Source organism: Actinomyces respiraculi (assembly GCF_014595995.2).
Taxonomy (GTDB): Bacteria; Actinomycetota; Actinomycetes; order Actinomycetales; family Actinomycetaceae; genus Actinomyces; species Actinomyces respiraculi.
Genome location: NZ_CP063989.1, coordinates 1,784,548 through 2,015,233, shown reverse-complemented (window position 1 = coordinate 2,015,233; position 230,686 = coordinate 1,784,548). Strand labels below are relative to the sequence as shown.

At 69.3% G+C, this 230,686-nt stretch carries 189 protein-coding genes, 1 tRNA gene and 7 pseudogenes (2 of these 197 running past the window's edge); 134 read left to right on the top strand and 63 right to left on the bottom strand.

Annotation, left to right across the window (positions count from 1 at the left end; genetic code table 11):
• Together ID810_RS08375 and ID810_RS08370 are read left to right on the top strand one after the other, a co-directional pair.
• A protein-coding gene (locus ID810_RS08375; RefSeq protein WP_166856713.1) for a PfkB family carbohydrate kinase crosses the window boundary here: on the top strand, positions 1 to 300 show its 3' portion. 618 nt of this gene lie to the left of the window's left edge; the window shows 300 of its 918 coding nt (coding positions 619–918); its start codon lies beyond the left edge, outside the window; it ends in the stop codon at positions 298 to 300.
• 82 nt (positions 301 to 382) lie between these two features.
• Positions 383 to 3,148 (top strand): FtsK/SpoIIIE family DNA translocase, encoded by a 2,766-nt coding sequence (locus ID810_RS08370; protein WP_166856715.1) that lies wholly within the window; start codon positions 383 to 385, stop codon positions 3,146 to 3,148.
• 24 nt (positions 3,149 to 3,172) lie between these two features.
• On the opposite strand, the gene ID810_RS08365 is transcribed toward ID810_RS08370, so the two are convergent.
• Positions 3,173 to 4,534 carry a CapA family protein gene (locus ID810_RS08365; RefSeq protein WP_166856717.1) on the bottom strand — a complete coding sequence of 454 codons (1,362 nt, stop codon included), beginning with the start codon at positions 4,532 to 4,534 and terminating at the stop codon, positions 3,173 to 3,175.
• A gap of 25 nt (positions 4,535 to 4,559) precedes the next feature.
• Between ID810_RS08365 and pgsA the strand changes: the two genes are divergently transcribed.
• The 6 genes from pgsA to ID810_RS08335 all read left to right on the top strand — a co-directional run bounded on the left by pgsA (position 4,560) and on the right by ID810_RS08335 (position 8,480).
• Positions 4,560 to 5,177, top strand: coding sequence for a CDP-diacylglycerol--glycerol-3-phosphate 3-phosphatidyltransferase (gene pgsA / locus ID810_RS08360; RefSeq protein WP_166856719.1), 618 nt, complete (start codon positions 4,560 to 4,562; stop codon positions 5,175 to 5,177).
• Positions 5,174 to 5,698: a CinA family protein gene (locus tag ID810_RS08355; RefSeq protein ID WP_413227872.1), complete on the top strand. Its 525-nt coding sequence runs from the start codon at positions 5,174 to 5,176 to the stop codon at positions 5,696 to 5,698. Before pgsA ends, ID810_RS08355 begins: the two co-directional genes overlap by 4 nt.
• 121 nt (positions 5,699 to 5,819) lie before the next feature.
• Complete coding sequence (locus tag ID810_RS08350; protein WP_188232596.1) at positions 5,820 to 6,236, top strand: helix-turn-helix domain-containing protein; 417 nt, start codon at positions 5,820 to 5,822, stop codon at positions 6,234 to 6,236.
• Between the two features lie 52 nt (positions 6,237 to 6,288).
• Positions 6,289 to 6,510, top strand: a complete 222-nt coding sequence (locus tag ID810_RS08345; protein WP_166856723.1) for a DUF3046 domain-containing protein — start codon at positions 6,289 to 6,291, stop codon at positions 6,508 to 6,510.
• Between the two features lie 261 nt (positions 6,511 to 6,771).
• Entirely contained in the window at positions 6,772 to 7,971 is a 1,200-nt protein-coding gene (gene recA / locus ID810_RS08340; RefSeq protein WP_166856725.1) for a recombinase RecA, read from the top strand.
• Positions 7,971 to 8,480: a regulatory protein RecX gene (locus ID810_RS08335; RefSeq protein WP_166856727.1), complete on the top strand. Its 510-nt coding sequence runs from the start codon at positions 7,971 to 7,973 to the stop codon at positions 8,478 to 8,480. Before recA ends, ID810_RS08335 begins: the two co-directional genes overlap by 1 nt.
• A 75-nt stretch (positions 8,481 to 8,555) precedes the next feature.
• Here the strand turns inward: ID810_RS08335 and ID810_RS08330 are convergent, their stop codons facing one another.
• Entirely contained in the window at positions 8,556 to 10,436 is a 1,881-nt protein-coding gene (locus tag ID810_RS08330; protein ID WP_166856729.1) for a phosphoenolpyruvate carboxykinase (GTP), read from the bottom strand.
• Positions 10,437 to 10,725: 289 nt separating this feature from the next.
• On the opposite strand from ID810_RS08330, the gene ID810_RS08325 reads away from it, so the two are divergent.
• A complete protein-coding gene (locus ID810_RS08325) occupies positions 10,726 to 12,480 on the top strand; it encodes a formate--tetrahydrofolate ligase (RefSeq protein WP_166856898.1) in 1,755 nt (584 codons plus the stop codon).
• 84 nt (positions 12,481 to 12,564) lie between these two features.
• Here the strand turns inward: ID810_RS08325 and ID810_RS08320 are convergent, their stop codons facing one another.
• The 4 genes from ID810_RS08320 to ID810_RS08305 all read right to left on the bottom strand — a co-directional run bounded on the left by ID810_RS08320 (position 12,565) and on the right by ID810_RS08305 (position 18,105).
• Positions 12,565 to 13,950 carry an ABC transporter substrate-binding protein gene (locus ID810_RS08320; RefSeq protein ID WP_166856731.1) on the bottom strand — a complete coding sequence of 462 codons (1,386 nt, stop codon included), beginning with the start codon at positions 13,948 to 13,950 and terminating at the stop codon, positions 12,565 to 12,567.
• An 8-nt stretch (positions 13,951 to 13,958) separates the two neighbouring features.
• Positions 13,959 to 14,915: a carbohydrate ABC transporter permease gene (locus ID810_RS08315; RefSeq protein ID WP_166856733.1), complete on the bottom strand. Its 957-nt coding sequence runs from the start codon at positions 14,913 to 14,915 to the stop codon at positions 13,959 to 13,961.
• 12 nt (positions 14,916 to 14,927) lie between these two features.
• On the bottom strand, positions 14,928 to 15,839 hold the full coding sequence (locus tag ID810_RS08310) for a carbohydrate ABC transporter permease (RefSeq protein ID WP_166856735.1): 912 nt from the start codon (positions 15,837 to 15,839) through the stop codon (positions 14,928 to 14,930).
• Positions 15,840 to 15,927: 88 nt separating this feature from the next.
• Complete coding sequence (locus tag ID810_RS08305) at positions 15,928 to 18,105, bottom strand: alpha-galactosidase (RefSeq protein WP_166856737.1); 2,178 nt, start codon at positions 18,103 to 18,105, stop codon at positions 15,928 to 15,930.
• Between the two features lie 1,253 nt (positions 18,106 to 19,358).
• Between ID810_RS08305 and ID810_RS08300 the strand changes: the two are divergent.
• Together ID810_RS08300 and ID810_RS08295 are read left to right on the top strand one after the other, a co-directional pair.
• Positions 19,359 to 19,877: pseudogene (locus ID810_RS08300) on the top strand (DDE-type integrase/transposase/recombinase); the annotation flags it as partial.
• Positions 19,871 to 20,173 carry a hypothetical protein gene (locus ID810_RS08295; RefSeq protein WP_243856617.1) on the top strand — a complete coding sequence of 101 codons (303 nt, stop codon included), beginning with the start codon at positions 19,871 to 19,873 and terminating at the stop codon, positions 20,171 to 20,173. The pseudogene ID810_RS08300 and the gene ID810_RS08295, both read left to right, overlap by 7 nt.
• Positions 20,174 to 20,509: 336 nt before the next feature.
• On the opposite strand, the gene ID810_RS08290 is transcribed toward ID810_RS08295, so the two are convergent.
• Positions 20,510 to 21,148: a response regulator transcription factor gene (locus ID810_RS08290; RefSeq protein ID WP_243856619.1), complete on the bottom strand. Its 639-nt coding sequence runs from the start codon at positions 21,146 to 21,148 to the stop codon at positions 20,510 to 20,512.
• 305 nt (positions 21,149 to 21,453) lie between these two features.
• Here ID810_RS08290 and ID810_RS08285 point away from each other — a divergent pair, with 305 nt between their 5' ends.
• A complete protein-coding gene (locus ID810_RS08285; RefSeq protein WP_166856745.1) occupies positions 21,454 to 21,648 on the top strand; it encodes a hypothetical protein in 195 nt (64 codons plus the stop codon).
• A gap of 366 nt (positions 21,649 to 22,014) precedes the next feature.
• On the opposite strand, the gene ID810_RS08280 is transcribed toward ID810_RS08285, so the two are convergent.
• On the bottom strand, positions 22,015 to 23,253 hold the full coding sequence (locus ID810_RS08280) for a sensor histidine kinase (RefSeq protein WP_166856747.1): 1,239 nt from the start codon (positions 23,251 to 23,253) through the stop codon (positions 22,015 to 22,017).
• A 154-nt stretch (positions 23,254 to 23,407) separates the two neighbouring features.
• Here ID810_RS08280 and lanKC point away from each other — a divergent pair, with 154 nt between their 5' ends.
• The 5 genes from lanKC to ID810_RS08260 all read left to right on the top strand — a co-directional run bounded on the left by lanKC (position 23,408) and on the right by ID810_RS08260 (position 30,167).
• Positions 23,408 to 25,903 (top strand): class III lanthionine synthetase LanKC, encoded by a 2,496-nt coding sequence (lanKC, locus tag ID810_RS08275; RefSeq protein ID WP_166856749.1) that lies wholly within the window; start codon positions 23,408 to 23,410, stop codon positions 25,901 to 25,903.
• A gap of 35 nt (positions 25,904 to 25,938) precedes the next feature.
• Positions 25,939 to 26,070, top strand: a complete 132-nt coding sequence (locus ID810_RS12665) for a hypothetical protein (RefSeq protein ID WP_280528195.1) — start codon at positions 25,939 to 25,941, stop codon at positions 26,068 to 26,070.
• Between the two features lie 110 nt (positions 26,071 to 26,180).
• Positions 26,181 to 26,894 (top strand): ABC transporter ATP-binding protein, encoded by a 714-nt coding sequence (locus ID810_RS08270; protein WP_243856633.1) that lies wholly within the window; start codon positions 26,181 to 26,183, stop codon positions 26,892 to 26,894.
• A 25-nt stretch (positions 26,895 to 26,919) separates the two neighbouring features.
• The gene (locus ID810_RS08265) at positions 26,920 to 28,302 is read left to right on the top strand and encodes an FtsX-like permease family protein (protein WP_196781491.1); all 1,383 of its coding nucleotides are present in this window, start codon (positions 26,920 to 26,922) and stop codon (positions 28,300 to 28,302) included.
• Positions 28,303 to 28,520: 218 nt separating this feature from the next.
• Positions 28,521 to 30,167 carry a prolyl oligopeptidase family serine peptidase gene (locus ID810_RS08260; RefSeq protein ID WP_166856756.1) on the top strand — a complete coding sequence of 549 codons (1,647 nt, stop codon included), beginning with the start codon at positions 28,521 to 28,523 and terminating at the stop codon, positions 30,165 to 30,167.
• A 482-nt stretch (positions 30,168 to 30,649) separates the two neighbouring features.
• Here ID810_RS08260 and ID810_RS08255 read toward each other — a convergent pair whose 3' ends face one another.
• Positions 30,650 to 31,012, bottom strand: coding sequence for a transposase (locus tag ID810_RS08255; protein WP_166856758.1), 363 nt, complete (start codon positions 31,010 to 31,012; stop codon positions 30,650 to 30,652).
• A gap of 216 nt (positions 31,013 to 31,228) precedes the next feature.
• Between ID810_RS08255 and ID810_RS08250 the strand changes: the two genes are divergently transcribed.
• From ID810_RS08250 to ID810_RS08240, 3 genes are all read left to right on the top strand, one after another.
• Positions 31,229 to 31,429 (top strand): hypothetical protein, encoded by a 201-nt coding sequence (locus tag ID810_RS08250; protein ID WP_166856760.1) that lies wholly within the window; start codon positions 31,229 to 31,231, stop codon positions 31,427 to 31,429.
• A 176-nt stretch (positions 31,430 to 31,605) separates the two neighbouring features.
• Entirely contained in the window at positions 31,606 to 32,751 is a 1,146-nt protein-coding gene (locus ID810_RS08245; protein ID WP_166856763.1) for an ROK family transcriptional regulator, read from the top strand.
• 98 nt (positions 32,752 to 32,849) lie between these two features.
• Complete coding sequence (locus tag ID810_RS08240) at positions 32,850 to 34,373, top strand: NAD(P)/FAD-dependent oxidoreductase (RefSeq protein WP_166856765.1); 1,524 nt, start codon at positions 32,850 to 32,852, stop codon at positions 34,371 to 34,373.
• Between the two features lie 42 nt (positions 34,374 to 34,415).
• Here the strand turns inward: ID810_RS08240 and gcvH are convergent, their stop codons facing one another.
• From gcvH to gcvP, 3 genes are read right to left on the bottom strand one after another with little or no spacing between them, the layout of a single operon-like run.
• Positions 34,416 to 34,802, bottom strand: coding sequence for a glycine cleavage system protein GcvH (gene gcvH, locus ID810_RS08235; RefSeq protein WP_166856767.1), 387 nt, complete (start codon positions 34,800 to 34,802; stop codon positions 34,416 to 34,418).
• A gap of 42 nt (positions 34,803 to 34,844) precedes the next feature.
• Entirely contained in the window at positions 34,845 to 36,125 is a 1,281-nt protein-coding gene (locus ID810_RS08230; RefSeq protein WP_166856769.1) for a glycine cleavage system aminomethyltransferase GcvT, read from the bottom strand.
• A gap of 30 nt (positions 36,126 to 36,155) precedes the next feature.
• Positions 36,156 to 39,074, bottom strand: coding sequence for an aminomethyl-transferring glycine dehydrogenase (gene gcvP, locus ID810_RS08225; RefSeq protein WP_166856771.1), 2,919 nt, complete (start codon positions 39,072 to 39,074; stop codon positions 36,156 to 36,158).
• Between the two features lie 156 nt (positions 39,075 to 39,230).
• Between gcvP and miaB the strand changes: the two genes are divergently transcribed.
• Entirely contained in the window at positions 39,231 to 40,964 is a 1,734-nt protein-coding gene (gene miaB / locus ID810_RS08220; RefSeq protein WP_166856773.1) for a tRNA (N6-isopentenyl adenosine(37)-C2)-methylthiotransferase MiaB, read from the top strand.
• Between the two features lie 169 nt (positions 40,965 to 41,133).
• Here the strand turns inward: miaB and ID810_RS08215 are convergent, their stop codons facing one another.
• From ID810_RS08215 to ID810_RS08205, 3 genes are all read right to left on the bottom strand, one after another.
• A complete protein-coding gene (locus ID810_RS08215; RefSeq protein WP_166856776.1) occupies positions 41,134 to 42,297 on the bottom strand; it encodes an alpha/beta hydrolase in 1,164 nt (387 codons plus the stop codon).
• A 143-nt stretch (positions 42,298 to 42,440) separates the two neighbouring features.
• Positions 42,441 to 43,502, bottom strand: a complete 1,062-nt coding sequence (locus ID810_RS08210; protein ID WP_166856777.1) for an FtsX-like permease family protein — start codon at positions 43,500 to 43,502, stop codon at positions 42,441 to 42,443.
• Positions 43,503 to 43,508: 6 nt separating this feature from the next.
• Positions 43,509 to 44,291 (bottom strand): ABC transporter ATP-binding protein, encoded by a 783-nt coding sequence (locus tag ID810_RS08205; RefSeq protein WP_188232598.1) that lies wholly within the window; start codon positions 44,289 to 44,291, stop codon positions 43,509 to 43,511.
• 165 nt (positions 44,292 to 44,456) lie between these two features.
• Between ID810_RS08205 and ID810_RS08200 the strand changes: the two genes are divergently transcribed.
• The 6 genes from ID810_RS08200 to ID810_RS08175 all read left to right on the top strand — a co-directional run bounded on the left by ID810_RS08200 (position 44,457) and on the right by ID810_RS08175 (position 51,125).
• Complete coding sequence (locus ID810_RS08200; RefSeq protein WP_166856779.1) at positions 44,457 to 45,869, top strand: sensor histidine kinase; 1,413 nt, start codon at positions 44,457 to 44,459, stop codon at positions 45,867 to 45,869.
• Between the two features lie 19 nt (positions 45,870 to 45,888).
• Positions 45,889 to 46,611, top strand: a complete 723-nt coding sequence (locus ID810_RS08195; RefSeq protein WP_166856781.1) for a LuxR C-terminal-related transcriptional regulator — start codon at positions 45,889 to 45,891, stop codon at positions 46,609 to 46,611.
• A 101-nt stretch (positions 46,612 to 46,712) separates the two neighbouring features.
• Positions 46,713 to 47,906, top strand: a complete 1,194-nt coding sequence (locus tag ID810_RS08190) for a sensor histidine kinase (protein ID WP_243856621.1) — start codon at positions 46,713 to 46,715, stop codon at positions 47,904 to 47,906.
• Positions 47,899 to 48,693 carry a response regulator transcription factor gene (locus ID810_RS08185; RefSeq protein ID WP_166856786.1) on the top strand — a complete coding sequence of 265 codons (795 nt, stop codon included), beginning with the start codon at positions 47,899 to 47,901 and terminating at the stop codon, positions 48,691 to 48,693. Before ID810_RS08190 ends, ID810_RS08185 begins: the two co-directional genes overlap by 8 nt.
• 105 nt (positions 48,694 to 48,798) lie before the next feature.
• Complete coding sequence (locus ID810_RS08180) at positions 48,799 to 49,554, top strand: ABC transporter ATP-binding protein (RefSeq protein WP_166856789.1); 756 nt, start codon at positions 48,799 to 48,801, stop codon at positions 49,552 to 49,554.
• Positions 49,551 to 51,125 (top strand): ABC-2 family transporter permease, encoded by a 1,575-nt coding sequence (locus ID810_RS08175; RefSeq protein ID WP_166856791.1) that lies wholly within the window; start codon positions 49,551 to 49,553, stop codon positions 51,123 to 51,125. The genes ID810_RS08180 and ID810_RS08175 overlap by 4 nt, the downstream gene beginning before the upstream one ends.
• Positions 51,126 to 51,145: 20 nt before the next feature.
• Here the strand turns inward: ID810_RS08175 and ID810_RS08170 are convergent, their stop codons facing one another.
• Positions 51,146 to 52,141 (bottom strand): FAD:protein FMN transferase, encoded by a 996-nt coding sequence (locus ID810_RS08170; protein WP_166856793.1) that lies wholly within the window; start codon positions 52,139 to 52,141, stop codon positions 51,146 to 51,148.
• Between the two features lie 173 nt (positions 52,142 to 52,314).
• Here ID810_RS08170 and ID810_RS08165 point away from each other — a divergent pair, with 173 nt between their 5' ends.
• The 14 genes from ID810_RS08165 (at position 52,315) to ID810_RS08100 (ending at position 67,018) form a co-directional block, all read left to right on the top strand.
• On the top strand, positions 52,315 to 54,072 hold the full coding sequence (locus ID810_RS08165; protein WP_243856623.1) for an FTR1 family iron permease: 1,758 nt from the start codon (positions 52,315 to 52,317) through the stop codon (positions 54,070 to 54,072).
• A gap of 53 nt (positions 54,073 to 54,125) precedes the next feature.
• Positions 54,126 to 54,788, top strand: a complete 663-nt coding sequence (locus ID810_RS08160; protein WP_166856795.1) for an iron transporter — start codon at positions 54,126 to 54,128, stop codon at positions 54,786 to 54,788.
• A 185-nt stretch (positions 54,789 to 54,973) separates the two neighbouring features.
• On the top strand, positions 54,974 to 56,245 hold the full coding sequence (locus tag ID810_RS08155) for a DUF2318 domain-containing protein (RefSeq protein WP_166856797.1): 1,272 nt from the start codon (positions 54,974 to 54,976) through the stop codon (positions 56,243 to 56,245).
• Positions 56,245 to 57,537, top strand: coding sequence for an ABC transporter permease (locus ID810_RS08150; RefSeq protein WP_166856799.1), 1,293 nt, complete (start codon positions 56,245 to 56,247; stop codon positions 57,535 to 57,537). Before ID810_RS08155 ends, ID810_RS08150 begins: the two co-directional genes overlap by 1 nt.
• Before the next feature lie 5 nt (positions 57,538 to 57,542).
• Positions 57,543 to 58,781: an ABC transporter permease gene (locus tag ID810_RS08145; RefSeq protein WP_166856801.1), complete on the top strand. Its 1,239-nt coding sequence runs from the start codon at positions 57,543 to 57,545 to the stop codon at positions 58,779 to 58,781.
• A 1-nt stretch (position 58,782) separates the two neighbouring features.
• Positions 58,783 to 59,541: an ABC transporter ATP-binding protein gene (locus ID810_RS08140; RefSeq protein WP_166856803.1), complete on the top strand. Its 759-nt coding sequence runs from the start codon at positions 58,783 to 58,785 to the stop codon at positions 59,539 to 59,541.
• Complete coding sequence (locus ID810_RS08135; protein ID WP_188232599.1) at positions 59,538 to 60,125, top strand: FMN-binding protein; 588 nt, start codon at positions 59,538 to 59,540, stop codon at positions 60,123 to 60,125. Before ID810_RS08140 ends, ID810_RS08135 begins: the two co-directional genes overlap by 4 nt.
• Before the next feature lie 21 nt (positions 60,126 to 60,146).
• Complete coding sequence (locus tag ID810_RS08130; protein ID WP_166856805.1) at positions 60,147 to 60,935, top strand: class I SAM-dependent methyltransferase; 789 nt, start codon at positions 60,147 to 60,149, stop codon at positions 60,933 to 60,935.
• Positions 60,936 to 60,996: 61 nt separating this feature from the next.
• Entirely contained in the window at positions 60,997 to 61,473 is a 477-nt protein-coding gene (locus ID810_RS08125) for a YbjN domain-containing protein (RefSeq protein ID WP_166856807.1), read from the top strand.
• Entirely contained in the window at positions 61,470 to 62,057 is a 588-nt protein-coding gene (locus ID810_RS08120; RefSeq protein WP_166856809.1) for a type III secretion system chaperone family protein, read from the top strand. Before ID810_RS08125 ends, ID810_RS08120 begins: the two co-directional genes overlap by 4 nt.
• Positions 62,054 to 63,070, top strand: coding sequence for a tRNA (adenosine(37)-N6)-dimethylallyltransferase MiaA (gene miaA / locus ID810_RS08115; RefSeq protein ID WP_166856811.1), 1,017 nt, complete (start codon positions 62,054 to 62,056; stop codon positions 63,068 to 63,070). The genes ID810_RS08120 and miaA overlap by 4 nt, the downstream gene beginning before the upstream one ends.
• Before the next feature lie 10 nt (positions 63,071 to 63,080).
• Positions 63,081 to 64,028 (top strand): diaminopimelate epimerase, encoded by a 948-nt coding sequence (locus ID810_RS08110; protein WP_166856813.1) that lies wholly within the window; start codon positions 63,081 to 63,083, stop codon positions 64,026 to 64,028.
• Positions 64,029 to 64,082: 54 nt separating this feature from the next.
• The gene (gene brnQ, locus ID810_RS08105; protein ID WP_279586940.1) at positions 64,083 to 65,471 is read left to right on the top strand and encodes a branched-chain amino acid transport system II carrier protein; all 1,389 of its coding nucleotides are present in this window, start codon (positions 64,083 to 64,085) and stop codon (positions 65,469 to 65,471) included.
• Positions 65,472 to 65,497: 26 nt separating this feature from the next.
• Positions 65,498 to 67,018: an MFS transporter gene (locus ID810_RS08100; RefSeq protein ID WP_243856625.1), complete on the top strand. Its 1,521-nt coding sequence runs from the start codon at positions 65,498 to 65,500 to the stop codon at positions 67,016 to 67,018.
• 33 nt (positions 67,019 to 67,051) lie between these two features.
• On the opposite strand, the gene ID810_RS08095 is transcribed toward ID810_RS08100, so the two are convergent.
• Positions 67,052 to 67,660, bottom strand: a complete 609-nt coding sequence (locus ID810_RS08095; RefSeq protein ID WP_166856815.1) for a class I SAM-dependent methyltransferase — start codon at positions 67,658 to 67,660, stop codon at positions 67,052 to 67,054.
• Between the two features lie 77 nt (positions 67,661 to 67,737).
• On the opposite strand from ID810_RS08095, the gene hflX reads away from it, so the two are divergent.
• The 3 genes from hflX (at position 67,738) to ID810_RS08080 (ending at position 72,446) form a co-directional block, all read left to right on the top strand.
• On the top strand, positions 67,738 to 69,333 hold the full coding sequence (hflX, locus tag ID810_RS08090) for a GTPase HflX (RefSeq protein ID WP_166856817.1): 1,596 nt from the start codon (positions 67,738 to 67,740) through the stop codon (positions 69,331 to 69,333).
• Positions 69,334 to 69,340: 7 nt separating this feature from the next.
• A complete protein-coding gene (locus tag ID810_RS08085) occupies positions 69,341 to 71,335 on the top strand; it encodes an ATP-dependent DNA helicase (protein WP_483396376.1) in 1,995 nt (664 codons plus the stop codon).
• A gap of 106 nt (positions 71,336 to 71,441) precedes the next feature.
• Complete coding sequence (locus ID810_RS08080) at positions 71,442 to 72,446, top strand: L-lactate dehydrogenase (protein ID WP_166856820.1); 1,005 nt, start codon at positions 71,442 to 71,444, stop codon at positions 72,444 to 72,446.
• Positions 72,447 to 72,564: 118 nt separating this feature from the next.
• Here the strand turns inward: ID810_RS08080 and lexA are convergent, their stop codons facing one another.
• Entirely contained in the window at positions 72,565 to 73,356 is a 792-nt protein-coding gene (lexA, locus tag ID810_RS08075; protein WP_166856821.1) for a transcriptional repressor LexA, read from the bottom strand.
• Positions 73,357 to 73,585: 229 nt separating this feature from the next.
• Between lexA and ID810_RS12485 the strand changes: the two genes are divergently transcribed.
• The gene (locus tag ID810_RS12485; protein ID WP_243856627.1) at positions 73,586 to 74,362 is read left to right on the top strand and encodes a LysM peptidoglycan-binding domain-containing protein; all 777 of its coding nucleotides are present in this window, start codon (positions 73,586 to 73,588) and stop codon (positions 74,360 to 74,362) included.
• A 168-nt stretch (positions 74,363 to 74,530) separates the two neighbouring features.
• The gene (nrdR, locus tag ID810_RS08065) at positions 74,531 to 75,016 is read left to right on the top strand and encodes a transcriptional regulator NrdR (RefSeq protein WP_166856822.1); all 486 of its coding nucleotides are present in this window, start codon (positions 74,531 to 74,533) and stop codon (positions 75,014 to 75,016) included.
• A 25-nt stretch (positions 75,017 to 75,041) separates the two neighbouring features.
• On the opposite strand, the gene ID810_RS08060 is transcribed toward nrdR, so the two are convergent.
• Together ID810_RS08060 and ID810_RS08055 are read right to left on the bottom strand one after the other, a co-directional pair.
• Positions 75,042 to 76,181, bottom strand: a complete 1,140-nt coding sequence (locus ID810_RS08060; protein WP_166856823.1) for a glycosyltransferase family 4 protein — start codon at positions 76,179 to 76,181, stop codon at positions 75,042 to 75,044.
• Positions 76,181 to 76,921 (bottom strand): IclR family transcriptional regulator, encoded by a 741-nt coding sequence (locus ID810_RS08055; protein ID WP_166856825.1) that lies wholly within the window; start codon positions 76,919 to 76,921, stop codon positions 76,181 to 76,183. Before ID810_RS08055 ends, ID810_RS08060 begins: the two co-directional genes overlap by 1 nt.
• An 88-nt stretch (positions 76,922 to 77,009) precedes the next feature.
• On the opposite strand from ID810_RS08055, the gene leuC reads away from it, so the two are divergent.
• The 11 genes and pseudogenes from leuC to ID810_RS08005 all read left to right on the top strand — a co-directional run bounded on the left by leuC (position 77,010) and on the right by ID810_RS08005 (position 88,321).
• Positions 77,010 to 78,431 (top strand): 3-isopropylmalate dehydratase large subunit, encoded by a 1,422-nt coding sequence (gene leuC, locus ID810_RS08050; RefSeq protein ID WP_166856827.1) that lies wholly within the window; start codon positions 77,010 to 77,012, stop codon positions 78,429 to 78,431.
• Positions 78,432 to 78,450: 19 nt separating this feature from the next.
• Positions 78,451 to 79,137 carry a 3-isopropylmalate dehydratase small subunit gene (leuD, locus tag ID810_RS08045; RefSeq protein WP_166856829.1) on the top strand — a complete coding sequence of 229 codons (687 nt, stop codon included), beginning with the start codon at positions 78,451 to 78,453 and terminating at the stop codon, positions 79,135 to 79,137.
• A 163-nt stretch (positions 79,138 to 79,300) separates the two neighbouring features.
• Positions 79,301 to 79,492 (top strand): annotated as a pseudogene (locus ID810_RS12840) (MarR family transcriptional regulator); the annotation flags it as partial.
• Between the two features lie 21 nt (positions 79,493 to 79,513).
• Positions 79,514 to 80,491, top strand: a complete 978-nt coding sequence (locus ID810_RS08040; protein ID WP_235931512.1) for an ROK family protein — start codon at positions 79,514 to 79,516, stop codon at positions 80,489 to 80,491.
• Positions 80,492 to 80,519: 28 nt separating this feature from the next.
• A complete protein-coding gene (locus ID810_RS08035) occupies positions 80,520 to 81,344 on the top strand; it encodes an ABC transporter permease (protein WP_188232600.1) in 825 nt (274 codons plus the stop codon).
• Complete coding sequence (locus ID810_RS08030) at positions 81,344 to 82,150, top strand: ABC transporter ATP-binding protein (RefSeq protein WP_166856833.1); 807 nt, start codon at positions 81,344 to 81,346, stop codon at positions 82,148 to 82,150. The genes ID810_RS08035 and ID810_RS08030 overlap by 1 nt, the downstream gene beginning before the upstream one ends.
• A gap of 80 nt (positions 82,151 to 82,230) precedes the next feature.
• Positions 82,231 to 83,250 (top strand): aliphatic sulfonate ABC transporter substrate-binding protein, encoded by a 1,020-nt coding sequence (locus tag ID810_RS08025; protein ID WP_166856835.1) that lies wholly within the window; start codon positions 82,231 to 82,233, stop codon positions 83,248 to 83,250.
• A 133-nt stretch (positions 83,251 to 83,383) separates the two neighbouring features.
• Complete coding sequence (locus ID810_RS08020; protein ID WP_166856837.1) at positions 83,384 to 84,913, top strand: sulfatase family protein; 1,530 nt, start codon at positions 83,384 to 83,386, stop codon at positions 84,911 to 84,913.
• 145 nt (positions 84,914 to 85,058) lie between these two features.
• Entirely contained in the window at positions 85,059 to 86,381 is a 1,323-nt protein-coding gene (murA, locus tag ID810_RS08015; RefSeq protein WP_166856839.1) for a UDP-N-acetylglucosamine 1-carboxyvinyltransferase, read from the top strand.
• 87 nt (positions 86,382 to 86,468) lie between these two features.
• Complete coding sequence (locus tag ID810_RS08010; protein ID WP_166856914.1) at positions 86,469 to 87,284, top strand: lysophospholipid acyltransferase family protein; 816 nt, start codon at positions 86,469 to 86,471, stop codon at positions 87,282 to 87,284.
• Complete coding sequence (locus ID810_RS08005) at positions 87,281 to 88,321, top strand: NAD(P)H-dependent glycerol-3-phosphate dehydrogenase (protein ID WP_166856841.1); 1,041 nt, start codon at positions 87,281 to 87,283, stop codon at positions 88,319 to 88,321. The genes ID810_RS08010 and ID810_RS08005 overlap by 4 nt, the downstream gene beginning before the upstream one ends.
• A gap of 35 nt (positions 88,322 to 88,356) precedes the next feature.
• On the opposite strand, the gene ID810_RS08000 is transcribed toward ID810_RS08005, so the two are convergent.
• Positions 88,357 to 89,025 carry an AMIN-like domain-containing (lipo)protein gene (locus ID810_RS08000; protein ID WP_166856843.1) on the bottom strand — a complete coding sequence of 223 codons (669 nt, stop codon included), beginning with the start codon at positions 89,023 to 89,025 and terminating at the stop codon, positions 88,357 to 88,359.
• A 288-nt stretch (positions 89,026 to 89,313) separates the two neighbouring features.
• Between ID810_RS08000 and ID810_RS07995 the strand changes: the two genes are divergently transcribed.
• Positions 89,314 to 90,474, top strand: coding sequence for a D-alanine--D-alanine ligase family protein (locus tag ID810_RS07995; protein ID WP_166856845.1), 1,161 nt, complete (start codon positions 89,314 to 89,316; stop codon positions 90,472 to 90,474).
• 7 nt (positions 90,475 to 90,481) lie between these two features.
• Positions 90,482 to 91,549, top strand: coding sequence for a thiamine-phosphate kinase (locus ID810_RS07990; RefSeq protein ID WP_243856629.1), 1,068 nt, complete (start codon positions 90,482 to 90,484; stop codon positions 91,547 to 91,549).
• A 97-nt stretch (positions 91,550 to 91,646) separates the two neighbouring features.
• Here the strand turns inward: ID810_RS07990 and ID810_RS07985 are convergent.
• Positions 91,647 to 92,917: pseudogene (locus ID810_RS07985) on the bottom strand (IS256 family transposase).
• Between the two features lie 301 nt (positions 92,918 to 93,218).
• On the opposite strand from ID810_RS07985, the gene ID810_RS07980 reads away from it, so the two are divergent.
• A complete protein-coding gene (locus ID810_RS07980; RefSeq protein ID WP_166856847.1) occupies positions 93,219 to 94,430 on the top strand; it encodes an MFS transporter in 1,212 nt (403 codons plus the stop codon).
• Between the two features lie 608 nt (positions 94,431 to 95,038).
• On the opposite strand, the gene ID810_RS12255 is transcribed toward ID810_RS07980, so the two are convergent.
• Both ID810_RS12255 and ID810_RS12250 read right to left on the bottom strand, forming a co-directional pair.
• Positions 95,039 to 95,266, bottom strand: coding sequence for a transposase (locus ID810_RS12255; protein WP_196781490.1), 228 nt, complete (start codon positions 95,264 to 95,266; stop codon positions 95,039 to 95,041).
• A gap of 124 nt (positions 95,267 to 95,390) precedes the next feature.
• Entirely contained in the window at positions 95,391 to 95,927 is a 537-nt protein-coding gene (locus ID810_RS12250) for an IS5 family transposase (protein ID WP_196781489.1), read from the bottom strand.
• A 283-nt stretch (positions 95,928 to 96,210) separates the two neighbouring features.
• On the opposite strand from ID810_RS12250, the gene ID810_RS07970 reads away from it, so the two are divergent.
• Positions 96,211 to 96,552, top strand: coding sequence for a hypothetical protein (locus ID810_RS07970; protein ID WP_166856850.1), 342 nt, complete (start codon positions 96,211 to 96,213; stop codon positions 96,550 to 96,552).
• A gap of 83 nt (positions 96,553 to 96,635) precedes the next feature.
• Positions 96,636 to 96,920, top strand: coding sequence for a hypothetical protein (locus tag ID810_RS07965; protein ID WP_166856852.1), 285 nt, complete (start codon positions 96,636 to 96,638; stop codon positions 96,918 to 96,920).
• A gap of 205 nt (positions 96,921 to 97,125) precedes the next feature.
• On the opposite strand, the gene rpmB is transcribed toward ID810_RS07965, so the two are convergent.
• On the bottom strand, positions 97,126 to 97,317 hold the full coding sequence (rpmB, locus tag ID810_RS07960; protein ID WP_003785965.1) for a 50S ribosomal protein L28: 192 nt from the start codon (positions 97,315 to 97,317) through the stop codon (positions 97,126 to 97,128).
• Positions 97,318 to 97,565: 248 nt separating this feature from the next.
• Here rpmB and ID810_RS07955 point away from each other — a divergent pair, with 248 nt between their 5' ends.
• The 5 genes from ID810_RS07955 to ID810_RS07935 all read left to right on the top strand — a co-directional run bounded on the left by ID810_RS07955 (position 97,566) and on the right by ID810_RS07935 (position 105,590).
• Complete coding sequence (locus ID810_RS07955) at positions 97,566 to 99,401, top strand: DAK2 domain-containing protein (protein WP_166856854.1); 1,836 nt, start codon at positions 97,566 to 97,568, stop codon at positions 99,399 to 99,401.
• A 78-nt stretch (positions 99,402 to 99,479) separates the two neighbouring features.
• Positions 99,480 to 101,771: an ATP-dependent DNA helicase RecG gene (locus tag ID810_RS07950; RefSeq protein WP_166856917.1), complete on the top strand. Its 2,292-nt coding sequence runs from the start codon at positions 99,480 to 99,482 to the stop codon at positions 101,769 to 101,771.
• A gap of 143 nt (positions 101,772 to 101,914) precedes the next feature.
• Positions 101,915 to 103,255 (top strand): anaerobic sulfatase maturase, encoded by a 1,341-nt coding sequence (locus ID810_RS07945; RefSeq protein ID WP_166856856.1) that lies wholly within the window; start codon positions 101,915 to 101,917, stop codon positions 103,253 to 103,255.
• Positions 103,252 to 104,037: a sulfite exporter TauE/SafE family protein gene (locus ID810_RS07940; protein WP_166856858.1), complete on the top strand. Its 786-nt coding sequence runs from the start codon at positions 103,252 to 103,254 to the stop codon at positions 104,035 to 104,037. The genes ID810_RS07945 and ID810_RS07940 overlap by 4 nt, the downstream gene beginning before the upstream one ends.
• A 182-nt stretch (positions 104,038 to 104,219) precedes the next feature.
• On the top strand, positions 104,220 to 105,590 hold the full coding sequence (locus tag ID810_RS07935) for an MFS transporter (RefSeq protein ID WP_166856860.1): 1,371 nt from the start codon (positions 104,220 to 104,222) through the stop codon (positions 105,588 to 105,590).
• A 74-nt stretch (positions 105,591 to 105,664) separates the two neighbouring features.
• Here the strand turns inward: ID810_RS07935 and ID810_RS07930 are convergent, their stop codons facing one another.
• Entirely contained in the window at positions 105,665 to 106,687 is a 1,023-nt protein-coding gene (locus ID810_RS07930) for a LacI family DNA-binding transcriptional regulator (protein ID WP_268916217.1), read from the bottom strand.
• Between the two features lie 40 nt (positions 106,688 to 106,727).
• Between ID810_RS07930 and ID810_RS07925 the strand changes: the two genes are divergently transcribed.
• The 6 genes from ID810_RS07925 (at position 106,728) to ID810_RS07900 (ending at position 114,455) form a co-directional block, all read left to right on the top strand.
• Entirely contained in the window at positions 106,728 to 108,209 is a 1,482-nt protein-coding gene (locus ID810_RS07925) for a sulfatase-like hydrolase/transferase (RefSeq protein WP_166856864.1), read from the top strand.
• A gap of 205 nt (positions 108,210 to 108,414) precedes the next feature.
• Complete coding sequence (locus ID810_RS07920; protein ID WP_166856866.1) at positions 108,415 to 109,608, top strand: ROK family transcriptional regulator; 1,194 nt, start codon at positions 108,415 to 108,417, stop codon at positions 109,606 to 109,608.
• Between the two features lie 179 nt (positions 109,609 to 109,787).
• Positions 109,788 to 111,071 carry an extracellular solute-binding protein gene (locus tag ID810_RS07915; RefSeq protein WP_166856868.1) on the top strand — a complete coding sequence of 428 codons (1,284 nt, stop codon included), beginning with the start codon at positions 109,788 to 109,790 and terminating at the stop codon, positions 111,069 to 111,071.
• 36 nt (positions 111,072 to 111,107) lie between these two features.
• The gene (locus ID810_RS07910; protein ID WP_166856870.1) at positions 111,108 to 112,031 is read left to right on the top strand and encodes a carbohydrate ABC transporter permease; all 924 of its coding nucleotides are present in this window, start codon (positions 111,108 to 111,110) and stop codon (positions 112,029 to 112,031) included.
• 14 nt (positions 112,032 to 112,045) lie between these two features.
• Entirely contained in the window at positions 112,046 to 112,939 is an 894-nt protein-coding gene (locus ID810_RS07905) for a carbohydrate ABC transporter permease (RefSeq protein ID WP_166856872.1), read from the top strand.
• 16 nt (positions 112,940 to 112,955) lie between these two features.
• Positions 112,956 to 114,455: a sulfatase-like hydrolase/transferase gene (locus ID810_RS07900; protein ID WP_166856874.1), complete on the top strand. Its 1,500-nt coding sequence runs from the start codon at positions 112,956 to 112,958 to the stop codon at positions 114,453 to 114,455.
• A gap of 86 nt (positions 114,456 to 114,541) precedes the next feature.
• Here ID810_RS07900 and rsmD (ID810_RS07895) read toward each other — a convergent pair whose 3' ends face one another.
• Positions 114,542 to 115,123, bottom strand: a complete 582-nt coding sequence (gene rsmD, locus ID810_RS07895; RefSeq protein ID WP_166856876.1) for a 16S rRNA (guanine(966)-N(2))-methyltransferase RsmD — start codon at positions 115,121 to 115,123, stop codon at positions 114,542 to 114,544.
• Between the two features lie 61 nt (positions 115,124 to 115,184).
• Positions 115,185 to 115,853, bottom strand: coding sequence for a class II aldolase/adducin family protein (locus ID810_RS07890; protein WP_166856918.1), 669 nt, complete (start codon positions 115,851 to 115,853; stop codon positions 115,185 to 115,187).
• A 205-nt stretch (positions 115,854 to 116,058) separates the two neighbouring features.
• Between ID810_RS07890 and ID810_RS07885 the strand changes: the two genes are divergently transcribed.
• From ID810_RS07885 to ID810_RS12835, 8 genes and pseudogenes are all read left to right on the top strand, one after another.
• The gene (locus tag ID810_RS07885) at positions 116,059 to 117,834 is read left to right on the top strand and encodes an L-fucose isomerase (protein ID WP_166856878.1); all 1,776 of its coding nucleotides are present in this window, start codon (positions 116,059 to 116,061) and stop codon (positions 117,832 to 117,834) included.
• Between the two features lie 41 nt (positions 117,835 to 117,875).
• On the top strand, positions 117,876 to 119,369 hold the full coding sequence (locus tag ID810_RS07880) for a rhamnulokinase (protein ID WP_166856920.1): 1,494 nt from the start codon (positions 117,876 to 117,878) through the stop codon (positions 119,367 to 119,369).
• Positions 119,370 to 119,434: 65 nt separating this feature from the next.
• The gene (locus ID810_RS07875) at positions 119,435 to 119,863 is read left to right on the top strand and encodes an RbsD/FucU family protein (protein WP_166856880.1); all 429 of its coding nucleotides are present in this window, start codon (positions 119,435 to 119,437) and stop codon (positions 119,861 to 119,863) included.
• Positions 119,863 to 120,190, top strand: a pseudogene (locus tag ID810_RS12480) (L-fucose:H+ symporter permease); the annotation flags it as partial. The gene ID810_RS07875 and the pseudogene ID810_RS12480, both read left to right, overlap by 1 nt.
• 874 nt (positions 120,191 to 121,064) lie before the next feature.
• Positions 121,065 to 122,666 (top strand): IS1634 family transposase, encoded by a 1,602-nt coding sequence (locus ID810_RS07870; RefSeq protein WP_166858839.1) that lies wholly within the window; start codon positions 121,065 to 121,067, stop codon positions 122,664 to 122,666.
• 18 nt (positions 122,667 to 122,684) lie between these two features.
• Positions 122,685 to 123,022: pseudogene (locus ID810_RS07865) on the top strand (transposase); the annotation flags it as partial.
• 106 nt (positions 123,023 to 123,128) lie between these two features.
• The gene (locus tag ID810_RS07860; protein WP_243856726.1) at positions 123,129 to 124,739 is read left to right on the top strand and encodes an IS1634 family transposase; all 1,611 of its coding nucleotides are present in this window, start codon (positions 123,129 to 123,131) and stop codon (positions 124,737 to 124,739) included.
• Between the two features lie 153 nt (positions 124,740 to 124,892).
• Positions 124,893 to 125,102: pseudogene (locus ID810_RS12835) on the top strand (transposase); the annotation flags it as partial.
• A 74-nt stretch (positions 125,103 to 125,176) separates the two neighbouring features.
• On the opposite strand, the gene ID810_RS07850 reads toward ID810_RS12835, so the two are convergent.
• From ID810_RS07850 to rsmD (ID810_RS07820), 7 genes and pseudogenes are all read right to left on the bottom strand, one after another.
• Positions 125,177 to 126,505 carry an alpha-L-fucosidase gene (locus ID810_RS07850; protein WP_166858625.1) on the bottom strand — a complete coding sequence of 443 codons (1,329 nt, stop codon included), beginning with the start codon at positions 126,503 to 126,505 and terminating at the stop codon, positions 125,177 to 125,179.
• Positions 126,506 to 126,508: 3 nt separating this feature from the next.
• Entirely contained in the window at positions 126,509 to 127,345 is an 837-nt protein-coding gene (locus tag ID810_RS07845; protein ID WP_166858623.1) for a carbohydrate ABC transporter permease, read from the bottom strand.
• The gene (locus ID810_RS07840) at positions 127,335 to 128,252 is read right to left on the bottom strand and encodes a carbohydrate ABC transporter permease (protein ID WP_235931719.1); all 918 of its coding nucleotides are present in this window, start codon (positions 128,250 to 128,252) and stop codon (positions 127,335 to 127,337) included. Before ID810_RS07840 ends, ID810_RS07845 begins: the two co-directional genes overlap by 11 nt.
• Positions 128,252 to 129,379, bottom strand: coding sequence for an ABC transporter substrate-binding protein (locus tag ID810_RS07835; RefSeq protein WP_235931717.1), 1,128 nt, complete (start codon positions 129,377 to 129,379; stop codon positions 128,252 to 128,254). The genes ID810_RS07840 and ID810_RS07835 overlap by 1 nt, the downstream gene beginning before the upstream one ends.
• 504 nt (positions 129,380 to 129,883) lie before the next feature.
• Positions 129,884 to 130,927: a LacI family DNA-binding transcriptional regulator gene (locus tag ID810_RS07830; protein ID WP_166858644.1), complete on the bottom strand. Its 1,044-nt coding sequence runs from the start codon at positions 130,925 to 130,927 to the stop codon at positions 129,884 to 129,886.
• An 87-nt stretch (positions 130,928 to 131,014) separates the two neighbouring features.
• Positions 131,015 to 132,007: pseudogene (locus ID810_RS07825) on the bottom strand (IS481 family transposase); the annotation flags it as partial.
• A 57-nt stretch (positions 132,008 to 132,064) separates the two neighbouring features.
• Complete coding sequence (gene rsmD / locus ID810_RS07820) at positions 132,065 to 132,712, bottom strand: 16S rRNA (guanine(966)-N(2))-methyltransferase RsmD (RefSeq protein WP_166858619.1); 648 nt, start codon at positions 132,710 to 132,712, stop codon at positions 132,065 to 132,067.
• 85 nt (positions 132,713 to 132,797) lie between these two features.
• On the opposite strand from rsmD (ID810_RS07820), the gene ID810_RS07815 reads away from it, so the two are divergent.
• From ID810_RS07815 to ID810_RS07765, 11 genes are all read left to right on the top strand, one after another.
• Entirely contained in the window at positions 132,798 to 133,823 is a 1,026-nt protein-coding gene (locus ID810_RS07815) for a LacI family DNA-binding transcriptional regulator (protein ID WP_166858617.1), read from the top strand.
• A 40-nt stretch (positions 133,824 to 133,863) separates the two neighbouring features.
• Complete coding sequence (locus tag ID810_RS07810) at positions 133,864 to 135,180, top strand: ABC transporter substrate-binding protein (RefSeq protein WP_166858615.1); 1,317 nt, start codon at positions 133,864 to 133,866, stop codon at positions 135,178 to 135,180.
• Between the two features lie 4 nt (positions 135,181 to 135,184).
• Complete coding sequence (locus ID810_RS07805; protein WP_235931713.1) at positions 135,185 to 136,108, top strand: carbohydrate ABC transporter permease; 924 nt, start codon at positions 135,185 to 135,187, stop codon at positions 136,106 to 136,108.
• On the top strand, positions 136,105 to 136,980 hold the full coding sequence (locus tag ID810_RS07800; RefSeq protein ID WP_196781488.1) for a carbohydrate ABC transporter permease: 876 nt from the start codon (positions 136,105 to 136,107) through the stop codon (positions 136,978 to 136,980). Before ID810_RS07805 ends, ID810_RS07800 begins: the two co-directional genes overlap by 4 nt.
• Before the next feature lie 8 nt (positions 136,981 to 136,988).
• Positions 136,989 to 138,521 (top strand): arylsulfatase, encoded by a 1,533-nt coding sequence (locus ID810_RS07795; protein ID WP_166858613.1) that lies wholly within the window; start codon positions 136,989 to 136,991, stop codon positions 138,519 to 138,521.
• A 93-nt stretch (positions 138,522 to 138,614) separates the two neighbouring features.
• Complete coding sequence (gene coaD, locus ID810_RS07790; RefSeq protein WP_235931712.1) at positions 138,615 to 139,208, top strand: pantetheine-phosphate adenylyltransferase; 594 nt, start codon at positions 138,615 to 138,617, stop codon at positions 139,206 to 139,208.
• The gene (locus ID810_RS07785) at positions 139,205 to 139,789 is read left to right on the top strand and encodes an ATPase (protein ID WP_166858611.1); all 585 of its coding nucleotides are present in this window, start codon (positions 139,205 to 139,207) and stop codon (positions 139,787 to 139,789) included. The genes coaD and ID810_RS07785 overlap by 4 nt, the downstream gene beginning before the upstream one ends.
• A 37-nt stretch (positions 139,790 to 139,826) precedes the next feature.
• Positions 139,827 to 140,414: a YceD family protein gene (locus ID810_RS07780; RefSeq protein WP_166858608.1), complete on the top strand. Its 588-nt coding sequence runs from the start codon at positions 139,827 to 139,829 to the stop codon at positions 140,412 to 140,414.
• Positions 140,414 to 141,199 (top strand): ribonuclease III, encoded by a 786-nt coding sequence (rnc, locus tag ID810_RS07775; protein ID WP_166858607.1) that lies wholly within the window; start codon positions 140,414 to 140,416, stop codon positions 141,197 to 141,199. Before ID810_RS07780 ends, rnc begins: the two co-directional genes overlap by 1 nt.
• Before the next feature lie 3 nt (positions 141,200 to 141,202).
• Positions 141,203 to 142,270, top strand: coding sequence for a bifunctional DNA-formamidopyrimidine glycosylase/DNA-(apurinic or apyrimidinic site) lyase (gene mutM / locus ID810_RS07770; RefSeq protein ID WP_166858604.1), 1,068 nt, complete (start codon positions 141,203 to 141,205; stop codon positions 142,268 to 142,270).
• 795 nt (positions 142,271 to 143,065) lie between these two features.
• Positions 143,066 to 143,719, top strand: a complete 654-nt coding sequence (locus tag ID810_RS07765) for a response regulator (protein ID WP_166858602.1) — start codon at positions 143,066 to 143,068, stop codon at positions 143,717 to 143,719.
• Between the two features lie 35 nt (positions 143,720 to 143,754).
• Here ID810_RS07765 and ID810_RS07760 read toward each other — a convergent pair whose 3' ends face one another.
• The 5 genes from ID810_RS07760 to ID810_RS07740 all read right to left on the bottom strand — a co-directional run bounded on the left by ID810_RS07760 (position 143,755) and on the right by ID810_RS07740 (position 152,364).
• The gene (locus ID810_RS07760; protein WP_235931710.1) at positions 143,755 to 145,872 is read right to left on the bottom strand and encodes a GAF domain-containing sensor histidine kinase; all 2,118 of its coding nucleotides are present in this window, start codon (positions 145,870 to 145,872) and stop codon (positions 143,755 to 143,757) included.
• Positions 145,869 to 147,743 carry a thiol reductant ABC exporter subunit CydC gene (gene cydC / locus ID810_RS07755; RefSeq protein ID WP_166858600.1) on the bottom strand — a complete coding sequence of 625 codons (1,875 nt, stop codon included), beginning with the start codon at positions 147,741 to 147,743 and terminating at the stop codon, positions 145,869 to 145,871. Before cydC ends, ID810_RS07760 begins: the two co-directional genes overlap by 4 nt.
• Positions 147,740 to 149,494, bottom strand: coding sequence for a thiol reductant ABC exporter subunit CydD (gene cydD / locus ID810_RS07750; RefSeq protein WP_188232640.1), 1,755 nt, complete (start codon positions 149,492 to 149,494; stop codon positions 147,740 to 147,742). Before cydD ends, cydC begins: the two co-directional genes overlap by 4 nt.
• 219 nt (positions 149,495 to 149,713) lie before the next feature.
• Positions 149,714 to 150,844, bottom strand: a complete 1,131-nt coding sequence (cydB, locus tag ID810_RS07745; RefSeq protein WP_166858598.1) for a cytochrome d ubiquinol oxidase subunit II — start codon at positions 150,842 to 150,844, stop codon at positions 149,714 to 149,716.
• Between the two features lie 23 nt (positions 150,845 to 150,867).
• A complete protein-coding gene (locus ID810_RS07740; protein ID WP_166858597.1) occupies positions 150,868 to 152,364 on the bottom strand; it encodes a cytochrome ubiquinol oxidase subunit I in 1,497 nt (498 codons plus the stop codon).
• A gap of 580 nt (positions 152,365 to 152,944) precedes the next feature.
• Between ID810_RS07740 and ID810_RS07735 the strand changes: the two genes are divergently transcribed.
• The 7 genes from ID810_RS07735 to ID810_RS07705 all read left to right on the top strand — a co-directional run bounded on the left by ID810_RS07735 (position 152,945) and on the right by ID810_RS07705 (position 161,600).
• Entirely contained in the window at positions 152,945 to 156,103 is a 3,159-nt protein-coding gene (locus tag ID810_RS07735) for an Rne/Rng family ribonuclease (protein WP_166858595.1), read from the top strand.
• Positions 156,104 to 156,291: 188 nt separating this feature from the next.
• A complete protein-coding gene (gene rplU / locus ID810_RS07730) occupies positions 156,292 to 156,609 on the top strand; it encodes a 50S ribosomal protein L21 (RefSeq protein ID WP_166858593.1) in 318 nt (105 codons plus the stop codon).
• A 50-nt stretch (positions 156,610 to 156,659) separates the two neighbouring features.
• A complete protein-coding gene (gene rpmA, locus ID810_RS07725) occupies positions 156,660 to 156,917 on the top strand; it encodes a 50S ribosomal protein L27 (RefSeq protein ID WP_166858591.1) in 258 nt (85 codons plus the stop codon).
• 146 nt (positions 156,918 to 157,063) lie between these two features.
• Entirely contained in the window at positions 157,064 to 158,632 is a 1,569-nt protein-coding gene (gene obgE, locus ID810_RS07720) for a GTPase ObgE (protein WP_166858573.1), read from the top strand.
• Positions 158,633 to 158,639: 7 nt separating this feature from the next.
• A complete protein-coding gene (gene proB / locus ID810_RS07715; RefSeq protein ID WP_413227897.1) occupies positions 158,640 to 159,800 on the top strand; it encodes a glutamate 5-kinase in 1,161 nt (386 codons plus the stop codon).
• Between the two features lie 161 nt (positions 159,801 to 159,961).
• Positions 159,962 to 161,251 carry a glutamate-5-semialdehyde dehydrogenase gene (locus ID810_RS07710; RefSeq protein ID WP_166858571.1) on the top strand — a complete coding sequence of 430 codons (1,290 nt, stop codon included), beginning with the start codon at positions 159,962 to 159,964 and terminating at the stop codon, positions 161,249 to 161,251.
• Between the two features lie 19 nt (positions 161,252 to 161,270).
• Positions 161,271 to 161,600 carry a hypothetical protein gene (locus ID810_RS07705; protein WP_166858569.1) on the top strand — a complete coding sequence of 110 codons (330 nt, stop codon included), beginning with the start codon at positions 161,271 to 161,273 and terminating at the stop codon, positions 161,598 to 161,600.
• 63 nt (positions 161,601 to 161,663) lie between these two features.
• On the opposite strand, the gene ID810_RS07700 is transcribed toward ID810_RS07705, so the two are convergent.
• From ID810_RS07700 to gnpA, 10 genes are all read right to left on the bottom strand, one after another.
• On the bottom strand, positions 161,664 to 162,329 hold the full coding sequence (locus ID810_RS07700; protein WP_166858567.1) for a response regulator transcription factor: 666 nt from the start codon (positions 162,327 to 162,329) through the stop codon (positions 161,664 to 161,666).
• On the bottom strand, positions 162,326 to 163,795 hold the full coding sequence (locus ID810_RS07695; RefSeq protein WP_235931708.1) for a sensor histidine kinase: 1,470 nt from the start codon (positions 163,793 to 163,795) through the stop codon (positions 162,326 to 162,328). The genes ID810_RS07700 and ID810_RS07695 overlap by 4 nt, the downstream gene beginning before the upstream one ends.
• Before the next feature lie 77 nt (positions 163,796 to 163,872).
• Entirely contained in the window at positions 163,873 to 165,189 is a 1,317-nt protein-coding gene (locus ID810_RS07690; RefSeq protein WP_166858565.1) for a UDP-glucose dehydrogenase family protein, read from the bottom strand.
• Between the two features lie 10 nt (positions 165,190 to 165,199).
• Complete coding sequence (locus ID810_RS07685; protein WP_166858563.1) at positions 165,200 to 166,270, bottom strand: phosphotransferase family protein; 1,071 nt, start codon at positions 166,268 to 166,270, stop codon at positions 165,200 to 165,202.
• A complete protein-coding gene (locus ID810_RS07680) occupies positions 166,267 to 167,409 on the bottom strand; it encodes an aminoglycoside phosphotransferase family protein (protein ID WP_166858562.1) in 1,143 nt (380 codons plus the stop codon). Before ID810_RS07680 ends, ID810_RS07685 begins: the two co-directional genes overlap by 4 nt.
• Complete coding sequence (locus tag ID810_RS07675; protein ID WP_166858628.1) at positions 167,406 to 169,190, bottom strand: ABC transporter ATP-binding protein; 1,785 nt, start codon at positions 169,188 to 169,190, stop codon at positions 167,406 to 167,408. The genes ID810_RS07680 and ID810_RS07675 overlap by 4 nt, the downstream gene beginning before the upstream one ends.
• 67 nt (positions 169,191 to 169,257) lie before the next feature.
• On the bottom strand, positions 169,258 to 170,415 hold the full coding sequence (locus tag ID810_RS07670) for a glycosyltransferase family 4 protein (RefSeq protein ID WP_166858627.1): 1,158 nt from the start codon (positions 170,413 to 170,415) through the stop codon (positions 169,258 to 169,260).
• A gap of 2 nt (positions 170,416 to 170,417) precedes the next feature.
• Positions 170,418 to 171,626, bottom strand: coding sequence for a glycosyltransferase family 4 protein (locus ID810_RS07665; protein WP_166858560.1), 1,209 nt, complete (start codon positions 171,624 to 171,626; stop codon positions 170,418 to 170,420).
• Complete coding sequence (locus ID810_RS07660) at positions 171,623 to 172,816, bottom strand: glycosyltransferase family protein (protein WP_166858558.1); 1,194 nt, start codon at positions 172,814 to 172,816, stop codon at positions 171,623 to 171,625. Before ID810_RS07660 ends, ID810_RS07665 begins: the two co-directional genes overlap by 4 nt.
• A 309-nt stretch (positions 172,817 to 173,125) precedes the next feature.
• The gene (gene gnpA / locus ID810_RS07655) at positions 173,126 to 175,330 is read right to left on the bottom strand and encodes a 1,3-beta-galactosyl-N-acetylhexosamine phosphorylase (protein ID WP_166858556.1); all 2,205 of its coding nucleotides are present in this window, start codon (positions 175,328 to 175,330) and stop codon (positions 173,126 to 173,128) included.
• Positions 175,331 to 175,633: 303 nt separating this feature from the next.
• Here gnpA and nadD point away from each other — a divergent pair, with 303 nt between their 5' ends.
• From nadD to ID810_RS07620, 7 genes are all read left to right on the top strand, one after another.
• The gene (nadD, locus tag ID810_RS07650) at positions 175,634 to 176,320 is read left to right on the top strand and encodes a nicotinate-nucleotide adenylyltransferase (protein WP_166858554.1); all 687 of its coding nucleotides are present in this window, start codon (positions 175,634 to 175,636) and stop codon (positions 176,318 to 176,320) included.
• On the top strand, positions 176,317 to 177,639 hold the full coding sequence (locus ID810_RS07645) for a hypothetical protein (RefSeq protein WP_166858552.1): 1,323 nt from the start codon (positions 176,317 to 176,319) through the stop codon (positions 177,637 to 177,639). Before nadD ends, ID810_RS07645 begins: the two co-directional genes overlap by 4 nt.
• Positions 177,640 to 177,658: 19 nt before the next feature.
• Positions 177,659 to 178,051, top strand: coding sequence for a ribosome silencing factor (gene rsfS / locus ID810_RS07640; protein ID WP_166858550.1), 393 nt, complete (start codon positions 177,659 to 177,661; stop codon positions 178,049 to 178,051).
• A gap of 12 nt (positions 178,052 to 178,063) precedes the next feature.
• Complete coding sequence (locus ID810_RS07635) at positions 178,064 to 178,717, top strand: histidine phosphatase family protein (protein ID WP_166858548.1); 654 nt, start codon at positions 178,064 to 178,066, stop codon at positions 178,715 to 178,717.
• 87 nt (positions 178,718 to 178,804) lie between these two features.
• Positions 178,805 to 178,877 (top strand) — tRNA-Ala (locus ID810_RS07630).
• A gap of 488 nt (positions 178,878 to 179,365) precedes the next feature.
• Positions 179,366 to 180,790, top strand: coding sequence for an NUDIX hydrolase (locus ID810_RS07625; protein WP_166858546.1), 1,425 nt, complete (start codon positions 179,366 to 179,368; stop codon positions 180,788 to 180,790).
• A gap of 607 nt (positions 180,791 to 181,397) precedes the next feature.
• A complete protein-coding gene (locus ID810_RS07620) occupies positions 181,398 to 182,999 on the top strand; it encodes an IS1634 family transposase (protein WP_166858839.1) in 1,602 nt (533 codons plus the stop codon).
• Positions 183,000 to 183,262: 263 nt separating this feature from the next.
• On the opposite strand, the gene ID810_RS07615 is transcribed toward ID810_RS07620, so the two are convergent.
• From ID810_RS07615 to ID810_RS07605, 3 genes are read right to left on the bottom strand one after another with little or no spacing between them, the layout of a single operon-like run.
• Positions 183,263 to 184,375 carry an IS630 family transposase gene (locus ID810_RS07615; protein WP_195858777.1) on the bottom strand — a complete coding sequence of 371 codons (1,113 nt, stop codon included), beginning with the start codon at positions 184,373 to 184,375 and terminating at the stop codon, positions 183,263 to 183,265.
• Between the two features lie 50 nt (positions 184,376 to 184,425).
• On the bottom strand, positions 184,426 to 185,208 hold the full coding sequence (locus ID810_RS07610) for an MBL fold metallo-hydrolase (RefSeq protein WP_166854752.1): 783 nt from the start codon (positions 185,206 to 185,208) through the stop codon (positions 184,426 to 184,428).
• Between the two features lie 22 nt (positions 185,209 to 185,230).
• Entirely contained in the window at positions 185,231 to 186,253 is a 1,023-nt protein-coding gene (locus ID810_RS07605) for a nitronate monooxygenase (protein ID WP_196781487.1), read from the bottom strand.
• A 101-nt stretch (positions 186,254 to 186,354) separates the two neighbouring features.
• Between ID810_RS07605 and ID810_RS07600 the strand changes: the two genes are divergently transcribed.
• Positions 186,355 to 187,215, top strand: coding sequence for a LysR family transcriptional regulator (locus ID810_RS07600; protein ID WP_166854753.1), 861 nt, complete (start codon positions 186,355 to 186,357; stop codon positions 187,213 to 187,215).
• A gap of 248 nt (positions 187,216 to 187,463) precedes the next feature.
• On the opposite strand, the gene ID810_RS07595 is transcribed toward ID810_RS07600, so the two are convergent.
• Positions 187,464 to 187,613, bottom strand: coding sequence for a hypothetical protein (locus ID810_RS07595; protein WP_166854754.1), 150 nt, complete (start codon positions 187,611 to 187,613; stop codon positions 187,464 to 187,466).
• A 125-nt stretch (positions 187,614 to 187,738) separates the two neighbouring features.
• Between ID810_RS07595 and ppgK the strand changes: the two genes are divergently transcribed.
• The gene (gene ppgK / locus ID810_RS07590; protein ID WP_166854755.1) at positions 187,739 to 188,488 is read left to right on the top strand and encodes a polyphosphate--glucose phosphotransferase; all 750 of its coding nucleotides are present in this window, start codon (positions 187,739 to 187,741) and stop codon (positions 188,486 to 188,488) included.
• Between the two features lie 105 nt (positions 188,489 to 188,593).
• Here the strand turns inward: ppgK and deoD are convergent, their stop codons facing one another.
• Positions 188,594 to 189,310, bottom strand: coding sequence for a purine-nucleoside phosphorylase (gene deoD, locus ID810_RS07585; RefSeq protein WP_166854756.1), 717 nt, complete (start codon positions 189,308 to 189,310; stop codon positions 188,594 to 188,596).
• 282 nt (positions 189,311 to 189,592) lie between these two features.
• Here deoD and ID810_RS07580 point away from each other — a divergent pair, with 282 nt between their 5' ends.
• The 7 genes from ID810_RS07580 (at position 189,593) to ID810_RS07550 (ending at position 196,207) form a co-directional block, all read left to right on the top strand.
• Positions 189,593 to 191,140, top strand: coding sequence for a sodium-dependent transporter (locus ID810_RS07580; RefSeq protein WP_166854757.1), 1,548 nt, complete (start codon positions 189,593 to 189,595; stop codon positions 191,138 to 191,140).
• A 1-nt stretch (position 191,141) separates the two neighbouring features.
• Positions 191,142 to 191,321 carry a methionine/alanine import family NSS transporter small subunit gene (locus tag ID810_RS07575; RefSeq protein ID WP_166854758.1) on the top strand — a complete coding sequence of 60 codons (180 nt, stop codon included), beginning with the start codon at positions 191,142 to 191,144 and terminating at the stop codon, positions 191,319 to 191,321.
• An 88-nt stretch (positions 191,322 to 191,409) separates the two neighbouring features.
• Positions 191,410 to 192,258 (top strand): HAD hydrolase family protein, encoded by an 849-nt coding sequence (locus ID810_RS07570; RefSeq protein ID WP_413227848.1) that lies wholly within the window; start codon positions 191,410 to 191,412, stop codon positions 192,256 to 192,258.
• An 85-nt stretch (positions 192,259 to 192,343) separates the two neighbouring features.
• Positions 192,344 to 194,197 (top strand): metallophosphoesterase family protein, encoded by a 1,854-nt coding sequence (locus ID810_RS07565; protein WP_243856443.1) that lies wholly within the window; start codon positions 192,344 to 192,346, stop codon positions 194,195 to 194,197.
• 57 nt (positions 194,198 to 194,254) lie between these two features.
• Complete coding sequence (locus ID810_RS07560) at positions 194,255 to 194,974, top strand: vitamin K epoxide reductase family protein (protein ID WP_166854759.1); 720 nt, start codon at positions 194,255 to 194,257, stop codon at positions 194,972 to 194,974.
• Positions 194,975 to 194,978: 4 nt separating this feature from the next.
• Positions 194,979 to 195,686, top strand: coding sequence for a metal-dependent transcriptional regulator (locus ID810_RS07555; RefSeq protein WP_166854760.1), 708 nt, complete (start codon positions 194,979 to 194,981; stop codon positions 195,684 to 195,686).
• Between the two features lie 56 nt (positions 195,687 to 195,742).
• Positions 195,743 to 196,207: an HIT family protein gene (locus ID810_RS07550; protein ID WP_166854761.1), complete on the top strand. Its 465-nt coding sequence runs from the start codon at positions 195,743 to 195,745 to the stop codon at positions 196,205 to 196,207.
• Between the two features lie 77 nt (positions 196,208 to 196,284).
• Here ID810_RS07550 and nhaA read toward each other — a convergent pair whose 3' ends face one another.
• The gene (gene nhaA, locus ID810_RS07545) at positions 196,285 to 197,601 is read right to left on the bottom strand and encodes a Na+/H+ antiporter NhaA (RefSeq protein ID WP_166854762.1); all 1,317 of its coding nucleotides are present in this window, start codon (positions 197,599 to 197,601) and stop codon (positions 196,285 to 196,287) included.
• A gap of 176 nt (positions 197,602 to 197,777) precedes the next feature.
• Here nhaA and ID810_RS07540 point away from each other — a divergent pair, with 176 nt between their 5' ends.
• Positions 197,778 to 200,732 (top strand): leucine--tRNA ligase, encoded by a 2,955-nt coding sequence (locus ID810_RS07540; protein WP_166854763.1) that lies wholly within the window; start codon positions 197,778 to 197,780, stop codon positions 200,730 to 200,732.
• Between the two features lie 77 nt (positions 200,733 to 200,809).
• Positions 200,810 to 201,460, top strand: a complete 651-nt coding sequence (locus ID810_RS07535) for a GNAT family N-acetyltransferase (protein ID WP_235931428.1) — start codon at positions 200,810 to 200,812, stop codon at positions 201,458 to 201,460.
• Positions 201,461 to 201,478: 18 nt separating this feature from the next.
• On the opposite strand, the gene ID810_RS07530 is transcribed toward ID810_RS07535, so the two are convergent.
• Positions 201,479 to 202,966: a DUF4127 family protein gene (locus ID810_RS07530; RefSeq protein WP_166854765.1), complete on the bottom strand. Its 1,488-nt coding sequence runs from the start codon at positions 202,964 to 202,966 to the stop codon at positions 201,479 to 201,481.
• A 1-nt stretch (position 202,967) separates the two neighbouring features.
• Positions 202,968 to 203,690, bottom strand: coding sequence for a GntR family transcriptional regulator (locus ID810_RS07525; protein ID WP_166854766.1), 723 nt, complete (start codon positions 203,688 to 203,690; stop codon positions 202,968 to 202,970).
• Positions 203,691 to 203,954: 264 nt separating this feature from the next.
• Here ID810_RS07525 and ID810_RS07520 point away from each other — a divergent pair, with 264 nt between their 5' ends.
• From ID810_RS07520 to ID810_RS07465, 13 genes are all read left to right on the top strand, one after another.
• Positions 203,955 to 205,208 carry an ABC transporter substrate-binding protein gene (locus ID810_RS07520; RefSeq protein WP_166854767.1) on the top strand — a complete coding sequence of 418 codons (1,254 nt, stop codon included), beginning with the start codon at positions 203,955 to 203,957 and terminating at the stop codon, positions 205,206 to 205,208.
• A gap of 142 nt (positions 205,209 to 205,350) precedes the next feature.
• Positions 205,351 to 206,241 (top strand): carbohydrate ABC transporter permease, encoded by an 891-nt coding sequence (locus ID810_RS07515; protein WP_166854768.1) that lies wholly within the window; start codon positions 205,351 to 205,353, stop codon positions 206,239 to 206,241.
• On the top strand, positions 206,225 to 207,166 hold the full coding sequence (locus ID810_RS07510; RefSeq protein ID WP_235931395.1) for a carbohydrate ABC transporter permease: 942 nt from the start codon (positions 206,225 to 206,227) through the stop codon (positions 207,164 to 207,166). The genes ID810_RS07515 and ID810_RS07510 overlap by 17 nt, the downstream gene beginning before the upstream one ends.
• A 13-nt stretch (positions 207,167 to 207,179) precedes the next feature.
• Positions 207,180 to 208,172, top strand: coding sequence for an acetylxylan esterase (locus tag ID810_RS07505; protein ID WP_166854769.1), 993 nt, complete (start codon positions 207,180 to 207,182; stop codon positions 208,170 to 208,172).
• 63 nt (positions 208,173 to 208,235) lie between these two features.
• Positions 208,236 to 209,273, top strand: coding sequence for a family 20 glycosylhydrolase (locus ID810_RS07500; protein ID WP_166854770.1), 1,038 nt, complete (start codon positions 208,236 to 208,238; stop codon positions 209,271 to 209,273).
• A 48-nt stretch (positions 209,274 to 209,321) separates the two neighbouring features.
• Positions 209,322 to 209,453, top strand: coding sequence for a hypothetical protein (locus tag ID810_RS12660; RefSeq protein ID WP_279586922.1), 132 nt, complete (start codon positions 209,322 to 209,324; stop codon positions 209,451 to 209,453).
• A 31-nt stretch (positions 209,454 to 209,484) separates the two neighbouring features.
• The gene (locus tag ID810_RS07495) at positions 209,485 to 210,492 is read left to right on the top strand and encodes a LacI family DNA-binding transcriptional regulator (protein WP_196781486.1); all 1,008 of its coding nucleotides are present in this window, start codon (positions 209,485 to 209,487) and stop codon (positions 210,490 to 210,492) included.
• 392 nt (positions 210,493 to 210,884) lie between these two features.
• Entirely contained in the window at positions 210,885 to 212,519 is a 1,635-nt protein-coding gene (locus ID810_RS07490) for a type 2 periplasmic-binding domain-containing protein (protein ID WP_235931396.1), read from the top strand.
• 106 nt (positions 212,520 to 212,625) lie between these two features.
• Positions 212,626 to 215,583 carry a glucodextranase DOMON-like domain-containing protein gene (locus ID810_RS07485; RefSeq protein WP_166854772.1) on the top strand — a complete coding sequence of 986 codons (2,958 nt, stop codon included), beginning with the start codon at positions 212,626 to 212,628 and terminating at the stop codon, positions 215,581 to 215,583.
• A gap of 126 nt (positions 215,584 to 215,709) precedes the next feature.
• Positions 215,710 to 217,542 (top strand): alpha-glucosidase, encoded by a 1,833-nt coding sequence (locus ID810_RS07480; protein ID WP_166854773.1) that lies wholly within the window; start codon positions 215,710 to 215,712, stop codon positions 217,540 to 217,542.
• On the top strand, positions 217,542 to 218,489 hold the full coding sequence (locus ID810_RS07475; protein ID WP_166854774.1) for an ABC transporter permease: 948 nt from the start codon (positions 217,542 to 217,544) through the stop codon (positions 218,487 to 218,489). The genes ID810_RS07480 and ID810_RS07475 overlap by 1 nt, the downstream gene beginning before the upstream one ends.
• A gap of 12 nt (positions 218,490 to 218,501) precedes the next feature.
• Entirely contained in the window at positions 218,502 to 219,491 is a 990-nt protein-coding gene (locus ID810_RS07470) for a carbohydrate ABC transporter permease (RefSeq protein ID WP_166854775.1), read from the top strand.
• The gene (locus tag ID810_RS07465; protein WP_166854776.1) at positions 219,491 to 220,153 is read left to right on the top strand and encodes a YesL family protein; all 663 of its coding nucleotides are present in this window, start codon (positions 219,491 to 219,493) and stop codon (positions 220,151 to 220,153) included. Before ID810_RS07470 ends, ID810_RS07465 begins: the two co-directional genes overlap by 1 nt.
• A gap of 1,064 nt (positions 220,154 to 221,217) precedes the next feature.
• Here ID810_RS07465 and ID810_RS07460 read toward each other — a convergent pair.
• Positions 221,218 to 221,742: a DUF1648 domain-containing protein gene (locus ID810_RS07460; RefSeq protein WP_166854777.1), complete on the bottom strand. Its 525-nt coding sequence runs from the start codon at positions 221,740 to 221,742 to the stop codon at positions 221,218 to 221,220.
• 24 nt (positions 221,743 to 221,766) lie between these two features.
• Positions 221,767 to 223,710, bottom strand: a complete 1,944-nt coding sequence (locus tag ID810_RS07455; protein WP_166854778.1) for a helicase HerA-like domain-containing protein — start codon at positions 223,708 to 223,710, stop codon at positions 221,767 to 221,769.
• Between the two features lie 52 nt (positions 223,711 to 223,762).
• On the opposite strand from ID810_RS07455, the gene ID810_RS07450 reads away from it, so the two are divergent.
• From ID810_RS07450 to holA, 4 genes are all read left to right on the top strand, one after another.
• Positions 223,763 to 224,602, top strand: a complete 840-nt coding sequence (locus ID810_RS07450; RefSeq protein ID WP_166854779.1) for a DegV family protein — start codon at positions 223,763 to 223,765, stop codon at positions 224,600 to 224,602.
• Positions 224,603 to 224,746: 144 nt separating this feature from the next.
• The gene (locus tag ID810_RS07445) at positions 224,747 to 225,541 is read left to right on the top strand and encodes a ComEA family DNA-binding protein (RefSeq protein WP_188232592.1); all 795 of its coding nucleotides are present in this window, start codon (positions 224,747 to 224,749) and stop codon (positions 225,539 to 225,541) included.
• A gap of 215 nt (positions 225,542 to 225,756) precedes the next feature.
• Entirely contained in the window at positions 225,757 to 227,541 is a 1,785-nt protein-coding gene (locus ID810_RS12655) for a ComEC/Rec2 family competence protein (protein WP_279586915.1), read from the top strand.
• A complete protein-coding gene (holA, locus tag ID810_RS07435) occupies positions 227,451 to 228,344 on the top strand; it encodes a DNA polymerase III subunit delta (protein ID WP_166854781.1) in 894 nt (297 codons plus the stop codon). Before ID810_RS12655 ends, holA begins: the two co-directional genes overlap by 91 nt.
• A gap of 90 nt (positions 228,345 to 228,434) precedes the next feature.
• On the opposite strand, the gene ID810_RS07430 is transcribed toward holA, so the two are convergent.
• The 3 genes from ID810_RS07430 to ID810_RS07420 form a co-directional block, all read right to left on the bottom strand.
• Positions 228,435 to 229,922, bottom strand: coding sequence for a DUF1846 domain-containing protein (locus ID810_RS07430; protein ID WP_166854782.1), 1,488 nt, complete (start codon positions 229,920 to 229,922; stop codon positions 228,435 to 228,437).
• A gap of 256 nt (positions 229,923 to 230,178) precedes the next feature.
• A complete protein-coding gene (gene rpsT, locus ID810_RS07425) occupies positions 230,179 to 230,439 on the bottom strand; it encodes a 30S ribosomal protein S20 (RefSeq protein WP_166854783.1) in 261 nt (86 codons plus the stop codon).
• 227 nt (positions 230,440 to 230,666) lie between these two features.
• Positions 230,667 to 230,686: the final stretch of an ATP-binding cassette domain-containing protein gene (locus ID810_RS07420; protein WP_166854784.1), read on the bottom strand. 640 nt of this gene lie beyond the right edge of the window; 20 of the gene's 660 nt are visible here — the last part of the coding sequence; its start codon lies beyond the right edge, outside the window; it ends in the stop codon at positions 230,667 to 230,669.

Genomic DNA, 230,686 nt, shown 5'->3' with positions numbered 1-230,686 from the left:
CGGCTGCGCGGGGCCGCGCCCCAGGCCCTGGTCGTGCGGCGCACCGGCGTGCACGGCTGCGAGCTGTGGCTGCCCACGGGCGAGCACCTGGAGGTGGCCGGCTTCGCTTGCGACGTCGTCGACACCACTGGGGCGGGGGACACGCACACCGGGGTCCTCGTCACCGGCCTCATGGACGGCCTCGACGTCGTCTCGGCCGCCCGCCGGGCCAACGCAGCCGCCGCCGAGGCCGTCTCCCGGCTCGGACCGGCCCGCGCCCCCCGACGCAACGAGATCGACGCCCTGCTCGCCGAGGGCTGAGCCCGCACACGGCGACAGCACACCGCCCCCGGCGGCGTGGCAGCCGCCCGCGCCCCACAAGAGCCGCTAGCGTCGCAGCATCATGGCCACTCGTCGCTCCTCGACCCCGTCTCCCTCGCGCGGCTCCGGCCGTCGCAGCCGTACCACCCAGGCCGAACCGCCCACGGTTCAGGCGCAACCCGGTGCGCGCATGCGCCGCACCGCCTGGGCCTTCCTCCTGCTGGCCCTCGCCGTCGTCATCGCCCTGCGCGAGTGGTTCGGCGTCTCTGGCATGGCCGGTGGCGTGCTGCACCACATCGCCGCCGGGCCCGTCGGCCTGTTCGGGGTCATCGTGCCGCTGCTGCTCGCCGCCCTGGGCGTGAGCATGCTGCGCGTGCACCGCATGAGTCCCGTCCACGCGCGCGTGGCCGTCGGCTGCCTCGGGGTCCTCGCGGGCCTGACCGGCATCATCCAGGTCGCCAAGGGCAACCCCACCATCACCGACGGCCTGGCCCCCATCGAGGAGGCGGGCGGACTGCTCGGCTGGGCGGTCGGCTACCCACTCACCGTGCTCTTCAGCGCCATCGGCGCCGTCATCCTCTTCATCCTCCTCATCGTCTTCTCCCTCATCGTCATGTCGGGCCTGACCGTCGCCGAGGTGCGCGACCTCATGCGCGAGCGGCGCGGCGAACCGCGGCTGGACGAGGACCCGAGCGACGACTCCCTGGCCCTGCGCCTCATCGACAGCCTGCGCGCGCGCCGGGCGGCCCGCGCCGAGCGTGAGGAGGCCGAGCAGGCGCAGACCTCGCGCCTGGACTCCTACGAGGCCGACGAGCCCTTCGTCAGCGCCATCGAGTCCGGACCCTCCCGACGCCGCCCCCGCCGCCCGCGCAGCACCCCGGACCCGCTCCAGGTCGCCACGCAGGACCTGAGCGCAGCCGAGCAGGAGGACGTCTCGCGCGACGCCGCCACCACCGTCATCACCCCCGACGCCGACCTGCTCGGCCTCCTGGACGACGAGCCGCCCGCCGTGCGCGTGAACCCCGCCGCCCGCCCGGGCGCCGTCGGCGGCCCGCGCCCCGTGCCTCCCACCGAGCCGGACGCCGTCACCGAGGAGACCCCCCAGGTCCGCGGCGACGACGTCCTCGACCTTGCCGACGAGATCGCCCTGAACCAGATGACGCTGCCCGACGGCGGCGCTTACACCCTGCCGGCCGACGAGCTCCTCGAGCCCGGCCCCGGCCACGCCACGCGCACCGAGGCCAATGACGCCATCGTCGAGTGCCTCCAGGGCGTCTTCGCCGAGTTCGGCGTGGACGCCACCGTCACCGGCTACACCCGTGGGCCGCAGGTGACCCGCTACGAGGTCCACCTGGGACGCGGCGTCAACGTCTCGCGCGTGACCAGCCAGGAGAAGAACATTGCCTACGCGGTGGGCAGCGACGAGATCCGTCTGCTCACCCCCATCCCCGGCAAGAGCGCCATCGGCGTCGAGATCCCCAACTCCGACCGCGAGATGGTCAAGCTCGGTGACGTCCTGCGCTCGAGCGTTGCCAGGAAGCAGGCCCACCCGCTCGTCGTCGGCCTGGGCAAGAACGTCGAGGGCGACTACGTCGTCACCAACCTCGCCAAGACCCCCCACCTGCTCGTTGCCGGGCAGACCGGCTCGGGTAAGTCCTCCTTCGTCAACTCGATGATCACCTCGATCATGATGCGGGCCACCCCGGAGGAGGTACGCATGGTCCTGGTCGACCCCAAGCGGGTCGAGCTGACCGTCTACGAGGGCATCCCGCACCTCATCACCCCCATCATCACGAGCCCCAAGAAGGCCGCCGAGGCCCTGGACTGGGTGGTGCGGGAGATGGACGCGCGCTACGACGACCTCGCCTCCTTCGGCTACAAGCACATCGACGACTTCAACAAGGCGGTGCGTGCCGGCGAGGTCCAGCCCCTGGAGGGCTCCGCCCGCGTCATCAGCCCCTACCCCTACCTGCTCGTCGTCGTCGACGAGCTCGCCGACCTCATGATGACGGCCCCCAAGGACGTCGAGGCCTCCATCCAGCGCATCACCCAGCTGGCGCGCGCCGCAGGCATCCACCTCGTGCTCGCCACCCAGCGGCCGGTGGCCCAGGTGGTCACGGGTCTCATCAAGTCCAACGTGCCCTCACGCCTGGCCTTCGCCACCGCCTCCCAGCTCGACTCGCGCGTCATCCTGGACCAGAACGGCGCGGAGACCCTCACCGGCCAGGGTGACGCCCTCTACCTGGGTCCCGGCGCCTCCAGCCCGGTGCGTATCCAGGGCTCCTGGGTGACGGAGTCGGAGATCCGCTCCGTGGTCGATCACGTCAAGCGCCAGCTCGAGCCGGACTACCGCGAGGACGTCATCGTCCCCGAGGTCAAGAAGCAGATCGACGAGGAGATCGGCGACGACATGGACCTGCTCCTGCAGGCCGCCGAGCTCATCATCACCAGCCAGTTCGGCTCGACCTCCATGCTTCAGCGCAAGCTGCGCGTCGGCTTTGCCAAGGCCGGCCGACTCATGGACCTGCTCGAGTCCCGCGAGGTCGTCGGCCCCTCCGAGGGCTCCAAGGCCCGCGACGTGCTCGTCCAGCCCGAGCAGCTGGAGCAGACCCTGGCCTGGATCAGGGGCGACGGGGCGGCCCCCGAGATCGAGGACCCGGGCGCCGGCGTCGCGACCGCCGCGCGCGTGCCTTCCGGACTGCGCGAGGGCGCCGCCACGGACCGCTACGCCACCGACCCCCTCCAGGCGGAGCGTGGGAGCCGGGAGTCGCCGTCCTGGGAGGACGACAGCGCCGAGGAGGACTCCGAGGACGCCTGGAGCCTGACCAACCGCGGCCCCTCCTGGTGAGCGCCTCCCGGTGAAGGTCCCGGCTCAGGAGCGCGGCAGTGCCACCGGCCCATCACCGGTGGGGGAGGGCACCTCGTCGCTGTAGGTCGCGTTGTTGACCGTGGCCATGACCGCCTCCCAACGGCGAGCGATTTCCCACTCCGAGAGCGTGCAGCCCTCGGGGACCTCACCGCGCTGGGCGGCCGCCAGGTCGATGATGCGGTGCCCGCCGTCGTTGTCCACCGTGAAGGGGTGCCAGTGCAGGGCCTCCACACGCGCCTCACGGCTGCCGTCGACGGCGGTGCTCACGACGACGTCGGCCCACACGAACAGGCCGATGCCCGCCATGACGGTGCTCTGGGCCTCGGACTGGTTCGACAGGAAGTTGCCGGCCGAGTAGGACACCCACATGCCCCTGCCCCCAGGCCCGCCGGGCAGCAGCTCGTTGGTCTGGGGCACGTGCGGGTGCGCGCCCAGCAGTAGGTCCACCTGACCGGTGGCGGCGACGGCGGCGGCGTACTCGCGCTGAGCGTCCACCGGCTCCAGCAGGTACTCCTCACCGATCTGGGTGTGTAGGACGACGACGTCGGCGCCCGCCGCGCGGGCCGCACGGGCCCGGGCCTCGACGGTGGCGACGTCGTTGAGGTCCACGGCCCAGGCGGGATCCGCGACGAAGCCGTTGAGACTGTAGGTGGTGGAGATCTGGGCGACGGTGACGCTCACGCCCTCGCGCTCGAGCGTGTAGAGCTGGTAGCCGGTGGCCGCCTCCGCCTCGCTGCGGTTGGTGCCGGCATAGCCCATGCCATGAGCCGCGAGCTGGTCGGCGGTGGCCAGCACGCCCTCGAAGCCCTGGTCCCAGGCATGGTTGGAGGCGGTTGCACAGCCGTCGTAGCCGGAGGCGGCCAGCGCGGTGACGACGGCGGGCACGGAGGCGAAGACCGGGTAGCCCGAGGCGACGCCGATCGGTGAGACCGGCAGCTCCATCCCGCACAGGGCCAGATCCACGCCCGCGGTCCAGGGCACGGCCCCGGCGATGAGCGGCGCGATGTCCCCGCCCCCACCGGCCGTGTCCTCGATGACGGGCATGTGGGTCAGGACATCGCCGGCGTAGCCGATGGTGAAGCGGACGTCAGGCACCGGCTCGGGGGTGGGGCTCGGCGTCGGCGATGGGGCGGGGGCCGCCGCGGTGGGGGAGGGCGAGGCGGTGGGGGGCAGCGACACCGCGCCACCGTCCAGGCGTTCACGCAGCGCGAGGGCACCCGCGGTGGCCACGCCGAGCACGAGGAGCAGCACGACAGCGGCGCGCCACCATGGGCGCCTGACGGCCGCGCCGTGGCGCCGCGCCCTGCCACCACCCGCTCGGACGGAGGCTGAGGTGCTGGAGAGACCTCGCGTGCGGCTGCTCACGCACCCAGGCTATAGGCTGGACGTGATGAGCGAGACAGATACTCCCACCAACGAGGGCGGGCCCGGCGCGAGGGTGCCGCTGCTCAACATCGCCAACGCGCTGACGGTGCTGCGCCTGCTGCTCGTGCCGGTCTTCGTCTGGTTCGTGCTGCAGCCGGGCGACGCCATGAGACTGGCCGCGGCCGTGGTCTTCGCCGTCGCCGCCCTCACGGACCAGCTCGACGGGCACCTGGCACGCTCGCTCAACCTCGTGACGAGCTTCGGCAAGATCACCGACCCCATCGCGGACAAGGCACTGACGCTGTCCGCCTTCATCGCGCTGTCCGTTGACGGCCGCCTGTGGTGGTGGGTGACCTTCACGATCCTCGTGCGTGAGCTCGGCATCACCCTGCTGCGCTTCTTCATGCTGCGCCGGGCCGTCATGGCGGCCTCGCGGGGAGGCAAACTCAAGACGGTCCTGCAGATCACCGCGATCATCGGTCTGCTCGTGCCCTGGGGCGCCTTCCTACCGGCTGGCGCGGCCCACGTCCTGGAGCTCCTGGCCTACGTCGTCGTCGGCGCCGCGCTGGTGATCACCGTGGTCTCCGGCCTGGACTATGTGCGCCAGGCCGTCGTCCTGTCGCGGATGGAGCCGAGCTCGTGAGCCCTGCGGCGACCGTGAGCCCTGCGGGCGGGCGAGGCCTTGCCGGGCAGGCGGAGCAGCTGCTGGAGGCCGCGCGCGAGCAGGGGCGCACGATCGCCGTCGCCGAGTCCCTCACCGGTGGGATGGTGTGCTCCACCCTCGTGGGCGTGCCCGGGGCCTCCGCCGTGCTCCTCGGCGGAGTCGTGGCCTACGCCACACGGGTCAAGGCGCAGGTGCTGGGGGTCGACGCCGAGCTGCTGGCGCGCACCGGGCCCGTGGACGGCGAGGTCGCCCTCCAGATGGCCCGGGGCGTGGCGCGCGTGCTGGGCGCGGACCTCGGCCTGGCGACAACGGGTGTGGCGGGCCCCGGGCCCGCGGACGGCCACGAGGCCGGGACCGTGCACGTCGCCGTCGTCACCCCGTGGGGTGGGGCCGAGCGCGCGCTGCGGCTGGACGGTGACCGGGCGCAGGTGCGTCTGGGGTCCGCTGAGGCCGTCGTCGGCCTCGCCCTGGAGATGCTGCGCTCTCCCAGGATCCGCTGAGGCTGCCTCCACCTCTTCTCCCAGGCAGGCGGGTGAAGATCCCTCCGACGCCCCGGGGGGCCGGGTGGTACCGGGACCGGGGGCGGGAATGAAACTACGAACCGAACGGTTGCACCCAGCGATGAATAAGACGAACCAGCCCCGTACCTCTCGCCCTGTGCGTCCCGCAGGCAGGACCGCCATGCGCGCGGCGCCGACGGCGGGATACGGTGCACCCGTGGAACCCGTCAAGACTGAGAACGTCCTCCTGCGCCGCGAGATCGGCGAGGTGCTGCGCTCGGTGCGCCAGCACCAGGGACGCACCCTGCGCGAGGTCTCCTCCCAGGCCCGAGTCTCCCTCGGATACCTCTCCGAGGTCGAGCGCGGGCAGAAGGAGGCCTCCTCCGAGCTGCTGGCCTCGATCTGCCAGGCACTCGACGCCCCGCTGTCCGCCGTGCTGCGTGAGGTCTCGGACCGCATCGCCCTTGCCGAGGGCGTGAGCGTGCCGGACACCGTCCCCGACGAGCTCGTGCGTCAGCAGCGCCTCTTCCTGCGCTGAGCCCGCGTCACCGCGCGACGTCGGGGTATGGGGCAGGACGGACAGTGGCGCCATGAAGCACTCCGAGCTCTGGCGCGCCGTGGAGGCCGTCTACGGCTCCGCCTACGGCCGCTCACTGGTCAAGGACCTCGTGCTGCCGGGCCTGGGACACACCGCCCAGGAAGCCCTGGACGCGGGGGAGAGCCCGCGGCGGGTGTGGGACGCCCTGTGTGACGAGACGGACGCCTCGGAGGCGGACCGTTGGGTCTACCGGGAGGACCCGCGCAAGAGGTAGCCGGGCATTGCGGGCGGTGCGCCGGGCACCGGATTGGATCGTGACACGCCGGGGCTCCAGTTGGTATCTCGAACACCTGTACGACTACTGTCGTCCCCAGGTGACCTCCCGGTCATGGTTGTCCACCGTTGGCGGCTCGGTCTGGGATACGTGTCAGTGGTCCGGCATAGCGTCACCCACGGGCCCCGGAGAGGGGAACCCGTCCTGAAGGACCAGCCCTGACCGCCGCGGCGAGGAGCCGCACGAGACCGAGGTAGAGCAATGCCCGCAGCCAACCAGACCCAGGACCGCGCCAAGGCCCTGGCCACCGCCCTCGCCCAGATCGACAAGTCCTTCGGCAAGGGCTCCGTCATGCGCCTGGGTGACGACTCGCGCCCGCCGGTGGCCATCATCCCCACGGGCTCGACCGCACTGGATGTCGCCCTCGGCATCGGCGGGCTGCCGCGCGGGCGCGTCGTCGAGATCTATGGCCCCGAGTCCTCCGGTAAGACGACGGTCGCCCTGCACGCGGTGGCCAACGCCCAGCGGGCCGGCGGCAACGCCGCCTTCATCGACGCCGAGCACGCCCTCGACCCGGTCTACGCCAAGGCGCTGGGCGTGGACACCGACAACCTCCTCGTCTCCCAGCCGGACACCGGCGAGCAGGCCCTCGAGATCGCGGACATGCTCATCCGCTCCGGCGGCCTGGACATCATCGTCGTCGACTCGGTGGCGGCGCTCGTGCCCAAGGCGGAGATCGAGGGGGAGATGGGCGACTCTCACGTCGGCCTCCAGGCGCGCCTCATGAGCCAGGCTCTGCGCAAGATCACCGGAGCCCTGTCCGCCACCGGCACCACCGCCATCTTCATCAACCAGCTGCGCGAGAAGATCGGCGTGTTCTTCGGCAGCCCGGAGACCACCACCGGTGGCAAGGCCCTGAAGTTCTACGCCTCCGTGCGCATCGACGTGCGCCGTATCCAGACCCTCAAGGACGGGGACCAGCCCGTGGGCAACCGGACCCGCGCCAAGGTCGTCAAGAACAAGATGGCCCCGCCCTTCAAGCAGGCCGAGTTCGACATCATCTACGGGCAGGGCATCTCCCGCGAGGGCGGGCTCATCGACCTCGGCGTCGAGAACGGTGTCATCCGCAAGTCCGGCGCCTGGTTCACCTACGGTACGGACCAGCTCGGCCAGGGCAAGGAGAACGCCCGCACCTTCCTGCGGGACAACCCGGAGCTCGCCAATGAGATCGAGAACAAGATCCTGGGTGTCCTGGGCATCGGTGAGGCCGGCCGCAAGGCCAGGGAGGAGGCGCAGGCCGCTGCCGAGGCCGCCGAGCAGGCTGCGGCCCAGGCCGCCGCGCAGACTGCCGCGCCCCAGGCCGCCGCGGCTTCCGCCGGAGGCGGCGGCGCTTCGGCACGCAAGCGCAAGAAGGCGGTGGAGGAGGCCGACGCCTTCGGTGAGGACGCCGACGGCTTCTGATGCCCTGGCTCACCCCTGACGAGCACCAGCAGCAGGTCGAGGCGGCGAGGGATCTCGTCCTGCGCCGCCTCGACCGCTCGGCCGCACCGCGCGCCGTCCTCGCCCGGCTCCTCGCCCGCAAGGGGACGGACCCGCGCGTGGCCGAGGAGGTGCTCGACCGCCTCGAGACCGTCGGGGTCGTCGACGACGCCGCCTACGCCGCGACCCTCGCGCGCACCCGCTTCGCCGAGAAGGGGGCCGCCCGGCGGGCCATCGCCCAGGAGCTGCGCCTCAAGGGCATCGGTGAGCGGGACCTGGCCGCGGCGCTCGAGCAGATCGACGCCCACGACGAGGCCGACGCGGCGCTCGAGCTCGCGGCCAAGAGGCTCACTCTCACCCGTGCCCTGGCCCCCGAGGTGCGCAGGCGCCGGGTGCTGGCGCACCTGGCCCGCAAGGGCTACTCGACCGAGGTGTGCGCTCACGCGCTTGAGCAGGCCTTGGCCCAGGAGGCCGCCGACGCGACCGCTTGAGCCAGGGCCCGGTTCAGGTGCGCGCCGGCGTCCCGGCTGTCGGTTCGTGACACCGAGGCGCACCCGGTGAGTGGGTCAGTCCTGTGACCCTGTGGTCGCCTCCCGGGCCTCGGCCACCGCGGCGCTCACCCGGCGGTGGGCCTGCCAGATCTCCTCGGGAAGCCCCTCGAACTGGCCCAGGTGCTCCTCGCGCAGGGCGATCTCCTGCGACCAGCGATCCAGGTCGACCTCGAGCAGCTGGTCCAGGTCCTCGCGCGAGCCCTCGAAGCCCTCGAGGTTGAGCTCCTCGGGCAGCGGCACGATGCCGACCGGGGTCTGGCGTCCCTGAGCACGGCCCTCCTTGAGGTCGATGAGCCACAGCAGCGCCCGCAGGTTCTCCCCGTAGCCGGGCCACAGGAAGTGGCCGTCCTCGCCGTCGCGCTGGAACCAGTTGACGTGGGCGAAGATGGGCTGGTGCTTGGCCTGGCTCAGGACGTTGAGCCAGTGCTGGGCGTAGGCGCCCTCGGGGAAGGCCATGAAGGGACGCATGGACATGGGGTCGTAGCGCAGGCGCCCTTCGGTGCCCTCGGCCGCGAAGGTTGCCTCCGCGCCCAGGGTCAACCCGTCGTAGACGCCCTCGGCCAGGTCGGTGATGGCGCGGATGAGGGGCTCGCGGTCGCGGCAGCGGCCGCCGAAGATGATGGCGTCGATGGGTACGCCCTCGGGGCGCTCGTAGTCCTCGGCGATGTTGGGCACCACCGACAGGCGGGCCGTGAAGCGCGAGTTCTTCTGGCTCCACAGGTCCGCGTCCTCCCCCGAGCGCCGGCGCTCGGCCGGGCGCTCGTCGATGCGCTCGTTGCGCCAGTCCCGCCAGCCCGTGACGTCCTCGGGGTAGTCGGGGGTCTTGCCCTCCCACCACAGCTCGTGGGTGTCCTCGTGGTGGGCGACGTTGACGAAGAGCGTCCCCGTACCCTCGGCGACGGCGTGCATGGCGTTGGGGTTGGACTCCCAGTTCGTGTCCTTGGCGACGCCGAAGGTGCCGTACTCGGGGTTCATGCCGTAGACGCGGCCGTCGTTCTCGTCAACGCGCAGCCACACGATGTCGTCGCCGTAGAAGTCGACCTCGTAGCGCTCGCCCAGCGCGGCGGGCGGCAGCATCATGGCCAGGTTCGTCTTGCCGGAGGCCGAGGGCATACCGCCGCACACGTGGTAGACGCGGCCGGTCTCCTTGTCCCGGATGCCGATGAGCATGAACTGCTCGCCCATGAAGCGCCCGGAGGCCCAGCCGTCGTAGGAGCCCTGGCGCAGCCCGTGGGCGATCTTGCCCAGCAGGGCGTTGCCGCCGTAGGCGGAGCCGAAGTGCAGGATCTCGCGGCGGTCGGCGATGGTGGCGAAGAGGCGCTGGTCCTCCGCGGTGCCCTGTCCCAGTGCGTCCAGGTCCCCGGTGGCGTGGACGGCGCGCACGAAGAAGGCGGGGTCCACCAGGTCATTGAGGTACTGCACGCCCACCCGGGCCATGCGCAGCATCTGCAGCACGACGACGCGGTTGTCCGTCAGCTCCACGCCCACGGCCCAGCGCTGCAGCGGGGAGCCGGGAGGGGCCATGAGATAGGGCACGACGTACATGGTCTTGCCGGTCATGGCACCGCTCATGCGCTCGACCTGCTGGGGGCGGACCTCCTCGGCGTGGCGCCAGTTGTTGTAGACGCCCGTGTCGGCGGGGTCGTGGGTGGACACGACCGTGCGCTCCTCGGAACGGGCGGTGTCCTTGGGGTGGCTGTGGGCCAGGTAGCGGCCGTGGCCGGCCTCGAGGATCTCGCCGTCCGCCAGGGCCTCGGAGAGCAGGCGGGCGTCGTCGTCGGAGCTGATCACCTCGATGTGGTCGGGGGTCAGCACGCGCGACCACTCGGCGACGAACTCATGGACGTGGGTGTTGGTCAGTCCGGCCCGCGTCAGGGCCGAGGCGGAGTGAGTCACAGGATCTCCAATCGTGAAGGGGCCTTGAGCGGAAGGCGTTGCCGACCGAGGTCTGGGGGCCCGGGAACGAGCCTAAACAATAATTCGGGTATACGAAACTCTGAGAACTGACTGTGAGGAGGTGGGATGGTCGTGGCCGGGGTGGCGGGCGCCGTCGCCCCTGCGCGTGGGCAGGACGATGCGAACTCGGGTGCGCAACGCCCATCCTGGTTACGCTGCTCCCATGACCGAGGCCAATGACGTGACCCGGACCGCCAGCGCCCCCGCTGACGCCGACGCCCCCGTGACGATGACCGAGATCGCGGCACGCGCCGGCATCGACAGCTCCCACCTCATCCCCTACGGCCGGGACGTGGCCAAGGTCGACCTGGCCGTCCTCGCTCCCGATGGCGACGGCCCAGCTCCCGTCGTCGGACACGGCCCAGCACCCGCCGACGGCGACGACCCAGCACCCGCCGTCGGCACCCCGCCGCACTACGTGGTCGTCACCGCCATGACCCCGACCTCCTTCGGCGAGGGCAAGTCCACCGTCGCCATCGGCCTGGCCCAGGGCCTCGCCCACCGCGGGCACCGCAGCCTGCTCACCCTGCGCCAGTCCGCCATGGGCCCCACCTTCGGCATCAAGGGCGGTGCCGGCGGCTCCGGCAAGGCCCGCATCCTGCCCGCCGAGCGCATGAACCTCCACCTGACCGGCGACTTCCATGCCATCACCGCGGCGCACAACCTCCTGGCCGCGCTGATCGACAACCACCTCCACCACGGCAACGCCCTGGGCATCGTCGAGCGCACCATCACCTGGCCCAGGGTCCTGGACGTCAACGACCGCGCCCTGCGGCACATCGTCATCGGACTCGGCGCCACGTCCGACGGCGTCACCCGCCAGGCCTCCTTCGACATCACCCCCGCCAGCGAGATCATGGTCATCATGTCCCTGGCGACATCCCTGGCGGACCTGCGCGAGCGCCTGGGACGCGTCGTCGTGGCCCGCAACCAGGAGGGACGGTGGGTCACCGCCGAGGACCTGGGCGCCGCCGGCGCCATGACGGCCGTCCTGCGCGACGCCCTGGCCCCCAACCTCCTGCGCACCAGCGAGGGCACCCCGGCCCTCATCCACACCGGCCCCTTCGGCAATATCGCCACCGGCTGCTCCTCGGTCATGGCCGACCTCGTCGCCGCCCGGGGCCTGGCCGAGGGTCCCGGCCAGGAGCCCGGCTACGTCCTGACCGAGGCCGGCTTCGGCGCCGATATGGGGCTCGAGCGCTTCGTCGACCTCAAGTGCCGGGTCTCCGGCATGCGCCCCGACGCCGCTGTCCTCGTCGTCACCATCAGGGCGCTCAAGGCCCACTCGGGTGCCTACCGAATCCTGCCCGGCAAGGACCTGCCTGAGGCCATGCTCCGGGAGAATCCCGAGGAGGTGCGTGCCGGGGCCGCCAACATGCTCAGGCACCTGCAGATCGTGCGCAGCTTCGGCATGGAGCCCGTCGTCGCCATCAACGTCTTCCCCACGGACCACGACTCCGAGATCGCCGAGGTTCAGCACCTGGCCCGCGAGGCCGGAGCCCGCGTGGCCGCCGTCAGGCCGGTGACCGAGGGCGGGGCGGGCTGCGCCGATCTGGCGGACGAGGTGGTCCGCGCCTGCCGCAAGGTGCGCGACGGCGGCCTTGCAGGCGTCGGCAGGGCCCTGTACGAGTCCTCCGACAGCCTGCGCACCAAGATCGACAAGGTCGCCGCCATGTACGGGGCCGACGGCGTCGACTACGCCCCGGCCGCCGCCCGGTTCCTTGAGGACTGCGAGGCGGATGGCTACGGGGACCTGGCGGTGGTGGTCGCCAAGACGCCGTTGTCGCTGTCCCACGACCCGTCCCTCAAGGGGGTGCCCACCGGGTGGCGCCTGCCGGTGCGCGAGGTGCGCCTGGCCGCCGGGGCCGGCTACGTCTACGCGATCTGCGGCAACCTGTCGACGATGCCCGGGCTGCCCAGCCGCCCCCAGGCCGAGCGCATCGACGTCGACACCGCCACCGGGCAGATCCTCAACCTGCGCTGAGGCCCGCGCCGGGCAGCACGAAGGCCGGTGGCCGTCGCGTGACGACCACCGGCCCCGGGCGCTGCGAGATTCTCAGCCCCGCCCTCAGTCCTTGGTGTGGGTGGAGGTCTCGAACAGGAGGTTAACCTGGTCGTTGTACTTCGTCAGCGTTGAGGCGGGCACGCGGTTGGCCCACAGGTCGTCCGTGGCGGGCTGCATGATGGCTGTGACGTCCGCGCCGAAGTAGGTCAGCGGGAAGAAGAAGGTCGAGCCGTCCTCCACGTGCTGGGTGAAGGGCGCCGTGGGAAGACCCGTCTCCTCGAAGACCTCGACGGCCGCCTGAGTGGAGGAGGAGATCGCCGGGAAGACGATGCCGTAGGAGGCCACGATGTCCTGCGCCTCGGCGGTGCCCAGGAAGGACACCCACTGGCAGGCCTGCTCGATGTTGGCCGACTGCTTGCACACCGAGTCGCCCAGCCCGTTGAACAGGGAGACCGACCGGCCGTTGGGCCCCACGGGATTCGCCGCGATTCCGACCTCGATGTCGAGCTTGGCGAAGGTGCTGAACATCCACGAGCCGGAGATGCACATGGCGATCTTGCCGCTGCCGAGCTGGACGTCGGTGCTCGTCGTGGTGGAGAAGGCGCCGCGGGGGCACAGGTACCCCTTGTCCACCAGGCCGAAGTACCAGTCCAAGGTGTCCTGGAAGACCTTCTCGTCGTAGCGGTAGTGGTTGCCCCACGTCTCCTTGTTCGTGTAGTGCCAGTCGCCGGCCGAGCCGGTGAAGGGGCTCCACTGGGTCTGGCCGTCCCCGGAGCCGGCGTCCTGGATACCCAGGCCGTACACGGCGACGTGGTCCCTGTCGAAACCGGGCTCGTCCCCGTGCACACCGTTCTTGTCCACGGTCAGCCGGGCGAGGATCCTCTCGAAGGTGCCCCCGTCGTGGGGGTTCCAGGACCAGTCGGCCAGGTCGGCCTCGGTCAGGCCGGCCTCGGCGAGCATGGCCCGGTTGTAGAAGACCGCCACGGTGTCCCAGTCCTTGGGGCAGCCGTACTGGTGTCCGTCCTCTCCCTTCCACAGATCGATGAGCCCCTCCTGGAAGGCGGACTCGTCGACGCCCGACCACGCGGCCTGCTCGTCCAACGGGACCAGGACCTCCAGGTCCACGAACTGGGCGAACTTGGAGATGTGGTCGGTGAAGGCGTCCGGACCGGTCCCGGCAATGAAGCCCGCCGTCAGTTTGGTCCAGTAGTCGCCCCAGCCGATCTGGGTGATGTTGACCGTGATGCCGGTCTTGGCTTTGAAGGCCTCGGCACAGGCCTCGTAGGCGGGGAGCTGGCCGGCGTCCCACAGCCAGTACTCCACGGTGCCGGTGCTCTGGTCCGAGTCCTCGGCGCAGGCCGCCAGACTCAGGGCGGCTGCGCCCGTGGCCAGGGAGCACAGGAGGCTGCGGCGCGACAGTGAGGGGCGAAGAATGGGGTGAGTCGTCATCTGGTGCCTCACTTGATTCCGGTAAAGCCGATGGAGTTGACGATGCGCCGGGCGAAGGCCATGAACAGCAGGAGCATCGGGAGCGCGGCCACGAGGGTGGCCGCCATGAGCCCGGACCAGTCGGGACCGGTCTGGGGCGCCTGGGACCGGAAGACTGCCAGCGCCACCGTGAGCACCCGCGAGGAGTCTGTGTAGGACACGAGCAGAGGCCAGAAGTAGTCGTTCCAGGCCGTGATGTAGGTCAGGATCGCCAGCGTCGAGATCGGGGCCTTGGCCATGGGCAGGATGAGGGTGAAGAAGACCCGGACCTTCGAGGCGCCGTCGAGCATGGCGGCCTCCTCCAGCTCGCGGGGAATGTTCATGAAGAACTGCTTGAGGAAGAACACCGCGAAGGGCGTCATGAACATGGTCGGCAGGGCCACCCCCAGGAAGGTGTCGATGAGGTGGAGCTGCTTGACCAGCACGAAGTTGGGCAGGAGCGTGAAGATCGAGGGGACCATGAGGGCGCCCAGGAAGACGGCGAAGACCGTGTCGCGTCCCTTCCAGCGCAGGCGGGAGAAGGAGTAGGCGGCCATCGCCGAGAAGAAGACCTGCCCGACGGTCACCAGCGTGGAGACGATGACCGAGTTGCGCAGGTAGAGCCAGAAGTTGATGGCTGCGCCGCTGCCGCCGTCGGCCAGCGCCTCCTCGGTGGACTGCATCCCAAGGACCCGGGCGAAGCCGCGCAGGTTGGCGTCGACCGGCAGCAGGCTGGTGGGGTCGGCGGCGATGCCCGCGTTGGAGGACAGCGCCGTGCGCAGGACCCAGTAGAAGGGCAGGAGCGTGAACAGCATGATGAGCACCATGGCGGTCCAGGCCAGGGCTTTGCCCACGGTGAGGCTGCGGGCGGGGGCCTTGGAGACGACCGTCGCCGCGGTCGACGCCTGGCGGGAGGAGGGGGCTGTTGTCGGTGTCGTCGGAGTCATCGGTGCTCCTCCTCAGTCCAGGTCCGTCTCGCCCGCACGGGTCATGCGGTACTGAAGGATCGTGATCGCCGCCAGGACGAGCAGCAGGCCCACCGCCATGGCGGAGGCGTACCCGAACTGGAAGCGCCCGAAGGCCATGTCGTAGATGTAGTACTGCAGCACGCGCGAGGCGTTGACGGGGCCGCCCTGGGTGGCCACGGAGACGGTGTCGAAGACCTGGAAGGAGCCGATCATCGTCATGATGAGCACGAGCGCCAGGATGGGACGCAGCAGCGGCATGGTGATCCGCCAGAACATCCGCCACTCGCTGGCGCCGTCGACCTTGCCCGCCTCGTAGACCGTGCTCGGGATCGACTGCAGGCCCGCGAAGATGAGCAGGGCCGTGTAGCCCACGTGGCGCCACACGTTGATGACGGCGATGGTGGGGATGGCCAGTGATGAGGAGAAGAAGTCCACCGCCGAGCCCGTCAAGGACTCCAGGATCTGGTTGGTGACACCCAGCGTGTTGTCCAGGATCCACAGCCACAGCATGGCGGCGACCACGTTGGACACGAGGTAGGGCGTCAGCACGATCGAGCGCACGACGGTGGACTGGGTCAGGCGCTGCATGAGGACGGCGATGAGCAGCGCCAGGAGCGTCTGCAGGCCGATGTTGATGACGACGTACTCCAGGGTGACGACGACGGCGTTCCAGAAGGTGTCGTCCCGGACCATACGCTTGTAGTTGGCCAGGCCGGTGAAGGTCTCAGGGGTCAGGAGGTTGTACTCGGTGAAGGACAGCCAGATGCCCCGGATGAGGGGCCAGATGTAGAAGGCGAGGAGGCCGATCGTCGCCGGCAGGATGAAGGTCAGGCCGAGCGCGGTGTCGCAGCGCGCTCGGCGCCGCCGACCCGCTTGCGGTGCGAGCAGGGACGAGGTTGACATTGGATCTCCATATCGACGGTGATGTGGGACAACGGCAAGAGAGCGGCGGACTCCGGGGCAGGACTGGGACAGGAGGTGTGGGCCGTGCTCAGTCGACGGCGGTGGCGCGCAGCAGGATGAGGTGGTCGGGGTGCAGCGCCGGCAGCGCCAGGCCCGTGGTCGTCAGGTAGGAGCCCGGCAGGGTCACGCCGCCGATCATCCAGCCAGCCGTCACCCGCAGCTCGGGGTAGGCCGGTGCCGCCAGGCGCACGTGGTAGCGGCGCGAGGGGTCCAGTCCGGGCAACGGGCGCGGCGCTGTCGGCCAGGCCAGGAGCTGGCCGAGCGCGGCGACCTCGTACAGGGCCTCAGAGCCGTCGGGGGCGACAACGCCCTCGATGCGCAGCGCCTCGTCGTCGGGAAGGTCGGCGTGGACCGTCACCCCCGAGTGCAGCAGGTCGCGCAGCTCCTTGTGCAAGGCGATGATGGAGGCCAGGCGCTCGCGGGTGGGCTCGTCGGCCCGGGTGAGGTCCCACTCGACCCCCATGTGTCCCCACAGGGCGGTGCCGGCACGGAAGTCGAGGTCGAGGTCGCGCAGGGTCGTGTGGGCGCGCCCGGAGCCGACGTGGGTGCCCACGAGCTCTGGGGGCAGCAGCATCATCGTGCCGCGCTGGATGTCCTGACGGTCGTGGGCGTCGATGCAGTCCGAGGCCCACACCCGCTGGGCGCGCTCCATGATGCCCAGGTCGATGCGCCCGCCGCCCCCGGCGCAGGACTCGATCTCCAGGGCGGGGAAGCGCTCGTGCAGGGCGTCGAGCAGGCGGTAGAGGGCCAGGGTCTGGTCGTGGACGGCTCCCGCGCCTGCCCGCCCCGCGGTCGGGGCGGCGACCTCGTGGCCGGTGGCCAGCAGGGGGGAGTTGTGGTCCCACTTGAGATAGGCGATGTCGAGTCGCTCGACCAGGGTGGAGACGGAGTCGAACAGATACTCCCAGGCCCCGGGGGCGCACAGGTCCAGGACCCGCTGGTGACGGTGCTCGGGTGCGCCGCCGGCGCCGTCGGACAGGATCCACTCGGGGTGGGCGCGGGCGAGGTCGGAGTTGACGTTGACCATCTCCGGCTCGAACCACAGGCCGAACTCCATGCCCAGGGCGTGGACGTGCTCCACGAGGGGCTCAAGGCCCTGGGGCCAGGCCTCGGGGGAGACCTGCCAGTCACCCAGGCCCGAGGTGTCGTCACGGCGTGAGCCGAACCAGCCGTCGTCCAGGACGTAGCGCTCGATACCGACCTGGGCCGCTGCGTCGGCCAAGGCCTTGAGCTTGTCGAGGTCGTGGTTGAAGTAGACGGCCTCCCAGGTGTTGAGTAGCACCGGGCGGGGACGGTGGGGGTGGGACGGGCGCGAGCGCAGCCAGGCGTGGCTGCGGTGGGCCAGGGCGTCCAGGCCCTCGCCCCAGGAGTAGAAGGCCCACGGGGAGGTGTAGGTCTGACCGGGGGCGAGCGAGACCTCTCCTGGCAGGAGCAGCTCTCCGGCCCCCAGGAGCTTGCGCCCCGAGGCCGGGTTGAATGCCAGGTGGCGGGTGTTGCCGGACCAGGCCAGGTGGACGCCGTGGACGCGCCCGCTGCGCCAGCCGAAGCCGGTGGGGCCGGCCACCAGCCAGGTGACGGCGTCGTGCCCCGGACGTCCCTCCCAGGACTCGCGCAGCCGGGTGCCGGGGGTGAAGGGGGTGCGCACGAGCCTGCGCTCGAGGATGTGGTGCCCGGTGGTGTCAAGCAGCTCGTCGGCGCTGTCGGGTACGGGCAGCACGGGGGTGAGTTCGCCGACGACGAGGTCCGCACCGGGGCGGCCCGAGTCGGGACGGTTGTTGCGGACCCAGGCGCGCACGCGCAGCATCCCACTGGGCTCCAGACGCAGCTCGGTGCCCAGGGTCAGGTCGTTGACGGTGTCGGTCCCGCTGGAGTGCACGACGAGGGTGCTTCCGGCGGGGGTGTCCTGGCTGGCGGTCTCGTGGGTGACGACGGTGGGGTGGGGGCAGAAGGCTGAGCCGTCGGTGCGTGAGAGTCCCACGGCTGGGCGTGCGCTCCATCCCAGGTGCGTCAGGGGCAGGATGGGCAGGTCGTTGGTGATCCAGGCGGTGTTACTGCCCAGGGAGGTCGCCGCGGCCAGGGTCGCGTCGGCCAGGTCCTCGCCGTCGACCTCGCCCAGGTCGGGGCCCCAGTGGTGCACCACCGGGAAGCGGTCGTCGAGCAGGTCGAGCACCAGGGAGGTGCCGCCTCGGCGCAGGTGGAGGGTCATCGTCGTCCTTCCAGGAGAGGGGGAACCAACACCGATTCCTTGTGACGTGAAAATAAATGGTGGTCCCCGGTTGCGCAAGGGTGCGACGAGACTCATGACAGGTGCCCGCGACACAACGTGGCTCTTCCCAATTGAGGGTGTGGGTGGGGTCTGAGTCCTCCGGTCTCTAGTTGTGCTTTCTTTGGGGTTGTGAACGGGTTGGGTGGAGGTCTGCTGGGCGGGATGCGGGGTTGACGCTCGCGTGCGGTCTGGGGAGGTCTTCATGGCGCATGCTGGCGCACCTTTGACGCCTGGGGGGCGTCGTCGTCTTGCCCGCCTGGGGGGCGTCGTCGTCTTGCCCGCCTGGTGGTGGAGGGCTGGGCCATGGGTCGGGCGGCTGAGTGCTTGCGGGTCTGGCCGGCGACGGTCGGCCGGTGGCTGGGGCCGCTGCCGGGCCCCGGTGCGCTGTGTGGAGCGCCATTGATCAGTTCCGGACCACGTTCGGTCGTTCGGACCACGTTCGGTCGTTTGGACCACGTTCGGTCGTTTGGACCACGTTCGGTCGTTTGGACCACCCCAGACGCGTCCGTAGGTGGTCCGAACGACGGCAGGTGGTCCAAGATGGCAGCAAGTGGTCCACACTAACTGTGCTTCCTCAGGGCAAGACCCCTGCCTACCACCAGCCCCCCCCGCGTGAGCGAGAGGGGGGCGCTGGCGGGCCTGGCCCACCACTTGCGACCGCGCGGCGCAGCACCGCGCCCACCGGCCACGGCCAGGCCCCGAGCCAGGCCAACGCCGCGGCCCCGCGTCGGCCCCAAAAAGGGACGGCCCCCTTACGCAGGCGCCCTGGCCCAGGCCCTGAACCCACCGTCGCAAGGGCCGAGCCCATCCGCAACCGCGCCCACCTCGACACCCACAGCCCCCGGCAGAACCTGGACGATCTGGACGACGCCCGTGACCGCCACCACCGAGTGGGCCCCACTGGGCGGGCACCACCCGCCCCCACCCCACCACCGCCACGCTGCGCCCCCGCCCGAGCACAACAGCACCCTCCAACCAGCCACCAACACCCCCCACACCCACCACCCCCAACCAGCAACCACCGACACCAGACAAACCAGCCCCCACCAAACCCGGAGCCTGACACAACTAGAGACCAGAGGACTCAAACCCCACCCACACCCTCAAATGGGATGAGCCGAAAGAGGCTCGGTGCCTCATCTAGGTGTACTGACCGGGCAGGTTGGTCGAAGGACTGCGATCTGGGCGTGTGAATCCTCACGGCCTGTGGACTCAACCGGCGGTCAGCCTGCGACCGGACCACCGGGGAACCGATCCGACGCTTCGAGCATGACCACCCCGGGTTACTGGTCCATGTCGATGTGAGGAGGACCGGCAGCACTCCCGACGGCGGCGGCTGGCGCTACGTCGGCCGCCAACAGGGCACCCGTGACCACCAACGAGCCCAAGAACTCACACCACGGGCCGCGGATGGGCTGCGCGTTCGTGCATGGCTCATCGATGACCACTGCCGACTGGTCCGCTGCGAGGTCCACGACGACCAGACCGCAGCCACCGCCACCGCGATCCTGGTCCGGGCCGTGGCCGGGTTCGCTCAACGGGGCGTGAGCATCGACACGGTCCTGTCCGACAACGGATCGGCCTGCACATCACACCTGTGGCTCGCGGTCTGCGACCAGCACGGCATCACGGTGAGCAAGACACGGCCCTACCGTCCGCAGACCAACGGCAAGATCGAACGCTTCCACGAGACCCTGGCCGACGGTTGGGCCTGCACCTCGGGTGGGGTACCGGCAAGGTCGGCAAGTGCAAGCGCCTGTACGACACTCCCCGTGTCCCGCTGGACCGGCAACTGGACACCGATGTGCTGGCCGACAAGCAGAAGCAGGAGCTGATCGCCTACCGCGACCGGCTCGACCCCGCCGCCATCACCCGCCGCATCGGCGAGCTCCAGGACGTGCTCATCGTCCTGGCCAAGGACACGACCGGCCAGCTCGACCTCGCCCAGCTCCCCAGCGTCCCGCCCGACGTCCACAAGAGCATCCGCCTCAAGAGAGCCGCCTCCTAGACCCTCCCAGCTTCGCGGGCAGTCCCAGATGAGGCACCAACGAGTCTTTGCGGGCACCTCGACATGAGGCACTCCGGGGTTCCCGTGCAAAGCCTGCTTCGCACTTGGTTGGGGAATGACGGCTATTCAGAGTTGAGTGCGGGGTGAGGCATCGAGGCCGCCGGTGATCCGGTGCGTGCGGGGTCGGTAGTGCCCGAAGTTGCGGAACCCACGGTGATGGGCGACCGGCCCACCGCGCGGGGGCCTTGGGAACAATCATGGGGTCACTGTTAGGCGACCTCGACCGCGACATGATCGGGGTGAGCGGCAAAAGCCCTAGCCAGATGGTTGGGCTAGTCAGTCGCCTAGAGCTTTATACAGCGTCAATGCCAACGCTGTGCGGTCTCTCGCGTCGAGTTTCCGCAGGAGTGCCGAGACATGGTTCTTGACGGTGCCTTCGGCGAGCACAAGAGTTTCCGCGATCTCGGAGTTCGTCAGTCCTCGTGCGACAAGTTTGGCCACTGAGTGTTCGCTGCGGGTGAGTATCGCCAGAGACTCTTTTCGACTGTCCTTAGTGCGCATCGCTGCTTTCGCAACGCGTGGATCGATCACCATCCCGCCGTCAATAACCGCATGCACTGCGTAGGTGAGCCCCTCGACAGATGTGTCTTTGAGCAAGAAGCCCGACGCGCCAGCAGCGAGTGCAGACTGCACGAGTGCGTCATCGTCGAAAGTGGTCAGGATCAGGACTGGCAGACCGGGGTAGAGCGTGGCGCACTGGAGTGTGAGTTCCACACCATCCATGCCGGGCATGCGCGCGTCTGTGAGGACCACATCGACGTCTTCATCGGCAAGGACCGCGAGCGCCGTTTCCCCATCCGAAGCCTGGGCCACAACCTCGATCCCACTCACAGTGGCCAGGAGCATGGTCAAGCCTCGGCGTATAAGCTGCTGGTCTTCGACCAGGAGCACGCGTTTCGATTCCAGATCAGTCACGTTATCTCGTCTCCTCTCGATCAGTAAGGTTTTCTCACCGGGGGTGGGGCGTGCGTCCGGCCTGATCGTTGGGTTGCTGGGGGAAGGAGCGTGTTGTACGGGGGTACACACGGGGAGCACGACCAGATGGGTTCCGGCCAAAGAACCTCCCTGAATGCGAGATCCCGCGTGCTGCCTTATCGTGCCACCCTCGACGTCCCTGAGGCCACCGCCCGTACCGTGCCGTGCTGGCTGACCGCCCATCGCAGGGCCATGACACCCGCCCCCACCAGAGGGCCGCGACCTCCCGGAGACAGGCTCTGCTGGTGCTGCGCTGTCTCATCGAGGCCACCAGCAGCATGTGCCCCCTGACTCAAGACACCGGCATCTCGATCGCCACCGCCTACCGCTACCTGGACGAGGCCCTCGACGTCGTCAGCCAGCACACCCCGGACCTCATCGACACCCAGGCGATCTGGTGGAGGCCGGTGAGTCCTACGTGTGTTTGGACGGCACCCTGATTCGCAAAGACAGGGTTGTCCAGCGGAGCGAGTCCGGCAGACACCTGTGGTATTCGGGCAAGCACAAGGGCCTTGTGGGGGAAGCGTGCAGGTCCTGACCGACTCCTGCGGCTACCCGGTGCGAGTTCTCGCCGGTGGAGCCCGGGCGCCCGTGCATAACCTGAGGGTGGCCAGAGCGCTCGGAGCCCTTGTACAAGGCCGCCACTCAGGGGCCGTGCACGCTGGCTGACCTGGCTGACCTGGCTGACCTGGCTGACAAGGACTACCAGGGCCCTCCAAACAGTCACCCCCGCCCCAAGGCCATCACCCACATCACCCCCCACCGCCCTGGTCATGCTCAACCTCAGCACGGGCTACACGCCCGCCCTATCCTGATGAGAAAACCTCAGTGCCTCCAGAACCGTGGAGCGGCACAACGACGTCGAGATGGAACTCACCATCGACGCGGCGGGCGCGCATGGACCCGCCGCGCTCCAAGGTACGGTCGGAGATTCCTCGCAACCCGAACCCGAAGGCGGGTACTAACTCCGGTGGCTCAGCCGCAGCGCCCCAGCCGAAGTCGTTGATGACGGCCAGCTCCATCTGCTGCTCCTTTGCTGCGAGGAAGATGCGCACTGTCCGGGCGCGGCCATGACGCAAGGCGTTGGTCAGGCCTTCTTGGACCGCACGGTAGATCAGTAGCGCAATCTCATCATCACTGGCAAGCTCGCGGTCAGATGCTTCATCGCCAGAAACGTCCACAGTCAGACCGGTGCCCCGAAATGATTCGGCGATGAGTTCAAGTGCGGCAAGTCCGCGGGCATCCGCGTCTCGCACCGGGCTCAGGGCTCGTACCCACATCCGCATTTCGGCGAGAGCGTCACTGGTGGTGTCCCTGGCAGTTCGGATCTCTTCCCACGCCTGGTCAACATCGATCCCGCGCATCCTTTCAGCCAGTTCGAGACTCATCGAAATAAGCGTAAGTCGGTGACCGAGCCCGTCGTGGAGCTCCCTCGCGCTCCGGGCCCGTTCGTCTGAAAGGAGGAGCTCCTTTTCCATCTCTGTAGCATGTTGCAGACGATTGATCACCTTCTGATCGTCACGCCGGCGCTTCTCGAAACTGCGAAGCGAAAGTCCAAGGGCGATCCCAAAACACAAGAGCACGGCGACGGGGACGACATTGATCAGTCCTTGAATCACGCCCGTGAAAAACGCTCCCCACGACGTCAGGTTGTCAGCTACATGTAGAGCGAAACCTACGCACAGAATCCATGCGGCTGCATGGATCCCTGCTCTGAGAGAAACGTCAACGACGGCGAACGCGACTATCAGAAGCAGGACCGGAATGGTGAAGTTCAGGGTACCGAAGACCGCGATCGGTGTCGCCAGGAGAACGGCAAGTATCGTCCACTCAGCGCCGTGACCGGCGCGGACGATGCGCGGGCGCAGTGCCCAAAGGGCGGTGACGATCGGAACGAGAGCCAGCCATGTGATAGCGACGGGGAGCCCGTCTCCTGTTTCCGCCGCGTCGACGGTACGCAGAACTGCCGCGGTAAGCAGACAGCAGAGAGCGGCTGCCTGGAGGACCACCAGCGTGCGCTCGACACTCACGTGGAACGAACCCATACGATCAAGCCTACCCTCGCTGAGCGCCGAGCACCCATGACCGTGGTCATCTCTATGTCGTGACTGTGGGTAGAGGTGCTGGCCTCACACCCGGGCATAGAATCGAGTGTCCCAACCACTCAAGTCCGATAATCCGATAAAGTGGGGAGCAAGGATGCCGCTTGACCTTCAGTACTTGCGATACTGTCAGCCGGGAAACCCATTCTACGCTCCTGCGGTTGTTGATAAGACGGGTCTCGTCTTCGATGTTTCCACTCATGCGGGTACCGGGTGGATTTCGAAGACCACGCACCCATGGATCAACTGGATTCCTAGCGAATGGTCATTCCCTCGGCAGGGATGGAAGATTCACGTCTCGGCGACGCCTGAGAACGCGGCGACCGCACTTTCGGCCACAGCGCAGTTTTGTTTCCGTGCCGGTTTGGCGTTCAAGCATCTAGCTTCCGCCCGTGACCTACTGAACCAGAACGGTAAGTATGCGGATCGGTCTGCGGCCGGAAAGTTCATAACCGTCTACCCCGGCTCGGACGAGGAGTTCGCTTCGACTCTTGATGAGCTTGACGGTCTCCTCGCTGGAAATGAAGGACCGTATATCCTCTCGGACAAGCGATGGAGATCAGGGCCTGTCTATTTCCGATACGGTGCCTTCGTCCCACCGTCCGACGAGGCACCCTTCGTCTCAACGTTGATCGACCCTGAGGGCAACGAAGTCGAGGACCCTCGTCGGCCCACGTATACGCCTCCGGACTGGGCGACACTGCCGGAAAGGGTGGCCGCTGCCATTGATGACGAGGACGTCGATTTCCCCTTCACGATGCGCTCCGCGCTTCACTTCTCCAATGGCGGCGGTGTGTACCTCGCCGAAGCCACGACCGATGAGTATGTGCCAACGGGCACACCCGTCGTGCTAAAGGAAGCACGCCCCCATGCGGGCTTGGATGTTGACGGAACCGATGCAGTAACCAGGCTCAGCCATGAAGCCGATGTGCTGCAAGCGCTGGAAGGTTTCGACTGCGTTCCGGCCTACTACGGGGCGTTTACGGCCTGGGAACACCGATTCCTCGTCATGGAGCATGTTCACGGTCAGGATCTTAAGCGCGAATGGATGACGCGAACCCCGGTGCTGCGCCCGGCTCCCTGGGATCTCCACGACGATACCTACGTGGCCTGGCTCTCCTCGACTGTCGAACGTCTGGACGAGGCTTTGGCCGCCGTACATGATGCGGGATGGCTCCTTGGTGACATTCATCCCAAGAACGTCATCATGCGAGACGGGACCTCCCCCTGTTTCATTGATTTTGAGTTCGCACACCGCATGGACCCCGACTGGCGCTGCCAGCAGGGCGCTCCGGGCTATGAACCCTTCTTTGGACTGACCGGCACTGCAGCCGATCGATGGTCGATGGGAATGATGGAGCTAGACCTGATCTATCCCCAAGCCACGATTGCCGATCAAGGCAATGCGTGGAAGATCGAGCAGTTACTCAACACCGGCACCCACTCGCTTTCCGTACCCGAGTCGGTACGTACCTCAATCCGCAACGTTACGGTCGATGTGTTGCCTGCTTCGCGGAGGGATGAGATCAATGACCGCGTCTGCGGAATCGAAGCCCTCTCCGATGCCAGGCTGCGCGAAGAGATCACACGCGGTCTCCTGAGACTGATGGACTGGGGCGATGAGGGCCCGCTCGCACCCGGAGACATCGCCCTGTTCGCTTCCGACGGGGCAGAGCATCAAGCAGGGTACCCGTACGGTGGCGCAGGCATCATCGACCAACTGCGCCGCTCACCGGCCGGGGTCGACCACCATGCCGCAGATGCGTGGCTGGCCGCCCGTGTTGGTGATATTCACTCACGAGGCCTGCGGGGCCGGGAAGGCTTGGCCTATGCCGCCCGCGATGCTGGTCTCCGTCAAACACTGACCGCCCTGGAGTCGACATCCGGTCGGGAGCCGATCAATCCGACTCTCTGGTCAGGCTGGGCTGGCGTTGGCCTGTATCACCTTGAATCAGGTGATGATCCGCTCATGGCGGCACATCACCTGGAGAGGCTCCTCGACAAAGGTGTCCAGGGAGAGACCGTGGGCCTGCTCAACGGCTGGTGTGCCGCCGCGATCTTCTTCGCCAGACTCCATGAGCAGACAGGGGAAGGCCGATATGTCTCCCTTGCCATGCGAGCAATCGAGGCGGATCTCGTGCGATGTACGACGACGAAGAACGCCACCTTGGAATTCGACGAGGGCTGGCGAACCCTGCCGTATCTCGGCGTCGGCTCCCTTGGTGTCGGACTGGCGATACTCGAACTGCAGCGCGTCACGGACTCACAAGTGTTTTCCGAGCCCTTGGCAGAGATCGACGCGGCGGCCACGTACCACCAGTGCGGCCAGGCATCACTGGCCCACGGACTCGCAGGTTTCCTGATTTACCTCAACCGGCGAGTGCGGCGTCGACCGAGCCCTGTACTCGACGAGGTCATCACCTCACATCTGCAGTCCTTGCGCCTCCACGCCGTTGCAGATGACACGGGCGTGTTCTTCCGAGGTAACCAAAATCTTCGCCTGTCGTCAGACTATCTCACTGGAGCTAGCGGCGTGCTCGCTGCCCTGAACGAGATCCTCGACGACACCCCAAGCCTCCCGTTCGGAATCTAAGAACGGGTGACATCTGCGGTGAAAGGAGGTGAATGATGAACCGCATCCTTGAATTCCAGACTATTGAAGGCGAGGTCGACGCGCACGATGCCGCGCGCGTAAGCACCTTCAGCGTGATCCCGCCGTGCCCAGGCTGGCCCAGCTCGATCACGTGGGGCAACTGCTGAGGCCCCTCACAACCGGTGGCTGCAGTCCTGATTGCGTACCCGCTCAGGACCGCAGCCACCGCCCGTGACCATGTCTACCTCCCTTCAAGAAAGAAGTTGCCTTGACCACGATGCTCAGCGCCACAGATCTCCGACGGACCGTCAAATCAGGGTCGATGACGACCGATATCCTGCACGGATGCAACCTTGAGCTGCACGGTGGCGGCCTGACGGCAGTGGTGGGACACTCCGGCTCTGGAAAGTCGTCGTTGCTCATGTGCCTCAGCGGTCTCGATGAACCAACGTCGGGGACGGTCACCATTAACGGGCAGGACATCTACCGCCAATCGGCTAGCCGACGCGCGAGCATGCTCCGAACCGAGATCGGATTCGTCTTCCAGCAGTACAACCTCGTTCCTTTCCTCACCGTCGAGGAGAACATCGCGCTTCCCTTCCAGCTCGATCGAGCGAAGGTACCCCGCGACACGGTCACCCAGCTCATCGAGTCGTTCGGTCTCGGTCATCGACGCCGTGCACCAGCACGGACTCTCTCCGGCGGCGAGCAACAACGGACCGCTTTGTGTCGTGCTCTGGCGCGACGCCCGGGCATCGTCTTCGCCGACGAACCGACAGGTGCGCTGGATTCCCAGAGCACGGGTATCGTCCTTCACACACTAAGGCGGATGGCAGACGAGGGGCAGATGATCGTCATGGTCACCCACGATCTGGAGGCTGCAGCCTTCGCCGATACCGTCATCGTGATGCACGACGGACGCACCGTTGATACCTTCGGTCGCACCACCAGCCAGGAGCTGCTGGGCATCATGTCTGGTCTTAGGGCGTGAACACATGCAAGTATACGTAATAAGAATGTTCGCCGACGAATGGCGACAATGGACACCCGCCATCGCGGTTGTCGCCGTGATCGCGACGATGATCGGCCTTTGCATCCATCAGTTCGCCTGGACAACCACGCCGCAGTTTCGTGACGCCGTCGCCAGCGCCAGCGTGCCCCTCGCCGAGTTCCAGATCCTCTCGGTCACCATCTACACGGTGATTGCACTCGTCTCCTGGGTAGCCCTGACCGTAGTCGGCCGAGCGAGTGTCCAAGCCACCCGCTACTCCCACGCGCTCTGGCTCCTGCTCGGGGCATCCCCACGAGCAGTATTCCTCTCCACGATACTTGTCCTGGCCATCGTGAGTCTCTGCGGTGCGATCCTCGGCGCCCTAGTATCGACACTCCTGGCCCCCTGGGCGATACCGGCGTTCAATACGGAAGTGTCTGCTAGCGTTGACCTACCGGGATTCACCATCGCTCCGTGGGCTCCTGTTGCGATCGTTATCGTCAGTGTCGTCACGGCGATGGTCGGCGGGCTGATGCCTGCCTGGCAGGCATCTCGCATACAACCCAGAGTCGCTCTGCGCACGTTCCACCAGTCGAACCGACGCACAATCTCGACAGTCTTACGGGTCATCGCCGGGTTCTTCTTCCTAGCAGTTGCCGCCGCTCTTGTCGTGGCTTCGAAGTTCGCCTCCCAGCTCGGGTCCACCGGCCCCGGTCCGATGTTTAACCTCGCAGTCAACGCCGGTGGCAGTGCCTTGATCGCCATCTACCTCCTATGCCCTGAGGTCGTCAGGTTCATCTTCTGGTTTCTTCACAAGCTCTTCGCGAGCACAGGATTGGTGGTGCCGGCACTGGGCACTCGTGCCGCGGCAGCACGGGCACAAGCCAGTACCACGACGATCGCCCCACTGGCTGCTGGCCTCGGAGGGATCAGTCTGCTGCTGTGCGCTGTGAACTCGGTGGCCGCGATGACCCAGATCCTTCAACCCGGAACATCAACAAACCTGGCCGATGTGTGGACGATTGTTGCCGTCGTCGCTGTGTCGATGCTCGCCACGAGCGCGGCTGTGGTCGCACTGTCGGCCCGTGGACGCGGACGCGAGATCGCTTTGATCCAGGCAGTTGGCATGCACGCAGGACAGGTTCGTATCCTCATCGCAGCGGAAAGCTTCGCGATGTCCCTAGCCGCCGCAGTCACGGCAGTCGTCCCCGTGGTCACCGGCGGACTGGTCTGCGCCTTCGTGTCGGAGGCTGCTCTCGATGGTGCCTCCGTCGTGGTGTGGCCGTTGCCGAGCATGCTGTTCGGATTGCTCGCCTCGTGGCTCCTGCTCTTCATCATTTTGTCCATCCCGACGATCGGGCTCCTCCGTGATGGACCAGGCGCACAGTTGCGGGAGCAGGGGACCTGATGGATCGGACTGCCGTCGGCGTCATTGAGCCACACATCCGTGATCTCGCCGAACACCTACACACAGTCAAAACACTCGGGCCTCAGGCGCAAGAACCACCGCCGATATCGCACGAGCGCATCCAATCCGTTCGGCTTCAGACTCCCACTGGTGCCAGGATCGTCGAGACGGTCACGCTCCGTCCCCGAGAATCTCTGGTTCTAGCAGCAGATCGCAGCATGTTTGCTGTCATCGGTGACATTGATGGTGACGAACACTTCCGCATGCGGATCTACATCGCTGCCGCGAACGGCGTCGAGCTCGTGCATGACGAAGCCCCCGTCTCACCTCGTGTGCGCGCCTTCGGAAGTGGGATTCTCTGGATACGCCGAGACGACTCCCTCAGACCAAACCAGTTACTCTGGTGGCGTCCGGGGAGCTCCCGGCCGATGGTCCTATCGGACGAGCCGGACTCCACTCGCCGCCTCGAACTTCGCAGCGTCACCGACGATATGGCGATCCTTGCCTCTCGCGGTTCAGGCGACACTCGGCATTGGATCATTTCTGGCGACGATGGCTCGATCCCGACCCGTCACCCGTTGACACACCGTGTTTCCGACGCGGACGTCGCCATCTGGAAGCAGACAGTAATTGTTCTCAATCGACCGAACAGGATCGTCTGGGGTGAGAGCCAAGATCACGTCTTGGCCGAGGCGCCGCCCGGGTTCTCCGCCGAACACCTCCAACCGTCAGGTGATGCACTCCTTGTCACCGGAAGGGCCAACGGGCGACAAACCTTCTGGCTGCCTGTTCACGGACCGCAAGCAGTATGGGCCGCACCTCCCGCAGGCACGATGCTCCCGGCCTTCGACTCGGCCACAGAGCAATTGATGTTCCTCGCATCATCACCCGTACATCAACCCCAGATGGTGACAGCGAAAGTGGGAAAGAAACTCCCCCTCGAGCCTACTGGGCGTGCCTCCACCCTGTGTCTGGATGCTGAAAGCGAAGACGGCGCGATGATCCCAATCACGCTCTTCCTCCCACCAGGAGAACAGACGCACCCCCTGGTCGTCCATGTGTATGGAGCCTACGGCATCAGCCTCGAAGGCCCCTTCGATCCATTCACTGACGACCTCCTGGCTCGCGGCGTGGCGATCGCCTATTGCCACATTCGGGGCGGAGGAGAGCTCGGCCCGCAGTGGCACCGGCAAGCTATAGGCGAATACCGATACCGTACAGTTGACGATTTACTCGCCTGCGTGGCCCGACTCCGTGCCCTACCCACCATCACTGCGGATCGCATCATCGTGACCGCCGCCAGTGCAGGCGGAATGACCGCAGCCGCCGCCTGCCTGCGTCAACCAACGTGGCTACGAGGCCTGCACCTCGTACATCCCTTCATTGACCCACTCGCAACCCTGACGAACCCCGCATCGAATCTGGCATCGACCGACTGGGCTGAGTACGGCGACCCCCGGCACAACCCCAGCATCCGGGATCTCCTACAACGGCTCTCACCCATGGCACGTATCCAGGAGCTTCCCGCACAGAGCCACCCACTGCCACGTGCCTGGATCCGCGCCGCGGAGCGCGACGCGAGAGCAGACAATGACGCCATCCATCGTTTCAGCCAGCATTATCGCAACGCTTCGGTCTCACGTCACCCCGGACACGTCATCCAACGAATCACCCCCGGCGGTCACCTCGCGGGAGACTCAACCGAAGCCACAGAAGATGAGAACACGCTCGCTCATGCCTGGATGCTCGATGTCCTCGGAGCACCGTACGAACTGAACAAACCCACAGAAACGGTTAAGCGGTCGGCCCCGACTACATACGCAGCGCCCGACACGACCCGAACCGGCTATCCAGCCGAGCCGTGACGGAGAGGAAGAAACGTGGTTCATGGACCTTACTCCAATAGCAGCAGGTGGCCATCCGCGTCCTATAGGCCGCGTGCGGGTTCGTCTCGGCTGAGCGTGCTCCGGCGAGACCCTTGTCGCTGGGGAACTGCCACTGCCGCTCCTGGAGCGCTGTCTCGCGGGCTTCGGTTGCACCACATTTGATCCCACCGCCTGACCTGTCGACAGGCCGCGAAACTCGTTGGCCTCGGCCCCACGTCACAACAGGACCGACATACGGTACCGTTTCCTGCAGATTCTCGCTTGATTGTTCTTGCTGGTGGTGGCCTGGCACTGCTCGAGGATCTCCAGGCCGAGGTTGCGGTGGCCTCAGGCAGGATTGTGCGGGCGTAGTCCAGGAGGCGGTCGAACTGGGCCTCGACGGCTGCTGCGTCGGGCTGGTCGCGGACCGGGTGGAGCCGTGGCCTTGACGGTGGGCCACGGACTCTTGGGAACCACTGACATCAGGTTGGCCGCGCAGTGGGCGCGGCAGCAGTCAGGACCACCGCGCTGACCACGCGACCGCTCTCACCTACCTTCATGGTCAGGGCGTCGGTCGCCGCGAAGGTGAACGGGCCGGCGTCGCCCAAAGGCCGGTTGCGGAAGGAGAGACGACTTGCTCGTCGAGCCCGGATGCCATGCGCGAGACCTGCGACTTCGACAGCGAGCTGATGTCCAGGGCCTGTACGAGTTTGTCCACGCGCCCCGTGGAGACCGGCCAGGTAGGCGTCGGCAACCACCGTGATCAGCGCCGGCTGCGCCCGTTTGCGGCGCTCGAGCAGCCAGCCGGGGAAGTACGAGCCGGTGCGCAGCCTGGCAGCAGCCACGTCAATGGTGCCACCCGGGTGCCCAGGTCCAGGTGCCGGTAGCCGTTGCGCTGAGCCCTGCGATCAGGGTTGGCCTGGCCGTAGCCGGTGCCGCGCACCGCGTCGGCCTAGGCGCTCGGCAAGGCGTTGATCACCGTCTGCAACAGGTGGCGCATCAGCTCCGGGCAGGCCTGCAACCACCGGCGGTGACACCACTCTACGGGACACACCCACGTGTTGGCCGACAAGCAGAAGCAGGAGCTGATCGCCTTCCGCGACCGGCTCGACCCCGCCGCCATCACCCGCCGCATCGGCGAGTTCCAGGACGTGCTCATCGTCCTGGCCAAGGACACGACCGGCCAGCTCGACCTCGCCCAGTTCCCCAGCGTCCCGCCCGAGGTCCACAAGGGCACCCGCGTCAAGAGAGCCGCCTCCTAGACCCTCCCAGTTTCGCGGGCAGTCCCAGATGAGGCACCAACGAGTCTTTGCGGGCACCTCGACATGAGGCACTCCGGGGCCTGCTCTAGAGTGACGCAACGAGCGGCGACATGTGGTGCCGTTCGCAGGCGCGAGCCGCACGGCTCGCCGAGCAGCTGACGTGGTGGGAGCAAGTGATGGAAGGTGCGGGACGCAGCCTGGGTGCCAGGGCACTGCTGTCGCTGATCTGCGCCGGTCCCATGAGCCGCGCCGAGCTCGGCAGGCGCCTGGGCCTGTCCGCGGCGACGACGACGCGCACGGTACGTCCGCTCATCGAGGCCTCCCTCGTCGAGGAGGGGCCCCCGGCGCAGGCCGGCGGGCCGGGACGCCCCACCCGTCTGCTCGCCGTCGTCCCCACCAGCGCCACCGTTGTCGGCATCAAGCTCACCGACGACCGCCTCTACGCCGTCCTCACCGACGCGCTGGGCCAGGTGCTCGCCGGCGCGTCCCGGCCATTGACGGTGACCGACCCTCACTCCGTGACCACCCTCATCGCCTCGGTGGTCACGCGGCTGGCCCGGCGCAGCGACCGACGGCCCGACGCGATCGGGATCGCTCTGGGCGCGGCCGTCGTCGAGCGGCGCACCGTGGTGGTCGCCAGCTTCCTGGGATGGCGCGACGTGCCCTTGGCCGACATGGTCGGCGAGGCCACCTCGCTGCCCTGCGTCGTGGCCAACGATGTGCGCGCCTTCGCCTACGCCGAGTCCTGGTACGGGACCGGACACGGGCACGACCCCTTCGCCCTGGTCACCTTCGGGGCGGGCATCGGCTGCGGGATCGCGGTGGGCGGCGAGGTCGTCTCCGGGGCCAGGGGCGCGGCCGGCAGCGTCGGGCACCTTCCGGTAGCGCCCTCGGGCCCGAGCTGTGAGATCGGGCACGCGGGCTGCGCCCGCGCCCTGGCCTCAACCGCCGCAATCCTCCGGGCCGCCGCCGAGCACCTGGGTTGCGAGCCGGAGGAGCTGAGCGTCGAGCGGCTTCTGAGCCCGCAACTGCGTGAGCACCCGGGTATCGACGAGGTCCTGCGGCGCGCCGCGCTGGCGGCGGGACGGGTCGTGGGGTCCCTCATCGCCTATGTCGACCCCGAGCTCGTCGTCGTCTCCGGGGAGGGGGTCGCCGTGCTGGAGGCCTATCGCGAGACCTTCGAGGAGGAGATCGCCGGCCTGCGGCACTGGACCGCGGCACCGGTGCCGGTCCTGCTGCGTCCCTTCGAGTTCGACGAGTGGGCGCGGGGCGCTGCCGCCCTGGCGCTCGAGCGCTGGGCACTGGTGGCGGGCGATCGGTAGGCCACCACCCGTCGTCGGCCCGGGCTGTGACAGGAACCATGCCCGGGAGCCGGACCCCCACCTTGGAGCACAACTAAGGGTGCCCTTACATTGTGGGCATGAGTCGCCGCACCACCATCGCCCTGTCGACCGCCGGTCTCCTGACTGCCGCAGCCGCCCTCGCGCTGGCCGCCCGGCCCGAGCGCCACGACGTCCCCGACGTCACCACCGACGACGGCGCCCACCGCCCGCCCCGCGTCATCATCGCCGGCGGTGGCTACGTCGGCTTCTGCGTCGCCCGCTCCCTGCGCGCCCAGCTCAACCTCGACCAGGTCGAGATCGCCGTCATCGACTCACGCGCCTACATGACCTACCAGCCCTTCCTGCCGGAGGTCGCCGCCGGATCCATCCAGCCGCGCCACGTCATCGCCCCCCACCGCCGCAACCTCGAGGGCGTCACGATCATCACCGGTGCCATCACCGCCATCGACCACGCCGCCACGACCGTCACCGTGCGCCCGCCGACCCCCCAGTCCACCCGCGAGCAGCTCGAGCCCTACACCCTGACCTACGACCACCTCGTCCTGGCCCTGGGCGCGGAGGCCCGCACCCTGCCGATCCCCGGCCTGGCCGAACAGGCCATGGGCTTCAAGCAGGTCGAGGAGGCCACCGCGCTGCGCAACCGCGTCCTGACCCGCATCGAGGACGCCGCCTCCACCTGGGACGCCGAGCGTCGTCGCCGCCTGCTCACCTTCGTCTTCGTCGGTGGCGGCTTCGCCGGCGTCGAGGCCATCGCCGAGCTCGAGGACATGGCCCGCGCCACGGTGCGCACCATCCCCTCCATCGACCAGAACGACGTGCGCTTCGTCCTCGTCGAGGGCTCGCGCCGCATCCTGCCCGAGCTGACCGAGGAGCTCTCCGGCTACGGCCTGCAGCAGCTGCTCGAGCGCGGCATCGACGTGCGCCTGTCCACCTTCCTCAACTCCTGCGTCGACGGGCACGTCGTGCTGTCAGACGGCACCGAGTTCGACGCCGACACCATCGTGTGGACCGCCGGCGTCAAGGCCGCACCCGTCCTGCAGACCGCCTCCGACCTGCCCATCGAGCCCCGCGGCCGCGTTACCACCCTGCCGACCCTCCAGGTCGCCCGCGACGGCGTGCCCGTTGAGGGCGCCTGGGCTGCCGGCGACTGCGCCGCCGTCCCGGACCTGACCTCGGAGGACCCGGAGGCGACCTGCGCCCCCACCGCCCAGCACGCGGTGCGCCAGGCCACGGTGCTCGCGGACAACCTCGTCGCGGTCCTCGCCGCAGGCCCCGACGGCAGCGCCGAGCTCGCCCAGTACGCCCACGCCAACATGGGCACCGTCGCCTCCCTGGGCATCGGCAAGGGCGTGGCCCGCATCATGGGCCGGGACCTGCGCGGCTTCGCCGCCTGGACCGCCCACCGCGGTTACCACGTCTGCGCGATGCCGACTCTCAACCGTAAGGTCCGCATCATGATGGACTGGCTCGCCGCCGTCGTCTTCCGGCGCGACCTCGCCTCCTTCGGCTCGATCGCCGAGCCCGGTGCGGCCTTTGCCACCGCCGCCAGGCACGACGCCGTCCTCGCCGAGCGGCGCAAGGCCTCCGAGAGCGGGTCCTGACCGGCTCTGCCGGATGAGTCGGCTTGAGCCGGTTCAGTCGGCTTAGTCGGCGACGACGGCGTCGAAGCGGTCCGCGTACTCCTGGGGCGACAACAGGTCACCCTCCCGGTCGACATCCACCGTGAACAACCAGCCCGCGCCGTAGGGGTCCTCGTTGATCGTCCCCGGCTCCTCGACGACCGCCTCGTTGACAGCGACAACGGTGCCGCTCACGGGCGCCACGAGGTCCGAGACGGACTTGGTCGACTCGAGCTCGCCACAGGGCTCACCCGCCTCGACCTGGGAGCCGACCTCGGGCAGCTCGACGAAGACGACCTCACCGAGAGCGTCGGCGGCGACGGCGGTGATGCCCACGCGTGCGGGATCACCGTCCTCAAGCCACTCGTGATCGGCGCTGTAACGCAGGTGCGAGAGAACAGGCTGAGCCATGACAGGTCCTTCCTAGCAGGTGAGTGGTGGGTGCGGGACGACTCAACGCCTCCGCGAGTAGAAGGGGGAGGCGACGACCGCCACCTCCAGCGGGCGGCCGCGCACATCGGCCACCAGGGCTGTGCCCTCGGGCCAGGCGGGCTGGTCCCCACGGTAGGGCCGCAGCAGCGCCAGCGCCACCGGGTGGCCCAGCGTGGGTGAGAGCAGGCCGGAGGTCACCGTGCCGAGCGCCTCGCCGTCGGGACTCAGAACCGTCGCCCCGGCCCGGGCCGCGCGCCGCCCCTCGCCTGCCAGGGCGACCAGCACCGTCGTGCCCGTGGCGCCCTCGCGCCCGGCCCGCTCGGCCAGTGCCTGGCGGCCCACGAAGTCCGCCCTGTCGAGCGTGACGACACTGCCCAGGCCGGCATCATAGGGCGTCAGCTCCTCGTGGAGCTCATGACCGTACAGGGGCATCCCGGCCTCCAGGCGCAGGGAGTCGCGAGACGCCAGGCCGCAGGGTGTCAGCGCCGGCACCATCTGGCCCCCGACCTCGGTGGGGGAGAGGGCCGCCCCGGTGTCGGTGAGGACCGTCCACAGGTCCTCGGCGTCCTCAGCCCCGCAGAACAGCTCGAAGCCGTCCTCACCCGTGTAGCCGGTGCGGGCGAGCAGGATGGAGTGCCCCGCCGCCGTCGCCCGGACGGCCGCGTAGAAGCGCAGGCGCCCCAGCAGGCTCGGCCCGCACAGCACGTCCGGCCGGTGGCCGTCGGGGGCCTCGCCCTCCTGGGGCCTGAGGGCAGCAGGCATGGCCGCACCGGACTCGATGACCCTGCTCAGCACCTCCTGGGCGCGCGGGCCCTGGACGGCGATGAGGCCCGTGACGAGGGACACGTCCTCGACCACGCAGCCGAACCCCGCGCAGCGCCCCACCAGCTCGGCGGCGACGCGCTCGCGGTTGCCGGCGTTGGGCACCACGAGGTACTCTTCGTCGCCCACGTGGTAGACGATGAGGTCGTCGACGACCCCGCCGTCGGGCGTGACGATCATCGTGTACTTGGCCCGGCCCACCGCCACCGCGCCCATGTCACCCACGAGCGCGTGGCTGAGGGCGGCTGCGGCCTCGGGACCGGTGACCTTGACCTCGCCCATGTGGGACAGGTCGAAGATCCCGGCGCTGCACCGCACCGCGTGGTGCTCGGCCAGGTCCGAGGTGTAGCGCAGCGGCATCCGCCAGCCACCGAAGTCGGTGAAGGAGGCGCCCAGGGCCTCGTGCACCCGGTGCAGGGGCGTGGTGCGCAGGACGGGCGTCGCGGCGGGCGCCGCGTCAGGATCAGTGTGCGTGGTCATCGCTGTCTCCAACTCGGGTGCGGCTGCTGCTCAGGAGCCCAGCGCCTCAAAGGCGCCCGGTGCCGGGCAGGTGCACATCAGGTGCCGGTCGCCCCACGCATTGTCGATGCGTGAGACCGGCGGGAAGTACTTGTCCGTCTCCATGCCCTCCAAGGGGAAGGCGGCGCTGGCACGCGAGTAGGGGCGCTCCCACTGCTCCACGGTCACGGCCGCCAGCGTGTGCGGTGAGCGGCGCAGCACCGACTCCTCCAGCGCGATCTCACCACGAGCCACCTCGTCGATCTCCGCGCGGATGGAGCGTATGGCCGCCACGAAGCGGTCCAGCTCGGCCAGGGGCTCGGACTCGGTGGGCTCGACCATGAGCGTGCCGGCCACGGGGAAGGACAGTGTGGGGGCGTGGAAGCCGTAGTCGATGAGCCGCTTGGCCACGTCCTCCGCGGTGACACCCGTGGCGGCCGTCAACGGACGCAGGTCGAGGACGCACTCGTGCGCGACGTGCCCCCGGTAGGTGTACAGGGTGGGGAAGGAGTCCGCGAGCGCGTGCGAGAGGTAACCCGCGTGGGCCAGCGCCGTGAGGGTCACCTGGCGCAGGTCGGCGTCGGTGAGCGTGGCCAGGTACGTCCACGACAGTGGCGTGACCCCCGCCGAGCCGAAGCGGGCCCCCATGACCGGTGCCCCGCCGAAGCCGTGGTCCGGGTCCCCGGGCTCAGGTTCGGGCGAGCCGCTGGGACCGGCCGGCAGGTAGGGAGCCAGGTGCTCCTTGACGACGACGGGCCCCACGCCCGGCCCACCACCCCCGTGGGGGATGGCGAAGGTCTTGTGCAGGTTGAGGTGGGTGACGTCACCGCCGAGGTCACCCGGTCGCAGCAGCCCCGTGAGGGCGTTGAGGTTCGCCCCGTCGATGTAGACCTGGCCTCCGGCCTCGTGGACGAGGGAGGTGACCTCGGTGACCTGGGGCTCGAAGACGCCGTGCGTCGAGGGGTAGGTGAGCATGATCGCTGCGACGCGCTCGCCGTGCTCGGCCAGGAGGGCGCGCAGGTGGGCGACGTCGATGGAGCCGTCCTCGGCGGTGGCCACCACCGTGACGCTGAAGCCGGCGCCCGCGGCGGAGGCGGCGTTCGTGCCGTGGGCGCTGGCGGGCACGAGGACGAGGTCGCGCCCCTGCTGCCCGGTGGCGTGCAGGTAGCCGCGTACCGCCAGCAGGCCCGTGAGCTCGCCCTGCGCCCCGGAGGCGGGCTGCAGGCTGCACCGGTCGTAGCCCGTCAGGTGCGCGAGCCGGTCGGCGAGCTGGCCGAGCAGCAGGCGCCAGCCGCGCGTCTGGGTGGCGGGGGCGTAGGGGTGGATGCCGGCGAGCTCGGGGCTGAGCCACAGGGCCGTCTGGGCGGCGGCGTTGAGCTTGAGGGTGCATGAGCCCAGGGGGATCATCGTCCGGTCCAGGGCGAGGTCACGGTCCGCCAACCGCCGGATGTAGCGCACGAGGGCGGCCTCGCTGCGGTAGCGGTGGAAGCTCGGGTGGGTGAGGAAGGAACTCGTGCGCACCAGGTGGGCGGGCAGCGGGAAAGACGACGACACAGAGCCGGGCTCTACCGCCTCGGCGGCGTCGGGGCTCACGGCGGCCAGGGCCGTGAGGACGGTGTCGACGTCGTCGTCGGTGGTGGTCTCGTTGGTGCTCACGCCCACGTGGTCGGCGTCGAGCAGCCTCAGGTTGTAGCCGAGCTCCTCCGCCCGCTCGACGGCCGAGCTCGCCGATCCGGGCACGCGCACGCTCACCGTGTCGAAGAAGTCCTCGTGCTCGAGCTCCAGTCCGAGTGCACGGGCGCCGGCTGCCAGACGCTCGGCCCGGTGGTGCACCTGCTCGGCGATGGCCGTCAGGCCCTCGGGGCCGTGGTGGACCGCGTAGAAGGCTGCGACGACGGCCAGCAGCGCCTGGGCGGTGCAGATATTCGAGGTGGCCTTCTCCCGCCGGATGTGCTGCTCGCGGGTCTGCAGGGCCAGACGGTAGGCCTCGTGGCCGTCGGCATCGTGTGAGACGCCGACGACGCGGCCCGGCAGCTGGCGGCGCAGCGCCTCGGTGACGGACATGAAGCCCGGGTGGGGGCCGCCGAAGAAAAGGGGGACCCCCAGGCGCTGGGCGGTGCCGACGGCGATGTCCGCCCCGACGGCGCCCGGCTCGGTCAGCAGGGTCAGGGCCAGGGGATCGGCGTCGACGGTCACCAGGCCGCCGCGCGAGCGCACCGCCTGGGCCGGGCCGCTGAGGTCCTGGACGAGGCCGCGGGTGGTGGTGTGGGCCAGGACCGCCCCCGTCAGGGCTCCGCCGTCGGCGGTGATCGCCTCGGTGCTGAGGACCTCGATGGCGATGCCCAGTGCCTGGGCCCGGGCGCTGGCGACCTCGATGAGCTGGGGGTGCAGGCCGGCGTCGAGCAGCACGGGGGCGTCGGGGCCGCGGTGCGCGCGGGCCATGAGCAGGACGGCCTCGGCGACGGCCGTGGCCTCGTCGAGCAGGGAGGTGGTGGCCACCGGCAGACCGGTGAGGTCGGCGATGACGGTCTGGAAGAGCAGCTGCGCCTCCAGGCGTCCCTGGCTGATCTCGGCCTGGTAAGGGGTGTAGGAGGTCGTCCAGGCAGGGTTGGACAGCACGTCACGTGTGATGACGGCGGGTGTGAGCGCGGGGTGGTAACCGCGTCCGATCATCTCGGTGTGCGGGTCGTTGAGCGCGGCCAGGGACCTGAGGCTGGAGACGGCCGCATCCTCACTCAGCCCGCCCGTCTCGACGTCGGGTGACTCGGGCTGGGGCTGCGGGTCCAGGACGGGCAGGGTGGCGGGCACGACCCGCGCGGCCAGCCCCTCCAGGCTTGTGGCCCCCACGCTCGCCAGGACTGTGGCCAGGTCCTCTCCCGTGGTTCCCAGATGGCGGTGCAGGAAGCGGTCGTGGCCGGTGGCGGGGTGCACTGTGGTGACCTCTCTCTCGTCGTGTGGTCGGTCACATCCTAGGAGGGAGGGCGGACGGGGCGCAGCAGAACGGGCGGGCCAGGAGCGGCGAGCCTGACAGCGGTGGTGGCACTCGGTGTGCGGGGCGACGTCGGCGCCGCCCCTAGACTGCCGGTGATGACCACCGCCGACACCGCCGATACTGCCGCCACGCCCGTGCTCGACGCCCGCTCGGGTGCCCACTCCGGTGCCGGCTCCGCCCGGCCTCGCACCTACCATGTGCGCACCCTGGGCTGCCAGATGAACGTCCACGACTCCGAGCACATGGCGGGACTGCTCGAGAATGCCGGCTACCGGCGCGTCGAGGACGTGCCCGAGGCCGCCGCCCGCGCCACCGACGCCGGCGACGGCGGCGCCGACGTCGTCATCATCAACACCTGTTCCGTGCGTGAGAACGCCGCCACCCGCCTCTTCGGCAACCTCGGCCAGCTCGCGGCCGTCAAGCGCGAGCGCCCCGGCATGCAGATCGCCGTGGCCGGATGCCTGGCCCAGCAGATGGGGGAGGGGATCGTCGAGCGGGCTCCCTGGGTCGACGTCGTCTTCGGCACCCACAACCTCGACGTGCTGCCCGCCCTGCTCGAGCGCGCCCGGCACAACTCGGCGGCCGCCGTCGAGCTCGAGGAGTCCCTCAAGGTCTTCCCCTCCACCCTGCCCACCCGTCGCGAGTCCGCCTACGCCGCCTGGGTCTCCATCGCCGTGGGCTGCAACAACACCTGCACCTTCTGTATTGTGCCCTCTTTGCGCGGCAAGCAGCGCGACCGCCGTCCCGGAGAGGTCCTGGCCGAGGTCGAGGCCGTGGCTGCCCAGGGCGCCATTGAGGTGACGCTCCTGGGTCAGAACGTCAACTCCTACGGCGTGGGCTTCGGTGACCGTGGCGCCTTCGCCAAGCTGCTGCGGGCGGCCGGCTCTGTCGAGGGCATCGAGCGCGTGCGCTTCACCAGCCCCCACCCGGCCGCCTTCACCGACGACGTCATCGAGGCCATGGCCGAGACCCCCGAGGTCATGCCCAGCCTGCACATGCCCCTGCAGTCCGGCTCCGACAAGGTCCTACGCGCCATGCGCCGCTCCTACCGCTCCGCCAAGTTCCTCACGATCTTGGACGACGTGCGCGCCCGGATGCCCGAGGCCGCCATCACCACCGACATCATCGTCGGCTTCCCCGGCGAGACCGAGGAGGACTTCCAGGCCACCCTCGACGTCGTCGAGCGGGCCCGCTTCGCCTCCGCCTTCACCTTCGAGTACTCCCCGCGCCCGGGCACGCCCGCCGCGGACCTCGAGCAGGTGCCCGTGGAGGTCGTCAAGGACCGCTACCGGCGCCTGGACGAGCTCGTGCGACGCATCACCCACGAGGAGAACGTGCGCCAGGAGGGGCGCGTGCTCGACGTCCTCGTGGCCGAGGGGGAGGGGCGCCGCGACGGCGTCACCGCCCGCATCTCCGGGCGCGCTGAGGACAACCGCCTCGTGCACGTCGCCCTGCCCGAGCACCTGGCCGCCGACGACTACGACGGCGGAACCCCGCGCCCCGGCGACATGGTCACCGTGCGCGTCACCCACGGCGCACCCCACCACCTCATCGCGGACTCCGCGCGCTGCGCCCGGCGCCTGAGCGCCGAGGAGGCCGCCGCCAACGAGGCCCTGAGCGCCGGCGACCGGATCTGGTACGACGACGGCCCCGCCCTGTTCGAGGTGCGCCGCACCCGCGCCGGCGACGCCTGGCAGCGCCGCCAGGTCGAGTCCTGCGCCGTGCCCGAGCCGGACACGGCTCCCGTGCGCCTGGGCCTGCCGACGATCCGGGTCGGCGCCCCCGACATGGGTGGGCGCAGCGCCCTGGGCCAGCCCCGCAGCCTGTAGCCGACCGTCACTGCCCTGGGGCGGTCGACGCTGCCAGCCCGCTGAGAGGGTCGGGGCTAGTGGTCTCATCCGCGGGGCGTCGATCTCGTTCCTTGTGCGTTGATCTCGTTCGCCGGGGGAACGAGATCACGCCGTGAGGGACGAGATCACGCCGCGCCTCGTCGCCCGCTCACGTGCGGTCCCGCCCCACCGGCTCCAGGTAACGGCGCAGGTGGGCGATCATGGAGGCGCGCCAGGTCTGCATCACCGGTACCTGCGGGGCGACGCGGTCAGCCGCGTGGTACATGCCCGGCACGACGACGAGCTCGCACGCGACCCCGCTCTCGCGCAGTCGACTGGCGTAGGCAACGTCGTCGTCGTGGAACAGATCGAGGTCACCCACCCCGATCCAGGTCGGCGGCATCCCCGACAGGTCGGTGCGCCTGCCGGGCACGGCGTAGGGGCGGGCGCTGCCCGGTCCCGTGCCGCCCGGCCCGCGCAGGTAGGCGGCCCAGCCGAGGCGGTCGAGGCTGCGGCTCCACAGCAGACGCCCGCGTGTGCGCGGCGCCGAGCCGTGGCGGGCGCGGGTGGCGGCGCGGTCGTCAAGCATGGGGTAGATGAGCACCTGTGCCGCCAGGTGGATCCCGTGGTCCACGGCGCGCTGGACCAGGGAGGCGGCCGTACCGCCTCCTGCGCTCTCCCCGACGACGGCGATGCGCCGCGGGTCCACTGCGCCCAGACCCCCGTTCAGCAGCCAGGTCAGGGCCGTCCAGCAGTCATCGACGTCCGCCGGGTGAGGGGCGGTGAAAGCCGTGCGGTAGTCCACGGCGACCGCCACGGCACCCAGCTCGTTGGCGAGGAGGCGGAAGACCTCGACGTCGGCGTCGGCGTCACCCAGGACATGGCCTCCGCCATGGACCCAGAGCAGGGCTGGCACGCTGCGGCCGGCGGCGAAGGCGTCGCGGGCCGCGGCGCTGGTGGCCACGACGACGCGCACCGCTCGGGCGCTGTGGGCACTGGCGGCGCTGTCGGGGCTGTCGATGGTGAGCGCCTGGAGGTCGAGGGCCGGGTCCCAGGTGCGCTGCGCAGGCATCGCGGGTGGGCGGCCGGTGATGCGGGTCTTCGCGCGAGCCATGAGGGCGGTTAGGGCGGTGCAGGCCAGCGGCTTGCCCAGGGCCAGGGCCGGGGGCACGATGAGGCGGGGAACCTGCAGATCCGGGTGGACCTCGGCCGCGATGTCGCGGTGCAGGTGTAGGCGGTTGACCAGCGCCGCGGTGGTGCCGACGCCCGCCGCGATGACCAGCAGGCCCGGCCGTCGGCACGCCGTCCGCGGGCGATGAGTGCGCGCGCTCATGAGGCCGCCCCCACGAGGACCGCCGGGTCGAGGCTCACGCCGAGCGGCCGTCCGTCCGCGTCAAGGATGACGACGGCGCTCACACGGATCGGCCCGCCGGTGCTGGTGGAGGTCATCCGGGGAGCGTAGCAGTTGCGCGCCTCTCAGTCCCTGGCACGCAGCACCGTGGCGGTGCCCGCCCCGTGCCCCGCCCACGCCGAGACGACGACGGCCACGCAGGTGGTGGCCAGCGTCAGTGCCCCGGTGACCCCGATCTCCACCCAGGGCAGGCGCCCGGGGACCTGTGCCCAGGCGGTGCCTGAGGCCGGTGCGATGAGCGCGGTGCTGATCGCGCACACCACGAGGCCGAGCAGCACGGCGGCGAAGGCGTGCAGCACGCCCTCGAGCACCTGCGCGGCACGCACCTGCCCGGCCGATGCGCCGGCCGCACTGAGCAGGGCGGCGTCGCGCCGCCTGCGGCCGGCACTCATCGCGATGACGGCCACCCCGCCGCTCCACGCCGTGGCCAGGGCCAGGCCGAACACCGACAGGAAGCCGCTCAGGCGGACACTGCCCACGCCCATCCGCGCGCTGCCGAACATGATGACCACGAGGCCGAGGGCGATGAGGAAGGGCAGGACGGTCGCCGTCGAGCGGCGCGACTCCAGCAGCGCAGTGCGGGTGGCCACGTGCCAGGCGGGCCCCGGAACCGGCAGGTGTGCGGCGCCGCGCAGCAGGACGGGCACGAGCCAGGAGGCCAGGACGCACACGAGCACGAGAGCGCCGAGAGCCCCCAGGAAGGAGGCGTCGGCCGCCGTCGAGCTCACGGCACCGTACCGGTGCACGGTGACGGCGCTGACGACGACACCCGCCGTGAGCCCACCCGCCACGAGTAGGCGGGTGAGGACGCCGAGCGCGCGGGCCGGGCGGGAGCGACGGTGCCCCTGCACGCCGGCGAGCAGGTCGGTCTCGGTGGCGTGGGCGGCGCGGCGCGCGGGGCCCCAACCGCCCAGGAGAGTGGAGCCGGCGATGACGAGAGCCGTCCACCCCAGGTCCGTCGGCTCCCAGCGTGGGAGCGTGCCCGGCAGCGCTACGTTCTGGTCGATGAGCAGTGGGATCATGAGCACGCTCACCGGCCTGCCCGCGAGGCAGCCCCCGAGGGAGCCGACTGCGCCCACGACGGCGAGCTGGCCGAGCAGCAGCGCGCGCAGGAGGCCGGGGCGCATGCCCAATCAGCGACCACCTCCCGCCCGTGCGGCCAGGACGGCGTCGGACACGGCGCCGGGGTCCCCGCCGGGAAGCTGCCCGATGACGCGCCCGGCGTCCATGACGAGGACCCGCCCGGCTCGGGCCGCGGCCGCGGCGTCATGGGTAACCATGAGGACGGCGGTGCCCGCAGCGGTGAGCTCGGCGAGCCAGTCGAGGACCGCCGCCGCAGCCCCTGCGTCCAGGGCCGCGGTGGGCTCGTCGGCGAAGACGACGGCGGGCCGTGAGGCCAGCACCCGGGCGATGGCGACCCGCTGGCGCTCGCCCCCGCTGAGCTCATGGGGCAGCTGCGAGGCCTGGGCGGACAGGCCGACGCGCGCAAGGGCCTCGCTGACCTGCGCCCGGCTCAGGGGCCGGCGCCGCAGCCGCCCGGGCAGGGCGACGTTCTCGCGTGCCGACAGCGCCGTGACGAGGTTGTCCTCCTGGAAGACGAAACCGACGTGCTCGGCGCGCAGGCGTGCGGCAGCGCGCGGGCTGAGCCCCGTGGTCCGGCGGCCGAGCACGCTGACGGTGCCCTGGGTGGGGCGGTCCAGTCCCGCCAGGCAGGCCAGGAGCGTGGACTTGCCGCAGCCCGAGGCTCCCACGAGCGAGGTGAAGGACCCGGCCGCAAGTGCCAGGCTCACCGAACTGACGGCCGTCACGCCCTGACGGCGCCGCCCGGGCAGGGGGTAGACCCGGCTGAGGTTCCTGCACTCCAGGGCCGGGACGCCCGCGGACGGGGATGGGGGAGAAGCCGACGTGGTGTTCATGCCGCCAGGCAACCGCGTCACCCCTGCCGGGTCACTGGCGCTGGCCCCCGATGTGGGCGCTGCCGCCACCACTGGGCGGTGATGCCGGCACCACCGTGGTTCTCGGGTGGTTCTCGGGTCCTGGCACCCGTGTGGGGCGCCGTCGCCTGCCGTAGCGTCGAGGTCATGTCTCGCACCGTCCCGGCAGCCTCCCCGGCAGTACTGCCCACGGCCCCCGGCCCGCGTCCCGCGCACCCGCGCCGCCCGTGGCTGCACGCCACGGTGGTGGTCCTGGCCGAGCTCGCGCACGCTGCGGCCTTCCTCCCGCTGGTGGCGCTGGGGATCTTCCTCCTCCTGCTCTTCCCCCTCACCCTGCCCCTGGCCGCCGAGCTTGAGCGGGCCTGTGCTCGGATGGCGGGAGCCACCGCCCCCTCCTCCAGGCTGCCGGGCCACAGGCTCTGGCCGTGGCTCGTCTCCCGTGCGGGGCAATCGGGCTTCTGGGTGCGTGACCTGCCGCTCGTCGTCGTGGGTCTCGTGCTGAGCGCCCCCAGCTTCTTCATCGCCGTCAGCGGCGGGACCCTGTCCGCGATCCTCGTCGCCCTGCCGTTTCAGGTCTCCGCCGAGGACCCGCTTGAGGTCCGTCTGGTCGCCTGGTCCGTCGAGATCGGCTCGCCCCGGCAGGGCTGGTGGCTGCCGATCCTGGGGGTCGCCTGCTTCGCGGTAACCGCCGCCCTGCTCTACGTACTGGGGCGCCTGCGCACACGCCTGACCCAGACGCTGTCCGACTCCTCGCAGGAGGAGCGCCTGGCCACCCTCAGCGCCGAGGTCGGCCACCTCACCGTCGGGCGCGCCACCCTTGTGGACGCCTTCGACGCCGAGCGTGCGCGCATCGAGCGGGACTTGCACGACGGCGTCCAGCAGGACCTCGTCGCGCTCACCATGGGCCTGGGCATGACGCGGGTGCGCGTGCTCTCACTCGCCGAGGACGGGCAGACCGGGGCCCTGCGCGAGGCCCTGCTCTCCGACCTCGAGGCGGCCCAGGACCGGGCGGAGGCCGCACTGCGGGCCCTGCGTGACACCGTCCACGGCATCCGCCCCGCCATCCTCACCGAGCGCGGGCTGGGCCCGGCCCTGCATGACCTGGTGGGCCGTGCGCCCCTGCCCACCAGCGTGAGCGTCACGGGAGCCGAGGAGCACCTGGCGGCCCTGAGCTCGCCGGTGGCCACCGCCGTCTACTTCGCCGTCTGCGAGGCCCTGACCAATGCCGCCCGGCACGCCGGTGCCCAGGCCAGGGCCACCGTGCGGCTCGACGTCAGCGCCGAGGGGCTGCTCGCCGTCGTCACCGACGACGGGTGTGGCGGCGCCGACCCGACGGCGGCGGGCTCGACCGGCCTGGCCGGCATGTCCCAGCGCCTGGAGTCCGTCGGCGGGCGCCTCGCCGTCGACTCCGCGCCCGGAGCGGGCACCCGCCTGACCATCACCGCCCCACTCACCCCGCCCTGGGCTGACAGCACTGAGAGCACTGACAGCACTGGAAGCACTGAGCGCACAGTGGGGCCCCACCCTGCGAGCCACCCCGCACGCACAACCCTTGGCTGAGCTGGGGCAGGATGGCCCCATGAGGATCCTGCTCGCCGACGACGCCGCCCTCCTGCGCGAGGGCATCGCCGGCCTGCTGGCCGCTGCCGGGCACGAGGTCGTCGCCCAGGTCGCCGACGCCGACGCCCTGCGCGCCGAGGTCACCCGCCTGGCCCAGGTGGGAGCGCCGCCCGACGTCGTCGTCACCGACGTGCGCATGCCGCCCACCGGCACCGACGACGGCCTGCGCGCCGCCGTCGACCTGCGTGCCGCCCACCCGGGGCTGCCCGTCGTCGTCCTGTCCGCCTACGTCGCCGGCCCCTACCTGCGTGACCTGCTCGGCTCGGCCACCACCTCGGACGGTGGTGGCGGGGCCGTGGGCTATCTGCTCAAGGAGCGGGTCGGGCGCGTGGACGACTTCCTGCGCAGTCTCGACGTCGTCGCCGCCGGGGGCGTCGTCATCGACCCCGAGGTCCTGGCCACCCTCATGGGCGCAGCCCGGCCCGCCACCCCGGTGGGTGCAGGCGCCCCGGCGTCGGGCGGGGACGCCGAGCGGGTCCGGCGGCTGACCGAGCGCGAGCGCGAGGTCCTGGCACTCATGGCGGAGGGCCTGTCCAACACCCAGGTGGCCGAGCGCCTGGTCCTGTCCGACGGCGCCGTCGCCAAGCACGTGGCCAATATCCTGGCCAAGCTCGACCTGCCGCCCGGTGAGGACACCCGCCGTGTGAGGGCGGTCCTCACCTGGCTGCGCGCCACCGCATGACGGGCAGGGCCACGCCGTCGGCACCCCTCGCGCCCTCGGTCACCGACTGGCGCGCTGGGGCCCGGCTCCTCGGAGCCCGGGACGCTCGGCACTCACTGCCTGTGGCGGATGTGCTCCTGGCAGCCGCCTGCCTGCTCGTGGCCTCCGTCTCCCTCAGCTTCCTCAGCCGCTTCGGCCTCCATGCCGTCTACGTCGCCGACCTCCTCATCGGATGGGTCATCGCCGCCGCCCAGCCCTGGCGCCGTGCCCGCCTGCGGGCCAGTGCCCTCGTCACCGCGGCGGGCCTGGCCGCCTATGCGGTGCTCACCTTCCTCTCACCGGTGTCGCTGGGAATCTCGCCGCTGGCCCTGACCGCCCTGACGACGCTGCACGCCTGCCTGCGCTGGGACCCCGACCCGCGCTGGGGCCGTGGGGCGGTGGCTGCAGCGCTACTCGGCTGCCTCGTCAACCCGGTCAACATGATGCTGCTGGGTCGTCACCGCCTCACCGAGCAGACGCTCGCCTCCGCCACCGTGGACCTGCTCGTCTCCTGCACTCTGAGCGCCACGGTGTGCCTGCTCGCCGTCGTGCTCGTTACCGTTGACGCCCTCAGGCGCCGCCAGGCGGCCCAGGCCAGGGCTTACGAGCGTCAAGCCGTGCGCCGACGGGCCGTGGACGAGGAGCGGCTGCGCCTGGCCCGCGAGCTCCACGACGTCATCGGCCACTCGCTGACCGCCGTCAAGGTCCGTGCGGGCACGGCCCTGGCCCTCGATGACCCGGGCACCCACCGCGCCGCGCTGGTCGACGTCGAGCGGACGGCGGCCGCCTCCCTTGAGGAGGTGCGTGAGCTCGTGCGCGTGCTCAGGGCTCCGGGTGAGGGTGCGCTCGCCCCGGCGGACCTCGGTGCCGTTCACGAGGCGCTGGCCGCCGTGCGGGCCGCCGGACTGGAGGTCGAGGCGGACTTGCCCGCGGCTGCCGCCCTGTCCGCGCTGGGGCAGGGCTGGGGCGTCCACCAGCGCCTGGCGGTGCTGCGCTGCGCCCAGGAGGCGCTGACCAACGCCCTGCGCCACGGCAATGGACAGGCCGCCTTCCGCGTGTGGGAGGCCGACGGCGCCTGCCGGCTCACCATCGTCAATGGCCTGCCGGCACCAGCCGGGCCCGCGGAGCCCGGCAGTGGCCTCAACGGTCTGGCCGAGCGGGTCAGGCTTGTGGGCGGTGTACTGAGTGCCGACGTCGTGCCCGGACCCGAGGGCGCGCGCTTCGTCCTCGACGTCACCGTCCCCGTCACCATCCGCAGGAAGGAGCACCATGACTGACACCCGCCTGCCGGTTCGCGTGGTCGTCGTCGACGACCAGGAGCTTGTGCGTATCTCCTTCGAGATGCTGCTGGCGGCCCAACCGGACATCGAGGTGGTGGGCAGTGCCGACGACGGCGCGGCTGCGCTCACGGTGCTGCGGTCAGTGGCCCCGGACGGCGCCGCCGATTGTGTCCTCATGGACCTGCGCATGCCCGTCCTGGACGGGGCGAGCGCCATCCGGGTCCTGCGCGCCGACCCGGAGCTGGCCACCACCCGGGTGCTAGTGCTCACCACCTTCGACGACGAGGAGCTCGTCCTGGAGGCACTGCGGGCCGGTGCCGACGGTTACCTGCTCAAGGACACCTCGCCGCAGGTGCTGCTTGAGGCGGTGCGCGCCGTCGCCGCCGGTGGTTCCTGGCTGGACCCGGCGGTCACCGGCACGGTGCTGGCCCAGCTGGGTCAGGGCGGAGCGCAGGACTCGGCCGCCACAGGGGCCGTCACCGCCTCGGGGCGAGACCTGGGCCCTGCGCCCGCCGATGCCGCTGCGGATACCGTGGCCGCCGCGGGCACCCGGGCCCTGGCCGAGCCCTTGACCCTGCGCGAGGAGGAGGTCCTGGCCCTCGTGTGTGAAGGACTGTCCAACACCGCCGTCGGCGAGCGCCTGCACCTGGCCGAGTCCACCGTCAAGACCCACGTGCGGTCCCTGCTGGGCAAGACCGGCTGCACCAACCGGGTTGAGCTCATCGTCCACGCCTACCGCCACGGCATGGTCGCACCGGCACCCGACAACGCGCTGCCTCACTGAGCACGGGCCCCTCCTCCCCAGGGGGGAGAGGGCGGGCGTGGAATCGTCCGGACGGTGACCCTCGGGAGGATCCGCCGACCCCCACGGGGCGCGGACCCTCATGCTATGAGCACCACGACACCCACCACCGCCCCCGCACCTGAGGTCCCCGGCCTGCACCTGGAAGGCCTGACGAAGTCCTTTCGCCGCAAGCGGGTCCTTGACAGTCTCGACCTCACCGCCTGGCCCGGACGCGTCTACGCCCTCTTGGGACCCAACGGCGCCGGAAAGTCCACCACCCTGTCCATCGCGCTGGGGCTCATGCGGCCCGAGGTTGGCAGCGTAGCGATCCTCGGCCGGCCCTTCGACCGCAGCTGCCTGGCGCATATCGGCGCCTCCATCAACGGCCCCTCCTTCTTCCCCAGGCTCAGCGCCCACCGCAACCTCGCCGTCCACGCCCACCTGACCGGTACCGACCTGGACGTTATCGACCCACTGCTGAGGCGGGTCGGGCTCGGCGATGCCGGCCGCACGCGCGCAGGCTCCTTCTCCACCGGCATGAAGGTGCGCCTCGCCCTGGCCATGGCGCTGCTGACCGACCCAGAGGTCCTCATCCTGGACGAGCCCCAGAACGGGCTCGACCCGCAAGGCGTCATCGAACTGCGCGACCTCCTGCGATCCCTGGCGCACTCCGGGCGCACCGTCGTCGTCTCCAGCCACCAGCTGGGCGAGATGGCTCGCATGGCCGACGACGTCGGTGTCCTGAACCGCGGACGACTGGCCTACGAGGGCCCCCTGCAGGGCCTGGCCGACCCCGACGACGGCGTCGGCCTCGAGAACGCCTACCTGGCACTGGTCACCGGGGCAGGGGTGCAGCGATGAGCACCGCAGCCGCCACAACCCGCCGCGCCCGGCTCCTGCGCGCCGAGCTGCTGCGCTCCCACCGGACCTTCACCTGGGGCTCACTTGCCGTGAGCCTGGCCATGGCCGTCTACTGCCTCGTCCTCGCTCAGGCTGCTCGCCTCAACGGCCTGTATGACGACGGCGGCCAGTGGGACGGCAACATCCTCGCCTGGCTGTCCTTCTACCCGGCTGCTGTCGCCCTACCCATCGGGGCGCTCACCGGGGCCATGGCCGAGTGGCGTGAGCAGCGCTGGCGCTACGGCGGCACCGCCTGGCGGCCCGTGCCCGCCGCGCGCTCCACCCTCGCCCGCGCCGCAGTGCTCGTCCTCGCCGCGCTCGCGGCCCAGGTGGTGCTGCTTCTGCCCGTCGTCGCCCACGGTCTGCTCCTGGGGCAGGGCCTGGGTCCAGCCGGACGCTACCTGCCCTTCGGTCTGCTCATGTGGGTGGGCACGGGCGGTGCCGCCCTGCTGGGTGCGCTCGCCTGCAGGCTCCTGGGAGGCGTCGGAGTCGGCCTGGCCCCCGCGGTGGCTTTCGTGTGCTGCGTCGCCGGCGCCGTGGGTGCCGAAAGCGCGGGCTGGCAGTTGCGGCCGTGGACCTGGCTCATGCGCGGCAGCCTGCCGCTGCTGGGCGTGCACGGCAACTCCGTCCCCCTCGAACCGGGCTCGCCCGTGTGGCACTGGCCGTGGTGGCCGTCGGCCGTGCTCCTGACCGGCCTGTTCGCCGCTGCCCTGGCGCTGCTCGTGGCGGTGCCCGAGCGGTCACTGGGCGGCCGTGGACGCATCAGGCGCCTGGCGAAGGCGGGCCAGATCCAGCCGCGGCGTCAGGGCCATGGCGTGAGCACATCCAGGCCTGTGTTTGCCGCCCTGCCGGCTTCACCCCGCCTCAGTGGGCGCCGGCGGCCACTGCGGGCGCTCCTGCTCGTCCTGCCCTGGGGCGTGTGGAGCCTGCTGGCCGTGCTCATGGTCGCGTTCATCAGCCTTGTCAATGCCCTGTACGGATCCGGCACCGCCCTGAGCGTGCTGGGTCTTGTGTGCCTGCCCGTCTCGGCGACGGTCGCCGGCATGACCGCTTGGAGCGCACAGTCCGGCGCCCGCCGCGGTCTGCTGCTGCGTGAGCGGGTTGGTGTGCTCGATGCCGTGACCCTGGGGCTCACGACCGTCTTCCTCAGTGCGGTCGCCACGGTCTCCTGGGTGGCCGCCGGAGGGAGTGCCGCGGCGGTCTCAGGCCTGGCACCTGCACACATGCTGCTCGTAGCCCCCTGGGTCCTACTCATGAGCACCGCGGCCGCCTACGCCGTCAATCAGCTCGCCGGCCTGGCCACCTCCGTCGCCGTCGCCGTCTTCGGGCTGCTCACGAGCCTCGTCATCGCAGGCACCGAGGTGCTGTCAGAGGCTCTGTGGCCCGCCGCCCCGTGGGGCTGGGGGCAGGTCGTCTCCACTGCTCCCGGCAGGTGGGTGCTGGTGACGGGTCTGAGCGCCCTGCTTGCGGCCGCTGGGCTGGGGGCCTGTGTCCTGGGCGGACGCAGCGCGGCGCTGCGGGCCGGGACCTGAGAGGGTCGTCGGCTGACGGCTCAGGCTGTGAAGAGCTCGCCGGGCAGCGCCGTCAAGCCCCGCGAGACGGCGGCCGTGCCGTCGCCGCGCAGCAGGGCGAAGTCGTAACGGAAGCCCGCGGCGGCCAGCACGGCGGGCTCCGTGAGGAACAGGGCGGTGGCCAGGCCGTCCGCGGTGGCGGCGTCCTCGGCGATAGCCCAGGTCGCCACCGGCACGCGCTCGCCGCCGACCGGCAGCCCGGTGACGGCGTCGAGCAGGTGGTGCAGGCCCGGTCCCCAGGTCCGCCGGTAGCTGCCCGAGGCGCATAGCGCTCCGCGCCTGAGCTCGACGACACCAATGACGCCGCTGACGCGCGGGGTGGCGGTGGGGTGGTCCCCGGCCGCTCTCGGCTCCTCCAGACCCAGGCGCACGGGCTGCTCGGAGCGCACGAGCAGGTCCCCCGAGCCATCGACCACGTACTGCTCCACCCCGGCCGCCTCAAGCGCCTGTCCCACGAGGTCGACGAGGGCTCCCTTACCGACAGCGCCCACGTCCATGAGTGCCGGTCGCTCAAGCGTGAGCCGGTCGCCGTCGTGGTGGGCATCGCGGCCCCACACGGGACGTCCCCCCGCAGCGCCCAGGCGTGCGAGTGCGCCGTCCTGCACGACGAAGGTGCAGGACTCGTCGTAGCCCAGGGCCACGAGGTCGGAGCCCACGAGCGGGTCCAGGCGTCCGGCGGTGGCCGCGTGAAGCCGGTCGTAGAGGTCGAGCATCCGGGCGGAGCCCGCCGGCAGGTCGAGGGTGATCGGCCCGGTGTCGCTCCGGCCCGCCGCGGCCCGACTCACGAGGGAGCCGGGCCTGAAGCGGGAGAAGACCTCCTCGTAGGCGTCGATGAGCGCGACAAGCTCTTCGCGTAGCGCAGGGGGCAGTGGCTCGTGGGTGAGCACCCGCCAGGTGGTGCCGGTGGCGGGCGTTCGCCACACCTGTGTCCAGGGGCGCGCGTCCGGCCGGGGCAGTGGGTCGGGGGAGGGGCGCATATGACCAGCATGCCCCGGTGCGCGCCGACGATCGCCGTCGGAACGAGACTTCATGACAGCGTGTCCGCCTTGTGTGAGCCGTATTTTGACGACGGCGAAATGGTGACCCTAAGGTGATTCACGCAGGCCAGGCTTACCTATCCACCTGTCCCGCCATCCCCAGACAGACGCGCGTGAGGAACACCAGCCACATGCCCTCCCAGCCCCAGGCCCTCGTCGGCTCGCGCTCCCGCACGCCCAGTGGACAGGTGAGCAGGGCCGCCGTCGTCCTCCTCGCCGCCCTCATGCTGCTCCTGAGTGTGCTCAGCCCGCTTGGCCCGCGCCCCACGGCTGCCGCTGCCGAGGCCGACACCGACGTCGACACCTGGACCCAGGTCGTCGAGCGCATCTCCGACGAGCTCGACACCGCGATCGAGGAGTACGCAGCCGGCGACTACCCGGGTGCCGCCGCTGCCGTTCTCAAGGCGCAGAACTCGGGCTATATCGCCTCCAACATGCGCAACGTCGTCACCGACACCCTCGGCGCCGACGCCTCCAAGCCGTACACAGAGGCCTTCACCTCCCTGAGTTCTTCCGCCCACTCCGCAGGCAACGACGAAGCACTGGCCACCGGCGTGGCCGACCTCGTCGCTTCACTCACCGAGGCCGCCACCGCACTCGACGCCACCGAAGGTCTGGCCGGCCCTCGGGACTACGCCCAGGCCCTGGCCACGCGGATCGCCGAGGAGCGCGCCGCCATCGACGCCAGCTCCACCGCGGACACGTCCGGGCGAGGCGAGCACACCTGGGTTGAGATCGCCACCGAGATGAACGAGCTCATCGACCAGGGCCTGGCCGAGACCCTTGCGGGCAACGGCAGTGCCGGGGCCGAGCTCGTCAACGAGGCCTACTACGGCTACTACGAGAAGCTCGGCTTCGAGAAGAAGGTCATGACGATCTCCGGGGACCGGGTCTCACTCGTGGAGTCCACCTTCAAGAACACCCGCAAGGCCATGATCGCCGGCGACGCCGAGGCGGCCACCCAGCACGCCGAGACCCTCAAGGGCTACCTCCTTGAGGACGCCCGGATGCTCGACGGCGGCGCCGCCGAGGACATCAGCCCCCTCACGGCCTTCCTCACCGGCACCTTCGGCCAGGCCTTCCTCATCCTCATCCGCGAGGGGCTCGAGGCCCTCCTCGTCGTGGCCGCCGTCATCGCCTACCTCGTCCAGGCGGGGATGAGGAACCGGGTGAGGTACGTCTACCTCGGCGTGGCCCTGGCCCTCATCGCCTCCGGCGTCGTCGCCGCCCTGTTCTCCGCCCTGTTCAGCTCCGCCTCCGCCTACCAGGAGGCCCTGGAGGGCGTGGTCGCGATCATCGCGATGCTCATGCTCCTGTTCACCTCGAACTGGATGCTCTCGAAGTCCTCGGTGGCCTCGTGGAACCGTTACATCAAGGACAAGACCGAGGCCTCCGTCTCCGCGGGCGGGTTCTGGGGCCTGGTGTCCCTGTCCTTCCTCGCCGTCTTCCGCGAAGGGGCCGAGACCGTCCTGTTCTACCAGGCGCTGTTCGGCATCGACCCCACCGCCGGCGCCAGCATCTGGCAGGGGTTCGCCACCGCCGTGGCCGTCCTGCTCGTCATCTTCCTGCTCATCCGCTACACGAGCGTCAAGATCCCCCTGCGGCCCTTCTTCGCCGTCACGTCCTTCCTCATGGCACTGCTCGTCATCGTCTTCGCAGGCGGCGGTGCCCACTCGCTCCTCGAGGGCGACATCATCCCCGCCACCTACCTCGAAGGCGTGCCCACCTACGACGTCCTCGGCTTCTATCCCTACGTCGAGACCATCGGCTTCCAGGTCGTCATGGTCGCCGTCGTCCTGGTCCTGTCCCTCGTCTCGGTCATGCGTCACCGCCGTGCCGACCGTGCTGACCGTGCCGCCAAGGACGCCTGAGCCCAACCACCAACCGTACCAACCATCCACCACACCACGTAAAGGATCATCCCATGCGTTCCCTCACGCTCGTCTCCTCTCTCGCAGCCCTCACCCTGGTCGGCACCCTGGGCCTGGCCGCCTGCGGCTCCTCCCAGGACAACGCCCCCGCCTCCGACTCCACCATGGCCGAGGGCCAGATGGCCGACGGCGAGGCAATGGACGACGGCGAGGCCGCCTTCACCGAGTACCCCATCGGCGAGGACCAGGAGATCTCCTCCGGTGGCACCCCGCAGATCAACGTCGCCCTCGTCTACTTCCAGCCGGTCGACATGGAGCCCGCCGGCTCCTCCGGCCTGGCCGCCTCCCAGTCCAACTTCCACATCGAGGCTGACATCTCCGCCCTGGCCAGCAACACGCTCGGCTACCCCGAGGGCTCCTTCATCCCCGGTCTGACCGTCACCTACAAGATCGTTGACGCCGCCTCCGGCCAGGTCGCCAACAACGGCGCCGCGGAGGGCACCTTCATGCAGATGAATGCGTCCGACGGCCCCCACTACGGCGCCAACATCGCCCTGCCCGAGGACGGCACCTACAACATCATCATCGGCGTCTCCTCCCCGGAGGAGGCCGGCTGGGTCCTGCACGTCGACCCTGAGACCGGTGTCACCGGCCGCTTCTGGGAGGCCACCGAACTGACCTGGGAGAACTGGGAGTACACCGTCCAGGAGTGGTGAGACCACCTCAGACCACCTCAGCGGCCGCCCGTGCGAGAGGGGTATGTGCCCACCCCTACGGCGGCCGTCTGATTCACTGGCGCCGTGACCCCGGCCGACCCGGCCTGGAGCGTCACGGCGCCGGCGGCTCGCCCCCACCCGGGGGGCCCGCCCGCAGAACCGACAACAAGGAAGTGTGACCAGACGTGCTCGAGCGATTCGTCTCCGTCGTCGGGGGAGCGACTCTGCCCTTCCTGCTCTACGCGGCCGCCGCCGTCATCCTCGCCCCCGCCCTCATTGAGGGTTGGCCTCGCAGCTCGCGCTGGCGCCTGGCCGGCGCCCTGGTCGGCACCGCCGGAGGCATCATCTTCGCCGCCCTGCGTGCGCTGGCCATCATCCACGACCGCACCGGCGTCACCGTGCCCACCCTCATCGTGTGCGTCCTGGCCGACGCCGCCCTGCTCACCAGTGTCCTGCTTCTGGCGCGCCGTCCCCGCTGGGGGGCCGAGGGTCGCCTTGGCGCCGTCGCCCAGGTGGCCGCCTGCACCGCCCTGGCCGCCGCCTTCTTCCGCGCCGTCCCGGAGGTCGTCCTCCAGCTCGCCGCCTTCATCGAGCCGGGCGAGGAGGTTGTCTCCTCCACCATGCTGCTGCGCGTGCTCGGCTTCGTCGGTGCCTGGGCCTGTGTCGCCATCCTGTCCTTCCTGTACTACCGCGCCGCGCGCCGCGCCCCCGTGGTCCTGACCCGGGCCAGCCTGGCCGTCTTCCTCACCGTCGTCACCGCCGTGCACCTGCTGCAGCTGTTGCGCGTGCTCAACGGCACCCAGCGCATCCGCATCACCGGCACCGGCTTCAGGCTCCTGTCCTGGGCCGCCAACAACTTCGAGGGCGCCATCCTGCTGACCGCCGCCGCCATCTGGCTCGTGCCCCTGGCTGTTGAGCTCGCCCGCGCCCTGGGCCGCGCCCCCGCGCAGGCCAACCCCGCCCGCCTGCGCGCCGTCAGGGCCGAGCGGCGCCGCTCACGGCGCTGGGTCCTGGCCTCCGCGGGCGCCTTCACCCTCCTCGTGCTCACCCGCACCGTCGCCGTCGCCAAGCTCAACGAGGTCCCCACCCTGTCCGAGCCGGAGCCCTACGAGCTCGCCGCCTCCGGCGCCCTCATCCCCACCAGCCTGCTGGCCGACGGCCACCTGCACCGCTTCTCCTACGAGGCCACCAACGGCACCCAGGTGCGGTGGATCGCCCTACTCAAGAACGGTGGGGCCTACGGCGTCGGGCTCGACGCCTGCGAGTCCTGCGGCCCCTCCGGCTACTACGAGTCCGACGGCAAGGTCATCTGCAAACGCTGCGACGTCGCCATCAATCCCGCCACCGTCGGCTTCAAGGGCGGCTGCAACCCGATCCCCATTGAGTACACGGTCGAGGACGGCACCATGCTCATCCCCACCGAGGTCCTGGAGGCCAGTGCCGAGGTGTTCGCCTGATGTTCCTTGCGCGCCTGCTGCACCGCTCCTTCACCCGCCAGCTGCGCCGCCGCTCCCTCATCGGCCTGACCGTGGCGTTGAGCGCTGCGATCAGCGTCGCCATGCTCGGTGTCGTCTTCGACGTCGGCGACAAGCTCAACGCCGAGCTCACCGCCTACGGCTCCAACATCGTCGTCCAGCCCAAGGCGGACGCCGTCGTCGCCGACCTGTACGAGACCGAGGACGAGCCCCAGGCCACCGCCTTCATCGACGAGGCCTCGGTGCCCACCATCAAGACGATCTTCTGGGCCTACAACATCGTCGACTTCGCCGCCCGCCTCACCGGCCAGGCCGACGTCGCCGCCTCGACCGGCACCTCCTCCGAGGATCTGGTCGTCGTCGGCACCTGGTTCAACAAGAAGCTCGAGCTGCCCACGGGGGAAACGGTCGTCGCCGGCGTCACCACCTTGCGCTCCTGGTGGTCCCTTGAGGGTCGGTGGCCCGACGACGAGGCCGACGAGGCCGTCGTCGGCTCCGCCCTGGCCCAGCAGGTTGGTGTGCGCACCGGCGACGTCATCACCCTGACCACGCCGCTGGGCGAGCGTCGGCTGACCGTCACCGGCGTGTACACCTCCGGTGATGACGACGACGCCACCCTGTACGCGCCGCTGGCCGTCGTCCAGGAGCTCACCGGCCACGTCGGCCAGGTCGAGCAGGTCGAGGTCAAGGCCCTGACCACCCCCGAGAACGACCTGTCGCGCAAGGTCTCGCAGAACCCCGCCATCGTCTCCAACTACGAGTGGGAGACCTGGTACTGCACCGCCTACGCCTCCTCCATCACCTACCAGATCGAGGAGTCCATCCCCGGCGTCGTCGCCAAGCAGGTCCGCCAGGTTGCCGCCGTCGAGGGCAGCGTCCTGGAGAAGACGCAGGTCCTCATGATCCTCATGACCGCCCTGTCACTGCTTGCCGCCGCCCTCGCCGTCGCCTCCCTCACCACCGCCTCCCTCGTGGAGCGCACGAGTGAGTTCGCGCTGCTCAAGGCCGTTGGCGCCTCCAGCGCCTCGATCAACCGGCTCATCCTGTCCGAGACCGCCGTTATCGGCGTCATCGGCACGGCCGTGGGCGCCCTGGTCGGCTCCGGCCTCGCCCAGCTCATCGGCAGGATCGTCTTCGACTCCTCCATCACGATGCGCCCCATGGTTTACGTCCTTGTCGTTCTGCTCGTCGCCCTCGTCCTGCTCGTCGCGACCTCCTCGTCGATGCGCTCGATCCTCAGGATCCAGCCGGCGACGGCCCTGCACCGGAGGTGAGCCAGATGAGCAACGGCCGCATGTTCCTCGCCATGCTCCTGGGTGCCCTCATGCGCCGTCGGGGGCGTGCCGCCGCCGCCATCGGCTCCTCCGCCGTCGGCGCCGCCACCCTGTTCTGCCTCGCCGCCGTCTGCCTGGCCGTGCCTGCGCAGATGAGCGAGGAGATGCGCCAGTACGGCGCCAACGTCATCCTCGTGCCCGTCGCGGACACGAGCCCCACGGCCGAGGCGACCCAGGGCGCGCGCCTGGATGAGACCTCGCTCCAGGCCGCCCAGGACGTCCTTGGCTCCGTGGCGCAGGCCTCCTCGGGGGACGTGCGCAGCGCCGCCTACCGTTATGAGACCGTCCGGGTCAACAAGAGCGCCTACCTCATGGGCGGGATCGACGTCGAGGCCACCCGTGCGCTCAACGGCCACTGGGAGGTCGACGGCGCCTGGCCCGGCGACGGGGAGGTCCTCATTGGCACCGACGTCGCCAGCGCCACGGGCCTGGGCATCGGGGACATGGTCAACGTCGAGTACCTGTCCACCGACAACCTCACGCTTGGCTCTGTCGTCTCTTCCGACGGCGCCTCCCAGGCCCAGGGTGAGCGCCGTTGGCGCGTGGCGGGCACCGTCGACACCGGCGGGCGCGAGGACGACATCATCTACGCGCCGCTGGCGGCCCTGGAGGACCTCACCGGCACCGTCGGCGCCGGCTACGACGTCGTCGAGCTGTCCGTGGACACCACCACCGTTTCCGCCGCCCGGGCCGTGCAGGACCTCAACGACGCCGGCCTGACCGCCCAGGACGGCACCGGTCTGCGCGCCCAGGAGATCTCCAAGATCACCAGCGGCAACATGCGCATCATCGCCATGCTCAACACCCTGTTCTGGGTGGTGGCCGTCGTCGTCCTGGCCCTGACCCTCGTCGGCGTGTCCACGACGATGACCGTCATCGTCTCCGAGCGCAAGAAGGAGATCGGTCTGCGCAAGGCCCTGGGGGCCTCCGCCTTCTCCATCGGTGCCGAGTTCTACACCGAGGCCGCTGTCATGGGGCTCATCGGCGGCCTGCTGGGCACCGCCGTCGGGTACGCCATGGCCTGGGCGGTGGGCGCCGGCGTCTTCGAGCGCCCCATCGCCTTCTCCTGGTGGCTGGCCCTGTGCTCGCTGGCCCTGTCCGCCGCCGTCGCCGTCATCGCGGCGAGCTCACCGGTGCGCCGCGCCACCCGCATCGACCCCGCCGTCGTCCTCAGGGAGGAATGAGATGACTGACACCACCACCGAGCCTCAGGACCGGCCCCTGCTCCAGCTGCGGCACGTGTCCAAGATCTACGGGGACCTGCACGCCGTTGACGACGTCAGCCTCGACGTGCCGCGCGGCCAGTGGCTCTCCCTCGTCGGTTCCTCCGGCTCGGGTAAGACGACGCTCATGAACATCATCGGCTGCATGGACACCGCCTCGAAGGGCTCGGTGCTCCTCGACGGGCGCGAGCTCGGCCGCCTCAATGCCGCCCAGCTGACCGACATCCGCAAGAACGTCATCGGGCTCGTCTTCCAGCAGTTCCACCTCGTGCCGCACCTGACCGCCGTCGAGAACGTCATGGTCGCCCAGTACTACCACTCCATGACCGATGAGAAGGAGGCCATGGAGGCCCTGGACAAGGTCGGCCTGGCTGAGCGCGCCCACCACCTGCCCTCCCAGCTCTCCGGTGGTGAGCAGCAGCGCGTGTGCATCGCCCGCGCCCTCATCAACCACCCCGAGATCGTCCTGGCTGACGAGCCCACCGGCAACCTCGACGAGGCCAACGAGCAGCTGGTCCTCGACATCTTCCAGCGCCTGCACGCCCAAGGCACGACCCTCATCGTCGTCACCCACGACGCCCACGTCGCCTCCTGCGGTGAGCGCCAGGTCCTGCTCAACCACGGGCGCCTGGTGGGGGAGAAGATGAACGACGGCGCCGAGCGGCGACGCACACGCGACATGCTCGACTTCGCCGGTGCCGGTAAGGAGGAGACCGCATGAGCGCGCGTGCCGCCACGACCGTCACGGTTCTGCGCCCTGCGGGTGCCGCCGCCGGCGCCCTGCTCGCCGCCGGAACCCTCCTGGCCGGGTGCGCCGCCGGTGAGGAGGTCACCATCACCGGTGACGAGTACGCCGGGCGCGCCCAGACCCGTGAGGCCGCCGACCCCACCAGGACCCCGAGCCGGGCGCCCGAGCCCGCCGCAGCCCCCACCGGGGGGCCCTACGCCGACGGTGAGTACACCTCGACCCAGACCTACGGCGTCCTCGACAACCTCGTCGAGCAGGACTCCATTGACGTCACCGTCACCCTCGCCGACGGCGTGGTCAGCGAGGTTGAGGTTGTCGGCCACCCCTTCGCCGAGCGGTCGAAGGACTACATGCAGGACTTCGTCAACGAGATCGCCGGCGAGGTCGTGGGCCGCAGCGTTGAGCAGGCCCATGTCACCGCCCTGGCCGGGGCCTCCAAGACCTCCGACGCCTTCAACGAGGCCATTGACGCCATCGCCGCCCAGGCCGCCCAGGCGGCTGAGTCGGGCCAGGCGGCCGGGTCGGCTGAGACCACTGGGCAGACCACCTCCGGCTGACATCCTTGAGAGGATGCCCTCATGAAGGACTGGACCGGCGTCGAGGAGGCCTACCGGGTCTCCTTCGCCACCCTGTGCGCAGGAACCGTCACGATGATGGTGGACGCCGTGGCCGGTGCCGCCGGTCCACTGCTCGACGTCGGCTGCGGCACGGGTGAGCTCGCCGCCCAGGCACTGCGACGCGGCCACCGGGTCACGGCTCTCGACCCCGATCCGGCCATGGTGGCCATGACCCGCGAGCGGATCGGCGAGGACTCGCAGGCATGCCTGGACGTCGCCGCCCTGCCGGACCTGCCCTACCCGAATGGCGCGTACGGGGCCGTGTGCGCGAACTTCGTCATCAACCACGTGGAAGATCCGCGCGCCTGCGTGCGCGAGCTCGCCCGCGTCGCCGCCCCCGGCGCCCGGGTCGCCATGACGATCTGGCCCGCCGCGGGCGCCGGCTGGAACCCGCTGGTCGGCGGCGCCTTCACCGACGCGGGAGTGGTCCCAGTCGCGAGCACGCGCCTGCCCGAGCACCTGGACTTCCCCCGCACGCCCCAGGGGCTGGCGGCTCTGGCCACCGAGGCAGACCTCGAGGTCCTCACCGCCCAAGAGGTGACCTGGACCTGGTCGGTGAGCCCCGAGGACCTGTGGGCGGGGGTCGCCGGAGGGGTGGCGACGGTGGGGCAGACCTTCCTCGCCCAGGAGCCGCAGGTTCAGCGGGCTGCCGCCCGCCGCTACCGTGAGCGCGCAGCGGAGGCGGTGGCGCCCGACGGGCTGCTCCACCTGCCCAGCCGTGCCGTGCTCGTGCTCGCCTCCCAGTCCTGAAGGCACGGGGGCCGGCCGGGTGGTGCTCAGTGCCGTGGCCGGTGTCGGTAGGCTGGGGGCCATGCCCACTCACGCCCCCACAGACGCTGGGGTCCCCGCACCGGCCGTGCCCGCGCCGGTCGATGTCGCGCGCGTGCGCGACCGCGTGCGTGAGCAGGGCCTGAGGTTCTTCATCGACGACGAGGGCGACGTCGGCATCCCCTGGCGCTACGTCACCGTCCACGTCATCATCCAGGACACCCGCACGATCCAGCTGCGGGGCGTGTGGCACCGTATCGCGGACACCGAGCACCTGGTGGAGCTGCGCCGCCTCGTCGAGGAGTGGAACGCCACCCGCATCGGCCCCAAGGCCTACCTCACGGTGGCCGACGGCGGCGTCGTGCGCCTGCACGGTGAGATCACCTACCCCCTGGGCGCCGGCATGACGGACTCCCAGCTCGAGCAGTTCATCTTCATCAGCTGCCGCCTCATCGTCGCCCTCATGCGTGAGGCCGAGGAGACCTTCCCGGACCCGCTGCGAGGAGACCTCGAGCCGTGAGCAACCACCTGAGCGGCCGCCGCAGGAGCCTGCGCGGCCTCATCGCCCGCCTGCTGGGCGTGGCCACCACCCCGGGGCAGGCCGCCCCCACTGCCGAGGCCCCGCACGCCCCCGCTGCTCCGGGACCGCGCCCCGCCCCCGAAGCGCCCACCGGCGAGGCCACCAGCCCCCTGACCCTCGAGCGCATCGAGCGCATGATCACTGGGCCCATGGGTTACGGCGTCCGGCGCCACGAGGAGGAGGATCACGCCTGCCTGCTCGGCACCTGGGACGGCTTCCCCTTCGTCATCGAGGAGCCCGAGGAGCACCCCGGCTGGCTCCTGGTCTCCGGCGATGCCGAGGAGCCCGTGAGCCCCGGCGAGCGCGACGAGGTCGCCGCCAGCGTCAACGACTGGAACCGCGAGAAGTACTACCCGACCGTCTGCCTTGTCGAGACCCCCGTGGGCACGGTCGTGCGCGCCACCTACCTCGTGGACCTCACCAGCGGCGTCACCTCCGAGCAGCTGCGGCTGCACCTGGACACGGCGCTGTCCGCCTGCACCCAGGCGCTGTCCCACGTGGGACCGCTCCTGCCCGAGCTGTGAGCCGCGCCCCGCTGCGGGTGGCCGTCGTCGGTCCGACGGCGACCGGCAAGTCCGACCTCGCCCTCGACCTCATCGCCGCCCTGGGGGAGGCCCCTTCCAGCCCCGCCCCCGCCGAGGTACTCAACGCCGACGCCTCCCAGCTCTACCGCGGCATGGACATCGGTACCGCCAAGCTCAGCGTCACCGAGCGGCGCGGCATCCCACACCACCAGCTCGACGTGCTCTCCGTGCGCGACGAGGCGTCCGTCGCCGCCTACCAGGCCGCCGCCCGCAGTGACCTTGCGGCCATCGCCGCCCGGGGGGTGCGGGCCGTCATCGTGGGCGGCTCGGGCCTGTACGTGCGTGCCGTCACCGACGCCCTGGAGTTCCCGGGCACCGACCCCGCCGTGCGCGCCGCCCTCGAGGCCCGCGCCGAGGCAGAGGGGGGACGCCGCCTGTGGGAGGAGCTGCGTGAGGCCGACCCCGCCAGTGCCGAGCGCATCGAGGCCGCCAACACCCGCCGGGTCGTGCGCGCCCTGGAGGTGCAGGCCGTCACGGGCCGTCCCTTCTCCGCGACCCTGCCCCACTACGAGGACTTCGTGCCCACCGTCCACCTGGCGCTCAGGCCCGAGCGTCAGGCCCTCAACGCGCGCATCGACCAGCGGGCCCGGCGCATGTTCGCCGCCGGGCTGGTCGAGGAGACCGAGGCGCTGATCGCCCAGGGACTGCGTGAGGGCAGTACGGCGCCGCGCGCCATTGGCTACGCCCAGGCGCTGGCCGTCCTGGACGGCACGATGAGCGTGCCCGAGGCCGCCGAGGCCGCCGCCGCCGCGACCCGCAAGCTCGCCTCCCGCCAGGTCAAGTGGTTCCGCCGCGACCCGCGCGTCACCTGGCTCGACGTCGCCCTGACTCCCGACGGCGCCTGGCGCGAGGGCGAGCGAGAACGCGTCACCTCCCTGGCCGTGCGCCTCGTGCATGAGCGTGAGCAGGCTGACGCCCGGCCCCGGTCGGGCGGCACGGGCGTGCTCGCCTAGGCTGAGCCCCATGACTGAGACCCCGCCCGCCACCGGGCTCGACGGACGCGCGCTGCTCAAGGGGCACGCCCTTGAAAGCGACGTCTTGCTCCTCGTCGACCCGGAGCTCGAGGTCAGCCTTACGGCCGCCGACGTCGCCGCCGCCTGCGACCGCCGCACGGGCCTGGGTGCCGACGTCCTCGTGCGCGCGGCGCACACGAGCGCCCTCAGCGGCACGGGCGCGCTGCTGGCGGCCGCGCCCGGCGCCGAGTGGTTCCTCGACGCCTACGACCGCACCGGCACGCCGCTGGGCGCCGACGGTCTGGCCGCCGCCGTCATGGCCGAGGCGTTGCTCGCCGGGGGACTCATCGCCGACGACGCCCCCCTGACCATCGGCACCCGCGAGGGGGCCCGCACCCTGACCCGCACCGACGGCCTGTGGACCGTCGACATGGGGCCCGCGGCCCTCGTGAGGCCCGCCGACGCCCTCGCCGACGTCGACACCGAGGGCTGGGACACGGTGGTCGCCGTGCCCGGGCTTGAGGGGGAGCGCGCGGCCCTGAGCGTGAGCCTGTCTCAGGCGCAGCCCCACACCGTCGTCGCCCTCGCCGACGAGAGTGAGCTCGACGCCGCCCTGCTCGCCGAGACCCCCGACTGCGTCCCGGCCCCGCAGGCCCCCACCGCCCTCGATCTCGTTGTCCTCACCGACGACGGTGCTGACGGTGCCGGGGCGGCCCAGGCCCGCGCCCGCGTCCTGCTCCCCGGGGTGGGGGAGCGGCCCTCCAGCGCCGGCGGCTGCTGCGCCGTCGCCGTCGCCCTACACGAGTGGCTCGGACCGGATGCCCCCGAGCACTACGTCATCGAGGTGCCCGGGGGACGGGCGGGCGTGCACGTCGGAGCCGACCCGTGGGCCCCGCACGCCACCGTTCTGCTCATCGTCCAGGCGGTCCTCACCGGCCGCGCAACCCTGGGAGCCTGATCCGTGAGAGCCCCAACCCCCACTTCCGCCACGGCAGCCTCCGCCACGACGGCGGTGACCGTCCTGCGCGACCCTGTGACGACGGGACTCATGCTCTTCGCCCTCTTCTTCGGGGCCGGCAACCTCATCTTCCCGCCCGCACTCGGCGCCTCCTCCGGCGAGCACCTGCCCCTCGTGCTCACCGGGTTCATCGTCACCGGCGTGCTCCTGCCCCTGCTCGCCGTCATCGCCGTGTGCACCTCCGGTGAGGGCGTGCTCGGCCTGGCGCACCGCGTCGGCCCCCGCTTCGGCACGCTCATGCCGCTGGCCGTCTACCTGTCGATCGGCCCCCTCTACGGCGTGCCGCGCGTGGCCACCGTCTCCTACGAGCTCGCCACCCGCCCGATTCTCGGCCTCATCGGCATCGGACCGGGACGCTGGGCGCTGGCACTGCACAGCCTCGCCTTCTTCGCCCTGACCGTCTGGGTGGCCCTGAGCCCGGCCCGCCTCGCCGACCGGATCGGCAAGGTCCTGACCCCCGCCCTGCTCGGCCTGCTGACGGTGCTCTTCGCCGTCACCTTCCTGCCCGGGCACGCGAGCGGAGCGGGCACGGGACGCCAGGCCCTGGGCGAGTACGCCGCCGCGCCCCTGACGACGGGCCTGACCCGGGGCTACCTCACGATGGACGTGCTCGCCGCGACCGTCTTCGGCATCGTTGTCATCACCTCACTGCGTCAGCAGGGCCGCACCACCGTCGGACAGGTCGCCCGCTCGGCCACGCTCTCCGGCGTCGTCGCCGCCGTCCTGCTGGCCGCCGTGTACACCGGGCTGGCTCTCGTGGGCGCGCGCACGCCGGGACCCGACGCCTCCGACGGCACCGCCCTGCTGCGCACCGCCTCCGCCACAGGCCTGGGCAGCGTCGGCGTCGTCATCTTCGCCGGCATCGTCCTGCTCGCGTGCCTGACCACCTCGGTGGGCCTGCTGTCCTCCTGGGCCGGCTACGCCTCCACCGCCTGGCGAGCCAGCAGCTACCGCCCCCACCTGCTGGTCGCAGCCGCCGTCTCCCTCATGCTCGCCAACCTCGGCCTGAGCACGATCCTCGCAGTCATCTCGCCCCTGACCCTCCTGCTCTACCCGGTCACCATCACCCTGGTCGTGGTCACCCTCGTGGACGCGCTCGCCCCCGGGCACCTGCGCTCGGTCTACACCTGGCCCGTGGCCTGCGCCCTCGCCCTCGGCCTCGTCTCGGCCCTGTCCGAGGTCGGCTGGAGGGTGCCGAGCGAGCTGCTGAGCCACAGCGGAGTGTGGAACGACTCGACCGGCTGGATCCTGCCCACCCTCGCCGTCGGCCTGGTGGCCCTCGCCCAGGACGTCTACCGCGGCCGCTGGTCCACCCCCGCCAGCGACGACTCGGGCACCACCGCCCGGGTCGAGCGGATCGTGACCGGGCAGACCCAGCGCTGAGCCCGCCGACCAGGGGGAGGGACCGCATGACAAGGACGCCGCACCCGCACTCGGACTCACGCGAGGCGATGAGCCCCGAGCAGAAGGCCGTGCTCGCCGTCCTGCTCATCCCCGCCTTCGCCTCCCTGCTCTCCGTCTCCAGCGTCAACGTCCTGCTCACCGTCATCCAGGAGTCGCTGGGGGCCTCCGCCTCCGGCCTGCAGTGGGTCATCGCCGGCTACTCCCTCGTTTTCGGCGTCCTGCTCGTCGCCGCGGGGCGCGCCGGGGACGTGCTCGGACGCGCCCGGCTCTTCGTCATCGGCCTGACGCTGTTCGGCCTGGGCTCGCTTGGCTGCGCCCTGGCCGGCTCCATCAGCCTGCTCAACCTCTCGCGCGTCGTCATGGGGGTGGGCGCCGGCCTGTTCAACCCGCAGGTGACGGGCATGATCCAGCGGGTCTTCCCGGGCCCGATGCGCGGCAGGGCCTTCGGCTGGTTCGGGGCCGCCATCGGGGTCAGCATCGCGCTGGGTCCGGTGATGAGCGGGGTGCTGCTCCAGGTGCTGGGGGACGACGTCGGGTGGCGGGTGAGCTTCGCGGTCAACACGCCCATTGCGGCGGCCGGCGTCCTGGCCGCCTGGAAGGTCCTGCCCGCCAGCACGTGGCGGGGTGCGTCCACCCAGGAGGCACCGGGAGCTCCGGGCACACCGGGCCTACAGGGAACGGGCGCGCAGCCGGTCGGCGGAGGGCCCCTGCGCGCCGACGTCGACCCCGTCGGCATGCTCCTGCTGGCCACCTCCATGCTGCTGCTCATGCTGCCCTTCGTCAGCCTGGGGGCTGAGGCTTCCGGCCTGGCCAGCGCTCTCGGCGGCGTCGCCTGCCTGGGGGCCTGGACCGCCTGGGAGCGTTGGTACCTCGCGCGCGGGCGCGAGCCCATGGTGGACCTGCGCCTGTTCAGCCGACGCTCCTTCTCAGGCGGCTGCCTCGTCATCGCCGTCCACTTCTTCGGCACGACCTCCATCTGGATCGTCGTCGCTCAGTACATCCAGCAAGGCCTGGGACGCTCCGCACTCACCACCGGGATCGTGGGCCTGCCCTCCGCCCTCATCGGGGCGGTGCTCGCACCGGTCGTGGGACGCTACGTCCTGCGCGCGGGCAGAGCCATGGTCCTGACCGGCATCGGCGTGGTCATCGTCGGCCTCGCCGTGAGCGCGTGGGCCGTGGAGATACAGATCGACGACTCGCACGGCGTGTGGGTCCTGGCCCTGACCCTCACCCTGGTCGGCATCGGGCAGACACTCGTCGTCGGCCCGAACCAGACCCTCAGCCTCATGGACGTGCCCCTGCGCTACGCGGGCACCGCCGGTGGCGTGCTCCAGACGGGCCAGCGCCTGGGCACAGCCATGGGCGTGGCGGTCATCTCCTCCTTGGCCTTCACCGTGGCGGCCTCGTCAGGATGGGAGCGCGCGCTCATCATCAGCGTCCTGGCGATCATCGCCTCGCTGCTGGTCGCCGGAGCCGTCGCCGTCGTCGACATCGTGGGGGCCCGGCGCGAGACCCGCACCGACTGAGCGGGCGCGAGGCCCACCCCGGTGGGATCTGGCTCAGCGGCTCACACGCAGGACGCGGAAGCCCTTGGACGAGGCGTGCTTGTCCACCGCCCAGCCCTGCTCCACCAGCCATGTGGCCAGCGAGTCCGCCCCCAGGTTGCGTCCGACGACCAGCCATGCCTCACCCGTGTCCGTCAGCAGGGGCAGCCAGGTGAGCAGCAGCTCGTGCAGAGCCTTCTTGCCCACGCGCACCGGAGGGTTGGACCAGATGAGGTCCAGGCGCTCGCCCGTGTCGCGCAGCTGGCGGGCCAGTGCCTCGGCCTCAGCCACCCGCACCCGGGTGTGCCCGGCAGCGGCGGCATTGCGGGCCGTGAGGTCCAGGGCGCGCTCGTTGACATCCACGGCCAGCACGCTCGCCTCGGGCGAGGCGTCCGCCAGCGCGAGCGTCACCGGACCCCAGCCGCACCCCAGGTCGAGGAAGGTGCCCTGGGCGGGGGGCTGGGGCACGTGGTTGAGCAGCACCTGCGTGCCCTTGTCGAGCCGGTCTGAGGAGAACACCCCCGAGGCCGTCGTCACCTCGTGCTCGTGGCCACGGATCGTGAAGACGTGGGTGCGCTCGGCGGCCCCGGTGGCGGGGGAGGCGGTGAAGTAGTGCTCGCTCACGCCCTGAGCGTACCGGTGGGGGTGGGCGACCCCACCCGCTGACGCGGACACGGCCGGGCAGTAGCATCGGCACTCGGATGAAGAAGACCACCCAGAGCCCCGACAGCCCCGCCGCCCCAGCCACCGAGCCCTCCGCCGCCCCGACGGCCGAGGACATCGTCTCGCGGATCCTGTCGCGCCACGGCACCGCCCTGGCCTCCACCGCCGCCGAGCACGAGCGCCGCGACGCCGACGACGACGGCGCCTTTGAGCGTGAGGCCCGAGCCGGCACCCGCCGCGTCGCCTCCCTGTCCACCGAGCTCGAGGACGTCAGTGAGGTCGAGTACCGCCAGGTCCGCCTCGAGAAGGTCGTCCTCGTCGGCCTCGAGCTGCCCACCGCCCGTCCCTCCGCCGTCCCGGGCGCAGCACACGCCCTGGAGGCCGTTGACGCCCAGGACGTCGAGACGAGCCTGGCCGAGCTCGCCGCTCTGGCCGAGACCGCCGGCTCTGAGGTCATGGACGCCCTCATCCAGAAGCGCGACCACCCCGACCCCGCCACCTACCTCGGCAGCGGCAAGGCCCAGGAGCTGGCCGAGATGGTCGCCGCCGTCGGCGCGGACACCGTCATCGTCGACGGCGAGCTCGCCCCCTCCCAGCGCCGCGCCCTGGAGGACGTCGTCAAGGTCAAGGTCGTCGACCGCACCGCCGTCATCCTCGACATCTTCGCCCAGCACGCCAAGTCTCGTGAGGGCAAGGCCCAGGTCGAGCTCGCCCAGCTCGAGTACCTTCTGCCGCGCCTGCGCGGCTGGGGTGAGTCCATGTCCCGCCAGGCCGGTGGTCGCGTCGCCGCGGGTGCCGGTATCGGCTCGCGCGGCCCCGGCGAGACCAAGATCGAGCTCGACCGCCGCCGCATCCGCGACCGCATGGCCAAGCTCCGCCGTGAGATCAAGGCCATGGCCCCCTCCCGAGAGGTCAAGCGCGGCTCGCGCCGCCGCGGCCCCATTCCCTCGGTGGCCATCGCCGGCTACACGAACGCCGGCAAGTCCTCGCTCATGAACCGCCTGACCGACGCCGGCCTCATGGTCCAGGACGCCCTCTTCGCCACCCTCGACCCCACCGTGCGCCGCGCAGAGGCCGCCGACGGGCGCGTCTACACGCTCACCGACACCGTCGGCTTCGTGCGCAACCTGCCCCACGAGCTCATCGAGGCCTTCCGCTCCACCCTCGAGGAGGTCGCCGGCGCGGACGTGCTCGTCCACGTCGTCGACGCCGCCCACCCGGACCCGCTGAGCCAGATCGCGGCGGTGCGCGAGGTGCTCAAGGACATCCCCGGCGCCCTGGACGTGCCCGAGCTCATCGTTCTCAACAAGGCGGATCTCGCCGACGCCGTGACCCTGGCGGCCCTGCGCACCCGCCTGCCCCAGGCGGTCGTCGTCTCCGCCTACACCGGTGAGGGCATCGACGAGCTGCGTCAACGCATTGAGGACATGCTCCCGCACCCGGACGTCGCCGTCGACGTCGTCGTGCCCTACTCGCGCGGCGACCTCGTCTCGCGCGTGCACGCCGACGGCCAGATCGACACGATCGAGTACGTCGAGGACGGCACCCACCTGTGCGCCCTCGTGGACGCGCCCCTGGCCGCCGAGCTGCGTGACGCCGACGTACGTCCTGCCTCTGCCGGCTCCGGCTCCTGAGACCGGTGTGAGCAGCAGTACCGAGCCGGGTCAGAGCCCGGCCGAGGAGGCCCTCGACCTCGCCGTCACCCGCCTCGGGGGCAGTACCCGCCAGGGCCAGCGCGAGATGGTCCGGCGGGTGTCGGCGGCCGTGGCGGACTCCCACCACCTGCTCGTCCAGGCGGGCACCGGCACGGGCAAGTCACTGGGCTACCTCGTGCCCACCATGATGCACGCCGTCACCGCCGGTGAACGGGTCGTCGTGTCCACCGCCACCCTCGCCCTCCAGCGCCAGATCCTCACCAAGGACGCGCCCCTGGCGGCCGACGCCGTCGAGCAGGTCACCGGGCTGCGCCCCGAGTTGCGACTGCTCAAAGGCTGGCAGAACTACCTGTGCCGCCACCGGGTGGGTGGCGGCTACCCCGAGGACGAGGCCGACACGCTCTTCAGCGCCTCCCAGGCCACCACACGCCGCGTCGGCTCCGCCGCCACCACCGGCGTGGGTGAGCAGGTCGTGCGCCTGCGCGAGTGGGCCGGCCAGACGAGCACCGGTGACCGCGACGATCTCGTGCCGGGCGTGTCCGACCGTGCCTGGGCGCAGGTGTCCGTCTCGCGGGCCGAGTGCCTGGGCTCCTCCTGCCCCTTGGTCGATGAGTGCTTCCCCCAGCTGGCCCGCGCAGCCGCGGCTGAGGCCGACGTCGTCGTCACCAATCACGCGATGCTCGGCGTGGCCGCCTCCGGCAACCCGAATGTCCTGCCCGAGCACAGCGTCCTCGTCGTCGACGAGGCCCACGAGCTGGCCGACCGGGTGCGCGCCCAGGGCACGGTCGCCCTGTCCGCGGCCGCCGTCGCGCGCGTGGCCGCAACCGCACGCGCCCAGGCCGGGGTGCTCGTTGCCGACCTGGAGGAGGCGGGCCAGCACCTCCAGCTGGCCCTGGCCGACCTGCCCGACGGCCGCCTGGCCGAGGGTGTCCCACCCGGCCTGCGCGCCGCCCTCGCCGCGCTCGACGCCGCGGGCAGGCAGGTGCTCACCGACACCCGCGAGGCCGCCAAGGCCAAGGGGGCCGCTGAGGCCGGGGGAGTGGCCCTGGCCCGCACGGCCGTGGCGGACCTGGTCGAGGCGGTCGAGCGCATGACCTCAGACTCGGTGGACACGCGCCGTGACGTCGCCTGGGTCGAGCGGCCCCGGATGGGTGCCGAGCCGCCGCGCCTGACCCTGGCGCCGGTGGACGTCGCGGGATCGGTCGCCGACACGCTCCTGGCCGACCGGGCCGCCGTGCTCACCTCCGCCACCCTGTCCCTGGGCGGCAGCTTCGAACCCATGGCCCGCGCCCTGGGCCTGACCCTCGCGGACGAGCCCTGGGAGGGCCTCGACGTCGGCACCCCCTTCGACTACGCCCGCCAGGGCATTCTCTACACGCCCACCCACCTGCCCCGGCCGGGCAGCGGCATCAGCGAGGCCGCCCTCGACGAGGTTCTGGCCCTGACCGAGGCCAGCCGCGGCGGCATGCTCGGGCTGTTCTCCTCGCGCCGCGCCGCCGAGGAGGCGGCTGAGCTCCTGCGCCGGGCCACGGACCTGACCGTCTACGCCCAGGGCGACGACCAGCTGCCGACACTCGTCGAGGCCTTCGCCGCCGAGGAGGACGCCTGCCTGGTGGGCACACTGTCCCTGTGGCAGGGCGTGGACGTGCCCGGACGCACCTGTCGGCTCGTCATCATCGACCGCATCCCCTTCCCGAGGCCCGACGACCCCGTCGCCCAGGCCCGTTCCGAGGCGGTCGAGGCGGCCGGAGGCAACGGCTTCATGAGCGTGTCCGCCACCCACGCCGCCCTTCTGCTCGCCCAGGGGGCCGGGCGACTCGTGCGCCGCAGCGAGGACCGTGGCGTCGTGGCGATCCTCGACCCGAGGCTGTCGACCGCCAGGTACGGCACCCTCCTGGCCCGCTCGGTGCCGCCCCTGTGGCCCACGCGCGATCGTGGGGTCGTGCTCGGGGCCCTGGCGCGGCTGGCCGGGCAGGAATGAACAGAGATCTGTCATGACAGGGCCTGGCGGGGCGGGGCAGGGGGCGTAGCCTTGATACAGGCGGCGAACGCCTGCCGTTCCGAACGACCCCGGGAGGAAGAACGTCGTGTTCGAGTCCACCATCACCAACTCTGCTCAGGGCTCCTACCCGACCGGAGGGGGCGGACGCCCCTCGAAGGTCGCCATCATCGGCGCCGGCGCCGTCGGCTCCACCCTCGCCTACGCCTGCGTGACCAAGGGCGTCGCCCGTGAGATCGTCCTGCAGGACATCGCCAAGGACAAGGTCGAGGCCGAGGCCCTCGACATCGCCCAGGGCATCCAGTTCACCTCCGTCGGCTCCGTCTCCGGCTCCGACGACCCCGAGATCTGCCGTGACGCGGACGTCATCGCCGTCACCGCCGGGGCCAAGCAGAAGCCCGGCCAGTCCCGCCTCGATCTGGCCGGTGCGACGGTGGGCATCATGGAGAAGATCCTGCCCACGCTCGTCGAGGTCGCCCCCCGTGCGATCTTCGTGCTTGTGGCCAACCCGGTGGACGTCGTCACCTACTGCGCGAAGAAGATCACCGGCCTGCCCGACAACCAGATCTTCGGCTCCGGCACCGTCCTGGACACCGCCCGTATGCGCTACCTCGTCTCGCTGGAGACCGGGACCGCCACGCAGAACATCCATGGCTACATCGCCGGTGAGCACGGCGACTCCGAGGTGCCACTGTGGTCCTCCACCCAGATCGGTGGCGTGCCGATCACGCAGTGGGGCAAGACGCTCGACGGCGGCTACGTCGACCAGGAGAAGCGTGACCGCATCGCCCACGACGTCGTGCGCTCGGCCTACCGGATCATCGACGGCAAGGGGGCGACGAACTACGCCGTCGGTCTGGCCGTCTCGCGCATCATCGGCGCGGTCCTCAACGACGAGCAGAGGGTGCTGACGATCTCGCCGCTGCTGGACAACTGGCACGGGATCTCCGACGTGTGCATGGCGGTGCCCACCATCGTCGGGCGCGAGGGGGCCGGCAGGCGCCTGGAGCTGCCGCTGACGCTGGACGAGCGCGACGCACTCACCGCCTCCGCGACCCGTCTGCGTGAGGTTGCCCGCGGCCTGGGTTACTGATCGCGGCCCTGTTCCGACGGCGTGCGGCCCGTTCCCCGGACAGGGGGCGGGCCGCACGCCATGAGTATGGGCGGACGGGCCCGCCCGGCAGGTGCCCTGTAGCTGCTCTGTAACTGCCCTACAGCGCGCGCAGGACTGTGACGACCTTGCCCATGATCGTGGCCTGGTCGCCGGGGATCGGGGCGTAGTCGGGGTTGCGGGGCAGGAGCCACTGGTGGCCGTCGCGGCGAGAGAGTACCTTGACGGTGGCGCTGGCGCCGTCGACGTCCTCGACCATGGCGGCGACGATCTCGCCGTTGGAGGCGTCCGCCTGGGCGCGCACGACCACCCAGTCACCGTCGCAGATCGCGGCGTCGATCATCGAGTCGCCGTGCACCTGAAGCATGAAGAGCTCGCCATCGCCGGTCAGGCGCCGGGGCAGGGCCATGACGTCCTCGACCTCCTGCTCCGCCAGGATCGGGGAGCCTGCCGCGATACGGCCGACCAGCGGCACCGCCACCGCCTCGCCCTCGCCGACCCCGGGCAGTACCGGCAGCGCCGGCTGCTCAGTCTCCTCGGGCGGCGCCTGGCGGGAGGCCGGAGCGGTGACCCGCGCCCCGGACGGGGCGGGGGAGTTGTCGGCGGACGTGTCGGTGGGCGGCTCCTCGGGGACGATGACCTCCAGGGCACGGGGCAGCCGGGGGTCACGCCGCACGAGGCCGAGCCTGACGAGCTTGTCGAGCTGGTGCTTGACGGAGGAGGGGCTGGTCAAGCCCACCTGGGTGCCGATCTCGCGCATCGAGGGGGGATAGCCATGGGCGGTGACCGCCTCGCGCACGGCGTCGTAGACGGCGCGGGCGCGCGGGTCCAGGGAGTGCAGCGTCTCGTGCACGGGGTCGGCCTGCGCGTTGTGCCGGCTGCTGGTGCTCATACCTGTCCTCCTGTGGTGGTGTCGTCGGCCGTCTGACGCGGGACTGGGCGCGGCCCGGCGTTTCGAGCCGGAATTCGTGTCAGTGGCGCGTGGTGACCTCGACACATCAAGTCTACGGGGCCAGCGTCTCTCGTTCAAACATGTGTTCGATGAAACGCTGGACGTGTCGCCCGTGGGTTGTTATTGTATCGAACAGGTGTTCGTCGAACACGTGTTTCAGGAGGATCTCATGAGCGCTCTCGCCATCCCGCCCTCGCCCCGTCTGCGTGCCGTCTCGGCGGCTTCCGCGCAGGAGGCCGCGGCCGTACGTCTGACGGCCCTGCCCGGCGGTGAGACCTCTGCTGCGCAGGCCGCTGCCCCGCAGACCGCTGGGCCGGGGGAGACCGTGAGGCAGGTGCGCAGCGGGCGCCTGTATAGAGGGCATCTGCGCCTGGTCGTGCAGGAGAGCAGCGCTGCCGATGCCGACGGCGACCTTCGCGCCCTGCCCCTCGAGCTCACCCGTCGTCCCCGCCGGCCCGCAGTCGCGGGCCGCACGTCCCGTCTCAGCGCTGAGGAGCTGGCCCGCTCCACCCCGTCGCCCCGTGACGTGTCCGGGACGCGTCATGGTCTGGACGACCTTGCGCCTGCCCACCCCGCCGTGCGCGCGGCCCGGGCCCGCCGCGAGCAGGCCGCCGTCTCCCGGGGCGCCCGTGTCCAGCGGCAGCCGCGCCCCATGGCCGCCACGCGCCCGGAGGTTCCGGCAGCGCTGCGCCGCCTGGGTCTGGCGGTCGCCTGCGTGCTTGCCGTCGTCCTCATCGCCGCAGCAGCCGTCGTCGCCTCCGGTTTCAACGTCGCTCCCGAGCACACGGCGGTCACCACCGTCCAGCCGGGACAGTCCATCTGGGACCTGGCCGCCGCCACCGGCTCCTCCGACGTCGCTGAGACGGCCGCCCAGATCGTCGAGCTCAACAACCTCACGAGCTCCACCCTCCAGGCCGGTCAGACCCTCATCGTCCCCGCAGGCTGACGCCGGCCCCCTGCGCCGGGTCGGTTCCGCCTCCGGGCCACGGTCCCGGACGAGTCCCGGGAAGGGGCGCGGGAAGGGGCGCGGGCCGCAAGCGGCTTGCCACTGCCTGACGCGGGGCCCTACTCTCCGAACCATTGCAGCTGCTGTGATGATTCGGAGGTCCCCCGCGTGCACTGCCCGTTCTGCCGCAACGATGGCTCGCGCGTGGTCGACTCGCGCACCTCCGAGGACGGGCTATCCATCCGTCGACGCCGCGAGTGCCCCCAGTGCGGGCGCCGCTTCACCACCACCGAGACCGCCTCCCTGTCGGTGCGCAAGCGCTCGGGCGCCATTGAGCCCTTCTCGCGCGCCAAGGTCGTCGTCGGCGTGCGCCGCGCCTGCCAGGGCCGCCCCGTCTCCGACGACGACCTGGCCCTGCTTGCGCACAAGGTTGAGGAGGTCGTGCGCTCCACCGGCCAGGCCATCGTCGACTCCCACGAGATCGGCCTGGCGATCCTCAGGCCCCTCAGCGAGCTCGACGAGATCGCCTACCTGCGCTTCGCCTCCGTCTACTCCGGCTTCAACACCCTTGAGGACTTCGAGGCGGCCATCGCCGAGCTGCGTGAGCGCAACACCGGGCGAGCCGAGGCGCCTGCCGCGGCTGACGAGGGCTGAGGGCCTGACAGGTCCTTCAGCCTTTTCAGCGGGCGTTGATGGCTGAGACCAGGGACTCCACCAGGCTCGGCCACGTCCACTGCTCCTGCATCAGGCGCCTGCCGGCGCGCCCCATGCGCTCTCGCAGCACGGCGTCCGACAACTGGGTGACCAGAGCGTCGACGAGCGCGTCCTCGTCCAGACCGTCCACGACATTGCCCGTCACCCCCTCGACCACCGTCTCCGGCGCCCCGCCCGAGGTTCCAGCGATGACCGGTAGCCCACAGGCGGAGGCCTCGAGGAAGACGATTCCCAGCCCCTCGACGTCGAGCCCTCGTCCGCGTGTGCGGCAGGGCATCGCGAAGACGTCGCCCATCGCCACGTGGCCGGGCAGCTCCTCGGCGTCCACCGCACCGGTGAGGATGATCGAGTCGCGCACCGGGGAGGCGCGCTTGAGCAGCGCCAGGCGCTTGGCGTAGGAGCCCCAGCCGACGATGACGAGCTGGGCGTCCGGCACCTGCTCGACCACCTTGGGCCAGGCCTGGATGAGCGAGTCCTGGCCCTTGCGGACCACGAGTCGTGAGACGCACACGACCGTCGGCGACTCACCCAGGTGGTAGCGCTCGCGCAGGGCCCGCCGTGCCCGCGGGTCGGGGCGGAACCGCTCGACGTCGATGCCGCTGGGCAGGCGCAGCACCTGCTGGTCCGGGGCCATGAAGGGGCGCAGGCGGCCCAGTGTGTAGTCGGAGATGTAGGACACGACGTCGGCCTCGCTCAAGACCCGCTTGAGTGCCTGGCGTGAGCCGGGCAGCATCGACCAGCCGACCTCGTGGCCGTGGGTCGTCGCGATGACACGGCTGGCGCCGGCCCGGTGGGCGGCGCCACCGAGCAGCCCCAAGGGCGCGGCGGCGCCGAACCAGACCGTCTCAATGCGCTCGTCGTGGATGAGCCGGGTCATGCGCTTGCGCGTGTCGGGCGTGGGCAGCAGCACCTGCGTGGGTGCGCGGTGCACGGCGAAGGGCAGGGGGGCGTCGTGCTCGGCGGCGGCCTGGGCGCCGGCCGGGGGAGTGGAGGCCAGGACGACGAGGTCCTCGGCGGGCAGCCTCCGCGTGTAGTCGTCCAGGTAGGACTGGATGCCGCCCACGACGGGCGGGAAGTCGTTGGTGACGAGCAGGGTGCGGCGCATCAGCCCTCCTCGTTGGAGCGCAGGACCTCCGACAGGCGCCTGGCGGCGGCCATGACGACCGGGCCGTGGGTGCGGCCGGGCTGGCGGCCCATGCGGTCGATCGGTCCGGAGATGGAGATCGCGGCGATGACCTTGCCGCCGGCGCCGCGCACGGGGGCGGAGACGGAGGCGACGCCGGGCTCGCGCTCGCCCACGGACTGGGCCCAGCCGCGCCGTCGGACCGCCGAGAGCATGGTGGCGTTGAAACGGGCGCCCGCCAGGCCGCGGTGGAGGCGGTCGGGCTCCTCCCAGGCCAGGAGCACCTGGGCGCCGGAGCCGCCGAGCATGGACATGGTGGCGCCCACGGGGATGGAGTCGCGCAGGCCGATGGGGCGCTCGGCGTTGGCGACGCATACGCGCACGTCGCCCTGACGGCGGTAGAGCTGGGCGGACTCGTGGGTCTTGTCGCGCAGCGCGGCGAGCACGGGGCCCGCGGCGGCGAGCAGGTGGTCCTCGCCGGCGGCGGCGGCAAGCTCGTTGAGCCGCGGTCCCAGGACGAAGCGGCCCTGGGAGTCGCGCGAGACGAGGCGGTGGTACTCGAGGGCGACGGCGATGCGGTGTGCCGTGGGGCGTGCGAGGTGGGTGGAGGAGACCAGTTGGGCGAGTGTGGCCGGTCCTGCCTCGAGCGCGCTCATGACGAGGGCGGCCTTGTCGATGACGCCGACCCCGCTGCTGCTCTCGCTCTCACATGATGCGTCCATACTCTGATACTGCCATCCCGAGGGGTGAGACATCAAGTAGCGTCGGTCATGTTTTCCGACATCCGTTCATCTCAGGAGGCAAGAAGCGATGGGAATGACCCTCGCCGAGAAGGTGTGGCGCGACCACATCGTGTCTGCGGGCGTCGACGGCGCCCCCGACCTGCTCTACATCGACCTCCACCTCGTCCACGAGGTCACCAGCCCCCAGGCCTTCGAGGGCCTGCGCCTGGCCGGCCGGAAGGTCCGCCGCCCCGACCTCACCCTGGCCACCGAGGACCACAACACCCCGACGCTGGACATCGACCGCCCCATCGCGGACCCCACCAGCCGCACCCAGATCGAGACCCTGCGCGCCAACTGCGCCGAGTTCGGCGTGCGCCTGCACTCCCTGGGCGACGCCGATCAGGGCATCGTCCACCAGGTCGGCCCCCAGCTCGGCGTCACCCAGCCGGGCATGACCGTCGTCTGCGGCGACTCCCACACCTCCACGCACGGCGCCTTCGGTGCCCTGGCCTTCGGTATCGGCACCAGCCAGGTCGAGCACGTCCTGGCCACCCAGACCCTCCAGATGGCGCCCTTCAAGACCATGAGCGTGCGCATCGAGGGCGACCTGCCCGCCGGCAGCGGTGCCAAGGACATCATCCTGGCGATCATCGCCAAGATCGGCACCAACGGCGGCCAGGGTCACGTCATCGAGTACCGCGGCAAGGCCATCGAGCAGCTGTCGATGGAGGCCCGCATGACGATCTGCAACATGAGTATCGAGGGCGGCGCCCGCGCAGGCATGATCGCCCCCGACGAGACCACCTTCGCCTACCTCAAGGGCCGCCCCCACGCCCCCGAGGGCGAGGACTGGGACGCCGCCGTCGAGTACTGGCGCTCCCTGCGCACCGACGACGACGCCGTCTTCGACACCGAGGTCGTCCTCGAGGCCAAGGACATTGAGCCCTTCGTCACCTGGGGCACCAACCCCGGCCAGGGCCTGCCGATCTCCGCTGCCGTGCCCGACCCCGAGCAGATCGCCGACGCCACCGAGCGCCGGGCCGCCGAGCGCGCCATCGAGTACATGGACCTGCGCCCCGGCACCCCGCTGCGCGACATCCACGTCGACACCGTCTTCCTCGGCTCGTGCACCAACGGCCGCATCGAGGACCTGCGCGCCGCCGCCGACGTCCTGCGCGGACGCACCAAGGCTGAGGGTGTGCGCATGCTCGTCGTGCCCGCCTCCGCCCGCGTGCGCCTGCAGGCCGAGGCTGAGGGCCTCGACCAGGTCTTCAAGGACTTCGGCGCCGAGTGGCGAAACGCCGGCTGCTCCATGTGCCTGGGTATGAACCCGGACCAGCTGCAGCCCGGCGAGCGCTCCGCCTCCACCTCGAACCGCAACTTCGAGGGGCGCCAGGGCAAGGGGGGACGCACCCACCTCGTCTCGCCCGTCGTCGCCGCCGCCACCGCCGTGCGCGGCACCCTGTCCACCCCCGCGGACCTGCCGACCCTCGAGCCCGTCGCCTGAGCCGGACGAAGGAGACCCCATGGACACGTTCATCCGTCACACCGGCATCGGCGCCCCCCTGCGCCGCAGCGCCGTCGACACCGACCAGATCATCCCCGCCGTCTACCTCAAGCGCATCACCCGCACCGGTTTTGACGACGCCCTCTTCGCCGGCTGGCGCGCCTCCGAGGCCGACTTCATTCTCAACCAGGAGGCCTACGCGCGCGCCTCCGTGCTTGTCGCCGGCCCCGACTTCGGCACCGGCTCCTCGCGTGAGCACGCCGTGTGGGCCCTGAAGGACTATGGCTTCAAGGTGGTCCTCGCCCCGCGCTTCGCCGACATCTTCCGCGGCAACTCCGGCAAGCAGGGCCTGGTCACCGGTGTCATCAGCCAGGAGGACACCGAGCAGCTGTGGAAGATCCTCGAGACCGATCCGGGCAGCGAGATCACGGTGGACCTCGAGCAGCGCACCGTCGAGGCCGGCTCCTTCCGCACGACCTTCCAGATCGACGACTACGTGCGCTGGTGCCTCATGGAGGGGCTTGACGACATCTCCCTGACCCTCAAGCACGAGGATGAGATCTCCGCCTTTGAGGCCTCGCGCCCCGGCCACAAGCCGCGCACCCTGCCGGCGCGCACGCTGCCCAAGGAGGAGGTCGTCCCCGCCCGCAGCGAGGACATGCCCGTGGCCCTGGGCTACCCCTTCATCCGTCCCGCCCAGGACTGATCAGCACTGGTCAACACTGACTAGCCCTGACTAGCACTGAGTGCCACTGAGAACCGAGGAGCGCGCGCCACCCGGCGTCGGCCGACGGTTCCAGCGACAAAATAGTTTCGTTATTCTGTCGGAACTCTTGACGTAAAGAAGGTGCGGGATGTAGATTCCCTCCATGCCACCTTCCAAGGTTGTGAGGTCGGCCACCCGCCAGTTGCACCGGGATGCCGTGATTCGCGCCCTGCGCCTGCAGGGCGCGGCCTCACGCCGGGATCTGCAAGAGGCCACGGGGCTGTCAAGGTCGACGATCAGCTCGATCGTCAACGAGCTCATGGCCGAGGGAGAGGTTGAGCGCTGCTCGGCCGCTCGCACAGGCCGGGGTCGTCCGGTGGAGCTGATCCGCGTTGTCGAGGACGCACAGCGCACCTGGCTTGGTATCGAGTTCAGTCACGGCAGCGTGCACGTGGTGCTCGTGCAGGGGGACAACCAGGTACGTGCACAGGCGTGTCGCTCCTACACGGGAGAAACCACCTGGTCCGACCGCTTCGCGATCGCCTCTGAGGTGCTGGCCCGGGAGACGCCGTCAGAGGTCGCCGTCTCCGGCGTCGGGATCGGTTTCCCCTCATCCGCGGTCATGCGGGGCGAGGATCTCATCACGCGTGGCCAAGAGGGCGCGCTCGAACTGATCCGCGAGGTTGCCGCACAGGTGGGGCAGCGCTACCGCGCTGCGGTGTCCGTGGACAACAACGTCCGCCTCGCCGGCCTTGCGGAGATGCTCTGGCAGACGGAGGCCCAGCCGGAGAACCAGATCTATGCCAGGGTCTCGGACGGTATCGGTGGGGCCCTGGTGTGCAACGGCCAGCTTGTCACCGGTCAGTCCGGATTCGGCGGCGAGATCGGCCACCTGACGGTCGAGGCCGACGGCGTTAGGTGCCGGTGCGGCAAACGCGGTTGCCTGGAGACCGTGGCCTCGGCGAGCGCGATCATTCGACGCTGTCGCCAGGGCGGGGCGCAGGTCGCAGGCATTGAGGACGTCGCGCAGGCCTACCACCAGGGCCGGCGCGTGGCGGTCGAGGCCGTGACCGAGGCCGGCCAGGCCCTGGGCAAGGTACTGGGAAGAGTCTGTGTGCTGATCGACCCGGCACGCATTGTCCTCGCGGGCACCGTGGTGTCTGCCCTGCCCCACCTTGTTGACGTGGTGCGTGACCAGGTCGGGCTGGAGCTGCTCCCGGTCAACCAGGTCCTCCCGCGGACCGTGCACGCGCGCCTGGGCGAGGACGCCGGCGCGTTGGGAGCGGCGCTGATGGCGATGAGCGCCACCCGGCTGCGCTACCCCATCTTGATACCGGACAGGTCAGTGAACTGACCCGTGCCTCAACCAACCCGGAGGTAACATGACAACGACGTCATTACTGGCCCCTTTCACCAGACGCCCCCCACGTCGGCTCTCCGCCGATCAGCGCCAGGCCCTGCGCCGTCGACGCCAGATGTGGGCCCTCAACATCGTCTCGGTCGTGGGTGGTGTCGGGCTGTGGTGGGTGCTGTCAGTCAGCGGGTTCCGCCTGCCGACGCCGCCCGAGACGCTCCGCGCCTTCGCCCTCCTGTGGGAGGACGGAACGTTCCTGTCTGACCTGGGGGCCTCCCTGACCCGTGTCCTGACAGGATTCTCCTTGGGCACGCTGCTCGCGATCCCCGCCGGCTTCCTCATGGGCTGGTACTGGTTCGCCCGCGGGATGATCGAGCCCTGGGTGCAGTTCTTCCGTACCGTCCCTCCGCTGGCGATCATCCCGCTCGCCATCGTCCTCATGGGCATCGGGGAGCAGCCGAAGATCTTCGTCATCTTCCTGGCCGCCTTCCTGTCATGCGTCGTGTCGACCTACCAGGGCGTGATCAGCGTCGACAACACCCTCATCAACGCAGCCAGGGTGCTGGGCGCTGGAGACGGTCGCATCTTCCTCAAAGTGGTCGTGCCGGCCTCAACCCCATTCATCCTCGTCGGGATGCGAGTGGGCCTGGGCGCGGCCTGGGCGACCGTGGTTGCTGCCGAGCTCATCGCTGCCCAGCAAGGACTGGGGTACCGGATGCAGCAGGCGCAGGTGTACTACGACCTGCCGACGATCTTCGTCTCGCTGGTCGCCATCGGGGTGCTTGGTCTGGTCATGGACCGCACCCTCCTTCTGATCGAGCACAAGCTCACCGGCTGGCAGGAGCGTCGTTGATGAAGACAGAGCAGGCTCACACGAGCGTCAGCCAGGACGTGAGCGCCGCCAAGATCCAGGTCGAGCAGGTTCGCAAGACCTTTGACATCGGTGGGGCCGAGCCCTTCGTCGCCCTTGACGGAGTGGACCTGTGCGTGAGCGAGAACGAGTTCGTCACGGTGGTCGGTCCCTCGGGATGCGGCAAGTCCACCCTCATGAACATCCTTGTCGGCCTTGACCGTCCCACCTCGGGGCGGGCGCTGGTCGATGGCCGTCAGGTGCGCGGGCCCGGACCAGAGCGGGGAATGATCTTTCAGCAGTACGCCCTCTTCCCCTGGCTGACGGTCCGCAAGAATGTCGAGTTCGGCCTGAAGAACACGGTGAAGGACAAGGCGGAGCGCCGCCGCATCGCCGAGCACTTCATCGACCTGGTCGGGCTCGGGCAGTTCGCGGACGCACTTCCCAAGATGCTGTCCGGCGGTATGAAGCAGCGCTGTGCCATCGCCCGCGCCTACGCGGTCAACCCCTCGATCCTGCTCATGGACGAGCCATTCGGGGCGCTCGACGCGTTGACCCGGGTACGTCTGCAGGAGCAGCTGCTGGAGACCTGGAGCCAGGACCGGCGCACCGTCGTGTTCATCACCCACGACGTCGATGAGGCGGTCTTCCTGGCGAACCGGGTGGTTGTGATGGCGGCCCGTCCCGGACGGATCCAGCAGATCATCAACGTCGATCTTCCCTACCCACGCAATGACGAGGTGCGCATGTCACCGCAGTTCGCGGCCTTGCGCAACCAGGTGTGGCACGCCGTCTACCACCAGGACTGAAGGCCGGCCACACCCTCATAACCACACCGCCACCTCACAACCACACCACCCACCCACTCGAACAACCGAAGGAATCCCTCATGTCAACGACGACATTCTCCCGCAGACACGCCCTCGGCCTGGCAGCCCTGGTCACAGGTGCCACGACAATCGCCGCGTGCGGCGAGGACGAGGACGTCCAATCCGCCGCCGGCACTGAGGCCACCAAGATCAAGGTCGGCTACATCGCCGACTACAACGGCGCCTCCCTCATGGCCATCGCCAACGACCAGGACCTGTGGAGCACGCACGGGCTGGAGGCCGAGCTGTCCACCTTCACCAACGGGCCCCTGCAGATCCAGGCGCTGGGGACGAAGGACCTGGACTTCGGCTACATCGGCTCGGGGGCGATGTGGCTGCCGGCCTCCGGCAAGGCGATGGTCCTCAGCCTCAACTCGACATCCAACGCCGACCGCGTCATCGCACAGCCCGGCATCACCTCGATCAAGGACCTCGCGGGCAAGAAGGTCGGTGTCCCTGAGGGTACGAGTGGCGACCTGATTCTCCAGCTCGCACTGGAGAAGGGGGGTATGACCCTGGACGACATCGAGAAGGTCGCCATGGACCCGACCACCGTCGTCTCAGCCTTCTCAGCCGGGCAGATCGACGCCGCCGGGATCTGGTACCCGCTGCTGGGCACGATCAAGGAGCAGGTGCCCGACCTCGTCGAGCTGGCCAAGGACGAGGACTTCAAGGACACGATGGCCTTCCCCTCCGCCTCCGTCATGCGTACCGACATCGACGATGACACGGCGCTGAAGATGGCAAAGGTGCTGCGTGAGGCTATTGATTTCCGTGCGCGCAACCAGGACAAGACCATTGAGCTCACCGCGGCGCTGATCAAGGCGGACCCGGCCACGCTCAAGTCGGACGCCGACTACGCCAACTACTACGACTCCGCACAGTTGCAGGAGCTGACTGACGACGGCACTATCGTCACCTGGCTCAACGCGCTGGCAGAGTTCTATGTCAAGGCGGAGAAGCTGACGGATCCCGCGGACGCCTCGCAGTGGTACGCCTCGGAGTTCTTCACCCAGGCCGGCGAGGGCGGCACGAAGTAGCCCTGTGCCCGCTGCCGGCCGGAGATCGCGCTGCCGCGACCTCCGGCCGGCTCCGATGGCGTGCGCGCCACGATCCTTAGGCGCGCCGCCAGTGATCTTCAACGTTTCGTGATGATGGATGGGAGACAGACTGATGGGTTCCGTGGAACAAAGGCCGACAGAGATTCCTGACAACGTGCGTAATGTGTTGGTGCTGATGACTGATCAGCACCGCGTGGACACGATCGGGTGCCTGGGCAATCCGTACGCGCGGACCCCGGTGCTTGATGAGCTCGGCCAAGAGGGCTTTGCCTTCACTCACGCCTTCACTCCGACGGCGATCTGCACGCCCGCCCGGGCGTCTCTCATGACCGGGACTCTGCCGATCCGCCACCAGGTCCTGGCGAACCCGGAGTGGAACATCGCCTACCAGACCGCGATCCCGTTGGGGACGTGGACCTACACCCGTGAGCTCGCGGACCACGGCTACAACGTCGGGATCGTGGGCAAGTACCACTGTGGTGCCAACCTGCCCGGCGCCTTCGGGGCGGATGACGACACCTTCTGGGGGGCAGAGAACCCGGTGGCGAATGAGGAGTACGTCGCCTGGCTCAAGGACAACGACCTGCCTCCGGTGAAGGCACACGACCTGTGGCGGGGAACGCTGCCTGGGGGGCGGCCGGGCCATATCATCGCCGCGCGCCTGGACCAGCCCGAGGAGGCGACCTTCGAACGCTTCCTCGCAGACCGGGCAATCGCACGGCTGCGCCAATACGCGCAGCAGTGGAAGGAGCAGGAGCGCCCGTTCTGTCTTGACGTGCACTTCTTCGGGCCCCACCTGCCCTACTTCCTGCCCGATGAGTGGTTCGACCTCATTGACCCCGACGTCGTCGAGCTGCCCGAGAGCTTCGGCGACTCGCTCATCGGCAAGCCCCCCATCCAGTCCAATTACGCCACCTACTGGTCCACCTCGTCCTTCACCAACGAGCAGTGGAAGAAGCTCATCGCCGTCTACTGGGGATATGTGGCGATGATCGACTTCGAGATCGGCCGGATCCTGGACGTGGCCCGCGAGCTGGGGGTGCTGGAGGACACGGCGGTGTTCTTCACCGCCGATCACGGCGAGTTCACCGGTGCGCACCGGATGAATGACAAGGGGCCGGCGATGTATGACGACATCTACAACGTGCCCTTCATCGCCCGCGTCCCCGGGGTCTCGACCGTCGGGCGCTCAGACGCCTTCGTCTCGCTCATCGACCTGCCGGCCACGGTCATGGAGATCGCCCGGCTGGACCCCGCCCTGGTGCGCGACGGGCGCTCAATCCTCGACCTGACCCGGGGCCAGGAGGCGAGTGACTGGCGCCAGGACATCGTCTGCGAGTTCCACGGGCACCACTTCCCCCTCCAGCAGCGGATGCTGCGCACCCGCGACTACAAGCTCGTGGTCTCACCGGAGTCAATCAACGAGCTCTACGACCTGCGCCACGACCCCAGCGAGATGACGAATGTGTACACCTCGCCGGCCTACGACCAGGTGCGCCGCGAGCTGGCGACCGAGCTCTACCGCCAGCTGCGTGAGCGTGGGGACCACTCCTTCGCCAAGTGGATGGTCGCCATGACCGACGTCGATGTGCCCCTGTCCAAGACCGCACGCTCCGACCTGGACGACGTGGTCACGAGCTGATGCGCACGACCACCCGGACACGCCACGAAGCGGGCTCCATGAGCAGGAGGGAGGAACAGATCGCCGTACAGGTGGGTTAAAGTACCCGGGCCGCAACTGCGGTTGAGCGTCCACGGCACGCCAGTGCCCACCTATGGAGGTAGAGATGGTTGACGGACTGCTGCAGGTCGAGGGTGGTCGCCCGCTGCGTGGCGAGATCACCGTGCGTGGCGCGAAGAACCTCGTACCCAAGGCGATGGTGGCCGCGCTACTGGGCACCTCGGTGTCCGTCCTGGGCAACGTGCCCCGCATCCGCGATGTCGACGTCGTCTCCGGGCTGCTGTCCCTGCACGGCGTCGCCGTCGACTACGACCACCAGGCGGGCGTCCTCCAGCTCGACCCCTCGCGGGTCGAGAGCGCCCACGTGGCGGACATCGACGCCCACGCCGGCTCCTCACGCATCCCGATTCTCTTCTGCGGCCCCCTCCTGCACCGCCTGGGCGAGGCCTTCATCCCGGACCTCGGCGGCTGCCGCATCGGCGACCGCCCCATCGACTTCCACCTCGACATCCTGCGCAAGTTCGGGGCCACAGTTGACAAGCAGTCGCTGGGTATCCGCCTGACCGCCCCCTCAGGCCTGCGCGGCACCGTCATCGACCTGCCCTACCCCAGTGTTGGCGCCACTGAGCAGACCCTTCTGACCGCCGTGCGCGCCCAGGGCCTGACCGAGCTGCGCGGTGCCGCCGTCGAGCCGGAGATCTTGGATCTCGTCGACGTCCTGCAGAAGATGGGCGCCATCATCAGCGTCGACACCGACCGCACCATCCACATCGAGGGCGTTGACGAGCTCGTCGGATACCACCACGTCGCCCTGCCCGACCGCATCGAGACCGCCTCCTGGGCCTCGGCGGCCCTGGCCACCGGTGGTGACGTGCTCGTGCACGGCGCCCTCCAGAGGGACATGACGACCTTCCTCAACGTCTTCCGCAAGGTCGGCGGCGCCTTCGACGTGAGCGGGGACGGCATCCGCTTCTGGCACCCGGGAGGCGACCTCAGGTCCCTCGTCGTCGAGACCAATGTCCACCCCGGCTTCATGACCGACTGGCAGCAGCCCCTCGTCGTCGCCCTCACCCAGGCCCAGGGCCTGTCCATCGTCCACGAGACCGTCTACGAGAACCGCTTCGGCTTCACCCAGGCGCTGCGCCAGATGGGCGCCCAGATCCAGGTCTACCGCGAGTGCCTGGGTGGCGCCTCCTGCCGCTTCGGCCAGCGCAACTTCTACCACTCCGCCGTCATCTCCGGGCCCACGCCCCTGCACGGCGCCGACATCGAGGTCCCCGACCTGCGGGGCGGCTTCTCCCACCTCATCGCGGCGCTCGCGGCCGAGGGGACCAGCCGTGTCGAGGGCGTCAACCTCATCGACCGCGGCTACGAGTCCTTCACGGGCAAGCTCAAGGCTCTCGACGCCGACGTCACGCGACTGGCCTGAGGCTGCGAACCCGAACCTGGCCGGCTGCCGGGCACGGGGGCGGCGGTCCCGCTCGGGGGATAGAGTCCCCCCGTGAGCACACGCCCCATGTCTCCCTTCTACCGCTTCGCTTCGCGCGGTGTCATCATCCCCTTCCTCAAGGCCATCTCCCGCCAGAAGGTCGAGGGTCTGGAGAACATCCCGCGCGACGGAGGCTTCATCGCCGTCGCCAACCACCTGTCCGAGCTCGACTCGCTCACGGCGATGCGCGCCCTCGTCGACGCCGACGTCCCGGCCTACTCCCTGGCCAAGTCCACGCTCTTCGAGGTCCCCGTCCTCGGCCACGTCTTCAAGGCCGGCGGCCAGATCCCCGTCTACCGGGGCACCGACAAGGCCGGCAACTCCCTCGTCGAGGCCGAGCGGCGCCTGCGTGGGGGAGACGTCGTCATGATCTTCCCCGAGGGCACCCTGTCCCGGGACCCCCTGCGGTGGCCCATGACCGGCAAGACCGGTGCCGCCCGCCTCGCCATGTCCACCGGCGTGCCGGTCCTGCCCATGGGCCAGTGGGGCGCCCAGACGATCTTCGACTCCTTCGGCGGCGGCTTCCACCCCCTGCCGCGCAAGGAGGTTCGCGTCCTCATCGGTGAGCCCTTCACCCTGGCCGAGCGCTTCGGTACCGACACCCAGGACCGTGAGAAGGTCGTTGCCGCCACCGCCGAGATCATGTCCCGCATCACCGGACTGGTTGAGGTACTGCGTGGACAGAAGGCCCCGCGGCCCTACGACATGCGCTACGACGGCGATCCCGGCCGGACCCCCAACGGCCGTGACCTGCTGGGTACGCGCCGCCCCGACCCCGAGCCTGGGGATCAGACGCCCGGGGTGGCGCAGGAGCGCGACGACGACGCGCAGGACGCCTCGTGACCTCCTCGACCTCGCGCCCCTTCGCGCGCGCCACCGTCATCGGCTCCGGTGCCTGGGGCACGACCTTCGCCGCACTGCTCGCTGAGGCCGGCACCCCGACGACCGTGTGGGCCCGCCGCCCTGAGGTGGCTGAGGAGATCACCGCCGGGCACAACGAGCACTACCTGCCCGGCATCACCCTGCCGGGGCTCGTGAGCGCCACGACGGACCTGGAGGGGGCCGTTGAGGGTGCCGGGCTCGTCGTCGTCGCCCTGCCCTCGCAGAGCGCCCGCCAGGTCGTGTCCCCCCTCAAGGGCCGTCTGGCCGACGGCGCCGCCGCCGTCTCCCTCATGAAAGGCATCGAGCTGGGCACGGGCCTGCGCATGAGCGAGGTCCTCGGCCAGGCCCTGGGCCTGGGGTGCGAGCGCCTCGCCGTCGTCTCCGGGCCCAACCTTGCCGACGAGATCGCGGCCGGGCAGCCCACGGCCACCGTCGTCGCCGCCCAGGATGAGGCGCTGGCCGCCGCGGTGGCCGCCTCCTGCGCCACGAGCACCTTCCGCCCCTACACGAACACCGACGTGCTGGGCGTCGAGCTGTGCGGGGCCGTCAAGAACGTCATCGCCCTCGCCGTCGGGATCGCCGCCGGGCGGGGACTGGGCGACAACTCCAAGGCCACGCTCATCACCCGCGGCCTGGTGGAGATCACCCGTCTGGGACTGGCGCTGGGCGCCAGGCCCGAGACCTTCTCCGGCCTGGCCGGCATGGGGGACCTCGTCGCCACCTGCTCCTCGCCCCTGAGCCGCAACCAGACCTTTGGTCGGCACCTGGGTCAGGGCATGACGGCCGAGCAGGCCTCCGCGGCCTCACGCGGGGTGGCGGAGGGCGCCCGTTCCGCGCGGGCCGTGCGTGACCTAGCCGCCGCTCACGGGGTTGAGATGCCCCTGACTGCGGGCGTGGTCGCCGTCGTCGAGGGCCATGCCACCACCGAGGAGGTCACCGACGCCCTGCTTGCCCGGCCGCGTAAGGCCGAGGGCGTCAACGCCGCCCCGCTGGGCTGAGCCGGGCCCTGCCGACCCCGCCTATTGATGCCGGGTCACGGACGCCGGACGTCGACGACTAGGCGCGTGGGCTCCGTCAGGGTGAAGACCCGGTACTCCTCGGTCTCGGTGCCCAGCGTCAGCTGGTACTGGTCCTCGAAGGTCAGCTGCAGGTCCGCCTCGATAAGCCCCGTCCCGCCGGGCACCGTCTGGCGGGCGCCCCGGTCCAGGGCCTCGGGCACATCCGCGGCCAGCGCCATCGTGGCCCCCGTGCCGTAGATGACGAGCGTGTGCGAGCCCGCCAGCTCGATGGGCTCGCCCTTGCCCTGGGTGTGTGCCTGCTCAACCCACATGGCGTTCCACCCCGGTACGCCCGGCCCGGTGAGCTCGACGACGACGCGGTCGTAGCCCTCCTCGGGATGCGCCCCCACCCGCACACCGCTGACGACCAGCGCCGAGCCCGGTGAGGGCTCGGCGCTCGAGTCCCCGCTCACCCAGTCGATCCCCGTGGGCTCTGCGGGGTCGTCAGAGGCAGGGGCCTGGGAGGGCTCACCCGTGCCGCTGGCCGTCGCCGGTGTGGTGGGCGGGACGGGCTGCGCCGTCGGCGTCGACGTCGGCTGTGAGGCGTCCGGGCGGGTGCTGCCGCAGGCCGCCAGGGTCGCCATACCGGCAACAGCACCGGTGGCCAGCAGGGTGCGGCGTGACAGGTGAGGTAAAGCGCTCATCATTCCTCCTGGGAAGGGGACGGCCCTCAGGATACGGCCTGCCGCCGCGTCTGAGATCTCCACCAGGCCGCGCCGCCTCCGCCACGGCACCCGTCCGGCCTCCCACGTCGAGCTTGGCGTAGGCGCGCCTCAGGAGGGAACGCATCTCGATTGCGGCGTCGCGTGCCGTGTCCATCACCACGATGATCCGAGTCGCCCGTTGGCGCCGGTATCGCCTCAACGGGCGACACGTGGCCGCCGCCAACCGGTGGGACTCGACGCTGGGCGGGCGCGCAGTAGCCTGTGCCCATGCCTGATGCCCTTGAGCCCGTCCACAGCGCTCCCACCACCACGGGCAGGCGCCGCGTCGCCGTCGTCTTCGGGGGCCGCAGCGGCGAGCACACGATCTCCTGCGCCACCGCCGCGGGCGTTCTGTCCGCCATCGACCGTGAGCGCTACGAGGTCCTGCCCGTGGGTATCACGACCGACGGCCAGTGGCTCCTCGTCGACGACGACCCCGCCCCCCTCGAGCTCACCGGCCCCGAGCCCGTCGAGATCACGGCCGACGGTCTGGGCCGTGGCGAACTCGCGCTTCGGCCCGGCGATGGCTCGCTCACGGCCCTGACGCCCACCGGAGTGCAGGTCCTGGACCAGGTGGACGTCGTCCTGCCTCTGCTGCACGGCCCCTACGGGGAGGATGGCACCATCCAGGGCATGCTCGAGATGCTGGGCCTGCCCTACGTCGGCTGTGGTGTGCTTGCCAGCGCCGCAGGCATGGACAAGCAGGTCACGAAGGTCCTGCTGGGCGCCGCGGGCATCCCCACCGCCCCGCACGTCGTCGTTGGCCGCCACGAGTGGTCCCGGGACCGGGTCGGCATTCTGGCGGCCTGTGAGGCCCTGAGCTACCCGCTTTTCGTCAAGCCTGCCCGTGCCGGCTCCTCGCTGGGCATCAGCAGGGTTGAGCGTCCCGAGGACCTTGAGGCCGCCATCGAGGCCGCCCGCGCCGTCGACCCGAAGGTCCTTGTCGAGTCCGGGATCGTGGGCCGTGAGATTGAGGTCGCCGTCCTCGGGGGGCATGGCGAGGATGCCCCGCGTGTGGCCGAGCCCGGTGAGATCGTCATGGACGCCTCGCAGGGCGCCGGTGAGTTCTACGACTACGAGACCAAGTACCTGGCGCACGACGCCGTCCAGATGGTCTGCCCCGCGCGCCTGACGTCCGACGAGCGTGATCGGCTCATGAGCGCCGCTGCCCGCGCCTTCGAGGCCATCGGCGGTGAGGGCCTGGCCCGGGTGGACTTCTTCCTCACCGCCGACGGCGAGGTGCTGGTCAACGAGGTCAACACGATGCCCGGCTTCACCCCCTTCTCCATGTACCCCTACATGTGGGAGGTCTCCGGCCTGAGCTACACCGAGCTTGTCACCGAGCTCATCGAACTGGCTCTTGAGCGCCCGCTGAACGTCAACCGTTGAGGCTCCGGTGAGTACTCACGGGTCGACGGCGGCCCCCGGCCCGCTGGTGGGCGACCTCGACGAGTCCGAGCTGCTGACCGTCCTCACCCCGCCGCTGCCCGCTAGCCCCCTTGAGGTGGTGGGCAACGGTGACGACGGCGCCGTCCTGGCGGCCCCGGACGGGCGCTACGTCGTGTCCACGGACGTGCTCGTCGAGGGCCGCCACTTCCGCACCGACTGGTCAACCCCCGAGCAGGTGGGGCGGCGGGCCGCCGCACAGAATCTCGCCGACGTCATGGGCATGGGGGCCCGGCCCACGGCCATGGTCGTCTCACTCGTCCTGCCGGGCTCGACACCGGTGGCCTGGGTGCGGGGCCTGGCCAGCGGACTGGGGCAGACCTGCCGCCGGGCGGGGGCCGGCGTCGTCGGCGGCGACCTCAGCGCCGGGGACGCGGTGGTCATTGCCGTCACCGTGCACGGGGACCTCGAGGGTCGCCCACCCGTGCTGCGTTCGGGGGCGCGCCCTGGTGACCTCCTTGTCCACGCCGGGGACCTCGGTTCCTCCCGGGCGGGCCTGGCCCTGCTCAGTGCCGGCCTCGACCCTGAGAGCCGGCCGGCCGACGGCCAGGCGCGCCGCTGCATCGAGCGCTTCCTCACCCCGGTCCCTCCGCTTGAGGCCGGTCCCGCGCTGGCGGCGGCCGGGGCGAGCGCGATGATGGATGTCTCGGACTCCTTGCTGCGTGACTGCGGGCGCATCGCGGCCGCCTCCGGGGTCCTCATCGACATCGATGACCCGGCGGACGACCCGGCGGATGAAGCGCGGGGCGCGCAGGACCGGCGGCTGGCCGGGGCCCGCGTGGCGCTGGAACCCGTTGCCGCCCTGGCGGGCGAGACGGACCCGGCCGCGGCGGCGCGGGGCTGGGTGCTCACCGGGGGAGAGGACCACGGCTTGCTTGCCACTGTCCCGCCCGGCACCGTTCTGCCCGCGGGCGTGAGCGTCATCGGGCGCGTGCACGACCCGCTCACGGCCCCGGGCGTGCTTGTGGGCTCACGCCCCTGGGAAGGCCCCCTCGGCTGGGACCACTTCAGGGCCTGAGGGCCGTGTGGGCGCGGCCCTTCGTTCGGGGGCTGGGTGGTCAGGGCGGGTGGGCGCCGGCCCACGTGCTCGCCCTGTCGTCTCCGACGACCACGGGTCAAGTCCTTGGGAGTGGTGTGGTGGTCCTTCGTTGAGGGGTTAGGTGGTGGGGCGGGCGGGGGGGGCTGGCCTCCTTGGTGCTGGTGCTGGTGCTGGTGCTGGGGGTGGGGGTGGGGTGGCGTCGGGCGAGGGTGTTGAGGCTGAGGTGGTGGTGTCCTTCGGGCTGCTGGTCGGTTTGTTTGGCCAGGAATGGGTCGACGGGTCGGGTGATCGTGTCGCGGGTGGGGAGGGTGCCCGCGGAGTCGGTGCGCCGACGGTTCTTCTTGCTCGAGCGCTTGGTGGGGTTGTTCGGCCGGATATGCGTCCACACGTTGTTCGGGAAGGTTGTGGGTGCGAGGTGGTGCGCTCGAGCGGTGTTGAGGTGCTTGGTCAGGGCCGGGGGCTTATCGTCGGCATGGTCCGGCAGCCGCTCAAGCTGTGCGTTGACGGCTGTGGTGTCGGGCTGGTCGTAGGCGCTGTGCGGCCATGGCCTTGACGGCTGGCCGCATGCTCTTGGGTGTCATGGTCATGAGGTTCGCGGTGTCGTGGGTGCGGCAGTGTTGCCAGGACGTGCCGGGCAGGTGCGTGGCGATCGCCTCGTCCAATGCCGCATGCGTGTCGGAGGTGACTGGGCGGGCCCTGGCCAGGCCGCGGACCGACGGGGTCGGCGGAGAAGGTGTTCTGCGCCGCTGCGCTCTCACTGGTCGTCACTCGCGTGCCGGGCACCTCATGGTGCCTGTCCGCGTTCAGCCCGTTGGCTGGCGCCGCGGCGGCGTTGATGGCTCGTCCGCCCTCGCGGGACCTTTGTCGTCAGCGCGTCGGCGGAGACGAGCGTGGACGGGTCGGCCTGGTCCAGGGGGGTGGTGGCGCGGCTGCTCGGCATGCTCGTCCGATGACTCCGCCGTCCGGCTGACCTGTGACTTCGGCAGGCTGTTGATACCGAGGGTCTTGGCGAGCTTGTCGGTGCGGCGGGTGGAGAGGCTGGGGAGGTTAGCAGTCGGCGACCATGGTGGTCAGGGCTGATTCGGCGTGTTTGCGGCGCTCGAGCAGCCATTTGGGCAAGTAGGTGGCGGTGCGCAGCCTAGGGACCGCGACGTCGATCGTGCCGATCCGGGTGGCGAGGTCGCGGTGGCGGTAGCCGTTGCGCTGCGCAGTCCGGTCCGGGCTGGGGCGGCCGTGTTCCGTGTCGGAAACGGCGTCTCCGTCCGCGGGCAGCGGGGCGTTGGTCAGGTCCTGGAGCAGACTGCGCATCAGGTCCGGGCACGCCTCGGCCAGGGCGTGGCCAAGCAGGCCGTGAGGGTCGGCAAGCCGTGAGGGTCGGCAATATCAGGAGCGGTCATCGTGATGACTCCGTTCGAGGACTCTGTCGAACATTGACTCCAAGGACCACACGGTGACCGCGTCCCCGCCTGAGACGATCACAAGACCACCGCGCTACACCACTACGCGGAACTCAACTTTACGTGAGGCAGGAGTGGCGCTTCACAGGCACTTCACATGAGTCTCGTCAATCTCTTGACAAGGCAAGATAGTTCAGTTAAAGTCCGGCCAATTAGAGCAGTTCAATGAGCCATCCCTTGGGTGTTGTGCGATGCAGTTAGCTACTTATTTCACGTCTTTCGCCTTTTCTTTATTCGGTAATTCGATCGCGAACGTCGTCTTGCCGGTCCTGGTACTCGTTTCTACAGGCGAAGCTTTGAGTGCGGGCCTAGTGGCACTTGCTAGTGGTGCCAGCACATTCGTGTTTGGCCTGCTTTCTGGCCCATTGATTGATCGGTACGACCGGCGTCTCTTGGCATCTGCGGGCGACCTCGTTTCGGCGTCCAGTATTGGTCTGCTCGCCACTGTCGGCACTTTTGGCGAACTGTCGCTAACCTGGTTCATAATTTCAGCTTTCCTGAGCGGTATTGGTGACATGCCAGCGTGGAATGCGCGGGAAGCTATGATCTATGGGGTGCAGCGGCATTCGAGGGTCGCGCTTCAGACCTTGGTAGGGGTCCGGGAGACGGTCAGTGCCTTGGCGATTGTCTTAGGCCCCACCTTCGCGGGACTGCTGATGAACTTTTTCGACGCGCGGCTCGTTCTTTGGGTCACAGCTGCCACGTCCCTTATTGCCGGCACGCTCTGCCTTGCCGCACCGAGGGCCTATGGGCGCATGGATAAATCGGAAGGCGAGAGCTCGAAAATCACCTATTGGACTTCCTTCCGGGATGGAATTGTATTTTTAGGTAGGAGCAAGAACGCTGTCTTACGAGCTCTTACAGGATTGAACGTTGCGAGCGTCATGCTGGTGAGTATACTTCAAGGGCTTCTGATTCCCGTGTTTATGACCCTGAGGGATGTCGGCTACGCGAACGGGCCTGCTCTGGCCGCCGTTGGACTGGGACTGCTTTCCGGTGGTGTTATATATGCTTTGGTCGGAACCAAGGTTCATGCTTGGCCGCTGACGCTAGGAGCGTCACTGTTAAATGTGGTGGGGCTCGTGCTACTGGTGCAATTTTACTCAGTGATTTACACGATTGTCATGTGCTTCTTTTTTGGCCTCAGTTCCGCCGCCGTGGGGGCTGTAACGGGGGTCGTCTCATTGCAAGTGACGCCCGAAGAGATGCGGGGAAGGATCAACGGATTGCAAAATTCCTTCTCGATGGTCATTGGACCCCTCGGTATCTTCCTGACCGCCTGGCTTATATCAGGCACCTCGGTGACCTCCGCTGGCTGGGCGTTGGTCATCTTTTGGATGATAGTTAACGCGCTGTTCCTGCTCAACAAGCGTGTACGCCGAGCGGTCCAAGAGTCACAGTAACTGGATACATTGCCTTCTGGACGTGATCGGATGGGACTCGGGACTTGTGGGCTGGTCCGCACACACAAGACTTCAGTCACTCGCACCAGGTCTTGGCCGGGTGGAGTCAGAAATTGAGTTGTGGGCTATCGTGGCGCCGGCTGCGCTTAAGAAGCTCGCTTGAGATTTGGCTGTGTGGTGGTGTAGTTTGTCAGTCGCCCTCGGCTGTGCTGCTGCCCCGTTATCAGCGCGTTTTGCGGTTATGTGATGGTCTGCTTCCACGACCGAAAGTACTCGGAGCCTACCCTCTTCTGTTCGCGCTTGTCCTGCTCTGAAGTGCCATCTCGTGGCTTAGAGAATGCACCAGTAGGTTACAGTCGGCGAGTTGCGCGAGTGGCCAAGCGGTAGGTGGTCCAGGATCGGCGAATCGATTTACCGATGCCGAGCGTTGCGCCTAGGTAGTTCACGCCGATGGATCCGAGTACCTCTACCCGAGCGGCCGCCGTGACCATCCAGATTATGGGGTTCTTCACAACCGACGGTGTATCGCGGATGTGGTCGGGTGCGGCGCGTCGGTGCGGGGTGAGGGTCGGGGTCTTCCGATGATGGGGGTTGCTAGGGCGTGTCTCTTAAGGTAGCCGGCTGGTGATGGCGTGCAGGACGAGGTCGGCTCGGTAGACGATGGCGAGTTTGTCGTACCTGGTGGCCAGGGCTCTCCACTGCTTGTAGTCGCAGAAGGTTCTCTCCACGGCGTTGCGGTGGTTGTAGGAGTCCTTGTCGAACGTGAACTCGCGCCCGCCGGCCCGCCCCTGCGCTTGCGGGCAGCGGCCTGGTCCGCCTTGACGGGGATGATGCACTTGATGCCTCTGCGCCGGCGGTGCAGGCGGTTGGCGCGCGAGGAGTGGCCCTTGTTGGCGAGCACCAGGTTGGGGCGCGAGCGGGGCCGTCCCGGCCCGGCCGGGGCCACGCGCAGCGACTGCATTACCGGCTCGAGCATGGGGCTATCGCCGCCTGGCCCGGCCCGATCAGCACGACCAGGCCACGACAGGCGTGGTCGACCATCGAGTGGATCTTCGTGCTCAGCCCTGCCCTGGAGCGACCGATAGCGTGGTCAGTGGGCTCTTCCAGCCGATTCCTGTAATTCGGTAGTTCGGTAGGGCCCCCTGTGTGGTCGCGGGGCGCGTTGGCGGCGTGCTGGTGCACGCGCACCACCGAGGAGTCCACGCTCACGTCCCAGCCGACCTCGCCGCTCGCATCGGCCTGGGCGGGCAGGCGCTGGCGAACCCTGTCCAGGGTTGCGTCGCCGGCCCGGAGCCGGTGGCGCTTGCATACGGTCTGCCAGGGCCCGAAGCGCTCGGGCAGGTCCCTCCAGGCCACACCCGTGCGATAGCGGTAGATGATGCCGTCCAGCACCTGGCGGTCATCGCGCCTCGGGCGCCCGGTGGCAGGCCGTTGCGCAGGCAGCAGCGGAGCCAGGACCGCCCGCTGCTCATCGGTCAGGAAACGCGTACGAGACACACCACCAGCCCCACACCAGCATCACCACCCCTTTGGAGACACGCCCTGGGTGGTCAGGGCGGGTAGGCGCCGGCCCACGTGCTCGCCCTGTCGTCTCCGACGACCACGGCCACCCCGGGGCGCTACCACATTCTCACGGGCACTACTCCATGCCGCCGACAGCAGCACGAGTCAACTACTAGTTCTGAGACTTGTGGAGGGGAATCCCCTCTCTGAAAATGGAGGCCGTCCGAAGAGATCACCGCCGTGTACGGTGACGGACTCGTCCTGATAGGAGACGTCAATGCCGCATTGGTTCGGGACGTTACTGTTGATCGCCGTAATTGTCGGATTGCCCTTCCTGTATAACGCATGGAAAGAGAAGGCACTGGAGAAGGGTGGAGCCGCGGCGAAGGTTGCTCAGGCGGCCAGCACCATCGGTGGGGGTGTTGAGCGTGGTGTCAACCGCTTGGAGTGGATCGTCATGAAAGGAGCCGGCGTCGTTGCTGTGCTCCTCGCCGTTCTGGGCCCGTTCCTCGTCGATGATCTCGGCTTCAAAGGTGTGATCGTGGCCCTCGTCCTCGGTGGTTACGGAATCTATCTCCTCGCTCCTGGGGACGACAAGTGGTTCTTCTTCCCGTGGTGACATGACTCCCCATGACCGGGCGGGCCGTGGGGGGTGAGGATACTGCCGGAGGAAATTGAAACAACTGAGAGAAGGACAAACACATGAGAATCAAGAAATACGCCGTCGTCACCGCTGTCGTTCTTGCCGCCTGCGGCACCATGCTGAGCGGTTGCTCGGGAAGCCCGGCAAGCAAGGGCGGGGACGCGACATGCGGCGAGTACCTGCAGATGTCGAAGGACGAACGGACGGAGGCGATCACACTCCTTCTCAAGGAGCACAACGACGATCCCTCGAACGGCGAGATCTCAGTGGCGAGGGCGTCCGCGACCCTGTACTGCAACACGGTCGGATCAGACAGCTCACCCATTCGTGATATCAACGGCTGAGCCGCTGCCCTCAGTTGCGGGCGAGGGCCGCGTCCGCTCCGCTTCTCCCGTCTTCGACTGCGCTGAGAGATCCGCTGAGTGATCCGCCCTGCAGCGGGCTGGGGACTCGTGCCCCGTCCGGTACGCCGGATGCCAGCCGCCGAGCAGTGAGGAGGGCCGCCACCCATCGGGTGGCGGCCCTCCTCACTGCTCGGCGTCGGGGCGTTCAGATGTTGCGCGTCACCTTGCCGGCCTTGAGGCAGGACGTGCACACGTTGAGGCGCTTGGGAGCACCGTTCACGAGAGCACGCACGCGCTGGATGTTCGGGTTCCACCGGCGGTTGGTCCGCACGTGGGAGTGCGAGACGCTCTTGCCGAAGATGGGGCCCTTGCCACAGACGTCGCACACAGCAGCCACGGTCTCACTCCTGAATCTTCATTGCGTGAACGCTCGAGCCGAACGGCCCGGCGCTAGGTCTACCGCCCGGGGAACAGGTCCCTCGGGCAACCCGGACACTGTATCCGACCGGCCAGCCCCCACCCAAGCCGGACCCGCGTGGGCTGAGGCACACCGGGTGCCGATCGCCGTCGGAATGCACCCGCCCGGGGCGGGTAGCCTGGGGGTGACAGCAGCCGCGCTCCTCGCGCGCCCCGCCCCAGGAGGACATGACGGTGACAGGCACGCGTACGCCCCCACCCGTGCTCGACGCGCGCACGATCCGCTCCTGGATGAGCCTGGCGGTGCGCACCGCCACCCGCACCCGCGAGCTTATCGACGGCTTCAACGTCTTTCCCGTGCCCGACGCCGACACCGGTAGCAACGTCCTGCTCACCCTGACCTCGGCCGCCGCGGCCCTTGATCGCCTGCCCCGGGCCGCCGACGCCGCCCAGGCCACTCGTACCATCGCCGACGGCGCCGTGCGCGGGGCCCGCGGCAACTCCGGCCTGCTCGTCTCCCAGGCCCTGGCCGCCCTGGCCGAGGTCGCCGCCGACGCCCCCACCGGACTGCGCCCCGTCGAGCTCGTCCACGCCTACGAGGCCATCGCCTCCTCCACCTGGGAGGCCGTCTCCCGCCCCGTCACCGGCACCCTGCTCACTGTCGCGGCCGACGCCGCCCAAGCCGCCCGCGCCCTGCTCGACGACGCCGCGCCCACCGCCCCTCCCACCGTCGGCGACATCGCCGGCGCGGCGGCGCTCAGCGCCCAGGAGAGCGTCGTCGAGACCGCGGGCACGGGCCACGGCCCCGTCGATGCCGGTGGTGCCGCCCTCATGCTCATGCTCACCGCGCTGTGTGACGTCCTGTCCGCCCCCACCCCGGGTGCGCAGCCGGACGGCCCGCTCACCGCCGTCGCCGTTCAGATGCTCACCGACCTGGCCGCCTCCAGCGTCTCCCACGGCTCCCTTCTCCAGGGCGGACCCGCCTCCTCCACCGGCGAGTTCGAGGTGATGTACCTCCTCGAGGCCACCGCCGCCCAGGCGACCGCCCTGCGCCACCAGCTCGAGCGCGTCGGTGACAGCGTCGGTGTCGTCGGCGCCCCTGACGCCCTGGGCGTCGGCCTCTACCAGGTCCACGTCCACACCAACACCCCGCGTGCCGCCCTGCCCCGCACCGGACGCTGCCGCCAGGTCTGCATCCACCACCTGCACCCCACCGCCCTCGCCCTGGGTGAGCCCCTGGAGGCCGGTGAGCCCCCCTTGCCCTACGCCTCGGCTGCCCAGGCGTCCGCCGGGCACGTCATCTCCTTCGAGCGCCTGGCCTCCCGCCGCCGTCTGGACGGTGTCGGCCCGCAGCAGGAACAGGCCTCGGGTCGGCGCCCCTCGGCGTCCCCGGCGACCGAGCGGGCCCACCGGGTGGGCGTCATCGCTTGCACCCGGGCCCCCGGGCTCATCGAGCAGCTGGCCCGCACCGGCGCCGTCGTCCTGCTCGACCCCGACCGTGAGGGCGTCCTGCGCGCCGTCGGCGACCTCGGCCTGCCCCAGGTCCTCGTCCTGCCCTGCGACGCCGACTCCGCGGCCCGCGCCCACGAGGCCGGACGGCGCCTGAGCGCCCGCACCGTGCCCTCCACCGTCTGCGGCCCTGCCGGCGCCGCCACCCCCGAGCACGCCGGGCACGCACCCACCTCCTCCCAGCTGCTCGTCGCCGACACCGACGACGAGGCCCGGGTCCTGGCGGCGTCCGTCGCGGTGGCCACCCGCACCACCGGCACCAGCCTCACCGACCTCGCCCTGTTCGCCGGGCGCGCCGGTGAGGACATGCGCACCCTCGCCCTGGACGGTGAGGCCGCTGAGGCCGACGCCGTCGCCTCCGCCGTCGCCGCCCTCCTGCGACCCGACGACGAGCTCCTCACCGTCATTCTCGGGCGCGACGCCCTGCCCGACGTCGGCGCCCTGGCCGTCTCCGCTGCCGAGCGCGCCGCGGCCCTGACCGGCACCGACCCCGTCGAGGTCGTCGTCCACGCGGGGGGACAGGCCCACCCCGACGTCCTCATCGCCATCGAGTAGCACCCCGCCACCGTGTGCCCCGCCCGCCCCCGCTCAGCAGAGCCCCCTGCCGCGCCCCCGCCGCGCGGCAGCGTCCCCCTGCTCTCCCAGCCGCTCAGCAAGGTCCTGGGCAAGAAGACTGCCGACGAGCTCATCCGTCAGGGCCTTCTGACCGTCGGAGACCTCCTGCACCTCCTGCCGCGGCGCTACGACACCTGGGGAGAGCTCACCGAGCTGGCTCAACTCGTCGAGGGGGAGCATGCCACCGTCCAGGCGCAGGTCCTGCGCTCGACCTCCCGGCGCACCCGCGGCGGGCGCCCGGCCGCCCTCATGGAGGCCACCGTCACCGACGGCGCGAGCACGATGGATATCGTTCTCTTCGGCGGTGCCGGCCTCATGAGCCACTACGCCAAGCAGCTCGCCCCCGGCACCACGGTCCTGCTGTCGGGCAAGGTGGGCCTGCGTCGCGGTCGCAGGCAGCTCGCCAGCCCCCGCTTCCAGGTCCTCGACGACCTCAGTGAGGACGAGCGCGAGGCGCTCCTTGCCCGGCCCCTGCCCATCTACCCGGGCACCGACGCCCTGCCCTCCTGGAAACTGGCCATCGCCATGCGCACCGTTGTGGACCAGCTCGGTGACGAGGACGTGCCCGAGCCCCTGCCCGCCGAGGTGCGCGCCGCCCACCGTCTGGTCGACGCCCTCACCGCCTGGCGGTGGATCCACTGCCCCCAGGACGAGGAGCAGTGGCGTGCTGCGCGCAGGCGCCTGCGCTACGAGGAGGCCTTCGTCCTGCAGGCCGCCCTGGCCCGCCGCCGCGTCGAGCACGAGTCCACCCACGCCGCCGTCGCCTGGTCGCTGCCGGGCCCTCAGTCCCTGCGCGCGGACCTGGACGCCGCCCTGCCTTTCCGGCTCACGGCCGGGCAGGTGCGCGTCGGTGAGGAGATCGCCACCGCGCTCGACTCCACCGTGCCCATGCAGCGCCTGTTGCAGGGCGATGTCGGCAGCGGCAAGACCCTCGTCGCCCTGCGCGCCATGCTCCAGGTGGTCGGCGCCGGAGGGCAGGCGGCCCTGCTCGCCCCCACCGAGGTCCTGGCCGCCCAGCACCGGGCCTCGCTCGAGCACCTGCTCGGGCCGCTCGCACGTGGCGGCATGCTCGACGGCGCCGTGCGCGCGACCCGGGTGCACCTGCTGACCGGCTCCACACCGGCACCACGGCGCCGCGAGGTCCTGGCCGCGCTCGCGGGCGGGGAGCCCTCCATCCTCGTGGGCACGCACGCCCTGCTCAATGAGAGCGTCCAACTGCCCTTCCTGGGGCTCGTCGTCGTCGACGAGCAGCACCGCTTCGGCGTCGCTCAGCGCGACGCTCTGCGCGAGCGCGGGGGAGTGACGGACCCACAGGCCCTGCCCGGGTCCCAGGAGCGCCGCACACCCCACCTGCTCGTCATGACGGCCACCCCCATCCCGCGCACCATCGCCATGACCGTCTTCGGGGACCTGGACACCGCCGTTCTCGACGAGACCCCTGGCGGGCGCAGCCCGGTTGCCACCCACCTCGTGCCCTGGGAGCGCGAGCCCTGGGTTGAGGGCATCTGGCGCCGCGCCGCCCGGGAGGTGGCCACAGGCGGGCGCGTGTACGTCGTCTGCCCACGCATCGACGTCACCGACGAGGAGCTCACGGACCTCGCCCACGGCTCGCTCGGCGTCGGCGCCGATGAGCCGGATACCGCCGGGCTGGAGGACCTGGTCTCTGCGCTGGGGGAGGATCCCAGCCCGGCGCGCCCACTGGCGGCCGTTACCGAGTGGGCCGAGCGCCTGGCCGCCGAGCCCGCACTGGAGGGGGTCGGCGTCGGCACGCTCACGGGCCGCATGAGCCCGGCGGAGAAGACCGCGGCGATGGAGGACTTCGCCTCCGGGCGCACGCCCGTGCTCGTGGCCACGACCGTCGTCGAGGTCGGTGTGGACGTGCCGGGGGCGACGATGATGGTCATCCTCGACGCCGACCGATTCGGCCTGTCCCAGCTGCACCAGCTGCGCGGGCGCGTCGGGCGCGGGGACCGCCCCTCCCTGTGCGTGGCGGTCGCCGGTTGTGAGGTCGGCTCGCCTGCCTACCACCGTCTCAAGGCCTTCGCCGAGACCCTGGACGGCTTCGCGCTGGCCGAGGCGGACCTGGAGCTGCGCAGCGAGGGCAATGTGCTCGGTGCCGCCCAGTCGGGGCGCCGCAGCGACCTGGACCTGCTGCGCGTGACCCGCGATGCCCGCGTCATCGAGCAGGCGCGGGGTGAGGTGCAGGCCGTCATCGCCCGGGACCCGGGCCTGGAGCACCATCCGGACCTCGCCGCCGCCATCACCGAGCGCCTTGACGAGGAGTCCCAGGCCTACCTCGAGCGCGCCTGAGCGGGCGCTCACCTGGACACGACATGAGCCAGGGCCCCGCACCCGCGCCCTGGGCAGGAGCGGGGCGGGTATATGGTGAAGGCTCTCGACGAGGTTGCCGGGGACAGGCCCACGTCCTGGAGCCGCTCACGTGAAGGAAGAACGTGGCACGTACTGACAGCCCTGAGGACCACGTAGGCGAGGGGCCGGTGAACCGGCCGCGCCTGCCCCTGTCCGTGGTCACCAAGCCCACGGGAGCCGCCTGCAACCTGGACTGCCAGTACTGCTTCTTCCTGTCCAAGGAGCTGCTCTACGACGTGCCTCGCCAGCTCATGAGCGAGGAGACGGCACGGGCGTACATCCGCGAGCTGCTCGCCGCCGGCCCCGATGGTGAGGTGACGGTGCTGTGGCAGGGCGGGGAGCCGACCCTTCGTGGTATCCCCTTCTTCCGCAAGGCACTTCAGATGTGCGAGACCTACCGCCGCCCCACCCAGCAGGTCCGCCACGCACTGCAGACCAATGCCACCCTCATCGACAAGGAGTGGGCGGCCTTTCTCGCCGAGCATGACGTCCTGGTGGGGGTGTCAATCGACGGGCCGGCCCCGCTTCATGACGCCTACAGGGTCAACCGTGGTGGTCGCGGCACCCACTCGATGGTGGTGCGCGGCTACCGGCACCTGTACGAGGCGGGGGTGCGCACCAACGTGCTGTGCACGGTCAACGCCGCGAACCAGGATCACCCCCTGGAGGTCTACCGCTACCTGCGTGACGAGCTCGGCGCCTGCTACATCCAGTTCATCCCGATCGTCGAGCGCGTCGAGCGCGCTGATCTGCCCGCGGCCGAGGCCGGCTGGCGCTCGGCTCAGGGCGCACGCCTGCTCTACACCCAGAGCGGAGACGCCGTGACCTCGCGAAGCGTCAGCCCCCAGGCCTACGGCCGTTTCCTCACCACGGTCTTTGACGAGTGGGCCCGCCACGACGTCGGGCGCGTCTTCGTCCAGGACTTCGACGCGGCGCTGTCCGCCCTCTTCGGCATCTACCCGGTGTGCGTCCATGCCCCCGAGTGCGGCGTCAACCTCGCCATGGAGTTCAACGGCGATGTCTACGCCTGCGACCACTGGGTGGAGCCGGATTGGCGCCTGGGCAACATCATGGACAACTCCTTCGCCGAGCTGGCAGACACGACGGTGATGCACCGCTTCTCGCGCAAGAAGCGGGTAGAGCTGACCGCGCAGTGCCGTCGGTGCCCGGTGCTGGGGCTGTGCAACGGCGGCTGCCCCAAGGACCGCTTCATGCGCTCATCCGACGGCGAGGAGGGGCAGAACTACCTGTGCCAGGGCTATGGCCACTTCTACTCCCACATCCTGCCCGACCTGCTGGCGATGGCCCGGTTGGTGCATGCCGGCCGTGCACCTGCTGAGATCATGGACCCGGACACGCGTGAGCGGATGCGCCCAGCCGGGCCGCCCGGTGTGGCCGTCCGCGAGGAAAGAGCAGACCGATGACCATCGTAACCGCCCTGCTTATCGGGGCATGTGTCGGTGTGGTGGTGGGGGCACTGGGGGCAGGCGGAGGGATCCTGTCGGTCCCGATCCTGGTCTACCTGCTGGGGCAGTCACCGCACGCTGCGGCCAGCGAATCGCTTGTCATCGTCATGGTGACCGCCCTGGTCTCGCTGCCCTCGCGTGCACGGCGGCAGCAGGTCAGATGGCGCGAAGGCATCGTCGTCGGTCTGTTGTCGACCGTCGGTGCTGTCGGGGGCTCCTGGCTCAACGCCCTGGTCGAGGGCCAGGCCCTGATGATCGCCTTCTCGGTCCTGCTCGTCGTCGTCGCCGCGGTCATGGCGTGGCGGACGCGGCGGACCTACCACCCGGCCCCGGACGGAGCAGGGGGGACGACGACGGCGGCCGGCGCCCCACGGCGCTCCTGGTGGCTGGTGGCGGTGGCGGCCACCGTGACCGGGCTGTTGACCGGCTTCTTCGGCGTGGGTGGGGGATTCGCCGTCGTCCCGATGCTGACCCTGGTTCTCGGCCTCGACATCCGCCGTGCCTCGGGAACCTCCCTGGTGGTCATGGTGATCGCGGCGCTGGCGGCGCTGGCCCAGCGGATGACGGGGATGGTGGAGATCGACTGGGCCCTAACGCTGGCCTTCACCGCGGCCTCGGCAGCGGGTGGAGCGGCGGGCGGACCGCTGTCGCAACGGGCACGCGCCTCGACCCTGAGCTATCTTTTCGTCGCGCTGCTCCTGGCCGTGGCGGTGCTCACCGCCGTCCGGGCGCTGCGGTGAGGCGGCCTGCTGTGCGCGACCCGCGATGCGCGCCTCGTCGCCTCGGTGCGCGCTGAGGCGCGGGGCCTGCCTGTGCTGACACTGTCCTCAACTGTCCTCAGACTCGAGACATCGGCGATTATCGCGTGATAATGTGCTTGTGGGCACGCGATGACGCGTGGACCCTCATGAAAGCGAGAGCCATGTCCAGCACAGATATCGGCGCGTACGAGATCGATCCTCAGCGTGCCAGGTTCATCAAGAAGCACTCCTCGACCCTCATCGCCTTCGGCGAGTTCATCGATGGCTACGACCTCACCGTCATCGGTGTCGCGATGGTCTTCCTCACCAAGGACTTCACCCTGACCGCTGCGGACAAGGGTCTGCTGGTGGCCATCTCCTTCATCGGCACGGCCCTCGGCCTGGTCGTCTTCGGAGACCTGTCAGACCGGATCGGACGCAAGCGCGTCTTCGCCTTCAACCTGTGGGTCTTCATCCTCACCGCTATCGGAGCCGCCCTCATCACCCAGGTGTGGATGCTGTGGGTCATGCGCTTCCTCATCGGCGTGGCCATCGGAATGGACCTGTCGACCTCGGCGGCGTTCCTGGCGGAGATCGCCCCGAAGGCGCGGCGCGGACGTATCACCGGCTCGCTGCTCAACATCATGCTCGTGCTTGGCGCGATCTTCTCCGTGCTACTGGCGCTGGTGCTCTACGCCGTCGTCCCGGAGGCCCACCAGGAGTGGATCTGGAGAGGCATGTTCCTCTTCGCCGCCATCCCCGCCTTCATCGTGCTCATGCTGCGCCGCCGTCTGCCCGAGTCCCCCCGCTGGCTCATCCAAAACGGACAGGAGGACAAGGCCTGGGCCATCATCCACGCGCTGGGACTCTCGGAAGAGATCACTGAGGCCAAGCCCAAGAAGACCAACCGCGAGTACCGCTCCCTCTTCCACGGCGAGGCCCGCCGTCGTGTCATCGTGTGCACGGCCTTCTTCATGCTCAACTCGACTGCCGGACCAGTCGTGTCCTTCATGGGGCCGATCATCTTTGCGGAGGCCGGCATTCCCGAATCCAACAACCTGTTGGTCACCCTTGCCGCCAACTCGGTGGCCGCCGTCGCCCTGTTGGTCGGGGCCGCACTCATCGACAAGGTCAACCGGCGTGCTCTGGGGCTGGCAACCTCTGCCGTTCTCACCGCGGCTGCAGCCGTGCTCGGGCTGTTCGGTGGGGTCTCGCAGATCCTCCTCTTCGGGGCCTTCATCGTGTGGAGCTTCACCACCTACCTCGGGCCGGGCATGCTCTCCGTCGTCTGGTCGGTGGAGGCCTACCCCACTGAGCTACGAGGCTTCGGCGCGGGCTTCACACAGGCGATGGCGCGCGTCATGTCCGCCACCGTGGTGTTCCTCATCCCTGTCCTGGTCGCCACGTACGGCTACTACGCCATTGCCCCCTTCGGGCTGGTCTATCTGCTCATGTTCCTTCTGGTTCTGGCCAATCCCTGGCTGGCGAATACCTCGGACCATCTGGAGTCGGTCAGCGCACAGGAGCCTGCCGTCGCTCACGCGGAGCGCTGAGCATCATGCTGTGTGGCAACCGGTCGGGTCCCCACCAGTTCCGGTGCGCGAACTCGACCGGTTCGCCGCCGGCACTACCTCAGGCGTGTCGTACTGCGCAGGTTTGCGCAGGTCGGCAGCGTGGTCACCAAGGGGCTGGGCGCGGATCCTCCCTCGATAACGGCTGCCGCGGCCAGTGCCCCCAGTTCGTTCACAGGCCACTTCACGGAGGACAGGCCCAGCAGCGCAGCAGGCCCGCTCTCGACGTCCCCGAAGCTGAAGACCTGAACGTCACCCGGAACGTTCCTGCCGCGCTCGTGGAGGACCTCGAGCACCCCGACGCCGAGTTGGTCGTTGCCGGTGAAGAACAGGTCGGCACCCTGCTCCACGGCGGCATTCGCGCTCAGACGGGCGTCGTCGGACAACCATCCCTGCGCGGTGAGGATCTGCGCCTGGGGGAACCGCTCCAGGAAGGGCCTGACACGGTCAGACCGCCTGCCCGGTCCCAGAAGCACGACTGGGCGTGCCACGCTGTCGGTGTCAATTCGGTCAAGCATGTCACGCACTCCGCGGGCCTCGTCGATCCCCAGGCTGGCGCACCCAGGCCCGGGCACGGCCTCACCGCCGGTGTTGATCCAGGCCGTGGGTACCTCCGAGCGGCTGAGGAGCTCCCCGGCAGGCTCCATCGACGGGTCGGCACGGCACACGGCCCCCGCGAGCTCCACCTCGCGCAAAGTCTCCTCCACCACCTCGTAGGGATTGGCGGAGATCGGTACCGGCAGGATGAAGTGCCCCCGGGCCCGGGCCGCGTCGATGCACCCGGTCAGGACCTCATTGAACACAGGCAGCCGCAGGGACACCGGCAGGTCCGGGAAGAACAAGGCGATGACCTTGCTCGACTGGTACCGGAATGCCCTGGCCGCAGCTCTGGGGATGTAACCGACTGCCTTGGCGGCCCGCCGGACTCGCTGCGCAGTGTCCGGCGAAAAGCCAAGCTCCTCGGCCCGGCCATTCATGACGTGCGAGACCGTCGCAACCGACACTCCTGCCGCCTTGGCCACGTCTGCTCTCGTCGCCCGTGCCACGCCCGACCTTTCCACCTCTTCGTTTGTCGCCATCGTAACCGCGATACTTGAGACCCACCCCGGAGCCACCAACATGTCCACGACCGAGAACAACGAGAACAACCAGACGAGCACGACTCCGCTGTCCTTCCTCTTCGTGCTCACCGACGACCAGGGGCCCTGGGCAACCAGCCGTTACTGGCCCGAGCTCATCACCCCCACCCTCGATGAGATCGCCGAGCACGCCACGGTCTTTGAGAACTACTACTGCGCCTCACCCGTGTGCTCCCCGGCGCGTGCGTCCCTCATGACCGGTTACATGCCGTCCGCGCACGGGGTCCACGACTGGTTGGTGGGTGGCCGCCACCCCGACGACCGTGAGGAGACCTTCTTAGAGGGGATGGCGACCCTTCCGGAGGTCCTGCACGAGGCCGGCTATGTCACCGCCATGTCCGGCAAGTGGCACGTGGGAACCTCGCAGCACCCTGCACCCGGCTTCGACCTGTGGTACGCCCACCGCTACGGTGGTGGCCCCTACTACAACGCTCCCATCTGGACGTCCGACGGGCAGGAGGCCGAGGAGCCCCGCTACTTCACCGATGCGATCGCCGAGGAAGCGTGCCAGATGATTGCCCAGATCGCCTCACGCACCGGTGCCGACGGCGCCCGCCCACCCTTCTACCTCCAGGTCAGCTTCACCGCCCCGCACTCTCCATGGCTCAACAACCATCCGGCCGAGCTGACCGACCTGTACGCGGACACGGACTTCCCCTCCGTGCCCCGGGAGGAGCCTCACCCCTGGACCAAGACCTACGACGACTTCGCTGCGGCCTTCGCGGACCCAGTTCCAAGCCTGCGGGGCTACGCAGCCTCACTGACCGGGGTGGACCGGGCCGTGCGCTCGCTGCTCGACTCGCTCGAGGAGCACGGCCTGGCTGAGAGCACCGTCATCATCTACATGGCGGACAACGGCTTCAGCTGTGGTCATCACGGCCTGTGGGGCAAGGGCAACGGGACATTCCCGTTGAACTTCTGGGAGAACTCGGTGCGCGTGCCCTGTGTCATCTCTCTGCCGGGGCAGGACAAGACGCGAGTGGTGGAGCAGTGCGTGTCCGCCTGCAGCTTCTTCGACACGCTCTGTGAGCTGGCGGGGATCAGTGTCGAACCGGATCCGCTGCGCGGCGCGGGCTCTGTGGCCGCTCTGCTGCGGGGCGAGGCCGAGGCGGAGGAGCCCGTCGTGGTCTACGACGAGTACGGTGGCGGCCGCATGATCCGCAAGGGGGCCTACAAGTTCGTCGACCGCTACGACGGGCCGCGCGAGTTCTACGACCTCGACGCCGATCCACTGGAGCGGGAGAACCTGGCAGACCTGCCCTCCCGCGCGGCTGTGGTCCGTGAGCTGTCTGACGAGCTGCACGAGTGGTTCCGCGACCACGAGACTGCCACTGAACGGGCTTACCACCGTGAGGTGCGCGGGCGTGGACAGGTACACCCGCCGCGCGACGGCTATGACGATGCCCGCACCTACGTGCTGGGGGAGAAGTCGATGGACGGTGTGGACAAAATGGTGGGTTAAGCGACTGCCGGTGGGCGCGGCGCCGGCAGACCGCCGTCCCAACGGGCGCGCGCCTCGGCCCTGAGTTATCTTGTCGTCGCGCTGCTCCTGGCCGTGGCGGTGATCACCGCCGTCCGTGCGCTGTGGCGGCGCGGCCCTGGCCTGTGGCGGGGGAGGTTATCGAGGAGGGATCGCGAGGATGCCCGAGGCGTTGCGGCATAGGGAGATGCGCGAGCACAACCAGGTTCTTGTCCTGGGCCTGATTCAGCGTTGCAGTCCGATTACCCGTCCTGAGTTGGGCAGACGCTCAGGGCTGACGAAGGCCTCGATCACGCGGATCGTCCAGGAGCTGGTCAGCCAGGACCTGGTCAGTGAGGTCCCGGCGCAAGGCACGAGTGCCGGGGGGCGGCCGGCCACCGGTCTGCGGATGAGGGCCGGAGTGCTGGCGAGCGTGGGCGTCGAGCTACGGATCGATAGGTGCGCGGTCCTCCTGCGCGACCTGTCTGGCGTCGAGCTGGGACGCTGGGAGGGGCGCATGGTCCCGGGGACCGATCCCGTGCAGGTCCTGTCTGAGGTCGGACAGCGTATCCAGGCCCTGCGGCGGGACTGTCCTCACCACGTGGTGGGTGTGGGGGTCTCGGTGGGAGGGGCGGCCACCGATGACGGGCAAGGCATCGCCGCCTCCCTCTACCTGGGCTGGAAGGACGTCGATGTCGCCCGACTGCTGGCGCCCTACCTGCCGGGGGTGCCGCTGCGGGTGCTGGACGTGTCCCGCTGTGCCGCCCAGGCGAGTTTTGAGTACCTCAGCTACCAGGCCGGGCAACAAGGTGACCAGCTGCCTGACAGGTCGGAGCTGGTGCACCTGCAGTGCGGCATCGGTCTCGGGGCCGGGTGCCCAGGGGGATGGGACACGAGCCTGCCTCCCCGGGAGAGCAGCCTGCCGGTCGGCCACATCCCGCTTGACCCCTCCGGGCCGCTGTGTGAGACCTGCGGGTGGAACGGTTGCGTGGACTCGGTACTTGGATTTACCGCGTTGATGAGGCGTACTGAGGACCTGAGGGTGAGTCCCAGCCAGGATCCGCGCTACATGGAGGACTACTGCCGCCAGGTCGCCGCTGTGGCAGCTGATGGTGACCGCCGCGCGGCAGGGGTGCTGGCCGCCCTGGCCGACGACCTGGCACGTGCGGTGGTGATGATCGCGCTGCTGGCGCGCCCCAGTCGTATGACGATTGGTGGCTGGCCGGTGTATCTCGGCCCGGACTTCGTCGAGGAGGTCGGACGGCGCGTGCGTGCTCACCAGGACTGTGGGTCCTTGAGCATCTCGGTGGGTGAGCTGGGTGATGACGCCTCGCTGGTTGGGGCCTCGATGATTGGCGCGGATGTTGGGGTACTCGCGCGGCTGACCGACCAGGCGAGCTGAGGCATATCACCCACTCATGGGGGCGTGGTTCTGCGCAACTTCTGGGAGGGGCCTGCCTGCTTCTCTCGGGTGTGGTCGGGTCGTGGTGTGGGTAGGTGTGGCCAAACCTCGATCTTTTGGTTACAATATGGAACGAACGATCGAGTCAAGGGCGACTCGATCTCGACAAAGGAGTCCTTATGCCCCACACCGTTTCTCGTCGTCACCTGCTTGCTGGTGCCGGCCTGGGTGCCCTCAGCGTCCCGTTGCTGTCTGCCTGCGGATCGAGGTCCGGGTCTGGCGGTGGTGACACCGACTCCCTGAGCTTCATGGTCCTGGGAGGCAGCCAGGAGCTCAACGCCTACCTCTCAGACACGGTGCTCCCCGCCTTCAAGAAGGAGACAGGCGTGGATGTCGAGGTCCAGAACTCCGACTGGGGCTCTGCCTTCCAGAAGGTCACCACCGCGGCTGCCTCGGGCCAGATCGCTGACGTGCTCCTCCTGGGGGCCATCTGGACTGCGCCGCTGGCTGCCAAGGGCGTGCTGCTGCCCCTGGATGGCTATATGTCCACGCTGGAGAGCAAGGAGGCCATCTACCCTGACATGCTTGCCGACGGAGTGTGGGACGCCACCCAGTACTCGATCCCGATCGGTACCGACGTGCGCACCGTCGTCTACCGCACTGACCTGTTGGAGAAGGCGGGTGCAGACCCCACCAGGCTGCCGACCACCTGGGCCGAGCTGCGTGAGGTTGCCACCAAGGTGCGCGATGCTGGGGTGTGCGAGTCCCCGATCTGGTTCGGCCTGGACAAGTCCATCGGGCTTCAGCAGGCCTTCGCGGTCCTCATGTTCTCCAACGGCGCGACCTACTGGAAGGAGGACGGCACTGCGAACTTTGACAGCCCTCAGGCTAAGGAGGCTCTGCAGTTCCTCGTCGACTGCTTCGACACGGGCTTGTCCGACTACCACTTCGTCATGGAGGCCAGCGCCCAGCGTCCAGTGGTGGCCGGGCAGAGCGCGATCTGCTTCAGCGGCTCGATGGCCGACATCACCGATGCGAGGAACAACGCCCCCGACGTCGTGGACAAGCTCGCCATCGGAACGCCCCTGACCGGGCCCTCCGGCTCCACACCGGCTGGCGGAGCATGGATCAACAAGCTTGCCGTGGCCAAGGCGTCGAAGAACCCCGAAGGGGCCTTCCGCTTCATCCGCTTCCTCACCGAGGCCCCCCACATGTCCCAGTGGGACCACCTCACCGGGACCCTGCCGGTCCGCGAGGACCTGGGCCAGGAGGAGTGGCTAGGCGAGGAAGGCAAGGAGTTCATGGAGATCGCCCAGTACGCCAGGTCCCAGGAGCCGCACCCGGGCATGATGAGCTTCGGTCAGGACATCAATGAGCTGCTGCAGTCTGCCGTGCGCGGGTCCGCCACGGTCGACGAGACGGCTCAGGCGATCAACGACAAGCTCAACGCCTTCCAGGGATGAGGCCTGGTGTCTGCTACCGCGTCCACAGCTCGGGCTATGCGCAGCGGTGAGCGGTCGACAGTCTCGTCGCTCGACCGGCAGCGCAGCCGGGCCGGCCGCCTCCTGGCCGCCCCCGCTCTCATTGTCATCACAGCGATGACCGTCGTCCCGCTGGTCATGGCCTTCTTCCTGTCCTTTACCCGCTACGACCTGCTGTCCCCTCCCCGGTTCGTTGGGCTCGCCAACTACACCGAGGTGCTCACCGACCCTGTGTTCGGGAAGGTCACCGTCAACACCCTTGTCTTCGCCGTCGGCCAGGTTGCTATCGGTATCGTCGTCACCTTCCTGGTCGCGATGCTGTTCAACCAGCGTCTGGTCGGCAACTCGTTGATGCGCACCACGGTCTACCTCCCCCAGGCGATGTCCTACGTCACCGTTGCGCTGCTGTGGAGCTTCCTCTACGACCCCTTCAACGGCCCTCTCAACGCTGTCATCCAGTACCTGGGCGGTCCGCGAGTCAACTTCCTGACCGAGACCAGCCTCGCGATGCCCTCCATCATGGCGATGTCGTTATGGCGCAACTTCGGTTACTTCATGATCATCCTTCTGGCGGGTCTCAAGGCGATTCCTCCCGAGCTGCTTGAGGCCGCCCAGATCGACGGCGCCGGTGCGCTGCGCAGGCTTATCCATGTCACTATTCCGCAGATGAGGAACTCCCTCCTTTTCGTCGCGGTCACCTGGTTCATGGGGGGACTGCAGATGTTCACCCAGGCCTACGTCATGACTCAGGGAGGTCCGGAGAACGCCACGCGCTCGGTGGTGTACGAGATTTACAAGTCGGCTTTCTCCGACCTCAATATTGGACGGGCCTGTGCCGTCTCGGTGCTGCTGTTCCTCTTCGTGGCCGCCTTCGGGCTGCCGCTGCGCGTTGCCGAGCACCTCAAGGCGCGCCGCAGCGTGCACGAAGCATCAGGACGCTGAGAATGGAGACGACGATGACCGCTCTCGCCCGCCCTACCCCCAGACGGCGCTCACGACGCCGGGCCACACGCAGCCTCCTGCTGCACCTGGCTGCACTGGTCGTCACGGCCCTGTACCTCATTCCGATGCTCAACCTGCTCTTGGTGGCCCTGACACCCATGGGCGAGCCCACCACCGGGACAGTGCCCAGCCGCCTGGCCTGGGGCAACTTCGCCGAGGCGATTCAGGCCTCTGACTTCGGGCTTTTCTTTGTCAATTCCATGCTGGTGACACTGGCCTCGACAGTGAGCCAAGTGGTGCTGTCCTGCATGGCCGGCTACGCCCTGGCCAAGATGCCGGTGCGGGGTAAGAAGTACATCCTCTTCGGTCTCATCGCGCTGCTCGTGGTGCCTCCGGAGGTCATGATGGTGCCCCTGTTCACTCTCTTCACCCACGTCCCCCTCGCAGGGGGTAACGACTGGCTGGGCCAGGGCGGTGCGGGGATGCTGGACGGCTACCTCATCATGATCCTTCCCCACGCCGCCTCCGCCCTGGGGATCTTCCTCATGCGGCAGTTCTACGTCGACCTGCCGGAGGAGCTGGGGCAGTCTGCCCGGGTGGACGGAGCCGGAGAGCTGCGAATCTTCGCCCAGATCTACACCCCGCTTGCGCTTCCGGCTGTCGCAGTGGTCACGGTCCTGGCCTTCCAGAGCGCCTGGAACGACTTCCTGTGGCCGCTGGTGACGGTCAAGAGCAACAACATGAGGACCCTCCAGCTGGGGCTGGCTGTCTTCTACCAGGAGAACTCCACACAGTGGAACCTCCTCATGGCGGCAATCCTCATGATGACGATCCCGATCATCGTGATCTTCCTCTACGGCCAGCGCTTCTTCACCGACGGCGTGTCCGCCGGGGCGGTCAAGCAGTAGACAACAGCAAGGCATCATGACTCCCGTAGACCCCCTCTCACTCGTCCCGGATACCGGCCCGCGTCGGCCCAGCTTCCTGTTCATCCTCACTGACGACCAGGGCCCTTGGGCGGTGCCCTGGAGGATGCCGGAGCTTCAGATGCCCCACCTGGCAGAGCTGGCCCAGGAAGGAGTCGTCTTTGACAGTTTCTACTGCGCCTCTCCTGTCTGCTCCCCGGCACGTGCCTCGCTCCTGACCGGCCGGATGCCCTCGGCGCACGGGATCCACGACTGGCTCGTGGGCACCGAGCACTCACGGGCCCACCCTGACCAGTACCTGGAGGACATCACCACTCTCCCGGCTGTCCTGTCCGGTGCCGGGTACGTGTGCGCCCTGTCAGGCAAGTGGCACGTGGGGGAGGCCCGCCAGCCGGCAGCCGGGTTCTCCTCGTGGTACGCCCACCGCTTCGGCGGCGGACCGTACTACGAGGCCCCGATCTGGCGGGAGGGGCAGCAGGCCAGCGAGAAGGAGTACTTCACTGACGCCGTCGGACAGCACGCGGTGCAGTTCCTGCGCACTTATGCGCGTGGGTGCAGCGAGGTGGGACACCGTCCTTTCTATCTCCAGGTCTGCCCGACGGCGCCCCACACCCCGTGGGACGAGGACAACCACCCCCGTGAGCTGCTGGACATCTACGAGGACTGTGACTTTCCCTCTGTGCCGCGTGAACCCGCGCATCCGTGGACCCGGGCGCGCAAGAAGGACTTCGTCGACTCCTTCGCTGACCCCGACCGGAGTCTGCGCGGCTACTGCGCCGCGCTTAGCGGGGTGGACCAGCTTATCGGTCGGCTGCGCGGGGAATTGGAGGAGCTGGGGCTGGCGGAGGAGACGATCATCCTCTACATGTCGGACAACGGCTTCTCCTGCGGGCACCACGGGATCTGGGGCAAGGGTAACGGCACCTACCCGCTCAACATGTGGGAGAGCTCCGTCGCCGTCCCCTTCGTCATGTACGTGCCCGAGGGGCTTCGGGACCAGGTGGGACCTGTCGCGCTACCGGGAGCCGGCAGCCACGTTGTCGACAACCTGTCCGCCCTCAGCTTCTTCCCCACCGTGTGCGAGCTGGCCGGTGTCACGGCACCGGCAGACCCACTGCGGGCGGGGGAGTCCTTCCTGCCCTGGCTCAGCCAGGAGGAGCAGGAGGAGTCCTCGCGCCAGCCCGTGGTCGTCTACGACGAGTACGGCGGCACTCGGATGATCCGGGACGGCCGGTGGAAGTACGTGCTTCGCTTCGAGGGGCCTGAGGAGCTCTACGACCTCCAGAAGGACCCACAGGAGAGGTGCGACCTCGCCCAGGACCCCTCGCTGGCACCCACGCGCCGGCGTCTGCGGGACCAGCTCGAGGACTGGTTCGCCAGGCACGAGACGGTGCGCGCGCGGGCCTATGAGCAGCCCGTCACCGGCCGGGGACAGATTCACCCGACCTGGCGGCGTGAGGAGGCCCAGCGCTACGTGCCCCTCACCGAGGAGAACTGAGTCTGCGCCCGAGGTTAGTCTGGCGTGTCTGCGACCCGGGGAGTCCCAGGAGTCGCAGAAAGCCGCGGGATGCTGCAGGTACCGTGCTAAGAGGCCGGGTGCTCGGGCGCGTCCAGCTCCGCGAACCACAGGCGCGTCTCACCGTAGCGTTTGCCGCCGAAGCGGCGCAGCCCCGCCGGCCAGACCGGCTCGGGTGCGCGGGTCGAGCGCTCCAGGACGACGACGGCGCCCGGCGCCAGCCAAGGGTCCCGCTCTCGGCCCAGGGGCTCGAGCATGGCGAGGACATCGGCCTCATCCAGGTCGTAGGGAGGGTCGATGAGCACGAGGTCCGCCGGCGCCCCTGCGGCGCCTGCCAGGAAGGTCGCGGCTTTCGCCGTCACCGCCCGCACGCCGCTCAGTCCGAGGGAGCGGATGTTGCGCTCGCACACCTGGGTGGCGGTCCTGGAGGAGTCCACGAGGGTGACGTCGGTGGCCCCGCGGCTGGCTGCCTCCAGGCCCAGGGCGCCCGAGCCGGCGCACAGGTCCAGGACCCGGGCGCCGCGCAGGACGTCGTAGTGCTCCAGGCGGGCGAAGAGCGCCTCGCGCACCCGCTCGGAGGTCGGGCGGGTGCCAGAGCGGGGCACATCAATCCTGCGTCCGCCGACGGCGCCGGCCACGATCCGCGTCATGGTCCGACCATACGTGAGGTCCGGCCCCAGGGCCCATCTCGAGCATCTCGCGCGAGACCGGTCAGTCCTCCGGGGCCGGAGCGTGCTGACCGTAACCGGTCTCCCGGATCTTTCGGGCCACTGCCGCGATCTGCTCGTCGGAGAGGATCTTGGGGGTACCCACGGCACGTGTGCGCAGATAGAGCTCGCAGACCCACTCCAGCTCCTGGGCCAGGACGTAGGTGGCGGCCAGGTCCGGGCCGGCCACCACGGAGCCGTGGTTGCTCATGAGGGCCGCCGTGCGCCCCTCAAGGGCCCGTTCAACGTTGGCCGCCAACTCAGGAGACCCATAGATCGCGTAATCCGCCACCCGCACGTTGCTGCCGCCGAACATGCAGATGTAGTAGTGCACGGCCGGAAGCGCGCTCACACCCTCGAGGCTAGCGACGGCGGTGGCCGCGTAGGAGTGGGTGTGCACCACCGACATCTGGCCGGTCGCCCGTAGCGCGGTCAGGTGCAGGTCCAGTTCACTGGCGGGCTTGAGGGCGCCATCGACCTGCTTGCCCGTGACGTAGTCGACCACGGCGACCAGATCGGGGCGCATGTCCGGGTAGGGCAGCCCCGAGGGGGTGATGGCGACGAGGTCGCCCTCCCTGACGGACAGGTTACCGGCGGTGCCGACGACCAGTCCGTCGTCGGCCAGGTGGAAGCAGGCCTCGGTGATCTGCTGGCGGGCATCGTGGAGAAGCATCATGGGCTCTTTCCCCGGGGCGTACCGCAGTACGCCCCCGTTGCGTCAGAAGTGGTGCTAACAGATTGTTGCATGTTAGCGCTCTCATGTCTACGGGTGCGTTCTCGCTTTTGTACTTGACATTACCGGATGATTGGAGTCATGCTGTGTTTGCGCTCACATTCCTGTGGGTCCTGGTCATCGTCGCCCAGTGAAAGGAACTGTCATGCCCACCGCGTCCTATCCCGCCATCGGAATCCGCCCCCTCATTGACGGCCGCCGTCGCGGCGTGAGGGAGTCCCTTGAGGACAAGACCGCGCAGCTGGCCAAGGATGTCGCCGAGCTCATCTCCACCCACCTGACCTACCCCGACGGCAGCCCGGTGCGTTGCGTCGTCTCCGAGACCGCGATCGGGGGTGTGGCCGAGGCCAACCGCTGCAAGGAGCAGTTCCGCATCGAGAACGTGTGCGCCGACCTGACTGTCACCGCCTCCTGGAACTACATCACCGAGGTCCTCGACCTCGACCCCTCGATCCCGCACGCCATCTGGGGCTTCAACGGCACCGAGCGCCCCGGGGCCGTGACCCTGGCCGCCGCGGCCGCCGCCTATAACATGCTGGGCATCCCCTGCTTCGGCATCTACGGCCACGACGTCCAGGACGCCGACGACTCAGGCCTGACCGACGACGTCGTCGAGAACATCCTGCGCTACGCGCGCGCCGCGCTCGGGGCCGGCCTTATGAAGGGACGCAGCTACCTCTCGATCGGGACCGTCTCGATGGGGATTGCGGGCTGTCGCGTCCCCGAGCAGTTCTTCGTCGACTACCTGGGAATGCGTGCCGAGTACATCGACATGATCGAGATCGACCGCCGCATCGCCAACGGCATCTACGACCACAAGGAGTACGAGACCGCCCTGGCCTGGGCCCGCGAGCACCTCACCATCGGGCAGAACCGCAACCCCGAGACCAACCGCTTCACCCAGGAGGAGTACGACGAGCAGTTCGACTACTGCATCAAGATGCTCCTCATCGGCCGCGACCTCATGGAGGGCAACCCCGCCCTGGCCGAGCTCGGGTTCGTCGAGGAGGCCGACGGGCACGACGCCATCGCGGCCGGCTTCCAGGGGCAGCGCCAGTGGACGGACTACAAGCCCAACGGCGACATCCTCGAGACCTTGATCAACACCACCTTCGACTGGAACGGCAAGCGGCCCGAGAAGGTCTTCGCCACGGAGGGCGACGCCGGCAACGCCGTCGCCATGCTCTTCAACTCCGTCCTGACCCACCGTCCCCAGCTCTTCAGCGATGTGCGCACCTACTGGAGCCCCGAGGCCGTCGAGCGGGTCACCGGGTACAGGCTCGAGGGACGCGCTGAGCACGGGTTCATCGACCTGCGTAACTCCGGGGCGACGACCCTCAACGCCACTGGCCAGGAGAAGGATGCCGAGGGCAACCCGATCATCAAGCACTGGTGGGAGATCACCGAGGCTGACATCGAGGCGGATCTCAAGGCGTCCACCTTCCACGCCGCCACCCGCGAATACTTCCCCGGTGGCGGATTCTCCACCCACTTCACCACCTCTGGCGGCATGCCCGTGACCGCGACCCGCCTCAACTTCGTGGCCGGCCAGGGACCGGTACTCCAGATCTCCGAGGGCTGGACCGTGGAGCTGCCCGACGACGTGCGTGACCAGATCGTCAACCGCACCGACCCGACCTGGCCGACCACCTTCTTCGTCCCGCGCCTAACCGGTCAGGGTGCCTTCACGTCCGTCTACGATTGGATGGCCAACTGGGGTGCCAACCACACGGCCACGGGCTACGGGCACTTCGGCGCCGACCTCATCACCCTGGCTTCGATGCTGCGCATCCCCGTCTACATGCACAACGTCGAGCGCGAGAGAATCCTGCGCCCCAAGGCCTGGGCGCCCTTCGGCACCGCTGATCTCGAGAGCGCCGACTTCAGGGCCTGCGCCGCCTTCGGGCCCCTCTACCGCTGAAGGACCGCATCATGACGAGCACCGACGAGCATCGTCCGACTATGAGCTGGAGCAGCGGGGCGGACAGTGAGCCAGGGGCTGAGCACCACGCGCTCGCCCTCGACCTCGGCTCTAGCTCCGTGCGAGCGGTTCTGGGAAGCTACCGACAAGGGGTGGTCAGCACCGAGGAGGTCTACCGGCTGCGCCACCAGGTGGTGGATGACCGCGGCACTCTCACCTGGGACCTTGAGAGCATCATGGACGGTGTTCGTCGGAGCATAGTCGAGGCGACGCGGCGCCTGGGGCGTGCTCCCGACTCCATCGGCATCGACACCTGGGGCGTCGACTACGGCCTTCTCGACGCCAACGGATCCCTGCTGCGCGCTCCCCGGGCCTATCGCGACGGGCGCATGTCCCGGTGGGCCGCGGACCTGGATCAGGCCATCGCCCCGGAGACGATCTGGCGGGAGACCGGTATCCTGCCCCAGCAGATCAACACGGTCTACCAGCTCTACGCGGACTTGAGGGAGGAGCCTGGCCTCGTTGATCGGGTCGACCGCTTCCTGCCACTGCCCGACCTGGTGGCGTACCTGCTCGGCGCCCCTGCCGAGACGGGGCGGGCGATCGCCTCGACCACCGGGCTCGCCTCACCCGGGGCCCAATGCTGGTCTGCCCACGTGCTGGAGGCCGCCGGAATCCCCGAGCGGTGGATGCCCCCGCTCGTCGACGACGCCACCGTGGCCGGCAAGACGTCGGAGGGGATCACCATCGTGCGTCCCGGTGGGCATGACACCGCCTGTGCCGTCCACGCGCTCGGGCTGACGAACGACGACGTGCACCTGTTCATCTCCTCAGGATCCTGGAGCCTCATCGGGGTCACCGTTCCCGATCCGGTCCTGGACGAGGCGACGCTGCGTTCCGGACTGACCAACGAGGTCCGCACCGACGGTGGTATCCGGCTCCTGCGCAACCTCACCGGCTTCTGGCTGCTTCAGGAGTGCCAGCGCTCCTGGAACGAGCCCGATACCGGGGTGCTGGTCAAGGCAGCGGGGGAGTGCGCCTCTCCCGGGGTCGTGATCGACCCCGATGACGCCCTCTTCGCCACTCCCGGGGACATGCCGGGCAAGATCGCCCACTGGTGCCGCGACCACTACAGGGTGGTCCCCGAGGGACCTGCGCAGACCGTCCGGCTCATTCTCGAGTCGCTCGCCTGCGCGCACGCCGCCTACGCCCAGGGGCTGCAGAACGTCGTCGGCGACCTGCTGGACCCGGCTTCGCCGATCCACCTGGTGGGAGGCGGGGCGCGTAACAGCCTCCTTCCGGCGATGACGGCGGCGGCCTGCAACCGACGCGTCGTCGTAAGCACACCGGAGGCCAGCGCCCTGGGCAACATCCTCGCCCAGCTCGAGGCCACCGGCGCCGTCGACCCGGCTTCGCGCGGCGAGGTGCTGCGCCGCAGCGTCCACCTGGTCGACGTCGAACCCTCCGACTCAATCGTGCAGCCCGACGCTTTCGACGTCATGCGAGAGCGGCTGCTCAATATCACTGCCGGCTGACCTCCGACCTCATCGACTGCAACTGAACCATCTAACCGACAACCCACCTTAGGAAAGGAGCGACGATGCTCCGCAACATTCCCGCTAACCTGTCACCCGATCTCGTCAAGATCCTGCTCGAGATGGGGCACGGCGACGAGATCCTCCTGGCTGACGCCAACTTCCCCGGGCACCACCTCCACCCCACCACGGTGCGGGCCGACGGGCTGGGGATCCCTGACCTGCTCACATCCATCCTCACCCTCATGCCCCTGGACCGGTACAGCAGCTACCAGGTGACCCTCATGGAGACGGTCGGCGACGATCCTCGGCCTCCGGTGTGGGACGTCTACGAGCAGATCTGGAACGAGGCGGAGAAGGACGCCGGTCCCGTGAGCGTCAAGACGATCGAGCGCATGGTCTTCTACGACTACACCCCGAGCGTCTACGCCGTCGTCATCACCGGGGAGACCGCCCTGTACGGGAACCTCATCCTCAAGAAGGGCGTGCTGTGATGACTGCCATCCAAGACCCCGCGGCTGAGGCGGAGATCGCCCGGAAGACCCCAGTCAACCGAGCGTTCCTGTAACCCCGGTAAGGTGGCGCCCTTCTGCCTGCTGGTCTCCTGCTTCGCCGCCTGGGGCCTGGCCGGGAGCATGAGCGACCCCCTGGTCAAGGTGTTCCGCTCCGTGTTCTCCATGACGAACCTGCAGTCCTCCCTGGTGGATTTGGCCTACTACGGTGCCTATTTCTGCCTGGCGATCCCCGCGGCCTTCATTAACAGCCGCCCGGACTACAAGGGCGGTGTCCTGATCGGGCTGGTGCTGGCGGGAACCGGTGGGCAAGGGGCTGGTGCGGGCGGGTGGTGCTCCACCGGTGCGCCCCCCCATGGTCGCCAGCTCGAGGGCCTTGCCGGACTCCCAAAGGCGCTTGGAGTGGATGGGCTCGGCCCCCTTGCAGGGCCCGTTGACGGTCCTGGGCCGGGGTGTTGTGATACGGCGCCCATGGTGCCCGCTGAGGTAGTCATCTGCGGTGGTGAGCGTGTCGTGGCACGGGCCCGTCGCTACGCGCGCACAGACAGGTGGTGGGCGCGGCCCGCGGTCGGCACGGGGCGTGGCGTGGTGCGTCTTGCGCACCGCGCAGACTGCTGTGGCTCTGTGCGTGGACGTGCGTGGGCTCCTCCACGAGGGTCTCGTCGCGCTGGGTCTGGGCGCAGGCCGGTCGCGTCTTTGAAGCCCGGTGAGCCGCGCGAGGTGCTGAACCCGCACTCTGTCGCGCCTGGGACGCGGCAGATCGGCCTGGGGCCCGGGCTGATCGGGGTGCTGGTTGATGAGCCGGGTCATCTTGTGGTGGGGTGGTCGAGGCCCGCTGCGGAAAAGCTGAGGTCCTGCGCACGATCTCGCTCGCGCGGCGCAGCTCGAGGTCCTGCGCGCGGGTGCCGCACCTCCTGTCACTCATCGGTGCCCGCACGGTGAGCATGGCCTCGATCAACGCTGCGCTGCTTCCACCAGCTGCGCAGTGTGTGCGGCCCGGGCCGGTCCAAGAAAGCCCTCAAGACCTGGCTCGCCCAGTGCGACCACGCCTGGTGTGAGCAGGTTCAGGCCTGACTTTTGACACTTGGTGTGGGGCTGGGTGGTTTTGGTTGGGTTTTCGTTGATTTTGTGCGGCTGCAGGGGGCGGGTTGGGTCACTAAGGAGGCTGGTTATGATGGGGTTTGTGAGCCCGTTCATCCGTCAAGTGCGTACCGCCTCGGGGGCCACGGCCGTGCAGATCGCGGTCAAGGAAGGCCGACGTAACAAGGTTGTTGAGCACATCGGTTCTGCTCATACCCCTGGCGAGCTTGCTGCCTTGGTCCAGGTCGCGCAAGAAAAGCTCCATCCCGGCCAGCTCCAGCTGGACCTGGACCTCCCGTCGGGGTCGGCAGGCTCCAGGCCGGGTGTGCATGGGGACTACCAGCAGACGGCCATTGGCGCAGCGCACCTGGTTTCCCACCGCAGCGGCTTGTTGTGGCAAGTCCTTTGCGATGCTTGGCAGGATCTTGGCTTTGACCAAGCGGTGGACGATGAGGCCTTCAAGCAGATTGTCCTGGCCCGGCTGATCGAACCCACTAGCAAGAGCGCTATAGCAGCGATGTTGACCAGCTTGGGGCTGGAGTCCTTTGACTCACGCACCCACTTTCGTGCCCTGACCCGTTGCGTGGAGCGTGATTACCGCTCTGCTCTGGCTCGTGCGGCCTTGGAGCATTGCCTGGCCTGTGGGGATGTGTCCTTGGTGTTGTACGACGTGACTACCTTGTACTTCGAAGCAGAGAAAGAAGACGCGCTGCGCAAGGTCGGCTACTCCAAAGAACGCCGCGTGGATCCCCAGATCCTGGTCGGCCTGCTAGCAGACCGTAACGGTTTCCCGTTGGAGGTCTCCTGCTGGGAAGGCAACAAAGCCGAGACCCACACCCTCATCCCTACCATCGAGGCCTTCAAGCAACGCGCCGGGGCGGAGCACCTAGTAGTCGTAGCTGATGCCGGGATGCTCTCCAGCGCTAACTTGCAGGCGCTTGACCAAGCCGGCTACGGCTTCATTGTCGGGGCCAGACAGACCAAGGCACCCCTGGACCTCCAAGCGCACTTCTTCTGGCACGGGGACTGCTTCACCGACGGGCAGACCATTGACACAATCACCCCACGCCACGGTGGTAAACAAGAACGCAATCAGCACCTCAAGGACGAACCGGTCTGGCACCCACAGACACACCCGGGCTCGTGGCGGGCGATCTGGGTCTACTCGCGTAAACGCGCCGCCAGGGACAGCAAGACCCTTACCCTCCAGGAAAACCGGGCCAGAGCCATCGTTGCCGGGGAAAAAGCCATGCGCTCAGCCAGGTTTGTCACCACCAGCTCCTCAGGAAGAGGCCTGGATGAAAAGGCCCTGGCCAGAGCGCGGCGTCTAGAAGGGCTAAAGGGCTATGTCACCAACATCCCCGCCCGCACTATGAGCGCCAGCGAGATCGTGGCCGACTACCACAATCTGTGGAAGGTGGAACAGTCCTTCCGCATGTCCAAACACGACCTACGCGCCCGCCCGGTCTTCCACCACACCCGCCAAGCCATCGAGGCCCACCTGACCGTGGTCACCGCCGCCCTAGCCGTAGCCCGCCACCTCCAGGCCGCGACCGGTGTCTCCATCAAGAAGATCGTGCAAGCCCTACGACCCGTCATCGACGTCACCATCAACATCAACGGACACGAGCTCACAGCCACCAGCCAACCCCAAGGCCAAGCCGCCAACATCCTGGCCAGCCTCACCAACAAAACGGGTCACTAACAGTGTCAAAAGTCAGGTCAGGTGGTGGCCATGGACGGGGTCACCGGGTTCAAGAGCGCCACTGGCGAGGAGCTCCCACAGGCTTGCACGGTCACGGGCCCCTTCCACGTTGTCTCCCTGGTTGCCAGCAACCTCGACCAGCGCCGCCGCCGCATCCGGAGGCAGAGCACTAGGTGCGGGGCCACAGGGGCGACCCGCGCTACCGGGCCAGGCGCACCCTACGCACCGGCGCCGGCCTGCTCACCGATGCCCAGACCAGGCGTCTCGAGTCTCTTCTCGCTGATGAGCGCCACGCTCCAGTCAAAGCCTCCTGGGGCGTCTACCAGCGCCTGATCCAGGCCTACCGGGCCGAGGACCCCTGACTTTTGACACTTGGTGTGGGGCTGGGTGGTTTTGGTTGGGTTTTCGTTGATTTTGTGCGGCTGCAGGGGGCGGGTTGGGTCACTAAGGAGGCTGGTTATGATGGGGTTTGTGAGCCCGTTCATCCGTCAAGTGCGTACCGCCTCGGGGGCCACGGCCGTGCAGATCGCGGTCAAGGAAGGCCGACGTAACAAGGTTGTTGAGCACATCGGTTCTGCTCATACCCCTGGCGAGCTTGCTGCCTTGGTCCAGGTCGCGCAAGAAAAGCTCCATCCCGGCCAGCTCCAGCTGGACCTGGACCTCCCGTCGGGGTCGGCAGGCTCCAGGCCGGGCGTGCATGGGGACTACCAGCAGACGGCCATTGGCGCAGCGCACCTGGTTTCCCACCGCAGCGGCTTGTTGTGGCAAGTCCTTTGCGATGCTTGGCAGGATCTTGGCTTTGACCAAGCGGTGGACGATGAGGCCTTCAAGCAGATTGTCCTGGCCCGGCTGATCGAACCCACTAGCAAGAGCGCTATAGCAGCGATGTTGACCAGCTTGGGGCTGGAGTCCTTTGACTCACGCACCCACTTTCGTGCCCTGACCCGTTGCGTGGAGCGTGATTACCGCTCTGCTCTGGCTCGTGCGGCCTTGGAGCATTGCCTGGCCTGTGGGGATGTGTCCTTGGTGTTGTACGACGTGACTACCTTGTACTTCGAAGCAGAGAAAGAAGACGCGCTGCGCAAGGTCGGCTACTCCAAAGAACGCCGCGTGGATCCCCAGATCCTGGTCGGCCTGCTAGCAGACCGTAACGGTTTCCCGTTGGAGGTCTCCTGCTGGGAAGGCAACAAAGCCGAGACCCACACCCTCATCCCTACCATCGAGGCCTTCAAGCAACGCGCCGGGGCGGAGCACCTAGTAGTCGTAGCTGATGCCGGGATGCTCTCCAGCGCTAACTTGCAGGCGCTTGACCAAGCCGGCTACGGCTTCATTGTCGGGGCCAGACAGACCAAGGCACCCCTGGACCTCCAAGCGCACTTCTTCTGGCACGGGGACTGCTTCACCGACGGGCAGACCATTGACACAATCACCCCACGCCACGGTGGTAAACAAGAACGCAATCAGCACCTCAAGGACGAACCGGTCTGGCACCCACAGACACACCCGGGCTCGTGGCGGGCGATCTGGGTCTACTCGCGTAAACGCGCCGCCAGGGACAGCAAGACCCTTACCCTCCAGGAAAACCGGGCCAGAGCCATCGTTGCCGGGGAAAAAGCCATGCGCTCAGCCAGGTTTGTCACCACCAGCTCCTCAGGAAGAGGCCTGGATGAAAAGGCCCTGGCCAGAGCGCGGCGTCTAGAAGGGCTAAAGGGCTATGTCACCAACATCCCCGCCCGCACTATGAGCGCCAGCGAGATCGTGGCCGACTACCACAATCTGTGGAAGGTGGAACAGTCCTTCCGCATGTCCAAACACGACCTACGCGCCCGCCCGGTCTTCCACCACACCCGCCAAGCCATCGAGGCCCACCTGACCGTGGTCACCGCCGCCCTAGCCGTAGCCCGCCACCTCCAGGCCGCGACCGGTGTCTCCATCAAGAAGATCGTGCAAGCCCTACGACCCGTCATCGACGTCACCATCAACATCAACGGACACGAGCTCACAGCCACCAGCCAACCCCAAGGCCAAGCCGCCAACATCCTGGCCAGCCTCACCAACAAAACGGGTCACTAACAGTGTCAAAAGTCAGGTCAAAGCCTCCTGGGGCGTCTACCAGCGCCTGATCCAGGCCTACCGGGCCGAGGACCCGGGCCTGGAAAGCACCCGATGCAACGACTCTTCGACTCTCTAAAGCAGGCCATCCCAGACGTGCTGAGGCAGATCACGGCCCTGGCCAGGACCCTGACCAAGCGGAGTACCGACACCCTGGCCTACTTCGAGCACCCCCGCACCAGCAACGGCCCCACCGAGGCAATCAACGGATGCCTGGAACACCTACGCGGATCAGCCCTCGGCTTCCGCAACCTCACTCACTGCATCGCCAGATCGCTCCTGGAAACGGGAGGCTTCAGATCCCAACTACACCGTGAATTGTGAATAGCCCCATAAATGGGAAGAGCCTGTTTTTCTCCGCCCACTTCGTACCAAGTGGGCGGAGAGAAGACTGTGGCTCAGTAATGACGCTCGGCCCGAACGATCCCGGGTCCCAACCGAGTTGGGGAGACTGAGAGAAGATTCCAGTCACAACTCACCCGTGTCTCCTCGTCACCAGCCCTCGAAGAATTCCAGTCGAACTCCTGGGGCAGGCGGTCGAGTGGAACCTCGACGTCGTCCAGTGCGAAGAGCACAGCGTGGTCCCCGTGAGACACGAGTCGAGCCCCTGGGAGCGAGCACGTCCGTTCCATCAGCTCGGGGGAGGGGCGTGACAACTCAGGCCTCGCGGCGTGCATCCACGCACCTAGCCCTTCCAAGCAGGCGCGCTGTGGGCCGGGAATAGTTCCGTCTGCGCGTGGGCCGACGTTGAGCAGCAGGCGGCCCCCACGGGAGACCACATCAACCAGATGATGAGCCGCAGCGGGCCCGCTGAGGTACTGCTCATCACCCTCCAACCGGTTGTAGCCGAAGGACAGTCCTATTCCGCGACAGTTCTCCCATCGGTCCGAGGCCTCTGAAGCGCGCATCGCCTGATACTCGCTGGTCTCGTAATCGGAGTGGAACCCGCCGAAGCGATCGTTGACAACACCTTCTGGACACAGTTCGTAATAGCGTTCAAGCAGCGTTCCTAGACCGTAGGAACCGAAGTTCTTCGCGCAGTCAGGCCATTCGATATCATTCCAGAAGACATCAGGACGATATCGTGTGAACAGGTCAAGGCAGTGGGTGAAGATGTAACGCCCGTACTCGGGATCAACGGTCCTGGCGAGACGTTCAAGGTCCTCTTGACTCAGGATGACGGGAAAAGGTCGATAGTGCCAGTCCACTCCGCCCGAGTAGTACACCCCGAAACGCATTCCCGCTTGGCGCGTTGCTCGTGAGATCGCCTCGACGAGGTCCCGCCGAGGACCGCGATGAACCGTGTTCCGTCCGTAGGTTCCAGGGGCGTTCCACAGGGTGATGCCGTCGTGGTGCTTGGTCGTCGGGACGACGAGCCCTGCCCCCGCCTTCTTGAATAGTACGGCCCAGTCATCGGGATCGAAGCGCTCTGCGTGCCACATGTCCAGGAAGAGATCATATGGCAAGGACCCGTAGGTCTCCTGATGGTGTCTGGAGGCCGGACTGCCTGGGATGCGTATCGTGTTGAAATACCACTCCGCGTAGGAGTTGTGAGTGAACCACGTTTTCTCATCGGGTTCCGTGCCAAGCTCCCCGTGCGGTTCGGCCCAACTGGGTACTGAGTACGCTCCCCAGTGAATGAATATGCCAAGAGGTGTGTCATCCAACCACGTCGGCTGATGAGTTCCTAGGCGGTCCCGGTGCTGTGAAACAGTGGGGCGAGTCATGGCTCAGCGACCTCCGAAGGCTCCGAGGGTAACACCCTTCTCCAACTGGCTTTGCAGGAAGGCGACAATGAAGAAGGACGGTATGACCGACATGGATACGGCGGCCATCATGGGGCCCCAGTCGGTTCCCCTTTCACCCGAGAACATTTGAAGTCCTAGCGGGATCGTAGCCAGGTCAGCGTCATTGACGACGATAAGTGGCCACAGGAACGCGGACCAGTAGTCGATGAAGGAGAAGACGCCGACGACGAGCACCGGGGCCTTGAGCAGCGGAATGAGGATGTGCCAAAGGATCTTGAGATCGCCGGCTCCGTCGATTCTCGCCGCCTCTTCGAACTCCAGAGGCAGGCTCAGAATGAACTGTCGGATGAGGAACGCCCCGAAGGCGCCGAAGGCGAACGGAAGGATGAGGGCTGTGTAGCTGTTGACCAGTCCAAGGTGTTGGAATCCGATGTACAGGGGGATGACAAGCACCTCCTGTGGAAGCACCAGGGTTCCCAGAAAGAGAATGAACAGGTGGTCTCGGAACCGGAATCGGAGTCTGGTGAAGGCGTATGCGCTCAGCAGTGAGACCGTCATGGTCAGGAGGGCGCCGCACGTCGAGACGAGGATCGAGTTCAGGATGATGCGTCCCAAGGGAGTCTGGCGAGTCGCCTCGGTGTAGTTGTCCCACGCGAGGCGTGAGCCGGTGAACGACGCTCCCGAGGAGAATACCTCGGATGTGGGCTTGAGGGAGGATGCCAGCATCCAGGCGAAGGGGAAGAGAAACGCGACTGCGATCAGTGTGAGGAGGGAGTAGGAAATAATTTTGCTGATATTGGAGCGGTGCTCAAGAGTCATAATTCACCCACCTTTTCTGCTGACTGAACTGAAGGGCTGTCAGCAGCATGACGATGACGAATAGTACCCATGCCAGGGCGGAGGCGTAGCCGAGCTTGTCGAAGGAGAATCCATTGCGGTACAGGGCGAGTACAATAGTGTTCGTGGACTCTCCGGGCCCGCCTTTGGTAAGGAAGAACGGCTGAGCGAATACCTTGAACGCCCCGATGACCGTCATGACGGTGCAGAAGAAGAAGGTCGGCGACAAGATGGGGAAGACGACCTGGAAGAATCGTCTCAGTCCAGTTGCGCCATCGAGCTCGCTGGCCTCCAGAACTGATGGGTTGATCCCGTTGAGGCCGGCGGTGAGGACGACGATATTGTACCCGAGTCCCTGCCATAGGCTCATAATGACCATGGAGCCCATAGCCAGTTTCGGGTTGTTGAGCCAGGGAAGAGACGGCGCTCCTATGCTGCTGAGTGCGGAGTTGACGACTCCGTCGTCATTGAGGAGAAGGCGCCAGATCAGTGCATTTCCGGCCATCGGGGTGACGACGGGGATGAAGAAGATGATACGCAGGATGCGGGAGAACCTGTTGGGCAGGTGCTGCAGCCAGTAGGAGATCCCGGTGGAGATGATGAGGTTGGCCGCCGTATACAGGAGTGCGAATACTACCGTATTCCTGAGGATCGTGTAGAAGGCTGGATCCTCGCCGGAGAACATCCGTCGGTAGTTGTCGATGCCGACGAACTCTGACGTCCCCAGAAGCGGCCATGAGAACAATGAGATCGTCAGTGAAGCGACCAGGGGTATGACAATGAAAATGAGGAATCCGGTCATTCCTGGCGCCAGGTACGCGAAGATGCGTAGCCTGCTCCCGAGCCCTCCGTGACCCCTGTGACTTTCCGTGATGGTTGCTGCTCCCATCAGCCAGCGCTTTCTTGCAGATCCTTGAGGATGTCCGCAGCAGTGCGCGAGCCTCGGTAGCCTTCGGGGCAGTATTGGGTGAATGAGGTCACGATCTGGTTCCAGTTCGTCGGTGTGACCAGGGCGGTGCCGCGATCCAGGAGGAACTTGATCGCATCAACGTTGCCCGCCGGCTTGCCCTCAGCCCACCCATCGATCTGGGAGATGATCGACGGAACTGTGCCGCGCGTGCGTGCCACCTTGCCGATGACATCGGGACTGACCAGTTTCATGATGTTCTTGAACGCGGCGTCCTTGTCCGGGCAGTTCTTCCCGATACCGAACCCCGAACCCTGGATGACGCCAATGGCCTGCCCGGAGTCGCTGGGGATCACGCATACTCCGAGGTTCTCGCCGAGTTGTTCGGCGAAGGTCGCGTACATCCAAGGGCCATCGATGATTGAGGCGGCCTGGCCGGAGGTGAAGGCGCCTTGGGCGACCTCGTCGCCATCGGAGGCGGAGGGGGCCTTGGCGTAACCGTTCACTGAGGCGAGGTCGAAGGCCTTCTGGATGGATGAGACGAACGTACTGGAGGTGAGGGAGAGCTTGCCCTTGTCGTCGAGAGCTGTGGCGCCGTTGGCGTAGGCGAAGGCTCCGGGGGCGTTGTCCATGAGGTTCGGCTTGACGGCTATACCGACCTTGCCGTCAGCGGTCAGAGCCTTCATATCTGACAGGAACTGCTCGTAGGTGTACCCGGTTGTCGGCTCCGTCAAGCCTGCTGCGGTGAAGGACTGACGGTTGTAGAACATGACGCAGGGCTCTGCGTCATAGGGCAGCGCGTAGATCTTGCCGTCGACCGTCATGCCCTTGATCATGGCCGAGTTGAACACCGAGGTGTCGACTCCGTGCTTCTTGATGAGGTCGTCCAGCGGCGCCATGATGCCGACGAGCTCTTTGGTGCGTGCGGCCTGCGTGGTCAGGATCCCCGGGGCGTCGGACGCGGTCATCCGAGTCTTGGCCTTCGTGTAGTAGTCGTTGTAGCTCGGGCCGGAGAAGTCGAGGTTGAAGCTGGGATCTGTCTCCCTGACGGCGTCGACGAAGGCCTGCCACTGGGCGCGGTCCGACTCGCTGGATACCCAGGTGAACATCTGGGTCGGTGCTTGCTCGTTCTTACCCTTGGCGGATGAGCACGATGACAGCAGTACCGCCCCTGCTCCGCTCAGAAGCGACGCTGAGATGAGGGTACGGCGGGAGAGTGATGCTGGGGTCATGGTCTTCTCTCTTCTCTGAGCGAGCGGGGCTGCCTCATTGCTGCCGCCGCTGGGATCCGGCTGTGTCACCGGAGCTGGTGAATGATGGCGCTCACATTATGGGAGCCGCAGGAAGGTGTCAAGCCCTGTAGTTTGCAGAATTGCCTGAAATCAAGCGAAATAGTGGGGAACTGTGGGCGCTTGTGATCGACTGAAGAGAAGGGGGGTGCTCGTGGCGAGTGTGAGGTGAGTGAGCGCTGACATCCAGGGTTTCGTCCGCCCCCTCTTCTCGCCAGTGGCTACTGAGGCGTGTGCCGTGCGGGGCGGCGGTGCGTGCGGGCAGCCCGACTGGCGCCCAGGCTCCATTGATCCGGGACGTGATCGCGAGAGGTAGGCGTGGCTCTAGGCGCCCGCTGTTGATGCCCTGACGGCAAGTCGTGGTTCCAGGGAGATGCTGCGGGGAGGGCCGCCGCCGACGAGTTCGTCGGACAGGTTCAGTGAGGCCCGCCCCAGGGCGTCGAAGTCCTGCGTGATGCTGGACAGGGAAGGAGTTGTCCAACGTGCCAGGGGGATGTCGTCGAAGCCGATGACGGCGACGTCGTCGGGGATCCGGACGCCGGCGGTGAGCAGTTCGTGACACATGCCCAGGGCGATGTCGTCGTTGCCGGCGAAGATGGCGTCGGGCAGGCCGCTTTCGAGCAAACGTCGAGCAACTCTGGCGCCGGCTTCCCCTGTCCAGGAGTCCGTTCCCACCCAGCGGCCGGGAACCCCGGCCTCAGCACAGACCGACTGGTAGGAGGCAAGCCGCTCGGAGGCGTCCTGCCAGGACAGGTCACCGGTGACGTGCAGTGGCCGTACGCGTCCCTGGGCGAGAAGGTGCTCCGTTGCCAGCCGGGCTCCCATCGCCTGGTTGATGGAAACGGTTGACAGTGTGGAGAACTCGTGCTGCCCCGAGATGATGACAACGACCGGGCCCCGGTGGCGTTGAGACGACAGGATGGCAAGGACGTCGGCGCGCTGAGCGAGGACGACAGTGGTGGCAACGCGGTGGCCGCGCAGATGGGCCAGGGCCTCCCTTACCGATTCTGGTGCTCCATCGTCAGCGGTGGCGAGAACGAATGTGTCTCCTCGCTCGCGAACAGCCCTGGCGATTGCGGAGAAGGTGGAGGCCATGCCGTGGGAGAGCCCCGCAGTCAAAAGGATCCCGACGGCCCCCGAGGATCCCGATGCCAGCAAACGGGCCGCAAGATTCGGCTCGTACCCCAGCGCCTGGACGGCGGCCAGCACCTTCTGACGTGTCTCAGGGCGGACCGACGGGTGGTTGTTGAGCACGCGGGAGACGGTCTGAGACGAGACTCCGACTGCATCAGCCACGTCACTGAGGGTCACGCGTGTCGGCACAAGGGAAATATAGCAGCGCCTCCGCAGTGCTCCGGGCTCTTTCATCAGGTTCGAGAGATGACGTGCTGCTGTGTAGCGTGAACGCGGGTGCGGGGTGTCCCTATGTGGTGTGTCAAGTGGCGGTGGCCTGGTGTAGTTCCCTGTGAGGTTGTGGACGCGGCTGGCGGGGGTGAGGCCGTCGAGGGCGGTGTGGGGTCGGTGGTGATTGTAGGAGTGCTGCCAGTCCTGGTAGGCGGTCTCGCGCTGGGTCTGGCTGGTTAAGGAGCGGGCGTAGGCCCATTCGCTCATCAGGGTGCGGTTGAAGCGCTCGACCTTGCCGTTGGTCTGGGGCCGGTAGGGGCGGGTGCGCTTGTGGGTGACGTCCTCGCCCAGGGCCCGGGCGAAGGCCCGGGAGCGGTAGCAGGCGCCGTTGTCGGTCATCACAGCCTGCACGCGCACGCCGACGGAGGCGAAGCGCGCGGTCGCGCGCCGCCAGAACGCGGCGGCGCTTTCCTTGGTCTCGTCTTCGAGGATCTCGGAGCAGACCAGGCGTGAGTGGTCGTCGATGGCGTGGTGCAGGTGCCGCTACCCGCCGGCGGTCTGTCCCTTGCGGTGGGACTTGGTCTTGGCGCGGTCGGCGGCCAGGGCGGCAGCCGATCCGCGCCGGTGGGCGCTCCAGCCCCCACCGGCGGGGATTCGGCCGAGCCTCTTAACGTCGACGTGGACCAGCTCGCCCGGGTGCTCCTTCTCGTAGCGCACCGGGGTCCGGCGTCGAAGCACCAGCCCCGTGGCCTGGTCCACCTCGGCCAGGCGGGGCATACGGTAACGGGTCAGGACCCGCCCCACCGTCGAGCGCGCCAGGCGCAGGTGGAAGGCGGTCCTGTGCGGCCCCCACCGGCGGTTGAGCCTCACAGCGATGATGCGCCGCTCAGTGCGAGCCGGCAGACGGGTGGGAGTGTGGTGGGGACGGCAGGAACGGTCGTTCATTGTCTGGCCGGCCCGGTAGCGCCCCACCCACCGGCTGACCGTGGCCGGTGAGACCTGGAAACGCTCAGCCGCCCGACGCATCGACCAGCCCTCCTCCACCACCAGGCGGGCCAGACGACGACGTCCCTCAGGCGTCAAAGGTGCGTTAGCGTGAGTCATGAAGGCCTCCTTGGACCGGACGTGAGCGTGGTAACCCACATCCTGCCCAGAAGGCCTTCACCTACCCAACCCGTTCACAACCCCCCCAAGGAAGTACACCTGGGCTTGCGGTCCCAGTAGACCGCAGGCGCCGCGCTCGGAGGCTGGCTCCTCGGGCGTGTCCAGCTCCGCGAACCACAGGCGCGTCTCACCGTAAGTCTTGTCCGCGAGGCACCGCATGCCTGCCGGCCAGACCGGCTCGGGTGCGCGGGTCGAGCGCTCCAGGACGACGACGCTGCGCGCCTCCAGCCACGGGTCCTCATGGCGGGTCAGTGGCTCCAGCACGGCGCGCACCCCTTCCTCATCCAGGTCGTAGGGAGGGTCGATGAGCACGAGGTCCGCCGGCGCCCCTGCGGCGCCTGCCAGGAAGGTCGCGGCTTTCGCCGTCACTGCCCGCACGCCGCTCAGTCCGAGGGAGCGGATGTTGCGCTCGCACACCTGGGTGGCGGTCCTGGAGGAGTCCACGAGGGTGACGTCGGTGGCCCCGCGGCTGGCTGCCTCCAGGCCCAGGGCGCCCGAGCCGGCGCACAGGTCCAGGACCCGGGCGCCGCGCAGGAGGTTGTAGTGCTCCAGGCGGGCGAAGAGCGCCTCGCGCACCCGCTCGGAGGTCGGGCGGGTGCCAGAGCGGGGCACATCAATCCTGCGTCCGCCGACGGCGCCGGCCACTCGCCGTCGGGAATGTGCTGCAACTCACGCGAAACGTTTGAGATGAACGTTTGTCGTGCGATGAGTCACAAGGCAAGATGTTCCTGTGAACCCGAGACGAGCCCGCCTGAGCGACATCGCCGAAGCCTGCGGCGTGTCCACCTCGACGGTCTCGTACGTCCTGGCAGGCAAGGCGGACAGGCGCGGTATCAGCACCGCCACCGCCAACCGCATCAACACCGTTGCCTCGGAACTCGGTTACGTCCGCAATCGCAGCGCCCAGGCTCTGCGCCGCGGCGAGACCAGCACGCTCGTGCTCTTCTATGAGCCACCCATGGACCGCTTCGTCGAGCGCTACCTGCTCAGGGCCGCACACGCCCTCGAGGGCAGCGGCATGCAGATCCTGTCCCTACCGGTCCTCAACTCCGACGCCGCCTCCGTTGTCAACGCGCTGCGCTCGGGCATCTGCGACGCCGGCATCCTCGGCGTCGGCGCCGAGCTCGCCCAAGCGGTGTGCAACCAGATGCCGGTGCCGCCCGTGCCCACCGTCATCCTCGGCTCCACCGACTCGACCCCCGAGAGCTACGACCGCGTCTACTACGAGCAGGACGCCGCCATCCAAGAGGCTCTGGCCCACACCTGCCCGCGTGGCACCGAGCGCGTCGTCATGGCCGCGCAGGAGGAGGATGCCGACCTCGCGCGCCAGACCCAGCGCTGGAAGGCCTACGCCGCCTTCCAGGCTGGCCGCGGAGCCGAGCCCGAGTTGCTCATGCACGCCGGTACCTCCCTGCCGCGCATCTTCACGCAGGCGCTGGCAGTTCTCAGCCGCATGCGCGACGAGGGCCGGCTGCCCGACGTCATCTACTGCGGCGCCGACCGCGTCGCCATCGGCGTGACCATGGCGGCTACCCAGCTCGGTGTCGCCGTGCCCGAGCCCCTCAGCGTCCTGGGCACTGGCAACTCCGCCGAGGCGGAGGAGCACACCCCGGCCCTGTCCAGCATCGGCCTGAGCGATGACTCCGTCGACGCCGTCGTCTCTCATCTCCTTGAGCGCCTGGCTGACCGCTCCACCACTGCTTCCGCCATCGTCGAACGATGGCGGTTGTTTCCCCGTCACACGACGAGGAACTGAACCTCTCCCTCTGATCACACACCACCACGGAGGCGCAACGATGCGTAACCACACCCTTCCCCGCCGGTCCCTCCTCCTCGGGGGTGCCGTCCTGAGCGCTGCGACTCTCTCCGCGTGCTCCAGCCCCCAGGGCGTCGGCTCCGGCGACCCTGACACCCCCGCCGAGGCAGGCGGCATCGAGGGTGAGCGCACCGGCAAGGAACTGGTCTTCTACCTCTCGGCCGGCCACGACTACCAGCCCTACCTCGACGTCATTGCCGACTTCGAGAAGGAGCACTCGATCAAGGTCACCATCCAGACCTTCCAGTGGGGCGACCTGCAGCAGAAGCTCACCGCCGACTTCCTGTCCGGCCAGACCCCCGACCTCGTTGAGGAGGGAGGCAGCTGGTGGTCCACCCGCTGGGGCGCCGACGGCAACATCATGGCCCTGGACGACTTCATCGCCGCTGAGGAGGGCGACTTCCTCAGCGACTTTGTCGAGTCCGGTCTGGCCCTGCGCCAGGACGGCGGCAAGACCTACGGCATCCCGCTGCACGTGACCATGGGCGGCCTCGTCTTCGCCAACAAGGACATGCTCGATGCCGCCGGCGTGGCCATGCCTACCACCTGGGACGAGTTCAAGGCCGCCGCCAAGGCCATCCAGGGCTCCGGCGTCGAGTACGGCTGCGCGCTCAACAACGACAGCTTCTACGGCCGCCCCTGGTACCTGCAGAACGGTGTGAAGTGGGACGCCAAGTCCGAGGAGCCCATCGGCCCCTCCGACAAGCTCGTCGAGGCCCTGACGTTCCAGAAGGACCTCATCTACACCGACGCACTCGCGCCCGTGCCCGTGGCCTCCAACGAGTACTCCGCGCCGCGCAAGGTCTTCACCACCGGTCGTGCCGGACTCATCATCACCGGTCCCTGGGACATCAACCCGATCATGACCGAGAACCCGGACTTTCCGCTCACCATCGGCATGCCGCTGACCGGGCCCGGCGGCAGCGGCACGACGATCGCCGGCTCCGGCCTCATGATCCCGGCCAAGTCCCAGAACGCGGAGCTCGCCTGGAAACTCATCACGGCGCTGACCGCCACCGAGGTCCAGGAGAAGGTCACTGCGACGGTCGGTATGGCCTGCTCGCGCAAGTCCTGGGCCGAGTCCGAGACCGTCAGGAGCAACCCCAACCTGTCCGTCGTTGCCGCCGCCCGCGAGGTCGCGACCGTGCCGGACCGCGCGTTTTGGAGCTCGATGAACGCCGCCAAGCTCACCGAGGCGGAGAAGGTCATGTACGAGGACGTCATCCTCAACGGTGCCGACCCGGCCTCCACCGTCGCGACCTACTACTCGACGGCCGCACCCCTCCTGCAGGGCTGAGACCATGACCGCCGCCACCACGCGCGGCGCCTCGACCCGTGCCCTGCCCCGCCTTGCGGGGCGGGGCGCGGGGATGGGCAGGCGTCAGCGCCGCACCGCCCTGCTGTTCCTCACTCCGGCGATCCTGTACTTCGGGATCTTCTTCTTCTGGCCGATTCTCAGCGAGTTCCAGCTCTCCTTCACCCAGGGCTTCACCACGCTGGCCCCCGTGGGTACGAAGAACTACAGCCTCATCCTCACCGACCCGGTGGTGCGGCACTCCTTCTTCATCACGCTCATCTACGCCCTGGCCTGCCTGGTGCTGGCCACAGTCGTCGGCCTCCTCCTCGCCGTCGTGCTCAACCAGAGTTTCCGTGGACGCACTCTCGTGCGCACGATGATCCTCACCCCCTACATGACGTCCATCGCGATCGTCGGCCTCATGTGGCGCAACATGCTCGACCCCACCACTGGGGTGCTCAACTCGGTGCTCAATACTCTCGGGCTGCCCGAGCAGCACTGGCTGTCCACCCACCCACTGGCCACGCTCGTGGGCATCACGGTGTGGCAGGAGGCCGGCTACGTCATGCTCCTGTTCCTCGCCGGGCTCCAGAGCATCGACAGCCAGCTCTACGAGGCCGCACGTCTCGACGGCGCGAGCGTCTGGCGCCGCTTCCGCTCCATCACGCTGCCACTGCTGGCGCCGACGACCCTGTTCGTCATGCTCATCGGCATGATCAGCTCCCTGCAGCAGTTCGGTCTGCCCTACATCGTCACCAACGGCGGGCCGGGCAACGCCACCTCCCTGTACGTCTACCAGGTCTATCAGGAGACCTTCGCCAGCGGGAACCTGGGCTACGCCTCGGCAATGTCCTTCGTCCTGCTGGTCGTCATCCTCGCCCTGTCACTCGTTCAGCTGACCGTCGGCCGAAAGAAGGACGCGCTGTGAAGCAGACCTCCACCACCCCCGCCGTCCGGACCAACCCACCGCTCAAGCAGGAGGAGCTGTTCCCCGGTGCCCGGGTCCTGTCCCTCGTGCTCATCACCCTGGCCGCGCTGGTCGCGGTCGCGCCGCTGCTGTACATGGTCTCCCTCGCCTTCCAGTCCGACGCCGAGGTCGCCGGAGGCCGCGCAGTCCTGTGGCCCGAGCAGATGCAGTGGGGCAACATCGCCCGCCTGTTCGAGGCTGCGCCCTTCGGGCGCTTCTTCTTCAACTCCGTGCTCGTGGCAGGCCTCATCACCTGCTCCCACCTGATCTTCGCTCCGGTGGTGGCCTACGCCTTCGCGAAGTTCGACTTCCCGGGCAAGCAGGTGTTCTTCATCCTCATCCTGTCGACGATGATGATCCCCTTCTTCGTGCGCATGATCCCCCTGTATGTGTGGTTCAGCCAGATCGGCTGGCTCGACACCTACCAGGGCCTGGTCACGCCCTTCCTCATGAGCGCCTTCTCTATCTTCCTCATGCGCCAGTTCATCGCCGGGGTTCCCAATGAGCTCATTGAGGCCGGGCGCGTCGACGGCGCCGGCGAGCTGCGGATCTACCGCTCCATCGTCCTGCCGCAGACCAAGCCCGCGCTCGTGGTGCTGGGGCTGTTCACCTTCGTGTTCCAGATGAACGAGTTCCTCTGGCCGCTCATCGTCACCAAGTCCGACGCCATGCGGACGATTACGATTGGGCTGTCTCTGTTCAACCGGGAGAGCTTCACGCTGTGGAACCTCACCGCGATGGGCTCGCTTATGCTCTTCGTCCCGGTGTGCCTGCTGTTCGTCCTCACCCAGAAGCACATTGTTCAGGGCATCGCCATGACCGGAATCAAATGAGGTGACCCATGAGCCACGCAGCGCCGCAGGAACCGGTGCACTCCGGCCCGGCTGAGGCGGCTGGACGCCCCAACGTCGTCATCGTTTGCGTCGACCAGTGGCGCGGCGACTGCCTGTCCGGCCAGGGGCATCCCGACGTCGAGACGCCCTACCTCGACCAGCTGGCGGGTCGGGGAGCCGCGATGACGCAGGCGTACTCGTCCACCCCCACCTGCGTGCCCGCCCGCATGAGCCTCATGACCGGCCTCAGCCAGGGCAGCCACCGGCGGGTGGGCTACCGCGACGGCGTCGAGTTCGACATCGAGACCACCCTGCCCCGTGCCTTCCGTGATGCCGGGTACCAGACCCAGGCCATCGGTAAGATGCATTACTGGCCGGAGAGGGTGCGTATCGGTTTCGACGACGTCCTCCTGCACGACGGCTACCTGCACCACTCGCGTCGCCGTGAGCGCGACGCCGCCCTCTACGACGACTACCTCACCTGGCTGCGAGAACAAGGCGGCACGAGCGCCGTTGAGGACTATCTCGACGACGGCATCGAGTGCAACTCCGTCGTCACCCGCCCGTGGGACAAGCCCGAGAGGCTCCACCCGACGAACTGGGTGGCCTCCGAGGCGATCCGCTGGCTCTACCGCAGGGACCCCACCGCACCCTTCCTGCTGTACCTGTCCTTCCACCGTCCTCACGCCCCCTACGACCCGCCACAGTGGGCCTTCGACCGCTACAACCACGGCTCGCTCGAGCCCCCGGTGGTCGGCGACTGGGAGGAGGAGGCCTACGGCGAGCGCCGCCGCGACTGGGACCCTTCAAGCCACGTGGCCACGTACCGGGAGCGGGACGTGCAACGGGCCAGGGCCGGCTACTACGGCCACATGACCCACATCGACACGCAGATCTCTCGTGTGCTTCAGGCCATGGGGGAGTTCGGGGTCCTTGAGAACACGTACGTCGTCTTCGTCTCCGACCACGGAGACATGATGGGAGACCACAACCTGTGGCGTAAGGGCTACCCCTATGAGGGTTCCGCCCGGATCCCCTTCCTTGTCGCCGGGCCGGACGTGCGACCCGGCACCCACTGCAACGAGATCGTCGAGCTGCGCGACGTCATGCCCACCCTGCTCGAGCTCGCCGGGGTCGACGTGCCCGACGGCGTGGAGGGGCGCTCGCTGGCCGACCGCCTGCGCGGCGAGGAACCGGGGCCCTGGCGCGACTACCTCCACGGCGAGCACACCCTGTTCGAGCAGTCCCTGCAGTGGATCCGCTGGCGAGGGCCCGCGCCCGAGACGCACGATCTGAAGTACGTGTGGTGGTCTCAGGACGGGCGCGAGCAGCTCTTCGACCTCACGGAGGACCCGGGTGAGTGCCATGACCTCGCCGCGGACCCCGCAGCCGCCGCTGACCTGGAGTCCGGCAGGCAGGCCCTCGTGACCGAACTGACGGGACGTGAGGAGGGCTTCGTCGTCGACGGCCGCCTCGTGCCGGGCCGAGCGGTCTCCACTGTGCTCACCCGCCCCCACCCGCCCACCGACAGGGCTCGCTGACCCCCGCGAGCCCGGGCGCCGTGTGACCCTCACCGTCATACCCGTGCGGCGCGCCCCAGCGTCTTGGCGTCCCGGGGCCGATACCGTCGCAGCGTGAGCGCCGCACACCTGCCGACAACCCCGCCGCCCGCCGTCCCCGGCGCACGGACGCTCGCGGTCTACCCCGGAAGCTTCGACCCGATCACCCTCGGTCATGTGGACGTCGTTGCGCGCGCCCTGACGCTCTTCGACCGCGTCGTCGTCGTTGTTGCACACAACGCCGCGAAGGCCGGCCGCCACCTGCTCAGCGTTGAGGAGCGCGTCGATCTGGCCCGCCGCAGCTTGGCGCACCTTGAGGGCGTGGAGGTTGACGTCGTCGACGGCCTCGTTGTCGACTACTGCCGCAGTCGTGGCGCCACTGCCATCGTCAAGGGCCTGCGCTCGGGCACCGACCTGGACGTCGAGGCCCCCATGGCCTTGCTCAACCGGGAGCTCGGGGGCCCCGAGACCGTGTTCCTCACCGCCGACCCGGCGCACGCGCACGTCTCCTCCTCCCACGTCAAAGACATCGCCTCCCACGGCGGTGACGTCACCGCCCACGTCCCGGCCTGCGTCGCCAGGGCACTGAACCTGGCTCTGGGCCAGACCCCGGGCCAGAACTCCGACCACCGCGGACCGCACGACCACACGGAAGGACGACCCTCGTGACCACCCCCGGACACGACGCCGGAGACGACCTCCTGCGCATCCTCGACGAGCTCGACACCCTCATCGCCGCAGCCCGCTCCATGCCAATGAGCGCCTCCGCCATCGTCAACCGCGAGGAGGCGCTCGACCTCATCGACCGCGCCCGTTCCGCCGTGCCCAGCGCCGTGCGCCGGGCTGAGGAGATCGTCGCCGACGCCGGCGCCGTCCTCGACCGGGGGCGCGAGGAGTCCGAGCGGATCGTCTTGCGCGCCCAGGAGGAGGCCGAGCGCCTCGTTGCCGGCGAGACGGTTGTGCGGCTGGCCAATGACCGGGCCGACGCCATCATCGCTGCCGCCGAGGAACGCGCCACCGCCCTGCGCCACGGGGCCGACGACTACTGTGACCGCACGCTGGCCGCGCTCGAGGTCGAGCTGGGCAAGGTCGCGGACCAGGTGCGTGCCGGACGCGAGGTCCTGGCCGGCCGCCTGGCCCACGCCGACGCCGCCCAGCGCTGGGCGCAGTCGGTGGAGGCGGGGGCGGAGGGGGCCGAGCGCCGACGCGCCGGCTGGTCCGTCGACCCCACGACAGCGCCCCAGCACTGACCGGTAACCTCGGCCACCTGGACCGACAGGAGAACTCGTGAGCACGCTCGTCATCGACATCACCGACCTGCCCCGGCAGGTCGGCTCCACCAAGGATGTCCACCTCGACCTGCCCGCGCCCCAGGGCCTGGGCACCGAGGTCATCGGCGCCGCACCCGGCAGCCCCCTCATCGTCGACGCCACCCTCACGAGTGTCGACGACGGCGTGCTGGTGCGCGGTGAGGCGGACGTCCACATCCACGGCGAGTGCGTGCGCTGCCTGCGCGACATCGACGAGGAGCGCCAGGTCTCCTTCGACGAGCTCTACTTCCTGCCCGAGGCCGCCGCCGCCCAGCGTGCCAAAGGCGACGAGGAGGCCGAGGACGTCTTCCTCCTGGGAGACACGACCCTCGACCTCGAGCCGGCCCTGCGCGACGCCCTCGTCCTCAGCCTGCCCTTCAGACCCCTGTGTCGCGAGGACTGCGGCGGTCTGTGCCCCGACTGCGGGGAGAGGTTGGACGACCTGCCCGCCGACCACCACCACGAGGTCCTCGACCCGCGCTGGTCCGCCCTGTCCGGGCTCCTGGGCGACGGCGCCTCCGACGATGCCTCCGACGGCGCGCCCAACGGCGAGGAGCAGTCCTGATGGCCCGTGGCTCCCAGAAGCGACAGGCCCCGCCCGCTCGCACCGACGTCGAGACCCTCGTCTACCGGTGGGGCCCGGACATCGAGCCCGCACTGCTCGAGCTGGCCCTCACCCACCGCTCCTGGGCGCACGAGAACGGCGGCCTGCCCACCAACGAGCGCCTGGAGTTCCTCGGCGACGCGGTCCTGCAGATCATCGTCACCGAGCGCCTGTACCACGATCACCCCGAGGTGTCCGAAGGCCAGCTCGCCAAGATGCGCGCCGCCACCGTCTCCGAGCCCGCGCTGGCCGCCGTCGCCCGGGACCTGGGCCTGGGGGAGTTCATCCGACTCGGCAAGGGCGAGGCCCTGTCCGGCGGGCGTGACAAGGACTCGATCCTCTCCGACACCGTCGAGGCCCTCATCGGTGCCACCTACCTCAGCCAGGGCCTGGAGGTCACCCGCGAGGTCGTCACCCGGCTCGTTGCCCGCCTGCTCAAGGCCGCGCCCTCGCGCGGTGCCGGCCTGGACTGGAAGACAAGTTTGCAGGAGCTTGCCGCCGTTCACCGCCTGGGCGCCCCCTCCTACGAGGTCACAAGCGAGGGGCCCGAGCACGCGCTGACCTTCACCGCCTGCGCCGTCGTCGACGGCCGGGTGCGCGGCACGGGCACCGGCCCCTCGAAGAAGGTCGCCGAGCACGCCGCGGCCGAGGTCGCCTACGCCACGATCCTCGCCGCGCACGGTGACGGTGGGCTCACGATCCCCGGGGTCACCGAGGCCCTGCGTGCCGACCTGGGGCTCGGCTGAGCTGTGCCCGAGCTGCCCGAGGTCGAGGCCGTACGCGTCGGCCTGGCGCGCCACGTCGTCGGCCGCACCGTCACCGCCGTCGAGGTCTTCGATCCGCGGCCCCTGCGCCGTCAGGAGGGCGGCGCAGAGGCCTTCGTCCGCGGTCTGACGGGGCGGACGCTCACCGCAGCGGTCAGACGAGGCAAGCTCATGTGGCTGCCGCTCGACGACGGCGCCGCCCTGCGCGCCCACCTGGGGATGAGCGGCCAGCTCCTCGTGCGCGGCACCGCGCCGCTCGACGGCCCCGACCCCGACCCCAATCCCTCGCGCTACCTTCTCGAGCCCGGCCAGACGCCCGCGGACCTCACGGCGACGCGCGCCACCAGCCTCGTGCGCGACCTGTCCGCGCGGCCGCGTCACCTGCGCGTGCGCCTGCACCTGTCCGGCCGCGAGGGCGACCCCCAGCACCAGGCGGCTGGTGCTGGGGGAGCACCCGGGTCGGGCGGCGCTGCCCTGGACCTGGTCGACCAGCGCATGTTCGGCGGCCTGCACCTGACGCGGCTCGTGCCCACCGCAGACGGCGGCCCCGGCGGTCTGGGCTCGGAGCAGCCTCTCCTGCCCGAGGACGCCACCCATATCGCCCGCGACCTCCTCGACCCCCACCTGGACCGGGCGGCGGTCGTGGCCCGCGTGCGCGCCTCCTCCCGGGCCGTCAAAACCCTCCTCATGGACCAGTCGATCGTCTCCGGGGTGGGCAACATCTACGCGGACGAGGGCCTGTGGGCCGCGCGCATCCACGGCCTGCGCCCGGGCAACGCGCTGGGGCCGCGGGTCCTGGCTCGCCTGCTGGACGCCACCGCCGGGATCATGGGGCGGGCCCTGGCGGTGGGTGGCACGAGCTTCGACGCCCTCTACGTCGACGCCGAGGGCGCGGCGGGGTTCTTCGCGCGGAGCCTGGCCGTCTACGGCCGCCAGGGCGAGGTCTGCCGACGCTGCGGGACGCCTCTTCGCACCGAGACCATCGGCGGGCGCAGCCACACGAGCTGCCCGCGCTGTCAAACGCGCCCACGCCCCCGACGCCTGCCGCACTGACCTCTCAGGACTCGCCGAACTTCTCGGTTTGCGCTCGGGAGTGCGGTGTTGTGCTGTTGTGGTGTCTTGGGGGCATTGGTGGCGGTTCTGCCTCAAGGGCGTTGGTGGCGGTTCTGGGGTGTTTGTGGGGGTGGGGTTTCTGGCTGGTCGTGGTGGTGGTGTGCTCCGGCACCCTGCCGTGCTGAGCCCGTGACGGTTTGAGCCTGGTGCCGGCATCCGTTGTCGGCCGGCCGGCGGCGGGGCTCGGGGCGTGCCCCGCAGGCGGCTGGCAGGGGGGCTCGCACGCTCATGTGACAGGTGTTAACGGTTGCACTGGGGTTTGCGGTGGTGGCCCGGGCTCCCATGTGCGCGGGCGGCCTCCGTGCACATGGGAGCCGGCGTGCTGGAGGGCACCGGTCGACAAACCCTAGGAATGGCGCTGTTCTCGACGAGTGTCGAAAAGTGTGAGCGTGCAAGTCCCGGGCCCCGTGGCGCCCGCGTGCACCGTGCTGGTGTGATCACCAGGATCTCCTCCAGGGCGCTCTGACCGCGGCGGACCTGGGCACACACAGCAACAACCCCCAAGCGCCACCAATACCCTCAGGCTCGAAACGCCGCCAATGTCCTGAGGTTCAAAACGTCACCGACGTCCTGAGACACCACAACGGCGTTTGGCCGCACGTTCGAGAGCAAAGCGAGGAGTTGGAGGCCGTGCGGGGCCGGGGCCGGACGGGTGGTCCCACGACGAGGTCAGGCCAGCATCCCGGCAGGTGGAGGGCCGCAAGAGGGGGCCCGGGCGCTGGTAGGCTCGCCGGCATGCCGAGCACCTCCACCAACGAGCAGGTCCGCGTCATGATCGTGGACGACCACGAGATTGTCCGCCGCGGTATCGCCGAGATCATCGACCGTGCCGACGGCCTCGATGTCGTGGCCGAGGCCGGCTCGCGGGCGGAGGCCGTGCGTCGCGCCGAGCTCATGCGCCCCGACGTCGTCCTGGTCGACCTCCAGCTGCCCGACGGCACCGGCATCGAGCTCATGCACGACCTCGCCGAGGCAGCGCCCGATGCCCTGCCCATCGTCCTGACTTCCTTCGACGACGACGAAGCCCTGGCCGAGGCCCTGGAGGCCGGTGCGCGCGCCTACCTCCTCAAGACCGTCCATGGAGCCGAGATCTCCGATGTCGTGCGCGCCGTCGCCTCTGGGCGCGTCCTGCTCGACGAGCGCACCGTCACCCGGCGCCGCGCCGACCACGACGACCCGACTGCCGAGCTGACCAACGCCGAGCGCAAGGTCCTCGACCTCATCGGCGATGGCCTGTCGAACCGCGAGATCGGTGAGCGTCTGGGCGTGGCCGAGAAGACCGTGAAGAACCACATCACCTCGCTGCTGGCGAAGATGGGTCTGCAGCGCCGCACCCAGGTGGCCGCCTGGGTGGCCGGTCAGCGCGCCTCCGGCTGGCGCAACACCTGACCTCGGCCCGGCACTCATCTCCGGTCGGCCCGGGATCAGCGAGGGTCGGCCTGCGGCCAGGGCGCTGGCGCGAGCGGGCGTGGCGTCGGCTGCTCGGACGGGTTCGGATGGTCCAGCGGCACCCGCCAGGTGAAGCACGTCCCGCGCCTCTCGCCGTCGGACCTCGCCCTCGGGCCGATGACGAAGGAGCCTCCGTGACGCCGGGCCCTCTCCGCCATGTTCGCCGTGCCGGAGCGCCGCGTGACCCGCGGGCTCACGCCCACGCCGTCGTCACGGCAGACGATCTCGACCACCGGCCTGCCCGTGTAGGGCGCCCAGTCCCCGGAGGCCTGGTCGTCGCGCACCGCCAGGGACGAGGCCGTCGGCAACGCCCCCCACAGCTTGACGTCCACCGTCACCGAGGAGGCGTGCGCGTGGCGCGCCACGTTGCTCAGGCCCTCACGCACCACGGCCACCATGTCGTCCGCGACCTCCGGGTCCACCGCCGCGTCCACCGCCGCGATGAGCTCGTCCTCCTCCTCCCGCCCCGCCTGGGCCAGCCCGCGACCGTCCACGCTCAGCAGCAGGGAGGGGGCGTAGCCCAGTGAGGTGCGCGCCAGGGAGGCCTCGCGCCGCAGCCGCTCGACGACGCTGGCGTCCTCGTCGCGGTCACGCAGGGAGCGCACGATCGAGCGGATCTGGCTCACGGAGTCGTCCACGGCGGCCAGGGAGGCATCCAGGGCCTCGCACACCGCCTCGGCGTCCACGCCTCCCGACGTCGTGCCCTCACGGATCCGGTCCCTCGCCGCAGCGATGCGCATGCCGGTGGCGAACAGCTGCTGGATGGCGAGGTCGTGCAGGTCCCGGCCGATGCGGGCCCGCTCGTCCAGCAGCGTGGCCATCTCCTCGGCGTGCTGGGCGTCCGCCAGCTCGAAGGCCATCGTGGCCTGGCCCGCCACCAGCTCGGCGATCTCCAGGTCCTGCTCGGTGAAGGGGGGCGCCCCCTGCTCACGCAGCAGGAGCATGACCCCCACGCCACGGCCCCGGTGGATCATCGGCGCGTACAGGGCCGGTCCGAAGCGGGCAAGCGCAGGCACGCTCAGGTCCTGGTTCCGCCAGGCCTCGGCCAGGGAGTCCACCAGGACGCCCTCCTGGCGCACGAGTGTCTGGCGGGCGCGCCCCTCGGGCGGGAAGAAGGTTCCGATGAGCTCGGGGCCGTGGTTGCCGTCGGCGATCTCGCACACCCATGTGTCCCCGACGCTTGGCAGGACCAGGGCGGAGGTGTTGGCGTGCGCGACCTGGCGGATGCGCTGGGCGATGAGGGTGAAGGCGTCGTCCTCCTCGGCGCCGGACAGGAGCATCGTCGTCAGCTCCTGAGAGATGGCCATCCACTTCTCCCGGCTGCGCGCCTCACGGTACAGGCGCGCGTTCTCGACGGCGACGCCGGCCGCCTCCGCCAGTGCGAGGACGGCGGTGACCTGTGCCTCGCCGAAGCCTCCGGGGCGGTCGCACAGGTACAGACGCCCGTAGACCTGGTCGTGGGCGCGCAGTGGCGCGGACAGGACCGAGCCGGGGGCCTCGCCCTCGATGGCGCCCGTGAAGGCGCTCATGGCGGCCAGATCGTTGACGACGACGACCTCGTCCTTCGTCGTGGGCACGGTGAGCAGCGACTCCAGGTGCTCGGGCGTGGCCGTCGCCGGTCCCGCGGTGACGGGCTCGGTGCGGCGTCCCGTCGAGCGTGAGCGGCCTCGCACGGAGATCGTGCCCCAGGCCGCGCCGGTGACGGAGCAGGCGGACTCGACCAGGCGGCGCAGTGCCTCGGGGACCTGCAGCGAGCTTGTCAGGCGCAGCGCGGCACGCAGCAGCTCGACGGTGGAGTCCTCCAACACGGGGGCGCTGGCGTCGCCCGCGCGCGTCGAGCTGAGCCGGTCAATGTGGGCCGCGTAGGCGACGGCGACCTCCCCGGCCGGATCGTCGGGGCTGGCGGCTGAGGGCACCTTGAGACCAAGGAGGTCCTCGTCGTCGGGGCCGCCGGGGAAGGCAACGGGCTGCTCCGGGGACTTCTGCGCCGGCGACTCTTGCTCCGAGGAGTCCGGCTGAGGCAGCTGGCCGGGGCCCACCGTGGAGGCCGTGGGGGACATGGAGGCCGTGGGGGACATGGACGACACAGTCATGAACACACCTCCTGAGTGCGTGGCGTGGCCAGGATGGTGGGGTCCTCGGCCAGGTCCTCCTGCGCGAGCGACCAGGCGTAGGCCGTGTTGCGCCCGCGCAGCTCGTCGTGCGTGCCCCGGTCGGTGACGGTGGCCGGCGCGCTCGGGGCCTGAGCGTCGGGGCGCCCGAGGACGATGACCTCATCGGCGCCGGCCAGGGCGCTTAGGCGGTGCGTGACCACAAGCACGCCGCGCGCGCTCTCGGCGCCGACCAGCGCAGAGTCCTCATGGCCGACGGCGAGCAGGCCGCCGACGAGGCGGTCGGCGGTGGCCGGGTCGAGGTGCTCGGCGGGCTCGTCAAGCATCATGAGCCGGGCCGGCGAGCACAGGGCGCGGGCCAGCAGGAGGCGGCGCCGCTCACCCCCGGACACGCCCTGGCCTCCCTCGCCGAGCATCGTGTCCAGGCCCTGCGGCAGCGCCCGGTACCAGTCCTCCAGCCCGGCGGCGGCCAGGTGCTCCTCGGCCGTGGGCGCGTCGAGCCGTCCCCAGGCCACGCGCAGGTTCTCCAAGACGCTGGTGGCAAAAACGTGGGCGTCCTCGGTGGTGACGCTCAGGCGTTCGTGCACCTGCGCGCGTGGAGCGGACCAGACGGGCACGCCGTCGAGCTCAACGGTGCCGGCCCGGGGCGCGAGCAGCCCGGCGAGCGTGTACAGCAGGGTGGTCTTGCCGATGCCGGAGGGGCCTGCGATGGCGAGGCTGCGCCCCGGCCGCAGCTCGAGGTCGATGCCCTGGGCGACGACCGGGCCGCCGGGCCAGCCCACCGCCAGGCCGCGGGCGCGCAGGACCGGGCCCCCCTGGGCCTCGTCCAGCGGGGGCAGCGGGGTGGGAGCGGGCACTGTGGCGCGCGAGGCCTCGGCGGCCTCCACGAGCTCGATGACCCGCACGGCCGCTCCGGCCGAGGTGACGAGCTGGACGCTGGCGGGTCCCAGGGCCGCGGTGGCCTCGAAGGCGGACAGGGGCAGGAGTGTGATGACGGCGAGCCACTCGGCCGACAGCGCCCCGCTGTGCACGGCGGGCAGGCCCACGAGGATGCTGCCGATGACGGACAGCCCCATAGCCAGGGCGTCGACGGCGGCGGCTGCCGCGGCGGGCCGGGCGGCACGGTCGCGGGCCGCTGCCATGCGGGCCTCGGTGCTCTCCAGGGCGTCCATGACGGGCCCCATGCGGCCCAGGACACCGAGCTCGGCACCGTCCTCGAGGACGGTGAGGCTGATGGCGGCCAGGTCGGTGCTCTCCTCCTGCCGGGCGAGCTCGGCGGCACGGGCGGCGCGCACGGTCATCAGCGGCCCGCCCAGGCCGGCGAGCAGGAGGCAGGCCGCCAGGATCAGGCCGGCGGGCCAGTAGATGAGGCCGACGATGAGGCTCGTGAGCAGCCCGACGGTGGCGGCGACGGCGGCGGGCAGGTAGGCGCGCACGACGAGGTCGCCCACACGGTCGACGTCGGCCCCCACCCGGGCGAGCACGTCACCACGGCGCAGGGCAGCGACGGTGTCGGTGCGTGAGGAGGCCATGACCTCGTAGACGCGGGTGCGCAGGGCATTCATGCCGCGCAGGGCCGTGTCGTGCGAGACGAGCCGCTCGCAGTAGCGCAACAGGGAGCGTGAGACGCCGAAGAGGCGCACGAGGACGGGGGCGACGCCCAGGGCGACGACCACGTCGGTGAGGGAGGCACGCGCGATGAGCCAGGCGGCGATGCCCGACAGGGCGACGGCGGAGGCCAGGCCGAGGGCGCCGGTGAGGACGGACAGGGCGAAGCGCCCGTAGTCCAGGCCGAGCATCCGCGTGGCCCGGTCGAGGGCGTGGCGCTCGGCGGGGGTCAGGATAAGGCTCATCGCTGCTCCTCCTTCAGGCCCTGTGCGGGTGCGGTGGCGTGGGGCTCGTCCGACCCGGCCCCGTCGTCCGGATCGGCCTCCTCGAGTGGGACGCTGGAGACGGTGATGACGTCGTCGGCGACGGCCAGCAGGGCGCTGCGGTGGGCGATGACGATGACGGTGCGGCTGGCGGCCCTCAGCGCCTCGACGGCGTCGACGACGTGGGCCTCGCTGGCGGCGTCGAGGTGGGCGGTGGGCTCATCGAGCACGACGAGGGGGGTGCGCTCGAGCAGGGCCCGGGTGAGCGCGAGGCGCTGGCGCTGGCCGACGGACAGGCCGACCCCGCCCTGCCCGATGCGCTGGTGCCAGCCCTCGTCGAGGGTGGCGACCACCTCGTCCAGGCCGCAGGCGCGGGCGGCGGCCTGCAGGGCGGGGTCCTCGTGCGCGCCGGGACGCTGGGCGGCCTCGGGACCCAGGACGTTGTCAAGGAGTGTGCCGGGCACGATGGTGGGGCGCTGGGGCACCAAGGTGACCTGCTCCCACCAGGAGGTGGGAGAGATGTCCTCCAGGTCTGTGCGGGCGCCGTCGGCGGCGAGGACGTGCACGCTGCCGCGGTCAGGCTCAAGCAGGTGCAGCAGGACCTGGGAGGTGGTCGTCTTGCCCGCGCCGGAGGGCCCGGCCAAGGCGGTCAGGCGCCCTGGGCGGATTGTCGCGGTGAGGCCACCGGGGGCCCAGGAACCGCGGGCGCGCACGCTCAGGTCCTCAATCTCGAGGGTCGCCGTCGACACGTCGGGGGCGGGGAGCGAGCCGCGCGTGGGCAGGGGCGTCTGGAGCACCGTGAAGACGGCGTTGGCGGCGGCGGCGCCGTTGGCTGAGGCGTGGAACTGGAAGCCGACCTGGCGCAGGGGTTGGTAGACCTCGGGGGCGATCATGATGACGAGCAGGCCTGTGGCGAGGTCGAGGTGGCCGAACAGGAGCCGGAAGCCGACCTCGACGGCGATGATGGCCACGGACAGGGTGGTGAGGAACTCCAGGACGGCACCGGACAGGAAGGCGACGCGCAGGGTCGTCATGGTGGTGCGGTTGTAGGCACGCCCGAGCGCCTTGACGCGCCGGCCGGGGCCGACCTCGCGTCCGAAGGCCTTGAGGGTGGGCAGCCCGGCGATGAGGTCGAGCACCTGGGAGCCGAGCCGCTCCATGGCGTCGAGGCGGTCCTTGGAGTGACGCTCGGTGAGCCTGCCGATGAGGATCATGAAGATTGGGATGAGCGGCATGGTCAGGACGACGACGACGGTGGAGGCGAGGTCTTGCATAAGCATGACGAGGCCGAGCAGGGGAGTGGCGGTGGCCGCGAGCAGCAGCTGGGGCAGGTAGCGTGTGAGGTAGGGCTCGAGGTCGTCCAGTCCGCGGGTGAGGAGGGTGGCGGTCTCGCTGGCGTGCTCGGTCTGCCACCGGGGTCCGAGCGCGGCGGCGTGCTCGAGGACCTGGCGGCGCAGCTCAATGGTGGTGCCGACGGCGGCCCGGTGGGCGCGGGCCTCCTGAAGGTGCAGGACGCCGGCTCGTGCGAGGACGACGACGGCGAGGGCGCCGACGAGCGGCATCACCTGGTCGGCATGGGCTTGGCCGGTGATGACGGGGGAGATGATGCGGGAGATGAGCCAGGCCTGGCCGATGACGAGCAGGGAGAGGACCAGGCCACTCAGGGCGGTGAACACGATGTATCGCCGGGCGGTACGCGCGTAGCGCATGAGGCGGGGGTCCAGTGGCTTCACTCGCTCAGGATAGTGGGATGGGACGCTGGTCCCAGGACTCGCCTGCCAGGTGAGCTGCGGGGCGGACCACCGGGCCCGGCCACTGGTGCGGGGTGAGGTCTCACCGGTGCGTAGACGCCGGGACCCGCCGACTGCCCGTGCAGTCGGCGGGTCCCGTGCCGGACCGGCTCACCCCGGCTGTTGGCCTGCGCGAGGCCTGTATGAGGCGTGCCGCCCCGGTCAGTAGCCGATGGCGGCCTCGGGCTGGAGGGAGTCACGCACCTTGGTGGGGTGCAAACCGCCCTCGTCGGGGTTGATCTCCTTGGCGTTGATCCGCCGGGAGAAGACCTTGTAACCCCAGACCGTGTAGACGAGCACGACGGGCACGAAGATGACGGCCGCGACGGTCATGATGATGAGCGTCGTGTCGGTGCTGGCGGCTTGGGAGATCGTCAGCGAGTAGGCGTCATTGATGGACGAGCGCATGACGTTGGGCGCCATGGCCGAGAAGATGAACACCACCGCGAAGGCGATGCCCGCGAAGTGCAGGGCGAAGGCCCAGCCCTGGCGCCCCTGCCAGCCCATCCACAGCGAGGCGATGAGGCCTGCGGCGGCGAGCACGAGCGGCAGCCAGGCCAGCGCGTTGAGGGAGTAGATGAGCTGCGCCCACAGGGCCCACACGGCGCACACCAGCGTCGAGGCGATGCCGGTGCGGCGGGCGAAGGCCTCGGCGCGGCTGGAGAGCTCACCGGTGGTCTTGAGGGCGATGAACAGGGCACCGTGGGTGAGGAACAGCAGGCAGGTGACGACCCCACCCAGCAGGGTGAAGGGCGTCAGCAGGCTGAAGAAGCCGCCGGTAATCTGGTGGGAGGCACCACGGACGAGCTCGCCGCCGATCTCGGAGGCGGGCACGACGGCACCGGTGGCGGTCTCGACGACCTCAATCTTCATGCCCTGGACCAGGTTGGCGAAGGCCGCACCCCACAGGACGGCGGGAAGCCAGGTGGAGATGGTGTGGAGCCAGTCCCAGGTGTCACGCCAGCGCTGGGAGTTGATCTTGGGACGCCACTCCAGGGCGCACACGCGCACGATGAGGCACAGGAGGATGATGAACAGGACGAGGTAGGCGCCGGAGAAGAGAGTGCCGTACCACTCGGGGAAGGCGGCGAAGGTGGCGCCGCCGGCGGTCAGGAGCCAGACCTCGTTGCCGTCCCAGTGGGGGCCGATGGCCTTGAGCATGGCGCGGCGCTCGCGCTCGTCGCGGCCGAGGATCTTGAGCAGCATGCCGACACCGAAGTCGAAGCCCTCAAGGGTGAGGTAGCCGACCCAGAGGATTGCGATGAGGATGAACCAGAGGATGGAGAGCGTCATGGTGTGTTCTTTCTTCTCTCGGCTCAGTACTCGAAGGACAGGGCGGGGGCCGGGGTGCCCTCGGCGCCGGCCTTCTCGACGGCCTTGACGGACTCCTTGGTCTGGGTGTGCACGCCCTCACGGACGTAACGGCGCAGGAGCACGAACCAGACGACGCCGAGGGCGGCGTACAACAGCGTGAAGATGACCATCGAGGCCAGGACGGTGCCGGCGGAGACGACGGGGGACACGCCGTTGAGGGTGAGCATGTAGACCTCGCTCATGGGGTCGCCGAGGTTGGGGACGACGACCCAGGGTTGGCGGCCGATCTCGGTGAAGATCCAGCCGAAGGAGCAGGCGAGGAAGGGCAGGCCGACGGACCACAGGGCGGCGGTCCCCAGCCGCTTGTCGGTGATGAGGCGGTCCTTGCGGGTGAGCCACAGGGCCAGGGCGCCGATGGCGATGGACAGGCTGCCCAGGCCGATCATGAGGCGGAAGGACCAGAAGGTGGTCATGACGTTGGGGGTGTAGTCCGCGCCCTCGCCGTAGAGCTCCTCGTACATCTCCTGGGCGTCGTTGAGGCCCATGAGCTCAGCGTTCGGGTTATTGGTGGCCAGGAGGGAGTAGAGGTAGGGCACCGAGATGAAGCGGATGGTGGAGTCCTCGTCGTTACCGATGGCGATGAGCGTGAAGGGGGCGCCCTCCGTGCTGTCGTACAGGCCCTCGGCGGCGGCCATCTTGGCGGGCTGCTCCTTGGCGACGACCTGCCCCATGGCGTGGCCGGTGCCGGCGGCGAGCAGGCCGGCGATGATCATGGTGACGGCGCCGAAGCGGGTCATGCGGCGCCAGGTCTGGCGGGCCTCGAAGTCCTGCTTCGCACGGGCGGCCTTGACCATCCACCAGACGGACACACCGGCGACGAGGGCACCGGCGGTCAGCAGCGACGAGGCGATCGTGTGGGCGAAGGCGTGTAGGAAGATGCTGTTGGTCAGGACGGCGAAGAAGCCGCCAATGCCGTCGAGCTCGGCGCGGCCGGTCTCGGGGTTGACGACGGCGCCGACGGGGTGCTGCATCCAGGAGTTGGCCGCGAGAATGAAGGCGGCGGACAGGTTGGTGCCCAGGGCGACCATCCAGATGCACAGGTTGTGCAGGCGGCCGGAGAGGCGGTCCCAACCGAAGATCCACAGGCCGAGGAAGGTCGACTCCATGAAGAAGGCCAGCAGCGCCTCGAAGGCGAGCGGGGCGCCGAAGATGTTGCCGACGAAGAGGGAGTACTCAGACCAGTTCATGCCGAACTGGAACTCCTGGACGATGCCGGTAGCGACACCGAGGGCGAAGTTGATGAGCAGGATCTTGCCGAAGAACTTCGTGGCAACGCGCCACTGCTCATTGCCCGTGCGGAGATAGAGGGTCTCCATGAGGGCGACGAGCGGTGACAGGCCGATTGTCAGGGGAACGAGGACGAAGTGGTACACGGTCGTGATGCCGAACTGCCATCGAGCAAGCTCAAGGGCGTCCAACGCCATCGGTGCGGTCACCATCGGCGCCACCTTTCGGGATAGGTGATAAGACAGATAAGTAAATCCGTGACGGAGGTCACAAGGGATAGTCTGAGTGTATGCCTTCGCTGACGCACTGTCGTGAAGAACCGGGGTGTTGGGAAGGTCAAACGCGCCAGGTGCGGCCCAGGAGGGGCGACGACGTGACACGCCGGGCCCGGGCGTCAGGAACGACCTTCGGTCAGGGGGTGGGCGCGGTGTGCTGGGCGCCCCTACGGGGGGCTGCGGGCCGCCGTTGGGGCCGCCGCTGGGACCGCGACCGTCGCCGCGGGTGGCGGCCTGGCTCCGCGATGACGGTACGTGTGTGATACTCGGACCGGCCCCGGGTGCTGCGTACCGGCTCCCGGTGTCCGGACCTCAGGGTCCACCCCGTCCGGGAACCTTGCGCCGCCTTGAGCGCTGCTGCGGTCCCGTCTCGTGCGGGTGACCCCGGTCCGGCGCCATCAGGCGTACACACAGACTTTTTTTGCTCCCGCACCAGGGAGCACGAGCGCACCGCGCGCCCGAGGGTACGGCGGGAGCAGCGGTGCCCCGGAGAGTGCGACGCACCATGACGTCACCCATGACCCCCGACCAGTCCCTCGAAGCCACTGAGGGCGAGGTCACGGCACCCACTGAACCCACTGAATCCACTGTGCAGGCTCCTGCCGCCGAGGCGGCTCCCAAGGCGCGCCGCCGCCGCGCGACGTCCAAGGCCACCGCCCCCACCAAGGCCCCCGCGGCCAAGACCCCCGTACCGTCGGCCGACGGCGAGGGATCCGGTGCTGGCGCATCGGACGACGCGGGGAACGGCACTGTGACTGGGGATGCTGTGGCTGAGGATCCCTCGACCACAAGCGCGAAGCCCGCCCGTCGCACGGGTACCCGCCCCCGGCGCGCCGCGGCCCCGGCCGCCGCAGGAGCTGAGGACGCCAAGACCAAGGACGCCAAGACCAAGGCCACCAGGACCAAGGCCGCCAAGACCAAGGCCGCCAAGACCAAGGACGCCGAGACCAAGGGCGCCAAAGCCAAGGACACGAAGACCACGGCATCTAAGGCCAAGGGTTCTAAGACCAAGGACGCCAGCACCGAGGACACGAAGACCGAGGACATCACGACGCAGGCTGCGAAGCCCGCGGCGCGCGCCCCTCGTCGTCGTCGGGTCACCGCCGCCCAGGCGGCCCCCGAGGCCGACCCCGCCCCCGAGGCCGCCGGTGAGCCCGAGGTCCTGGCCAGTCCCACCGATGTCACGGCCGAGGCCACCGTCTCCAGCGCCGGCACCGCCGAGGCCTCCACCGGCGATGACACCGGCACTGCCGACAGTGCCGACAGCCCGGACGAGGAGGGCGCCGCCGCTGAGACTGCCGAAACCGCTGAGACTGACGAGGCACCGCGCCTGCCTGCCGCATCTCTCCTCTTCCAGGCGCCCGACCCCTCCCGCGCCCGCCGTCGTCGCAAGGTCACGGCCGTCCAGGCCGCCCCGCAGGCCGCCCCCGAGGTCGAGGACGTGGCCCCGGCGGCCCCCGCCGAGCCGGCCGCCGAGCGCTCACAGGACCAGGACCAGGCCCCCGCCACGCCCCCCGCCTCGCGCGGACGCCGTCGTCGCAAGGTCACCGCCTCCCAGGCCACCCCCGAGGCTGCTCCCGCCCCGCAGCCGGCTGTCGCCCCCAAGGTCACCGAGACGACCACGCCGGAGCCCGACGAGTCGGAGACGACTGAGCCGGACGCGACCGAGACCGAGGAGACCGCCGCCTCCGAGGCCGGCGACTCCACTGACGCCGCTGAGGGCGGGCGCCGCAAGCGCCGCCGCGGCGGTCGTGGCCGCCGCTCCCGCTCGCGCTCCGACGAGGCCACCGAGTCCGCTGAGGCCAGTGAGACCGCTGGGTCCACAGCGCCCACGGCCGACTCATCCGACGAGACCCCCACCGGTCCCGGCAGTGTCGACGAGACCGACGGCGATGAGGAGGACGAGATCAGCTCGCGTCGTCGTCGCCGTCGCCGTTCCCGCTCGTCCCGTGCCGAGAGCGGCCGTGAGAGCCGCGACGTGCGCGACGAGGTCACCGCGCTCAAGGGCTCCACCCGCCTGGAGGCCAAGCGCCAGCGCCGCCGTGAGGGGCGCGCCGCCGGACGCCGTCGCCCCATCGTCACCGAGGCCGAGTTCCTGGCCCGCCGCGAGAGCGTCGACCGGCAGATGATCATCCGCGAGCAGGACGGCCTCAACCAGATCGCCGTCCTCGAGGACGGGCTGCTCGTCGAGCACTACGTCGCCCGCCACACCCAGACCTCCATGGTCGGCAACGTCTACGTCGGCCGCGTCCAGAACGTCCTGCCGTCGATGGAGGCCGCCTTCGTTGACCTGGGCAAGGGCCGCAACGCCGTGCTCTACGCCGGCGAGGTCAACTGGGACGCCGCCGGTATGGAGGGCAAGCCGCGCCGCATCGAGGACGCCCTCTCCAGCGGCGACACCGTCCTCGTGCAGGTCACCAAGGACCCCATCGGTCACAAGGGTGCGCGCCTGACCAGCCAGGTCACTCTCGCCGGCCGCTACCTCGTCCTCGTGCCCGGCGGCACGATGACCGGTATCTCCCGCAAGCTGCCCGACACCGAGCGTGCCCGCCTGAAGAAGATCCTTAAGAAGATCGTGCCCGACGCCGCCGGTGTCATCGTGCGCACCGCCGCCGAGGGCGCCAGCGAGGAGCAGCTGACCGCCGATGTCGAGCGACTGCTCAAGCAGTGGCAGTCCATCGACAAGAAGGCCACGCGGGTGCTCGCCGGCTCCGGTAAGGCACCTGTCCTGCTCAAGGGCGAGCCCGAGCTCGCCGTGCGCGTCGTACGCGACGTGTTCAACGAGGACTTCCGCTCCCTGACCGTGCAGGGCCACGATGCCTGGGCCACGATCAGTGAGTACGTCACCGAGCTCAGCCCGGACTTGGCCGACCGCCTCCAGCACTGGGTGAGCCCGGAGGACGTCTTCAGCGCCCACCGCATCGACGAGCAGCTCGCCAAGGGCTTCGACCGCAAGGTCTGGCTGCCCAGCGGCGGCACCCTCATCATCGACCGCACCGAGGCCATGACGGTCATCGACGTCAACACCGGCCGCTTCACCGGCGCCGGCGGCACGCTCGAGGAGACCGTCACCCGTAACAACATCGAGGCGGCCGAGGAGATCGTCCGTCAGCTGCGCCTGCGCGACATCGGCGGCATGATCGTCATCGACTTCGTCGACATGGTCCTGGAGTCCAACCGTGACCTCGTGCTGCGCCGCCTGGTCGAGTGCCTGGGCCGCGACCGCACCCGTCACCAGGTCACGGAGGTCACGAGCCTCGGTCTGGTGCAGATGACCCGTAAGCGCGTCGGCCAGGGCCTCGTCGAGGCCTTCTCCACGCCCTGTGAGTGCTGCGGTGGGCGTGGCTTCATCGTTCACTCCGACCCGGTGGAGAACCAGCAGGCGGACCTCAACGCCTCCGCCTCGCGCTCGGTCGGCCGCGGTCGCGGCCGTAAGGGCTCGTCCGAGGCCGCCTCGGAGGAGAGGCCCCGCAAGGGCTCCTCACGCCGCCGGGGCAAGGAGGACGCCGACGACGTCATCGACGACCAGACCCGTGCCGCCGTGCGCGGGGCCCTGGCCCAGATCGCCGCTGCCGCCGAGCACGCCCACAAGGACGCGGACTCGTCCCCGGAGGCCGGCGCCGCCGAGGCTCCCACCGCCGAGGTCGGCGCCGCCGAACAGGACGCCCAAGATTGAGGGCCTGGCCCCTGTGGCGCCCGTCTTCGTGCGGAAGACCACAGGGGTCGCGGGCCCGACGGAGTTGGACCGGTCCACGCGATCGCATACAGTGGTCCGCCGGTGCACGTCGCACCTTGCCAAGGAGACAGCCCTCCCGGACGGCTCGCCGTCCACGATTCGGGGGCTGTCTGAAGACTTCGACAGAGATGAGCATTCAAGTGGTCTACGCGATCGTCAAGGCCGGCGGCCGTCAGGAGAAGGTCTCCGTCGGCGACGTCGTGGTTGTCGACAAGCTTGCCGGTGAGGTCGGCGACGAGATCACCCTCGCCCCCGTCATGCTGGTGGACGGCGACAAGGTGACCGCTGGAGCGGACCTGGCTCAGTCCTCCGTCACGGCCGAGATCGTCGGTGACGAGAAGGGCCCCAAGATCAACATCCTCAAGTTCAAGAACAAGACGGGCTTCCGCAAGCGCCAGGGTCACCGCGCCCAGCTCACGGCCGTCAAGGTCACCGCGATCACGTGAGCGCCCTCGCGGCATCCTGAACGCACCCGCTCGAGAGAAAGAAGCCTGACATGGCACACAAGAAGGGTCTTGGTTCCTCCCGTAACGGCCGTGACTCGAACGCGCAGCGTCTCGGCGTCAAGCGCTTCGGCGGCCAGTACGTCGGCGCCGGCGAGATCATCGTCCGCCAGCGTGGCACCCACTTCCACCCCGGCACGAACGTCGGCCGCGGCAACGACGACACCCTGTTCGCCACCGCCGCCGGCAACGTCCAGTTCGGCACCTTCCGCGGCCGCAGGGTCGTCAACGTCGTGCTCCCCGAGGCCTGAGCCTCCAGCACACACGGCATCCGCGAGGGCGAACGGCTTCGGCCGTCCGCCCTCGCGCTGTACCGGCGCCCCGCCGTAGCGCCACGGCCACCCCGGGACGGGGCTGGCCCCGACCACCTTGACGCGTCCAGCCCAGGAGACGAGACATGCCCAGCTTCATCGACCGAGTGGTCCTGCACGTCGCGGGCGGCGACGGCGGCGACGGCTGCACGTCCATCCACCGCGAGAAGTTCAAGCCCCTGGCCGGCCCCGACGGCGGCGACGGCGGCCACGGCGGCGACGTCGTCCTCGTCACCGACTCCCAGGTCACCACCCTCCTGAGCTACCACCGCTCGCCCCACCGCAGCGCCGGCAAGGGCACGCCCGGCATGGGGAACTGGCGCCGCGGCGTCGACGGCGACAACCTCCGCCTGCCCGTGCCCGAGGGCACCGTCGTCAAGGACCGCGACGGCAACGTCCTGGCCGACCTCGTCGAGCCCGGTGCCACTTTCGTCGCCGCCGCGGGCGGCACGGGCGGGCGCGGCAACTTCTCGCTGGCCTCCTCCAAGCGGCGCGCCCCCGGCTTCCACCTGCTCGGCGAGCCGGGCGAGCGTCGCGACGTCGTCCTGGAGCTCAAGACCATCGCGGACGTCGCACTCGTGGGCTACCCCAGCGCCGGCAAGTCCTCCCTCATTGCCGCGATGAGCGCCGCCCGCCCCAAGATCGCCGACTACCCCTTCACCACCCTCGTGCCCAACCTCGGCGTCGTCGAGGCGGGTGAGACGCGCTACACGGTGGCGGACGTGCCCGGTCTCATCCCCGGCGCCTCCGAGGGACGTGGACTGGGCCTGGAGTTCCTGCGTCACATCGAGCGCTGCGCCGTCATCGTGCACGTCCTGGACTGCGCCAGCCTCGACGCCAGCCGCGACCCACTGGCGGACCTCGACACGATCGAGGCCGAGCTCGCCGCCTACAGCGCCCAGCTGGGGCAGGCAGAGAACGACCCGGCCCACACCGGGCGCGTGCCCCTCATGGAGCGCCCGCGCGTCGTCGTGCTCAACAAGGTCGACGACCCCGACGGCGCGGCCATGGCCGAGCTCGTGCGAGCCGACGTCGCCGCGCGCGGCCTGCCCGTCTTCGAGGTCTCCGCCTTGGCCCGCACGGGCCTGCGCCCGCTCAGCTTCGCCCTGGCCGCCCTGGTGGAGCAGGCCCGCCGGGACGCCCCCGCCGTCCTCGAGCCGGCGCGCGAGATCATCCGCCCCGCCTCCGTCGGACGCCGCGGCAAGGAGGTCATCGCCACCGTGCACCGCATCCACTACCCGGGCGAGGGCGAGGTCTTCCAGGTGCGCGGGGACAAGCCGGAGCGCTGGGTGCGCCAGACCGACTTCACCAACAACGAGGCCGTCGGCTACCTCGCGGACCGACTGGCCACCGCCGGCGTCGAGACCGAGCTCGTCAAGGCCGGTGCTCACGCCGGTGACTCGGTGCTCATCGGCGAGGTCGAGGGCGGGGTGCTGTTCACCTGGGAGCCCACCGTCACCGCCGGTGCCGAGCTCCTGGGCGCCCGGGGCACGGACGTGCGGGTGGAGGACTACACCCCCCGCCGCACCAACGTTGAGCGCCGCCGCCAGTACCACGCGTCCATGGATGCCAAGGAGGCCGCCCGCCAGGAGCTGCGCGCCGAGGCCGCCGAGGGGCTGTGGACGGACGCCTCGAGCTGGGACGCGGAGGACTGAGCACCATATGACAGTCCCCGCTGTCCCTACGATGCCCGGTTCCGCCAGGCGCCCCGACGCCCTGCCCGAGCGCGCAAGGATCGTGCTCAAGATCGGCTCGTCCTCCCTCACACGTCCCGACGGCGGGCTCGACCTCAACCGCATCGACGTCATCTCGGCCCTGGTCGCCGGCCTGCGCGGGCGTGGGCACGACGTCGTCCTCGTCGCCTCCGGGGCCGTGGCCGCCGGCCTGCCGACCCTGGGCATGGTCCAGCGCCCCGCCGAGCTGCGCCTGCTGCAGGCCGCGGCCAGCGTGGGCCAGAGCCGCATCATGGGACGGTGGGAGGCCTCGATGAGCGTGCGTGGGCTCGTCGCCGCCCAGGTGCTGCTCACCGCCCACGACGTGGCCGTGCGCGACCACTACCGCACCGTGCGCGAGACCTTCGACGCGCTGCTGTCCATGGGGGCCGTGCCGGTCGTCAACGAGAACGACGCCGTGGCCAACACCGAGTTCAACCTGGGGGACAACGACTACCTGGCGGCCCTGGTCTCACACCTTGTGACCGCCGACCTGCTCATCCTGTTCACCGACGTCGACGGCCTGTGGACCGCCCGCCCAGGATCGGCCGGGGCGGAGCCGATCCGTCTCGTGACGGACCCGGCCCATCTGGCCTCGGTGGACGTCACGGGGCGCGGCTCCTCGCTCGGCACCGGCGGGATGCGCACCAAGGTCCAGGCCGCCACCCTCGCCTGCAGCTCCGGCACCGCCACGATCATCGCCTCGGCGGCCGACGCCGTCGAGATCCTTGGCGGGGCCCAGGTCCCGCAGGACAAGGGCACCTGGTTCCTGCCGACCGGCCCGCACCGCCCGTCCAGGCGCCTGTGGATGGCACACGCCTCCCTGCCCCAGGGCAGGGTCCTGGTCGACGACGGCGCCGCCCAAGCGGTGACGGTCGGCAAGAAGTCCCTCCTGCTGCCCGGCGTCATCGGCGTTGACGGGGACTTCGAGTCCGGCTCCGTCATTGAGATCGTTGGTGCGACGGGCCTGCTCGCCCGCGGCATCTGCCGCTACTCGGCGGCCGACCTGCGCGAGGTCCTCGAGGCCCGCCGTGACGGCACGCCCGCGCCGGACCACGTCACCCCCGTCATCCACCGCGACGACCTCGCCGAGCTGCCTCGCACGGCATAGGGCGAGTAGGAGCCCGTGTCACTCATCCCTGGTCAGGGATTCTGGCGTGTGAGAGCAACCGCGGTATTCTGCGGTTTTCGTGGCGCGCAGAGGTCTCGGGGCGGGCTCTGACCAGGGATGAGTGACAAGTTCCGCTGAACCCACTCCTCTACAGTGCAGCCATGACACACGACGCCACCGAGCGCGCCGCGCTGCTCGTCACCGAAGTCGCCACCGCCGCCCGCCGCGCCCAGCGACAGCTCGCCCCGCTCACCCGCCAGGACAAGGACACCGCTCTGCACGCCCTCGCCAACGCGCTCGTAGAGGCCACCGACCGGATCCTGCTCGCCAACGCCGAGGACCTGGCCCGCGCCCAGAGCATGAGCGAGGGACTCATCGACCGCCTCGCCCTCGACGCCGGGCGCCTGGCCGCCATCGCCGACGCTGTGCGCGAGATCGCCGCCCTGCCCGACCCCGTGGGCGAGATCATCGACGGTCAGACGCTGCCCAACGGGCTGCGCGTGCGGCGCAGGCGCGTGCCGCTCGGCGTCGTCGGCATGATCTACGAGGCCAGGCCCAACGTGACCGTCGATGTCACCGCTCTGGCCCTGAAGTCCGGCAACGCCGTTATCCTGCGCGGCGGCAGCGCCGCCGAGGCGACCAACGCCGTCATCGTCGAGGTCCTGCGCCAGGCACTGGCCGACTGCGGCCTGAGCCCCGACCTCGTCGCCACCGTGGATGCCGCCGGGCGTGCCGGGGCCACGGCCCTCATGCAGGCCCGCGGCCTCGTGGACGTCCTCGTGCCCCGCGGCGGAGCCGGCCTCATCAAGGCCGTTGTCGAGTCCTCCTCCGTCCCCGTCATCGAGACCGGCTCGGGCAACTGCCACGTCTACGTCGATGCCTCCGCGGACCTCGACGACGCCGTCGACGTCATCATCAACGCCAAGACCCAGCGTGTGGGCGTGTGCAACGCCGCTGAAACCCTCCTCGTCCATGAGGCCGTCGCCGACGCCCTCCTGCCCCGGGCCGCCCAGGCCCTGTGGGAGCGCGGCGTCACCCTCCACGCCGACGCCGCCACCCGCGCCGTACTCGGGGCCACCGGGGCCGAGGCCGGCGCGCTCACCGCCGCCACCGAGAAGGACTGGGCAACCGAGTACGGCAGCCTCGACCTGGCCGTGCGCGTCGTGGCCGACGTCGACGAGGCCACCGCACACGTGCGTCGCTACTCCACCGGCCACACCGAGGCCGTCCTCGCTCAGGACCTGCGTGTGGTCAACGCCTTCACCGCGGGCGTCGACTCCGCCGTCGTCATGGTCAACGCCTCCACACGCTTCACCGACGGCGGCCAGCTCGGCCTCGGTGCGGAGCTGGGCATCTCCACCCAGAAGCTCCACGCCCGCGGCCCCATGGGCCTGGCCGCGCTGACGACCACCCAGTGGCTCGTCGAGGGCGATGGTCACGTGCGCTCATGAGGACGATGAAGGAGGACCTATGACACGTCTGGTACGCACTCGTGGACGCCTGATCGCCGTCCTGATCATCCTCGTGGCCTCGCTCCTGCTCACCTGGGTCCTGTCGGTGGTGCTCGGCTCCTACCGCGGGGGAGACGTCAGGCCCGGCATCGACATCACCACCCCGGGCGCCGCCACCCCGGCCGCACCCGAGAACGCGACCCCGGCGGGGCAGGAAGGCGGTGCGCCCGCCGAGGCACCCGTCGTCCCCGCTGTGCCCGTCTCGCCGGCCGACGACGACCACGATGACATCGACGACCGCGATGACATCGACGACCGCGATGACATCAATGACGTCGACGACGACTGAGTCAAGGACAGGGCGAGGCCCGAGTGACCGCACCACGTCCCGTCGCGTGGTGCGGCTACCGGCTCACACGAGCCGGTAGCCCATGCCACGCACGTTCTGGATCCGTTTCTTGCCGATCTTCGCCCTGAGGTAGGACACGTAGACCTCGACGACATTGGAGTCGGGGTCGAAGTCGTAACCCCACACCCCGCTCAGCAGCTGCTGCCTGCTCAGGACCTGTCCGGGGTGACGCATGAAGGTCTCGGCGAGGGCGAACTCGCGGGCGGAGAGCTCGACCGTGGCCCCCGAGACCTCCATGGTCCGCCTGCGCAGGTCCAGGGCCAGGTCGTCGTGGATCAGGCGTACCGGGTCGGAATCGCTCGCCGGGGACTCGTCGCGCAGCCGCAGCCGCACCCGGGCGAGCAGTTCCTCGAAGGAGAAGGGCTTGGGCATGTAGTCGTCCGCCCCTCCTTCCAGGCCCTTGACCCTGGCCTCCACGGAGGAGCGGGCGGTGAGCATGATGACGGGAACGCGCACTCCCTGGCCTCGGATCTGCTCCAGGACGGTGAACCCGTCGACGTCCGGCAGGCCAACGTCGAGGATGATGAGGTCGGCCCGGTCGTGTACGGCCAGGCCGATCGCCTCGTTGCCCGAGGCCGTGGCCTCGGCGCTGAAGCCTGCGGCCTTGAGGCCCTTGAGCAGGAAGGAGGCGATATGCGGCTCGTCCTCCACCACCAGGATGCGGCTCATGGCTTGTGTCCCCTTGTCATGCGTGTCCTCGGCTGCTGATCAGGATCCTGCTCCAGCGGTATCCGCATGGTGAACCGCGAACCGGTGCCGACGACGGAACTGATGTCCAAGGTGCCCCGGTGAGCGGCGACGATGTTCTCCACGATGCTCAGTCCCAGGCCCGATCCTGTGGCCATGCGCTCGGCGCTGGCGCTGCGCCAGAAGCGCTGGCGCACGAGCGTCAGCTCCTCGGGGGCGATGCCAATACCCTCGTCCGTCACCCACAGGAGCAGCTCGCTGTCCGTGGTCCGCGACCCCAGGGCGACACGCGAGCCGACCTCCGAGTACTTCACGGCGTTGGCCGCCAGCTGTAGCCAGGCCTGGCTCACACGCTGGGAGTCGAGCTCGCACACGGCGAGAGCCTTGTCCTCCAGGACCCACACGCGCGGGCCCAGGACCTGCGCCTTGTCGAAAACACTCGTGGTCAGGTCGCCGACGTCGGTGGGGGCGGGTACGAAGGAATCGGTCCCCGTGGTCCTGGCGAACTCCAGCAGGTCGTTGGCCATCATCCCCATGCGGTCCAGCTCCTCGATGGCAAGGCTGCGGGTCCGGCTGACGTCCTCGGTGTCCTCGGGGTCGAGCAGCTCCAGGTGGCCGCGGATGACGGTGATGGGCGTGCGCAGCTCGTGCTCGACGTCGTCGAGCATGCGGCGCTCGGCCTCCACCGAGCGCTGGACCCGGTCGAGCATCCCGTTGACGGCCCGGGCCAGGATCCCCAGGTCGTCGCGTCCGCGCACGGGGACGCGGGTGCTCAGGTCCTGAGGCCCGATCGACTCGGTGGCCTGGCGCAGCTCACCGATCGGCGCCAGGAGCCGCTCGACGACGAACCATGCCAGCGCGGTGACCAGGGCGACGGTAATGACCGCCGCAACGCCGTACAGCGTCATGGTGCGCCGCAACGAGGCCTCGGCGGTGTCCAGGTCGACGACGTGCGCCAGCGCCACCTGGTTCGTGCCGTCGCGCAGCGGCACGACCATGACCCGGTAGGTGCTCTCATCGGTGTGCACCGTCGTCGTGGTGGAGTCCCTCGCCGTGCTCAGGGACGCCAGGATCTCCACCAGCTGCTCGTCCTGCTGGGGCTGACGGTGCGTGGCGTCGGAGGAGAAGTGCGAGCTGAGCTCCTCCGCCTCGAAGCTCAGCACGCTCTCGCCCGCGCCCACGACGGACTGCCGGATGTAGGCGCGAGCCACGCTGGAGGCGTCGGTCAGGCTCTGCCCGTTGCTGGGGTCGATGCCCGCCGCCGCCAGCTGCTCGATGTGCTTGCGACCGCGGTCGAGCTGGTCGTCGATGTCGGCGTGCAGCGTCTGGCGGCCCAGCACCCACACGATGGCGCCGGAGGTGAGCAGGGCGATGCTCGACACCAGGATGATGGCGGCCATGACCCGTACACCGACGGTGGCCGAGGGCTTGATCTGCTCGACGTCCACGACACCAGTGTGCCCAGAGCGGGCGAGCGGTGCTGTCGTACTCACGGAGCTGCCCGGTCGCACGAGTATCGTCGTGCTCACCGTCCCATGCCCCGGTACGACCATCCGGCCGCGCGCCACGCCGTGGGGTCGAGCGCGTTGCGGGCGTCGATGATGACCGGACGGGCGACGAGCTGGGCGGCTCGATGGGGGTCGAGCCCGATGAGCTCCTGCCACTCGGTGCCGAGGATCACCAGGTCGGCACCCTCCAGTGCCTTCCAGGGGTCCTCGGCCACGGCCAGGTCGGGGTTGCGCCGACGCACCTGCTCGGCGGCCTGCGGGTCGTAGACCGTGACGTGGGCGGCCAGTTGTGACAGCCGCTCGGCGATCTCCAGGGAGGGCGAGTCGCGCAGGTCGTCGCTGTTGGGCTTGAAGGTGGCCCCCAGGACGGTGACGGACGCGTCCTCGACGCTGCCCCCGCAGCACTCGACGGCCATGTCGACGACACGGTCGCGCTGACCCTGGTTGATGGAGTCGACCTGGTCGAGCAGACGCGTGAGGGGCTCAACCCCCAGCTCTGAGGCCCGCGTCGCCAGGGCGCGGATGTCCTTGGGCAGGCAGCCGCCGCCGAAGCCCACCCCGGCCCGCAGGAAACGTCCGCCGATCCGTGCGTCCAGGCCCAGGGCCCGGGCCAGGACCGTCACGTCGCCCCCTGCGGCCTCGCACATGCCGGCCATGGCGTTGATGAAGCTGATCTTCATGGCCAGGAAGGCGTTGGCGGAGGTCTTGACGAGCTCGGCGGTGGCGTAGTCGGTGAGGATGCGCGGGACGTCCTCGTCGAGGATCTGGGCGTAGACCTCGTCCAGCACCGACTGTGCGGCCTGTGCCTCCTGGGGGGAGTCGGGCAGACCGTAGACGATGCGGTCGGGGTGGAGCGTGTCCTCGACGGCGAATCCCTCCCGGAGGAACTCGGGGTTCCACACCAGACGGGCCCGTCCTGCCAGCGCCCCGGCGAGCTCGGCGGACGTTCCCACCGGCACCGTCGACTTGCCGACCACCAGCGGCAGGCGCTGGCCGTCCAGGAACGAGGCGAGCATGTCGACCGCAGCACGCACCTGTGACAGGTCCGCTTTGCCCGAGCCGTGGCTCTGGGGGGTGCCTACCGCAATGAAGTGGACATCTGCCCCGGCCACGTCCTCAGCGGTGGGCTCACACGTGAACCGCAGCCGACCGCTGGCGACACCTTCCTGGATCAGCTCGGGCAGACCGGGCTCGTAGAAGGGGGCCCGCCCCTGGCGCAGGGCCTCGACCCGCAGGGGGTCGGTCTCGATTCCCAGGACGTCGTGGCCCAGGTGGGACATGGCGGCGGCGTGAACCGCGCCCAGGTAGCCGCAGCCGACAACTGTCAGACGCATGGTGCGCTCCTTAGATCGATGATGCAGGACGACGGAAGGGGGCCAGGCTCCTGCGCGCCCAGGTGGGGAGCCACGTCCTCGCGCCGGGGCGGAAGGCGTGGACGAAGATGAGTCGCAGCGCGGCGCTGCGGCGGTAGATGCTCAGACGGTCGGCGTGTACGGGCAGCGCGGAACACATGAGATCCAGGACGGGGGAGAGGCGCTCGGCACCCCGATCGCTCAGACGCCCCTGGACGCCCATGAGCTCGGCGTGGGCGATGAGGTTGCCCAGGTCCAGCTCGGCCTCGGCCAGGCAAGCCGTGTCCAGGTCGATGAGGGACAGCACCTCACCGTTCCACAGCAGCTGGCCGTCGTGCAGGTCGCGGTGGCTGAGGGCCATGGACCCGGGCGTGTCCTGCACGAGCGTGGCGCAGACCTCCTCCACCGCATGCTCGAGGGCCTCGGGGTCCTCGACCAGGCCCGTCAGCAGCCCGCGGCGGCTGGCGTTGCCGAACCAGCCACGCAGGACCTCGGCCTCCTGCCGGGGACCGTGGACGGGCAGGTCGGCGTCGGGCCGCGACAACCCGCCCCACACGCCCGCCAGCTGCGTCCAGCCCTCCAGCCCGTCGTCACCCAGCTCGGCCAGGCTGCGCCCCGGCAGCCTCTCCAAGTCGATGTAGGTGTCGCCGACGGCAAGGACACGGGGGACCCTCAAACCCATGGCGGTGAAGGCCCCGAAGGCGGCCAGCGCAGCCGACGACGGGGCGGCGCGCCCGGATCGCGTGGCCTTGCGCACCCGCTCGGGCTCAAGCACGACCGCGCGCCGAGCCGCACGGTGGACGACGAGCTCACCGTGCAGCGGTGGGGCCAGGGCGGGCAGGGCCGGGTCCGTCGCGTAGGGCAGCATGCTGACGCTGCCCTGCGGTGCCAGGGTCCCCGCTCGGAGCCGCCCCTGCTCGTCGCGGCACTCGATGCTGATCGAGCCATCCCGGGCGGGCCAGGCGCGCCTGATGCCCGGCAGGCGGGACAGGGCCTCGTACGTGTCGGTGCCGGGTTCGGGGTGCTGCACGGCGGGGGTGCTCCTGTTCTTCTCAGTGCTCATGCCCGCTGCCCTCCCGTGTCCTCCAGACGTGAGAGCCGGACACTGATGGCGTCGGCCCAGGCCGGGTCCGCGTGCCGCAGCGGCTCAGTCAGGCGCGAGAGCTCGGCCAGGACGGTGGCGGCGTGCAGCGGCCGCCTGTCCGGTACCCGCCCGGCCTCCTGCTGATATCCCTCCAGCAGGGCGGTGCCCGTCTCCGGCGGGCAGACGGCCAGGTAGGAGCCCAGGTCGACGGCGGCCGGAGCGAGCCGGGCCCGGTCGAAGTCGGTCAGCCACAGGGACCGGCTGGCCGGGTCCCTGAGGAACTGGTCCGGGGAGGCGTCGCCGTGGATGAGGACCGGTGCTCCCTCGAGCCGCGTCGGCAGCACGGCGACGAGTGCGCGGGTCCTGCGGGCCAGCGCGGGGGCCAGGGGCTCAAGGACCTGGGCGTGGATCCGCACGAGCGCCTCGGCTGAGACAGGAGCGCTTCGCAGCCCGGCACGCACGTCGTCGGGCAGTGAGGACGTGGAGGCGTGCAACTGGGCGAGCAGGGCTCCGGCCCGGCGGGTGTCCTCCTGGCTCGGCGACTGCTCCAGGTCGGTGCGGCCGCACAGCTCCTGAAGGCTGTAGTGCTCGGGGTCCCAGGACCCACCCAGGTCGATGAGCCGTGGCACGGGGACGACCATGCCGACGGCGCGGTGGATCTGATCGATGCGGTGTCCGCCGCCGGTGCGCACGCGCAACACCCCGTCTGCGGTGCGCAGCACCAGGCGCCGCGCCGGGTTGTAACGCAGCACCGCCTCGGGGGCGATACCTGCCAGCAGCCCGCGCTCGCGGGCACGGCCCAAATGGTCGGCGAGCTTGGGATCGGCGAGCTCGGGGCCTGCCTGGAGGATGAGCCCGTCGGGCAGCGTGCGGGTGAGCACCTGCTGCCCGTAGCGCTCGGCGCGCAGCCGGACCTCGGTGGCCTTGGAGGCGGAGACGGGCCACAGGACCCGGGCCCAGCCGGCGGTGCGGCCCGAGTCGCGCTCCGCCAGGGCCATGAGGAGGGAGACCTCGGGCTTGACTCGCAGCCGCACGGCGCGCACAGGTCGGCTGACCAGCTCGCTCAGGGCGTCGGCGTCCAGCACGGTCCTCAGGACGCCGGCCACCGGGGCGCTCATGCTCGGCCCTCCACGCGTGTGAGGGCGCGCGGGGCGGCGGTGGGTGTCGTCCCGGCCCAGGAGCGGAACTCCGCCGAGGACGCCAGCAGCCTGTCGGGGGTGCCGTCCATGAGGATCCTGCCGTCCTGGAGCCATACGACGCGGTCGGCGCGCAGCGCCGCCTGCGGGTCGTGAGTGACGGTCAGGGTGGTGCGGCCCTCGACGAGGCGGTCGATGGCGTCGAGAACGACCAGGGCGGCGTCGGGGTCCAGCCCCGTCGTGGCCTCGTCGAGCACGACGATCCTGGAGTCCCTCAGCAGGGCCCGGGCGATCGCCACGCGCTGGCGCTGGCCGCCGGACAGGGTCCCGCCCCTCTCACCGACCGAGGTGTCGTAGCCCTCGGGCAGCGAGCAGATGAAGTCGTGGGCGAAGGCTGCACGCGCCGCCTGCTCGACCTCCCAGTCGCTCGCGTCAGGGCGTGAGAGCCGGATGTTCTCCCTGATGCTGCCGGTGAGCAGGACCGCCTCCTGGTGCAGCACCGAGACCTGGGCCCGCAGGTGGCTCAGGCTCAGTTCCGTCAGTGGCTGGCCATCGAGGCTCACGGTGCCCGCAGTGGGGTCCATGGCCCGTACCACAAGGGAGGCGAGCGTTGACTTACCCGATCCCGAGGGACCGACCAGTGCCACGTGCTCACCGGGGCGGACGGTCAGGCTGATGCCGTGCAGCACCTCGGTGCCCTCGTAGGCTGCCCTGACTCCGTCGAAGCGCAGCATGCCCCGCACGTTGTGCAGCATGAAGCCCTGCTGCGGTGAGACGATCTCGGGCTTGATGGCCATGAGGGCGGCGACACGCTCCCCTGAGGCGGTGGCCCGGGAGATACGACCGGTGTACTTGGCCATGTCCCGCAGGGGCTTCATGGTGGTGCGCAGGTAGGTGGTGAACAGCACCAGGTCTCCCGGCGTCATGGCACCCTGAAGGACGCGCAGCCCGCCCCCGATCATGACGACGGCAGCCGCCACTCCCACGATGACGTCGGTGCGACGCTCCAGGCGCGCTGCGATGCGCCGGGACTGGACTCCTTCGCGCAAAGAGGTCGTGTTGACGCCGCTGAAGCGCTCCTGCAGGAGGGGCTCAAGCCCGTAGGCCTGGACCACCTTGATGGCGCCGAGGGCCTCCTGGGCGGTGTTGGCCAGGTTGCCCTCGGAGCGTCGGCTGCGCCGGGAGGCGGCTGTGATCCGCTTGGAGCTGCCCGAGGACGTCAGGGTGAAGACCCCCACCGCCAGGAGCACGACGGTGGCCAGCAGCGGGTCGAGCACGACCATGACGATGAGCATGACGAGCAGGGTCAGGACGTTGGCCGCCAGGGGCAGGCCCGCGGTCACCGCCACCTCCTGCATACGGTTGACGTCCGAGACGAGACGCTGGACGGTGTCGGCGCTGCGGTTGCGGGCGTGGAACTGCTGCGACAGGCCCTGGACGTGGCGGAAGGCCCGCGCCCGCAAGGAGGCGGAGGTGCGCGAGCCCACGAGCGTGAAGGCCAGGGTCGCCATGTAGTTGAACAGGGCGCGTGCCGCCACGACCGCCACCTGGGCGGTGCCCAGCGCGAGCAGCAGCCCGATGCCGGCCGAGGTGATGCCGGTGCGGGCGCCCAGGGAGTCGACGACGAAGTCGACGACCATCTTCATGGGCCAGGGCTCGAGGGCGCGGAAGCCGACCTCTGCCAGGAGCGCGGCGGTGCCGCCGAGCATGAGACGCCAGTGCGGGGCGGCGTCGGGCCGGATGAGGCTCAGGGTCTGTCGCAGCGCCGAGGGCTCGCGGCCGCTCGGCTGGGAGTGAGGGGCCTCCTGGGTCCCGCCCCCGATGACGTCGTCACTGCTCACGGGTGGTCTCCACGGGTTCGAGGATGGTGCGCACCACAGAGCTCCAGGAGTGCGCCTCGACGGCGTGACGGCGTGCACGCCGTCCCAGGTCGCTGCGCCTGGCAGGGTCCGCCGCCAGAGCGTCGAGCGCCTCGGCCAGTGCCTGCGGGTCCGAGGGCGGCACGAGGACGCCCGCGTCACCTACGAGCTGTAGAACCTGTCCGACGTCGGAGGCGACCACGGCGAGCCCGGCCGCCATGTACTCCAGCACCTTGAGGGGGGAGAAGTACTGCTGCTCCTGCCCACCCAGGTCCGGGTAGGGGGCGACGCCGATGGCCGAGCCGGCCAGGTGGGCGGGCATGAGCTCGGGCGCGATGGCGCCGCGCATGTCAACCTCCACCCCAAGCGTGGCCGCCCGCTGCGTGAGGGAGGTCATCTCGGGTCCGTCACCCAGCACGCGCAGCTGCCATCCTCCGTGGGACAGGCTCGCTGCCTCCAGGAGGTCGGCCACCCCGTGCCACGGCTTGAGGGTGCCCACGAAGGTCACGACGACCCGCTCGGGGTCCTCGGGCTGGGGCTGGATGCGTCGCACGCTCACCCCGTTGGGGACGGTGCGCACGCGCCCGGCCGGGTCACTACCCGGGGCGTGGCCAGCCCGGGTCAGGGCGTCACGCACCCACTGGGCCACCGGGTCGGAGACGCACACGGTGCTGGTCGCGCCGGTGACCTGCAGGCGCAACAGCTCCCAGGCCAGGGCCTCGTCCGCCAGGTGACGGTGGCGGCGCTGCTCGTCGATGAGAGGGGAGTTGACCTCCAGGACACCGGGGACGCCCAACGACGGGGTGATCTCGGCCAGCGCCGCGCTGAACAGCGAGTAGCGCTCGTAGACCATGTCCGTCCCCTGATCGCGCACCATCTGGGCGATCCGGTGGGAGACCTCCAGCTGGCAGTGCTCGCGTGAGGCCGGGTCGTTGGCGCGGACCGGCACCGTGTGCACCGTGAGGTCGGCGAGATCGGCGGGACGGTGCGTGCCGGTGCGGGCCGTGTAGAGGGTCACCTCGTGGCCCCGGGCGCGCATCTCGCGGATGACCTCCTGGACGTGCACCGAGGCGCCCTTGGTGCCGAAGACCGGGATGCCGGGGTCTGTGCAGACGTAGGCGATACGCATGCTCATCGCCCCTGTCGTCCCGGTGCCTGCCAGCCTGACAGGACCGCGGCCTGGTGACGTGAGTCGAACTGCTGCTCGATGAGGCTACGGGCGGCCCGGGCCAGCCGACGGGTGTCGGTGGCTCCGGAGGCGATGTCACGCAGCGCACGGGCCAGTTCCTTGGGCACGCCCGGGGGCAGGAGCACGCCCGTCTCGCCGTCGCGCACCACCTCGGGCAGACCCGACACGGCGGTGGCCACCACGGGGGTCCCGCAGGCCATGGACTCCAGCACGACCGTGGGAAGGCCGTCGAGGTTGCCGTCGGGCGCCTCGACGCAGGGGGCGGCGAAGACGTCGGAGCGGGCCAGTAGGGTGCGTACCTCCTGCTGGGTCATGGGCCCCAGCAGGCGCACGTGCTCCGTCAGCTCCAGCGAGCGGATCTGCTCACGCAGTGCCTGGTACTCATCGCCCTCACCGGCGATGTCCACGTGCACCGGCACGCCATCGTCGACGAGGATCCGCGTCGCCCGGACGAGGTCGGCGAAGCCCTTCTTGACGACGAGCCTGCCCACCGCGCACACCCGCAGCGGCGTGGTCGGGGGCTCGGGGTCGCGGTAGGGGAAGCGGTCGAGCTCGAGGGCGTTGTGGCGCAGGCTGATGCGTGCCCGGCTTCCCGCGAGAAGCCGGTTGAGGAACTCCTCGTTGTACCTGCTGATGGCGATGACCCGGTCGGCGTCGACGCAGATGCGCCGCAGCCATGTCGGGTCCACCGACTCGTGGAAGATGTCCTTGGCGTGGGTGGTGACGGTGTAGGGCACGTCTGTGAGCGAGGAGGCGATCCACGCCATCCGCCCCGCCAGGGAGGCGAAGTGGGCGTGCAGGTGCTCGATGCCGTCGGCCCGCACCTGACGGGCCAGCTCCAGGCCCTGGGCGACCTCGTCCCCGGGCAGGGTGAGTAGCGCCGGAAGGATCTGCGCGAAGCGGTCGAGGTCGTCACCGTCGAGGCACTGGGCCATCTGCTCCCACATCTCGATGCCCTTCCAAGGGCGACTGATCCACCTCACGCGTGCCTGCACGCGTGCGATCTCGGGGTGGAAGCGGCTGTCGGTGGTGGGACGCAGGGCGTAGACGGACAGGTCGTCGCCCAGTGCCTCGCGCGCCAGCATTTCGGTGACGATGAAGGTCTCAGAGAAGCGGGGGTAGACCTTGAGGACGTAGCCGATGCGGGTCATGCTGCCCGCCCCTCCTCAACGTCCTCGGCGAGCAGCTCGTGCGCCAGCAGCGGCACGGTGGACAGGCCGGCAAGATCGATGCGCTCACGGTTGACGGTCCGGCCGACAGCCGAGGCCGCCCACTGTCCCAGTGCCGCAGGGGTCATCTCCGAGAAGCGCAGCACCTCAACGGCGCCGCAGCGCTCCAGGGAGCGCGCCCGGATGAGCTGCTCGAGGCGGGGCGTCTCTCGGGGCACGATGAGGGAGGGGACCGAGGTCGACAGGATCTCGCACACGGTGTTGTAGCCGCCCATGGAGATGACGGCCGCAGCCTCGTTGACGTGATGGCTCAGCCCCGGCCAGGTCCTCAGGACCCGGGTGCGCGGCCCGGCGACCCGGGCGACCTGCGCGACGTCCGGTTCACTGAGCTGGGGCCCGCAGACGACGATGTGCTGGTGCCCCGCGGGCGGCTCCATGGCGGCGGACTGCAGGAGCAGCGGCAGCGCGTCCGAGCCCCCGCCGGCCGTGGTGAGCACGAAGAGGCCGGGCACCTGCACGGAACTGGTGCCCGAGAAATCGACGGCGCGCTTGCCGAGCGACAGGTAACCGGTGAAGCGCATCCGGTCGGCCAGGACCATCGGGCCCTCCCCGGTGCTCGTGAGGTCGTGCACGGTGGGGTCGCCGTAGACCCACACCTGGTCGACGAGCTCGCGCAGCTGCTGGCTCGGGCCGAGGTTGGCCCACTCGCGCTCCATGGTGGCCGGGTGGTCCAGGACCTCGCGCAGCCCCAGGACCACACGGGTGTCGGGGTGGTGGCGCCGGAGCGCCCGCAGCGGCTCCAGCAGCTCCTGGCGCACGCCGTAGGGGTGGCGGTCGATGATGAACAGGTCGGGGGCGAAGGAGATCAGGGCCGCCTCGATCACCTGGGAGCGCAGGTGGCGCAGCTGGGCACGCGTCGAGTTCAGGCGCCGGGGCTGGTAGCCGTCGGGTGACTTGACGATGCCGGGAAGCACGAGCCAGTCGAAGCCGTCGGGCACCTCGAAGCCCTCGCCGGGCGTCAGCCCCGCGACGAGCAGGCCGGTGACCGGAGCCTGGGCGAGCTCGGGGAGGTGCTGGGACAGGTGGTGGGCCAGGGCGAGGTTGCGACGCAGGTGGCCCAGTCCCTGTGCGTCGTGGCTGTAGAGCATCACTCTGATGGGCGCGGCGCTCATGGTGCCTCCTGGTGATCGACCGGGTTGGTGGCGGGTGGACCCCACAGGGGGGCCTGTTCAGACGATCCCGAGATCGGTCAAGGTCACGATGAGGTCAGAATGAGAGAGCTCTTAAGGTGTGCCTCCTGGACTCCTGAGACAGGAGAAACCGCGGAATGAGGCCGCGTCGGGTGAGGTACGGCACAGGGCCGGGCACCATACGGATCGTGGTGCCCGGCCCTGAGCGCTGCGGTGCCGACGGCGTTGCGGCGGGCTGCTGTGCCGACGGCGTTGTGGGGGCACCGCGGTGGCGCGACGTGCCCGGATGGGTCAGTCGACGTCGACCCAGGCCGAGCCCATGGGCTCGAGCGTCAGCTGCCACTCGCGCCCGTCACCCAGGACCGTCGTCGTCACGGCCTCGTAGGCGTTGTTGGTCACGAGCATCTTGCGCCGGCCCGGGTACCAGGCGACCTCTGTGGCCGGGTGGGTGGTGAACCACCTGCTCAGCAGGTCCTCGCGCCCGGCCGCCCAGTACAGGGCGCGCTGCAGGGTGCGCGAGTTGGTGAAGGAGTACGGCAGGCCGGAGAAGTAGACCGCTCGACCCGCGCCGAACTCGTTGGCGGCGATCTTGACTGTGCCGTCGTCGTAGGAGAGCACCTGCGTGCGCTCGCTGACCGTGTAGACGTCACCGCCCGCGCCCTCGCCGTCATCAAAGGCGGAGGCCCGCTTAAGGTCCGCCGTGATGACGTGGCCCTCGACCAGGGTGGGGTAGCGGTCCGTGTTGAGGGTGAGCTGGCGCTCGCGGTCGACACCCAGGACATCCGAGAGCTGGATGAAGGAGCCGCCCTTGTCGTAGGCGGCGGGCTCGCCCACACCGATGAGGCCGTGCCCGGCGGCGACCCACTCGCGCAGGATCTCGGCCAGGCGTCCGTCGGCCCAGGCCTCGCCCCCGGAGTAGGAGGTGCCGGCGGCACCGGCGTTGATGAGGACGCCGACCTCCTCGGGCACGCCCTGCTCACGCACCTCGTCGAAGGACAGGAAGCGGACTTTGAACGGCAGGCCGGCCAGCGCCTCGATGACGCCGACGTAGGAGTAGGCGGCCTTGTACCACAGGGCGTGGGCGACCATGTGTGTCTGCCAGGAGCGCAGGGGTCCCCAGGCGTTGAGGATGCCGACGGCGAAGGGGGCGTTCTCAGGCAGCTCGCCGCCGGACTGCTCGTGGATGTCGCGGAACTCCTGGCAGATGTCGGTAATGCGGTCAATGAACTCCGGGAACTCCAGGGCCAGGGAGACGTAGCCGCCGTAGCCCATGCGGTCCAGGGGTTTGCGCACGATGGCGCGGCGGGAGGTGAGCCAGGAGTCGTTGGCCTGGCCGACCGGGTCTGCGCCGTCGTGGTTGAAGACATCCGGGAAGAAGTAGGGCAGGAAGCGGACCTCGGAGTAGCGCACGCCCGGGATCTCGGCGATGAGGCGGGTCGTGGCCGCCGAGCCGGCCGAGCCGACGACGGCGTCGAGCCCGATGGAGGGGAAGTGCTCGCCGAAGGGCTCGGTGCCGATCCAGTTGTCGCCCAGGAACATCATGGCCTCACGGCCGGCCTCGTGGGCGATGTCCACCAGCCGCTTCGCCTTGTCGGCGACGAAGCGGGACTGGAAGCTGATCCAGTCGCGGAAGCGCGGGCTCGGCACGCGGAAGGGGTTGTTGTAGTAGCCGGCGTCGATGAAGTCCTCGGCGCGCAGCGCGTAGCCGTACTCGGCCTCGAAGGCGTCGATGGCCTCGGGAGACACGGAGGCGGAGTAGCCGAACCAGTCGACGAACTTCTCCTCGCCGTGCGTGTTGAAGGCGATGGTGAAGTGGTAGAAGAACGTTGTGAAGCGCACGACGTCGACCTCCGGGTGGGCCTCGAGCCACTCGCGCAGGGCCTGCTGGGCGTACTCCCACACGCCGTTCTTGCGCACGTCGTAGGGGCGCTCCTTGACCCGGGTGGGGTCCGTCTCGCCCCAGCCGTTGGTGATGTAGTTGTACATCTGGGTCGTGTCCCACACCTGGTCGGCCAGGAAGCCGACCGTGTACTCGTGCCACGGGGTCGGCTCGGCGATGGTGAGCACGCCGGTGGACTCGTCCACGCTCCAGCCGCTGGGTGCCACGACCTCGCCACTGGTGCGGTCGATGACCTCCCAGAAGCGCTCGACGCGCTCGTAGCAGGGCACGAACTGCTCGCGGAAATAGCCGTCGAGGACGTCGATGGTGAGCGGGCCCTGGCCCATGGCGGTCACGCGCGCGCTCATGAGGTACTGGTTGACGAGGGTGTCGGGGTGGGCGAGGGCCCAGTCCTGGTCCCCACGGGCCGGGAAGTAGGTCGAGTAGACCCTGTCGACGAGCTCGGAGGCGATCTCGGGCAGCCAGGTGCCGTCCGAGTTGCGCACGGCATCGGCACCGAGGGCGGTGACGAGCTCGCGGATCTGGTCGTCGATGCCCTCCTGGATGGGCATGGTGACGCGGCCAGTGGTACGGGGGGAGTGGGTCTTGTGGGGCATGGGCGTCGTGCTCCTTCTGGCGGTACGTGTCCGTGGTGGTGGGGGTCGGCTTGGGGCCGGGGCCGCGTGCGGGGACCGGGTGTTCAGCGGCGGTGCTGAAGGCGAGAGGCGACGTGTGGTGTGGGCGCGGACAGCATAGGTCGGACATCTGCTCCCCGCGGAACCGGGCGCGTCGCGGTAGGCGTTGCGTTACAAGGCTGCTGCGGCTGTCATGGCAGGATGGTGCTACCGCGTGTCCTGTGCGGTAGTAGCAAGAGTAGTAAGGACGAGCCGTGGTGAGCGGCAGGGAGGGGACGGTAGTACATGCATGACGGTTCCCGTCCGCTGCGCATCGGCATCATGGGTGGCACCTTCGACCCCATCCACCACGGGCACCTCGTGGCCGCCTCTGAGGTGCAGAACGTCTTCGGCCTCGACGAGGTCATCTTCGTGCCCACCTGGGCCCAGCCCTTCAAGAAGAGCGGCAAGGTCTCGGCTGCTGAGCACCGCTACCTCATGACGGTGATCGCCACGGCCTCCAACAACCGCTTCACGGTCTCGCGCGTGGACATCGAGCGCGGCGGGACCACCTACACGATCGACACCCTGCACGACATTGCCGCCGAGTACCCGGGCGCAGAGCTGTACTTCATCACCGGCGCGGACGCCCTGGCGCAGATCCTCACCTGGAAGGACAACGAGGAGATCCTCGGTATGGCCCGCCTGGTGGGCGTCACCCGCCCCGGCCACATCCTGACTGACTCGGGGCTGCCGGAGGACCGCGTGGACTTCCTCGAGGTCCCCGCCATGGCGATCTCCTCGACCGATTGCCGTGAGCGTGTGTCCCGCGGGGCACCCGTGTGGTACCTGGTGCCCGACGGCGTCGTGCAGTACATCCGTAAATATGGCCTCTACCGGCCGCACCGGCAGTCCGAGGTGACGTCGATGACGGCCCACGTCGTGCGCGAGCAGACCGCACGCTCGGCACACGAGGAAGGAGAACGACGGTGAGCGATTCCACCGACGTCAACCATGAGCAGTCCGCTGCCCCGCGCCGCTCCCGACGCGAGCAGCGTCAGGCTGAGCGCGCCGCCGAACGCGAGGCCTACCTCACCGGGCAGCAGCCGCTGCTCACTCGCCGTGAGATGCGTCGTCTGCGTGAAGAGGCAGAGGCGCTGCGGGCGGCCATCACCGCCGGAGAGATCACAGAGGAGCAGGCCCAGGCCCTGCAGGACCCGACGCTGGCGGGGGAGAGCATGGCGGTCCTCGCCGGTGTCCCCGCCGTCTCTGGGCCCGCCGGGCCCGTCGTCATCTCCGACCTGACCGACGAGTCGGCCGACGACGAGCTCGATGATGACGACGCGCCGCTGCTGGGTGCGGGCAGGGCATCCGTGGAGCAGCAGGGTGCTGAGAAGTACTCCTCGGAGGAGATGACGGCGATCGCCGCCGTTGAGACCGGTGTCATGGGGGCGTTTGACCTGGCCGACCTCTCCCTGAACGCAGGCGGCACCGGGGCCGCCTCGTGGGATGGCGGCTCTGAGGACGCCGGTACTGAGAAGGCCGAGGAGACCAGGCCTGCGGTACCCGAGCGCCGTTCCCTCTTCGGCGCTGTCGCGCAGGACACCGCTTCACGCTCGCAGGCCCCGGCGCAGTCCGAGGACGTGGACGGGCAGGACGACGTCGGACAGGCGCCGACGTCGGGACTGCCCGCTGCCGCGGAGGACCTCCTTGAGGACGTCAAGCCCGTTGAGGACGCCGATGTGACAAGTGGCGAGGACCCCGACGACGGTGCCTACGACAGTGCCGAGGACGAGGAAGAGGGCCCGGCCCCTGAGCCCCCCTCGACGGCCGCCCGGCGCCCCATCGTACGTATCCCGGCGGCAGTGCAGGGGGTGCGCACCGTCGACCTCGACACCGGTGAGCTCAGTTCCGTCCAGCCCGTCGACGACGCCTTCGTCGGCATTGAGAACCCCCAGTGGAAGGCGCTGCGCGACATGGCCCCCGCCGTCGGCACTGACCCCGAGGATGTTCCCGTCTCTGCCGCCACATCCGATCAGGCCGTGGAGGCGCCGTCGGAGGAGACCGCGGAGCCCACGGTCTCGCCCGAGTCAGCTGAGGAGGCCGATGAGGAGTTCGAGGACTTTGAGCAGATCGTTGCCCCGGTGGAGGAGCCGGAGAAGCGGGGGAAGGGCCGTGCGCTGCTCATCGCCCTCGTGGTCCTTGTCATCGTCCTCGTGCTGGCGACGATCGTGTGGTTCGTCTGGGTGCGCCAAGGCAACGTGTTCTCCGCGCAGACGCTTCTCGACTCGCTCGGGCTTCTCATCATCTGACCGCCGAGGAGACACACACGTGACCGCCACCCCCGAGGCCCTGGCCCTCACACTGACCGCCGCCCGCGCGGCTGCGGAGAAGAAGGCCGACGACATCATCGCCATCGACGTCTCCGAGCGTCTGGCTCTCACCGACGTCTTCCTCATCACCTCCGGTGCCACGGACCGGCAGGTGCGCGCCATCGTCGACGCCATCGATGAGGCGATGCTCAAGGCCGGCTCCAAGCGCCGGATGCGTGAGGGCTTCGAGGAGGCCCACTGGGTCCTGCTCGATTACGGCGACATCATGGTCCACGTCCAGCAGACCGAGGACCGCGAGTTCTACGCCCTGGAGCGCCTGTGGAAGGACTGCCCGCTTATCGAGCTGCCGGCTCTCCTCGCCGAGGTCGCGGCTGGGAACGCGGACGACTGACGGCAGTGCTGCATGACCGACCTCGTCCTGTGGCGCCACGGCCAGACTGACTACAACGCCGCCCTGCGTCTCCAGGGGCAGGTGGACGTCCCCCTCAACGAGGAAGGGCGCGCGCAGGCTCAGGCCGCCGCCCCCGGTCTGGCTGCGCTGCACCCGGCCCTGCTGGCCGCCTCGCCTCTTGGGCGCGCCCAGGAGACCGCCGAGGCGCTGGCCGGGCTCACCGGGCTGGAGGTCGTGACGGTCGGCGACCTCGCGGAGCGCTCCTTCGGCGTCTGGGAGGGGCTGCGCAGAGCTGAGATCAAGGCCGGCTGGCCTGAGCAGTACGGGCGCTGGCGGGCCGGTCAGGACCCTGAGGGTGTCGACGTCGAGCCCCGGGCCCGGGTCGCCGAGCGTGTTGGCAAGGCCCTGGAAGGGTTGGTTGAGCAGGCGGGGGAGAGGGACGTTGTCGTCGCTGTCGCCCACGGTGCGGCCATCACTCTGGGGGCCTCCTGGCTGCTGGGGCTGGACCCCTCGACGTGGTTCGGGCTGCGGGGTGTGGAGAACTGCCACCACGCCGTGCTGCGGCGCTCCAACCGCGCGCCGGGCTGGATGCTGGTGGGCTGGAACCTGCCGGGGACGCTGCCCGGGCCGACGGAGGTGCCCGGGGCGGGGGCAATCCGGGGGTGAGGTACGGCACTCGCGGCGGATTTGCCCGGGTGGCGGGCGAGTCAATATAGTAGTCCGCGTCGCCCGCAAGGGACGACGCCCGTACTCGGGGCTATGGCGCAGTTGGTAGCGCGCTTCCATGGCATGGAAGAGGTCGGGGGTTCGAATCCCCCTAGCTCCACTCCAAGGGGAAGTGTCGAGCGCTCGCTTTCGAGCGTAGGTTCGCACTTCCCCTGCTCTGTTTCCGCTGGTGAGGGCCTCTTCGAGGCTGATACGACAGTTTGTGTTGGTGTGGGGTTATTCGTTGCTCGCACATCGAAGGCGAATACAGGGGGTTCCCTTATGCGCTGGTTGTTCGGAATGGCGGGGAGAGCCGTCCTTCCCTGAAGATGGTGCGGAAAAGCGGGTTCATGATTTTGCGCAATTAAAGAGCCTGTTTCGTGATGAGCCGCGACACATGAGGGTGTGGGAGTAATGAATGCACGAATTCTCGGGGACGTTGTGTCTCGTGTTCGTCAAGTCGTGAATGGCATCGTATTCTCTAAGCGAGAGATATTCTCCTCGCCTTTCGCCAATGTCTCGGTGAACGCACATTCCGCGTTGATTCCCCTCCTGCGTTCCCACGTGTACTATCGTGATGCACCATCAACGGCAGCAGGCACCTGGTCCGTGAGCGCCGTGGAGAGCAACCACTACTGGGAGTCCGCCGTTCGGCAGCTAGACCCCCTCTGGGTGCCTGTTTTGGATTATGGCGCGAACGGTTACATTGAGGACGTGAACCAGCACACCAGGCTAGTTATGATCCAAAGCACGAGGACGGTGATAGTCCGGGATCTGGCGGAGAGGAGGGTCTACATCGTCGGTAAGGACGTGCGGGGCCTGTTCGTCGAGTTGTATCGGGTCATTCGGGGGATTCACACGGCTGCGGCGATTGAGAGTGGTTCGCTGCCGTTTCATGCGTCGGCGGTGGTTCGGGATGGGCGTGCGATCTGTTTCGTGGGCAGGAAGGGAGCCGGAAAATCAACAGCACTGCTAGCCGCCGCCACCGGTCATCTCGACGGCCTGAGCATACTAACTAATGACAAGGCCCTTCTCCACGCTGGTGAAGGTTTGTCGGTGCTGGCATGGCCGAGCGTCATCAACGCCGGAGCTGAAAGCCTTTTGGCCCTGGGTGCCGAGCGCGTTATATGTCCTGATTTTCATCATCGGTACGGTGGTATGGCATACCTGCTTCTCGATCTTCCGCTGATCGAGGCAGTGTCGCCGCTCCCCGGTGCTTCGGTCCCTGCGAAGATAAGGCTGCTTCCTGAAGAGATGCGCCGTGCACTGGGCACATCGTTCACCACTGAGGGGCGCGTCGTTGCAATCATCGAGAGTGAACTCATGCTCGATGAACCTCGCAGCCGCCTGGAACTCGTCACGAATGATGACGAGAAGGCGAACCTCATCCATCGGAATACATTGACCGACTGGAGTAATCATCCTGATTGGCTCGGCCTTCTCACCCCGCCACGTGAACATGCAAGAGACACATCTACTTGCCTCGAAAATATACCACACGACGTTGTTGCGGCAAAGCTTCGAGTGGGCTCCGACGGAATAGACGTGACGAGGGGATTGGTTGCCGCTTTCACTTCCGCCGAGAGCCCTGTCGAGTTGGGCGCAACTATTTCTGCGGGTCCCCTTCCCACCTACCACTTCGGCGTCTATGCGCGCATAGTGCAGGACGATGCTCTGCTGTGTGTAAGGAAGGCACGCGGACCCTATACCGGACAACTCGACCTCCCCGGCGGTCGACCTGAGTTCGCTGAGAGCTGGTACAGCGCTCTCCGGCGCGAGCTGGCCGAGGAGGTCGCTACCGATTCCGTTGTCATCGGTGGTTTTTCCCGATTCTCACTTCACGTCGACTCTAGTGCCGCAGGTGAGACTATAGACTTTCACCACCATGGAGCGGTTGCCGATGTGTACCTGCGAGATGCACTCCCCGACACCGCGACGTTGTCCTCGGACACAAACGGATGGGAATGGTTCGACCTCCGATACGGCGACTGGTCACGCCTTAGCCCCCTTGCCCGATCGGTTCTTGACAAGTGAGTAGATGCGTTTGTACGTGCACTCCGTCAACCCTGAGCTTTCGCGCTGATCCCCGATCGGAGACCTCAGATCTCATCGTGAAGCGTCCTGGGTTTGGTTCCGGGGTCAGGGCGCGACGGGGCTGGGTGACGGCCAAACTCCCAGCCAGCACGGCGCACCGCGTGGCGCACCCCGTGCACGCAAGCAGCTGTGCGTGTGGACCCGCCGCGGCCCGGCTGCGAGGACCTGACCTGGCAGTGCCCGTGCTGATGGCGCGCGGGTCCTGGCAGCCCGCCACCCACAGGGGGGTGATGAGGCCCCCTCCGTCGCGCCCAGCGGGCGGCAGAGCGGCCCGGGCCCCAAGAGACGATCACGGTGAGTGGTCGATGAACCGGGTCATCTCCTCGTGGGGCGGCCTGGCTCCGCCGCGAACAACACCGGTGCCCCTGCGCACGACCTCACCCACGCGCCACAGCCCGAGGTCCTCGTAGCCCAGCCGGCGGATCTGTTCAGACCTGACTTTTGACACTTGGTGTGGGGCTGGGTGGTTTTGGTTGGGTTTTCGTTGATTTTGTGCGGCTGCAGGGGGCGGGTTGGGTCACTAAGGAGGCTGGTTATGATGGGGTTTGTGAGCCCGTTCATCCGTCAAGTGCGTACCGCCTCGGGGGCCACGGCCGTGCAGATCGCGGTCAAGGAAGGCCGACGTAACAAGGTTGTTGAGCACATCGGTTCTGCTCATACCCCTGGCGAGCTTGCTGCCTTGGTCCAGGTCGCGCAAGAAAAGCTCCATCCCGGCCAGCTCCAGCTGGACCTGGACCTCCCGTCGGGGTCGGCAGGCTCCAGGCCGGGTGTGCATGGGGACTACCAGCAGACGGCCATTGGCGCAGCGCACCTGGTTTCCCACCGCAGCGGCTTGTTGTGGCAAGTCCTTTGCGATGCTTGGCAGGATCTTGGCTTTGACCAAGCGGTGGACGATGAGGCCTTCAAGCAGATTGTCCTGGCCCGGCTGATCGAACCCACTAGCAAGAGCGCTATAGCAGCGATGTTGACCAGCTTGGGGCTGGAGTCCTTTGACTCACGCACCCACTTTCGTGCCCTGACCCGTTGCGTGGAGCGTGATTACCGCTCTGCTCTGGCTCGTGCGGCCTTGGAGCATTGCCTGGCCTGTGGGGATGTGTCCTTGGTGTTGTACGACGTGACTACCTTGTACTTCGAAGCAGAGAAAGAAGACGCGCTGCGCAAGGTCGGCTACTCCAAAGAACGCCGCGTGGATCCCCAGATCCTGGTCGGCCTGCTAGCAGACCGTAACGGTTTCCCGTTGGAGGTCTCCTGCTGGGAAGGCAACAAAGCCGAGACCCACACCCTCATCCCTACCATCGAGGCCTTCAAGCAACGCGCCGGGGCGGAGCACCTAGTAGTCGTAGCTGATGCCGGGATGCTCTCCAGCGCTAACTTGCAGGCGCTTGACCAAGCCGGCTACGGCTTCATTGTCGGGGCCAGACAGACCAAGGCACCCCTGGACCTCCAAGCGCACTTCTTCTGGCACGGGGACTGCTTCACCGACGGGCAGACCATTGACACAATCACCCCACGCCACGGTGGTAAACAAGAACGCAATCAGCACCTCAAGGACGAACCGGTCTGGCACCCACAGACACACCCGGGCTCGTGGCGGGCGATCTGGGTCTACTCGCGTAAACGCGCCGCCAGGGACAGCAAGACCCTTACCCTCCAGGAAAACCGGGCCAGAGCCATCGTTGCCGGGGAAAAAGCCATGCGCTCAGCCAGGTTTGTCACCACCAGCTCCTCAGGAAGAGGCCTGGATGAAAAGGCCCTGGCCAGAGCGCGGCGTCTAGAAGGGCTAAAGGGCTATGTCACCAACATCCCCGCCCGCACTATGAGCGCCAGCGAGATCGTGGCCGACTACCACAATCTGTGGAAGGTGGAACAGTCCTTCCGCATGTCCAAACACGACCTACGCGCCCGCCCGGTCTTCCACCACACCCGCCAAGCCATCGAGGCCCACCTGACCGTGGTCACCGCCGCCCTAGCCGTAGCCCGCCACCTCCAGGCCGCGACCGGTGTCTCCATCAAGAAGATCGTGCAAGCCCTACGACCCGTCATCGACGTCACCATCAACATCAACGGACACGAGCTCACAGCCACCAGCCAACCCCAAGGCCAAGCCGCCAACATCCTGGCCAGCCTCACCAACAAAACGGGTCACTAACAGTGTCAAAAGTCAGGCGCCACAGCCCGAGGTCCTCGTAGCCCAGCCGGCGGATCTGTTCAGACTCCTCGGTGCTCACACCAAGGGGGCCTCGCCTTGAACTCGAGGGTGTACTTCTGGGGCATGTTCCGATTCTCCTTGAGGAAGTAGGTCGGAACGAAACCCAGGACGCTTCAGTTGCGAGTCCCACTCAACCAGCAAGTCCCCATTTTGCTCACACGCCCGGATCGCAGTCCTTCAACCAACCTCTCCGGTCAGTACATCTAGTGTCCTGGGTTGTTAATTTCTGGGCGGTTGGCTTTGGTGAGAATCTGTTCGGCGGTTTTGGTCCAGGTGAATGGGTGGGCGCGTTTGTTCCAGCCGGTGATGTAGGCGCGGAGCTTGTTGTTCAGGTCCTGCACGGACTTGAAGACGCCGCGGCGTATGGCCTGGCGCTCGATCAGGGAGAACCAGACCTCCACGAGGTTCATCCAGGAGGCGTGGGTGGGGGTGTGGTGGACGTGTATGTGGGGGTGGTGCTCCAGCCAGGCGCGCACGTCCTTGTGCTTGTGGGTGGCGTAGTTGTCCATGACCAGGTGCAGCTGGACGCGTTCCCCGGTGTCCGGGTCGATGGCGTCCTTGTAGGCCCTGTCCACCTGTCGCAGGAAGGCGAGGAACTCCTCGTGGCGGTGGCGGGGCCTGGTGGCGGCGGTGACCTTGCCGGTGGCGATCTCCAGCGCCGCGAACAGGGTGGTGGTGCCGTGCCGGACGTAGTCGCTGCTGCGGCGCTCGATCAGCCCGGGCTGCATGGGCAGGACCGGCATGGTGCGGTCCAGTGCCTGGATCTGGGACTTCTCGTCCACGCAAAGCACGATCGCGTTATCGGGCACGTCGGGGTTGGTGCCCAAGTACAGGCCGCAGATGTCGGTGACCTTGCCGACCAGCTCGGGGTCGGTGGAGAAGCGGAACGACTGCTCCCGCCAGGGCTTGATCCCGTAAGCCCTCCAGGCCCTGGCCACCGTCGCCGCCGACACGCCCAGCCGGGCAGCCAGCAGCCGGGTGGACCAGTGCGTGACCCCCAACGACCTCGGCGGCGGGGTCAGCGTAGCGGTCACGATCGCGGTGCGATCGACCTTGCGGGGCCGACCCGGACGATCAGCGTCCTCCAGGCCTTCCATGCCCAGGCGCTGGTAGCGGCCGCGCCACGCGATCACGGTGGTACGCGAGGCGCCCACCCTCCGTGCGATCTCAGTATTGGACAGCCCATCCGCAGCAAGAAGCACGATCCGCGCCCGCCGCACCAGCCCCGCCCGCGCGCTGCGCGAACGCACCAGTGCCTCCAGCTCGCCACGATCACCCTCACGCAACAACAGACCAGGAGCAGGACGATTAGCCACACCCCATGATCCCACCCAACCAACCGTTCAAGAACTAACGACACACGACACTAGATCAGGTTCCCCCACACGCCGGGCTCGCTGGGAGCAAGGACGGATCCCAGGCCAGCGCTCTCAAATGCCGCCCGTGTGTGCGCAGGGCCTTGGGTGAAGTGCGCCCACTGCGTCTGGTGCACCACGACGACGCGCTGGGCCGACAGCAGTCGCGCCGCCGTCGCTGCCTGGTCAGCCGTCATGGACAAGGGGCGGCCCGCGAACTTGGCGGGAACGCTCGCACGGCCCGCATGGAGCACCGCGTAGTCCATCGGGCCGAAGCGCTCGGCCACCGCTCTCACCATATCCAGCGAGGTGGTGTCACCGCTGAGGAACATCTGTGTCGCGTGCGTCTGGAGCACGAAGCCGATGACCTCACAGTTGACGAAGCCCCGTGAATCTCGTTCACCGTCCGCCGGACCGTGAACAGCCTCGACGGCGTGGATCGTGAGCTCACCGAGGGTGAGGCTCTCTCCCGCGGCCAGGCCCCGCGCCGCACCGCCCATCCGCCGCGCCGCGTGATGCGTCGAGATGACCACCCCAGCCTCTAGCGCCACCTGACGTCCTCGGTGATCAAGGTTGTCCTTGTGGTCATCATGGCTTATCAGCGCGATATCGAGATGCCCCAGTGCCTCGGGGTCCACCGCGGGCCCCTCGGTCTTGCGCAGCATCCCGTAGTCGGTCGGAGGGTCGAAGGTGGGGTCAGAGATGAGGCGAAGCCCGCCGAGGTCAAAGACGACCGTCGGTCCCCCAACGACGACGTAACGACCGTCCCGCACTGCCGGCCCGGATCCATTCATACGATGGCCTTCCCCGCCTCGCTCACAGCGCGGCAGCGAGCCTGGCGACGGCGTCTGCCGCGCTCTCGTCGCGGGCGCCACGCCAGCCGGTGCCCGCCCACAGCGAGATCCGCTGCATGTCACCCGCCCTGGCAGCCGCCGCGCGCAGGGGCAGCGTCAGGCGGTTGACCGCCGGGTAGGCGCTGGGAGCGTGAGGATGCCGCTGAGCGAACCCGTTGCGCAAGGAGCGTGCCGGCCGCCCGCTGAACGCTCGTGTCACGATCGTGCGCGTGAAGGCCGGGTCCACCAGGGCACGGCGATACGTCTCAGGGGTCCCCGCCTCGTCGGCGCGCAGCAGCAGCGTGCCGACGGCGACCATCTGGGCTCCGGCAGCCAGAATCGCCCGGACATCCTCGCCGCCGCCGACTCCACCGGTTCCGATGACGGGCAACGCGGTCGCCCCGCGCACCTCCTGAACCACATCGGCCGTGGCCTGGCCACCGATCGTCCGAGAAGGGTCGAAGGTGGCGCTGTGACCACCAGCCCGCGGCCCCTGGACCACCAGCCCATCCGCTCCGGCCTCGGCAGCGGCTGCGGCCTCCCGCGCCGTCGTCACGGTCACCAGCACTGTGGTGCCGGCCGCGCGCAGGCGACGGACGACGTCGTCCTCCGGAAGTCCGAAGGTGAAGGAGACCACCGGCACCGGGTCGCTCACCAGCAGGTCGAGCTTGGCCTGCCAGCCATCGTCGTCATGGCCGGGCTGGACGCTCAGGTCCAGGCCGTAGGCCTGCGCCTCCGGGGCCAGCTCGCGCGCATAGGCCTGGAGCGCGGCACCGTCGACCGGCGCGCGCGAGGGCACGAAGAGGTTGACGCCGAAGTCGGCCCCCAGCCGACGGGCCTGACTGATCTGCTCAGCCAGCGCCTCGACGGGCCTATAGCCGCCTGCCAGGAAGGGGAAGGCGCCTGCGCCGGCAACCGCACCGGCGAGCGCCACGGTGGAGGGGCCTCCTGCCATCGGCGCGGCAGCGAGGGGGAGCGACGAGGCCAGCAGCGGGGTGGACGCCATTGGTGTCTCCTAGAAACGATGGGCAGGATCCGCCTGTCAGGGTAGAAAAGTGTCGCGTCCGAGGGGAAGTGCCTGCCGGGCATGCTCTATGCTCCAGCGGCATGGACGTGGAGATACGGCACCTGCGCGCCTTCATCGCTGTGGCCCAGGCGGGCTCCCTCACCCATGCGAGCCGGGAGCTGCACCTGACCCAGCCGGCCCTGAGCCGCACGATCCAGCAGCTCGAGCACGCCGTGGGCGTGAGGCTTCTCGACCGCTCCCGGAACGGCGTCGAGACCACGCAGGCAGGCGCGGCGTTCCTGGAGCGCGCCTGCCGGATCGTCTCTGATCTTGATGCCGCGCTCGCCCAGGCGCGCCAGACGCGCGCGGTCCGCATCGGCTTCACATGGGCGCTGCCCTATCCCTGGATTGAGCACGTCATCACCGCCTTCGAGTCCGAGACCGGGGCGCACGCGCACCTGTCCCGCCAGGACGATCCACTGCGGGCCCTGCGCCGCGGGCACGTCGACCTCGCGCTCATCCGGCACGAGGCGGATCTGGGAGCGTTTAACTCCTTCGATATCCTGACCGAGCCACGCATGGCCGTTGTCAGCCGGCGTTCCCCGTTGGCGGGGCGAGAGAGCCTGACATGGGCGGAGCTGGCTGAGCACCCGGTCGTCATCAACACCGGCAACGGAAGCACCCGCCAGGCGCAATGGCCCGAGGGCGGCCAGCCCGCGCGTACCGTCGAGTGCGCCAGCTACGACGAGTGGATCGCCTTGGTGGCCGCTGGTCAGGGCGTGGGGAGCATTGGCCGGTCGGCGGCGCGGGTCAGCGCGCATCCCGGACTGGCCTTCATCCCGCTTCAGGACGGTCCGAGCGCCACGCTGCGGCTAGTCCTCCCTCGCTCGCCCCTGCCACCGCTCGCGCGCACCCTGGTTGAGATCATCACCGGCCTGGCCGACGAACGCGCGCCCGGCTAACGGAACATAAGCCCCGGCTCGCGCGCAAAAGCGCACACCGAAAGGGTTATTCGTGGGGGTGTCGGGGCGACACGCGGGGTCGTGGGTAGGTAGTGGGACGGCCTGCTCGTGAGGCAATCCAGGTGTTGAAGTCCGAACACCTCAAGAAGCAGGCGGTCACCATGAATTGTTGCGCCCTGCTGAGAACGCTGAGAACTGGCCTTTTACGCTGAGACCTGAGCGGAGACCTCAAGCCTCAGCGTGAAAGCTCAGGGCTCAACGGGTGCGGAGGGCGGGACATCATCGTCCGTGTGGATGCACAGCGCCGTGAAGAACTCGCGGTAGAGCGCATCCCGGGCCACGGGCTCGCCGTGGGTGCCGGTGTCGCGCACCGGTACCGCAGCAGTCTCGTCTGGCATGACGTCAACCTATCGGCGCCTGCGCGGCGCACCGGCCTCGTACCGCCGCACGCAAAGCCTGGAGGGTTGTAGCCTCGCGCTGTCGGCGCCACCCGCCGGCTCTGAACCCCATCCCAGGAGGAACCATGGCCACGATCGGATGCGGCATCGACATCGGCGGCTCCGGCGTCAAGGGTGCCCTCGTCGACCTCGACACCGGCGAGTTCATCGGCGAGCGCATCCGCATCGCGACTCCGCAGCCCTCCACCCCCGAGGCCGTCGCCGAGGTCTGCCGCCAGATCATCGATGGCCTCCAGGTGCCCGAGGGCGTCGCCGTCGGCATCTCCTTCCCCGCACCCATCGTCCACGGGGTCATCCCCTTCATCGCCAACCTCGACCAGTCCTGGGTCGGCGTCGACATCGACACTCTCATGTCCGAGCACCTGGGCCGACCGGTCCACACCCTCAACGACGCCGACGCGGCGGGCCTGGGCGAGGTCGTCTACGGCGCCGCCAAGGGCGTGGCCGGCACCGTCATCCTCACGACGCTCGGCACGGGCATCGGCTCGGCGCTCGTCGTCGACGGCGTGCTCGTGCCCAACACCGAGCTTGGCCACCTCGAGATCGACGGTCACGACGCCGAGACGCGCGCCTCCTCCGCCCAGAAGACACAGCGTGACCTGTCGTGGAAGAAGTGGGCCAAGCGCCTGCAGCGCTACTACTCCCACGTGGAGATGCTCTTCAGCCCGGACCTGTTCGTCGTCGGCGGCGGCGTGTCGAAGAACCACGAGAAGTTCCTGCCGCTGCTCGACCTCACAGCCCCCATCGTCCCCGCCGCGCTGCTCAACACCGCGGGCATCGTCGGCGCCGCCCACGAGGCCGCCCGCCGCGCCTGAGCACCCGGGCCACCCCCGCCGTCGGCAACATTCCGCCGACGGCGACGACCCGCTTTCGGCAACCACCCGCCGTCGGCAACACACAGCCGACGGCGGGTGGGCCCGTCAGCTCAGCGCCGCGGCAACCGCCAGCGCCAGGGAGTCCTGGAAACGGGTCTCGCGCTCGGCGGCGCTCATGTCCTCGGAGTGATCGAGCAGGTGGTCGGAGATGGTGAGCACCGCCAGCGCCTGCCGACCGAACTCCGCGGCCACGCCGTACAGGGCCGCCGCCTCCATCTCCACGCACAGCGTGCCGTAGCCCGCCAGGGCCTGGGTCTGCCCCTCGGGCGTGAAGTAGAAGTGGTCGCGCGACAGGATCGTGCCCGCGTGCAGGCGCTCACCCAGGCCCGCGTCCACGCCCGCCTCGTAGGCCGCCAGCGCCAGGCGGAAGTCCGCGACGGCGGAGAAGTTGACCCCGGGCACGCGCAACTGGTTCATGGCTGAGTCCGTGTGAGCACCGGTGGCGATGACGACGTCGCCCACCTTGACCTCGGGGCTGATGCCCCCGGCGGTGCCCACACGGATGATGCGCTCGACGCCGAACTGGCTGAAGAGCTCGGTGGCGTAGATGGTGAAGGAGGGCTGACCCATGCCCGAGCCCATGACGGACAGCGGCTTGCCCTCGTAGGTGCCGGTGAAGCCGAGCATGCCGCGCACGTCGGTCACGAGCCGCGCGTCGGTCAGGACCGCCTCGGCGATGCGCTGGGCCCGTCGAGGGTCGCCGGGCATGAGGACGGCGGGGGCGAAGTCTCCAGGTTCGGCGGCGATGTGCGCGGTGGCCATGGCTCTCCTTGAAATCGTGTGGGTGCGGCTGCCCGCTGTGGGGCCCCGTGGGGTCCGGGCGGCAGGGCTGGGGCGCCCTGGGCGCCGGGCCGACGGCGGACGGCCGTCCCAGTGTGGCACAGCCAGCAGGTTCCAAGATGCGGGACAAGATGTTTCCGATGAGCGGACGCGCGTAGCGTGCGAGCATTCCCGGACCGCGCCCGCTCCCCGAAGGGACGGTCCGACGCCGCCCGTCATGTGCCCGCGGCGACCACAACACACGACCTCGGAAGGTCCGTCCCTATGTCCTCCAGCACCACGCAGCCCCGCCCCCAGCGCGAGCAGTGGAGCGGCCAGCTCGGCTTCCTCATGGCCGCCATCGGCTCTGCCATCGGCCTCGGCAATATCTGGCGGTTCCCCGGTGTCGCCTACACCAACGGCGGTGGCGCCTTCATGGTGCCCTACATCATCGCCCTGCTGGCCGCCGGACTGCCTGTCCTCTTCCTCGACTACGCCCTCGGGCACCGCTTCCGCGGCTCCGCGCCGACCGTCTTCCGCCGCCTGAGTCGCCGCTTCGAGTGGCTCGGCTGGTGGCAGGTCTTCATCAGCTTCGTCATCATGACCTACTACGCCGTCGTCGTCGGCTGGTCCCTGGCCTACACGGTCTTCTCCGTGACCCTCGCCTGGGGCGACGACGCCGGCTCCTTCTTCTACAGCTACATCGGCCTGGCCGAGGAGCCCACCTTCGCCTTCGTCCCCATCCTCAGCGTCATCGCGCCCCTGGTCCTCGTGTGGGTCTTCGGCATCATCACCGTCGCCCGGGGCGTGGCCAAGGGAGTGGAGAAGGCCAACCGCATCTTCCTGCCGCTGCTCGTGGTGATGTTCCTCGTCCTGGTCGTGCGCGCCCTGCTGCTGCCCGGGGCCACCGACGGCCTCAACGCTCTGTTCACCCCCCAGTGGGGCGCCCTGGGCAACTATGAGGTGTGGCTGGCGGCCTTCGGCCAGATCTTCTTCTCCCTGTCCGTCGGCTTCGGCATCATGCTCACCTACGCCTCCTACCTCAAGCCCCGCTCCAACCTCGTGGGCACGGGCCTGACTGCGGCCTTCGCCAACTCCTCCTTCGAGATCCTCGCCGGCATCGGCGTCTTCGCCACCCTCGGCTTCATGGCCCACGTCAAGAACGTGGGCGTCGCCGATCTCGAGGGCATCACCGGCGTCGGACTGTCCTTCGTCACCTTCCCCACGGTCATCTCCCAGATGCCCGGGGGCGCGCTGTTCGGCGTGCTGTTCTTCGGGTCCTTCTCCATGGCGGGCCTGACCTCCTTCATCTCGATCCTCCAGGTTGTCGCCCCCGCCGTCGCGGAGAAGACCGGCTGGTCCGTGCCTCGTGCGACGGTCGTCGCCGGCGTCTCCTCCGCGGTGCTGTCCGTCGTCCTGTTCGCCACCACCACCGGCCTGTACACCCTCGACGTCGTCGACGCCTACATCAACAACATCGGCGTCGTCGGCTCCACCATCATCATGTGCGTGGGCATCGGCTGGGTGCTGCGTCGCACCTCCCAGCTCCAGCGCCACCTCAACCTCGTCTCTGAGACCCGCCAGGTCGGCTGGTGGTGGAGGATCCTCATCTCCTTCGTCGTGCCCGTGGTCCTCGGTTACATGTTCTTCCAGGCAGTCGGGTCCTACGCCGCTGACGGCTACGGCTATGGAGGCAGCTTCGAGGCCGTCTTCGGATGGGGCATGCTCCTGCTCGGAGCCGTCCTCAGCGTGGTCTTCAGCCTGGTCAAGTGGCGCACCCCCGTCGACGACTTCCAGCCCATTGACCTCGATGTTCTCGAGGGGGTGAAGTGATATGACCGCCCAGGCCATCATCCTCATGCTCGTTGCCATGATCATCGTCTGGGGCGGCCTCGCCGTCTCCGTTACCGCGCTCGTTGTGCGCGGGCGCCGTGAGGAGGACGAGGAGCGCGCCGCCGCCTTCGCCGCGGCTCACGCCCACCTGCGCGAGGGCGCAGAGCAGCCGGAGAGCTGACCAAGCGAGATACACCGCGCCCCTGAGTCCCACCCTCGCGCCCGCCGCACGTTTTCCGTGCGGCGGGCGCGTGCGCCACAATGCCCCCATGGCCCTCATGACCGACGTCGCAACCGCGAGCACCCCGGCTCTCGTCGCCTTCGACCTCGACGACACGCTCGCCCCCTCCAAGTCGCTGATGCCCGAGCCCATGGCCCGAGCCCTGCGCGCCCTGCTCGACGTCGTGCCCGTCTGCGTCATATCCGGCGGCCAGATCCTCCAGTTCCGCGACCAGGTCCTCGCCCACTTGGGCGCCACCGACGACGAGCTCACCCGTCTGCACCTCATGCCCACCTGCGGCACCCGCTACTACACCTACGACCCCGGCCAGGGCGAGGCCGGCTCACCCGCGGGCGCCGACTGGCGCCTGGTCTACGCCAACGACCTCACCCCCGAGCAGGTCGCCGAGGGCTTCCGCGTCGTCGAAGACGCGGCCCGTGAGCTCGGCCTGTGGGAGGAGCAGACCTGGGGCCCCATCCTCGAGGACCGCGGCTCCCAGATCACCTTCTCGGCCCTCGGCCAGCACGCCCCCCTTGAGGCCAAGAAGGCCTGGGACCCCACGGGGGAGAAGAAGGGGGCCCTGCGCGACGCCGTCGCCGCCCTCCTGCCCGCTCTCGAGGTCCGCTCCGGCGGCTCCACCAGCGTTGACATCACCCTCAAGGGCGTCGACAAGGCCTACGGCATCCTGAGGCTCTCCGAGGTCACCGGCATTGCCCTGACGGACATGCTCTTCATCGGCGACCGCCTCGACCCCGAGGGCAACGACTACCCCGTCAAGGCGCTGGGCGTGCCCTGCCACGCCGTCTCCGACTGGCGGGACACCGCCGCCTACGTCACCGACCTCGCCGCCCGGATCGCCTCCGCCCGGGCAGGAGACTCCTGGGGACCTCGTGACTGACAGGGAGACCGACGACGCTGACAACACTGGCAACAGTGACAACACTGACAACACTGACAACACTGACAACACTGATGAGGCTGACGTGACTGACGAGGTCGTGACCGCGCGCCCCGGCAGCGCCCTGGCGCGCTGGTGGGACGCGCGCACCGTCACTTTCCGGCGCGTCACACGCACTCTCGTCCTGCTGCTGCTCACCGCTGCCGCCTCCCTCGGCCTCGGTGTGGTCACGGCCACCGCCTCCTCGCCGGTAGGCCCCCACGAGGCCCACTGGTCCACCACCCTCGACTCGCGGGTCACCCTGGACCTCGGTGTGCTCGGCATGGTGTCGATGGACTCCCCGGCCGGGGTCCTCGGTGTCGCCGTCGTCCTGGGGGAGATCCCCTCGGACGGGGCCGTGTCTGACGGCGGCGAGGACATCGTCGGTGCGCTGCTGTCCACCGACGGCGCCGCCTACCTCTCGCTCATCACCCACCCCGAGATCACCATCGAAGCCGGCCTGCGCGCCCTGGCCGCCGACGCACTGCGGCGCGCCGGGCTGGTGGCCTCCCTCCTGCTGTGCCTGGTCGCCGCCGGACGTCTGGCCACGGGCGGCAGGCTGCGCGAGGCCGTGCGCGCCCGGCTGTCTCACGGCCTGCCCTCCGCGCTCCTGGCCACGACGGTCACGGTCATGGTCCTGGCCTTCATCGTGCCGACGCTACGCTCAGGCACCCACGCCGGCAGTCGGCTCGAGGTCCTGGCCGACACCCCGCTGGCCGAGGCCCGCCTGTCTGGGCGCGTGGCCGACGTCGTGGCGGCCTACGGCGGCCGGATCACCGACCTCGTGGACGCCAACACGGCCTTCTACGACGAGGCCAACGCCAACCTCGAGGCCGCCTGGCAGGCGTCGCAGATGGTCGGCGGGGCAGTCGACGTCACCGCCAGCGGGGCAGCGGTGGACGTTGAGGACATGCGGGCACGAGCTGCGGCCGCCACCGCGCGGCAGACAGGCGGCGCGCTCGTGTCCCCGCCGCCGGTGGCCGAGGGGGAGGGGCCCGTACCTGAGGAGAACACGACGCCTCCCGGCACGCCCACCTCTGCCGAGCCTGCCCCCACACCGAGCGCCACCTCCGCCGCGCGCACCGGGGTCTTCGCCGTCGCCGAACGGGGCCGACTCACCGCCGTGCTCAGCACCGACCTGCACTGCAACCTCGACATGATCGCGCTGACCGGCCGCCTCGACGCCCTGTCCGGCGCCCGGCTCCACATGGACGACGGCGACCTCACTATGACCGGCTCCGCACCCGAGCAGTTCTGCGTCAACGCCCTGTCCGACGCCGTTCCCGACGGCGTCGCCCGCGTCTTCACCGTCGGCAACCACGACTCCGCCCAGACCGCTGAGCAGATGCGCGCCCGCGGCTGGACCGTCACCGACGGCAGCGTCCAGGAGGTCGCCGGGCTGCGTGTCATCGGCGACGTCGACGCCCTGCGTACCCCTGCCGGTGGCACCTTCCAGCGCGGCGACGAGACCAGCGAGCAGATCGGCGCCAGGCTCGCGGCCGCCACCTGCGCTGAGGGCGCCGACGTCGACGTCGTCCTCATCCACCAGCCCTACACCTTCGGCCCCCTCATCTCCTCCGGCTGCGCCCCGCTGCTCCTGGCCGGCCACGTGCACCAGGAGAAGGGCATGGGCGTCACCCAGGGCGAGCACGCCACCGTCGCCCACCTCACCAGCGGCGCTGCCCTGGGAGGCACCTCCATCGGCCCGGTCACCGAGGACGCCTACCTCCACGTCCTGTCCTTCGACGACGAGGGCTCACTCGTCGCCTGGCGGGCCGTCGTCGTCCACCCCGACGCCTCCGTCACCGTCGGCGCATGGCGCTCCGTGCCGCCGGTCGGTACCGTGCTCGACGGCGCCTCCCAGAGCGTGCTCGACGCCGCAGCAGCCTCAGGGGGCTGATCGGGCACAATGGTGAGTACCCACACGGGCGCCGCCAGGCGCAGACGAGGAGAGTTCATGGCCCACGTGCCCACCGAGGCCGAGATCGACCGGATGAGCGAGGACGAGCTCGAGGCTTACCTCGACGGCACCTTCGCCGGACCCGGCACCCCCCACACACCCGAGGACGCCGCCCGTCCCACCTGGCTGCGCGCCACCGGCGCCCGCGCCGCCTACGCCTGGCTCCTCGTCGTCGGCTCCGCCATCGGCATCGCCGCCTCCTGGGAGCTCATGCTCAGTGAGATCACCCTCCTCAGGGAGCCGCTGAGCTCGCTGGCCTGCGACATCAACCCCTTTGTCTCCTGCTCAGCCTCCCTCGACGTCTGGCAGGGCAACATCCTGGGCGTGCCCAACGCGTTCGTCGGGGCCATGGCCTACGCGGTGCTCCTGGCCGTCGGGCTGCTGCTCGCCTCCGGGGCGCGCCTGCCGCGCTGGTTCTGGTGGGGCCTCGTTGCGGGGACGGTGGGGGCCCTGGCCTTCATCGCCTGGTTCGTCACCATCTCCGTCACCGTCTTCAGCGCCCTGTGCCCCTTCTGCATGCTCATCTGGGCGGTGACCATCCCGATGGCCTGGGCGACCTGGGGTGAGGCCGCTGACCAGGGCCACCTGCCGCTGAGCCAGGGCGCCGCCGCCCGCCTGTCCGCCGCACGCTGGTGGGGGAGCGGCGCCACCTACCTCGTCATCCTCATCGTCGTGCTGGTCCGCTTCTGGGACGGCTTCGTCGGACTGATCGGCTAAGCACATGAGCGCGCGCACCACCTCCGCCGTGGGTGACACGGACACCACCGTCACCCAGGACTACCTCAAGGCCGTCTGGGCCGCCTCCGAGTGGGGCGGTGGCGCCTCCATCACCGGTCTCGCCCGGCGCATGGGGGTGGCCCCCTCGACCGCATCGGAGAACGTCGCCCGCCTGGTCGAGGCCGGGCTGCTTGAGCACGAGCCCTACCGGGCCGTGACCCTGAGCAAGGAGGGGCGCCGACGCGCCTGCCTCATGGTGCGCCGTCACCGTCTGCTCGAGACCTACCTCGTCGAGAGGCTCGGCTTCGACTGGGACGAGGTCCACGCCGAGGCCGAGGAGCTTGAGCACGCCTGCTCCGAGCGGCTGCTGGGGGCGCTCGACGAGGCCCTCGGCCACCCCGTGCGCGACCCCCACGGGGACCCCATTCCTCTGCCCGACGGGCGCATCGTGCAGCCGGAGCTGCGCGGCCTGGACACGGTGTCCGTGGGGCGCACCGCCGTCGTCGCCCGTATTGACGACGACTCCGCGCCCCTGCGTCAGCTCGCCGGCGCCGGGATCGGCCTGGACACGCCCATCGTCGTCGTCGACCGCCCGGCCGCCGAATCCGGTGGACGGCGCACGCGCCGCCCGACGACGATCCGAGCCGTGCTCGCCCCCGAGGGCACGGGCGAGGTCGTCGTACCGGCTGGGGCCCTGTGGGTGCTGGCCTGAGGAGGGGATGAGGCCCGGCCCCGGGCCCGGCGGCGCCGGGCGTCTACCCTGACCCCATGAGCACCGCAGCACCCGAGCCCAGCGTCTTCACCCGGATCATCAACGGCGAGATCCCCGGCCGCTTCGTGTGGGCGGACGACGTGTGCGTCGCCTTCGCGACCATCGAGCCCCAGACCCCGGGGCACGTCCTCGTCGTGCCCCGTGAGCAGGTCACCACTCTCATCGACGCCGATGAGGCCACCGTCGCCCACCTGGCCGTCGTCGCCCGCCGCATCGCTGCCACGCAGGTGCGGGTCTTTGTGGCCCTGCGACCGGGCATCGTCGTCGTCGGCCTGGACGTACCGCACCTGCACGTGCACGTCCTGCCCCTCAATCAGGCCTCCGACGTCAACCCGGCCAGTGCCCGTCCGGCTGAGGCCGCCGAGCTCGACGCCGCCATGGAGACCCTGCGCGCCGGCCTGCGCGAGGACGGTTGGGGTGCCTTCGTGCCCGCGCTCCTCGGCTCCGCGGCCCTGGCCTAGCCGCGGCGCAGCGCGCTGCCCGGGACCCGGGTGCGGCCAGACACTCCAGGAGCCCAACACTCCAGGAGGTCCAGGACCTATCGCCGCCGCTTGCCGTCCCTGTGCTCACGCGCGCTGCGACGGCGCACCTCGTGGGCGAGGTGGCCGCGCTCGGGGCGGCCCAGGTCGGCCGTGCCGTGCGCGTTCGCGCCCGGGCCGCGCCTCTGGGTGCGCACCCGCAGGCGCAACAGGATGGCCCCGAGGACGGCGGCGATGAGGGTGCCCAGGAGGACCGCTGCCCGGGCGTGGCCCGTCGTCGTCGGGTCTGCGAAGGCGAGGCCCGCGATGAGCAGTGAGACCGTGAAGCCGATGCCCGCCAGGGCGGACAGGGCCAGCACGTCCTGGTTGTCGATCCCGTGGCCCAGGCGCAGCGTCGTGAAGCGCGTGAGAAGCACGACGCAGCCCCAGATGCCCAGGACCTTGCCCAACGGCAGGCCCAGGTAGATGCCCACGGCCACCGGATCCGCCAGGACCTCTCCCAGGCCACCGGAATCGACGATGTTGACGCCGGCGGCGAAGAGCGCGAAGACGGGCAGGGCGAGCCCGGCGCTCCACGGGTGCGCCAGGTGCGCGAAGCGGGCGGTCATGCCCGTGGGCTCGGCGCGGGTGGACCGGGCTGGCACGACGAGGCCCAGCAGGACCCCGGCGATGGTGGCGTGGACGCCCGAGGCGTGCATGAGGCCCCAGGCCACCACGCCCAGCGGGATGAGGACGTACCAGCGGGTGAAGCCGCGCTGGACGAGCACGGCGAAGACCGCCACGACGGCCAGCGCGCCCAGCAGGGGCAGCAGGCTGATCCCACCGGAGTAGAAGACCGCGATGACGATGATGGCGAGCAGGTCGTCGACGACCGCCAGGGTGAGCAGGAAGGTGCGTGCCGCGGGCGGCAGGCCGCGCCCGAAGATCGACAGCAGGGCCACCGCGAAGGCGATGTCCGTGGCGGTGGGCACGGCCCAGCCGGCCGGGTTGCCGTCGCCGACCAGCTGCACGGCGGTGTAGACGAGTGCCGGGCCCAGCATGCCGAAGGCAGCGGCGGTCATCGGCAGGGACGCCTCTTTGAGGTCGCGCAGTGAGCCGACGACGAACTCCTGCTTGAGCTCCAAGCCCACGACGAAGAAGAAGATCGCGAGGACGCCGTCGGCCGCCCAGTGGGCGACGGACAGGTCCAGGTGCAGGAAGGCGGGCCCGACATGCGCGTGGGACAGGGCCTCGTAGGAGCCTCGCAGGGGGGAGTTGGCCCAGATGAGGGCGAGGGCTGCGGCGGCCACCATGAGCATGCCGGAGAAGACCTCGTCCTCGAGCTTGTGGGCGAGCCTGGCGATCAGGTCGGCGGGGGTGCGGTGCTGGGGAGTCATCAGTGCCTCTCGTCGGGGGGCATGCCTGCGGGGTCCGGGCGTCGACCGGGCGGACCGCAGTGACCTGGCGGTCGGCTCAGTCGAGTCAGTCGGACGTTATCAAAGTGACCGGCATCGCCCGGCCACGTACCGGTTGCCCGCGAGACGGCGTCGTACCCGGCGATAGGCTGGCCCGCATGACGGACTCCAGCCAGGTAACCGACCCGACCAACGCCACGCCCTACCGCTACACCGCGGCGCTGGCGGACTCCATCGAGACCGCCTGGCAGGACCGCTGGGAGCGCGAGGGCACCTTCCACTCCGACAACCCGGAGGGTGCGCTCGCCGGACCCGGCGCCGCCAAGGACAAGTTCTTCCTGCTCGACATGTTCCCCTACCCCTCGGGCAAGGGACTGCACGTCGGTCATCCGCTGGGCTACATCGCCACCGACGTCGTCGCCCGCTTCACACGCATGACCGGCAAGAACGTCCTGTACACGATGGGCTACGACGCCTTCGGGCTGCCCGCCGAGCAGTACGCGGTCGCCACCGGCCAGCACCCGCGCGTGTCCACCGAGGCCAACATCGCCAACATGCGCCGCCAGCTGCGCCGCCTGGGCCTGTCCCACGACTCGCGCCGCTCGGTCCAGACCATCGACGTGGACTACGTGCGCTGGACCCAGTGGATCTTCCTCAAGATCTTCGGCTCCTGGTTCGATCCGAACGCCCCGCGCCGCGACGGGCGCGGTACCGGCGCCGCCCGCCCCGTGGCCGAGCTCGAGGCCAAGCTCGCCTCCGGTGAGGTCCCCACCCCCGACGGGCGCCCCTGGGCCGAGCTGAGCGCCGGTGAGCGTGCCGACGTCATTGACTCGCACCGCCTGGCCTACGTCTCCAGCGCCCCGGTCAACTGGTGCCCCGGCCTGGGAACCGTCCTGGCCAACGAGGAGGTCACCAGCGAGGGCCGCTCCGAGCGAGGCAACTACCCCGTCTTCAAGCGCAACCTGCGCCAGTGGATGATGCGCATCACCGCCTACGGCGACCGTCTCGCCGAGGACCTCGACACCGTGGACTGGCCCGAGAAGGTCCGCTCCATGCAGCGCAACTGGATCGGCCGCTCCGAGGGTGCGAACGTCACCTTCCCGGTTGAGGGTGCCGCCGAGGCAGGCAGCGCCGTGACGGAGCTGACTGTCTACACCACCCGCCCGGACACGCTCTTCGGTGCCACCTTCATGGTGGTGGCCCCCGAGCACCCGCTGCTGGGCTCGGTGGAGGCCACGGATGCTGAGGACCTCACCGTCCCCGCCACCTGGCCGCAGGGCACCCGTGAGGCCTGGACGGCCGGTCATGCCACACCCGCCGAGGCGGTGGCCTCATACCGTGCCTACGCCGCCGGCGCCACCGAGGCCGAGCGCACCGACGAGGGCCGCACCAAGACCGGTGTCTTCACCGGCCTGTACGGCGTCAACCCCGTCAACGGCGCCAAGGTCCCCGTCTTCGTCGCCGACTACGTCCTCATGGGCTACGGCACGGGCGCCATCATGGCTGTGCCCGCGCACGATGACCGTGACTTCGCCTTCGCCCGCGCCTACGACCTCGACATCGTCCAGACCATCGGCCCCGCCGAGGACCCGCGCGGCGTGGACCTGTCCGAGGCCGCCTACACGGGTGACGGTGTGGCCGTCGACTCCGCCAACGACGAGATCAGCCTCGACGGCCTGAGCAAGGACGAGGCCAAGGCCGCCATGATCGCCTGGCTGGAGTCCACGGGCACCGGCCGCGGCGCCGTCACCTACCGCCTGCGTGACTGGCTCTTCAGCCGCCAGCGCTACTGGGGCGAGCCCTTCCCGGTCGTGTGGGACGAGGAGGGGCGCGTCCACGCCCTGCCCGAGTCGATGCTGCCCGTCGAGCTGCCCGAGGTCACCGACTACTCGCCGCGCTCCTACGACCCCGACGACGCCGCTTCCTGCCCGGAGCCGCCGCTGGGCAAGGCTGAGGACTGGGTCAAGGTCGAGCTCGACCTCGGTAACGGGATGAGGACGTACTATCGCGAGACCAACACCATGCCCCAGTGGGCGGGCTCGTGCTGGTACGAGATGCGCTACATCGACCCCACTGACGACACCCAGCTCGTCTCCCCGGTCAACGAGGCCTACTGGATGGGCCCGCGCCCCGAGGCCGGTAACACCTCCGGCGGCACCGACCTGTACGTCGGCGGCGTCGAGCACGCGGTACTGCACCTGCTGTACTCGCGCTTCTGGCACAAGGTCCTGTTCGACCTGGGCGTTGTCTCCTCCTCCGAGCCGTACCACAAGCTCTTCAACCAGGGTTATGTCCAGGCCTACGCCTACACCGACTCCCGCGGCCAGTACGTGCCCGCAGACGAGGTCGAGGAGACGACGGCGCCGGATGGCGCGCCCGTGTTCACGTGGCGGGGTCAGCCCGTTGCGCGTGAGTACGGCAAGATGGGCAAGTCCCTGAAGAACATCGTCACCCCGGACGACATGTACGAGTCCTATGGTGCGGACACCTTCCGTGTGTACGAGATGAGCATGGGCCCGCTCGACCAGGACCGCCCCTGGGACACGCGTGCCGTTGCCGGCTCCCAGCGCTTCCTGGCCCGCTTGTGGCGCAATGTCGTTGACGAGGTTACCGGCGAGCTCGTCGTCTCCGACGAGCCGGCACACGAGGCCACCCGCCGCCTGATCGCCCAGACCATCGTGGGCGTGCGCGCGGACTACGAGGGGATGCGCCTGAACACGGCCATCGCCAAGCTCATCGTCCTCAACAACCACCTCACGGGCCTGAAGCGTTCACCGCGCGAGGCCGTTGAGGCGCTGACCCTCATGACGGCGCCGGTCGCCCCGCACATCGCGGAGGAGATCTGGTTCCGGCTGGGCCACGAGGGCTCGCTTGCCTATGAGGCTTTCCCCGTTGTTGAGGACGAGTCTTTGCTGGCGGCTGAGAAGGTCACCTGCGTCATTCAGGTCAAGGGCAAGGTCCGTGACCGCCTTGAGGTGGACCCGGAGATTGACGAGGCGGAGCTGGGGAGGCTGGCCCTGTCGGCCCCCGGCGTTGTGCGCACGCTGGACGGCAGGGGAGTGCGCAAGGTCATCGTGCGTGCACCTAAGCTTGTGAGCATCGTCCCCGAGTGAGTGAGGGGCAGCCGCGCCAGGACGCGCCTGCCGCGAGCTCGCTTCCATCGTCCCCGAGTGAGTGAGGGGCAGCCGTGATGTACCTGAGGCGGGCTCGCATCGGTGACCTGACTGCGCTCAACGAGATCTGCGTGCGCACGGCTGCCTACGGTCGGGACATCTCCACGCAGATGAGCCGACCCGAGCTGGTTGGGGCGGTCTATGCCGATCCCTACGTGCTGCACGACCCGGCCAGTTGCTTCGTCGTCGCCTGCGCCGGGGACGACGACGAAGCCCCGGCAGGTGCCGGGGGCGAGGCGGTGCTGGGCTACGTCGTCGGCACGCTGGACACGGCGGCCTTCCGGCAGTGGTTCACCGGTCAGTACGCCCCGGCACGGCTGAGCGAGCTGGGCCTGGCTGATGAGGCCAGGGACCCGCTGAGCCTGGCGGAGACCGACCGCAAGTATCTCAGACTGCTGCGCGCACCGGTTCCTCAGCCCGCGGCCTGGCTGGAGCGTTATCCGGCGCACCTGCACATCGACCTGCTGGAGCCGGTCCGGCGCCGGGGATGGGGCCGACGGCTGGTCGAGGCCTGGACGGAGCATGCACGCCAGAAGGGGGCGGTCGGCCTGCACCTGGGAGTAGGGGCGGACAATACCGGCTCCATTGCCTTCTACCAGGCCATCGGCTTGACCCGGATCGGTCAGGACGAAGGCGGTGTGACAATGGCTCGCTCGCTCGTGTCCTGACCTCGCGGGCGCTGCGTCCTAGCGCAGGGCGACGCGCACCTCGAAGGGCCGCCGCCAGGGAAGCGCGGCGCTGACAAGCGTGATGCCGGGTGCTTGCGGCTGCGCCTGGATGAACTCCCGCATCGTGGCGGCCACCTCGGCCTCGATGCGGGTCAAGGTCTCCTCATCCTCGATGACCGCGGTCCGCCCGCCGGTGGAATGGTAGTAGTCGGTGCGGATCCGCGTCTGGTAGAGGTAGTCGTCCAGCAGGCGCGTCCACAGGGCAATATCCCTGGCGCGCTCGTCCAGCTCACCCCGCTCGGTGCCCACGTGCTCGGCCACCGCCGTCGCCAGGACGGTGCCGATGGTGTTACCGGCCGTGTTCCACCCGCCGTAGGCGGACAGGGACCAGAAGGTGCCGTCGGCCAGCAGATCCTTCACCAGCACTGGGTCGGCGCCGTTGGTGTAGCGCACGTCCGCCAGAGCCACACGCTTTCCTGCGGCCAGCAGGTCGCGCACCAGGCGAGCCGTCAGGGCAGCAGCCTCAGGCTCAGGCCGGGGGGTCGAGCCCCACCAGTCGTCGTCGACAGTGCCGGGGGCGTGGACGACGAAGTGGATATCGGCGTCCTGCTCGGTGGATGGAAGCGCGTCGCAGGCACGGATCTGAGCCTCGACGGAGGTGGACAGTGGGACGTTCTCATAACTGGGGATCCGCAGCATGCCTTCCTCATCCGCACAGTGGACGGACACCGAGGGCTGGTGAGTGCCTGCCACGAGTGCGCGAGCGGTCATGGTTGCGCCCACCTCGTCCGCTCCGGGGTACATGAGGACGTCTTGGAGTGAGGGTAGGGCCCGGCGCCAGTGCCCGATCCAGTACTGTTCAGCAGATCCGGCCGAGTAGTAGGCGGTGTCGTCAGCTGTGACGGCCAGGGCGGAGATGACGCCCTCGTGGACCAGGTCGAGCGCGGCAAGGTTGACCATATGGTTGCGCAGGCGTCGGCCCTCGTAGTCCTCGCGGACTTCAGCAGGCACGGGCGAGGGCGCTGGGGGGCCGACAAGCTCGTCGCGGATGTCGAGCTCCAGGCTGCGGTGCAGGTCCGCGCCCAGGGCTTGGAACTCGCGTCCGAACTCGGACCAGTAGGTCGGCTCCTCCTGGTTGGAGTAGGTGTCCGAGGTGCGCATCACCAGCGAGGTCGCGATGATGCGCAGCCGCGGGTGCTGCGACTTGAATCCCCGTAGCAGGTCAAGGCGGCCCAGAGCCTGGTTGAGGGGGTCGTTGTTGATACGGGCAGGGATGATGCCGCCGAAGACGAGGGTGTCTGTGCACACGACGAGGCAGGCCTCCTCGTGTGCGCGGGCCTGCTGACCGACCCAGCCAGCGAGCTGGTCGAGGTCGGCGGGCGTGCGGAAGCAGGGCAGTGCCGCGGCCGGGGGCAGGCTGATCGAGGCTCCACCGATGGAGGCGACGAGCGCCGGGATCTGGGTGTTGACCGGGCGCTCATCGAGCGGAATGACGACAATGTGCATCTCAGTTGCCCTTCCTCGTGATGGTGTTGTGGTACTTGTAGCGATCGCCTCGCAGGAGCGTCTCGGAGTAGGCGATCGGGGTCCCGTCGTGGCTGCGCATCGTCTTGGCCACCAGAAGCGCTGGCATCATGGCCAGGGCACGCAGCATCTGGGCTGAGCGGCGGTCGAGCACCGAGGCGCTGACGGTCTCGTCGATCTGGTCGATGGGCAGCTCGTAGCGGCCCAGCAGAGTCTCCAGCAGGGAGGCGTCGCGCTCCAGCGTCGTCAGGTCCTCCACCAGCTCGCGCCGGATCCAGGTCTGGTCGATGGCGATCGGGGAGCGCGCGACGGTGCGCAGCCGCATGATCGTGCGCAGCTCGGTGCCAGGCGGGATCTCCAGGAGGGAGGACATACGCGCGTCCGCGCTCACGGTGGACACCGAGACTTGGGCGTTGCCGGGTTGTAGGCCGCGGGCGCGCGCCTCCCCGGTGAAGGAGGAGGTCGTGAGGCTGCGAGAGCGAGCGGTGCGTGAGACGAAGCTGCCGGCGCCCTGGCGACGACGGACCAGGCCCTCGGCAACTAGGGCGTCGACGGCCCGGCGCACGGTCAGGCGGTTGACGCCGTAGGTGGTGGCCAGCTCGCGCTCGGAGGGCAAACGAGCACCGTCGGCAAGCTCGTGAGTGACGAGCTCGACGAGGGCCTCGCGCAGGGCCTGGGGGCCGGTCGGGGATGAATCAGTCGACAAGTTGGAGTACTCCAGTGTTCTCTGACTATGTGGCGGGGTGTCTCGTGTGTACACCTGTTGAAAGAAGCATGCGGCGAAAATAGGGCAAAAACAAGCGGATAAATACGAATGTAGCCTGAGTCACATTCGATCTGGCTGGACAGTTAAGGGAGCGCCGCATACCTTGCTGGTGTATCCCAATTGCGAGTTGGTCGCCTTTCTCGATGGCGAGAGAGCCTTCACGGGTCCCAACGGCCAGCACGCATCTCACGGAAGGAGCACGGGATGGACATCGCGAGGAGGCGCTTCCTGGAGGCTGCCGCGCTCACCATGGCTCTGGCCGGTGCCGCTGCCTGCGGTGGTGGCAAGGACGAGGGCTCGGGCACGCTGGAGTTCTGGACGATCTCCCTACAGCCCACCTTCACCGACTACTTCAACGGCCTCATCAAGTCCTACGAGGAGGCTAACCCGGGGGTCAAGGTCAACTGGACCGACCTTCCCTATGACTCCATCGTTGAGAAGCTCATTACCGCCTCGGCTGGTGGCACCGCGCCGGACGTGGTCAACCTCAACACCGAGTTCGCCCTGACCATGGCCGGCAAGAAGGCCCTGGTTGACGTCACCTCGCTGACCACGAGGGAGGAGCAGGCTGTCTATATCGAGAGCCTGTGGGACTCTGCCAAGATCGGCGATGCGGTCTATGCCTTCCCCTGGTACGCCGCACCGAACATCATGATCTACAACAAGTCCCTGTTCGAGAAGGCGGGTCTGACGAGCAAGCCCACTACCTACAGCGAGGCCCTTCAGATGGCCCCGACTATGAAGGCGGCCACGGGCGCTTACCTGTTCAACCCACCGACCCTGTTCACCCTCATGCTTGAGGAGGACATCCCGATCCTCAGCGAGGACAAGACCAAGGCAGCCTTCGCCACCGATGCCGCCGAGAAGCTGCTGACCAACTTCAAGGAGCTGTCTGACAAGGACGATCTTCCTAAGACCGACTGGGGGCAGTGGGATACCGAGCTCAAGCTCTTCGAGACCGGCCAGCTGGCCATCATTAACTCCTCTCCTGCTTCGGTCGGCCGTATCAAGGACGAAGCGCCTGACGTCTACGAGCAGATCGGTATCGCCCTGCCGCTCAAGGGAGCGGCAGGGGTCTCGCGCAACCCGCTGATGAATCTGGTCATCCCCTCCAAGTCCTCCCAGCAGGAGGATGCGGCCAAGTTCGCCAGGTTCATCACGGGGGACGAGAGCCAGCTGAGCTTCGCCAAGGAGGCGGGCATCTTCCCCTCGACGCTCAAGGCCTCGCAGGACCCGTACTTCACCTCCGACACCTCCACCATCGAGGGACAGGCCTCGGCCATGTGCGCCGAGGCCTCCACAACCAGCGCGGACTTCTCGCTGGGTGTGGAGGGTCAGTCCACGATCGCTGACGAGGTCAACAAGGCATACGAGGCCGCCGTCATCAACGGCGACAACGTCAAGGAGTCTCTGGCTCATGCCCATGACGCCGTCGACGCCCTGCTCAAGCAGAATTGAGCATCCGGGCCGCCTGTCTGGCCAGGTGCCTGCCGGCCCAGGACCGGACCCTGCCGGTCCTGGGCCGGTGCGTGACCAGCCCTAGCGGCGGTCCCAGGCTCCACCTATCCGTGAACCTTGCTCCCGCGTCGAAAGCACCGTGATGAAACTACGAACCAGGACGACGATCTTTGCCTACCTGTTTATGGCACCGGCTCTCGTCATGCTCGTGCTCTTCGTGTTCCTGCCCATCGCAGGATCCATCCCGCTGGTCTTCTATGACTACTCGATGATCGGGGACGTGGAGTTCATTGGCCTGGACAATTTCCGCCGAGCGCTATCCGACGGCACCTTCCACATCGCCATCGTCAACACCATCACCTTCGTGGCGGTGGTCCCGGTCATCCAACTGTGCTCGATCGCGCTGGCGAGTCTGGTCAACCAGAAACTCAAGGGCATCGTCTTCTTCCGCACCCTGTTCTACGTCCCGGTCATCACCTCGATGGTGGCGGTGTCGATTATCTGGTCCTTCCTGTTCGACTCCCACGGCATTATCAACACCTGGCTCATGGAGTGGGGACTGACCAACCAGCCACTGGGCTTCGTCAACTCCTCCAAGACCGCGATGATCTGCATCATGTTCATCACCCTGTGGCAGGGTCTGGGCTACTACATGATGCTCTACCTGGCGGGCCTGCAGTCGATCCCCGCCGAGATTGAGGAGGCCGCCCGTACCGACGGCGCCAGCGCCCTGCAGGTCTTCTTCCGTATCAAGGTCCCGATGCTCAAGCCCTACATCTGGTTCTGCTCCCTGAACTCCGTCATCTCGGCCGTGGCGATCTTCGACCCGATCTTCGTCATGACCCAGGGTGGACCCAACAACTCCACCATGGTGATCAACTACTACTCCTACATCCGGGCCTTCAAGGACTTCGAGTTCGGCTACTCGGCGACCCTGGGACTGGTTCAGGCTGTCATCACGGGCCTGCTGTCCGTCGTCGTCTTCGTCTACGGCAAGAGGAACGGGGGAATGACCTATGACAACGCCCGCTGAGACCATGTCCGTGCCCGGCGTCTCCTCGCCCTCGGCCACCCGGGCGAACCGTCGCCCCAGGCGAGCTGGACGCGTGAGCATGCCCCGCCGTCGTCGTCCCGCCAAGGTGGTGGCGCGTCGCGGCCTCTCCATGACGCTGACGTACATCGCACTGTTGGCTGTAGCCATCGTGGCGGCCGGTCCCTTCCTGTGGATGACCATCACCGCTTTCAAGAGCGGCCAGAACATCTACGACCCCTCGATCAAGATCAGCCAGCTCACCGTGGCCAACTTCGTGGGCGTGTGGGAGTTCCTCAATATCCCGGCCTACCTGGGCAACACAGTGGTCATCACGGTTGGCTCGATCGTCATCGACGTGGTGCTGGCCTCTCTGTGCGCCTACCCGCTGGCCTGTATGCGCTTCCCGGGCCGCGACGTCATCATGGTCTTGCTCATCGCAGCCATGATCATCCCGGCAGCCGCGGGCATGGTCATCAACTACCTCACCTTGTCCACGCTGCACCTGCTCAACACCCTGGTCGGCGTTATCCTGCCCGGCTCCCTCAAGGTCTTCTCCATCGTGCTGCTGCGGCAGGCCTACCTGGGCGTGCCGCGTGACCTCATCGAGGCCGCGCGCATCGACGGGGCCTCCGAGCTGCTCATCTGGCGTAAGATTATGATGCCCTCGATCATGCCGGCCATTTCCACGGTGGTCATCTTCGACTTCATCGGGCGCTGGAACGAGTTCCTGTGGCCGATCATCGTCCTGCAGGACCCGGCCAAGTACCCACTGGCCGCGGCGCTGCAGTACCTCAACGGTTCCTTCAACTACAAATTCGGCTACATCGCCGCGGGCACGGTCATCTCGATCGTCCCGGTGCTCATCATCTTCATCATCTTCCAGAAGAACTACATTAACGCCGTCGCCGGTGCGGTCAAGGCCTGAGGAGGCCATATCTATGCCCACTCTTGACATGTCCCTGCCTGAGCTCCGGGCCTACGCTCCCGAGCTCGACGAACCAGCCGACTTTGACGCTTGGTGGGCCGAGCAGCTCCAGAGCCTGCACGAGCGTCCCGAGCTTCTCTCAGACGAAATCCAAGACACTCCCTTCCCGGGCATGGTCATCCGCGAGCTCGTCTTTGCTGGAGCCGACGACGACCCGGTCCACGCGCTGCTCACCCTGCCAGCTGCCAGAGCTGAGCAGGACTCAGAGCTCACGGGGGAGCCCGGCCTACCCGGTGTGGTCCAGTGCGTGGGCTATGGCGGCGGGCGTGGCCTGCCCGGCCAGGTCCCCTGGTACGCGATGGCCGGCTTCGCCCACCTCATCGTGGACCCACGCGGCCAGGGCGGGGACTGGGCCTACGGCTCCACCCCTGACCCCAGCAGCGCCGGAGCCCACGCGGCGGGATGGCTGACCGACGGCGTCCAGGCACCCGAGACCTACTATTACCGCCGGACGATCCTGGATTCGGTGGCCGCGGTGCGTCTCATGCGCACCCTGGAGGACGTGGACGCCTCGCGCATCGCCTGCGTGGGCGGCTCTCAGGGCGGGGGACTGTCCCTGGCCGCGGCGGCGTTGGACGGGCATGTCCAGGCGGTCTGCATCGACTCGCCCTTCATCACTCATATCCCGCGAGCACTCCAGCTAGCCAGCGCCGGGCCTTACCTGGAGATGGAGCGCTTCCTCGCCGTCCACCCGCAGGCGGAGACGACCGTGGCTCGGACCCTGTCGTATATCGACGGTGCCAGCTTTGCCTCGCGTCTTGACGTCCCCACGCTCTTCTCCGTCGGCCTGCTGGACCCGGTGTGCCCGCCCTCCACCTGCTTCGCGGCGCACAACCTGTGCCCGGCCCCGGACAAGCGGATCGACGTCTACCCCTACGGTGCTCACGCGGGCGGCGGCCACCGCCAGGTGCTGGCCCACTGCCGCTGGCTGCAGGAGCACCTGTGATGAGCATCGTGAGGAGCGCTGACCTGGCTGGTGCAGGCCGGAGGAGGGGAGGAGAGCGCGAGGATGCCGGGCGGTGAGGGAGCGCCGCAGACCTACGAGGTGCGTGCCCTGCACCTGGACGCGGGCCGGAAGTACTTCAGCGCCTCCTGGATCCACCGGCTGTTGGAGCGCATGTCTGCCCTGGGGCTCACCGAGCTCCAGCTCCACGTGTCTGACGACGAGGGCTACCGTGTGGCCTCACGGTCGCATCCTGAGGTCGTCAGCCCCGAGCACCTGGGTCCCCAGGACCTGGCGAGGCTCGCCCATGCGGCTCGCGACCAGGGCGTGCGTCTTGTACCCGCCCTGGATGTGCCCGGCCACCTGGGTGCGGTGCTGGCCCATCACCCCCACCTGCGCGCCAGCCAGACTCGGGAAGGCTCCCGGCTCCTGGACTACTCACGGCCCGAGGCCGTGGCCCTGGTGCTGGACCTCATCGACGAGCTGCACGAGATGCTGCCCTCGACCGCCTGGTGCTTGGGCGGGGACGAGGCCTTCGACGTCACCCAGGAGACCCCGATCGTCGAGCGCTTCCCCCAGCTGGCAGCCGAGGCTGAGCGCCGCTGCGGTGCAGGCGCCCACGTCCTGGACGGTTACGTCCACTTCCTGGGGCAGGTGGTGGCCCACCTGGAGGACCTGGGGATCACTGACGTGCGTGCATGGAACGACGCCCTCTACCAGCCGGGCACCCGCCAGGCGCTGCCGGCGCAGGTGACGATCGGCTACTGGACCGACTGGCACCCGAGTTACCCGTCACTGGCGCGAGTGCTGGCCGCCGGCCACCGCGTCATCAACTACTCCGACCGCGACCTCTACTACGTTCTAGCAGGCCCAGACCACCCCTATGCCAAGCGTCCGACGGCGCAGAGCCTGACCGGTTGGGCCCCTCGCCGCTTCCCGGCGCGTCCGGACGGCACGTGCCAGGACCCGCAGGGTCAGACCCCATGGCTGCGGGGCGCGAGCCTGGCGGTGTGGTGCGATGAGCCCGAGCGGGAGACCCAGGAGCAGGTGTGGCGAGGGCTGGAAGGACCCCTGGAGGTCTTTGCCCACATCATGGGGGGCTGAACCGGGGCGGGTCTTCAGTGCCGACGCGGGTTGCCCACGATCGACCTGGTGCGCAAGGTCATCGTCCGCGCCCCCCCGCGCTCGTCCCAGTGGTTCCCGAGTGGGCCGCTGAGCCCGGTGCGCGATGCCGACAAGGCGTCGCGCACCGGTGCGTATATACTCGCCGGGCCTGCCCAGTGAATTGGAGATAGTGGTGGCAACACTCGCGGATGTGGCCCAACGAGTGGGCGTCAGTCAGGCAACTGTCTCTCGCGCGCTCAACGGCAAGCCGGGTGTATCGGACAAGACGCGCCGAACGATCATGGAGACCATGCGCGAGCTGGGCATGGTGGGTGAGTCGGTGCAGCTCGGCACTCCCCGGCAGGTAGCCCTGGTGGCGCCCGACCTGTCCAATCCGGTCTTCGCCGCCTTTGTCACCTCGATCTCCACCTACCTGGCTCGCCACAACCTGCTGCCGGTGCTGTGCACGTACACCCTGCGCGGTGCGTCGGAGACCTCGCTGCTGGGAATGGTGCTCAAGCAGCAGCCGATCGGCGTGATCTTCCTGGCGGGCCGTTACGACACCGAGTTCGCCGACCACAGCGACTACGCGATGCTGTATGAGCGTCATCTACCCACTGTCTTCATCAACGCCACTGCGCCCGGGCTGCGTGGCCAGTGCGTCATGACCGACGACGCCGCCGGCACCCGTATGGCGATGCGCCACCTTGTGAGTCAAGGGCACACGCGCATCGGTCTGCTCCTGGGCGACCGGCACCACTACCCCAGTCTCATCAAGTACGAGGCGGCACGGAGTTTTGCCAAGGAGGCGGGGCTGGACCTGCTGGACGAGGCCACGGTGTGGACCACCTACGGGTTCGAGTCCGGGCGCGACGCCGCGCTGCGTTTCGGTGAGCAGGGTGTCACGGCGCTGCTGTGCGCCAGCGACCAGCTGGCACTGGGAGCCGTCCGCGCCCTGAGGTCGCTGGGGCTCGATGTGCCCGGTGACGTCTCGGTCATCGGCTACGACGACTCCTCCTGGCTGCCGTACACCTCGCCGGCGCTGACCACCGTGCGTCAGTCCGTCGATGCCATGAGCCGCACGGCGGTGGACGCCCTGCTGCGCTGCGCGCAGGATCCCGCGCTGCTCGACCAGCGGCGGGACCTGGTCTTCGAGCCGGAGCTGGTGGTGCGCGAGTCCACGGGCATCTGCCGCACCTGGCGTTCTGACGAGCGCTGATGCCGGACCGGGTGCCGCCCGGCCGCGCGCAATAGGTGCGCAAGAACCTGCGTAAGGACGTCTGGTACGGCCGACGTGACTGACGCGGCCGACGTCGTCCGTCACGACTGCCATCGTCTGTTGTGACCGCCGGTGTCGACGGCGTCGCCGTCGTCCGCCCTGCTCCCGGCACTGTTTCTGGCACAGTATCTGCACTGTATCTGCACTGTATCTGGCACCCACCCCCGGCCAGGAGCGGCCGCCTCCATGATCGAGAGTTATCTCGACACGCAAACGGGTGCGCAAGTATTGCGCAAAACTTGTGTCCGTCATAACCTTCCTCCCGACAGAACCGGAGGCCCGAGCAGGAGCCGGGCCCGACAGGTATGACTCGGCTCGACGAGGAGTGAGGAATGATGAAGACGTCTCGACGCGGTTTCCTGGCGCTGGGCACGGTGGCAACCGCCACCGTGGGGCTCGCCGCCTGTGGAGGCGGCGGCAGCACCACCACCGCTGACGGCAAGCCGATCGTCACGGTGCAGGTGGTCAAGGACTCGCGCACCGCCGCGATGGCCGACCTCGCCTGGACCACGTCCCTTCAGGAGGCGGCGGGCTGCTCGATCCAGTGGCTGGAGACGCCGTCGGCATCCTGGGACCAGCAGAAGAAGGCCTCCCTGGCAGCCGGCGACGTCGCCGACATCACCATCGGCGGTTTCGGCTCGGGCGACATGGCGGACTTCGGCAGCCTGTTCATGGACCTCACCCCGGAGCTGGGCTCCCTGCCCAACGTGCAGGCCATGTTCGACGCCGAGCCCTACGCCCGGGTCGTGTCCACCACCACCGACGGCAAGATCCTCGGCACCCCCACCGTGGCCCGCTCCATCACGGCCCGCTCCTCCAACCACATGTTCATCAACAAGCAGTGGCTCGACACGCTCGGCCTGGCGGTCCCCACCACCTGGGACGAGCTTGAGACCTGCCTGGAGGCCTTCAAGAACGGCGACCCCACGGGCACCGGTGCACGAGTCATCCCGCTGGACTTCAACGCCCCGGGAACGGACGGCTTCGGCCTGTTCAACCCCAACGTGCTGCTGTCCTCGCGCGGCATCACCGTCTCCTCCGGGGCGCTGGGCATGTACGCCCAGGACGGCGTCGTCAAGAACTACCTCACCGACCCCGCCTACAAGGAGCTCATCGTCTACCTGCGCCGCCTGTGGGAGAAGGGACTCATCTCTGAGGAGGCCTTCACCCACGACTGGTCCGCCTACACCTCGACCTCCAAGGGCGACGGCGACGTTGCCAAGGTGGGTGTGACCTGGATGTGGACGCCGTCGGACATCTTCGGCTCGACCCTCGGCTCCCAGTACGTCACCATTCCCGCACTCCAGGCCCAGGCCGGTCAGAGTGAGAAGACCGTGTGGACCTACAACGGTGATGACCTCGCCTACCAGGCCAACCGCGCCGTCGTCTCCGCCAACCCGAGCAACAAGGAGGCGGCCCTCGCCGTCGTCAACGCCTTCTACAGCGCGGACATGACCGTCCAGATGCGCTACGGCGCCTTCGACACGTGCGTGACGCGCAACGCGGAGAACGACTACACGGTCCTGGAGCCGGCCGACTCCACCAAGAACGCCTCCGACTGGCAGTTCACCAACGCCCTGGCGGATGGCGCCCCCGGCTGGATCCGCTCGGAGATGAAGCTGGAGCTGCCGCCCGAGCACACCGAGTACCGCGAGGTCGACGCCGTCTACCACGACAACTACGCCAACATCGACCTCAACCGGGACGTGCTGTACTCCAACATGCCTCAGACCCCGGAGCAGTCGCGCACTCTGGCCAAGAACGCCACCGGCATCAACCAGAACGCCATGAGCAGGTTCGCCCAGTGGATCACTCAGGGCGGCGTCGAGAACGAATGGGACGACTACGTGGCCGGCCTCGAGGCGAACAACCTGGCCGAGTCGATCGCTGTGCAGCAGGAGATCTATGACTCCTACAAGGCGCAGATGGACAAACTGGGTGTGGACCTCAACTCGCTGAGCGAGTGAGCGACAGCTCATTGCACACCCCTTGAGGGCGGTCGGCACGCGACCACCACGGCGTCGTGCGCATGGCGCCGTGCGTGCCGCCCGCCCTCGCCCGAGGAGGACCCCCATGCTTGACCAGTTCATCCCATCCGCCGCCCTCAGGGCCGGTATCGCCCTGCTCGCCTGCGCCACCGTGCTCACCGGCTGCCAACGGCCGGCCCCCGGCCCGGCCGATCCGACGTTGCAGGCCCCCACTGTCTCGACCACCGCCGCGTCGAGCGCGGCCCCCACGCCCGGCGCTGACTCCCAGGCCGGCCCCGTACGCACCTGGACCCACGACAATGCCGTCAAGAACGCCGACTCCGCCATCGCCGAGGACCAGGTGCGCCAGTCGCCCTTCTACACGGTGCGCGTCGCACCCGCCGACTCGCCCGAGAACATGAGCGAGTCCTTCACCTACCTGTCCATTCCCCGCAACGGGGAGGGCAAGCACGGCTACACCTCCGAGGATGGCGCCGACTTCGCCTCCAACGCTGGGGCCACCATGTCCTGGTCCACCTTCGAGCAGTCGGCCGACGCCGTCGTCGAGGTCTCCCTCAACACCGGCGCCACCATCTCCTCCCTCGACGAGGTGACCATCCGCCCGGCCTCGCTGCGCCTGCACACGACCCTGGTGGACGAGAACACCATCCGCATCGAGGTGCCTGCCTCTGAGGCGGGTGTGCGCATATCCGTGGAGTTCGCTCCCGAGCTCATGACGGTCTACGCCAACGCCTCCACGGGACTGGCCACACAGGCTGACGGGAACGTGCCCATCGAGACCGAGCCCCGCAACGCCCTGCTCATCTTCGCCCAACCGCCGGCGCCCGCGGGCACGGTCCCCACCGCCGCCGACGGTTCACTTGAGTACGTCGAGCCGGGCCAGGTCACCGATCTGGACTCCACCACGGCGGAGATCCTGTACTTCGGTCCGGGCACCTACTGGATGGGCTCGAACTACCGGGCCCTGCTGCCCGAGAACGTTCGGTGGGTCTACCTGGCACCCGGCGCCTTCGTCAAGGGCGCCTTCCGCTTCGCGGACCCCGCCGACCCGGTGGGCGGCGGTCAGAGCGACTACCGGGTCACCGGTTACGGCGTGCTGTCGGGCGAGCAGTACCCCTACGAGTCCGATACCGCCAACAACTACCAGCGCAAGGACCCCAAAGCGGATAACTGCCACGCCACCTGCGTCAAGATGCTGCAGTTCGGCTCCTCCGACGCCGAGCAGCACCTCGAGCTGCAGGGCATCACCATCAAGGAGCCGCCGTACCACTCCTTCGTGGTCTACGGCAACGAGGACACCTTCCGCATGGACGTGTCCAACTATCAGCAGGTGGGCGGCTGGTACTGGCAGACCGACGGCATCGAGATGTACTCCGGCTCCACCATGAGCCACACCTTCTTCCACGCCAACGACGACGTCCTCAAGCTCTACCACTCCGGGGTCAACGTCAATGACACCGTCGTGTGGAAGAACGAGAACGGCCCGGTCATCCAGTGGGGCTGGACCCCACGAAACATCGACGGCGTGAACGTGGACTCCACCGCTGTCATCCACAACCGCATGTACTCCGGAGGAGTCGGCTACAACACCTGCGTGTTCAACTCCTCCACCCACTGGCAGGACATGGGCTCAAGGACGACAGCCGATCCGGCCACGACCGTGCGCAACATGCGGTTCACAAACACCACGGTGGAGGGCGGCGTCAACTGCGCCATGCGTATCTACGCCCTGTCCGACATGGAGAACATTGAGATCGACGGCTTCCACATTGACTCCTGGGGCGGGCAGAGCCCCTACCTCCAGCAGAGCGTGCTCACGCTCCTGACCAACACCGACGGCGAGCCGGTCACTCTCGGCAACGAGGTCACCGACCGCAACGGCCTGTACCTGCACAACTACACGGTCGGTGGCGAGGCCATCCTCAAGGCCGGCGAGAACTGGGCCTCCCACGAGACCGGCCGGCTCAACTTCGACGCCGAGACCTGGGACGGGTGGAACGCCGAGGCCGACGGCCAGCCCCAGGGGCCCGCCCCGGCACTGACCGTCGTCGGACTGACCGACGGCGCCACCCTCACCTCACGGCAGGTGGGGCTGACGGGCACCACCGACGCGGCACGCGTGGCCATCACGGTCAACGGCGAGCAGCAGGAGGTGCCCATCTCCCACGGGTGCTTCAACGCCCGGCTGCGCCTGCCCGACGTCACCAACTGGGTGCGGGTGGTCGCCTACTCCGAGACCGGGACAGTGTCGGTGCGGCGCTACATGGTGCAGGCCTTCGGTGACCTCGTCGGATCCCTTGAGGACCCGCGCGGAGACGACAACGGGCCCGGCAGCTACACCTACCCGACCGACTCCGCCTTTTCACCCGGAGGTTTCGACCTGACCGCGATGAAGGTCTACCGCGACGGCGGCGTCGTGCGCTTCGTGACGACGCTCGCCAGCGACGTCACCAACCCGTGGGGCGCCAACGGCATGAGCACCCAGCGGCTCAACCTGTACCTGCGCGACGCCACCGCCACCGACACTGAGGTCACCGCGCTGCTCGCGGGTACCAACACCTTCGCGTCCGGCGCCTGGGACTACGTCGTGGTGGCCGACGGCCGCAATGAGGGCTCCACCTTCGGCCCCGGCATCTACGACGCCGCGGGCCAGCGGGTCGGTGATGTCACCCTGACGGTGACCGGACCGTACATCATCGCCTCCGTGAACGCCGAGGTCCTGGAGGGGCTGGACCTGGCTCGGGCCGGCTACCAGGTGTCCCTGTACTCCTCCGCCGAGGACAGCGAGTCCGTGGGCAACGTCCGGCCCGTCTACTCCGCCGCATGTTTTAGTGCCCAGACATGCGAGGACTGGGTGGCGAAGTACCGCTTCGGCGGCGGCAGGGGAGAGCTCACCGAGCACAGCCCCTACGACACCGACCTCGCCGACTCCAATGCGATCGACATGATCACCGGGGATGCCGCGCAGGCCGAGGTCATGGACCTCAGCCAGGAGCGGGTCGTCGCCCCCTACGTCGGGCTCACGGCGCCCGACTCCCAGTGACACGGGCGTCAAGCCCGTCGTCGGTCGGTACCGGCTCACGCGACCCGCCCATGCCCGGTGGGTCGTGTGAGCCGCCCCGACGCCACCGAACCAGAACACCGAAGGACACAGAAGGACCACGCCCTCATGACCGCAACCGATCGCGACGCGCTTCCGCCGGGACACTCCAACGGTGCCCAGAGTCACCCCTGGTGGGCCAACGCCGTCGTCTACCAGGTGTATCCGCGCTCCTTCCAGGACTCCAACGCCGACGGCTTCGGAGACCTGGTGGGGATCATCTCCAGGCTGCCGTACCTGGCCGAGCTGGGCGTGGATGTGCTGTGGCTCAGCCCGGTGTTCGTCTCTCCGCAGGAGGACAACGGCTACGACATTGCCGACTACCAGGCCATTGACCCGATGTTCGGCACGCTGGCCGATATGGACGCCCTCATCGTGGCCACGCACGAGCTGGGCATCAAGATCGTCCTGGACCTCGTGGCCAACCACACCTCCGACGAGCACGCCTGGTTCCAGGCCTCGCGCACCTCCGAGGCCGAGTACGCAGACTTCTACTGGTGGGCACCTGCCCGCCCGGGGACGGTCCCGGGCACCCCGGGAGCCGAGCCGAACGACTGGGGCTCCCTGTTCGGCGGGCCCGCCTGGACCTACGACGAGCAGCGCGGGCAGTACTACCTCCACCTGTTCTCGCCCAAGCAGCCGGACCTGAACTGGGAGAACCCGCGGGTGCGCGAGGCCATCTTCGCCATGATGAACTGGTGGATGAACCGCGGCGTGGACGGCTTCCGCATGGACGTCATCACGCTCATCTCCAAGCGCGTCGACGACCTCGGCCGCCTGCCCGGTACCGCGGGCTCGGATGTGCCCACCCTTCAGGCGGGGCCGGACGGGTTCTCCTCCGCCGTCCCCTTCAGCGCCGACGGCCCGCGCCTGGACGAGTACCTGGCCCAGATGCGCCGCGAGGTGTTCGACGGCAGGGACGGGGCCCTCACCATCGGCGAGGCCCTGGGCGTCAGCTCCCCGCGCGCCGCCGAGATCACCGACCCGCAGCGCGGCGAGCTGGACATGCTGTTCCTCTTCGACCACACCGGCATTGACCAGGGCGGCCCTGCAGGCAAGTTCAGCGTCCGGCCCTGGAAGGTCTCCGACCTGCGCGGCGTCTTCGAGCGTTACGAGCGGGACACCGCCGAGCACGGCTGGCCCTCCCTGTACTTCTGCAACCACGACCAGCCGCGCGTGGTCTCCCGCTGGGGGAACGACTCCACCCCGGCCCTGCGCGTGCGATCCGCCAAGGCGCTGGCGCTGCTGCTCCACCTGCACCGGGGGACCCCGTTCATCTACCAGGGGGAGGAGCTGGGCATGACCAACGCCGGCTACACCAGCCTGGTGCAGTACCGCGACCTGGAGTCCGTCAACCTCTACGCCCAGCTGGTTCACCATGCCGGCACTGTCAGCCACGAGGAGATGATGCAGGGCCTGGCCGCCATGGGCCGCGACAACGCCCGCACCCCCATGCAGTGGGATGACTCCGCCTACGCCGGGTTCACCTCCACTCGGGGCAATGGCCCCTGGATCGACGTCAACGACAACTATGTCGAGCTCAACGCCCAGGCGCAGCGCACCGACCCGGACTCGGTCTTCTCCTTCTACCGCCAGCTCATCCACCTGCGCCACAGCGAGCCGGTGGTGGCGATCGGCGACTGGCAGGCCGTGGACACCGACACGGAGGTCTACGCCTTCACCCGCCGTCTGGGTGCGCAGGCACTGCTCGTCGTCGTCAACCTCTCTGGCGAGGCGGTGGCGCTGCCGCCCACCAGCTCGGAACTCATCGGAGAGCCGGACCCGTCCCGCATCCTCATCGCCAACGACTCCGACGACGACGTCGTCGCGGCGCTGGCAGCAGGTCGGCTCGAGCCCTGGTCGGCCGTCGCCTACCAGATCGCACAGGAGGCGCAGGCGTGATGACTGACATTGACGGCCCCGCCGCTTCAGTGCCTGCGCGGCGGCGCGAGAGCCTGCCGACGCGCGTGCGCGCCCACCTGTCGCGCTACTGGCAGCTGTGGGTCATGGTGTCGCCGGCGATCGTGTTCGTGGCGCTGTTCAGCTATGTGCCCATGTACGGCGTGCAGCTGGCCTTCAGGGAGTACGACATCACCAAGGGGCTCACCGGCGGGGAGTTCATCGGCCTGGAGTACTTCCGGCAGTTCTTCCGCGACCCGATGTTCACCCGGATCCTCACCAACACGCTGCGCATCAGCCTGTGGACCCTGGTCATGGGATTCATCGCCCCGATCATCCTGGCGCTGCTCATCAACCAGATCGGTTCCAAGCGCGCCAAGAGCATGGTGCAGACCATTACCTACATGCCCCACTTCATTTCCACAGTGGTCATGGTCGCGATGATCAACATCTTCCTCGCTCCCGGAACCGGCATGGTGGGCCGTCTGTTCGGCGGCACCAACCTCATGGGGGAGGCCTCCGCCTTCACCGGCGTGTACTGGGTGACTGAGGTGTGGCAGCACGCCGGCTGGAACTGCATCATCTACCTGGCGGCCCTGTCCTCCGTCGACCTGTCTCTGTACGAGGCGGCCAAGCTCGACGGCGCCGGGCGGTTGCAGCTCACTCGCTACGTGGACCTGCCGGCCATTATGCCGACGGCGGGCATCCTGCTCATTCTCAATATGGGATCGGTGCTGGGAGTTGGATTCGAGAAGGTGTGGCTGATGCAGAACGCGCTGAATATCACCTCCTCTGAGGTGATCTCCACCTATACCTACCGGATCGGAATCCTGGGGAGCCAGTTCTCCTACTCCACGGCCATCGGCCTGTTCAACAGCGTCGTCAATTTCATCTTCCTTGTCGCGGCCAACGCGGTGGCCCGGCGTACCAGCAACACGAGCCTGTTCTAGGACGGTTGAATCATGACTCATACGACCAGCTCGAGCAGCCCTGCCGGGACCATCCCGGACAGCCCCGCGAACCGGCCGGCACCGAAGATCACTCTTCCGGGATGCGCGAAGCGGACACGTCGCGGGTTCTCCAAGACACCCGCGGACCGGCTCATCGACGTCGTCCTCGCCCTCATCGTCGTCGCCATCGTCCTGGCGGTCATCTACCCGGTGTGGTTCATTGTCATCGCCTCCTTCTCCGACCCGACCCTCGTGTCAACGGGCAAGGTGACGCTGCTGCCGCGTGGCATCACCTTCGCGGGGTATGCACATATTCTCGCCGACTCCCGGATCTGGACCGGCTACCGAAATACGCTGATCTACTCCTTCGTGGGGACGGCGGTGAACCTGGTGGTGACGCTGCCCGCGGCCTTTGCCATGTCGCGCCGCGAGTTCCGGCCACGGCGAATCATCATGTTCTTCTTCGCCTTCACCATGTTCTTCTCCGGCGGGCTCATCCCCAGCTATCTGCTCATGCGCCAGCTGGGGCTCCTGAACTCGATGTGGGTGTTCATCCTGCCGGGCGCCTTCAGCGTGTTCAACATGATCATCGCCCGTTCCTTCTTTGAGAACTCCATCCCGGAGGAGCTGCGTGACGCCTCGCAGGTGGATGGCCTGTCCTACTTCGGGTTCTTCTTCCGCATCGTGCTGCCGCTGTCGGGCGCGATCATCGCGGTGATCGGCCTGTACTACTTCGTGGGCCACTGGAACGACTACTTCACGGGCCTGATCTACATCCACAACCAGGAGCTCCAGCCCCTGCAGAACGTGCTGCAGATGATTCTGCTGGCCAACCAGACCCAGGCCGGGGCCGCAAGCATGAGCGCCTTGCAGTCGCAGAACTTCGCGGATCAGATCAAGTTCGGCGTCATCATCGTCTCCACGGTGCCGCTGCTCATCATCTACCCGTTCTTGCAGAAGTACTTCAACAAGGGCGTCATGATCGGGGCGGTCAAGGGCTGATGCGTTCCTTCGCCATCGGGTACGAGCGGGTGTGCCGGGTCATCCTCATCGTCTTCGTCATCAACTGCGCCATGGTCGTCCACACGTGTATGGGCGCGGTGGCGGCGGGCTTCTTCCCGGCGGTGGGTGCCGCCTTCGCCACCTACCGGACCTGGATGCTTGACGAGGACTTCTCCTGGACCGTCCGCCGTACCTGGTGCACCTTCCACGCCGCCTGGAAACAGGACGTCGCGGCGGCCAACCGCTTCGGCTGGGCTCAGGCGGCCGTCGGGGCGCTCCTGGCCTGGGACTACTACCTGGCCAACTGGAACCTGCTGGGCGGCGTCGTCGGGGTGGGTGTGTCCGGATTGCTGCTCGTGGTCAACGTGGGCTACCTGGTCTGGGCGCTCGTGTCCTGGGCGGTGCGAGCTCACGTGGACGCGCCGCTTGGAACGCTGCTGCGGCTCAGCGCCGTCACCGTGGTGGGGCGCCCGCGCTGCACAGTGAGTCTCGTGGCGCTGCTGGCAGTCGTGGTGTGGGTATGGACGCGTTGGCCGGGCGTGCTCGTGGCCCTCGGGGCGTCCATGACGGTCGGCGTGGTGGCGGCTGCGGTGTACTCCTTCGCCGCCCTGCCGGGGATGCAGGTGCGGTCCCTGCGATACACCGCCTCCCGCCTTGGCTGAGGGAGCGGGCGTTGTGGGCTCATCCCATTTGAGGGTGTGGGTGGGGTTTGAGTCCTCTGGTCTTTAGTTGTGTCAGGCTCCGGGTTTGGTGGGGGTTGGTTTGTCTGGTGTCGGTGGTTGCTGGTTGGGGGTGGTGGGTGTGGGGGGTGTTGGTGGCTGGTTGGAGGGTGCTGTCGTGCCCGGGCGGGGGTGCAGCGTGGCGGTGGTGGGGTGGGGGCGGGTGGTGCCCGCCCAGTGGGGCCTGCTGGGTGGTGGCGGTCACGGGCGTCGTCCAGATCGTCCAGGTTCTGGAAGGGGCTGTGGGCGTCGAGGTGGGCGCGGTTGCGGATGGGCTTGGCCCTTGCGACGGTGGGTTCAGGGCCTGGGCCAGGGCGCCTGCGTAAGGGGGCCGTCCCTTTTGGGGCCGACGCGGGGCCGCGGCGTTGGCCTGGCTCGGGGCCTGGCCGTGGCCGGTGGGCGCGGTGCTGCGCCGCGCGGTCGCAAGTGGTGGGCCAGGCCCGCCAGCGCCCCCCCCTCTCTCGCTCACGCGGGGGCGTGCTGGTGGTAGGCAGGGGTCTTGTCCCGAGGAAGCACAGTTAGTGTGGACCACTTGCTGCCATCTTGGACCACCTGCCGTCGTTCGGACCACCTACGGACGCGTCTGGGGTGGTCCAAACGACCGAACGTGGTCCAAACGACCGAACGTGGTCCGGAACTGATCAATGGCGCTCCACACAGCGCACCGGGGCCCGGCAGCGGCCCCAGCCACCGGCCGACCGTCGCCGGCCAGACCCGCAAGCACTCAGCCGCCCGACCCATGGACCAGCCCTCCACCACCAGGCGGGCAAGACGACGACGCCCCCCAGGCGGGCAAGACGACGACGCCCCCCAGGCGTCAAAGGTGCGCCAGCATGCGCCATGAAGGCCTCCCCAGACCGCACGTGAGCGTCAACCCCGCATCCCGCCCAGCAGACCTCCACCCAACCCGTTCACAACCCCAAAGAAAGCACAACTAGAGACCGGAGGACTCAGACCCCACCCACACCCTCAATTGGGAAGAGCCGCGTTGTGTCGCGTGCAGCGTCTTAACTGTGCTGCTGGCGCCTGGCACGCACCGACTGGACGGCGATGACCGCGATAAGGAGTGCGATACCGCCCCAGATCATGCCGGTGCCCGCCAGCGGCCCGATGACGGGCAGGAGGGACACCCCTGACAAGATCACGGCGAGCAGCAGGTTGACGGGCCCCAGCGCCGCGACCGACTCCGGGGTGCTCTTCCCCGTCAAGTCGAGGTGGTCGTAGCGGCCGACAGGCCGCTCGGACCGCGTGCGCAGTGAGCGGGCCAGGACGGTGTTCGTGGCGGCGAGGGCCCCCACCAGGACGGCGCCGATGACGGTCGGCAGGAACACGACGACGTGGCCCTTGGACGCGAAGCCGTCCGCCACGCCCGTCAGCGAATGGTGCATGGGGTAGGGGTCCGGCAGACCCTCGTAGACGGTCAGTAGCACTGCCGCCGTGGCGAGCAGTATGAGGCTGGCGCCCCAGTGCCAGGCCCAGCGCACCCGGACCGTAGGGACGGGGGTGGGGCGCGTGCCGGTGGTGTGGCTCATCGTCGCGACCCGGTGCCCGTCGTCTCAGCGCCCGCGCAGGATGTTGCCGAGGATCGAGCGCGTGATCTGGCGGCCCACGGAGCCGATGGTCCTCTCGATCTCGCGCTGGCGTCGCTCCTCACGGCGCTCCTGCTCACGGGCGGCGCGCTCGGCCGCCTTCTCCGCCTCCCGTTGGAGCCTCTCGGCGCGCTTAGCCGCTTCACGCTGCTCGCGCTCAGTCTCCTTCTCCAGCGCACGTGCCTGGCGCTCGGCCTCCTTCTTGGCGGCCTTCTCCGCCTCGGCCGCTGCCTTCGCCTCCGCCTTGGCGCGCTCGGCCGCCTCAGCGGCGGCCGCGGCGGCGGCCGCGTCCGCACTCACGCGCGCGGCAAGCATCTCGGAGGCGGACTCGTTGTCCACGGCTGTGGCGTAGCGCGCACGCAGCGGGGAGGAGGTGATGAGGGAGGAGACGGTCGCGGGCTGCCCCGGTCCCATGATGGAGGCGGGGGCGTCGACGACGACGGCCGTGACCGGTGCCGGCCGGCCCTTCTCGTCCAGGACGGAGACGACGGCCTGGCCGGTTCCCAGGCTCGCGAGCACCTCGGTGAGGTTGAGCGGGGAGGTTGGGAAGGTCGAGACGGCCTTCTTGAGCTTGGCGGCGTCGGCGGGGGTGTGGGCCCGCAGGGCGTGCTGGACGCGCGAGCCCAACTGGGCCAGGACCTCGTCGGGAACGTCAGTGGGGGACTGGGTGATGAACACGATGCCCACGCCCTTGGAACGGATGAGGCGCACGGTTCGCGTCACCGCCTCCAGGAAGGGCTTGGTCGCGTCGGAGAAGAGCAGGTGGGCCTCGTCGAAGAAGAACACCATCGTCGGCTTCTCCGGGTCCCCGACCTCCGGGAGCAGCTCGAAGAGCTCACCGAGGAGCCACATGAGGAAGGTGGAGAAGAGCACCCCCTGGCTCTGGATGTCGGCCAGCTCGAGGGCGCTGACGATGCCGTGCCCGTCGGTGGTGCGCCGCAGCAGGTCCGAGACGTCCAGGGCCGGCTCGCCGAAGAAGGCGTCGCCGCCTGAGGCCTCCAGGGCGGAGACCTCGCGCAGGATGACTCCCGCCGTCGCAGCCGATACGCCACCGATCGTCTTGAGCGCGGCCTTGCCTGCCTCCGAGCCCGTGAGGTAGTCGACGACGGCCTTGAGGTCCTTGAGGTCGATGAGCGCCAGGCCCTCGGCGTCCGCCCAGGAGAAGACGAGCTGCAGGGCGGAGGTCTGCGTCTCGTTGAGGCCCAGGACACGGGCCAGCAGGACGGGGCCGAACTCAGTGACCGTCGTGCGCAGCGGGGTGGCGGCCTGCCCGTTGGCCGTCGTCGAGTCGCCCAGGGTGAGCAGCTCCAGGGGGAAGGAGGTCGGCTGCCAGGGCTGCCCCGTGGAGGCCGTGCGCGCGGTCAGACGCTCCGAGGCCTGACCGGGCTCCGCCATGCCCGTGAGGTCGCCCTTGACGTCGGAGAGGAAGACGGGCACGTCCGCCGAGGACAGCCCCTCCGCGAGCAGCTGGAGCGTGCGGGTCTTGCCCGTGCCCGTGGCGCCGGCGACGAGGACGTGACGGTTGACCAGGCCCATCGGGATCCCCACACGCAGCCCGGCGACGGGGGCGGGGTCAGCGCCGTCGAGCACCGAGGGCTGGCACTCGAGGTACGTGCCGACCGGCAGGGTGTTGCCGGAGAAGGCGTACCCGTCGTGGACCTCGGCGGCGTAGCCCTCGTACTGAGCTGACTCAGCAGCCTCAGCCGGTGCCGCGGTCTGCGGCGAGGAGTCGGCAGCTCCCGCCTGTCCGGCGTCGGCCTCCTCGGCGGGCGAGCTCTCGGTGCTCTCACCGGAGGAGGCGAGCGCTGCCTCCAGCGCGGCCTGGGCGGCAGCGGCCTGTGCAGCGGCGGCGTCAGCAGCGGCCTGGGCGGCGACCGCCCTGAGACGGGCGATATCAGCAGCGTCATTCATGGGCTCATCGTAAGCACGAGCACCCCGTGTGCGGGCGGTTAGCCTTATCCGCATGAGCCTCGCCGTCGTCACCGACTCAGCCGCCTGCCTTCCGGCGGCGCTCGCGGCTGAGCGCGGCATCGAGGTGGTTGAGCTGCCCGTTGCCACCGACGACGACGGCGTCCCGACGACGACCTCGCGCCCCAGCGTTGAGGCCCTGATCGAGGCCTACCGCCGAGCCCTTGCGCGCGCCGACGAGGTTCTGGCCCTGCACCTGAGTGCCGCCCTGTCCGGCACGGTCGACAATGCCCGCCTGGCGGCCCGCGCCCTTAACCCGGGTGAGCGCGGGTCCCAGCGCGTGACGGTGCTCGACCTGGGCGTGTCCGGAGGGGCCCAGGGTTTCGCCGTCCTGGCTGCGGCCGATGCTGATCACGCGCGGCGCGGCGCCGCCCGGGCCCGCGAGCTCGCCTCGCGCTCGAGCCTGTTCTTCCTCGTTGAGGACATGGCCTTCCTCCACCGGGGTGGGCGTGTGGACCGGGGCATCGCGCTGCTCGGCTCCACCCCTGGCATCCGTCCCGTGCTGCGTGTGGGATCCACGGGCATCGAGGTGGTTGAGGCCGTGCGCGGCCGGGCCCGGGCCCGGCGTCGGCTCATCGAGCTGGCGGTTGCTGAGGCCGGCGGCCCGGTGGGCGGCAGGCGAGCCCGCAGGCCGGCGACCCCGGTCCAGCTGGCCGTGCACTACAGCGACGACCCCGCCGCCGCTCTGGCGCTGGAGAACGACCTCGCAGAGGCGATGGCAGAGGCCGGCACAACGGTGGAGACGATCATGCGCTCACCGGCCGACGCGGCGACCCGCGTGCACCTGGGTCCCGGGGCGCTCGGCATTGTCGTCGCCCCAGCCCTGGGAGGCTGAGCCCAGCCCGGGGATCGGGCAGTTGAGCCCAGCCTGGGGATGAGGGGCCCAGGCCGGGCTCCACAGGCCCGCGCCGCGACAGGCCCGGCGTCGGCAATCCACAGGCGTGCCGAGGGCGTGCAGGCAACGTCCTACCGTCGTGCCATGAGCGGCAGGCGGGTGAACCGGTCGGGGCGCGTGCCCCTGGACGAGCTCATCCGTGTTGCCTGCGCGCCCGACCCCGTCGACCCCGTGATCCGCCCACGGCGCACCGGAGTGACCCCCGCCGTCGCCATGACCCTGGGGGCCCTGCTCATCATCCTGTCCCTGGCACTGGCCGCCCGCAGCGCCCTCACGGCCCCCGGGAACGCCGCCCCTGCCGCAACGCCCTCGACCACCGCCTCCTCAACGGGCGACGCACAGGCCGCCAACGCCCTGGCACCGGTGGACCCCGCCTCACCGCCTCCCACCGATCACCCCAGTGCAGGCGGCACAGGGAGCGCTCAGGTCGTCGTCCACGTAGCCGGGGCCGTCACCGCACCGGGCGTCGTCGTCCTGCCGGAGGGCGCCCGCGTCATCGACGCCATCGACGCCGCCGGGGGAGCGGCGCCGGATGCGGACACGGACCAGCTCAACCTCGCGCGCCCCCTGACCGACGGCGAGCAGGTGCGTGTCCCGCGACAAGGGGAGGAGCCCTGGCCGGGGCCCGCGGGTCAGGGGCCCGGAGCGCCGGGACCGACAGGCACCGCCGGGGGCTCGGGAACCTCCGGGACCGTCAACCTCAACACCGCCGACGCCGCCGAGCTCGAGACCCTGCCCGGCATCGGCCCGGCCCTGGCCCAACGGATCATCAACTACCGCACCGAGCACGGTGCCTTCACCAGCGTTGACGAGCTCACCTCGGTCTCCGGCATCGGCAGCGCGAGGCTGGAGGCGCTGCGAGAGCTGGTGAGCGTGTGACAGGCACAGTGAGTGACCCGCACGATCGGCCCACTCCCGGCCGCCACGGTCCTGCCTCCCAGGGACCTCACAGTCCCGGTGCGACCAACCAGGCCGGGCCCGGCCGGAGCGACCCGGACAGGAAACGGCACCTCAGGCGCGCACCCGCACCTGAGCCGCTGGACCTGCGGCTGGCGCCCGCCGCGGTGGCGGCCTGGACCGCGGCCGGGTGGGCCGTGGGCCACAGCGCACGCGCCAGCGCCCTCACGGCACTCGCTCTCGCTGTCGCGGCCGCCGCCCTGGTGCCCGCCACCCGACGCTTTAGGCCTGCCCGCCACCGCGCCGACCCGCGCCCGGGCGCCGACCTGCCCGGTGGGGCCGCCCGCGGGTCCGTCGCCGCCAGCGCCCTGCTCGTGCTCCTCACCGCCGCCTGCGTGCTCGCCGTCACCGCTGCTGCCCAGCACGCCCGAGCCCTCGACCCACTGACTCACGCCGCCTCCGACGGCACCGAGGGTACTAAGGGCTCTGCGAGCGTGCTCACCGCCACCGTCGTTTCCTCCCCGCGTGTCATCGCCTCCAACCGCTCCACGACCGTGCTCGTTGAGCTCAAGGTCCACGAGGTCAACGGACAGCCGTCACGGGCGAGCGCCCTGGTGCTGGGCGGCGCCGCCTGGGTGGACGTCCCCCTCGGTGCCCGGGTGCGCGTGAGCGGGCGCGCTCAGGCCACCGAACCGGGTGACGCGCAAACCGCCGTCATCGGCCGCGACGCCGAGGTGGAGGTGACCGGGCCGCCCGACGGGGTGCTGGCGCTGGTCGGGAGGCTGCGCGAGGGCCTGGCCGACGCCGTCGGCGCCCCGGCTGCTGCGCCCGTTGAGACACGCCGTGACCGCTGGCCCCCCGGCAGCCGCGAGCTCGTCAGCGGCGTCGCCCTCGGTGACGACCACGCCCTGCCCCAGCGGGTGAGGGAGCAGATGCGCGCCGTGAGTCTCACGCACTTAACCGCCGTCTCCGGCCAGCACGTGGCACTCGTCGTCGGGCTCGCGCTCGCGGCGCTCGGACCCGTGCCGCGCCGGTGGCGCGCCCTGATCGGCGCGCTCCTGCTGGTGGCTCTCGTGGTCATCGTCAGGCCCGGAGGCTCCGTGCTGCGCGCCGCCGTCATGGGGGCCGTCATGCTCGCCGGGGTCGCCGTCGGACGACGCTCAGCCTCCGTGCCCGCGCTGTGCGCCGCCGTCGTCCTGCTTGTGCTGCTCGACCCCTGGGCCTCACGCAGCTACGGCTTCGCCCTGTCCGTCACCGCCACCGCAGGCATCCTGCTGAGCGCCCGACCACTCCAGACAGCCCTCTCACGGCGGCTGCCCAGGTGGCTCGCCGCGGCCCTGGCCCTGCCGCTCGTCGCCCAGGCGGCCTGCGCCCCCGTGCTCGTCATGCTTCAGCCGCAGGTGGGCCTGTGGGCCGTGCCCGCCAATGTCCTCGCGGCTCCGCCCGTGCCCGTGGCCACCGTCAGCGGCCTCCTGGCAGCCCTTACCAGCCCCCTGTCACCCGGTCTCGCGCGCCTGCTTGCCTGGCCGGCGCTGGTCTCCTGCGCCTGGCTGGCCGTCGTCGCCCGGTTCTGTGCCACCCTGCCCGGTGCCATCCTCAACTGGCCCGGGGGAGTGGGAGGCGCCGTGCTCCTGGCCGCCGTCGAGGCGGCGGTGGGCGTGCTCGTCAGCCGACGCGCCCGGCGCTTCCTGCGTCAGAGTCTGCCTCTCGCCGGGCCGAGTGCACTCGTGCGTCGAATCGCGTCGCCGCCACGTGGCAGGCTTGGCCCATGGCCTCACCCCGAACCTCGCGCGGCACCCGCCGTGCGCCCGCAGGACCCTCCTGGGACGAGGTCGACCTCGCTCCCATCGTCCTCATCCGCTCCGGTGAGGAGATCCTCGCGGACCGGGCCGTGGCGCGACTGCTGGCCCAGGCGCGCGAGAAGGACCCGACGACGCAGGTCACCACCCTTGAGGCGGCCTCCTACGAGCCCCACCAGCTGACCACGCTCGTCTCCCCGTCCCTCTTCGGCGAGCCCCGGCTCGTGCTCGTGCCCGCCCTTGAGCAGATGACCGACGCCCTGCTCGCGGACCTGCTCGCCTACACCGACGCCGCGGACCCGGAGGTCGCCGTCGTCCTGCGGCACAACGGGGGCCAGCGCGGCAAGAAGCTGCTTGACGCCCTGGCAGCCTCCCCGTACCCGGTCGTCACCATTGAGGCCGTCAAGTCACCTCGGGACAAGGCCGCCCTGGTCACCGCGGACCTGCACCACCGGGGCCGGCGTGCGCAGGCCGACGCCGTCGGGGCTCTCGTCGACGCCCTCGGCTCGGACCTGCGCGAGCTGCTCAGCGCCGTCGACCAGCTCGCGGCGGACACCGAGGGCACCATCACCGTGCGCGAGGTCAACACCTACTACGCCGGACGTTTCGAGGCCACCGGATTCACCGTGGCGGACGCCGCCGCGGCCGGGGATGTCGCCCGGGCCGTCACGGCCCTGCGCCACGCCATCGCCACGGGCACCGAGCCCGTCCCGATCGTCTCCGCCCTGGCGATGAAGGTCCGTCAGCTCGCCCGCGTCGCCGCCGCAGGCGGGCGCAACCTCTCCGCCCGAGACCTGGGCATGGCCCCCTGGCAGGTGGACCGTGCGCGCCGCGAGCTGTCCGGGTGGAGCGACGACGCCCTGGCCACCGCCATCGTCGCCGTCGCCCGGGCCGACGCCGAGGTCAAGGGTGGCTCTCGGGACCCTGTTCACGCGGTTGAGCGGGCGGTGCTCGCCATCTGCCGCGCCCGCCGCTCCCGGCGCTGACAGTCGGGTACTGACCGCCGGGCCCCGGGGCGGCGGGACCCCGGTGACAGGGCCGCCCTGACCTCACGACCGGGGCAGCACCAGGACCCCCTACTTCTTGCGGTACAGGGACTTCGTGGCGAAGACCGGCTCGTTGGTCACCTGGACCCCGAGTGCGCGGAGGATGCTCTCATCCACGCTGCCCAGGATCGTCGAGGTGTGCACGTCGCAGCCGCGCAGGCTCTCCAGCTGGTCGAGGGCCGCCTTGGCGTCGGGGTCGCTCGAGGCGGACACGGCCAGGGCGATGAGCACCTCGTCGGTGTGCAGGCGCGGGTTGCGCGAACCCAGGTGCTTGGTCTTGAGCGCCTGAATGGGCTCGATTGAGGCCTTGGCCAGCAGCTCCTTCTCCTTGTCGAGCCCGGCCAGCGCCTTGAGGGCGTTGAGAAGCATGGCGGAGCAGGCCCCTAGGAGGGGAGAGGTCTTGCCCACGACGACCTGACCGTCGGGCAGCTCGAGCGCGGCCGCCGGAGCCTTGGTCGCCTTGGCCACGCGCAGGGCGGCGGGGACGACGGGGCGGTCCTTCTTCGTCACGCCGAGCTTCGCCATGAGCAGGGCGATGCGCTCGGACTGCACCGGGTCGGTCATCTCGCGGGTTTCGGTCACCAGCGCCTTGTAGTAGCGGCGGATGACCTCCTGCTCGCTCGCGCGGCGGCAGACGTCGTCGTCGCTGATGCAGTTCCCGGCCATGTTGACGCCCATGTCCGTGGGTGAGCGGTAGGGGGAGGTGCCGAGGATCTTCTCGAAGAGGCGGTTGAGGACGGGGAAGATCTCGACGTCGCGGTTGTAGTTGACCGTCTGGACGCCGTAGGCGGCCAGGTGGAAGGGGTCGATCATGTTGACATCGTCCAGGTCCGCGGTGGCGGCCTCGTAGGCGATGTTGACCGGGTGGTCCAGCGGCAGGTTCCAGATCGGGAAGGTCTCCCACTTGGCGTAGCCCGAGGTCAGGCCGTGCAGGTGGTCGTGGTAGAGCTGCGACAGACAGGTGGCCATCTTGCCCGAGCCCGGTCCGGGAGCAGTGACGACGACGAGGTCGCGCTCGGTCTCGATGTACTCGTTCTTGCCCAGCCCGTGCTCGGAGACGATGCGGGCGACGTCGTTGGGGTAGCCGGGGATGATGAAGTGGCGGTAGACCTTCAGGCCCAGCTTCTCGAGCTTGCGGCGCACGGCCTTGGCCTCACGGTTGTCGTCCGTCCACTGGGTGATGACAACGCTACCGACGTACAGGCCGTAGTCGCGGAAGGCATCGACATGGCGCAGGATCTCGTCCTCATAGGAGGTGCCCAGGTCTGCGCGGACCTTGCGGCGCTGGAAGTCACGGGCGTTGACGGCGACGATGATCTCGACCTCGTCGGCCAACTCCTTGAGCATGACGATCTTGTTGTCCGGGCTGAAGCCGGGTAGCACGCGCGAGGCGTGCATGTCATCGACGAGTTTGCCGCCGAACTCGAGGTAGAGCTTGCCGCCGAACTGGGCCCGTCGGGCGGCGATGTGCTCGGACTGGGCCCGGATGTACTCCTCGCGGTCAAAACCTGTGCGCATGCGTGCTCCTCGTCCCTGGCTGTCGGCGTGGCCGCAGCAGCGGCCGTTCGGGCACGGCTACGAGCGCCGGCCCGATGAAGACTACCGCCGGGTCATGTTGCTGCTTCGTGTCATGCCAGTGTTGCCCGCCATCGGCGGTGCGACACGCCGTCGTCGAGACTCCGGTGCGACGGGCGCTGCGGGCGCGACGGCAGGCGGCCGAGAGGCGCCTCCCAGGTGGGAGGCGCCCCTCGTGATGCGCTTAGGCGGGGTCAGCTCACAGGGAGGCGACGCGCTTGGCCAGCTTGGACTTGCGGTTCGCGGCCTGGTTCTTGTGGATGACGCCCTTGGAGACGGCCTTGTCGAGCTTGCGGGAGGCCTTCTTCAGACCCTCCTCGGCGGCCGCCTTGTCGCCGGCCTCGACAGCCTCGCGCACGCGGCGCACGTAAGTCTTGAGCTCGGACTTGACGGACTGGTTGCGCAGGCGGGCCTTCTCGTTGGTCTTGATGCGCTTGATCTGGGACTTGATGTTCGCCACTGTGGAAGACGCTTTCTTGAAGTCGGATTCGGTCAATGGCCGGAGAGAGGGTTCGCGCACACAGGCCAAGAGGTGGTGGAAGCACCCGGCGAGCCCGGTCGCTGGACCCCACGGCCGGCCAGGCCAGAGGTCCAGACGGAGACCTTACCAGCCGCCCCCGCCAGGCGACCGCCGCGCCGGGGCGGGCAGAACGTGAGGTGCGTCAATATCTGTGGGCCGGGCGCACCTCACGCGGAGGGCTCGTCAC

Excerpts from the sequence above, each read along its gene's own strand:
- ID810_RS08310 (WP_166856735.1), bottom strand. The coding sequence starts at position 15,839 with ATGTCAACCTCGTCCCTGCTCGCACCGCAAGCGGGTCGGCGGCGCCGA.
- nadD (WP_166858554.1), top strand. The coding sequence starts at position 175,634 with ATGCATGACGGTTCCCGTCCGCTGCGCATCGGCATCATGGGTGGCACC.
- ID810_RS07980 (WP_166856847.1), top strand. The coding sequence starts at position 93,219 with ATGCAGTTAGCTACTTATTTCACGTCTTTCGCCTTTTCTTTATTCGGT.
- ID810_RS08260 (WP_166856756.1), top strand. The coding sequence starts at position 28,521 with ATGTTTGCTGTCATCGGTGACATTGATGGTGACGAACACTTCCGCATG.
- ID810_RS08000 (WP_166856843.1), bottom strand. The coding sequence starts at position 89,025 with ATGAGCGCTTTACCTCACCTGTCACGCCGCACCCTGCTGGCCACCGGT.
- ID810_RS07685 (WP_166858563.1), bottom strand. The coding sequence starts at position 166,270 with ATGAGCACTGAGAAGAACAGGAGCACCCCCGCCGTGCAGCACCCCGAA.
- ID810_RS08270 (WP_243856633.1), top strand. The coding sequence starts at position 26,181 with ATGCTCAGCGCCACAGATCTCCGACGGACCGTCAAATCAGGGTCGATG.
- ID810_RS08150 (WP_166856799.1), top strand. The coding sequence starts at position 56,245 with ATGTTCCTTGCGCGCCTGCTGCACCGCTCCTTCACCCGCCAGCTGCGC.
- ID810_RS08020 (WP_166856837.1), top strand. The coding sequence starts at position 83,384 with ATGGGTTCCGTGGAACAAAGGCCGACAGAGATTCCTGACAACGTGCGT.
- ppgK (WP_166854755.1), top strand. The coding sequence starts at position 187,739 with ATGGCCACGATCGGATGCGGCATCGACATCGGCGGCTCCGGCGTCAAG.
- ID810_RS07995 (WP_166856845.1), top strand. The coding sequence starts at position 89,314 with ATGCCTGATGCCCTTGAGCCCGTCCACAGCGCTCCCACCACCACGGGC.
- ID810_RS07665 (WP_166858560.1), bottom strand. The coding sequence starts at position 171,626 with ATGACCCGCATCGGCTACGTCCTCAAGGTCTACCCCCGCTTCTCTGAG.
- ID810_RS08125 (WP_166856807.1), top strand. The coding sequence starts at position 60,997 with ATGCCCACTCACGCCCCCACAGACGCTGGGGTCCCCGCACCGGCCGTG.
- ID810_RS07970 (WP_166856850.1), top strand. The coding sequence starts at position 96,211 with ATGCCGCATTGGTTCGGGACGTTACTGTTGATCGCCGTAATTGTCGGA.
- ID810_RS08100 (WP_243856625.1), top strand. The coding sequence starts at position 65,498 with ATGACAAGGACGCCGCACCCGCACTCGGACTCACGCGAGGCGATGAGC.
- ID810_RS07430 (WP_166854782.1), bottom strand. The coding sequence starts at position 229,922 with ATGCGCACAGGTTTTGACCGCGAGGAGTACATCCGGGCCCAGTCCGAG.
- ID810_RS07475 (WP_166854774.1), top strand. The coding sequence starts at position 217,542 with ATGACTGACATTGACGGCCCCGCCGCTTCAGTGCCTGCGCGGCGGCGC.
- ID810_RS08240 (WP_166856765.1), top strand. The coding sequence starts at position 32,850 with ATGAGTCGCCGCACCACCATCGCCCTGTCGACCGCCGGTCTCCTGACT.
- ID810_RS08055 (WP_166856825.1), bottom strand. The coding sequence starts at position 76,921 with ATGGACGCATCATGTGAGAGCGAGAGCAGCAGCGGGGTCGGCGTCATC.
- ID810_RS08025 (WP_166856835.1), top strand. The coding sequence starts at position 82,231 with ATGTCAACGACGACATTCTCCCGCAGACACGCCCTCGGCCTGGCAGCC.
- ID810_RS08145 (WP_166856801.1), top strand. The coding sequence starts at position 57,543 with ATGAGCAACGGCCGCATGTTCCTCGCCATGCTCCTGGGTGCCCTCATG.
- ID810_RS08265 (WP_196781491.1), top strand. The coding sequence starts at position 26,920 with ATGTTCGCCGACGAATGGCGACAATGGACACCCGCCATCGCGGTTGTC.
- ID810_RS07940 (WP_166856858.1), top strand. The coding sequence starts at position 103,252 with ATGACCATCGTAACCGCCCTGCTTATCGGGGCATGTGTCGGTGTGGTG.
- rnc (WP_166858607.1), top strand. The coding sequence starts at position 140,414 with ATGGCCCGTGGCTCCCAGAAGCGACAGGCCCCGCCCGCTCGCACCGAC.
- ID810_RS08170 (WP_166856793.1), bottom strand. The coding sequence starts at position 52,141 with ATGCGCCCCTCCCCCGACCCACTGCCCCGGCCGGACGCGCGCCCCTGG.
- ID810_RS07595 (WP_166854754.1), bottom strand. The coding sequence starts at position 187,613 with ATGCCAGACGAGACTGCTGCGGTACCGGTGCGCGACACCGGCACCCAC.
- ID810_RS07925 (WP_166856864.1), top strand. The coding sequence starts at position 106,728 with ATGTCCACGACCGAGAACAACGAGAACAACCAGACGAGCACGACTCCG.
- ID810_RS07490 (WP_235931396.1), top strand. The coding sequence starts at position 210,885 with ATGATGAAGACGTCTCGACGCGGTTTCCTGGCGCTGGGCACGGTGGCA.
- ID810_RS07670 (WP_166858627.1), bottom strand. The coding sequence starts at position 170,415 with ATGCGTATCGCCTACGTCTGCACAGACCCCGGCATCCCGGTCTTCGGC.
- nhaA (WP_166854762.1), bottom strand. The coding sequence starts at position 197,601 with ATGACTCCCCAGCACCGCACCCCCGCCGACCTGATCGCCAGGCTCGCC.
- ID810_RS07845 (WP_166858623.1), bottom strand. The coding sequence starts at position 127,345 with ATGACTCTTGAGCACCGCTCCAATATCAGCAAAATTATTTCCTACTCC.
- hflX (WP_166856817.1), top strand. The coding sequence starts at position 67,738 with ATGAAGAAGACCACCCAGAGCCCCGACAGCCCCGCCGCCCCAGCCACC.
- ID810_RS07605 (WP_196781487.1), bottom strand. The coding sequence starts at position 186,253 with ATGGCGTCCACCCCGCTGCTGGCCTCGTCGCTCCCCCTCGCTGCCGCG.
- ID810_RS07505 (WP_166854769.1), top strand. The coding sequence starts at position 207,180 with ATGCCCACTCTTGACATGTCCCTGCCTGAGCTCCGGGCCTACGCTCCC.
- ID810_RS07610 (WP_166854752.1), bottom strand. The coding sequence starts at position 185,208 with ATGAATGGATCCGGGCCGGCAGTGCGGGACGGTCGTTACGTCGTCGTT.
- ID810_RS07890 (WP_166856918.1), bottom strand. The coding sequence starts at position 115,853 with ATGCTTCTCCACGATGCCCGCCAGCAGATCACCGAGGCCTGCTTCCAC.
- miaB (WP_166856773.1), top strand. The coding sequence starts at position 39,231 with ATGACCACCGCCGACACCGCCGATACTGCCGCCACGCCCGTGCTCGAC.
- ID810_RS07850 (WP_166858625.1), bottom strand. The coding sequence starts at position 126,505 with ATGACTCGCCCCACTGTTTCACAGCACCGGGACCGCCTAGGAACTCAT.
- ID810_RS07930 (WP_268916217.1), bottom strand. The coding sequence starts at position 106,687 with ATGGCGACAAACGAAGAGGTGGAAAGGTCGGGCGTGGCACGGGCGACG.
- ID810_RS07660 (WP_166858558.1), bottom strand. The coding sequence starts at position 172,816 with ATGAGCGCCGCGCCCATCAGAGTGATGCTCTACAGCCACGACGCACAG.
- rpmA (WP_166858591.1), top strand. The coding sequence starts at position 156,660 with ATGGCACACAAGAAGGGTCTTGGTTCCTCCCGTAACGGCCGTGACTCG.
- ID810_RS07520 (WP_166854767.1), top strand. The coding sequence starts at position 203,955 with ATGGACATCGCGAGGAGGCGCTTCCTGGAGGCTGCCGCGCTCACCATG.
- obgE (WP_166858573.1), top strand. The coding sequence starts at position 157,064 with ATGCCCAGCTTCATCGACCGAGTGGTCCTGCACGTCGCGGGCGGCGAC.
- ID810_RS08175 (WP_166856791.1), top strand. The coding sequence starts at position 49,551 with ATGAGCACCGCAGCCGCCACAACCCGCCGCGCCCGGCTCCTGCGCGCC.
- ID810_RS07445 (WP_188232592.1), top strand. The coding sequence starts at position 224,747 with ATGAGCGGCAGGCGGGTGAACCGGTCGGGGCGCGTGCCCCTGGACGAG.
- ID810_RS07880 (WP_166856920.1), top strand. The coding sequence starts at position 117,876 with ATGAGCTGGAGCAGCGGGGCGGACAGTGAGCCAGGGGCTGAGCACCAC.
- deoD (WP_166854756.1), bottom strand. The coding sequence starts at position 189,310 with ATGGCCACCGCGCACATCGCCGCCGAACCTGGAGACTTCGCCCCCGCC.
- ID810_RS08210 (WP_166856777.1), bottom strand. The coding sequence starts at position 43,502 with ATGCGCCCCGGCCTCCTGCGCGCGCTGCTGCTCGGCCAGCTCGCCGTC.
- ID810_RS07885 (WP_166856878.1), top strand. The coding sequence starts at position 116,059 with ATGCCCACCGCGTCCTATCCCGCCATCGGAATCCGCCCCCTCATTGAC.
- gnpA (WP_166858556.1), bottom strand. The coding sequence starts at position 175,330 with ATGCCCCACAAGACCCACTCCCCCCGTACCACTGGCCGCGTCACCATG.
- ID810_RS08035 (WP_188232600.1), top strand. The coding sequence starts at position 80,520 with ATGACAACGACGTCATTACTGGCCCCTTTCACCAGACGCCCCCCACGT.
- ID810_RS07450 (WP_166854779.1), top strand. The coding sequence starts at position 223,763 with ATGAGCCTCGCCGTCGTCACCGACTCAGCCGCCTGCCTTCCGGCGGCG.
- ID810_RS07510 (WP_235931395.1), top strand. The coding sequence starts at position 206,225 with ATGACAACGCCCGCTGAGACCATGTCCGTGCCCGGCGTCTCCTCGCCC.
- ID810_RS07900 (WP_166856874.1), top strand. The coding sequence starts at position 112,956 with ATGACTCCCGTAGACCCCCTCTCACTCGTCCCGGATACCGGCCCGCGT.
- ID810_RS07530 (WP_166854765.1), bottom strand. The coding sequence starts at position 202,966 with ATGCACATTGTCGTCATTCCGCTCGATGAGCGCCCGGTCAACACCCAG.
- ID810_RS07705 (WP_166858569.1), top strand. The coding sequence starts at position 161,271 with ATGACACGTCTGGTACGCACTCGTGGACGCCTGATCGCCGTCCTGATC.
- ID810_RS07635 (WP_166858548.1), top strand. The coding sequence starts at position 178,064 with ATGACCGACCTCGTCCTGTGGCGCCACGGCCAGACTGACTACAACGCC.
- rsmD (WP_166856876.1), bottom strand. The coding sequence starts at position 115,123 with ATGACGCGGATCGTGGCCGGCGCCGTCGGCGGACGCAGGATTGATGTG.
- ID810_RS12485 (WP_243856627.1), top strand. The coding sequence starts at position 73,586 with ATGAGCGCTCTCGCCATCCCGCCCTCGCCCCGTCTGCGTGCCGTCTCG.
- ID810_RS08185 (WP_166856786.1), top strand. The coding sequence starts at position 47,899 with ATGACTGACACCCGCCTGCCGGTTCGCGTGGTCGTCGTCGACGACCAG.
- ID810_RS07485 (WP_166854772.1), top strand. The coding sequence starts at position 212,626 with ATGCTTGACCAGTTCATCCCATCCGCCGCCCTCAGGGCCGGTATCGCC.
- rplU (WP_166858593.1), top strand. The coding sequence starts at position 156,292 with ATGAGCATTCAAGTGGTCTACGCGATCGTCAAGGCCGGCGGCCGTCAG.
- ID810_RS07935 (WP_166856860.1), top strand. The coding sequence starts at position 104,220 with ATGTCCAGCACAGATATCGGCGCGTACGAGATCGATCCTCAGCGTGCC.
- lexA (WP_166856821.1), bottom strand. The coding sequence starts at position 73,356 with ATGAGCACCAGCAGCCGGCACAACGCGCAGGCCGACCCCGTGCACGAG.
- leuD (WP_166856829.1), top strand. The coding sequence starts at position 78,451 with ATGGACACGTTCATCCGTCACACCGGCATCGGCGCCCCCCTGCGCCGC.
- ID810_RS08315 (WP_166856733.1), bottom strand. The coding sequence starts at position 14,915 with ATGACTCCGACGACACCGACAACAGCCCCCTCCTCCCGCCAGGCGTCG.
- ID810_RS08370 (WP_166856715.1), top strand. The coding sequence starts at position 383 with ATGGCCACTCGTCGCTCCTCGACCCCGTCTCCCTCGCGCGGCTCCGGC.
- ID810_RS12665 (WP_280528195.1), top strand. The coding sequence starts at position 25,939 with ATGAACCGCATCCTTGAATTCCAGACTATTGAAGGCGAGGTCGACGCG.
- ID810_RS07550 (WP_166854761.1), top strand. The coding sequence starts at position 195,743 with ATGAGCACCGCAGCACCCGAGCCCAGCGTCTTCACCCGGATCATCAAC.
- ID810_RS08135 (WP_188232599.1), top strand. The coding sequence starts at position 59,538 with ATGAGCGCGCGTGCCGCCACGACCGTCACGGTTCTGCGCCCTGCGGGT.
- ID810_RS07765 (WP_166858602.1), top strand. The coding sequence starts at position 143,066 with ATGCCGAGCACCTCCACCAACGAGCAGGTCCGCGTCATGATCGTGGAC.
- cydB (WP_166858598.1), bottom strand. The coding sequence starts at position 150,844 with ATGACGCTCTCCATCCTCTGGTTCATCCTCATCGCAATCCTCTGGGTC.
- pgsA (WP_166856719.1), top strand. The coding sequence starts at position 4,560 with ATGAGCGAGACAGATACTCCCACCAACGAGGGCGGGCCCGGCGCGAGG.
- ID810_RS07710 (WP_166858571.1), top strand. The coding sequence starts at position 159,962 with ATGACACACGACGCCACCGAGCGCGCCGCGCTGCTCGTCACCGAAGTC.
- ID810_RS07840 (WP_235931719.1), bottom strand. The coding sequence starts at position 128,252 with ATGGGAGCAGCAACCATCACGGAAAGTCACAGGGGTCACGGAGGGCTC.
- ID810_RS07580 (WP_166854757.1), top strand. The coding sequence starts at position 189,593 with ATGTCCTCCAGCACCACGCAGCCCCGCCCCCAGCGCGAGCAGTGGAGC.
- ID810_RS07760 (WP_235931710.1), bottom strand. The coding sequence starts at position 145,872 with ATGACTGTGTCGTCCATGTCCCCCACGGCCTCCATGTCCCCCACGGCC.
- ID810_RS07535 (WP_235931428.1), top strand. The coding sequence starts at position 200,810 with ATGTACCTGAGGCGGGCTCGCATCGGTGACCTGACTGCGCTCAACGAG.
- recA (WP_166856725.1), top strand. The coding sequence starts at position 6,772 with ATGCCCGCAGCCAACCAGACCCAGGACCGCGCCAAGGCCCTGGCCACC.
- ID810_RS07905 (WP_166856872.1), top strand. The coding sequence starts at position 112,046 with ATGACCGCTCTCGCCCGCCCTACCCCCAGACGGCGCTCACGACGCCGG.
- ID810_RS08200 (WP_166856779.1), top strand. The coding sequence starts at position 44,457 with ATGTCTCGCACCGTCCCGGCAGCCTCCCCGGCAGTACTGCCCACGGCC.
- proB (WP_413227897.1), top strand. The coding sequence starts at position 158,640 with ATGACAGTCCCCGCTGTCCCTACGATGCCCGGTTCCGCCAGGCGCCCC.
- ID810_RS07460 (WP_166854777.1), bottom strand. The coding sequence starts at position 221,742 with ATGAGCCACACCACCGGCACGCGCCCCACCCCCGTCCCTACGGTCCGG.
- ID810_RS07920 (WP_166856866.1), top strand. The coding sequence starts at position 108,415 with ATGCGCGAGCACAACCAGGTTCTTGTCCTGGGCCTGATTCAGCGTTGC.
- ID810_RS07575 (WP_166854758.1), top strand. The coding sequence starts at position 191,142 with ATGACCGCCCAGGCCATCATCCTCATGCTCGTTGCCATGATCATCGTC.
- ID810_RS07700 (WP_166858567.1), bottom strand. The coding sequence starts at position 162,329 with ATGAGCCGCATCCTGGTGGTGGAGGACGAGCCGCATATCGCCTCCTTC.
- ID810_RS08010 (WP_166856914.1), top strand. The coding sequence starts at position 86,469 with ATGTCTCCCTTCTACCGCTTCGCTTCGCGCGGTGTCATCATCCCCTTC.
- ID810_RS07500 (WP_166854770.1), top strand. The coding sequence starts at position 208,236 with ATGCCGGGCGGTGAGGGAGCGCCGCAGACCTACGAGGTGCGTGCCCTG.
- ID810_RS08305 (WP_166856737.1), bottom strand. The coding sequence starts at position 18,105 with ATGACCCTCCACCTGCGCCGAGGCGGCACCTCCCTGGTGCTCGACCTG.
- lanKC (WP_166856749.1), top strand. The coding sequence starts at position 23,408 with ATGCCGCTTGACCTTCAGTACTTGCGATACTGTCAGCCGGGAAACCCA.
- ID810_RS07470 (WP_166854775.1), top strand. The coding sequence starts at position 218,502 with ATGACTCATACGACCAGCTCGAGCAGCCCTGCCGGGACCATCCCGGAC.
- ID810_RS07740 (WP_166858597.1), bottom strand. The coding sequence starts at position 152,364 with ATGGTGACCGCACCGATGGCGTTGGACGCCCTTGAGCTTGCTCGATGG.
- ID810_RS07860 (WP_243856726.1), top strand. The coding sequence starts at position 123,129 with ATGGGGTTTGTGAGCCCGTTCATCCGTCAAGTGCGTACCGCCTCGGGG.
- ID810_RS07810 (WP_166858615.1), top strand. The coding sequence starts at position 133,864 with ATGCGTAACCACACCCTTCCCCGCCGGTCCCTCCTCCTCGGGGGTGCC.
- ID810_RS08110 (WP_166856813.1), top strand. The coding sequence starts at position 63,081 with ATGACTGAGACCCCGCCCGCCACCGGGCTCGACGGACGCGCGCTGCTC.
- ID810_RS07480 (WP_166854773.1), top strand. The coding sequence starts at position 215,710 with ATGACCGCAACCGATCGCGACGCGCTTCCGCCGGGACACTCCAACGGT.
- ID810_RS07680 (WP_166858562.1), bottom strand. The coding sequence starts at position 167,409 with ATGAGCGCCCCGGTGGCCGGCGTCCTGAGGACCGTGCTGGACGCCGAC.
- ID810_RS08350 (WP_188232596.1), top strand. The coding sequence starts at position 5,820 with ATGAATAAGACGAACCAGCCCCGTACCTCTCGCCCTGTGCGTCCCGCA.
- gcvH (WP_166856767.1), bottom strand. The coding sequence starts at position 34,802 with ATGGCTCAGCCTGTTCTCTCGCACCTGCGTTACAGCGCCGATCACGAG.
- ID810_RS07540 (WP_166854763.1), top strand. The coding sequence starts at position 197,778 with ATGACGGACTCCAGCCAGGTAACCGACCCGACCAACGCCACGCCCTAC.
- ID810_RS08180 (WP_166856789.1), top strand. The coding sequence starts at position 48,799 with ATGAGCACCACGACACCCACCACCGCCCCCGCACCTGAGGTCCCCGGC.
- ID810_RS08140 (WP_166856803.1), top strand. The coding sequence starts at position 58,783 with ATGACTGACACCACCACCGAGCCTCAGGACCGGCCCCTGCTCCAGCTG.
- leuC (WP_166856827.1), top strand. The coding sequence starts at position 77,010 with ATGGGAATGACCCTCGCCGAGAAGGTGTGGCGCGACCACATCGTGTCT.
- ID810_RS07805 (WP_235931713.1), top strand. The coding sequence starts at position 135,185 with ATGACCGCCGCCACCACGCGCGGCGCCTCGACCCGTGCCCTGCCCCGC.
- ID810_RS07560 (WP_166854759.1), top strand. The coding sequence starts at position 194,255 with ATGGCCCACGTGCCCACCGAGGCCGAGATCGACCGGATGAGCGAGGAC.
- ID810_RS08060 (WP_166856823.1), bottom strand. The coding sequence starts at position 76,181 with ATGCGCCGCACCCTGCTCGTCACCAACGACTTCCCGCCCGTCGTGGGC.
- ID810_RS08245 (WP_166856763.1), top strand. The coding sequence starts at position 31,606 with ATGGAAGGTGCGGGACGCAGCCTGGGTGCCAGGGCACTGCTGTCGCTG.
- ID810_RS07965 (WP_166856852.1), top strand. The coding sequence starts at position 96,636 with ATGAGAATCAAGAAATACGCCGTCGTCACCGCTGTCGTTCTTGCCGCC.
- ID810_RS07690 (WP_166858565.1), bottom strand. The coding sequence starts at position 165,189 with ATGCGTCTGACAGTTGTCGGCTGCGGCTACCTGGGCGCGGTTCACGCC.
- ID810_RS07555 (WP_166854760.1), top strand. The coding sequence starts at position 194,979 with ATGAGCGCGCGCACCACCTCCGCCGTGGGTGACACGGACACCACCGTC.
- ID810_RS08325 (WP_166856898.1), top strand. The coding sequence starts at position 10,726 with ATGACCGAGATCGCGGCACGCGCCGGCATCGACAGCTCCCACCTCATC.
- ID810_RS07515 (WP_166854768.1), top strand. The coding sequence starts at position 205,351 with ATGAAACTACGAACCAGGACGACGATCTTTGCCTACCTGTTTATGGCA.
- ID810_RS08280 (WP_166856747.1), bottom strand. The coding sequence starts at position 23,253 with ATGGGTTCGTTCCACGTGAGTGTCGAGCGCACGCTGGTGGTCCTCCAG.
- ID810_RS08215 (WP_166856776.1), bottom strand. The coding sequence starts at position 42,297 with ATGAGCGCGCGCACTCATCGCCCGCGGACGGCGTGCCGACGGCCGGGC.
- murA (WP_166856839.1), top strand. The coding sequence starts at position 85,059 with ATGGTTGACGGACTGCTGCAGGTCGAGGGTGGTCGCCCGCTGCGTGGC.
- ID810_RS07735 (WP_166858595.1), top strand. The coding sequence starts at position 152,945 with ATGACCCCCGACCAGTCCCTCGAAGCCACTGAGGGCGAGGTCACGGCA.
- ID810_RS08130 (WP_166856805.1), top strand. The coding sequence starts at position 60,147 with ATGAAGGACTGGACCGGCGTCGAGGAGGCCTACCGGGTCTCCTTCGCC.
- ID810_RS08030 (WP_166856833.1), top strand. The coding sequence starts at position 81,344 with ATGAAGACAGAGCAGGCTCACACGAGCGTCAGCCAGGACGTGAGCGCC.
- ID810_RS07830 (WP_166858644.1), bottom strand. The coding sequence starts at position 130,927 with ATGAAAGAGCCCGGAGCACTGCGGAGGCGCTGCTATATTTCCCTTGTG.
- ID810_RS08205 (WP_188232598.1), bottom strand. The coding sequence starts at position 44,291 with ATGAACACCACGTCGGCTTCTCCCCCATCCCCGTCCGCGGGCGTCCCG.
- ID810_RS07465 (WP_166854776.1), top strand. The coding sequence starts at position 219,491 with ATGCGTTCCTTCGCCATCGGGTACGAGCGGGTGTGCCGGGTCATCCTC.
- ID810_RS07835 (WP_235931717.1), bottom strand. The coding sequence starts at position 129,379 with ATGTTCACCTGGGTATCCAGCGAGTCGGACCGCGCCCAGTGGCAGGCC.
- ID810_RS07600 (WP_166854753.1), top strand. The coding sequence starts at position 186,355 with ATGGACGTGGAGATACGGCACCTGCGCGCCTTCATCGCTGTGGCCCAG.
- ID810_RS08345 (WP_166856723.1), top strand. The coding sequence starts at position 6,289 with ATGAAGCACTCCGAGCTCTGGCGCGCCGTGGAGGCCGTCTACGGCTCC.
- cydC (WP_166858600.1), bottom strand. The coding sequence starts at position 147,743 with ATGAGCCTTATCCTGACCCCCGCCGAGCGCCACGCCCTCGACCGGGCC.
- ID810_RS07570 (WP_413227848.1), top strand. The coding sequence starts at position 191,410 with ATGGCCCTCATGACCGACGTCGCAACCGCGAGCACCCCGGCTCTCGTC.
- ID810_RS07455 (WP_166854778.1), bottom strand. The coding sequence starts at position 223,710 with ATGAATGACGCTGCTGATATCGCCCGTCTCAGGGCGGTCGCCGCCCAG.
- ID810_RS07875 (WP_166856880.1), top strand. The coding sequence starts at position 119,435 with ATGCTCCGCAACATTCCCGCTAACCTGTCACCCGATCTCGTCAAGATC.
- ID810_RS08195 (WP_166856781.1), top strand. The coding sequence starts at position 45,889 with ATGAGGATCCTGCTCGCCGACGACGCCGCCCTCCTGCGCGAGGGCATC.
- ID810_RS07795 (WP_166858613.1), top strand. The coding sequence starts at position 136,989 with ATGAGCCACGCAGCGCCGCAGGAACCGGTGCACTCCGGCCCGGCTGAG.
- ID810_RS07955 (WP_166856854.1), top strand. The coding sequence starts at position 97,566 with ATGACGGTGACAGGCACGCGTACGCCCCCACCCGTGCTCGACGCGCGC.
- ID810_RS07915 (WP_166856868.1), top strand. The coding sequence starts at position 109,788 with ATGCCCCACACCGTTTCTCGTCGTCACCTGCTTGCTGGTGCCGGCCTG.
- ID810_RS08230 (WP_166856769.1), bottom strand. The coding sequence starts at position 36,125 with ATGACCACGCACACTGATCCTGACGCGGCGCCCGCCGCGACGCCCGTC.
- ID810_RS08335 (WP_166856727.1), top strand. The coding sequence starts at position 7,971 with ATGCCCTGGCTCACCCCTGACGAGCACCAGCAGCAGGTCGAGGCGGCG.
- ID810_RS08320 (WP_166856731.1), bottom strand. The coding sequence starts at position 13,950 with ATGACGACTCACCCCATTCTTCGCCCCTCACTGTCGCGCCGCAGCCTC.
- ID810_RS08160 (WP_166856795.1), top strand. The coding sequence starts at position 54,126 with ATGCGTTCCCTCACGCTCGTCTCCTCTCTCGCAGCCCTCACCCTGGTC.
- ID810_RS07910 (WP_166856870.1), top strand. The coding sequence starts at position 111,108 with ATGCGCAGCGGTGAGCGGTCGACAGTCTCGTCGCTCGACCGGCAGCGC.